Annotated in this window: 169 protein-coding genes, 6 tRNA genes, 2 rRNA genes and 1 pseudogene; 71 read left to right on the forward strand and 107 right to left on the reverse strand. The window is 56.9% G+C overall.

Going from position 1 to position 189883, the window contains the following annotated elements:
- Positions 1-110: 110 nt before the first annotated feature.
- Positions 111-2108, forward strand: coding sequence for a PhoX family protein (locus ACEE09_RS01250; RefSeq protein WP_449081349.1), 1998 nt, complete (start codon positions 111-113; stop codon positions 2106-2108).
- Between the two features lie 23 nt (positions 2109-2131).
- Here ACEE09_RS01250 and ACEE09_RS01255 read toward each other — a convergent pair whose 3' ends face one another.
- From ACEE09_RS01255 to ACEE09_RS01285, 7 genes are all read right to left on the reverse strand, one after another.
- The gene (locus tag ACEE09_RS01255) at positions 2132-3100 is read right to left on the reverse strand and encodes an Abi family protein (protein WP_449081350.1); all 969 of its coding nucleotides are present in this window, start codon (positions 3098-3100) and stop codon (positions 2132-2134) included.
- A gap of 242 nt (positions 3101-3342) precedes the next feature.
- A complete protein-coding gene (fbaA, locus tag ACEE09_RS01260) occupies positions 3343-4368 on the reverse strand; it encodes a class II fructose-bisphosphate aldolase (RefSeq protein WP_449081352.1) in 1026 nt (341 codons plus the stop codon).
- Positions 4369-4654: 286 nt separating this feature from the next.
- Positions 4655-6265 carry an SLC13 family permease gene (locus ACEE09_RS01265; protein ID WP_449081354.1) on the reverse strand — a complete coding sequence of 537 codons (1611 nt, stop codon included), beginning with the start codon at positions 6263-6265 and terminating at the stop codon, positions 4655-4657.
- 114 nt (positions 6266-6379) lie between these two features.
- Entirely contained in the window at positions 6380-7873 is a 1494-nt protein-coding gene (locus tag ACEE09_RS01270; protein ID WP_449081356.1) for an MFS transporter, read from the reverse strand.
- Positions 7874-8066: 193 nt separating this feature from the next.
- Entirely contained in the window at positions 8067-8708 is a 642-nt protein-coding gene (locus ACEE09_RS01275) for a TrmH family RNA methyltransferase (protein WP_449081358.1), read from the reverse strand.
- A complete protein-coding gene (pyrE, locus tag ACEE09_RS01280; RefSeq protein ID WP_449081360.1) occupies positions 8709-9290 on the reverse strand; it encodes an orotate phosphoribosyltransferase in 582 nt (193 codons plus the stop codon).
- A gap of 82 nt (positions 9291-9372) precedes the next feature.
- Positions 9373-10791, reverse strand: a complete 1419-nt coding sequence (locus ACEE09_RS01285; RefSeq protein ID WP_449081362.1) for an anthranilate synthase component I family protein — start codon at positions 10789-10791, stop codon at positions 9373-9375.
- 186 nt (positions 10792-10977) lie between these two features.
- Here ACEE09_RS01285 and ACEE09_RS01290 point away from each other — a divergent pair, with 186 nt between their 5' ends.
- Positions 10978-12360: an NAD-dependent succinate-semialdehyde dehydrogenase gene (locus ACEE09_RS01290; RefSeq protein WP_449081364.1), complete on the forward strand. Its 1383-nt coding sequence runs from the start codon at positions 10978-10980 to the stop codon at positions 12358-12360.
- A gap of 127 nt (positions 12361-12487) precedes the next feature.
- Here ACEE09_RS01290 and ACEE09_RS01295 read toward each other — a convergent pair whose 3' ends face one another.
- A complete protein-coding gene (locus ACEE09_RS01295) occupies positions 12488-12817 on the reverse strand; it encodes a rhodanese-like domain-containing protein (protein ID WP_449081366.1) in 330 nt (109 codons plus the stop codon).
- 280 nt (positions 12818-13097) lie between these two features.
- On the opposite strand from ACEE09_RS01295, the gene ACEE09_RS01300 reads away from it, so the two are divergent.
- Genes ACEE09_RS01300 through ACEE09_RS01310 form a run of 3 tightly spaced genes read left to right on the forward strand, consistent with a single transcriptional unit; the run spans position 13098 to position 15871 of the window.
- Entirely contained in the window at positions 13098-13385 is a 288-nt protein-coding gene (locus tag ACEE09_RS01300) for a FeoA family protein (RefSeq protein WP_449081367.1), read from the forward strand.
- Positions 13386-13389: 4 nt separating this feature from the next.
- On the forward strand, positions 13390-15312 hold the full coding sequence (feoB, locus tag ACEE09_RS01305; protein WP_449081369.1) for a ferrous iron transporter B: 1923 nt from the start codon (positions 13390-13392) through the stop codon (positions 15310-15312).
- 4 nt (positions 15313-15316) lie between these two features.
- The gene (locus ACEE09_RS01310) at positions 15317-15871 is read left to right on the forward strand and encodes a NifU family protein (protein WP_449081371.1); all 555 of its coding nucleotides are present in this window, start codon (positions 15317-15319) and stop codon (positions 15869-15871) included.
- Here the strand turns inward: ACEE09_RS01310 and mnhG are convergent.
- From mnhG to ACEE09_RS01355, 9 genes are all read right to left on the reverse strand, one after another.
- On the reverse strand, positions 15868-16224 hold the full coding sequence (gene mnhG, locus ACEE09_RS01315) for a monovalent cation/H(+) antiporter subunit G (protein WP_449081373.1): 357 nt from the start codon (positions 16222-16224) through the stop codon (positions 15868-15870). The genes ACEE09_RS01310 and mnhG overlap by 4 nt on opposite strands.
- A gap of 3 nt (positions 16225-16227) precedes the next feature.
- On the reverse strand, positions 16228-16644 hold the full coding sequence (locus tag ACEE09_RS01320; protein ID WP_449081375.1) for a monovalent cation/H+ antiporter complex subunit F: 417 nt from the start codon (positions 16642-16644) through the stop codon (positions 16228-16230).
- Positions 16641-17225 (reverse strand): Na+/H+ antiporter subunit E, encoded by a 585-nt coding sequence (locus ACEE09_RS01325; RefSeq protein WP_449081377.1) that lies wholly within the window; start codon positions 17223-17225, stop codon positions 16641-16643. The genes ACEE09_RS01320 and ACEE09_RS01325 overlap by 4 nt, the downstream gene beginning before the upstream one ends.
- Positions 17222-18844 (reverse strand): Na+/H+ antiporter subunit D, encoded by a 1623-nt coding sequence (locus ACEE09_RS01330; protein WP_449081379.1) that lies wholly within the window; start codon positions 18842-18844, stop codon positions 17222-17224. The genes ACEE09_RS01325 and ACEE09_RS01330 overlap by 4 nt, the downstream gene beginning before the upstream one ends.
- A 3-nt stretch (positions 18845-18847) precedes the next feature.
- The gene (locus ACEE09_RS01335; protein WP_449081381.1) at positions 18848-19360 is read right to left on the reverse strand and encodes a Na(+)/H(+) antiporter subunit C; all 513 of its coding nucleotides are present in this window, start codon (positions 19358-19360) and stop codon (positions 18848-18850) included.
- Between the two features lie 3 nt (positions 19361-19363).
- The gene (locus ACEE09_RS01340) at positions 19364-22498 is read right to left on the reverse strand and encodes a Na+/H+ antiporter subunit A (RefSeq protein ID WP_449081383.1); all 3135 of its coding nucleotides are present in this window, start codon (positions 22496-22498) and stop codon (positions 19364-19366) included.
- A 217-nt stretch (positions 22499-22715) separates the two neighbouring features.
- Entirely contained in the window at positions 22716-23540 is an 825-nt protein-coding gene (locus ACEE09_RS01345) for an HAD-IIB family hydrolase (RefSeq protein WP_449081385.1), read from the reverse strand.
- Between the two features lie 10 nt (positions 23541-23550).
- Positions 23551-24075: a YbhB/YbcL family Raf kinase inhibitor-like protein gene (locus ACEE09_RS01350; protein WP_449081387.1), complete on the reverse strand. Its 525-nt coding sequence runs from the start codon at positions 24073-24075 to the stop codon at positions 23551-23553.
- A gap of 86 nt (positions 24076-24161) precedes the next feature.
- Positions 24162-25106, reverse strand: a complete 945-nt coding sequence (locus ACEE09_RS01355; protein ID WP_449081389.1) for a carbohydrate kinase family protein — start codon at positions 25104-25106, stop codon at positions 24162-24164.
- 224 nt (positions 25107-25330) lie between these two features.
- Here ACEE09_RS01355 and ACEE09_RS01360 point away from each other — a divergent pair, with 224 nt between their 5' ends.
- Positions 25331-26776, forward strand: a complete 1446-nt coding sequence (locus ACEE09_RS01360) for a glyceraldehyde-3-phosphate dehydrogenase (protein ID WP_449081391.1) — start codon at positions 25331-25333, stop codon at positions 26774-26776.
- Between the two features lie 108 nt (positions 26777-26884).
- The gene (locus tag ACEE09_RS01365; protein WP_449081392.1) at positions 26885-27688 is read left to right on the forward strand and encodes an exodeoxyribonuclease III; all 804 of its coding nucleotides are present in this window, start codon (positions 26885-26887) and stop codon (positions 27686-27688) included.
- Positions 27689-27847: 159 nt separating this feature from the next.
- Here ACEE09_RS01365 and ACEE09_RS01370 read toward each other — a convergent pair.
- From ACEE09_RS01370 to ACEE09_RS01385, 4 genes are all read right to left on the reverse strand, one after another.
- Positions 27848-27920 (reverse strand) — tRNA-Phe (locus ACEE09_RS01370).
- Positions 27921-27983: 63 nt separating this feature from the next.
- Positions 27984-28057 (reverse strand) — tRNA-Asp (locus tag ACEE09_RS01375).
- Between the two features lie 50 nt (positions 28058-28107).
- Positions 28108-28180, reverse strand: a tRNA-Glu gene (locus ACEE09_RS01380).
- Positions 28181-28547: 367 nt separating this feature from the next.
- Positions 28548-29579 carry a universal stress protein gene (locus ACEE09_RS01385; protein WP_449081394.1) on the reverse strand — a complete coding sequence of 344 codons (1032 nt, stop codon included), beginning with the start codon at positions 29577-29579 and terminating at the stop codon, positions 28548-28550.
- Between the two features lie 186 nt (positions 29580-29765).
- Here ACEE09_RS01385 and ACEE09_RS01390 point away from each other — a divergent pair, with 186 nt between their 5' ends.
- Positions 29766-31130 (forward strand): D-arabinono-1,4-lactone oxidase, encoded by a 1365-nt coding sequence (locus ACEE09_RS01390; RefSeq protein ID WP_449081396.1) that lies wholly within the window; start codon positions 29766-29768, stop codon positions 31128-31130.
- A gap of 92 nt (positions 31131-31222) precedes the next feature.
- Here the strand turns inward: ACEE09_RS01390 and ACEE09_RS01395 are convergent, their stop codons facing one another.
- The 7 genes from ACEE09_RS01395 to ACEE09_RS01425 all read right to left on the reverse strand — a co-directional run bounded on the left by ACEE09_RS01395 (position 31223) and on the right by ACEE09_RS01425 (position 36775).
- Positions 31223-32629 carry an FAD-dependent oxidoreductase gene (locus tag ACEE09_RS01395; RefSeq protein WP_449081398.1) on the reverse strand — a complete coding sequence of 469 codons (1407 nt, stop codon included), beginning with the start codon at positions 32627-32629 and terminating at the stop codon, positions 31223-31225.
- Between the two features lie 136 nt (positions 32630-32765).
- Positions 32766-33059 carry a hypothetical protein gene (locus tag ACEE09_RS01400; protein WP_449081400.1) on the reverse strand — a complete coding sequence of 98 codons (294 nt, stop codon included), beginning with the start codon at positions 33057-33059 and terminating at the stop codon, positions 32766-32768.
- Positions 33028-33252, reverse strand: a complete 225-nt coding sequence (locus ACEE09_RS01405; RefSeq protein WP_449081401.1) for a DUF6457 domain-containing protein — start codon at positions 33250-33252, stop codon at positions 33028-33030. The genes ACEE09_RS01400 and ACEE09_RS01405 overlap by 32 nt, the downstream gene beginning before the upstream one ends.
- Positions 33253-33396: 144 nt before the next feature.
- Entirely contained in the window at positions 33397-35280 is a 1884-nt protein-coding gene (locus ACEE09_RS01410; RefSeq protein WP_449081403.1) for a heavy metal translocating P-type ATPase, read from the reverse strand.
- A gap of 12 nt (positions 35281-35292) precedes the next feature.
- Positions 35293-35520, reverse strand: coding sequence for a heavy-metal-associated domain-containing protein (locus ACEE09_RS01415; RefSeq protein ID WP_449081405.1), 228 nt, complete (start codon positions 35518-35520; stop codon positions 35293-35295).
- A gap of 97 nt (positions 35521-35617) precedes the next feature.
- Positions 35618-36373, reverse strand: a complete 756-nt coding sequence (locus ACEE09_RS01420) for a Crp/Fnr family transcriptional regulator (protein WP_449081407.1) — start codon at positions 36371-36373, stop codon at positions 35618-35620.
- A gap of 51 nt (positions 36374-36424) precedes the next feature.
- A complete protein-coding gene (locus tag ACEE09_RS01425; RefSeq protein ID WP_449081409.1) occupies positions 36425-36775 on the reverse strand; it encodes a DUF2218 domain-containing protein in 351 nt (116 codons plus the stop codon).
- 220 nt (positions 36776-36995) lie between these two features.
- Here ACEE09_RS01425 and ACEE09_RS01430 point away from each other — a divergent pair, with 220 nt between their 5' ends.
- Together ACEE09_RS01430 and ACEE09_RS01435 are read left to right on the forward strand one after the other, a co-directional pair.
- Complete coding sequence (locus ACEE09_RS01430; RefSeq protein ID WP_449081411.1) at positions 36996-38474, forward strand: NCS2 family permease; 1479 nt, start codon at positions 36996-36998, stop codon at positions 38472-38474.
- 153 nt (positions 38475-38627) lie between these two features.
- Positions 38628-39050 carry a YchJ family protein gene (locus ACEE09_RS01435; RefSeq protein ID WP_449081413.1) on the forward strand — a complete coding sequence of 141 codons (423 nt, stop codon included), beginning with the start codon at positions 38628-38630 and terminating at the stop codon, positions 39048-39050.
- 85 nt (positions 39051-39135) lie between these two features.
- On the opposite strand, the gene ACEE09_RS01440 is transcribed toward ACEE09_RS01435, so the two are convergent.
- From ACEE09_RS01440 to ACEE09_RS01450, 3 genes are all read right to left on the reverse strand, one after another.
- Positions 39136-40053, reverse strand: coding sequence for a spermidine synthase (locus ACEE09_RS01440; protein ID WP_449081415.1), 918 nt, complete (start codon positions 40051-40053; stop codon positions 39136-39138).
- A 364-nt stretch (positions 40054-40417) separates the two neighbouring features.
- Complete coding sequence (locus tag ACEE09_RS01445) at positions 40418-42247, reverse strand: hypothetical protein (protein WP_449081417.1); 1830 nt, start codon at positions 42245-42247, stop codon at positions 40418-40420.
- A gap of 2 nt (positions 42248-42249) precedes the next feature.
- Positions 42250-42795 carry a hypothetical protein gene (locus ACEE09_RS01450; protein ID WP_449081418.1) on the reverse strand — a complete coding sequence of 182 codons (546 nt, stop codon included), beginning with the start codon at positions 42793-42795 and terminating at the stop codon, positions 42250-42252.
- 265 nt (positions 42796-43060) lie between these two features.
- On the opposite strand from ACEE09_RS01450, the gene purB reads away from it, so the two are divergent.
- Both purB and ACEE09_RS01460 read left to right on the forward strand, forming a co-directional pair.
- Positions 43061-44494 carry an adenylosuccinate lyase gene (purB, locus tag ACEE09_RS01455; protein ID WP_449081420.1) on the forward strand — a complete coding sequence of 478 codons (1434 nt, stop codon included), beginning with the start codon at positions 43061-43063 and terminating at the stop codon, positions 44492-44494.
- 93 nt (positions 44495-44587) lie between these two features.
- The gene (locus ACEE09_RS01460; protein ID WP_449081422.1) at positions 44588-45664 is read left to right on the forward strand and encodes a hypothetical protein; all 1077 of its coding nucleotides are present in this window, start codon (positions 44588-44590) and stop codon (positions 45662-45664) included.
- Positions 45665-45758: 94 nt separating this feature from the next.
- On the opposite strand, the gene ypfJ is transcribed toward ACEE09_RS01460, so the two are convergent.
- Positions 45759-46706 carry a KPN_02809 family neutral zinc metallopeptidase gene (gene ypfJ, locus ACEE09_RS01465; protein WP_449081424.1) on the reverse strand — a complete coding sequence of 316 codons (948 nt, stop codon included), beginning with the start codon at positions 46704-46706 and terminating at the stop codon, positions 45759-45761.
- A gap of 25 nt (positions 46707-46731) precedes the next feature.
- Positions 46732-47529: a di- and tripeptidase gene (locus ACEE09_RS01470; RefSeq protein WP_449081426.1), complete on the reverse strand. Its 798-nt coding sequence runs from the start codon at positions 47527-47529 to the stop codon at positions 46732-46734.
- A 232-nt stretch (positions 47530-47761) separates the two neighbouring features.
- On the opposite strand from ACEE09_RS01470, the gene ACEE09_RS01475 reads away from it, so the two are divergent.
- Positions 47762-48253: a hypothetical protein gene (locus tag ACEE09_RS01475; protein ID WP_321104037.1), complete on the forward strand. Its 492-nt coding sequence runs from the start codon at positions 47762-47764 to the stop codon at positions 48251-48253.
- Positions 48254-48257: 4 nt separating this feature from the next.
- Positions 48258-48794, forward strand: a complete 537-nt coding sequence (locus ACEE09_RS01480; protein ID WP_321104038.1) for a hypothetical protein — start codon at positions 48258-48260, stop codon at positions 48792-48794.
- A 155-nt stretch (positions 48795-48949) separates the two neighbouring features.
- Here the strand turns inward: ACEE09_RS01480 and ACEE09_RS01485 are convergent, their stop codons facing one another.
- From ACEE09_RS01485 to ACEE09_RS01495, 3 genes are read right to left on the reverse strand one after another with little or no spacing between them, the layout of a single operon-like run.
- A complete protein-coding gene (locus tag ACEE09_RS01485; RefSeq protein ID WP_449081428.1) occupies positions 48950-49759 on the reverse strand; it encodes a spermidine synthase in 810 nt (269 codons plus the stop codon).
- A gap of 24 nt (positions 49760-49783) precedes the next feature.
- Positions 49784-50599: a carbon-nitrogen hydrolase family protein gene (locus ACEE09_RS01490; protein ID WP_449081430.1), complete on the reverse strand. Its 816-nt coding sequence runs from the start codon at positions 50597-50599 to the stop codon at positions 49784-49786.
- 60 nt (positions 50600-50659) lie between these two features.
- The gene (locus tag ACEE09_RS01495) at positions 50660-51346 is read right to left on the reverse strand and encodes a DsbA family protein (protein ID WP_449081432.1); all 687 of its coding nucleotides are present in this window, start codon (positions 51344-51346) and stop codon (positions 50660-50662) included.
- A 224-nt stretch (positions 51347-51570) separates the two neighbouring features.
- Between ACEE09_RS01495 and pta the strand changes: the two genes are divergently transcribed.
- The 4 genes from pta (at position 51571) to ACEE09_RS01515 (ending at position 57405) form a co-directional block, all read left to right on the forward strand.
- Positions 51571-53682, forward strand: a complete 2112-nt coding sequence (gene pta, locus ACEE09_RS01500; RefSeq protein WP_449081434.1) for a phosphate acetyltransferase — start codon at positions 51571-51573, stop codon at positions 53680-53682.
- A 21-nt stretch (positions 53683-53703) separates the two neighbouring features.
- Entirely contained in the window at positions 53704-54840 is a 1137-nt protein-coding gene (locus ACEE09_RS01505) for an acetate/propionate family kinase (RefSeq protein ID WP_449081436.1), read from the forward strand.
- 173 nt (positions 54841-55013) lie between these two features.
- A complete protein-coding gene (locus ACEE09_RS01510; protein ID WP_449081438.1) occupies positions 55014-56420 on the forward strand; it encodes a M48 family metallopeptidase in 1407 nt (468 codons plus the stop codon).
- 10 nt (positions 56421-56430) lie between these two features.
- The gene (locus tag ACEE09_RS01515; RefSeq protein WP_449081440.1) at positions 56431-57405 is read left to right on the forward strand and encodes a bile acid:sodium symporter family protein; all 975 of its coding nucleotides are present in this window, start codon (positions 56431-56433) and stop codon (positions 57403-57405) included.
- Here the strand turns inward: ACEE09_RS01515 and ACEE09_RS01520 are convergent.
- Positions 57402-59528: a glycoside hydrolase family 15 protein gene (locus tag ACEE09_RS01520; RefSeq protein ID WP_449081442.1), complete on the reverse strand. Its 2127-nt coding sequence runs from the start codon at positions 59526-59528 to the stop codon at positions 57402-57404. The two genes, ACEE09_RS01515 and ACEE09_RS01520, sit on opposite strands and share 4 nt — an antisense overlap.
- Positions 59529-59686: 158 nt before the next feature.
- On the opposite strand from ACEE09_RS01520, the gene ACEE09_RS01525 reads away from it, so the two are divergent.
- The 4 genes from ACEE09_RS01525 (at position 59687) to ACEE09_RS01540 (ending at position 63315) form a co-directional block, all read left to right on the forward strand.
- Positions 59687-60022, forward strand: coding sequence for a metal-sensitive transcriptional regulator (locus tag ACEE09_RS01525; RefSeq protein ID WP_449081444.1), 336 nt, complete (start codon positions 59687-59689; stop codon positions 60020-60022).
- A gap of 54 nt (positions 60023-60076) precedes the next feature.
- On the forward strand, positions 60077-60292 hold the full coding sequence (locus ACEE09_RS01530) for a heavy-metal-associated domain-containing protein (RefSeq protein WP_449081446.1): 216 nt from the start codon (positions 60077-60079) through the stop codon (positions 60290-60292).
- 75 nt (positions 60293-60367) lie between these two features.
- On the forward strand, positions 60368-62650 hold the full coding sequence (locus ACEE09_RS01535) for a heavy metal translocating P-type ATPase (RefSeq protein WP_449081448.1): 2283 nt from the start codon (positions 60368-60370) through the stop codon (positions 62648-62650).
- A gap of 92 nt (positions 62651-62742) precedes the next feature.
- Positions 62743-63315 carry a YdhK family protein gene (locus ACEE09_RS01540; protein WP_449081450.1) on the forward strand — a complete coding sequence of 191 codons (573 nt, stop codon included), beginning with the start codon at positions 62743-62745 and terminating at the stop codon, positions 63313-63315.
- 139 nt (positions 63316-63454) lie between these two features.
- On the opposite strand, the gene ACEE09_RS01545 is transcribed toward ACEE09_RS01540, so the two are convergent.
- A complete protein-coding gene (locus ACEE09_RS01545) occupies positions 63455-65197 on the reverse strand; it encodes a hypothetical protein (protein ID WP_449081451.1) in 1743 nt (580 codons plus the stop codon).
- Between the two features lie 222 nt (positions 65198-65419).
- On the opposite strand from ACEE09_RS01545, the gene ACEE09_RS01550 reads away from it, so the two are divergent.
- Positions 65420-66328, forward strand: a complete 909-nt coding sequence (locus ACEE09_RS01550) for a hypothetical protein (protein ID WP_449081453.1) — start codon at positions 65420-65422, stop codon at positions 66326-66328.
- Positions 66329-66413: 85 nt separating this feature from the next.
- On the opposite strand, the gene ACEE09_RS01555 is transcribed toward ACEE09_RS01550, so the two are convergent.
- The 11 genes from ACEE09_RS01555 to ACEE09_RS01605 form a co-directional block, all read right to left on the reverse strand.
- Positions 66414-67193, reverse strand: coding sequence for an enoyl-CoA hydratase (locus tag ACEE09_RS01555; RefSeq protein ID WP_449081455.1), 780 nt, complete (start codon positions 67191-67193; stop codon positions 66414-66416).
- 69 nt (positions 67194-67262) lie between these two features.
- Positions 67263-68348 (reverse strand): enoyl-CoA hydratase/isomerase family protein, encoded by a 1086-nt coding sequence (locus tag ACEE09_RS01560; protein ID WP_449081457.1) that lies wholly within the window; start codon positions 68346-68348, stop codon positions 67263-67265.
- 107 nt (positions 68349-68455) lie between these two features.
- On the reverse strand, positions 68456-69727 hold the full coding sequence (locus ACEE09_RS01565) for an amidohydrolase (protein ID WP_449081459.1): 1272 nt from the start codon (positions 69725-69727) through the stop codon (positions 68456-68458).
- A 12-nt stretch (positions 69728-69739) separates the two neighbouring features.
- The gene (locus tag ACEE09_RS01570) at positions 69740-70144 is read right to left on the reverse strand and encodes a hypothetical protein (protein WP_449081461.1); all 405 of its coding nucleotides are present in this window, start codon (positions 70142-70144) and stop codon (positions 69740-69742) included.
- Positions 70145-70203: 59 nt separating this feature from the next.
- Positions 70204-70779 carry an ATP-binding protein gene (locus ACEE09_RS01575; RefSeq protein ID WP_449081463.1) on the reverse strand — a complete coding sequence of 192 codons (576 nt, stop codon included), beginning with the start codon at positions 70777-70779 and terminating at the stop codon, positions 70204-70206.
- 247 nt (positions 70780-71026) lie between these two features.
- Positions 71027-71194: a DDE-type integrase/transposase/recombinase gene (locus ACEE09_RS01580; RefSeq protein WP_449081642.1), complete on the reverse strand. Its 168-nt coding sequence runs from the start codon at positions 71192-71194 to the stop codon at positions 71027-71029.
- Between the two features lie 27 nt (positions 71195-71221).
- Complete coding sequence (locus tag ACEE09_RS01585; protein ID WP_449081464.1) at positions 71222-71497, reverse strand: IS3 family transposase; 276 nt, start codon at positions 71495-71497, stop codon at positions 71222-71224.
- 47 nt (positions 71498-71544) lie between these two features.
- Entirely contained in the window at positions 71545-71853 is a 309-nt protein-coding gene (locus tag ACEE09_RS01590) for a transposase (RefSeq protein ID WP_449081466.1), read from the reverse strand.
- Between the two features lie 284 nt (positions 71854-72137).
- Complete coding sequence (locus tag ACEE09_RS01595; protein ID WP_449081468.1) at positions 72138-72758, reverse strand: hypothetical protein; 621 nt, start codon at positions 72756-72758, stop codon at positions 72138-72140.
- Positions 72759-72818: 60 nt separating this feature from the next.
- Positions 72819-74399, reverse strand: a complete 1581-nt coding sequence (pdxR, locus tag ACEE09_RS01600) for a MocR-like pyridoxine biosynthesis transcription factor PdxR (RefSeq protein WP_449081470.1) — start codon at positions 74397-74399, stop codon at positions 72819-72821.
- A 143-nt stretch (positions 74400-74542) separates the two neighbouring features.
- Positions 74543-75994 carry a glycoside hydrolase family 16 protein gene (locus ACEE09_RS01605; RefSeq protein ID WP_449081472.1) on the reverse strand — a complete coding sequence of 484 codons (1452 nt, stop codon included), beginning with the start codon at positions 75992-75994 and terminating at the stop codon, positions 74543-74545.
- A gap of 650 nt (positions 75995-76644) precedes the next feature.
- Between ACEE09_RS01605 and pdxS the strand changes: the two genes are divergently transcribed.
- Together pdxS and pdxT are read left to right on the forward strand one after the other, a co-directional pair.
- The gene (pdxS, locus tag ACEE09_RS01610; RefSeq protein ID WP_449081474.1) at positions 76645-77562 is read left to right on the forward strand and encodes a pyridoxal 5'-phosphate synthase lyase subunit PdxS; all 918 of its coding nucleotides are present in this window, start codon (positions 76645-76647) and stop codon (positions 77560-77562) included.
- A 2-nt stretch (positions 77563-77564) separates the two neighbouring features.
- A complete protein-coding gene (gene pdxT, locus ACEE09_RS01615; protein WP_449081476.1) occupies positions 77565-78200 on the forward strand; it encodes a pyridoxal 5'-phosphate synthase glutaminase subunit PdxT in 636 nt (211 codons plus the stop codon).
- Between the two features lie 61 nt (positions 78201-78261).
- Here the strand turns inward: pdxT and ACEE09_RS01620 are convergent, their stop codons facing one another.
- Positions 78262-79275, reverse strand: coding sequence for a TPM domain-containing protein (locus ACEE09_RS01620; RefSeq protein ID WP_449081477.1), 1014 nt, complete (start codon positions 79273-79275; stop codon positions 78262-78264).
- Positions 79276-79381: 106 nt separating this feature from the next.
- Positions 79382-80866, reverse strand: coding sequence for a phospholipase D-like domain-containing protein (locus tag ACEE09_RS01625; protein WP_449081479.1), 1485 nt, complete (start codon positions 80864-80866; stop codon positions 79382-79384).
- 162 nt (positions 80867-81028) lie between these two features.
- Between ACEE09_RS01625 and ACEE09_RS01630 the strand changes: the two genes are divergently transcribed.
- From ACEE09_RS01630 to ACEE09_RS01640, 3 genes are read left to right on the forward strand one after another with little or no spacing between them, the layout of a single operon-like run.
- Entirely contained in the window at positions 81029-81496 is a 468-nt protein-coding gene (locus tag ACEE09_RS01630) for a YbjN domain-containing protein (protein WP_449081481.1), read from the forward strand.
- Positions 81497-81498: 2 nt separating this feature from the next.
- Positions 81499-83316: an HSP90 family protein gene (locus ACEE09_RS01635; RefSeq protein WP_449081483.1), complete on the forward strand. Its 1818-nt coding sequence runs from the start codon at positions 81499-81501 to the stop codon at positions 83314-83316.
- Positions 83317-83344: 28 nt separating this feature from the next.
- On the forward strand, positions 83345-85237 hold the full coding sequence (locus tag ACEE09_RS01640) for a hypothetical protein (RefSeq protein ID WP_449081485.1): 1893 nt from the start codon (positions 83345-83347) through the stop codon (positions 85235-85237).
- A gap of 142 nt (positions 85238-85379) precedes the next feature.
- On the opposite strand, the gene ACEE09_RS01645 is transcribed toward ACEE09_RS01640, so the two are convergent.
- The 7 genes from ACEE09_RS01645 to ACEE09_RS01675 form a co-directional block, all read right to left on the reverse strand.
- Complete coding sequence (locus ACEE09_RS01645; protein ID WP_449081487.1) at positions 85380-85946, reverse strand: hypothetical protein; 567 nt, start codon at positions 85944-85946, stop codon at positions 85380-85382.
- Positions 85947-86041: 95 nt separating this feature from the next.
- Positions 86042-86260, reverse strand: coding sequence for a hypothetical protein (locus ACEE09_RS01650; protein ID WP_449081488.1), 219 nt, complete (start codon positions 86258-86260; stop codon positions 86042-86044).
- 51 nt (positions 86261-86311) lie between these two features.
- On the reverse strand, positions 86312-86566 hold the full coding sequence (locus ACEE09_RS01655) for a hypothetical protein (protein WP_449081490.1): 255 nt from the start codon (positions 86564-86566) through the stop codon (positions 86312-86314).
- A gap of 257 nt (positions 86567-86823) precedes the next feature.
- Positions 86824-88305 (reverse strand): MATE family efflux transporter, encoded by a 1482-nt coding sequence (locus ACEE09_RS01660; protein WP_449081492.1) that lies wholly within the window; start codon positions 88303-88305, stop codon positions 86824-86826.
- A gap of 37 nt (positions 88306-88342) precedes the next feature.
- On the reverse strand, positions 88343-88864 hold the full coding sequence (locus ACEE09_RS01665; RefSeq protein WP_449081494.1) for a GNAT family N-acetyltransferase: 522 nt from the start codon (positions 88862-88864) through the stop codon (positions 88343-88345).
- Positions 88865-88955: 91 nt separating this feature from the next.
- Positions 88956-89477, reverse strand: coding sequence for an N-acetyltransferase family protein (locus ACEE09_RS01670; protein WP_449081496.1), 522 nt, complete (start codon positions 89475-89477; stop codon positions 88956-88958).
- Positions 89478-89479: 2 nt separating this feature from the next.
- Complete coding sequence (locus ACEE09_RS01675) at positions 89480-89905, reverse strand: RNA-binding S4 domain-containing protein (RefSeq protein ID WP_449081498.1); 426 nt, start codon at positions 89903-89905, stop codon at positions 89480-89482.
- A 158-nt stretch (positions 89906-90063) separates the two neighbouring features.
- Between ACEE09_RS01675 and ACEE09_RS01680 the strand changes: the two genes are divergently transcribed.
- Positions 90064-91038, forward strand: a complete 975-nt coding sequence (locus ACEE09_RS01680) for a sucrase ferredoxin (protein ID WP_449081500.1) — start codon at positions 90064-90066, stop codon at positions 91036-91038.
- Between the two features lie 98 nt (positions 91039-91136).
- Here the strand turns inward: ACEE09_RS01680 and ACEE09_RS01685 are convergent, their stop codons facing one another.
- The gene (locus ACEE09_RS01685) at positions 91137-91898 is read right to left on the reverse strand and encodes a VIT1/CCC1 transporter family protein (protein ID WP_449081502.1); all 762 of its coding nucleotides are present in this window, start codon (positions 91896-91898) and stop codon (positions 91137-91139) included.
- Positions 91899-92188: 290 nt separating this feature from the next.
- On the opposite strand from ACEE09_RS01685, the gene ACEE09_RS01690 reads away from it, so the two are divergent.
- Positions 92189-93844, forward strand: coding sequence for an alpha-keto acid decarboxylase family protein (locus ACEE09_RS01690; RefSeq protein ID WP_449081504.1), 1656 nt, complete (start codon positions 92189-92191; stop codon positions 93842-93844).
- Between the two features lie 111 nt (positions 93845-93955).
- On the opposite strand, the gene ACEE09_RS01695 is transcribed toward ACEE09_RS01690, so the two are convergent.
- From ACEE09_RS01695 to ACEE09_RS01710, 4 genes are all read right to left on the reverse strand, one after another.
- Positions 93956-95332, reverse strand: coding sequence for an NAD-dependent succinate-semialdehyde dehydrogenase (locus ACEE09_RS01695; RefSeq protein ID WP_449081506.1), 1377 nt, complete (start codon positions 95330-95332; stop codon positions 93956-93958).
- Between the two features lie 66 nt (positions 95333-95398).
- On the reverse strand, positions 95399-96745 hold the full coding sequence (gene gabT, locus ACEE09_RS01700) for a 4-aminobutyrate--2-oxoglutarate transaminase (protein ID WP_449081507.1): 1347 nt from the start codon (positions 96743-96745) through the stop codon (positions 95399-95401).
- 51 nt (positions 96746-96796) lie between these two features.
- Positions 96797-98284: an NAD-dependent succinate-semialdehyde dehydrogenase gene (locus ACEE09_RS01705; protein WP_449081509.1), complete on the reverse strand. Its 1488-nt coding sequence runs from the start codon at positions 98282-98284 to the stop codon at positions 96797-96799.
- A 276-nt stretch (positions 98285-98560) separates the two neighbouring features.
- Complete coding sequence (locus ACEE09_RS01710) at positions 98561-99253, reverse strand: hypothetical protein (RefSeq protein WP_449081511.1); 693 nt, start codon at positions 99251-99253, stop codon at positions 98561-98563.
- A gap of 211 nt (positions 99254-99464) precedes the next feature.
- Between ACEE09_RS01710 and ACEE09_RS01715 the strand changes: the two genes are divergently transcribed.
- On the forward strand, positions 99465-100037 hold the full coding sequence (locus tag ACEE09_RS01715; RefSeq protein WP_449081513.1) for an arsenic metallochaperone ArsD family protein: 573 nt from the start codon (positions 99465-99467) through the stop codon (positions 100035-100037).
- Between the two features lie 36 nt (positions 100038-100073).
- The gene (locus tag ACEE09_RS01720; RefSeq protein WP_449081515.1) at positions 100074-100535 is read left to right on the forward strand and encodes a GyrI-like domain-containing protein; all 462 of its coding nucleotides are present in this window, start codon (positions 100074-100076) and stop codon (positions 100533-100535) included.
- Between the two features lie 114 nt (positions 100536-100649).
- On the opposite strand, the gene ACEE09_RS01725 is transcribed toward ACEE09_RS01720, so the two are convergent.
- Complete coding sequence (locus tag ACEE09_RS01725; protein WP_449081644.1) at positions 100650-101099, reverse strand: HipA N-terminal domain-containing protein; 450 nt, start codon at positions 101097-101099, stop codon at positions 100650-100652.
- A 108-nt stretch (positions 101100-101207) separates the two neighbouring features.
- Positions 101208-106106: an NAD-glutamate dehydrogenase gene (locus ACEE09_RS01730; RefSeq protein ID WP_449081517.1), complete on the reverse strand. Its 4899-nt coding sequence runs from the start codon at positions 106104-106106 to the stop codon at positions 101208-101210.
- A gap of 326 nt (positions 106107-106432) precedes the next feature.
- On the opposite strand from ACEE09_RS01730, the gene ACEE09_RS01735 reads away from it, so the two are divergent.
- The 3 genes from ACEE09_RS01735 to ACEE09_RS01745 all read left to right on the forward strand — a co-directional run bounded on the left by ACEE09_RS01735 (position 106433) and on the right by ACEE09_RS01745 (position 110777).
- A complete protein-coding gene (locus tag ACEE09_RS01735) occupies positions 106433-108709 on the forward strand; it encodes an NAD-glutamate dehydrogenase domain-containing protein (RefSeq protein WP_449081519.1) in 2277 nt (758 codons plus the stop codon).
- A gap of 194 nt (positions 108710-108903) precedes the next feature.
- A complete protein-coding gene (locus ACEE09_RS01740) occupies positions 108904-109938 on the forward strand; it encodes a helix-turn-helix domain-containing protein (RefSeq protein ID WP_449081521.1) in 1035 nt (344 codons plus the stop codon).
- Positions 109938-110777 (forward strand): hypothetical protein, encoded by an 840-nt coding sequence (locus ACEE09_RS01745; protein ID WP_449081522.1) that lies wholly within the window; start codon positions 109938-109940, stop codon positions 110775-110777. Before ACEE09_RS01740 ends, ACEE09_RS01745 begins: the two co-directional genes overlap by 1 nt.
- A gap of 84 nt (positions 110778-110861) precedes the next feature.
- Here ACEE09_RS01745 and ACEE09_RS01750 read toward each other — a convergent pair whose 3' ends face one another.
- On the reverse strand, positions 110862-113036 hold the full coding sequence (locus ACEE09_RS01750; protein WP_449081524.1) for an acyltransferase family protein: 2175 nt from the start codon (positions 113034-113036) through the stop codon (positions 110862-110864).
- Between the two features lie 1115 nt (positions 113037-114151).
- Here ACEE09_RS01750 and ACEE09_RS01755 point away from each other — a divergent pair.
- On the forward strand, positions 114152-115138 hold the full coding sequence (locus tag ACEE09_RS01755; RefSeq protein WP_449081526.1) for a glycosyltransferase family 2 protein: 987 nt from the start codon (positions 114152-114154) through the stop codon (positions 115136-115138).
- 66 nt (positions 115139-115204) lie between these two features.
- On the opposite strand, the gene ACEE09_RS01760 is transcribed toward ACEE09_RS01755, so the two are convergent.
- The 5 genes from ACEE09_RS01760 to ACEE09_RS01780 all read right to left on the reverse strand — a co-directional run bounded on the left by ACEE09_RS01760 (position 115205) and on the right by ACEE09_RS01780 (position 120680).
- The gene (locus ACEE09_RS01760; RefSeq protein WP_449081527.1) at positions 115205-116524 is read right to left on the reverse strand and encodes a hypothetical protein; all 1320 of its coding nucleotides are present in this window, start codon (positions 116522-116524) and stop codon (positions 115205-115207) included.
- Between the two features lie 30 nt (positions 116525-116554).
- Positions 116555-117430 (reverse strand): glycosyltransferase family 2 protein, encoded by an 876-nt coding sequence (locus ACEE09_RS01765; protein ID WP_449081528.1) that lies wholly within the window; start codon positions 117428-117430, stop codon positions 116555-116557.
- A 3-nt stretch (positions 117431-117433) separates the two neighbouring features.
- Complete coding sequence (locus ACEE09_RS01770) at positions 117434-117814, reverse strand: DUF2304 domain-containing protein (RefSeq protein WP_449081530.1); 381 nt, start codon at positions 117812-117814, stop codon at positions 117434-117436.
- Between the two features lie 2 nt (positions 117815-117816).
- Positions 117817-118554: a glycosyltransferase family 2 protein gene (locus ACEE09_RS01775; RefSeq protein ID WP_449081532.1), complete on the reverse strand. Its 738-nt coding sequence runs from the start codon at positions 118552-118554 to the stop codon at positions 117817-117819.
- A gap of 113 nt (positions 118555-118667) precedes the next feature.
- Complete coding sequence (locus ACEE09_RS01780) at positions 118668-120680, reverse strand: DUF6541 family protein (RefSeq protein ID WP_449081534.1); 2013 nt, start codon at positions 120678-120680, stop codon at positions 118668-118670.
- A gap of 364 nt (positions 120681-121044) precedes the next feature.
- On the opposite strand from ACEE09_RS01780, the gene ACEE09_RS01785 reads away from it, so the two are divergent.
- Positions 121045-121329, forward strand: coding sequence for a thiamine pyrophosphate-binding protein (locus ACEE09_RS01785; protein ID WP_449081645.1), 285 nt, complete (start codon positions 121045-121047; stop codon positions 121327-121329).
- 301 nt (positions 121330-121630) lie between these two features.
- Here the strand turns inward: ACEE09_RS01785 and ACEE09_RS01790 are convergent, their stop codons facing one another.
- The gene (locus ACEE09_RS01790; protein WP_449081535.1) at positions 121631-123037 is read right to left on the reverse strand and encodes a GntP family permease; all 1407 of its coding nucleotides are present in this window, start codon (positions 123035-123037) and stop codon (positions 121631-121633) included.
- 284 nt (positions 123038-123321) lie between these two features.
- Here ACEE09_RS01790 and ACEE09_RS01795 point away from each other — a divergent pair, with 284 nt between their 5' ends.
- Positions 123322-124551, forward strand: a complete 1230-nt coding sequence (locus ACEE09_RS01795) for an acetylornithine deacetylase (RefSeq protein WP_449081537.1) — start codon at positions 123322-123324, stop codon at positions 124549-124551.
- Here the strand turns inward: ACEE09_RS01795 and ACEE09_RS01800 are convergent.
- Positions 124538-125179, reverse strand: a complete 642-nt coding sequence (locus tag ACEE09_RS01800; RefSeq protein ID WP_449081539.1) for a VanZ family protein — start codon at positions 125177-125179, stop codon at positions 124538-124540. The two genes, ACEE09_RS01795 and ACEE09_RS01800, sit on opposite strands and share 14 nt — an antisense overlap.
- A gap of 502 nt (positions 125180-125681) precedes the next feature.
- A complete protein-coding gene (gene brnQ / locus ACEE09_RS01805; RefSeq protein WP_449081540.1) occupies positions 125682-126983 on the reverse strand; it encodes a branched-chain amino acid transport system II carrier protein in 1302 nt (433 codons plus the stop codon).
- Between the two features lie 201 nt (positions 126984-127184).
- On the opposite strand from brnQ, the gene ACEE09_RS01810 reads away from it, so the two are divergent.
- Positions 127185-128036 carry a PRD domain-containing protein gene (locus tag ACEE09_RS01810; RefSeq protein ID WP_449081542.1) on the forward strand — a complete coding sequence of 284 codons (852 nt, stop codon included), beginning with the start codon at positions 127185-127187 and terminating at the stop codon, positions 128034-128036.
- 69 nt (positions 128037-128105) lie between these two features.
- Here the strand turns inward: ACEE09_RS01810 and ACEE09_RS01815 are convergent, their stop codons facing one another.
- Positions 128106-129065, reverse strand: a complete 960-nt coding sequence (locus ACEE09_RS01815; RefSeq protein WP_449081544.1) for a hypothetical protein — start codon at positions 129063-129065, stop codon at positions 128106-128108.
- A gap of 445 nt (positions 129066-129510) precedes the next feature.
- Here ACEE09_RS01815 and ACEE09_RS01820 point away from each other — a divergent pair, with 445 nt between their 5' ends.
- Both ACEE09_RS01820 and ACEE09_RS01825 read left to right on the forward strand, forming a co-directional pair.
- Positions 129511-130596, forward strand: coding sequence for an LLM class flavin-dependent oxidoreductase (locus ACEE09_RS01820; protein ID WP_449081546.1), 1086 nt, complete (start codon positions 129511-129513; stop codon positions 130594-130596).
- A gap of 17 nt (positions 130597-130613) precedes the next feature.
- Positions 130614-131381 (forward strand): CE1759 family FMN reductase, encoded by a 768-nt coding sequence (locus ACEE09_RS01825; RefSeq protein WP_449081548.1) that lies wholly within the window; start codon positions 130614-130616, stop codon positions 131379-131381.
- A gap of 117 nt (positions 131382-131498) precedes the next feature.
- On the opposite strand, the gene ACEE09_RS01830 is transcribed toward ACEE09_RS01825, so the two are convergent.
- From ACEE09_RS01830 to ACEE09_RS01850, 5 genes are all read right to left on the reverse strand, one after another.
- Positions 131499-131735, reverse strand: coding sequence for a hypothetical protein (locus ACEE09_RS01830; protein ID WP_449081549.1), 237 nt, complete (start codon positions 131733-131735; stop codon positions 131499-131501).
- Between the two features lie 18 nt (positions 131736-131753).
- Positions 131754-132134, reverse strand: a complete 381-nt coding sequence (locus tag ACEE09_RS01835) for a hypothetical protein (RefSeq protein WP_449081551.1) — start codon at positions 132132-132134, stop codon at positions 131754-131756.
- Positions 132135-132311: 177 nt separating this feature from the next.
- Entirely contained in the window at positions 132312-134081 is a 1770-nt protein-coding gene (locus ACEE09_RS01840) for a cation:proton antiporter (protein ID WP_449081553.1), read from the reverse strand.
- Positions 134082-134186: 105 nt separating this feature from the next.
- Complete coding sequence (gene bioB, locus ACEE09_RS01845) at positions 134187-135422, reverse strand: biotin synthase BioB (protein WP_449081555.1); 1236 nt, start codon at positions 135420-135422, stop codon at positions 134187-134189.
- A gap of 93 nt (positions 135423-135515) precedes the next feature.
- Positions 135516-136217 carry a hypothetical protein gene (locus tag ACEE09_RS01850; RefSeq protein ID WP_449081556.1) on the reverse strand — a complete coding sequence of 234 codons (702 nt, stop codon included), beginning with the start codon at positions 136215-136217 and terminating at the stop codon, positions 135516-135518.
- 79 nt (positions 136218-136296) lie between these two features.
- Here ACEE09_RS01850 and ACEE09_RS01855 point away from each other — a divergent pair, with 79 nt between their 5' ends.
- The 4 genes from ACEE09_RS01855 to ACEE09_RS01870 all read left to right on the forward strand — a co-directional run bounded on the left by ACEE09_RS01855 (position 136297) and on the right by ACEE09_RS01870 (position 139045).
- Positions 136297-136839, forward strand: coding sequence for a TetR family transcriptional regulator (locus ACEE09_RS01855; RefSeq protein ID WP_449081558.1), 543 nt, complete (start codon positions 136297-136299; stop codon positions 136837-136839).
- A 1-nt stretch (position 136840) separates the two neighbouring features.
- Positions 136841-138256 (forward strand): galactokinase, encoded by a 1416-nt coding sequence (locus tag ACEE09_RS01860; RefSeq protein ID WP_449081560.1) that lies wholly within the window; start codon positions 136841-136843, stop codon positions 138254-138256.
- 119 nt (positions 138257-138375) lie between these two features.
- Positions 138376-138606 (forward strand): CsbD family protein, encoded by a 231-nt coding sequence (locus ACEE09_RS01865; protein ID WP_449081562.1) that lies wholly within the window; start codon positions 138376-138378, stop codon positions 138604-138606.
- Between the two features lie 136 nt (positions 138607-138742).
- A complete protein-coding gene (locus ACEE09_RS01870) occupies positions 138743-139045 on the forward strand; it encodes a glutaredoxin domain-containing protein (protein ID WP_449081564.1) in 303 nt (100 codons plus the stop codon).
- 262 nt (positions 139046-139307) lie between these two features.
- Here the strand turns inward: ACEE09_RS01870 and ACEE09_RS01875 are convergent, their stop codons facing one another.
- The 3 genes from ACEE09_RS01875 to ACEE09_RS01885 all read right to left on the reverse strand — a co-directional run bounded on the left by ACEE09_RS01875 (position 139308) and on the right by ACEE09_RS01885 (position 141596).
- Entirely contained in the window at positions 139308-140078 is a 771-nt protein-coding gene (locus tag ACEE09_RS01875) for a rhomboid family intramembrane serine protease (protein ID WP_449081566.1), read from the reverse strand.
- Between the two features lie 111 nt (positions 140079-140189).
- Positions 140190-140714 carry a peptidylprolyl isomerase gene (locus ACEE09_RS01880; RefSeq protein WP_449081568.1) on the reverse strand — a complete coding sequence of 175 codons (525 nt, stop codon included), beginning with the start codon at positions 140712-140714 and terminating at the stop codon, positions 140190-140192.
- A 90-nt stretch (positions 140715-140804) separates the two neighbouring features.
- Positions 140805-141596 (reverse strand): ATP-binding protein, encoded by a 792-nt coding sequence (locus ACEE09_RS01885; RefSeq protein ID WP_449081570.1) that lies wholly within the window; start codon positions 141594-141596, stop codon positions 140805-140807.
- Between the two features lie 573 nt (positions 141597-142169).
- Here ACEE09_RS01885 and ACEE09_RS01890 point away from each other — a divergent pair.
- Positions 142170-142799, forward strand: coding sequence for a hypothetical protein (locus ACEE09_RS01890; RefSeq protein ID WP_449081572.1), 630 nt, complete (start codon positions 142170-142172; stop codon positions 142797-142799).
- A 110-nt stretch (positions 142800-142909) separates the two neighbouring features.
- Here ACEE09_RS01890 and ACEE09_RS01895 read toward each other — a convergent pair whose 3' ends face one another.
- The 16 genes from ACEE09_RS01895 to dnaA form a co-directional block, all read right to left on the reverse strand.
- Positions 142910-144913: a fructose-specific PTS transporter subunit EIIC gene (locus ACEE09_RS01895; RefSeq protein WP_449081574.1), complete on the reverse strand. Its 2004-nt coding sequence runs from the start codon at positions 144911-144913 to the stop codon at positions 142910-142912.
- Positions 144914-145076: 163 nt separating this feature from the next.
- A 5S ribosomal RNA gene (gene rrf, locus ACEE09_RS01900) occupies positions 145077-145193 on the reverse strand.
- A gap of 3 nt (positions 145194-145196) precedes the next feature.
- Positions 145197-145269: transfer RNA gene (locus ACEE09_RS01905), tRNA-Ala, on the reverse strand.
- Between the two features lie 124 nt (positions 145270-145393).
- Entirely contained in the window at positions 145394-145681 is a 288-nt protein-coding gene (locus tag ACEE09_RS01910) for a hypothetical protein (protein WP_449081575.1), read from the reverse strand.
- Entirely contained in the window at positions 145682-146875 is a 1194-nt protein-coding gene (locus ACEE09_RS01915) for an anion permease (RefSeq protein ID WP_449081577.1), read from the reverse strand. It abuts the gene before it with no gap.
- Positions 146876-147468: 593 nt separating this feature from the next.
- Positions 147469-147585: ribosomal RNA gene (gene rrf, locus ACEE09_RS01920) — 5S ribosomal RNA — on the reverse strand.
- Positions 147586-147588: 3 nt separating this feature from the next.
- Positions 147589-147661, reverse strand: a tRNA-Ala gene (locus ACEE09_RS01925).
- A gap of 12 nt (positions 147662-147673) precedes the next feature.
- The gene (locus ACEE09_RS01930) at positions 147674-147793 is read right to left on the reverse strand and encodes a DLW-39 family protein (protein WP_449081578.1); all 120 of its coding nucleotides are present in this window, start codon (positions 147791-147793) and stop codon (positions 147674-147676) included.
- 23 nt (positions 147794-147816) lie between these two features.
- Positions 147817-147890 (reverse strand) — tRNA-Ile (locus tag ACEE09_RS01935).
- Positions 147891-148053: 163 nt separating this feature from the next.
- On the reverse strand, positions 148054-148560 hold the full coding sequence (locus ACEE09_RS01940; RefSeq protein WP_449081580.1) for a DUF3566 domain-containing protein: 507 nt from the start codon (positions 148558-148560) through the stop codon (positions 148054-148056).
- The gene (gene gyrA / locus ACEE09_RS01945; RefSeq protein ID WP_449081582.1) at positions 148550-151201 is read right to left on the reverse strand and encodes a DNA gyrase subunit A; all 2652 of its coding nucleotides are present in this window, start codon (positions 151199-151201) and stop codon (positions 148550-148552) included. The genes ACEE09_RS01940 and gyrA overlap by 11 nt, the downstream gene beginning before the upstream one ends.
- Positions 151202-151275: 74 nt before the next feature.
- Positions 151276-153258, reverse strand: a complete 1983-nt coding sequence (gene gyrB / locus ACEE09_RS01950) for a DNA topoisomerase (ATP-hydrolyzing) subunit B (RefSeq protein ID WP_449081647.1) — start codon at positions 153256-153258, stop codon at positions 151276-151278.
- Between the two features lie 345 nt (positions 153259-153603).
- Positions 153604-154197 carry a DUF721 domain-containing protein gene (locus ACEE09_RS01955; protein ID WP_449081584.1) on the reverse strand — a complete coding sequence of 198 codons (594 nt, stop codon included), beginning with the start codon at positions 154195-154197 and terminating at the stop codon, positions 153604-153606.
- Between the two features lie 18 nt (positions 154198-154215).
- The gene (gene recF / locus ACEE09_RS01960; RefSeq protein WP_449081649.1) at positions 154216-155409 is read right to left on the reverse strand and encodes a DNA replication/repair protein RecF; all 1194 of its coding nucleotides are present in this window, start codon (positions 155407-155409) and stop codon (positions 154216-154218) included.
- Between the two features lie 37 nt (positions 155410-155446).
- Positions 155447-156574 (reverse strand): DNA polymerase III subunit beta, encoded by a 1128-nt coding sequence (gene dnaN, locus ACEE09_RS01965; protein WP_449081586.1) that lies wholly within the window; start codon positions 156572-156574, stop codon positions 155447-155449.
- A 453-nt stretch (positions 156575-157027) separates the two neighbouring features.
- Positions 157028-158599 (reverse strand): chromosomal replication initiator protein DnaA, encoded by a 1572-nt coding sequence (gene dnaA, locus ACEE09_RS01970; RefSeq protein ID WP_449081651.1) that lies wholly within the window; start codon positions 158597-158599, stop codon positions 157028-157030.
- Between the two features lie 496 nt (positions 158600-159095).
- Here dnaA and rpmH point away from each other — a divergent pair, with 496 nt between their 5' ends.
- The 10 genes and pseudogenes from rpmH to ACEE09_RS02020 form a co-directional block, all read left to right on the forward strand.
- Complete coding sequence (gene rpmH / locus ACEE09_RS01975; RefSeq protein ID WP_449081587.1) at positions 159096-159233, forward strand: 50S ribosomal protein L34; 138 nt, start codon at positions 159096-159098, stop codon at positions 159231-159233.
- A gap of 96 nt (positions 159234-159329) precedes the next feature.
- Positions 159330-159692: a ribonuclease P protein component gene (gene rnpA / locus ACEE09_RS01980; protein ID WP_449081589.1), complete on the forward strand. Its 363-nt coding sequence runs from the start codon at positions 159330-159332 to the stop codon at positions 159690-159692.
- A gap of 3 nt (positions 159693-159695) precedes the next feature.
- Positions 159696-160100, forward strand: coding sequence for a membrane protein insertion efficiency factor YidD (gene yidD, locus ACEE09_RS01985; protein ID WP_449081590.1), 405 nt, complete (start codon positions 159696-159698; stop codon positions 160098-160100).
- Between the two features lie 58 nt (positions 160101-160158).
- On the forward strand, positions 160159-161136 hold the full coding sequence (gene yidC, locus ACEE09_RS01990) for a membrane protein insertase YidC (RefSeq protein ID WP_449081591.1): 978 nt from the start codon (positions 160159-160161) through the stop codon (positions 161134-161136).
- 24 nt (positions 161137-161160) lie between these two features.
- Positions 161161-161691, forward strand: a complete 531-nt coding sequence (locus ACEE09_RS01995) for a Jag family protein (protein WP_449081593.1) — start codon at positions 161161-161163, stop codon at positions 161689-161691.
- Between the two features lie 3 nt (positions 161692-161694).
- On the forward strand, positions 161695-162345 hold the full coding sequence (gene rsmG / locus ACEE09_RS02000; RefSeq protein WP_449081595.1) for a 16S rRNA (guanine(527)-N(7))-methyltransferase RsmG: 651 nt from the start codon (positions 161695-161697) through the stop codon (positions 162343-162345).
- Between the two features lie 520 nt (positions 162346-162865).
- Positions 162866-163669 (forward strand): ParA family protein, encoded by an 804-nt coding sequence (locus ACEE09_RS02005; protein WP_449081653.1) that lies wholly within the window; start codon positions 162866-162868, stop codon positions 163667-163669.
- Positions 163670-163808: 139 nt separating this feature from the next.
- The gene (locus ACEE09_RS02010) at positions 163809-164918 is read left to right on the forward strand and encodes a ParB/RepB/Spo0J family partition protein (RefSeq protein ID WP_449081597.1); all 1110 of its coding nucleotides are present in this window, start codon (positions 163809-163811) and stop codon (positions 164916-164918) included.
- Between the two features lie 466 nt (positions 164919-165384).
- Positions 165385-165708, forward strand: a complete 324-nt coding sequence (locus ACEE09_RS02015) for a hypothetical protein (RefSeq protein ID WP_449081599.1) — start codon at positions 165385-165387, stop codon at positions 165706-165708.
- Between the two features lie 397 nt (positions 165709-166105).
- A pseudogene (locus ACEE09_RS02020) lies at positions 166106-166219 on the forward strand (helix-turn-helix domain-containing protein); the annotation flags it as partial.
- Between the two features lie 290 nt (positions 166220-166509).
- Here the strand turns inward: ACEE09_RS02020 and trxA are convergent.
- The 5 genes from trxA to ACEE09_RS02045 form a co-directional block, all read right to left on the reverse strand.
- Entirely contained in the window at positions 166510-166830 is a 321-nt protein-coding gene (gene trxA, locus ACEE09_RS02025) for a thioredoxin (protein ID WP_449081601.1), read from the reverse strand.
- 35 nt (positions 166831-166865) lie between these two features.
- Positions 166866-167903, reverse strand: a complete 1038-nt coding sequence (gene trxB, locus ACEE09_RS02030; protein WP_449081602.1) for a thioredoxin-disulfide reductase — start codon at positions 167901-167903, stop codon at positions 166866-166868.
- Positions 167904-167999: 96 nt separating this feature from the next.
- Positions 168000-169247 carry a serine/threonine protein kinase gene (locus ACEE09_RS02035; protein WP_449081604.1) on the reverse strand — a complete coding sequence of 416 codons (1248 nt, stop codon included), beginning with the start codon at positions 169245-169247 and terminating at the stop codon, positions 168000-168002.
- 49 nt (positions 169248-169296) lie between these two features.
- The gene (murJ, locus tag ACEE09_RS02040) at positions 169297-170979 is read right to left on the reverse strand and encodes a murein biosynthesis integral membrane protein MurJ (protein WP_449081606.1); all 1683 of its coding nucleotides are present in this window, start codon (positions 170977-170979) and stop codon (positions 169297-169299) included.
- Between the two features lie 24 nt (positions 170980-171003).
- Positions 171004-171507, reverse strand: a complete 504-nt coding sequence (locus ACEE09_RS02045) for an NUDIX hydrolase (protein ID WP_449081607.1) — start codon at positions 171505-171507, stop codon at positions 171004-171006.
- A 92-nt stretch (positions 171508-171599) separates the two neighbouring features.
- Between ACEE09_RS02045 and ACEE09_RS02050 the strand changes: the two genes are divergently transcribed.
- The 9 genes from ACEE09_RS02050 (at position 171600) to ACEE09_RS02090 (ending at position 179058) form a co-directional block, all read left to right on the forward strand.
- Positions 171600-173015 (forward strand): CCA tRNA nucleotidyltransferase, encoded by a 1416-nt coding sequence (locus ACEE09_RS02050; protein ID WP_449081609.1) that lies wholly within the window; start codon positions 171600-171602, stop codon positions 173013-173015.
- 135 nt (positions 173016-173150) lie between these two features.
- Positions 173151-174167: an ABC transporter ATP-binding protein gene (locus tag ACEE09_RS02055; protein WP_449081611.1), complete on the forward strand. Its 1017-nt coding sequence runs from the start codon at positions 173151-173153 to the stop codon at positions 174165-174167.
- 3 nt (positions 174168-174170) lie between these two features.
- The gene (locus tag ACEE09_RS02060; RefSeq protein WP_449081613.1) at positions 174171-175067 is read left to right on the forward strand and encodes an ABC transporter permease subunit; all 897 of its coding nucleotides are present in this window, start codon (positions 174171-174173) and stop codon (positions 175065-175067) included.
- Between the two features lie 133 nt (positions 175068-175200).
- Positions 175201-176475, forward strand: coding sequence for a hypothetical protein (locus ACEE09_RS02065; protein ID WP_449081615.1), 1275 nt, complete (start codon positions 175201-175203; stop codon positions 176473-176475).
- A 221-nt stretch (positions 176476-176696) separates the two neighbouring features.
- The gene (gene rpsF / locus ACEE09_RS02070) at positions 176697-177002 is read left to right on the forward strand and encodes a 30S ribosomal protein S6 (RefSeq protein WP_135011322.1); all 306 of its coding nucleotides are present in this window, start codon (positions 176697-176699) and stop codon (positions 177000-177002) included.
- A gap of 88 nt (positions 177003-177090) precedes the next feature.
- Complete coding sequence (locus tag ACEE09_RS02075; RefSeq protein WP_449081618.1) at positions 177091-177762, forward strand: single-stranded DNA-binding protein; 672 nt, start codon at positions 177091-177093, stop codon at positions 177760-177762.
- A 129-nt stretch (positions 177763-177891) separates the two neighbouring features.
- Positions 177892-178128 (forward strand): 30S ribosomal protein S18, encoded by a 237-nt coding sequence (gene rpsR / locus ACEE09_RS02080; RefSeq protein WP_004005948.1) that lies wholly within the window; start codon positions 177892-177894, stop codon positions 178126-178128.
- A 22-nt stretch (positions 178129-178150) separates the two neighbouring features.
- The gene (rplI, locus tag ACEE09_RS02085; protein ID WP_449081620.1) at positions 178151-178600 is read left to right on the forward strand and encodes a 50S ribosomal protein L9; all 450 of its coding nucleotides are present in this window, start codon (positions 178151-178153) and stop codon (positions 178598-178600) included.
- Between the two features lie 131 nt (positions 178601-178731).
- Complete coding sequence (locus ACEE09_RS02090) at positions 178732-179058, forward strand: hypothetical protein (RefSeq protein WP_449081622.1); 327 nt, start codon at positions 178732-178734, stop codon at positions 179056-179058.
- Positions 179059-180045: 987 nt separating this feature from the next.
- Here the strand turns inward: ACEE09_RS02090 and ACEE09_RS02095 are convergent.
- The gene (locus tag ACEE09_RS02095; protein ID WP_449081624.1) at positions 180046-181023 is read right to left on the reverse strand and encodes a siderophore-interacting protein; all 978 of its coding nucleotides are present in this window, start codon (positions 181021-181023) and stop codon (positions 180046-180048) included.
- 148 nt (positions 181024-181171) lie between these two features.
- Here ACEE09_RS02095 and ACEE09_RS02100 point away from each other — a divergent pair, with 148 nt between their 5' ends.
- The 3 genes from ACEE09_RS02100 to ACEE09_RS02110 are packed head-to-tail and all read left to right on the forward strand — an operon-like array spanning position 181172 to position 184619.
- The gene (locus tag ACEE09_RS02100; protein WP_449081626.1) at positions 181172-181501 is read left to right on the forward strand and encodes a hypothetical protein; all 330 of its coding nucleotides are present in this window, start codon (positions 181172-181174) and stop codon (positions 181499-181501) included.
- A gap of 16 nt (positions 181502-181517) precedes the next feature.
- A complete protein-coding gene (locus tag ACEE09_RS02105; RefSeq protein WP_449081628.1) occupies positions 181518-181883 on the forward strand; it encodes a hypothetical protein in 366 nt (121 codons plus the stop codon).
- Between the two features lie 42 nt (positions 181884-181925).
- Positions 181926-184619 (forward strand): replicative DNA helicase, encoded by a 2694-nt coding sequence (locus tag ACEE09_RS02110; protein WP_449081630.1) that lies wholly within the window; start codon positions 181926-181928, stop codon positions 184617-184619.
- Positions 184620-184658: 39 nt separating this feature from the next.
- Here ACEE09_RS02110 and ACEE09_RS02115 read toward each other — a convergent pair whose 3' ends face one another.
- Positions 184659-185339: a TetR/AcrR family transcriptional regulator gene (locus ACEE09_RS02115; RefSeq protein WP_449081632.1), complete on the reverse strand. Its 681-nt coding sequence runs from the start codon at positions 185337-185339 to the stop codon at positions 184659-184661.
- Positions 185340-185480: 141 nt separating this feature from the next.
- Between ACEE09_RS02115 and ACEE09_RS02120 the strand changes: the two genes are divergently transcribed.
- The 3 genes from ACEE09_RS02120 to ACEE09_RS02130 all read left to right on the forward strand — a co-directional run bounded on the left by ACEE09_RS02120 (position 185481) and on the right by ACEE09_RS02130 (position 188322).
- Positions 185481-185966 (forward strand): DNA alkylation repair protein, encoded by a 486-nt coding sequence (locus ACEE09_RS02120; protein ID WP_449081634.1) that lies wholly within the window; start codon positions 185481-185483, stop codon positions 185964-185966.
- A gap of 116 nt (positions 185967-186082) precedes the next feature.
- Positions 186083-187489 carry a histidine kinase gene (locus ACEE09_RS02125; protein ID WP_449081636.1) on the forward strand — a complete coding sequence of 469 codons (1407 nt, stop codon included), beginning with the start codon at positions 186083-186085 and terminating at the stop codon, positions 187487-187489.
- Between the two features lie 35 nt (positions 187490-187524).
- A complete protein-coding gene (locus ACEE09_RS02130) occupies positions 187525-188322 on the forward strand; it encodes a LuxR C-terminal-related transcriptional regulator (protein WP_449081638.1) in 798 nt (265 codons plus the stop codon).
- Between the two features lie 21 nt (positions 188323-188343).
- On the opposite strand, the gene ACEE09_RS02135 is transcribed toward ACEE09_RS02130, so the two are convergent.
- Positions 188344-189327: an LLM class flavin-dependent oxidoreductase gene (locus ACEE09_RS02135; protein ID WP_449081640.1), complete on the reverse strand. Its 984-nt coding sequence runs from the start codon at positions 189325-189327 to the stop codon at positions 188344-188346.
- Between the last annotated feature and the right edge of the window lie 556 nt (positions 189328-189883).

Consider the following 189883-nt stretch of genomic DNA (forward strand, 5'->3'; position numbering starts at 1 on the left):
GCTCATATTTTTGCCGCGGGTGGGGCCGTTGTCTAGTTGGTGGGTGTGGGGTGCGTGTCTACTTTTGAATAAGCCTCCTTACCTGCACCTATAAGTGCGGTAACGCCTGCTTGGGCGCATGTAGCAACACCTCAAATAATGAGTATTTTGGTGATGTCACCCGCCGCTCAGCCTTGCGCGCAGGTGGCCTCTTCACCCTGGCTGTGGGCGTCACTGCCTGCTCCCCCAATACCACTGGGGCGACCGGGGCAAGCGGTTCAGCTACCACTTCTGCTGCTGCTTCTCCTTCGCTGACCGAGATTCTTAACAGTGCCGGCCTGCAGTTCACCCCCGTTGAGCCCAACACTGAGGACGCCGTGGTTGTGCCCGCAGGGTACACCTCCAATGTGCTGATCCGCTGGGGTGACCCTATCTTTGCAGATGCACCCGAGTTCGACGTCAATAAGCAGACTGCCGCCGCCCAGGAACGCCAGTTTGGTTTCAACAACGACTTCGCTGGTCTCTTTGAGCACCCCACCGACAGTAACCGCCTGGTTTATGTCTGCTCCCACGAGTACACCACCGAACCGCAGATGCACCCCCACTACGATGCCGAGAACCCCAGCGAGGAGCAGGTCAATATTGGTCTGGCAGCTCACGGTCAGACCATCCTAGAGGTAGAGAAGGTCGCTAACTCTGGTGATCTCAAAGCCCTGGTAGGGGCTCCCTTGAACCGTCGTATCACCGGCACCACTCCCTTCACTTTCACTGGCCCAGCGGCAGGGTCTGACCTGCTCAAAACCACGGAAGACCCCGAAGGTACCACCGTGCTAGGTACCCTCAACAACTGTTCTGGTGGCGTCACCCCCTGGGGTACTTACCTCTCTGGTGAAGAAAATGTGGACCAGTACTTCGCCCACCTTGAAGCTTTGGAAGGCCGCCAGTTAGAGGCGACTAAGCGCATGGGCATCAAGGAAGGAGCCACCGAGCGCCAGTGGGAGAAGTTCCACCCCCGTTTTGACTTGAGCGTGGAACCTAACGAGGTCAACCGCTTCGGCTACATTGTCGAAATTGACCCTTTCGACCCTAACTCCACCCCCGTTAAGCACACTGCCCTAGGCCGTTTCAAGCATGAGGCTGGCAACGTGCACATCACCGATGACGGCACCGTGGTCTGCTACTCCGGTGATGACGAACGCTTCGAGTACCTTTACAAGTTCGTCTCAAGCCGCAAGGTCAAAGAAGGCGACACTGCCCACAACATGACTATCCTGGACGCAGGTACTCTCTATGTGGCGTCCTTGCAGGGTAACTCCCCCGCCGCCGAAATTGATGGGGAAGGTACCCTCCCCAAGGATGGCGCCTTTGACGGCACCGGCACCTGGCACCCCCTGGTCACTGTGGAAGAGGACGGCAGCGCCACCTCCCATGTTGAGGGTTTCACCCCTGAGGAGGTCTGCGTCTACACCCGCCTAGCAGCAGATACTGTGGGGGCAACGAAGATGGACCGCCCTGAGGACTTCCAGACCAACCCGGTCACTGGCCTCACCTATGTGGCGCTGACTAACAATAAGTACCGCGGGGCCACCGGCGATAACGCCGCCAAGTCAAAGGAAGAGCCCACCGAGTACGCCCCCATCCGTGAGAACAAGAACGGTATGCTCATGGAGCTAGATGACGACCATGCCGGCACTAGCTTCACCTGGAACGTTCTGCTGGTTTGTGGCGACCCGGCTGAGGCTTACTCCTATTTTGGTGGCTTCGATAAGTCCAAGGTTTCCCCTATCTCCTGCCCCGATAACCTGGCGTTTGATTCCCACGGTAACTTGTGGATTTCTACTGATGGCAATGCCCTGGGCACTCACGATGGTCTCTACGGTGTGGAAACTCAGGGTGAGAACCGTGGCCAGGTTAAGTGCTTCCTGACTGTGCCGGTTGATGCTGAGACGTGTGGCCCTATCGTGACTGATGAGCGAGTTATGGTCAATGTTCAGCACCCTGGTGAGGGTGATGACGCCACTGTTGAGAACACCACTTCTTCGTGGCCTGATGGCCCTGGTACCGTGCCCCGCCCGGCTGCCGTGGTTGTTTGGCGTGAGGACGGCGGCAAGATCGGTATCGAGGCCTAGCATAGTCTAGCGAGGTATCTTTCTTACAGGCGGGGGTTCTTCATTCCTTCTTCATAGATTGGTTCTTCCTGCACTGTCGCCCACAGTCGTTTCGAGTAATCATTATTTCCTTGCACGAAATCCACCCAATCAACAAGTAGACGCAAAATGTGCAAGGGTGATTCAGTAGGAGCGCCTTCATAAGGAAATAGGGAGTTACCTTTCCACGGTGAGAGCGCAACCGTCCTAGTCAAACGTCTGCCCCAGAGCCGATTGTGATGAGCAGATAGGTTACGGAAGAAGTTCACGTTACCCACCGCACGGCGCAATTCAGGGGCGCTTCTAAACCCTAGGTCTTTCATCAACCGCTCAATCTGATTGGTATTTTTCCAGGTACTTACCATCTTTGAAAGATCGCCCAGGGAAAGAGCTTCTACCATTGCCCACAGTGGGACGTCTTGCTCTCTTTGCTGAAAATGCCTGAGGTATAGCTCCTCGCGACCTAAGGTTTCTTGGATACTGTGCAGGAGAGAATCTCGTGTGCGTACAAGACCTGTGTGCTTACGGGCCCACTCTTTACTGCCCATGCCCTGAGGTGGGTTGTTGCTCGGCCGTGAGGGCTCGTAAGCCTTTTTCTTAAGATAATAGGTAGGGCCTTCAACACCGCCATCAGCAAGACGGTAGGCTACCCGAGTCCTAATAATTGGTTCGAGAACTTGCACCCCTTGAAAGATGAGTAAACGAATCTGACTATCTATTCGGTAGACAGCCAGAAGTTGCTCCAAAGTCGTGCCTTGGCGAAATGTATCGGGTAATGCCGTATCAATGAGTTGTTTGAAGTAGCCGCTGAACCTGTAGTAGTTCTGTGTAGCTAAAAATCCCTCCAGTTGTTTACGCTCATCTGGTGTGAGGTCTAACCCGCGTTGTTCAAATTTAGAGACCTGGTCTTCAAGGCTGAGCCAGGGTTTGCCGTTCGTTAGCGTGCGGGGAGGAAGATCGGAGGGTAGAGCCATGCTCTCATTTTATATAAATACCCCGTAGCACACGCGATTGACGAATCAAATCCACCTTTATACAAGGCCATGCGCTACGGGGATGAATGTTGTTTCTATTGTATCTTGTTTTCTTATTTCCTGCATTGTAATACGCCTCAAGCACATGCCACTTCACAGAAAGTAAAGGCGCCGGACGCACCCCGCACAAGCGGGAGCGTCCGGCGCCTTTGGTCTAGGCTAGTGCGCCTAGCTACAGGGCCTTATTTGCCGGAGGTGCCAGCAGAGCCGAGCTGCTGGGCAGCTTCGACAATGCGAGCGGCCATGCCAGCTTCGGCGGCGGCGCCCCAGACGCGGGGGTCGTAGGTCTTCTTGTTGCCGACTTCGCCGTCTACCTTGAGCACTCCGTCGTAGTTGCGGAACATGTGGTCGGCGACGGGGCGGGTGAAGGCGTACTGGGTGTCAGTGTCGATGTTCATCTTGATGACGCCGTAAGAGACGGCATCGGCGATTTCTTGTTCGGTGGAGCCTGATCCGCCGTGGAAGACCAGGTAGAAGGGCTTGTCGCCCTTGCCGTACTTGGCGCCAACTTCGGTCTGGATTTCTTTGAGCAGTTCGGGGCGCAGGTGCACGTTGCCGGGCTTGTAGACACCGTGGACGTTGCCGAAGGTTAGGGCTGCCATGTAGGTGCCTTTTTCGCCGAGGCCGATGGCTTCAACGGTTTTGATGGCGTCTTCAACGGTGGTGTAGAGAGAGTCGTCGATAGCGCCTTCAACGCCGTCTTCTTCACCGCCGACAGCACCGATTTCAACTTCCAGTACCTGCTTGGCTTTAGAGGTGCGCTCAATGAGTTCTTGGGCGATTTTGAGGTTTTCTTCCAGGGAGATGGCGGAGCCGTCCCACATGTGGGAGTTGAAGATGGGGTCTTCGCCGCGGGCTACGGCTTTCTCTGATTCTTCCAGGAGGGGCAGGACGAAGCCTTCGAGCTTGTCTTTGGGGCAGTGGTCGGTGTGGAGGGCGATGTTGACGTCGTATTGTTTGGCGACTTCGCGGGCGTAGGCGGCGAAGGCGAGGGAGCCAACGACCATGTCTTTTTTGCTGGCGCCTGACCAGTAGGCGGCGCCGCCGGTGGAGGCCTGGATGATGCCGTCTGAGCCTGCTTCTGCGAAGCCGCGGATAGCTGCGTTGAGGGTCTGTGAGGAGGTGACGTTTACTGCGGGGTATGCGAAGCCCTTGGTGCGGGCGTTTTCGAGCATTTCTGCGTAGACGTCTGGGGTTGCGATAGGCATGCTGATTCCTTGGTTGTCGGTGGGCCCACCCGGTTGGTGGCCTGGTGGGGGTTGGCGCTGCGCCGGGTGCGTGTTAGGACGTGGTGGGGCGAGCGCCTGCCTGTTGTTTAGTCTATCAAGGGGCTGGGTGTGAGGGGGTAGGTATCCCACATTAATTTCTCACATAATCCCACATGAAACCATGGTGTTGGCGGGATTTTTAAAGACTCTCACCCCGGTTTCTCGTATTGACCGGGGTGAGATGTTTGGTTTTCTATGGGTTTAGGTGAGGGTTACTTTCTCGCACTTAGAGGGCGAAAATCCACATGGCCAGGGTCATGGTTGCCGCAACGATAGCTACGATGCAGAAGATGTTGAGCCAGAGGCCACCTTTGACCATTTGCCCGATGGTCACATACCCCGAGCCGTAGGCGATGGCGTTGGGCGGGGTTGCTACCGGCAGCATGAAGGCGCAGGTTGCGGCCAGGGCGACGGGGATAGCGAGCAGCATGGGATCATAGCCCATGCCCATGGCGATACCACCGGCGACAGGCAGGAAGGTTGCTGCGGTGGCGGTGTTACTGGTGAGTTCGGTGAGGAAGATGACGCCGGTGGTCACCAGAAGCACGATCGCCAGCAGGGGCAGGGTGCCCAGGGCGCCGATGGAGTCGCCGATCCATTGGGTCAAACCGGAGCTAGTGAACTGGCCGGAGAGGGCCAGGCCGCCACCGAAGAGGAGCAGGACGCCCCAGGGTAGCTTGGTTGCGGTGTCCCAGTCGATGAGGCGCACGCCTTTCTTGGCGGCACCACCGGCGGGCAGGGCGAAGAGAAGTAGGCCGACGGTGACGGCGATACCGGCGTCGGTCATAGGGGGTGATTCGGCCCAGATGACGGGCACGAAGATCCAGGCCAGGGCTGCGGCGATGAAGATGATGAGTACGCGCAGCTCACCTGAGCTCATGGCACCTAGTTTGGCGTATTCGTTGGCGATGAGCTTCTTACCGCCGGGGATTTCTTTAATTTCGGGCTTGAAGAGCACTTTGGTAAGCAGGAACCAGCAGAAGATGAGTACGACTACGGAGAGGGGCACACCGACGATCATCCACTGGCCGAAACCGATGTGTACGCCGTGGGTATCTGCCATGTAGCCAGCTAGTAGGGTGTTGGGCGGGGTGCCAATGAGGGTGCCCAGGGAGCCGATGGAGGCGGCGTAGGCGATACCGAGCATGAGGGCGGTTCCGAAGTTGGACTTAGTGACTACGTCTTTGACGGAGCTGTCGGTGGGGGCGGCGCCGTCCTTGATGTCTAGGTCGGGGTTGTCGCTGGCTTGGGCGATGAGCATGAGCACGGAGACGCCGATGGGGATCATCATGACGGCGGTGGCGGTGTTGGAGACCCACATGGAGAGGAAGCCGGTGGCGAGCATGAAGCCTGCGACCATCATGGAGGGTTTGGTGCCCATGACTTTGAGGGTCAGGAGGGCGATGCGGCGGTGGAGGTTCCAGCGTTGCATGGCTAGGGCTAATAGGAAGCCGCCCATGAAGAGGAAGATGATGTTGTTGCCGTAGCTGGCGCCGATGTCGTTGATTTTTACGTCGTCGTTGAAGACGGGAAAAATGACGAGCGGCAGTAGGGCGGTGGCGGGGATGGGGAGGGCTTCGGTCATCCACCAGGCGCCCATGAGGACGGCGGTGGCTGCGGTGAGGCGGGCAGCTTCGGGGGCCTCATTGGGCATGATGAAGTAGATGAGGAGGGCTGCTAGTAGGCCGCCGAAGAAACCTAGAAGGCGTTTTGTGCGTTCGCCTGGTTCTACTTCTGGTGCTTGGGAGCCGCTAGAGCGGTGAATTTGGTCTATCGACTGGGTGGGTGCTGCACTGTATTTTTGCAGGTGGTCACCGGTGATGTGGGGCTTGTTCATCTCAACCTCACTCCATTGTGTGCTGATGCCGCAGTTTTTTGTTCTCGGGGAGAAACAGTAGGCCTGGGCGGTGTATGTGTACAGGAATGTCTTTACTGTACCTGATAGGCACTTTTATGAAGCAAGCTGACCGGGTGTGTTACTTTCGCGGATTTCGCGGCGGCGGTCGGCGATGGTAAAGGCAAGACCGAGGGAGAGAGTCAGGACAATAGCGCTAAAGGAGGCGATGAGTCCAATGTTCCAGTGGGCGTCAGCTTCTACCAGGCCGTAGAGGATGGAGGGAATGATGGCGGTGCCAATAGCGGTGCCCATGCGCTGACCCAGGGAGAGCACACCGCCAGCCACGCCACTAATAGCTACGGGTACGGACGCCAGGGTTAGGGTCTGGTTGGGTGAGATGACCAGGCCACCGCCTGCACCGAGCAGGATCAGGGGCACAGCTAGGGCCCAGACTGGTAGTTGGCCTTGTTCTACGGGGGTGACGGTGAGCATGGTGGCCAGGGTTGAGGTGAGGGAGAGCCCAAAGCCCAGCATGACTATGCGGCGGCCCCTGGCCAGGACGCGGCGTCCTGCCCAGGGAGATGCGAAGGCAGAGAGCAGGGATGAGGGAATGGTAATCAGGGCGGCCATGAGCGCGCTTTGGCCCAGGTGGTTTTGTAGGTAGATGGGGATAACTAGCCAGACGCTGGTGTTGCCCAGGAAGTAGAGGGTCACAATCATGATGCCGTTGCGGAAGGCTGGTTGAGTGACCATGTCCATATCCAGCATGGGTGGGCGCCCGGCCCTCTTATAGCGGTTTTCCCAGGCGACGAAGAAGGCGATTAGGGCCAGACCCAGGGGCAGGCAGGCCCAGATGAGTAGGTTGCCGCTGCGTTCTACGAAGGGGAAGAGCAGGGCAAAAATTGCGAGGGCTAGGGCTGTCATGCCGATAGGGTCTAGATCCAAGTGGGCGCGCCGGTGGCCGGGTGCGAGCGCGGTGTCATTGGGCACCCAGAGCCGGGCTAGGAGCAGCCCGGTGATGCCGATAGGCACGTTGACGAGGAACATCATGCGCCAGCCGAGGGCGTCGCCGAAGATTTGGATGAGGAAGCCTCCGAGTACCGGGCCGACGATAACAGCTAGTGCTACTACTGTGCCGAACATGCCGTAGGCGCGGGCGCGGGCTTGGCCGGTGAAGTTGGCTTGGATGATGCCGGTGGTTTGGGGGTTGAAGAATCCTGCGCCGAGGCCTTGGAGGACGCGGGCGGCGATGAGGATTTCGATGGTGGGGGCCAGGGCGCTGATAAGGGAGCCTAGGGTGAAGAGGGATACGCCGATTATGAACATGCGGCGGCGGCCGGTGGCGTCCCCTATGCGTCCGGAGGCTACGAGGGGTACGCCAAAGGCTAGAGCGTAGCCGGAGACGACCCATTGGGCTTGGCTGGAGCTTGCGTCGAGGGAGTGTCTTATGGGGGTGAGGGCGACGTTAACTACGGAGATGGCCATGAGGGCCATGAAGAGTGGGGTTAGTAGTGCTATGAGGAGTTTGCGGGGGCTGCTACTGGCTGGGAGGTGGGGTTCTGGTGGGCCCGGGTTAGGTTTGTTGTGGGGGTGTGGCCTGGTGTTCATGCTGCTTGTTTCTGTGTTTTCTTGGGGGCTTATGTAGCTAGTCTAGACCTGGTGCTACATGAATAAAATACTTCTGGTAGAAAGTTTTTGCAGAAATGCAAAGGCCCACGAGAGTCGCGCAAAGCCCACACTTTTCGTAGACCCTGAGCGACTTTCATGGACACTTAGCAGCAGCGGACGCCAGCCGGCGCCACTAGCTGACCTGCTGGCCGAACTCGTGGCGGCGGATCCAGGCGTGCATGGCAATACCAGCGGCAGTTGCAGCGTTCATAGACCGGGTAGAGCCGTACTGCTCAATAGAGAGAGTCGCCTCAGCGGCGGCATGAATTTCCTCCGACAAGCCAGGGCCCTCCTGCCCAAAGACCAGCACGCAGTCCTTGGGCAGGTCATAGGTTTCTAGCTGTTTGGAGTCAGGGAAAATATCGATACCGATAATGGCTAGCCCCTCTGCCCGCGCCCAGGTGACAAAGTCCTCAACGGTGGGGTGGTGGCGCACATGCTGGTAGCGGTCGGTAACCATGGCCCCGCGCCGGTTCCAGCGTTTCTTACCGATAATGTGCACTTCTTGAGCCAAAAAGGCGTTAGCGGTGCGCACTACGGTGCCGATATTGAGGTCGTGCTGCCAGTTTTCGATAGCCACATGGAAGGAGTGGCGGCGGGTGTCCAGGTCGGCGATGATGGCGTCCATACTCCAGTAACGGTAGTGATCCAGGACGTTGCGGCGGTCGCCCTCACGCAAAAGCTCAGGGTCCCAGTGGTCACCTTCTGGCCATTCGCCCTCCCAGGGGCCAACACCAACTTCCCGCTCGGGTTCGGTTATTTCTTGGTCTGCCACTTAGTCCAGGCCCAGGTCACTCTTGGAGTAGGCGTAAAGGCAGGGCACACCGGCAACCTCTTCAATGTGCTCCTTAGCGCCAGTAGCACGGTCAACAATAACGGCAACAGCGACCACCTCAGCACCTGCCTTGCGCAGGGCCTCAACGGCGGTGAGGGCAGAACCACCGGTGGTGGAGGTGTCTTCAACGGCTACGACGCGGCGTCCTTCAACTGAGGGGCCTTCAACCTGACGGCCCATACCGTAAGACTTCTGGGCCTTGCGGACAACAAAGGTGTCAATGGCGCGGTCCTGGTCGCCTGCGGTGCGCATAATGGCGTGGCCAACCGGGTCAGCGCCCATGGTCAGGCCACCAGCGGCATCAAATTCGATACCAGCAGAGTCAATCAAATCAAGCATGACCTGACCCACCAGGCGGGAGGCCTCATGGTGCAGGGTAATACGGCGCAGATCAACGTAGTAATCGGCTTCTTTACCGGAGGCCAAGGTTACCTTGCCGCGCACAACGGCCAGTTCGGAGATGAGCTCACGCAGACGTTCGCGGGCTTCTTCAATGGGGAGTTTAGCAGAGAGGTTAGTCATGCTTTTAGTCTAGTAGACCAAGAGATATTTACCCTGCGAAAAGTGCAAGTGCCTGCCACTTTTCACAGGGTACCTTCACTTTTTAGGGGGTGGCGGCCCTGAGCTTAGTGACCATCTCCTCATACTCGGCTACCGGGTCGGAGTCAGCCACAATAGCCCCACCAGCGGCCAGGGTGAGCAGGCCATCATGGTGGGCTACCAGCGTCCTAATCACAATAGAGAGGGCAGCCGAACCGTCCGCACCCAAATAGCCCAGGGCCCCCGAATAGATTCCGCGTGCCCGGCCCTCCAGCCGGTCAATAATAGCCATCGTGGCAGCCTTGGGGGCGCCGGTCATGGACCCACCAGGGAAGCAAGCTCCCACCGCGTCCAAGGCGGTGACGCCTGGGCGTAGCTGGGCGGTGATAGTTGAGACGAGCTGGTGCACCGTCGAATAGGTTTCTACGCCCATGAGCACCGGCACGCGCACACTCTCAGGGTAAGAAACCATGGAGAGGTCATTGCGGAGTAAGTCCACAATCATCAGGTTCTCTGCCCGGGTTTTAGAGTCAGAGGCTAACCAGTTAGCTGCCTGCTGATCCTGCTCGGCACTAGCTGCCCGGGCCACCGTGCCCTTAATAGGTTTGGCCTCAGCCTGGCCACTAGCAGAGATAGTAAGGAACTTCTCTGGGGAAGAGGAAAGCACCGTAAAATCATCGCACCGCAAGAAAGCCGCGTAGGGGGCGGCATTTACTGCGCGCTGACGCCGGTAAAGGCCCAAGAGCTCTTCAGCACTGAGCGGGGTAGGTAAGCGCAGGGACGTTTCGGCGGTCAGGCAGATTTCGTAGCTGTTGCCCTCAAAAATTTCGCGCTGGCACTGGCGCACCTGGCTGAGGTAGTGCTCCCTATCTGGCAAGGGAAAATCAGGGAGGTCAGGTACTTTCACCTCTTTTTCCTGGGGCAGGTGCCCTGCTACAGCTGCCTCTTGCAGCTGGCGGGCGGTCGCTTCAACCCAGGGCTCAGGGCCTACCAGCCAGGAACGGCCTGTACCGTGCTCATACATCAGGTAGTGGCTAGCAGGCATCCAGAGGGCATCGGGGGTGCGTGCCAGCCGCTGCGGGTGCGTCTGATGAAAGGCTGTCACCTCTAAATCAGCATGGGCCTCATAGCCCATAAATCCCACATAGCCACCGAGCAGGACGTCGGCCGGTGGGGCGTCCTTACCCTCAGCTGCCGCAGGGTGCGGGGCGGCCTCTAAAAAGTTGGGCAGCGCCTGCCAGATAGATCCCGGCAGGGTGCGAGTGGGACGCCCTTGAGCATCCACAAGGTCCACCTGGCCGGGCCGCTCATAGCGCAACACTCCCCCACACAAGGGCGCACCTATATAGGAGAAACGAGACATGGGCGACTCAGCGCGGGCAGAATCAAGCCAAAAACCATAGGGGCAGCAACCAGCAATCACAGAGAAAGCTAGGGCTGGGTCGCAATCAAATTCTAAAGCTCTACAGACAGAGGAAGTCACTTACCTTATTCTATCGGCCACCGAGTTCAGTAAATATTTCACTATTACTGTACCCAGAACACTCCTTATGATGAGATGGGTTGACATTGGCCCACATATTCAGAGTAGAGTAGCCCTTTGACACACTTCTGTGAGCAAGGACGCTTACCTACCAATAAAGTGTGCAACGTTTTTAAAAGGAGAGATATGAGCAACTACGCTCTCACCAACACCAACACCGGCGAAGTAGAGCAGACCTTCGAGTCACTGCCTGCTAGCGAGATTCCTGCCGTTATCGAAACCGGCCACCAGGCCTTCCTCAAGTGGAAGGACAGCAGCATGGAAGAACGTATCTCCGTTCTCACCTCCGCTGCCAAGCTCTTTGAAGAGCGCAAGGAAGAACTGGCAGAAATCATCGGCCGCGAAATGGGTAAGCCCCGTGGTGAGGCTCTGGGCGAAATCCAGCTCGTCGTGGACATCTTCAACTGGTACGCCACCGAAGGCCCCAAGCACCTTGAAGACACCCCCCTGGATGCCAAGGGTGCAGAGGTCAACCTTGTTCGCCACGAACCCCTCGGTGTTCTGCTCGGTGTTATGCCCTGGAACTTCCCCTACTACCAGCTGGCCCGCTTTGCAGCACCCAACCTGCTGGTCGGTAACACCATGCTCATGAAGCAGGCCTCCATCTGCCCCGTCTCCTCAGCCGCCTTTGAAAAGCTGCTCATCGACGCTGGCCTGCCCGAAGGTGCCTACCAGAACCTCTACCTGGACACCAGCGACATCGAACTGGTCCTCAAGGACTTCCGCGTCAAGGGTGTCTCCCTGACCGGTTCAGAGCGCGCAGGTTCCTCCGTTGCTGAACTGGCCGGTAAGCACCTCAAGAAGTCCATGATGGAACTGGGCGGCAACGACCCCGCCATCGTCCTTGCAGATGTTGAAAGCGTCAGCAAAGTTGCTCAGACCCTGGCCAACATCCGCTTCCTCAACGCCGGTCAGGTCTGTGTCTCACCCAAGCGCGTCATCGTTGTAGAAGACATCTACGACGAATTCGTCGCAGCAGCTAAGACCGCCGTTGAAAACGTCAAGGTCGGCGACGCAGACGCCCCCGACACCCAGATGGGCCCCCTCTCCTCAGAAGCAGCACGCGATGAAGCAGTAGCACGCATCGAGAAGGCTGTAGCAGAAGGCGCAACCCTGCACGCTGGCGGTAAGAAGCTCGACCGCCCCGGCTGGTTCATGAGCCCCGCCCTGCTCACCGACGTCGACTTCGACGCCGACCTCTCCTGCAACGAACTCTTCGGCCCCGCCCTGGTTGTCTACAAGGTTAAGGACGAAGCAGCAGCCATCAAGTTCGCTAACGCCAGCGAATACGGCCTGCAGGCCTCCGTCTGGACCTCCGATCTGGAGCACGGCCTGGAGGTTGCTGACCAGATCGTTACCGGTATGACCCTGGTCAACGAGCACCTGGTTACCCAGGCTGACCTGCCCTTCGGTGGTATCAACAAGTCAGGCTACGGCCGTGAACTCACTCAGTGGGGTCTGCTTGAATTCACCAACGAGAAGCTCGTTCGCGGACGCAAGATGAAGTAACAGGTTCTGAGCCTTATCAGAACTCACAACGAGGCGCCGGGTTTACCTTCACAGGTAAACCCGGCGCCTCGCCTCATATGGGGCTTATACCGGTAGGAAGAACCTCAACCCAGCCGGTACAGGCAGGTTAGCGCACCTGCGGAATCTGGCCGGTCTCAGAAACCATGGGCTTCTCAGCGTCCTGCCAGGCTCCCATACCCCCGATGACGTTGATAGCGTCAAAACCGTACTGGGTGAGGTAGGCAGTGGCGCGCAAAGAGCGGCCACCGGCCCGGCAGATAATATAGACATCCTCATCAAGGGGGACTTCACCATAACGCTCAGGGACCTCATCGAGGGGAATATGCTGGGCACCCTCAATATGCCCCTCTACCCATTCATAGTCCTCACGCACATCAAGAATCTTGGCGCCTGCAGGGACCTCATCAACGGTCACCTGACGCAGCTCATCATTCATTACTTGTCACCTTCCGTAAGAATCTGTTGAAACTCACTCTACAAGAGGCCCGGCCCTAAAATCTAAGGGCTGAGACAATCTATGCGGTTTCCATACAGCTCAGCTATTACTGGGTCTTACGGTTGTTTTCCGTGTATGAGAGATAACCGCAACTCAGCAAAATAAGAAAAACTTTCATGCCCTAATGGACAAATGTCTTCTTGAGGAGAACAATGTTAGGTAGTTAAGACAACCTAACCTGCCCCACCCAGGGGCCAGAAGACCTTAGAAGTAGGTGCCCATGAGCTTTTGCCCTGCCCCTCAGCAGAAGGCAACCACCGGCCAGCCCGGTAAATCGGCAGACCCCACCCTCGCTACCGCCCGAACCTCCCAAACCTTTACCGTAGCCGGTTTCTGCCAGGGTGCCGACCAGACAGCAGCTCAACGTCTACACGACCTAGGTTTCCGCCAAGGAACCACCGTAGAATGCCTGCGCCGTGCCCCCTTAGGCTCACCACTCATGTTCCGTGTTTGCGACACAGACATCTGCCTACGCAAACAGCAAGCCGCCCTCATCACGGTCAGCTAAGCCCATGAGTTGTCACACTGAAGCCGCTGGGAAAGTCCTAGCCGGCAGACCAGAAGTTGCCCTCCTTGGCTCCCCCAACTGCGGAAAATCCACCCTCTTCAACCGCCTCACCGGGCTGAGCGCAAAAACCGGTAACTACCCTGGTGTTACCGTCACCCGCTCCCGCGGCACCGCACGCACCAGCACCGGCCCCGTCACCCTCACCGACCTCCCCGGAACCTACGCCCTCACACCGGCTAGCCCCGACGAAGAAGTAGTAGTACAACACCTCCGCGGAGAACTAGGGAGCGAAGCCATACCAGATGCTCTGCTCCTGGTAGCAGACGCAACCACCCTGCGCCGCTCCCTCACCTTCCTCTCCCAGGCCCTAGCCCTGGGTAAGCCCGCCGCCCTGGTACTCACCATGGTTGATGAGCTTCGAGCCGGTGGCGGTGAACTCGATGTGCAACGCTTCGCCCAAGCCCTGGGAGTGCCGGTCGTTGAGGTCGTTGCCCACCGCGGCCGAGGTGTGCAGGACGTCCGCGCCCTCCTAGCAGACATCCCGGCCTGGCCCACACTCCTGGTACCCCCACCCGTTGACGACCCGCAAGAACTCAACACCTGGATTGACTCCGTCCTCTCAGTCTCTGACTACCGACCACCTGCCCCCAACCGCATCACCCGCGGTATTGACCGTTACCTGCTGCACCCGGTAGGTGGTAGCATCATTTTCTTTGCGGTCATGTTCCTCTTCTTCCAGACCATTTTTGCGGTAGCCGCCCCCGCCCAGGACGCCATCGAGCAGTTCTTTGCTTTTCTGGGTGAGGCCGCCAGCTCCCATATCACTCACCCGGTACTGGCTGATTTTGTGAATACCGCCCTCATTGGGGGTATGGGTGGGGTCTTGGTTTTTATCCCGCAGATCCTCTTGCTCTATCTGCTGATTTCTATTCTGGAATCAGTAGGGTATATGTCGCGTGCGGCATTTTTGATGGACCGGGTCATGGCCTACTCCGGGCTAGACGGCCGCGCCTTTGTGGCGATGCTTTCGTCCATGGCCTGTGCAGTACCTGGCATCATGGCAACCCGCACTATGCCCTCCTCTCGTGACCGGCTGGCTACCATCGTCTCTGCACCTTTGATGACCTGCTCAGCCCGCCTACCCATCTACGTGCTTCTCATTGGGTTACTCATACCAGCTGATTCTCGTGTCGGGCCCTTTAGCACCCAGGGGGCGGCACTCTTTGCCATGTACCTGCTCGGCGGGTTAGCGGCCATGCTGGTAGCAGCTCTTTTTAAATCGACTATTCTGCGCCGCGGCACCCTCCCCTTCTACCTAGAGATGCCACCCTACCGTCTGCCTGCCCCGCGGGCGCTCCTTACCGCAGTGTGGGTGCCAGTATGGATGTTCATCCGCAAGGCCGGCACTATCATTCTCGTTGCCACAACCATACTGTGGGGATTGATGTCCTTCCCTGCCCAGACTGAAGCTACTGAGGGTATGAGCGATACCGAAGCTGCCGCCTACGTGCTCGATCATTCCTACGCTGCGGCTATCGGCAAGTCCGTGGAACCCATTTTTGAGCCGCTAGGTTTTGAGTGGCGTATCAACGTGGGTCTCATCGGTTCTTTCGCTGCTCGTGAGGTTTTTGTCTCAACCATGGGCCAGGTCGTTGCCGCTGAAGATATTGAGGACCCTAGCGACGCCCTAGCTGCCATGACCTACACCTCTGGCGAACATGCTGGTGAAAAGGTGATGACGGCCCCCACCCTGGTTGCTTTGCTGGTCTTCTATGCCTTTGCCATGCAGTGTGTCTCTACCTTGGTAGTGATGCGCCGTGAAACTAACTCCCTGAGATGGCCGGCATTCACCCTGGTTTATATGTTTGTCTTAGCCTGGGTGGGGGCCTGGCTGGCTCGCACCATCACCGTCTGGTGGCTCGGGTAATCTCATGCGGGTTCTTTTACACCCGGAGGCCACCGATAACCCGGCTGAGGTGCGCTGGGTTTTACCGGATTACCCCGGTGATTTGGCTATGGTGGCCGCCCACCCTGACTCCCCGCTGGCTGAGCTTGTAGCTGGCGGGGTTCTGGTGAGCGCCACCGGGTCTGCCGGTGCGATTTCCACCCTGGCGCATAGCCCTGAGGCTTGGAAAGATATTGCCGGTCAGGTGCGTAGAGCTGTTGAGGATACCGCTGCCCCGGTCATAGAGGCCAGGGCAGGGGCGCAGCAGCAAAGTTCTAACTCGGCGCTCAGTGCCCAGGATTCTGCGCTGCTGGCCGATGTAGCGCCGCAGGTTTTGGAGCGCTACGTGCGCCCCTTAGCTGGCGCCCACGGCGGAACAATTGAAATTACAAGAATTGCTGATGGTGCCGTCTGGGTTTACCTTGACGGCGCCTGCCGGGGCTGCCCGGCGGCGTCCTTTACCCTCCAGCAGCGGTTTGAGCGCGAACTCAACCGAACCCTACCGGGGGTCAAGGTGCGTGAAGAGAGATGCCGTCTTTAGTGGCCTTCGACCTCATCTACTAGGGCGCGCAGGTCATCGTGGCCCAGGTCGTCCTTGCGGAAGTGCTTATTACGGTAGCCTGAGCGGGCCATCATGTGCCCAGAGATAGGGATGGTGAGCATCTGCAAGAGCAGAATCACCAGCAAAACAGGCAGCAGCGCTAGGGAACGGAAATGAAAAGCCACCGCCAGCAGCATAAGAATCATGCCGAGAACCTGGGGCTTAGTACCTGAGTGTAGGCGGGTGAGCAGGTCAGGGAAACGCATCAGGCCGATAGCGGCCCCCAGAGACAGGGCTGCACCAAAGACCATGCACACCATGGTGAGAACATTAAAAACGGTATCAAGATTCATGGTTTATTCCCCTTGGTCTTTGCTGGCTCGTACCGGATGGGCCTGGTCGTCGCCTCGTTTATCGGTGTCTTCTGCCAAGGTATCTGAGGCGGTATGTTTGCCTTCTTTGCGGGAGCGGCGGGCAGGCCGCTCTGGCAGGCTAGAGACTGGAGCAGCTTCATTGGCCTTGGAGTTATCGGCAAATCGTGCCACCGTTACTGACCCGACGAAACCAATCATGGCAAGAGATACCAGCAGGATCAGGAAGAACTGGCTGTTGGTGTGAATCATCAGAATGCACAGGGCGGCGGTCAGAATTGAGATGAGGACGTCGCTAGCTAGTACCCGGTCTAAGAGGGCAGGGCCCTTCCAGATACGGTAGACCGCGCCCCAGGTTGCTAGGGTCAGGATTAGTCCGCTGGCCCAGATAGCCCAGGTCATGCGTGCTCCTTTCGGCTGGTGGCCCGGTCGGCCTTCTGATCTTCTTTAAGTGCCTCGTATTCTTCACGGCTACCGGCGGCCTTAATAATTAGCTCTTCAAAGTAGGCTACCTGGTCGGTGAAATGCTCAATTTCTTCTGGGGTCGAGGCGTTGAGCACATGGAAGTAGAGCACGGAAAGGGAGCGGTCTACTTCTACCACCACAGACCCAGGGATTAACGACATGGTGTGGGAAATAGCGGTCAGCAGTAGGTCTGATTGGGTGCGCAACTGCACGGCCACTATAGAGTTACGCAGGGGCGGACGGAAGGTGGCAGCTAGCCACATGACCTCTACGGAGGCTTTGGCGATGTTCCAGAAGAATTCCACGGTGAACCGGGCAGCGTAGAAAATGTTGAACCGGTTTGATAGGTAGAGGGTAGGCAGCCGGAAGACTGACATGGTCAGTGCTGCTAGCACCATACCGAAGGCGATGAAGCGTAGGGAGAAGTCCTGCCAGAGGGCGCACCAGACAAAGACCAGCCAGAGGAAGGGGGGTATGGCGTGAATCAGGCTCTGGGTGGAAAAGGGGGGCTTTTTCACTGGTTCACTTCCTGGGAGCGGTTCTCTACGATTTGCTGTTCAAGGTACTGGGCGCGGGTGGGTGCCTGGTCGCCAAAGACTGAGCTGATGTAGAGGTCGGGGTTGAAGAGATTGGTTGAGGCGTTCTCAGCTAGCTCAAAGAGTGGGCCGGAGAAGACTGTAATCATCACGCCCACCAGCACGAGGGAGACGGTAGCAGCCATCATGGAGGCTGGAATCGGTTTAGTCTCATAGCTAGCTGAGTCATCGGAATGTTCTGCCATGACCAAATCAGCGGTAGGTTCTTCGGCTTCCTTAGCTGGGCGCCAGAAGGCTTTGTTCCAGACGCGGGCCAAGGCTAGGAGGGTCAGCAAGGAGACCAACACACCAATAGCTGAGTTCACGTAGGCTAGGGTCCCACCGTTTGCGACGGCTGCTTCAATGAAGCCCACCTTACCGATAAAGCCGGAGAAGGGCGGGATGCCGCCGAGGTTGATGGCAGGGATGAAGTAGAGCAGGGCCAGGATGGGGGCGGTGGTCATCAGACCGCCCAGGCGGCGGACGTTGGTGGAGCCGCCGCGGCGTTCTACCAGGCCAACGACCATGAAGAGGCCGGTCTGAATCACGATGTGGTGGGCGATGTAGAAGACTACGGTGGTCAGGCCCAGCTTATTTCCTAGTGAGATGCCCCAGATCATGTAGCCGATGTGGCTGATGAGGATAAAGGAGAGCAGACGCTTAATATCACCCTGGGCAAGAGCGCCTAGGATACCTACCAGCAGGGTTAAGCCGGCAACAACACCCAGGAGGGTGTCGAGGCCTCCTTCGGGGAAGAGGAGGGTTTCGGTACGGATAATGGCGTAGACACCCACCTTGGTGAGCAGTCCCGCGAACACAGCGGTCACCGGGGCCGGGGCTGTGGGGTAGGAGTCAGGTAGCCAGAGGGAAAGGGGGAAGACCGCAGCCTTGATGCCAAAGGCAATCAGAAGCATCAGGTGCAGCTGCATCTGGGTGCCCTCAGGCAGGGTGCCGAGTTTGAGCGACAGGTCGGCCATGTTGATGGTGCCTACGGAGGCGTAAACGAAACCGATGGCGGTCAAGAAGAGCATGGAAGAGACAACCGAAACAACCACGTAGGTCACGCCAGCGCGAATACGCGGGGTGTTGGCGTTCATGGTAATCAACACGTAGGAGGCCATGAGCAGAATCTCAAAGCCCACGTAAAGGTTGAAGAGGTCCCCTGCCAGGAAGGCGTTTGAGACACCTGCCAGTAGCAGCAGGTAGGTGGGGTAGAAGACCGAGATGGGTACTTCGTCATCCTCATCAGAGAGGTTCTGCCCGGTTGCGAAGATGAGAACCGCCAGGGAGATGGTCGATGAGACAACTAGCAGCAGGGCTGAGAGCTGATCGACCACCATGGTGATACCGAAGGGGGCAGGCCAGCCGGCCAGGTGAACGGTTTGGGGTTCCGCGCCCCAGACGGTAGCGAGGAGTAGCGCCTCAAAGATGAGAGTCAGGGTCACTGCGGCGAAGGCGATGAAACGCTGAACTGAGTCCTTCTTAGAGATGAAGGTGATAGCTGCCGATAGAAAGAGGATGATAATGCACAGCGGCGCCAGTTGGGCGGTAGCGATATCCATGTTCTACTCTCCCTTCTGGTCCACGAGGGGGTGGCTGGTGGTCTGGCTAATTTTCTTTTTCTCTTCCGCTTGAGTGAATTCCTTTTTACGGGTGGCCTCATCGGCGTCGAACTCTGAGGCTTCAACTTCGGCGGCGGCGTCCTCTTCCTTGTCAAAAGAGTCCTGCTCGGCAACGCGAATATCTTCAGCGTCATCCGTAATTTCGTCGGCCTTAGAGAGCAGCCAGGAGCGGTAGATGATACCCAGAATCAGGGCGGTCACGGCGCAGGAAATGACGATAGCGGTCAGGATCAGGGCCTGTGGCAGGGGGTCGGAGTAGTCTTCAGCGGCGATGTCCTTGTTGAAGAAGGGGGCTAAGCCCGCTGGGCCGCCAGCGTGCAGAATCAGGATGTTGGTCGCGTTGGTCATGAGCATCAGGCCCAGGAGTACGCGGGTCATGGAGCGGTCAAGGATCAGGTAGACCCCCACGGCGTAGAGCACGCCCATGACCAGAATAAGACTGAGGTCAATAATCATGGTTTATGCCTTTCCTGCCTTGTCGCGAGCCTGCTTATCTCTTTTACGGCGCTCATACACTAGCTTGAGGTCAATACGTTCACCTAGGCTGCGCAGGATATCGAGTACCAGGCCGATAACGAGCAGGTAGACGCCAATATCGAAGATAGTGGCGGTGACGAAGTGCACGTCACCGAAGATGGGCAACCAGAAGTCCAGCACGTAGCTGGAGAAAATGGGGTCACCCCATAGGGCCGGGGCCAGGGCGTAGAGGGCGGCAATACCCAGGCCCATTCCTAGGAAGGTACCGGCTGAGAGGGGGGAGGCAGCCCGCAGTTCTGCACCGCCACCGGCCAGGTAGCGGACCACGAAGGCCAGGCCCACCATCAGACCACCGGCGAAACCACCACCAGGCAGGTTGTGGCCAGCAATCAGCATGTAGAGGGAGACCACAATCAGGGTGTGGAAGAGCAGACGCGTCATCACTTCTAGCAGAATTGAGCGGGACTCTGGCGGCAGGGTACGACCTGCCACAATGAAGGGGTCACGCTCTACCGAGGAGAACTGACCGGCCACCCGCTGGGCCACAGTAATCTGGGTGCGCTGGGCAAAAGAAATCTCAATTTTCTTCATGGCCGTGGTGTCAAGCCTGCGGGCGGAGCCTGAGTCGGCGCGCCCTTCAATAAAGAGCAGGGAGGCAACACCGGTAGCGGCCAGGGCCAGTACCGAGATTTCACCGAAGGTATCCCAGCCACGCATATCAACCAGGGTCACATTGACCACGTTGTAGCCGTGGCCAATCTCGTAAGCCAGCTGGGGGGCATCAAGGGAGATGGGTAGCAGGGAACGAGAGGAGAAGGTGAACATGGCTAGGGCCATCATGAGAGTGGCGAACCCCAGGCCGATAATGACGCGTAGGGTTCGGCGGGCACCGTCCTTACCGTCCTTGGAGCGGATGTGGGGGATGCGGCGCGGTAGCACTCGCATCGCCAGCACGAAGGCCACCAGCACAATGGTTTCAACCAGTAGCTGGGTGGCTGCCAGGTCGGGGGCAGAGCGGAGGGCAAAGAGGATAGCCATGCCATAACCGGTGACAGAGACCATCATGATCGCCAAGAAGCGCTTACGGACGAAGACCACCACGAGGGCTGCCACAATCATGACAATCACGATGGACCACTGGGCCGGGGACTCCGAGACACGCAGGTTAGCCAGCGGCGGGGTTTCGTTGATAAAGAGGGCGGCGAAGGGCACCACAACGGCGGTGACCAGAATGACGCTCAGATAGAAGCCCAGGGAGCCTCGCTGGGTCATACCGGTGACCCATACCGCTAGGCGGTCAAGTCCATCGAGGGTGTCACGGTAGACCACTGAGGCCGCCGGGGTGCTGGGCAGGGTGTTCTGCAGCTCTTCAATCTGCCGGCGGAAGATAAAGAGCAGGGCACCGACCAGCATAATAACTAGGGAGGTCAGCAGGGCCGGGGTGATGCCATGCCAGAGAGCCAGGTGCAGCTCAAGGTCAGGGGCGCTTGCGGGGAAGGCCGCCAGGAAGGGCTTGACGAAGAGGTGGACCGGTTCGGGGTAGAGGCCGTAGACGATGGTGAGGAGAGTCAGCACTACCGGGGCGAAGATGAAGGTGTAGGAGATGGGGTGGAAGGCTGTATCGGGGCTGAGCTTCTGGCCGCGGCGGTTGCGGTCAAAGTTGCGGGTGTTGATATCGACCTCACCGTTATCCACGGTTTCACATTCGTCGCTTTCACATTCGCCAGAGCCGGTTTCTACACGGCAGTACTTCACGCCTTCCTTGTGCATGTAGGCGTAGGGTTTGACGGCGAAGGCCCCCCAGACGAAGCGAGCTGAATATGCGAACGTAAGAATAGAACCCAGAACGATAGCAATGAGGGTGGTTGCCCCTTGCCAGCCGGTGGTGTGGGAAAGGTAGGTTTCGAGCACCGCTTCCTTGGCTACGAAACCGGCCAGGGGTGGGATACCGGCCATGGATGCCGCTGAGATAGTAGCGGCAATAGCCAGTATAGGCGCCCTGCGGTATATGCCTGAAAGCTTATGAATATCGCGGGTGCCGGATTGGTGGTCGATGATACCGACCGAGAGGAAGAGGGTGGCTTTGAAGAGGGAGTGAGCCACCATGAGCCCCATAGCCGCGTAGATGGCGTCCGGGGTGCTACCGGAGATGACCAGGGCCAAGAAACCTAGCTGAGAGACAGTACCGTAGGCCAGAATGAGCTTTAGGTCGGTCTGTTTGAGGGCGGCCCAGCCGCCGAAAACCATGGTAAAGGCACCGAAGATGACGAGGAGGTCCTGCCAGATCTGCACCTGGCCGTAGCCGGGGGCCAGGCGCAGCAGAAGATAAATACCGGCCTTAACCATGGCCGCTGCGTGCAGGTAGGCCGAGACGGGGGTGGGTGCTGCCATGGCCCCAGGGAGCCAGAAGTGCGCGGGGAAGAGTGCTGATTTAGAGAGAGCACCGCAGAGAATGAGTACCAGCGCGGCTGAGAGCATGCCCATGCTCAAAGACCCGCTTCCTTGCTGGGCAGAGGTGAGGACGCCTGGCCCTAGTTGCACCAGCTCAGCCAGTGAGTAGGTGCCGAGGCTGTAGCCCAGCATGACGATACCGATTAGCATGGCCAGACCACCGGCTGTGGTGACCGTTAGGGCCTGCAGGGCAGAGCGGCGGGCTGAGAGGCGGTGGCGGGAGTAGCCAATCAGCAGGTAGGAGAGGATGGTAGTGATTTCCCAGAAGATGAACATGAGAATCAGGTCATCAGCGGTAATCAGGCCAAACATGGCACCGGCAAACCCGAAAAGGTAGGCGGCGAATTGGCCGTCGTCACCGGTGGAGTGTTTGAAGTAGCTTGCGCAGTAGAAGAGCACCAAGGAGCCGACGCCCAGCACTAGCAGGCTCATGGCCCAAGAGAGGGTGTCCATGCGGAAGGTGATGTCTAGGTCTAGCTGAGGGATCCAGCGGTAGCCTTCTTCCCAGGGGGTGCCGCTAAGTATGTGACCGGTTTTGGTCAGCACCAGGGCCAGGACGGCGGCGGGAATAGCCGCCAGCAGGTAGAAGGTTGAGGTGCCCATTCGGCGGTACAGCCAGGGGGTCACTATGGATACAAGTAGGAAAAGCGCAAGAACTATGGTCACGTATCGGCCCTTAGGGTCGGCGGCGGTAAAAGCCGTCACACGCTAGGGCTAGGACGGCAGGACTCTCTCCTTTTAAAAAGAGCAGGCCTACTCAGTTTACCTGTCCATGCTCTCATCTCATAGGATCTGTGATATTTCATGTATTTTTATACAGTTCGCCTGGTGCAAACCCTAATACATATTTTTACCTGCCAGCTACCACACCGGCTAATCCCCACTAGCCCTCGCCTTCAGCCAAGATACGCTCGATCATTTGAGCGACGCCGTCCTCTTCAAATCCGGGGCAGATACGCCCTACCCGGTTTTTAAGCTCTGGTAGGCCCGATGCCATCACATAGCCCTGGCCTGCCCAGTCCAGCATCTCAAAATCATTGGGCATATCACCAAAAGCAGCCACCTCACCCGCTTTGACCCCTAGCGATGTGGCAAAGTCAGCTAGCACCCGGCCCTTGTTTAAGCCCCGTTGAGCAATTTCGACCAGGGGCTGGTAGGGGGCGGAGCGGGTGACAGAGGCCCGCTCCCCCACCAGCTCTTGCACCTGAGCCAGAAGGTCTGCTGGCACAGCGCCGTCCTGAAACAGCAGGTACTTCACGACCTCTATCTCAGGAGTTAAAACCTGCCCCAGGTGGCCTTGGAAGACTTTACTCATATCTTCTGGCACGTGCGGCTCGTAGGTGCCTTGAACATAGACATGCTCTAGGGTTTCAGCAATATAGAGAGCCTGGGGAAAGGCCTGCTCTAGCTCCGTGTGCAGGGTATGCGTGGTGGCTCCGCTGATGGGGCGGGTGGCAACGACCTGTGAGCGGGCTATATCGAAAGTTACTGCACCGTTAGAACAGAAAACAAAGGAGTTCTCGCCGTTCCATTCTTCCCCGAGTTGTTCGAGGACCGGGCCCATCCAGCGCAGGGGGCGGCCGGTGACAAAGACGATGCGGACGCCAGCCTCCGCCGCCGCGTGCAGAGCCTGCAGGGTGCGGGGGCGGAACCTGAAGTCGCTCCCAATGAGGGTGCCATCCAGGTCGCTGGCAATCAGTTTAATCATGCTCTACATTCTAGTTCTCTTCTTCATAGGTGGCGGTAAGGAAGGCCCGGGCGATGCCGTGGGAGAAGAGATTGAAGTTGACTACGGCGCAGCTAGCGTCTTCGTCGATGTCGAGTTTTTCAACGTCTACGGCGGTCACGCAGAAGATGTAGCGGTGGGGCCCGTGGCCTGCGGGCGGGGCGGCACCGAGGAATTCGCGGGTGCCCCCGTCATTCAGGTGGGCCAGGGCACCAGAGGGCAGGTTTGATGCTGCCCCTGTAGGTAGCTCGGTGACTGTTGCGGGGATGTTTGAGACGGCCCAGTGCCAGAAGCCTGAGGGGGTGGGTGCGTCCGGGTCAAAGCAGGTGACCACGAAGGACTTGGTTTCTGCCGGGAAGCCTTCCCAGGAGAGCTGGGGTGAGAGGTCTTGCCCGCCTGCGCCCATGATTCCAGAGACCTGGGCGCGGGGCAGGGTCTGGCCTTCGCTAATGTCGGTGGAGGTGAGGGTAAAGGTGGGTAGTTCCGGCAGGTCTGCGTAGGGTTGACGGTTGAGCATGGGGGCCTCCTTGGGAGGTGAGTGGTTTAAACTAGACAATACACAGTTTACTGACTATCTCCCCCGGTGAAAAGGAACCTGAACACCTAACCCTGAGGGTAGAGCACAGCGTTCAGCTCATCACGACTCGGCAAATCAGCACCCTCACGAGAAACCGTAATGCCCGCAGCAACCGTAGCAAAAGCCAAGATTTCTTTCAGGTCGTCCTTACTCAGCAACTCAATAGCGGCACGGGCACCCTCACCCTGAATATCGCGATCTAGCAGGGCCGCAATCAGGGCCGCCATCAGAGAGTCACCGGCACCTACAGTATCGGCCACCTCAACCCGGTAGGCAGGCAGGGCAACACCATCAGGTGAGGTCTTGTGGGTAATAGCCCAGGGGCCCATCTCACCGCGGGTAACAACCATCAAGGATGCCCCCAAATCCAGCCAGGCTTGGGCAGATTCTTCTAAACTACGGTGGGGGTAAAGCCAGAGCAAATCCTCATCAGAAGCCTTCACCACATCTGCATTCCGCACGATGCTCTCAGCCCAGGCGCGAGCGCCAGCAGCATCAGGAACAATGGCAGGGCGGCAGTTCGGGTCATAAGAAATCAGGGCGTGGGCGGCAGCCTGCTTGACCGTCTTGAGCACAGCGGAGGCCCCTGGCTCTAGCATGGCGCCAATAGAACCCACGTGTAGGGCAGTAGAACTCTTGCCCGCTTCTTCTAGGGCCACCTGGGCGGCATCGAGTGACCAGTCAATATCGAACTCGTAGTGAGCAGTACCGGCCTGGCCGATAGTGGCCTGGGCGGTTGAGGTTTTCTTGGTATCTGCTTCCACAGGCACAAGGACGCCCGAGTCGCGCAGGTGCGCCTCAATCATCTGGCCGTAGGCGTCCTGGCCGTAGCGGCCAATGAATTGGGCCTGGTGGACCAGGCGGGAGACACCCACAGCAACGTTCATAGGGGAACCGCCGGGGTGGGCGTAAGATTCTACGCCGGGGCGCTGGACAAGGTCTACGAGGGCTTCGCCAATGACAGTGAGCATAAACTCATTTTACCGGTTGTGGCCCTGACCTTAGCGAGGTTTCGTGTCACAAATTCCACTTGTGAGAGAACAAACTATAAACTTAGGTCTGGAGTGCCCACCAGCCTACCGCCCCAGACGGCGCAGCGTAAGGTGTGGGCCACCAGTTACTAGCTACCGGCGCATCGTTGCGCTGCCTAACTGATGAGTTCAATGACGCTACTCATCAAGGAAGAGGTCACACTATGACTATTTCTGCCGATAACGCTCACAAGCAGTGGCTTGCCTCTGAGGCTGAAGCCGAAGCTATGATTCCCCTGATTGGGCACCTGAATCGAGAGAACAAGGTGGTTATCTCAATTCATGGGCACAGCCTTATTAACAAATCTGTAGTTCAGATTTTGAAGGCTCACCGTTTTGCCCGTCAGATTGATGATATTGAGCTAGACCCGGCTGATTCTCTAAAAATTCTTAAAATTGCCAGCACCCTCGACCTGGGCGCCTGCTCCCTAGACCTCGCTAGCCTGCAACGCAAGTTTGAGGCAGCCGAGGCCAGTGACCTTGAGGCCTGGCTCAAGCAGGAGCTGGCTCCTGTCATCGGTAAGAAGGGTCAGATTGACGCTGACTCTCAGGACGTTGTGCTCTACGGTTTTGGTCGCATCGGCCGCCTGCTGGCCCGCATCCTCTTGGAACGTTCCACCGGCCCTGGCCCCCAGCTGCGCGCCGTTGTTGTCCGCAAGAACACCGACAATGACCTCCACAAGCGTGCGTCACTGCTGCGCCGCGATTCAGTGCACGGTGCTTTCAAGGGTATTATCCGCGTTGATGAAGAGAACTCCACCATCGTTGCCAACGGCACCCCCATCAAGTTCATTTACGCCTCTGACCCCTCTGAGATTGACTACACTGCCTACGGCATTGATAACGCTATCGTGGTGGATAACACCGGTCGCTGGCGCGATAAGGACAGCCTCTCCCGCCACTTGCAGGCCAAGGGCGCTGCCCGCGTCCTGCTCACTGCCCCCGGTAAGGGCGTGAAGAACATCGTCTGCGGTGTCAATGATGACATCATCGACGATAACGACACCGTACTCTCAGCAGCTTCTTGCACCACCAACGCTATTACCCCCGTGCTTGCTGTCATGGACGAGGTGTTCGGTGTTAAGCGCGGTCACGTTGAGACCGTCCACTCCTTCACTAACGACCAGAACCTGATTGATAACTTCCACAAGGGTGACCGCCGCGGGCGCTCTGCTGCCTTGAACATGGTTCTTACCGAGACCGGGGCAGCGAAGGCTGTTTCTAAGGCCCTGCCCCAGCTTGAAGGCCGACTAACTGGTAACGCTATCCGCGTCCCCACCCCTGATGTGTCCATGGCTATTTTGAGCCTGCAGCTTGATAAGCCCGTAGGTTCCAAGGAAGAACTTAACAACCTGCTGCGTGAGCGCTCACTGCGTTCACACCTGCGCCGTCAGATTGATCTCACTGACTCTCACGAGGTTGTTTCAACCGACTTCGTTGGTTCCCGTGCTGCTGGCGTGGTAGATGGTCTGGCAACTATCACTTCTGGCGACGATAACGCTATTCTCTACGTCTGGTACGATAACGAGTTCGGTTACTCCTGCCAGGTAATTCGCGTGCTAGAAACCATGGTGGGTGACCAGCTGCAGAGCTTCCCCGCAGAGGCCTAAGAACTCTGAGGGTGCGGACGCCCCGCCCCACGATTAGGTGCCCCCGGCTGAATAAGCCGGGGGCACTTTGTGGTGGAGGTCAGGCAGGGCGGTTGTTAGGCTAGGAACATGAAAATTGCTACCTGGAATGTGAACTCTATTCGCGCCCGCGCTGACCGCGTGGAAGATTGGCTAGAGCGCAACGATGTGGATGTGCTGGCCCTTCAAGAAACTAAGGCCACCGATGAGACTTTCCCTTACGAAATCTTTGAGTATTTGGGGTATGAGGTGGCCCATTTTGGGCTGTCGCAGTGGAACGGGGTGGCTCTCGCTTCTCGTGTGGGGTTAGAGGATATTCAGCGCACTTTCACCAACCAGCCGGCCTTCGGTAAACCCGGCGAGGAGGCTACCGTTGAGGCTCGCGCTATTGGGGCTACCTGTGGTGGGGTGCGGGTGTGGAGTCTTTATGTGCCCAATGGTCGTGCTATCGATGACCCCCACATGCCCTACAAGCTGGCCTGGCTCAAGGAGCTACGCAAGGAGGCTGCGACCTGGCTAGAGCAGGACCCTGACGCCCAATTTGCCCTCGTGGGGGACTTCAACATTGCCCCACGGAACGAAGATGTGTGGGATATCGACTTCTTTAGAGAGAACCAGATGACCCATGTGACGGAGCCTGAGCGGGCGGCCTTTAAGGCTTTTCTCGATGAGCCCTTGGGGCTAGTTGATGTGGCTCGTGAGCACACTACTGTGCCCTATACCTACTGGGACTACACTAAACTGCGTTTCCCCAAGAATGAGGGTATGCGCATTGATTTTCAGCTTTACTCCCCTGCCCTGGCTCAGCGGGTTGTGGGCGCTGAGATTGACCGTGAGGAACGCAAGGGTAAGGGCGCCTCAGATCATGCCCCGGTGATTGTTGATATTAGCTAGCCCAGCGGACGCCCGCCCCTACCCCCTAGAGTTGGGGCGGGCTTGTGAAGAGGTTGAGATAGAGAAAGAGCCTCAGCCAGGTAAAACCTAGAGGCTGGGACTCTTATTCTTTAAAGTAAAAAACCCACTCTCATGTAGAAGCCTAGAGAGTGGATTTCGTGGCTCCGACCGGCGTCGATCCGGTGACCTTACGATTTTCAGTCGCACGCTCTACCAACTGAGCTACAGAGCCAGACATACCCTTAGATATGCCACAACCGCGCCTTCCCACAAGTGAGAACTTACGCGGTCGGAGCGACCCCGACGGGACTTGAACCCGCGACCTCCGCCGTGACAGGGCGGCGCGCTAACCAACTGCGCTACGGGGCCAAAGCAAGAATAAAAATTCTCACATGGCCGTGAAACTAAAAGTTTCACAGTACCCCCAACGGGATTTGAACCCGTGTTACCGCCGTGAAAGGGCGGCGTCCTAGGCCGCTAGACGATAGGGGCTAGTTCGCTATTTCGTGACCGGCTTTGTTTCCTCAGCCCGTCGCTCGAACAAGTAATACATTACGCGACTTCAAACAGGGGCGCAAACCGAAAAGCACCAACAGGAGCCCTTTAAGGGCAAAAATTGGGTGCCTTGCGCCACAAAATTCACCGCATGGTAACCATGGCTACACACAGATTGCCTAGTCAAAGCCAAGAGAACCGCTACAGGCGTCCGCCCAAAAAATTTTTCAACTTTTTTAAAAAAGACGGCAGGATAGCGCCGTCGGAGCCCCTTTTAGCCTCAAAAGGAGCTTCGGCGGGAGCTATCCTGCCTTTCTCTTACACCCAGCCTACTCCCCTGCCAGGGAGCTGGCTAGCACAAGTCTTAGCCCCAGGTGAAGCCGGCCTCAGGAGCCTGCTCAACACGGGGGTCTTCAATCTCAGGAACAATCATGACCGGCACCTGAGTATTGTGCAAAATACCCTGAGAAGTAGAACCCAACAACATGCCCGCAAGACCACCGCGGCCACGAGTACCGACCACAATCAGATCGGCAGCCTTACCAGCTTCAAGCAGCACCTGCACCGGGGAGCCATCAATGAGCTTGAACTCGATTTCCAGCTGAGGGAAGTAACCACGAATCCACTCAGCAGCCTTACGCTGCAAATCAGCAATCTCACGGTACAAGGCCTCAAAATCAACAGCCGCAGGAACCCAGTTCAGGGCACCAGTGTAAGGGGCAAGAGCATTGACCAAGGTGAGCTTAACACCGCGGCGGCTCGCCTCGTCCGCTGCCTGCATCATAGCCAGACGAGCCTCAACAGAGCCGTCCGAACCAACCACCACAGACTGACCCCCACCCAAAATCTCAGGATTAGCCTCAATCTTCTCAGCATAAGAATGAGGCACAGCCACCGTAGGGCAGTGAGAATGGGCAGGCAAAGAAGTAGATACCGTACCCAACAGACGACCCAAGAAGCCCCCGTGAGAGCGCGAACCCACAACCATCAGCTCAGCACGCTTAGACAGTTCCAGAAGCACGGCGGTCGCATCACCAGTCTCTACCGTTGCCCGAAGCTCCACACTGGTTTCACCAACACGAGAATGGGCCTCATCAAGAATCTGGGCGACACCATCTGTCAAAGCCTGCTCATCGACCATAGAGTAACCAGCATCAAAACCGGTACCAGTAAAAACAGGCAGAGAGTAGGCGGTGACCATACGAACAGGCACCTTGCGAATTTCAGCCTCGTGCACAGCCCAGCGCAGGGCACCATAGCTCTGATCTGAGCCGTCAAGGCCAACGATGATTTCGCCAGAGGCCTGGGCCACTTCTGCAATGTCGTTGCGGGCAGCTACTGCTTTTTCCCCAAAGGTGAGGGCGCGTTCGGTCATGGTCATCTCCTTAAGATTCATGATGACCCCGCTTCTGCCAGCCGAATTGTCGGCGTTACTGCCGGGGCCTACCCCTAGCTTAGTCCGGGCCGAGTGAGCCACATGACTTATTTCGCTTCATTACCAAATTTATTCATTTTTGAACTACACAGTTCGAAAGGAAACCCAACTCCCAGCCAGCACCCACCTCTCCATGCGAAAATAAGCATGAAAGAGCAAGAATCGAGGAAGATCATGGCCACCACCCCGCAGACAAACCCCTCGTGGAGCACCTGGGCACACCAACACAACACACAGCCCACCGGCGTCCTCGCGCCCCGCTCAACGCCCGAACTACAACAACGCATTCAGGACGCCGCCACACACGGCACCAGAGTCAAAGTCATGGGACGAGGACGCAGCGCCTCCGCCATCGGGCAACCCGCAGGCGCCCTACTCACACTCGAACACCTCACCGGCCTAATACGAGTAGAGCCCCACAACCTCACCGCCACCTTCCTAGCAGGCACCACCGTGCGCGAAGCCAACCGCCTACTAGGCCACTACAAACTAGCCTTCACCAACCTAGGGCACCTAGACGACCAAACCCTCGCCGGGGCTATCTCCACCGGCTTTCACGGCACCGGCCTCACCTACGGCACCTTCGCCACCCAAGTAGCCGAACTCAAACTCGTAGACGCCACCGGCACCCTACTCACCTGCTCACCCCAGCAAAACCCAGAAATCTTCTCAGCAGCCCTCTGCGGGCTAGGAGCCCTCGGCATCATCGTAGAAATCACCTTCAACCTCGTGCCACAATTCCGCCTGCACGCAGCCGAACGCGGGCACTCCTACCAAGACATCATCCACTCCTTCGAAGACCGGGCACGCGGGGCCGACCACTACGAATTCAGCTGGTTCCCCGGCTCCAACGAAGTACGCACCCGCAGACTCACCCGCCTAGCCCTCCTGACCGACGGCTACATGCCCGCCAGCGCCGCCCTCAGCCAGGCCCGCCGCTACGGCGGTGACTACCTACTCAACAACGGAATCTTCTCAGCCCTCAGCTACACCGGCGCCAAAATACCGGCCATGCAACCAGTGCTCAACAAGGTATCAAACTGGGGCAAAGGCAACCGCCGCTACGCCGACTACTCAGCCCGCGTCTTCACCATTAACCGCACCGTGCGACAAAACAACATGGAATACGCCTTCAGCATGCCCCAGTTCGCTGACCTCATGCGCGATCTACGCACCCACCTAGCCTCACACCCCAGCCAGAGCGCCTACCCCCTGGTCATACGCACCGCAGCAGCCGATAACATCTGGCTCTCCCAGGCCTACGGCCGGGAAACCTTCTATATCTCAGCCCGCGCCTACTGGCGTCAGCCCCACACAGAACTCTTCGGCACCCTCGAAGAAATCTTCAAAAAACACGGCGGCCGCCCCCACTGGGGCCAGCACCACACCCAGGACGCAGAGGCCCTCTCCCAGCTCTACCCCCGCTTCGAGAACTTCGTAGAACTCCGTGAAGAACTAGACCCCTCAGGTCTCTTCCTCAACCCCTACCTAGACTGGGTGCTCATACGGTGACGCCCCGCAGGTAGGTACCATCTACATCAGAAAAACCCACCAACTAGGTGGGTTTTTCTGATGTAGATGGTCTTTTCTGAAAGAACCTGACGCTACTCGCCGCGTGAAATAGCGGTCATCTCATCACGGTCAACTACCTTAACGCGGGCACGCGGCTCACCAGCGGCGTCCTTGGCTTCAGCGCCCAGAGCCTTCTCATGCTCATCCAGGCGGTGCCAGCCTTCCCAGGTGGTGTAACGGACGCCAGCCTCATCAAGGAAAGCCTCAATCGCAGCCGGGTCAGCAGCCTCAGCAGTGTAGAGGTTCTCGCGGTCTTCGAGCAGGTGAGTGACGGTTTCGAGGGCATCTGACTTAGTAGAACCAATCAGACCAACAGGGCCGCGCTTAATCCAGCCAGTGGCATAAAGACCAGGAACAGGAACCTCACTATCATCAATGACCCGACCCTCAACATTGGTAATCACACCGCGGGCAGTGTCATAGCCAACCTCAGGCAGCTCAGAACCAAAATAGCCAATAGCACGGTAAACAGCCTGCACCGGGTAATCAATAAACTCACCCGTACCACTCACACCACCATTACCGTTAAGCTCAGTGCGTTCCATCTTGATGCCAGTGACCTTACCGTGTTCACCCAGAATCTCAGCCGGTGACTGCAAGAAGTGCAGGTGCAGGCGGCGGGAGGCAGTACCAGGGTTCTCCTTCTGAGCCTCAAGCCAGCCATTGAGGGTCTTCATCATGACCTTGGTCTGGGCATTAGTTTCCATAGCCTCACGAGAAGCATCATCAAACTGGAAGTCTTCTTCGTAGAGCACGATGTCAACATCACGAGAATGAGCCAACTCGCGCAGCTCAAGGGGGGTGAACTTAATCTGAGCCGGGCCACGGCGACCAAAAACGTGCACATCAGTGACGGGGGAAGACTTAAGACCCTCGTAGACGTTATCGGGAATTTCAGTGACCAGCAGGTCATCAGCGTGCTTGGAGAGCACACGGGCGACGTCCAAAGCCACGTTACCGTTACCCAGCACAGCAATTTCCTTAGCCTCCAGGGGCCAGGTGCGAGGAACGTCAGGGTGACCGTCATACCAGGAGACAAAATCAGAAGCACCGTAAGACCCAATCAGGTCAACACCGGGGATATCCAGGCTGGCATCCTTAATAGCACCGGTGGCGAAGATGATGGCGTCATAGTGCTTACGCAAATCAGCCAAGGTAACGTCGGTGCCGTAGTTAACATTGCCGAAGAAGCGGATATCGCCGCGGTCAAGCACCTTGTGCAAGGCGTTAATAATGCCCTTAATGCGGGGGTGGTCAGGGGCTACACCGTAGCGGATCAGGCCGAAGGGGGCAGGGTAGCGGTCGAAAATGTCGATAGATACAGGCACAGCTCCGGTGCGGACTTCTTCGCTTTTGGTGAGGATATCTGCGGCGTAGATACCTGCGGGGCCTGCACCGATCACGGCAACGCGCAGGGCGCGGGGGGCTTCGGTTGACACGGGTTTTCCTTTCGGCGCCGGGCATAGGTGGGCACGGCGGGTTGGGATTTTAGTTCTGCTCTAGTCTACCGAGTTTGGAGCGGACGCCGGCGCCCCGATGACAGAGTAAGTCCTGGGAATACCGTGAGCAGGGGCATTAGATAGCTCCAGCCTGGGACCAACCAGCATCCAAACATTCTTGAGGAGCAGTGAAAATACTGGTCTTGATTTCCTCACTCTGGGCAAGAGCCTCTGCCGGAATCTGGCCGTAGTGCTGCTGGTACTCTTCCTCGCTCATGTAATTACTGGCTAGTTCTTGCCCAGCGAACTCGGCGGGGTCAGCTAGTGTACCTTCGAAGCATATGACGCCGGAGTAGAGCACATAGATATTACCGCTGTTAATACCCTGCTGAATATCTTCATGAGAAATGGTGGGGCCCTGAGTAGCCAACTCTTCGGGGCTGGCGGTTCAAAGCTGCCAGGGGCTCTGCCGGGCGTACAACCCCGTGCGCCACATGCTTGGTCATACCCAGAAGATGGGGCATGGCCTGCCCGATGAGGGCGGGATCCAGATTCAGACGATCCGCCAGCTGCGCCAAGAATTGGCGGGCAAGCTCGAGGTCGTGAGGGCTTTTTTCAGTCAAACGCTCCAACAGTGCAGCGGTCTAGTTTCAGTAATAAACATACACCCCACGCCCAGCAAACTCACCCCAATCCCGCTCTCACCAGTATGAACCCTGCACCAGCGTGCAGGGCTCAGGGACTCAATACACAGGGAGTAGAAACCTTTACAGGCGGCGCGGCCGAAGCAGCAACATGGCTATAGCAATGACCAGCAAGACCGAAGCCTCGTGCACCAACATGCCAATTGCCATGGTCACCCCGCCGAAGAAGACACCGGCCACCAGCAAGGCCACGGTCAACAGGGCAAGGGCGATATTAACCTTCATGGTGCGCACCGTGCTCTTGGCCAGGCCCAGGGCATAGGGCAGGCGGTCTAAGCGGTCAGACATGAGCGCCAAATCCGCTGTTTCAAGGGCCGCGGGTGAGCCGGCAGCGCCCATAGCAACCCCCACATCAGCAACCGCCAGGGCGGGAGTATCATTCACCCCATCCCCCACCATAGCCACCGTGCGGCCAGCGGCCTGTAGCTCCCGAACCAGCTCCAACTTGCCCTCGGGCAGCATAGCCGCGCGGACGTCGTCCAGCCCCAACTGCTGCCCCACAGAGCGGGCAACGGGCTCAGCATCCCCGGTCGCCATAACCACCTTAATGCCGCGGCGGTGCAGCTCATCAATGGCGGCCTTAGCCTCGGGCCGTACCGTATCGGCAACAGCAACCAGACCAACCGCCTGCCCGTTCACACCCACAAACATGGCGGTCTTCCCCTGCACCTGAAAATCTCGTAGCAGGACCTCGTCAGCCCCGGTCTCAAGCAACTGGGCCGAGCCCACCGCCACCTGCACCGTGGGCACCTCAGCAGCCAGGGCAGCCCGGCTAGTACCGGCCGACCTCGTATCAGGCACCTGAGTAGGCACCCGGGCGAGCACGCCGCGTCCGACCACCGCCTCAGCCTGCTGAGGCAGCACAACCGGCACCCCGCGCTCCTGCGCCCCGCGCACCACCGCATCAGCCAGCGGGTGGTGGGCAGCGCTCTCAGCGGCAGCGGCTAAAGCCAGTACCTGCTCCTCGCTATACCCGGTATCAAGAGCCAGCACATCGGTGAGCTCCGGGGTGCCGTGGGTCAGCGTACCGGTCTTATCAACCACTAAAGTGTCAACCGCAGCGGTACGCTCCAGGTATTCACCACCCTTAATCAGCACCCCGTCTTTAGCTGATCGACCAATACCGGCTACCACCGAGACCGGAATAGAAATCACCAGGGCACCGGGGCAGGCAATCACAAGAATGGTCAGCGCCTGCTCAACATTGCGGGTCAGGACGCCAGCAAGCAAGGCCCCGATCATCACGGCAGGGGTGTAGTACTGGGAAAATTTCTCAAGGAAAGTCTGGGTTTTAGCGCGGTCGTCCTGGGCATCCTCAACCCGGCGGATGATAGTGGCCAGCATAGAATCACCACCGATCCCGCGGGCCTCAACCTGCAGGCTACCTGAGCGCAGCCAGGTGCCAGCAAAAACCTGAGCCCCCACCGACTTTTCAGCTGGCACAGACTCCCCGGTAATCGTGGCTTCAGCCACGGCACCGTGGCCCCCGGTGACTTCGCCGTCCACCGGAACCTGCTCGCCAGAGCGCACCAGCACGGTGTCCCCGGGGCTCAGCTGCCACAGTTCAACCGTCTCAGTTTCAACCTCGCCACCTTCTTGCAGGCGGATGCGGCGGGCGGTCTCAGGAGCTGCCTCCACCAAATCACTCAGAGCCTGCCGGGTCTTAGCCATGGTCGTGTGCTCTAAGGCCTTACCCACAGCAAAGAGGAAGGTAACAGCTGCAGCCTCCCAATAGTTATGAATGACAACAGCGCCCACCGCCGCAATCACTACCAGCAGGTCAATAGAAATCATCTTCACCCGCAGCGCGGCGATGGCCGAACCAGCAATCTGCCAGCTGGCCACCACGCTTGCTACGACCATGAAGAACTCATACCCGGTAACCCAGGCGGTCATAATAAGAGCAGCAGCCCCCAGGGCCGGGCCCCACGTCCTAAGGTGTTTCATGGCCGCCCTCCCCTAAATACTCGAAGGGCGGGCGGTGTAGCCCACCTCAGCCACAGCATCAACAAGCTGAGGGACGGTCACCAGCGCAGCGTCATAGTCAACCAGAATACGACCCGAGGAGAACTTGACTACGGCGTTCTCAACCCCGGGCAAACCTCCCAGCTTATTCTCAATCTTCTTGACACAGGAGGGGCAAGAGAATTCATCGGAACGGAGAGTAATGGAACGAGTGTCTGACATGGCTAAACTTCCTTTCTGTTTGCTACCTCTGTCGAGGTACTTTCAGATTAGAAGTTCGGGGAGGCAAGAACATTGACACCCGTCAATTAAGCAAAAATTAGTTCTCCGCTACCCGGGCCAGGGCCGCCACGTCCAGCAGGGCCACCCACCGGCGTCCTGAGTCAATGAGCCTCTGCTTCTTCCACGCTGCCATCACGCGAGAAGCCGACTCCACGGTAGTACCTGCCATACCGGCTATATCAGCGCGGCTCACGTCAGCGGTCAGGACGCGCACACCGTCAGCGCGGGTAGCCCCCAGCTTGGTATTCAGATGCAGCAAGACGTCAGCAACCCGCTGCGGCACCGGCAGGGTGGCCTGAGCGATTTCATTGTGCCGCACCCGGGCCAGGCGTTCGTGTTGGAGGTTGAGGATCTGCACGGCCAGGGCGGGATGTTCCTGCACCAGGTCTGCAAGCTCAGTGGCCGGCAGGTAGAGGGCACACAGGGGCTCAAGGGCCAGCACAGAGTCGGTGAGGACGCCCGGGCCCGAGTGCACAGGGCCCAGCACGTCGCCGGGGGCGGCAAGATCAAGGGTGAGACTGCGACCATCTGCGGTATCGTGCACAATCTTGGCCAAGCCAGCCATCACAATGTAGGAGCCCTCGGCGGCATCCCCGGCTCGCAGCACTGTTTCACCGGGACCCCAGGCGCGGGCCTTGAGTCGGTGGCTCAGCTCTAGCAGGTCAGCCTCGGGCAGGTGCCCGGTCAGCGGTGAGCGGGTAAGAGCCTGCAAGCGGGTTGCCTGCGAGCAGTGATGGGCCCCGGCCTGACCACGAGGATCATGGCGGTGATGGGTGCAGGGGCTATCTGTCATACCTCTACTCTACGCCTCAGTATTCACGGGCAGGCTAAGCCGCTACCGGGCCTAGTCACCGGGGGTAAAAGTGACAACCAGGCCGTCCTTCTCACCAAATCGCTCCAGGTGGCGGCCCAGCACGCCCTCAAGGCGCTCACGGCCTTCAGCGGTTGCGGCGTAGGTCAGCAGGACAAGACGCTCGACGCCGTCGACCTGCTGCACCAGCACATCGCCGTAGCCCCCGAAGTTACCGTCGCGGTTAAAGGTCAGGCGGTGACCGCCCTCAATCTCTTCAACCAGGATTTTGTGCCCAAAGTGGCTGGCCAACTGCTTGGCATAGCGGGCGGGGCGATCGGTTTCCACCACTGCACGAGAGCGCGCGGTCAGTGTTTCAATAGAGGGGTATTGAGAAGTAACCACGGATAGCCTTTCTTGAAAGTTAGGTTCACCTAAATACTATTGCAGGGTGCAGGTAAATCCCTCAAACAACCTTTGCATAGCGTCACACCCGCTCCCCTCGCCAGACACCAGCACAGGCGCGTACACTAGGGAGGTACATCAGCGCCGTCCGCACCCCAAAGGACGGCGCGCCTTCGTTCCTGGGCCACACAACCCACCCGAGTATCGACGGATTTCACGAATGTCTTCTGAGAACACCGCGGCTCACAAAACCGCACCACAGGCGCCCACCAGCGCCCTCGACCGCTACTTCAAAATCACCGAACGCGGCTCCACCCTCTCCACCGAAGTTCGCGGTGGCCTAGCAACCTTCTTCGCCATGGCCTACATCGTAGTGCTCAACCCCCTCATCCTGGGCCTCGGCCCAGACGGGGCAGGCAACACCCTCGGTGTAGAACGCGTCGCAGCAGCAACCGCCCTAGTAGCAGGCGTCCTGACCATCATCATGGGCCTGTGGGCCAAGCAGCCCTTCGCCATGGCAGCAGGTCTGGGCGTCAATGCCCTGCTGGCCTCCACCATCGCCACCACCCCCAACCTCACCTGGCCCCAAATCATGGGCCTCGTTATCTGGGCCGGTATCGTCATGGCTATCCTGGTACTCACCGGCTTCCGCCGCGCCGTCTTCGAAGCCGTCCCCGAATCACTCAAAACCGCTATCGTCGTAGGCATCGGCCTCTTCATCTCCCTCATCGGCCTAGTCAACGCCGGAATCGTCCGCCGCATGCCCGACGCAGCAGGCACCACCGTACCCGTCTCCTTCGGCGCAGGCGGCCACCTCCAAGGCTGGCCCATCTTCGTCTTCCTCTTCGGCCTCTTCCTCACCATCGCCCTCTTCATCCGCAACGTGCGCGGTGCGATTCTGATTGGTGTAGTCGCCTCAACCATCCTGGCAATCGTCCTAGAAACCCTCTGGCCCTCAGGTTCCTCCCTAGACTCAGCCACCGGCTGGTCACTCATGATTCCCGGCATCCCCTCCCAATGGATCGGCCACCCCGACCTCTCCCTCATCGGCTCGGTCGACATGATCGGGGCGTTCTCCGCCTCATCCATCGGCACCCTAGGGGCCACCATGCTCATGTTCGCCATCCTGCTAGCAGTTTTCTTCGACGTCATGGGCACCTCCGTAGGCCTAGCCACCGAAGCAGGAACTATCGACAAAAACGGCAAAATTGAGAACATCGACCGGGTACTCCTCATCGACGCCGCAGGCTCCGTCATCGGCGGTGGCTCATCAAGCTCCGCCCACCAAATCTTCGTAGAATCAGCCACTGGCATCGGTGAAGGCGCCCGCACCGGCTTCGCCAACATCGTCACCGGTGCCCTCTTCCTGCTGGCCGTCTTCATCTCCCCGCTCGTTTCCATCGTGCCCTTCGAAGCTGTCGCCCCCGCGCTGGTTGTCGTCGGCTTCCTCATGGTCCGTCAGGCCGTTCACATCGGCTGGACCGACTGGGGCCTAGGCATCCCCGCCTTCCTGACCATCATCATGATGCCCTTCACCTACTCCATCGCTGACGGTATCGGTGCCGGCTTCATCGCCTTCACCTTCATCCGCCTGGTACAGGGCCGCGGCAAAGAAGTACACCCCATCATGTACATCGTCTCCGCTGCCTTCCTTATCTTCTTCGGCATGGGTGTCATCGAAGGCTGGATGCACCCCTAACCCACACCCCTTCCAACTACCCCAGTTGTAGTGCGCCCCCTTAGGCGGGGCACCACCACAACTGGGGTATTTGCCTTTAACACGCACCACCAGAACAGATACCAGCCCCCTCCCCCACCGGCAAGCTGCCCTCCCACCTGTTTTAATAGAAACATGCTTGAACCCGACACCCGTTGCCCCTGCGGCACCGGCGAAACCTACAGCGCCTGCTGCGGACGCTACCACTGCCAGTTTGCCCAGACCGGCAACCTCATTGCGCCCACCCCCGAGGCGCTCATGCGCTCACGCTTCACAGCCTTTGCAATCGGCCTACCCGACTACCTACTAGCCACCTGGCACCCCAGCACCCGGCCAGCGTCCTTAGACCTTGACCCCATCCTGCGCTGGTACCGCCTAGATATTCTCAGCGCAGCAGGCGGCCCCTTCGACACCACCGGCGGGGTAGAATTCGCCGCTTACTACCGGTCACAACCTGGCACACCCGACACCGAAAAAGTACGCGGAGTGCAAACCGAAGTCTCCCGCTTCACCAAAGAAAACGGGGCCTGGTACTACGTTGACGGTGAGGTCAACTAACCCCAACAAACATTTTCGCCCTATTCCTTCTCTCTTCACCCCGAGATAATCTCTAGGGCTATGAGAAAAGGAATAGGGCGATATTTTATTGGCCGGCACGAAGCTGAGCGTCTAGCTGGGCCAAATCTACTTCCGGTTGGGCGTCGCGGCGTGGGGTAGCTGAACGGACAAAATCGCGCACCCAGCTATCGTCCTTATATTGGGCGGGGACGCCGCCACCTAGCAGGCGCTTAGTGATAGCAGCGGTGAGTAGCTCCCCAGCCACCGGCAGGGGCGCATGCGAACCGGCAATAATGACGTTACCCTTACGGCGGCCCTTGAGCATGGCCGGGTCAGCCACAATACACGTATGCTCAAAAACCTCTGCAATGGCAGCAGCTTCAGCCCGGGCACCGGCCAGGGAGCGGTCGTCCCCACAGTTAATGATGTAGAGCCCATTGGGGGCTAGCGAGCGCTCGGCCAGTTGGGTGAATTCGAGCGTGGTGAGCGGTTCGGGGGTGATGTAGCCTGCGAAGACGTCGCGGATAATGACATCGCGTGATGCAGCGGCGAAGCCTTCGGTGACGGTTCTGGCTTCTCCTACCCTGATTTTGATGGTGGGGGCCTTGGGCAGGTCGAACCATTGGCGCACGTAGCTGGCGAGTTTTCCGTCGAGTTCGACCACGGTGTTGTGGCTGGCCGGGTAGAGGTCTGCTAGGTAGCGGGCCATGGAGCAGGCTCCGCCGCCTAGGTGGGTGATGCGGAGTTTGGTGGGGTTCAGGTGGGTGTCGACGAAGGGTTCGATGACGGCTGCTAGCCAGCGCATGTATTCAAAGTCGAGTTCGCGGGGTTGGCCGAGCACGATGTGGGAGGATTCCATGCCGTTGATTTCGAGTACCCAGCCGCCGGGGGTGTAGTCGTCTTCAATGAGTTCGGCTAGGCCGGTGTCGATGGGGTAGGTTCCTTCGGCTAGGGCCGTGGGGGTTTCTACTTGTTTTTTGGGGGTTCGTCTGCGTTTTGCCACCTCTCTAGCCTAGTGGGTCGGCGGGCTCAGTGTGGCTTGTTAGGGTGAGAGGGCAGTGACAGTGAGTGAAAGGACGGGGCTGGGGGAAGCTCTTTTGATGCTGTGCTTTACCCGCAGGAGCCTGCTTATCTCTGGTATATCGTGGGCAATGATCGGGCGGTAGGTTTTTATCGGCCTCGGGGTTTTGAGGTTAAGGGGTTGACTGTGCAGTGCGGTGGTGCTTGGTCCCCGGCGAGGGCAGCCCGCATGTTTCGCGGGCTGCCTTTGCCGTCTTAGTAGGGAAGGTGGGGCGGGCGGACGCCGGTGGGTACCGGCAGTGGCTGATGGAAGTTGGGCACCAGCGATGGGCCCTGCCCCCCCTTTTTTACCCCGGCGAGTTCGCGCTCTCAGGCAGAAAGACACTTACCCCCTCGTCAATGGTTTCATCACTGATGAGGTCCCCTACCCCTGCCAGGTTGGTGAGGTTACGGGCATGGTGCTTGGCGGTAGGTTGGTAGACCTGGATGCTGCTATCTAGCAGGGGTGCCGGTGGTTTTTCCCCAAAGCTGGGAGGGGTAGGGTTATGCAGTTGTAGGTCACCGATTTTGACCTTGCGTAGCTGTGTATCGAGCCAGCGGTCACCTTTCTGGATGATTTCAGTATCGATGGTGCGCAGGACTGAGTCAGTATCTTGGTAGAGCTCTGAGGGGTTGATGCTTGCACTGTGGATAAAGCGATGACCGCCCCCTATTTTCTGGATCCCAGCGTGGGTGGCGTTGCTGACCCCTAGTAGGGCCATCTGTTCCTGTTCGGTGCGGGTAATACCGGGTCTTTGGGTTGTCCCGGCGATAATGGTGGTGTCTGCAAGGGTGTAGCCGCCCATGAGCTCTTCTAGTTCGGGTATTACTTCATCTGTGCCGGGGTTTGCGGCCGCTATCTTCGTATATTCTTCGGCGCCGTGGAATCCGACATCGTCAGGTCGATGGGGCAGCACTGTAGCCACATCGGGGGCATAATCGTCCCGGTCGCCTTGTAGGTAAGGCACAGGGTCTGCCTTATAGCGGACGTCAACGTGTATCACAGCGTCCGGGACCTTAATGTCATCTACCGGGCTGGCCTGGGTGAGGAGGCCCTTGACCTTGTAGCGGGACCCAAACGATGTGTTGGATGCCAGGGCAGCAGCGGTCAGCCCACCTTGGCTAAAGCCAGCTAGAATTATTTCGCTGCCCTCAGGTGCGCCAGCTTCTTCCAAGGTGCGTTCTACTTGGGTCATCAGGGCGGTGTACTGTTCTGGGGTGAGGTCGGGGTTGTAGCCAGAAGCGGCGCTTCCAGCTGCACCAGCCCAGGAGTTGGTGCCTCCGCGCCAGAGTTGAAAGAGGCCGTTTCTTTCGGGGTCGCCATCGGTACCGGGGATTGTGATGAGGTACTGGGTTTGGCCGGTTTCTGGGTTGTAAAGGGTTTGAACCATGACGTGGTCCCAGGCACCTTGGTAGTTGGCAGATTCAAAGAGCTCATCGCCCCGATTTTCGATGCCTTCCATGCGATGGAAGTGCTCGGCGATTCCGCGGGTAGTGAGCGGCAGTTCTTGCGACTGACCCTGGGTGGGGTTGATTTCGTTGGTCATGTCGCGGGTGGCACGTAGCCGCCCATTAGCCCCCGCAATCTGCGACAGTTTATTGATGCCATTGGTGAATTTTCGTATTTCTTGCCGCCCTTCAGGGGTTCTGCGAGCCAGCAAAAAAGCGTCCTTGGCGGGGGAAACCACGGTCACTGCTGCTTGTGAAACAACTAGTTTGAGCTGGTCGAACTGGTAGCCAAAGGCTGACTGGATACCTAGTACCGTCGCCTTGCCCCGTGCCTGGGCTTGTTCGGCCTGGATTATTACGTGGTTGGCGAAGGCTTCGGCCTGCTGGTAATTCTCAGCGGCGGTGCGCACCCCTCTGGCAAGGTTGTGCATGCCACTGACCAGGGTGGTGAGCGTCAGGGTACTGGTGCCTAAGGACGCCAGGGCCCGGGCCCCTGCCCCTGTAAAGTCGAGGGAGGCCAGAAGGGCCAGGCGGGCAGTGAGGCCACCGAGCGCGTGGCTACTTTCTTCGTAGCGTCCTGCTACAGCCGAGAGTTGCTGGGCTAAGGGCTCAAGTTCAGCGAATTCTACCGAGATGCGGCCGTTAGAGGGGGCGGCACCTACGGTAGCAGGAAGATATGCGCCTGCCATGTCTACCACCCCTCTGTAGCTAAAGCGGTACTCACGCGAGTAAGTAAGGGGTTGTTCATAGCGGAGGTTAGGGCCCCGTGTAGAGCAGGGAGGTTAGCTTGTTCAGCGTGCACAATAAAGTCATCAAGGTCGATGTCTTCCAGCACGGCCATACCGGCTAGGGCGGTGTCGACAGCTGCCCCGGCAAGACCAATAGCAGAAGCTACCACTTCAAGTTCAGCGGCGACAGCTTCACCGGCTAGGCGCACCTCCTGGGCGCTGGCCTCTAGTTCCCCGCGCATGCCCCTAGCTGTGGCCTCTTCTGCCGCTAGAGCACTGTGAAAGGCGCGGCCAGCGGTAGACTCCCACTCTATCTGCCCGGCGGCAAGGGCCTGCCCGGCAGCTTGCCCGATGGCGTCCGCCTGCCCCAGCACCTCTTGCGCCAGAGCAGCTGACCATTCTCGCACCCGCTGGGCCAGGCCCAGGGCACCTGCCGAGGCCCCTGCCGCACCCTGACTCCCCAGACCTGCCCTACCTGCGGCGGCAGTAAGTTCATAGACCGAAGGCACTGCGTTCTCTCCTTGCATCTCTAAACCGACGATTCCTTAGCACACACCCTAAAAGCAGCACCCTGCCACCTACCAGCCCACACCCGCCTGTGGATAAGCACCCGCCACAGCATCTGGTCTAAACCACCGCACAAACGGTGCAGCTATGACGCAAAGATGACGCAGGCAGTCCACAGCCCTTGACGGTGGCCACCTGCTGCCATAAAAGCCCATCTCATACCCCGCAAAACGTGCACCGTCCGCCTTGCCGTGAGAAACTAGTGTCATGTCTCATCGTGAAAACTCCACCACTTTGCCCTCTGGCCGTCACTCCCTCACCGGCGCAGGCCTGGCCCTTGGCGCCCTCGACGGACGTTACAAGGCCGCCACCGAACCCCTCGTCGACTACCTCTCAGAGGCCGCCCTCAACCGCGACCGCATCCACGTTGAAGTTGAATGGTTCATCTACCTCTGCGACCATCAGGTACTGCCTGGCCTCGAACCCCTCACTGACGATCAGCGTGCCGGTCTGCGCGCCATCGTCACCGATTTCACCGAAGAATCTGCCGCTGAACTGGCAGAAATCGAAGCCGTCACCGTCCACGATGTGAAGGCCGTAGAATACTTCATCGCCCGCCGTCTCGAGCCCCTGGGCCTAGAGAAGCTCAAGCCCCTGGTCCACTTTGGTTGCACCAGTGAAGACATCAACAACCTCTCCTACGCCCTAGGTATTAAGGACGCCGTCACCAACGTCTGGCTGCCTGCCGCCCGTGGCCTGGTCGAGCAGATCATGAAGCTAGCAGAAGAGGCCCGCGAGGTGCCCATGCTCTCTCGCACCCACGGCCAGCCCGCCACCCCCTCAACCCTGGGTAAAGAGCTAGCTGTCTTTGCTTACCGCCTGAACCGCCAGATTAAGCACGTTGAACAGGCTGAGTTCCTGGGCAAAATCAACGGTGCAACCGGCACCTACTCCGCCCACGTGGTCTCTGTTCCGACCGCCAACTGGCAGAAAATTTCAGAAGAGTTCGTCACCGGCCTGGGCCTGGACTGGAACCCCCTGACCACCCAGATCGAAAACCACGACTGGCAGGCTGAGCTTTACTCCTCCATCGTCCACTTCAACCAGGTGCTGCACAACCTCTGCACCGATGTGTGGAGCTACATTTCCATCCGGTTCTTCCGCCAGATTCCTGTTGCAGGTGCCACCGGCTCCTCCACCATGCCCCATAAGGTCAACCCCATCCGTTTTGAGAACGCTGAGGCCAACCTCGAAATCTCCAACGCCCTGCTCAACACCCTGGGCGCCACCCTCATCCAGTCCCGCTGGCAGCGCGATCTGACCGATTCATCTTCCCAGCGCAATATTGGTGTCGCCTTCGGCCACTCCATTCTGGCTATCTCCAACGTGGTCAAAGGCCTAGAGCGCCTGGACATCGCCAGCGACGTCATTGCCGCTGACCTTGATGAGAACTGGGAGGTTCTAGCTGAAGCCATCCAGATGGTCATGCGCGCCGAAGCTATCGCAGGCACCCCCGGCATGAAAGACCCCTATGAGCGTCTCAAGGAGCTGACCCGCGGCCACCGCGTCGACGCTGCCCGCCTCAAGGAATTCGTCGCCGAACTTGGCCTGAGCAAGGACGCCGAAGCTCGACTTTCAGAGCTCACCCCGGCAACCTACATCGGCCTGGCCCCCTCACTGCTAGAGCACGCCACCCGCTAAAAACTGGCTCAAACAGATTACGTAAGGAAACCCCGTCATATCTGGCGGGGTTTTCTGCTGCCCCGAGAGGTTTTCACTTTTAGGATAGATGGTATGACCGAGAACTCCCTCCCCGCAGACAGCTCGCCCGAACAAACCCCGCTGGCCCTGCGTCGCCTGCGCAAGCTCCGCGCCCGCCACCCCCACGCTACCCCAGCAGAACTGGCAGAACGCCTGGGCGGAATCTTCGTGCGCGACTTCACCCTGGTCGGCTCAGCCCAGGCCGGGGCTCAAGAGCTAACGCCCAACGTCCTCGGTAGCGTCACCCGCAACCGCCGCATTGCCGGGCTCACCCAGGCAGCCGCCCATCTAGGGGCGGTCCAGCAGGGCATGGCCAGCTACAGCCGGGCCGCCCATCACGGCATTACAACTACCGCCCATGTGGGTAGCGCTCAGGCCATCAAAACCTATCTGCACGGTATGGCCCTGCTCTACGGCCTACAGGTTGAGAGCAACGACGAGGCAGCAGCGGCCGTTTTGGGTCAGGACGTCAACGAGCTACTCACCCAGGTCGAAAATATTCCCAACACCGGAGTGCGCCAGGGGCAGCAGATGAACATTCTAGGAGCCGTAGCCGCCATCGGCCTGCGCAACCCGCAAACCCTGCTACTGGTCAAAGCCGGCGAACAGCTGGTCAAAGCAGGGGGCGCTGTTTTTGCTAGTCAGAAGATGCGCCGGGATTTTGCTCAACAGATTATCGCCCAGGTAGAGCAGAACCTGGGGGCCGCCCCAAGCCTTTTATCTCAGAGCACTCTCGCAGTCTTAGAGGAAAGTAAGGACGCCAGCACAGCAGACAGTGCCACCAGCCAGGAGGGCGCTGCCCCGGCAGAACCCTGGGATGATGATGCTGACCTGCTAGAACTCTCTGCTGAAGAGGTCAGCGCCCTTGAGGCATCGGAACCTGTTGAGCCCTCCCAGGTGGAAGAGCCTGCACCTGTTGAACCCTCTCAGATTGAGGCACCTGAGCCGGTGGCAGCGTCCGCCCTTGAAGAGCCTGCCCCGGTAGTGACCGAAACCCAGGTGCGGCCCAGTACCCAAGCAGAGCTGGCGGCAGCCGACGGGGCAAGCGCTAAGGGTGCCCGCCTAGCTGCCCGTGCCTTCGTCCGCGCCCGCTCTCGTTTTAAGGGTTAAAAGAAGGAGGGACCAGATTCCTCCCCTATGCCCTGTGGGCATGAAGTACATGGGGAGGAATCTGGTCCCTACTGCTCCTAGCTAAAAGCTCTGACTAGGAGTTAAAGGGCTGGTTGCAGGCAGCCATGGTGCCCTCGGTGTAGCCCCTGGTGAACCAGTAGACGCGCTGTTCTGAGGAGCCATGAGTCCACGAATCAGGGTTGACCTGCTGGCCAGATGAACGCTGAATTGCATCATCACCAATGGCGCGGGCAGTATCAATGGCCTGCTGAATCTGGTTCTGAGTCAGCGGATCAAGCAGGGCGTTCTCGCCCTTATCAGTCTGAGAAGCCCACACACCGGCGTAGCAGTCAGCCTGAACCTCAACCTGCACAGCACCAGAATCAGCGCCTGGGTCCTGGTAGTCAGAGTATTTTAGGGTGCCCATGGTCTGCTGGATATGGTGGGCGAACTCGTGAGCCGTCACGTACATGACCGCGAAATCACCATTGGAACCGCCCATCGCTTTGAGCTGGTCGAAGAAAGGAACCGACATGTACACTGTCTGGTCAGCCGGGCAGTAGAAGGGACCGGTCTGCGAGATATTGGCGGTACCGCACCCTGTGGAGATGTGCCCCTCCCCCAGCACCAGATCAGGTGCCGTATAGGAGATACCTGCCTCGGCAGGGAGTTTTTCTTCCCACACCATATCCAGGCTCACGCCGGTCGCTAGAATACGGCAGTCGTCGTAGCGGTTGGCGTCCTCATAGGTCTGGCAGTGCTCAAAGTTCCCGGCACCGGTGACCTGCTTCTGTTGGGCATCATTGCCGTACATGGAGTTAGAGTTTCCACCGCCGGTCAGGCCCCCTAAGCCACCTGAGGCAAAGAAGAAGATGGCGGCGACAACCAGCACACCGGGGATGCCGAACTTACGGCCTACGCTGCTCATCAGCATCATCATGAGCGGGTTCATGCCCCCGCCACCGCCACCGCCGCCTCGGCCGTTGCCGCCTGATGAGCCGCGCTGCGAATAGTTATTATTCAGGTTGTCGTTAAAGCCCATGTCAGTCCTGCTTTACTTCTCTGTCTTATTGTTCAAGCTGGGCGGGTTCGCCCTGCGCACTTTCGGAGCTATCCGCACCGCTACCGCCTTGGAACTTGGGGGCACGGTCCAGGTTGAGCTCATCAGGGAACATAGGGGGCAAGGCACCGAAGGTCTGCTCTACAGACTTGACCACGTTCTTGCCCAGGGCCAGGTTGGCGCCACCACCGACGACCGCACCCACACCGAAGGGTAGGGCGCGGCCCAGTAGGGCACCGGACTGGCGGGTGAGAAAGCGCTTAATGAACATGTTGCGGAGGGTGCGCTCAATACTGAAAATCTTGCCTGAGTCCTTAGAGCCCATCATCATGCCCCACTTGCGGGAGACACCACCGGTCTTACCGGTGTGGGCCAGAATCGAGTTCATGAGCACGGAGCCGTCTTCACCGAGCATGATGGCCATGACCATCAGGCGGGCCTTGTCGGGGTCTTCTATGTGCACGCCGTGCAGTTCGGCCATGGCCTGGGCGAAGATGGCGGTACGTTCGAGGTAGCCGCCGACTGCCAGAACAGAGAGGCCGACGGACGCCGCAGTACCCAGGCCGGGTACGAAAGCGGTTGCACCCACGGCCCCACCGCCGACTGTCACATCGCGTAGGTAGGCCTTTTCAAGGCGGCGAGCGATTTGGTCGGGGGTTTCGTGGGGGTGCTTCTCACGCATCTTTTTGAGCATGGAAACAATCAGGGGGCGCTGAATCTTCAGCACGGTGTCTACAGTGCGGGTGACCGCGGGCTTGGGCTGACCGTTAGCGTCAAAGGCGCTTGATGCGTTGAAGTTGAACATGCATCTAGTTTACCGACAAACCGTCTTAAACACAGTCTACTTTCTATCGTGTATGCCCTGGGCGTGGCAGGTTCTTTCAACCCTCACCCCACACCCAGGGCGGACGCCAGGCGCGGGCCCATTGCCACGAATATACTACCGAATCCATATTTCTAGATGTTAACTTTCAGATGGCATGATGTAGAATCTATGGTTCAGATGGTTTAGCTCAAGATAGGTATAAGGAGGCACCTTGGCTCGAGACCAATCAATCCGCAGACAATTCAACAGCGTATTTCGAGAATATGATGAAGTCACACTAAAACGTGCTGGTAAAGACGTCGAAATACACCTCTCAGGGACGACCTACCCGGCTAAGTGGACAGCCCGCTCATCACAGACAGACTCACCGCAGATACCTATCAGCTTCAAAGCAGTCTCCACACTCAAAGAAACACACCCCAACTCTGAAGAAGTTGCGCTTCTCTACACCTGGGTAGAAACATCTGGGGCTATCTTTGCAGTTGGCCTCACCGTAGCCCAGCACTGCGCCCTCACCAACAAAAAAATCCAAGCCCACGACAGCGAAAGCCGAGTATTCACCCAAGCACCAGGCGGTTACTACATTCGCCGTCATGCTTCACACCCCCAATGGGAACAATACTGTGATTTAGCCAAGCAAGGAGATTTGCTCTTTACTCTAGAGATGCCAGCTCCCATCATTAGCTCCCGTTCAAAGGCGTAACAGTATGCAGCCAACACATGCCTTCATCGACGAAAGTAAAAATAGGGATTATCTACTCATCACAACACTGATGATTCATAGCGATCTTCTGGCTACGCGCAAAAAACTTCGCTCGCTCTTATTGCCAGGGCAAGAGCGGTTCCACATGAAAAATGAGAGAGATTCACGTCGCAAAAAGCTTCTATCGCTCATTCGAGACCTCAACGCTACCGTCGTTATTTATCGTGCGCCCACATCATCGCATCGACGGTCTCAGATAGAAGCACGGGCTGATGTTTTACAGGCTTTCCTGGATGATGCGCTCAACACCTCTATACGCAATGTGTGTTTAGAAAGTGATGAGACTATGAACGCACGAGATCGGCAGGTAATTGCTCAATTTCTACAAAGACACCAGGCTGTAGACGGCATAAGATATCAGCATTTACCCGCAAAGTCAGAAATTCTTCTCTGCATCCCAGACGCTGTAGGTTGGGCATGGAATAGGGGTGGAGAGTGGAAGAAAATGGTCGCTCCCCTAGTGGATGAGCAGGTGGTATAACCTACCGTTTTAAACGCGAAACCCGAGCGCCACAACCGTCCGGATGGGTCTCGGGTTCACTTACCTCAGCTAGTGCTGAAATCTTATTCTTTATACTACTCGCTCATGAGAAGCTTCTCAACCGTTTATCGTGGAAGAGAACGGTCTACACACCCCTAAGCCAGTTGGTCAAGTAGCTCCACTAGCTCATCGGTGCCCAGGGCGGACGCCGGGTGCGGGCCCGCTGCAACCAGGCCGGTAGCAGCGTCCTGCGTCAGAGCCGTCTGCGAGCCCACCAGAATCAGGTTGCCCGCATGGCGCCCGCTGAGCATGGTGGTATCAGCCAGACACCAAACATGCTCAAAAACCTCAAGGAGGGTGCGGGCCTGGGCTACGAAGAAGCTCAGCCCGGCGTCATCACCCACATTGACGGCAAGCAACCCGCCCGCCCTACCGCCGGTGGCTGGGGCCAGGCAGTTACGCAGATCGGTGTAAAACTCAGCGGTAGTCAGATGGGCTGGGGCCTCCCAGCCCGAAAAAATATCCAGGACCACCAGGTCAAGGCCAGCAGGGGCCCCCAGCTCCTCTTTCAGTCGGGGGGCTGCCGCGGCGGCGTCCTCAATGAGCACCTTACAGTTAGTGCCAGCAGGTAGGGGCAGCTGCTCCATCACAAAACCGGGCAGTTCCCGCTCAATATCAACAGCCACCTGGGCTGAGCCGGGGCGAGTAGCTTGAATATAGCGCACCAGGGTCAGTGCGCCCGCACCCAGGTGAGCGGCGGTCAGAGGCTTACCTGCCTCGCCCTGAAGATCGACCAGGTTGCCGATACGGCGAAGGTACTCGTAGAAAATGAAGTCGGGGTGGGCTAAATCCACGTGGGACTGCTCGGCCCCACCAATTTCAAGAATACGGCCGGTCTTAGAGAACCCATCGGGGGCAACCGAAGCGCTGAGGCCAGAAAAAGAAAGCTGAATGGTGCGTGACATGCTCTCTAGCCTAGCCCCTTACCGCTAGTACCCCAGCCTGGCGTTGCTCAGCACCGGCAGCTTGGCGCGAGCATCATCGACCTGAGCCAGGTCAAGATCAACCACTAGAATCTCAGGCTTCTCACCGGCCTCAGCTAAGGTCACACCGAAGGGGGAAACGACCCGGGAGTAGCCCACACCGGTTGGCTGGGTGATATCTGCCCGCGGGTCAGCACTCGCAGGGGAGGCCTGATCAACGGCCAGCACAAACATGTTGGAGTCCAGGGCACGGGCACTGGTGAGGATCTGCCACTGGTTCACCTTGCCCTCTCCCCCAGCCCATGAAGCGGCCACAATCGTAGCCTTAGCCCCAGCCCGAGAATAGTCAGCAAAAAGCTTGGGGAAGCGCACATCGTAGCAGGTGGCCAGGCCGATGGTGGTGCCGTCCACGGTGATGGTCATCAGCTGCTGGCCAGCCTTCACCGCCTCAGATTCTTTAAAACCGAAGGCATCGTAGAGGTGCACCTTGGTGTAGACCGTCTCAACCCCATTCTGGTCTAGGCAGTAGAGATTATTATAGACCCGCAGGTTCCACTCATCAGATAGCTGCACTGGGGCGAACCCGCCCGCCACCACGGTCACATAGTTTTCGCGAGCGATATTAGCTAGGGCGGTGCGGAAGGTCAGCTCATGCTGGGCCGCATCGTCATAGAGCTGCCCGCCGAAGCTGAGCATGGCAGCTTCCGGGAAGACTACCAGGCGGGCACCGCGCTGGGCTGCCAGGGCAGTGTACTCACGGATGATCTCAATGTTGTGAGCAACGTCTTTGGTGCTGAGCATCTGGGCTAAAGCTATCTTCATATTTTTAACTCTAAAGGGGCGGGCCCGGCCGTGACCAGGTGCCCGCCCCTTCCAAGGGTTTTAGAGGCCAGCAGCCTTCTTGAAGGCTGCCACCATGTCAGAGACGCTAGTTGCCGAATCGACGTTATCAAGGGCGGTGCCGTTGATAACGAAGCTGGGGGTGCCCTTAACGCCGGCGTCAACGCCCTCCTGGTATTCCTGCTTAATCAGGGTCAGGGATTCTTCGTTGGGCAGATCCTGCTCAAAACGGGTGCGGTCTAGGCCCAGCTGCTCAGCGTAATCGCCCATGAGGGTGTTGAACTGGTCGGTGTCAGTGATGGCTTTCCAGTCTTCCTGGTGGGTGTAGAGGTGCTCTGCCATCTGCACGTAGGCGCCCTGGGCCTCAGCAGCCTGCACAGCCTGGGCTGCGGGCACAGCGTTGGCGTGCTTCGGCAAGGGGAAGTGACGCACTGTTACATTCATGATTCCATCGAGCTTGGAGGCAGCTTCACGGTAGGTAGGGTCAGCCTTGGCGCAGTAGGGGCACATCAAGTCGGTGTAGAGGGTGACGGTGGGGGCGCCCTCTGTGACAGAGTTGAGCTGGTAGCCCTCATCGGTGCGGACGCCGGTAGCAGCAGGGCTGGTGGTAGTGGAAGCGCTGGCAGTAGCTGAAGCGTCGCCAGCATTTTCCTTTGAGGTGCCACAAGCTACGAGACCCGCCACAGGCAGGAGGCTAACGAGGGTGCGGCGTGTCATTTTCATAGACATAAGAAAGACTTCTTTCAGGTCGATTATTTCTTCTTTTACCCTAGCAATTTGAGGTCGCTTGTTACGGTCACAGGCTGTCAACAAACGTCCTTCTCATGAGATAGCACACAAATACACGGCGCACCGCCCCTAAACCCAGGCGAACGAATAAACTCAGAAGTAAACCTACGGTAGCTCTAGGGCCGCCGTAACCCATAAACACAGCCAAAAGGATGTAGACCCAGATGATCAACGGCATGTACATTTCCGCGATGAACCAGGGCTCAGGCAAGTCCCTCATCGCCATCGGCCTCATTGATTCCCTCGTCAAGAAAACCGACCGTGTAGGCTTCTTCCGCCCCGTCTTCAATGGTGAAACTGAAGCTAACGATCCTCTGATCAGCCTTGTCCGCTCCAAGTACGAGCTCACCGAGAAGCAGGCCCGCGGTGGTGTCTCCCTGAGCCGTTGCCGTGAACTTCTCGCCTCAGGCAACCACGAAGAAATGTCTTCCATCGCCGTCTCCACCTACGCCCAGATGGCTGAAGAGTGCGATGTCATCGTTGTTGATGGCACCGACCTGGTCGCCCACAACGCAGCAACCGTTGAATTCGACCTCAACGCCCAGTTCGCTAAGGACCTTGGCACCCCCGTCATCGCTGTCATTGGCGCCCAGGACTCCTCCGTTGCAGATGCTGTCAACGCTGTTGATGTGGCCCGCACCGAGCTTCAGTCAGCCAAGGTTGACGTCCTTGCCGTCATGATTAACCGCGCCAACCCCGAAGAGCGCGAAGAGATTCTGCAGAGCGTCAAGCGCAGCCCCTCCAACCGCCCCGTCTACGTCCTGCCCGAGCTACCCGAAATCGCCCTGCCGACCGTTGCTGAAGTTGTCAACGACCTCAACCTCAACCGTGACGGCATGGACCAGGACTTCCTGGACCGCGATATTCACGACATCAAGATCGCGGCTATGACCGTCTCTAACTTCCTCACCCAGTTCGCTGACGGTGACTTCGTCATCGTCCCCGGTGACCGCTCAGACATCATGGTCGCCACCCTGGCCTCTGCCCTGGCACCGAACTTCCCCGCCCCCTCAGGTATGCTCCTGACCGGTGGCCTGGCCAGCGACCTTAAGGGCGACACCGCCATCGGCCAGCTCGTTGAGAAGGCACCCTTCCCTGTTTTCTCCACCCAGCTTGACACCTTCAAGTCAGGTCGCGCTGTCTCACGCGTCCGCGGCCAGCTAGCCCTGGGCCAGCCCCGCAAGATTGCAACCGCCCTGGGCGAATGGTCACGCAACGTCGACGAAAACGAGCTCTTCGAGCGTCTGGAACTCGAGCGTCCTGCCACCATGACTCCGCTGCGCTTCCTGCACAACCTGATTGAAAAGGCTCGCAGCAACCGCCGCTCCATCGTCCTGCCTGAAGGCTACGACCCCCGTATCCTGCGCGCAGCTTCCATCATCGTGCGCCGTGACTTCTGCGACCTGGTTCTGATCGGTAACCCCGAAAAGATTGCAGAAATCTGCCAGCGCGAGTCCATCGACCTGCCCGTTGCAGCAGACGGTAAGCGCGGCGTCACCATCATCGACCTCGAGAACAACGAATACGCCGAGGACTTCGCCGCAACCTACGCCGAACTGCGCGCTCACAAGGGCATCACCCTGGAAGCTGCCCAGAACCGCATGATGGACCCCTCCTACTTCGGCACCATGCTGGTCTACAAGGGCATCGTCGATGGTATGGTTTCCGGTGCTGTGAACACCACCGCTAACACCATCCGTCCTTCCCTGGAATTTATCAAGACCCGTGAAGGCGTCAAGGTTGTTTCTTCCGTCTTCCTCATGCTCATGGAAGACCGCGTACTGGTCTTCGGTGACTGCGCCGTGAACCCCAACCCCAACCCCGAGCAGCTTGCAGATATCGCTAAGGCATCTGCTGAAACTGCCCGCCAGTTTGGTGTTGAACCCAAGGTCGCTATGCTCTCCTACTCCACCGGTTCCTCCGGCTCCGGTGCGGACGTTGAGCAGGTCATCGAAGCTACCGAGAAGCTGCGCGAATCCAACCCCGACTTCGCTTTTGAAGGCCCCATCCAGTTCGACGCGGCCTCCAACATGTCCATCGCATCCTCCAAGCTGCCCGGCTCAGAGGTTGCAGGTCAGGCAACCGTCTTCATCTTCCCCGACCTGAACACCGGTAACAACACCTACAAGGCTGTTCAGCAGACCTCCGGTGCTGTAGCAGTTGGCCCCGTCCTTCAGGGCCTACGCAAGCCCGTCAACGACCTGTCCCGCGGCGCTACCGTTGATGACATCATCAACACCGTAGCGATCACCGCAATCCAGGCCCAGACCCTCTAAAAATCAAAGGAAAACATTTACATGCTCGTACTCGTTATTAACTGCGGTTCCTCATCTGTGAAGTACCAGGTGCGCGACACCTCCGCTACCGGCGAAGAGAACCAGGTCGTCGCTAAGGGCCTGGTCGAGAACATCGGCTCCGCTGAGATCCCCACCCACACCGAAGCCCTGGACATCATGGCCAAGGCCCTGGTAGAACCCCTGCACGGCAAGACCATCGACGCTATCGGTCACCGTATCGTTCAGGGTGGCGACGTCTTCTCAGAGCCCGTCCTCATCACCGATGACGTTATCGCTAAGATTGACGAACTCTCACCCCTGGCACCCCTGCACAACCCCGCCCACGTACTGGGTCTGAAGGCTGCACAGGAAACCTACCCCGGTGTACCCATGGTTGCTGTCTTCGACACCGCATTCCACGGCACCATGCCCGAGCACGTTTACCGCTACGCAGTTCCCGAAGAACTGGTTGAGAAGTACAGCGTCCGCCGCTACGGCTTCCACGGCACCAGCCACGACTACGTCACCGGTGTTGCCGCAGAATTCCTGGGCATGGACCGCTCAGAATTCAACGGTGTTATCGCCCACCTGGGTAACGGCGCCTCCGTCACCGCTGTTGAAGGCGGCAAGTGCCTGGACACCTCCATGGGCTACACCCCCCTCGCTGGCCTGGTCATGGGTACCCGCTCCGGCGACATCGACCCCTCCGTCCTGACCAACGTCATGCAGCGTGGCAACATTTCCCCCGAAGAGATGGACCGCATCCTCAACAAGGAGTCAGGTCTGCTCGCTATTGCTGGCAGCAGCGACATGCGCGAAGTTGAAAGCGGCGCAGAAAACGGCGACAAGCGCGCCCAGCTGGCACTGGACATGGCCTCCTACCGCCTGGCTAAGTACATCGGTGGCTACCACGTAGCAGTCGGCGGCGCTAAGGCCCTGATCTTCACCGCAGGTATCGGCGAGAACTCACCCGTATTCCGTCAGCTGACCATCGACCGTCTGAGCGCCCTGGGCCTGACCATCGATGCAGAAGCTAACAAGGTACGCGGCGACGAGCCCCGCCTGATCTCCACCGAAGAGTCAGCCTTCCCCGTTCTGGTTGTTCCCACCAACGAAGAAAAGGCTATCGCTGAGGCTACCGCAGAACTGGTTGCCTAAGTTCTAGCTACTCTCCGCTCAATGCGGGGTTTCCTTCGAAGTGCAGTTCTCTCACTGCTCCTTCGGCGGAAACCCCGCATTTCGTTTATGCCATGGCCATAAGACCCACCAGCCCCAGACCATTTCTTGCTACTGTGGAACAAGAACACACCGCCTAACCAGCAGGAACATATATGAGTGATAACCGCCCCGGTGCCACCCCGCCCTACCCCCAGCAGCCTGGCCAGCAAGCGTCCACCCACGGCCAAGAACAGGGACTGACCAGCCCCCTACCCAACGACCTCAGCGGCGGCTGGCTACCCGAAGACACCCGCCAGCGGCCCACCTCACCCCTGCCCGCACCAAAGCTCTTCGGCTTCCAATCCCTGCTGCCCTTCAAGTTCGCCAACGCCATCCGCCACCCGGCTGAGCTACCACTGGTCATCGCAGCCTACGCGCTAACCATCGTGATGTATGTCGGTGGTGGCATCTACCTGCTCTACTCACTCTTCAGCGCCCTACTCAATGATGACTTCGCCAACTACCAGCTCAGCAACCTGCTAGGGCAGCTAGTAGCTATCGCTATTTACCTCCCCTTGGGCATCTTCTTCCTCCGAGGCCTCATGTACGGTGGGCTACGCCTGAGTGGGGTACGCATCACCCCCACCCAGTTCCCCGAGGCCTACCAGATGGTCGTAGAAGCCGCCCGAGCCGCCGGCCTACGCCGTGTACCCGACGCCTACGTCGTACTGGGCAACGGCCAAATCAACGCCTTCGCCTCAGGTCACGGGCACCGCCGCTTCATCGCCGTCTACTCCGACCTCTTCGAAATCGGTGGAGCAGCCCGCAACCCCGAAGCCCTACGCTTCATCATCGGCCACGAAGTCGGGCACATCGCCGCCGGTCATGTCAGCTACTTCCGCCTGGTCTTCACCAGCTTCTTCATGCAGATTCCGATTCTCGGCAAGCTGCTCTCCCGAACCCAGGAATACACCGCCGACAACTTCGGCTACCGCTACGCCCCCGACGGCGCCGAAACCACCACCACCGTACTCGCTGCCGGTAAGTACCTGATGAATGACGTGAACTTCCACGAACTAGCCAACCGCGCCGTCTACGAGCGAGGCTTCTTCACCTGGTTCGCCAACCTCACCACCACCCACCCGCCAGTTACCTGGCGCGCCCACGCCCTGCGTGACCGCACCGAACCAGGCCACCTGGTCTGGCGCCCCAAGACCAACCCGCCCTACCCGCTCTCCATGATCCCGGCAGCAGAACCCGCCGAAGCCTGGGCAGACCCCCTACAGGCCACCGACCACCTGGCCACCTACCCCGAACGTGCCGAAAACCAGCACTGGGGCTCAGTCAACACCACCTACCGGCCCCCAGCCCAGTACCGCGACCGCACTGTAGATGACATGCTCTACACCGGCTGGATGCCCCCGCAGTACCGCCAGCGCACCTCCTGGAACAACTTCGGTGCACCGACCCCGCAGGCACCCCCTGCCGCCCCCGCACCCTCCCAGCACGGTACGGACGCCAGCAACACCCCAGATACCCAATCTCAGGCAGGCGAGCGCCCGGCATCCGCCCAGGAGTAAAGTGGGCTAAATGGCCCTATCCCAAAGATTGCGCCTCTGGCGCCCAGACCCACTCATTGCCCTGATTCTGCTCGCCGTCGCCCTGGCAATTATTGCCCCGGCGCGGGGGGACTTCGCAGGAGGGTTGAATGTAGCTACCAAAATCGCTATCGGTCTGCTCTTCTTCCTCTACGGGGCCAGGCTCTCAACCCACGATGCTGTGCAGGGCGTGAAGAACTGGCGGCTGCACAGCACTATTTTGGGGTTTACCTACCTGGTTTTCCCCCTGCTAGGGTTGGCTCTCTACCCTCTGCAGGGGCTTATCGGTCAGGAGCTTTACCTGGGGCTGCTCTTTATGACGCTGGTGCCCTCTACGGTGCAGTCTTCGGTAGCTTTTACGTCTATCGCTCGGGGTAATGTGGCGGGGGCGATTGTCTCAGCCAGCGCCTCAAATATTGTGGGTGTGATTGCTACTCCCCTGCTGGTTATGCTGCTGATGCGTAGTGATCATTTGACTGTCTCAGGGGCAGTTTTTGGTGATATTGCGGTGCAGCTGCTTCTGCCTTTTGTGTTGGGGCAGTTTGTGCGCCGCTGGGTGGGTGAGCTGGCGAGGAAGAGCCTGACCAGGTATGTTGATCGGCTTTCTATTGCCCTGGTTGTTTATGCGGCTTTCTCAGAGGGTATTGTGCAGGGTATCTGGACTCGTATCAGCCCCTGGCAGGTTCTGTTTCTGGTTCTTCTCTCGGTTGCTCTGGTGGAGTTTTTGCTCTGGTTCAGCGGGGCTATGGCCAAGAAGCTGGGTTTTGATGATGGGGATCGGGTTGCTCTTCAGTTCTGCGGCTCGAAGAAGTCGCTGGCGACGGGCCTGCCGATGGCTGCGGTGATTTTTGGGGGTGGGGCGGTTGGTGCCCTGATTCTGCCGCTGATGGTCTTTCATCAGGTTCAGCTCATGGTGTGCGCGGCTAAGGCTGCCCGCTGGGGCAGGCAGGCTGAGGCGTGGCACTAAATCCCCAGGGCTTCCACGGCCCGAATCAGGCAGATGTGGGCTAGGGCCTGGGGGAAGTTGCCGGTCAGGCGCTGCTGGTCGAAGTCGTATTCTGAGCTCATGAGTCCCAGGTCGTTGGCGCAGGTGAGGACGGTGTCGAGTAGGGTCCGGCCGTCCGTCTCCCTACCTGAGCGGATGTACTGCTCAGCTAGCCAGAGGGAAGAGATGAAGTGGGGGTTATCTTGCCCCTCAAAGCCGTCTTGGGAGTCGGAGTTGTCGTAGCGGTAAATCATGCCCGATGGGTGGCTGATGGTGGCCTCAATACGTTCAACGGTGGCCAGCATGCGGGGGTCATCCCAGTCTACAAGCCCAATCTGGGGTAGCTGCAGCAAGGAGGCGTCCACGGCGGTGCCGCCGTAGGTTGAGACGAAGCAGCCCAGGTCAGTGTTGAAGCCTTGGCTCAAAATGTCGTCGGCAACGGCGTCGCGGCAGTGCTCCCAGGTGGTGGCGTCCCCCTCTAGCCCGAAGTCGCGTACAGCTGAAACCCCGGCGTCAAAGGCCGCCCAGAGCATGGCCTGGGAGTGTGTGTAGACTGCCGGGTCGCCGAAGGTTTCCCACATGGAGCGGTCCGTATCGCCGATACGCTCGGTGGCAGCATTGAGCAGGGCCTTCTGGATCGGCCAGGAAAGGTGGTCTTCTGCCACGCCTGCCTCACGCAGGTTGGCGAAGGTGACCAGTACTTGCCCCAGGGCGTCTCCTTGGAACTGGTCACCTGATCCGTTGCCGCTTCTGACTGGCTGGGAGCCTTCGTAGCCCGGTAGGGCTAGGCGGCGCTCGATGTCGTCTTTTTCACCGGCTAGCCCGTAGACGGCGTGGATGCGGCGCGGGTTATTAGCTAGGGCCCGCAGGATCCAGTTGCGCAGCTGGGCGGTTTCTCGTTCGTGCCCGTGGGTGAGGGTCACATCCATGGCCATGGCGACGTCGCGTAGCCAGGTGAAGCGGAAGTCGTAGTTACGTTTGCCCCCGATGACCTCGGGCAGGGAGGTGGTGGCGGAGGCAACTAGGGCACCGGTTTCACGGGAAATGAGGGCGCGTAGTACCAGTAGGGACCGTAGGCGGGCTTCGCGGTAGCGGGCGTTGGCTTCTTCCCGTTGGTTTTGGGCGGTGGGGGTAACCACCTGGCTGGCAGCGGTCTGGGCTAGCTCATGGTAGGTGGCTTCATCGACCTCGGGGGTGGCGGTGTTAGACCCGGTTTCTAGCAGGATGGAGGAGGTTTTCGTCTCTTCTGCCTCACTCACCTCGCGCATGGCAAAGAGAGGTTCCTCTGCTGTCTGTTCAGCCGCTGCCTGTTCAGCTGCGCGGACGCCGGTGGGCACCTGCCCTTCAGGGGGCAGGTGGGCGGGGATGGCGTCCTCGTTGTCGTTCTCGTGGTCAGTGGTGTTGAGAGGGTCTTGGGGGTCGTAAAGGTCTGACCATTCTTGCCACTGTTCCTGGGTGTAGGTCAGGGTGGTGGGGTAGTCCACTGGGGCAGGGGGGTTATGGTTAGAGGCGAAATAGGAGAGGGTGAACGTGTAGCTTTGACCTGCTGAGACGGTGAAGGTTTCGGCTTTAGATTCGGGGTCTCCTTCGGGCAGGGAGTCGCCCCGGAAGACTAGGGCGTGGGGCCCGGCCATGCCTACTAGCATCTCTGCGGTGGGGTCGGGGGCGCCGGTGGCGTCTACCCCTTCGTAGTGGGTGACCCAGGGGATGGTTTTACCGTAGTCAAAGCGCAGGGCAAGTTCGTGGTACATGGTGACCTCGCCGGTTAGGCCCTCCACGTTACGGACGATGGTGGTGCCGCCAGAAAGGGGCATAAACTCGGTGACGCGAACAGAGGCCTCCCCCACGAACCAGACGGTTTGCAGGATGAAAGTGTTTTCGCGGTAGGAGCGCTCGGTGCGGATTTCTTCTAGCGGGGCCGGGTTGACCGATTCGAGGGGGGCTAGGAGCCAGCGTCCGTGCTCTCGTTCGCCAAGGAGGGCGGTGAATACTGCGCGGGAGTCGAAGCGTGGGGCGCAGAACCAGTCAATGGAACCGGCGCGGGAGACTAGGGCGCCGGTGTTCATGTCTGAGAGGAGGGCGTAGTCCTCGATGAAAGAAGCCATAGCCCCCAGTCTAACAGGGCACTTACTATCAGCCGGGGACGCCGAAAGTAAGGGAATTTTTCATAGCTGCCTTCTTTTTCGCTACCTAATGAAAGTTTCCGTTACCTTCAATGAAGCACCCCTTGTAGATATACCCCCAGGGGGTATATGTTAAAAATATGAGCACACCAGGATGCACCCTCCACGAGCACGGGCACCTCCACGGCTACACCGCCAACAAAGAGGCCTACCTCAAACGTCTGCGCCGCATCGAAGGGCAGGTACGCGGTATCGCCCGCATGGTCGATGAGGACGTCTACTGCATCGACATCCTCACCCAAGTCGCCGCCATCAACAAGGCCCTCCACAGCCTCTCCGTTCAGCTTCTGGAAGACCACGTGCGCCACTGCGTCGTTGACGCCGCAGCCCAGTCTGAAGCCACCGGCGACACCGCCCCACTCGATGACAAAATCAGCGAAGCCATGGCAGCTATCACCAGACTCCTCAAAAGCTAGCCCCCATACCCCAACCACGGGCGTCCGCGCCCCTTACTCCCAAGGAGAAAACCCATGTCCGCAACCATCGTCAAAGCAACCGGCCTAACCTGCAACCACTGCGCCATGAGCGTACGCGAAGAAATCGAAGAAATTGAGAACGTCACCGGCGTAGAAATCGACGTGGTCAAAGGCGGCGAATCCACCGTCACCATCAACCACACCGGCGACCTAGACAGCGCCGCCGTCTCAGCTGCCATCGAAGAAGCCGGGTTCACCCCCGTCAGCTAATCACCGATACAGGGGGCGGACACGCGTCCGCCCCGCCAGGCACCAAACACTACAAACTAAGTGAAAGAAGGAGTCATGCCTAGCCAACCCACAGCTGAGATGTTCACCGGTGACACCCGCATCGTTAACCTCAAGGTAGGGGGCATGACCTGCGCGTCCTGCGTGGGGCGTGTGGAACGCAAGCTCAAAAAAATCGGGGTAGAGTCCTCGGTCAACCTACCGCTAGAAACCGCCCGCGTGGTGGCACCTGCCTCTATCACCGACCAGCAGCTCATCGAAACTATCGAGAAAGCCGGGTACACGGCCAGCCTCAAACAGGACGCCACCACCCAGGACGATGAGACCGAGCAGGAATCGCTCACCCCCCGCCTGTGGGTGGCACTCATTTTTACCCTGCCGGTCTTTCTCATGTCTATGTTTGCCACCTTCCAGTTCCCTCACTGGGGCTGGGTGGTAGCCGCCCTGACCCTGCCGGTAGCGACCTGGGCGGCCATGCCCTTCCACCGCCCGGCCTGGATTAACCTCAGGCACGGCTCTTTCACCATGGACACCCTCATCTCCTTGGGCGTGATTGCCTCCTACGCTTTTTCGCTCTGGCAGTTGGCTATAGACCCGGCTATGACCGCCCATGCCGGGCACGGGGCGTCCGCCGGTGGGCACGGCATGGACCACATGCTCTACTTCGATGCGGCCGCGATGATTACCCTCTTCTTGCTGGCAGGCCGGCAGATTGAGCACCGCACCGCCCGACGCTCCTCCCAGGCCCTACGGGCCCTGCTGAATCTGGGGGCTAAATCTGCCACGGTTCTTCACGGTGGGCGTGAGGTGCAGATTCCTGTCAAAGACCTGCTACCTGGCGACCTTTTCCTGGTGCGACCCGGCGAGAAAATTGCGGTAGACGGCCAGGTTGTTCAGGGACGCTCGGCCGTGGACGCCTCCCTGCTCACCGGTGAGTCCGTGCCGGTTGAGGTGGGGGTTGGGGACGCCGTAGTGGGGGCGACCGTCAACACCTCCGGCTCCTTGACGGTGAAGGCAACCCGGGTGGGTTCTGATACGGTGCTGGCTCAGATGAGCCGTACCGTTGCTGAGGCCCAGTCCACCAAGGCCCCTATCGCCCGCCTAGCTGACCGGGTATCGTCCGTCTTTGTTCCTATTGTTATCTGCCTGGCCTTAGCCACCCTGGCAGGCTGGCTACTGGTTAGCGGGGACCTCAATGCCGCCTTCACCGCCGCTGTTTCAGTGCTGGTCATCGCCTGCCCCTGCGCCCTGGGGTTAGCTACCCCCACCGCTCTGCTGGCGGGCACCTCACGCGGCTCCCAGCTAGGTATTCTGATTCGCTCAGCCCAGGTGCTTGAATCCACCAAGCACCTGACCACCGTGGTGCTCGATAAGACCGGCACCGTCACCACCGGGGCCCTCGCCCTGGCTGAGGTCGCCCCCTTTACCGACGTCGAACACCAGGACGCTAGCCGACTCTTGGCCTTAGCCGGGGCGGCAGAGTCCCGCTCTGAGCACCCTATTGCACGTGCCATTAGCCAGGCGGCACAAGAGCAAGCAACCCAGCAGGCAAAGACCCTGCCGGAGGTCACCGATTTCGAGTCCGCCCCCGGCGGTGGGGTGCGAGCAACCCTCCGAGAAGAGGGCGCTACAGGTGAGAGCCAGGAGGTTACGGTGCTGGTAGGCCAGCCCAGCTTCCTTGCCGCCGAAGGTATCCCACTCGATGACGCCCAGGCTCGCGCCCTACGCGCCGGTCAAGAAGCGGGGCGCACTACCGTCGTCCTTGCCCTTGATGGGCAGCCTGCGGGCTTACTGGCCCTACAAGATATACCTAAGCCTGGCGCGTCTGAGGCCCTGGCCCAGTTACGGGCCCTAGGCCTAACCCCCGTGCTATTGACCGGGGACGCTGAGCCGGTTGCCCGAGCTGTAGCAGCCCAGGTGGGCATCGACCCGGAGAAGGTCTATGCAGGCGTGAGCCCCGATGAGAAGCTAGCGACCATCACCGACCTGCAAGAGGGCGGGGCCGGAGTGGCCATGGTGGGTGACGGAGTGAATGACGCCGCCGCCCTAGCTAAGGCCGATGTGGGGGTTGCTATGGGCTCAGGCACCGATGTGGCTATGGAAGCTGCCGATATGACCATTGTGCGCAGTGACCTGGGCTCCTTGCCCACAGCAATTCGGCTCTCCCGGGCTACCCTGCGTCTTATTAAGAGCAACCTCTTCTGGGCTTTTGCGTACAACACTGTTGCTATCCCGGTGGCAGCGGCAGGCCTGCTCAACCCTATGATTGCAGCAGCTGCCATGGCTCTTAGCTCAGTTTTCGTGGTGCTCAATTCCACCCGACTCCTGCGCTTCACCTAAGCCCCTACAACTTCACCCTAGGGGGCCGCTTATATGGTGGGCCCCTTTGAAGAAAATAAAACCCACCCCCTACCCCTCTCAAGGAGGCAATAATGAACACCTTTCCCACCCGCGCCCTGGCGCTTGCTACCCTGGCCCTACTAGGCCTATCAGCGTGCGGTGCAGACCAGTCAAACCTGAAGGAGGAGACAGAAACTGCGGTTTCTTCTGCTTCGGCGCACGCAGATCACGCCCACCACCCGGCTGATGGTGGGGCTGCCCCCGCTGGCATAATCGAGGCAGCTAACCCCACCTACCCGGTCGGTACCGAGGTCATTCTTGACGCTGACCACATGAGCGGCATGGAAGGAGCCACCGCTACCGTGGTGGGTGCCTACCAGACCTACACTTACTCGGTGAACTACACCCCCACCGATGGCTCTGAGGCTGTCACTGACCACAAGTGGGTAGTGCAGGAAGAACTGGCGGACGCCGGTAGCGAGCGCCTTGCTGACGGTGCGCCGGTGACGATTGAGGCTGAGCACATGGACGGTATGAAGGGTGCGGAGGGCACGGTAGAGTCCTCCACCGATGAGACTGTGTACATGGTTGATTTCACCGCTGGGGGTATGACCATGAAGAACCACAAGTGGGTTACTGAGTCAGAGATTAAAGGGGTTAAGTAAGGCCCTGGTGGAGTAGTTTGCCTCTTAGGTAGATTGCTGTGAAGCCTGGCAGGCCGTAAGCGGCAGCAGGGGTTAGCCCCTTGTGTCGCTTGCGGCCTGCGTTTTTTGGTGGGGTGGGCGGACGTGTGAGGCAGCGGGCTTACGGGTCTGCTCTGAAGATGGCATCTGCTTGGGAGCGCAGGGCCGTGAGGGCCTTTTCTCTGGCCTGGGGGTCGGTGCTGAACCAGTCTGTGATGTCTGTGGTGCAGAGCTGGGAGAGGATGTTGTTGAGTTGTCGTTGTTCTTCTTTGCGTTGGTCTTGTGTGAGGTTGGTGCTGGGGTCGGTGACCTCAGTGATGATTTGTTCAGCTAACCAGAGGGCGAAGATTCTGGTGTTTTGTTCTTCTGCGGGCATGGTTTTGGTGGCTCGGATAAAGGGGTTACAGAGAGCACCGTAGTTATTGCCTTCGAGGATTCTGGTAATTTCAAATACTGTTTTAAAAACGCGTTCCCAGCGGGCGGTAACATTTGCTACTGCTTCTCCGTGTTTATTTTTGTGATATCTGGGCAGTATTTCTACTGGCATGGGGTGGGTGTTTTTATTGAGGAGGGTGGTGTCGGCTTTATAGCGGTTTCTGCTGGCGATGAGTTTTTCTTTAAGGCGCTGCCCTTTGGTTGTAATCTGTTCTTTGTGGGCTTCTTGGGGGTCGTGTGAATCATCGCGTTTTTTGAGGGCGATATGGTGCATGATGTTGTCGTCTTCGTCCATCCATATCACCATATCGAATTGTTCTCTGACGTGCTCTTCCATCTCTGGGTCGAGGTCGCCGTAGTAGCTAACAATTTTGCCTTTTTGTGGGGCGTTTGAGGTGTTTTTATCGCGATTTTTACGGGCTTTATCTTGCAGGTAGCGGCGCATATAGTCCATGCGGTTTCCTGATGTTTGTTCTTTTTCTTGAAGATAGGTTTGATAGCGGGTGGAGGTAAAAGGTAGGCCTAGGAGTCGGCCTAAAAAGTCACCAATTTCATCGACCCAGCCTTGAGAGGTCAGGCTGTAAATGAGTATGCGCTGGAAGGGTGGTTCTTTGAGTTTATGGGGAGGAATAATGCGAGTGAGGCCGGTGTAGGGCAGGTCGAAATAGTTAACGTGGTTTTTGATGGTCAGGTACCAGCGGGGGCGGCGTTCTGATGCTATGGCTCGGGAGTTTTCTAGGGCTGGCCCCATGAGTTCGTGTTCGCGTAGCTCTCGGGGGGCGAAGTCTTGGCGGTCAAGGCGTTTGAAATCTAGCCGGTGGGCGACCGTCATGCGGTAGTTCTCTTCCATGGGGCCTTCGTGGGCTGGCCAGATGGTCATGGCGTAGGTGCGGCTGCGTAGTACGGCGTCGGTGAGGGTTTGTAGTTCCAGGGCTGCTGCGATGGCGTATTTGCGCACCTGGAGGTTTCGCAGGTCTCTTTGTTCTTTACGTTTGCGTTCGCTCAGGCGGGCGTTTTCTTCCATGAGTTCGATGATGGTTTGGTGGCTGTTTTCATCGAGTAGTCCTAGCCGCTGGTAGAGCTGGAAGATAGCTTCGACTTTGTTTTGGTTCTCGTGGCGTAGGGCTTCTGCCAGGATGGGGAGCAGCTGGAGGCGGGGTTTTCTTTTCCCGTTGAACCAGTCGTAGATGTGTTCGGGTTTGATGTAGGTGGGGCGGTCTGTGGGTGGCTGGTTGCCGTTGTAGGTTTCGGGGTCGTAGGTGTTCAGGACGTTCTCAATGGCTTGGGCGATTGCCTTGTTGTTGTGTGTTTTGAGGGAGTTGGTGGCGGCTCCTTTGAGTTTGAATTTTTCGGTGTCTGTTACTTCGTTGAGCCATTGGGTGAATTCTTCCCAGAAGTGGAGGTCGCTGGATCCTTTGGGTCTGCCCATGGGTTTTGTCTTTCTGTGCGCTGGGGGGTGTTGGTGGTGGGTTCTTGGCAGGCCCACCACAATTTAGGATATTTACCCTAAATATATTTCTTTTTGCACCGGATTGCCATCATGTATAAACGGTAGATAGCCTATTTATCGGTGGCAGCAGACACAGTCTTACACGGACGTAAGACCCCACCATCAATCATCAATAACCCACAACTCCAGAAGGAGAAAGAAATGTCATTCTTTGCCCCCCTCAAAAAATACGCCCAGCTACGACACCACACGCTCAAAGCGGCAAGCCAGCTCATCTTCAAAACCTGGTTCCCTGAAAAAGACCCCCCCCCACAAACCAGCAACGACAAGGCCTCCGATAACCTGTCTGCTGAACTTCACGGCCCAGGGCGTACCCCACAAAACCTCCACCCCCAGCCTGCTGCAGTAGAAGATTCTCAGGAGCTACTACAAACAGACACCACAGAAGACGTAGAAACCCCCAGCAAAGAAGCAGGGGCTAGCACCGAAAAACCTGCCGTTCCTTCACCGGCTGATCTCAAAAATCTCAAGCGTCCTCCGCTGACCTACACCAAGCCAAAATACCTGCAAGAGACTGCAGAAGACCAGCTCAGCTGGTACAGCCTCACTTTCACCGGGCAGGCCATTAATAACCTTGACCACCTGGGGTTGGCCAAGGATTACATTCTTGAAGCACTGAGCACCCACAAGTTCAAAGAAGACATGGTGCTAGGCCGCATCACACACTTCTATTCAGCAGATGATCAGCTCTTCTGCCGCATCGACTTCAACAATAACCAGATTATGGATATCTTCACTAAGGCCGAGCAGCTAGATATCCTCCATGAAGCCCCCGTTCCCCCGGAACCGGCAACACCTAAAATCAAGGTGTCTGGCCAGAAAGCAAAGAAGCCTATCAGCCTGCCCAAGGATAAGAAATCTATGGAAAAGCGCCTCAAGAGCCTCGGCTTCCACATCCACGCAGGAAAGACCCACGACTATATCACTCACCCTGATTACCCCGGCATCAAGTGCACCATGGCCAACACCCCTAGCGATACCCGCCGTGTATGGCACAACATCCGCACCGAGATTAAGCACACCTTCGGTATTGATATTTGCGACCAGTAGCCTTAAACCATACAAGATACAAGAATCGCCCGTACAGAGACCTCTGCACGGGCGATTCACTCTTTAAAGGAGAGCAGGTGAGATTTTAACGGTGCTTAAAATCAGCCTCTCGTTTCTCAATGAAAGCAGCCATGCCCTCTTTTTGATCCTCCGTAGCAAAAAGTGCGTGGAAGGTGCGTCGCTCAAAGGCGATGCCCTGGGCTAGGGTGGTTTCAAAGGCAGTATTAACAGCCTCTTTGCAGATCTGGGCAACGAACTTTGATGTGGAGGCAATAGTTTCTGCCATGGCTAGGGCGGTGGGGAGGACGTCCGCATCCTGCTCTACCAGGCGAGAGACCAGACCGGCCCGCTCAGCCTCTTCAGCCCCCATGAACCGCCCAGTTAGGCACATGTCCATGGCTTTAGCCTTACCCACGGCTCGGGTCAGGCGCTGGGAGCCACCCATACCGGGGATAACACCCAGGTTAATTTCGGGCTGGCCAAACTTTGTCGAAGGCCCTGCTACCAGCATGTCAGCCATCATGGCCAGCTCGCACCCGCCGCCTAGAGCATACCCATTGACGGCCGCCACGATGGGGGTGCGCAGGCCGGTGAGGTTATCCCAGTGGGCAAACCAGTTGGCGGCGTGCATGCTGGCATAGGTCTGGGACGACATTTCCTTAATATCGGCACCAGCAGCAAAGGCCTTTTCACTACCGGTTAGGACGATAGCCCCCACCTGGGGCGAACGGTCAAAGTCGGTTGCGGCGGCAACAACCTCACCCATGGTGGCGTTATTGAGGGCGTTGAGCGCCTGAGGGCGGTTAAGGGTGATCAGCCCTACTCTGCCGCGGGTTTCAACCAGAATATTGTCGTAGGTAGTCATAGTGTTTCTCCTTAACAGGAACGAGGCGGGGCAGAAACTGGGCTAGACAGAAACTGAGCTAGGCAGGAACTAGGCCAGTCCTAGTTCCCCTGCCTGTGTTGGTTCAAAGAAAGCCAGAACGCTCTGGCGGGAGACCTCCGCCAGGGTGGCAGGGGACCATTGTGGGTTGCGGTCCTTATCGACCACCTGGGCGCGGATACCCTCACGCATATCGTGCTGAATCAGGGCATTACAGGAGGTCACAAAATCCTGGTTCAGAGTCTGAGCTAAGGTCTGCTGAGCAGCACGGCGCACAGCCTCTAGGGCCACCTTCATACCGGTTGGGCTGTTCTTCTGCAAAGCCGCCAGCACGATCCCAGCATAGTCAGAGCCTTCACCACCGGACTCAGCGACCGCCTGCACTCTCTCAAGAATTTCTTCTACAGAATCAGCGGCGAAAGCGCACTCAATCCAGGAGGCGTTCTCTAGGAGTTGGGAGGGCCCAGCATCAGCTGCGAAGCTCTCGATGATGCCGGTGGCGGCGTCCGCCCCCTCAACATTTTCTAGGGCGGTAGCTAGCTCATCGAGTTTCTCAGAGGGGACGAAGTAGTCAGCTAGGCCAACTGCCAGCGCATCCGCCCCGGTAACATGCAAGCCAGTCACTGCCATGAGGGTGCCCAGCTGGTGCGGGGCGCGGGCCAGAATGTTGAGGCCACCCACATCGGGGGAAAAACCAATGACGGTTTCGGGCATGCCGGTGCGGGTACGCTCGGTGACAATACGGTGAGAGCCATGCGCTGAGACGCCCACCCCGCCGCCTAACACCAGGCCATCCATAAGTGAAATATAGGGTTTAGGGAAGCGGGAAATCCGCAGATTCATGGTGTATTCCACGCCGAAGAATTCTTCACCCGCGGCCGGCTCATCAGCGGTGGCCTTATAGATAGCTACCACATCGCCCCCAGCGCATAGGCCCCGCTCCCCTGCCCCGCGCAAGAGCACCGCAGTAATCTCAGGGTCCTGTTCGAAGTTATCCAAGGCTGTGTTGAGCAGCTGGGTCATCTCGTAGTTGAGAGCGTTGACTGCCCGGGGTCGGTTCAGGGTCATAACCCCCAGGGTGCCCCGTTTTTCGGTCAGGACGCTCTGGTCAGGCTGGGTGCCGGGTGTATGGGTCATAGTGGGTCTCCTTAAATTACCGGGGGCAGGCTAACTACCGGGCAGGGGCGGGTTAGTTAGGCAGGGGCGGGCTAGTTAGGCAGGGTCTGGTGAAGCTGACAGCCTCTCTAACCCTGACGAGGGGCCTTATAGTGCTCTAGGGCATCGAGCAGGACGGCTACCGCCGCGTGGGTGCCTGATGCCAGGGTGATTTCTGGGTCGGGCGCAAAGAAGGGGGAATGGTTACCCGGCAGGGAAGCTGGATCATCAATCCGGGTGTAGTCATAGCCACCAAAACCCCAGAAAACGTAGGGTATACCCAGGGCCGTTGCTAACTTACTGAAATCTTCGCTGCCCATACGCCGCTGAGTATCATCAGCAAATATTTTCTCAGCCCCAAAGGTGCTTGCCAGCACTCGCTGCACCCGGGCGGTGGCGTCCGCATCGTTAATAGTGGCGGGGAAGCCCGCCTGCGTCTCAATGATAGGTTCAGGGGCGCCTGCGGTCATAGCCTCACCGCGGATAATGCGCTCTACGGCGGTGAGCACCCGCTCCCGAGTCTCAGGGCTAAAGGTGCGGATATTGAGAGTAAAGCGTGCTGAATCAGGGATGATGTTATTCTTCAAACCGCCCTGGAAGACGCCCACCGACACCACGGCCGAATCAAGCGGAGAAACTTCACGAGAAACCACCGTCTGTAGGCGGGTAATCATGGCCGCGCCGAGCACGATAGGGTCTACTGTAACCTCAGGCTGGGAGCCGTGCCCGCCCACCCCGCGCACAGTGACATCCCAGGAATCAGCAGCCGACAAAAACTCCCCGGCCGACACCTCAAAATGCCCGGCAGGTAAAGGGAAAACATGCTGACCAAAGAGCACCACCGGGTGAGGAACCTTCTCCCAGAGCCCAGCCTCAAGCAGGGCGTCCGCGCCGGTTGCTACCTCTTCAGCAGGCTGCATGATAAAGACCAGCTGCCCTTCCCAGGCCTCAGATGCGGCAAAGAGACGGGCAGCGCCCAGAGCGGCAGCAATATGGGTATCGTGACCGCACCCGTGCATCACCCCACTGGTAGCACCCTCATACTCGGCGGTAGCTTGTGAAGCGTAGTCCCGGCCAGACTTCTCAGTGATGGGCAAACCGTCAATATCTGCACGGAAGGCCACAGTTGCGCCCTCCCCGCGGCTCAGCACACCCACCACACCAGTTTCTCCGATACGGTGCACCTGACGGTCAACACCAGGGGCTAAAGGCATCTCAGCTAGCTGCTGCTCAATATAGTCTGCAGTCTTGTACTCCCGGTGGGAAAGCTCAGGGTTCTGGTGCAGGTACTTGTACTCTTGAATCTGATCCGCAATGGCGGTCTCGCTCAGAATCAGGCTGGCAGGCAGGTTATTAGTCATGACGCTTACCCCTTAGGCTCCGGGTTCTTTCTTGGTCTGTTGTGCCTCAGTTGCATGGGCAGACTGGGCCTGGTGCTTCTTCTCTTCAGCTTCACGGCGTTTGGTCTCGGCTTCACGGCGGGCGCGAGCCTCAGCGTAGAGCTGGGCGGACGACCGGTTAATACCGGTGCCCTCACCCAGGTCAGGGTCGTTGGGGCGCTCCACCAGAATCAGGGTTGCACACATGACCAAGGTGGCCACAAAAACGGTCCCTGCAACGGTCAGGGCCAGCACTATATTGGGGGCGTTCTTCGTACCGCCGGTTGCAAAAAGCATGACGCCTACGAAAGCCACCAGAGCCAAGACAGCCGCAATCAGCAGCGGGCCGCGCACCTGCGCCTTAAACCCGCCACGGGGTGATTCACTCTTCTGTGCCAAGACCATTCCTCCTGAAAACCAATTCCCCCACCAGTCTACGGGTTCAGTAGCAAATTTGCTCAGGTGGCATATCTTTCTCTAATTTTCTCCCATATGACTAAGAATGATGATTTTTTAGGAGCACCCATCGTGTGTTCGGTCCTCTCTGAGGCCCAGGCAGCAGACATCACCACTTCGACGAAATCTTCCTCTGCGATAACCTCTGGAGCAGGACGTCCCGTCGAAATCATGGATACCCACATGCGATCAAACCCTCGCGAAGACTCCTCGGCAAGACCTAAGACTCTCATCGCGGTCATCAACCGGGCATTGCGCGGTATCGATTGAGTCACCAGAATTTTGTCTGCACTGACACCAGCAGGAAGAGAACCTGGTGACCAGATTTTCAGCACTCCCGGTGATTGGTCGATAACGATAGGTCGAGCGATTCTCCAATCACGATGAATCACCGCGTTCGTCAAGGCTTCGTCAATAGCCAGGTCAGGGAATCGAGGCACTCGATATTCCTGCCCATCAGGAAATTGAATACGGTCAACCTCGCGAGAAGCCTGCTCACCAATCAGCCGCCGCTCCGAGGGAAGCGCCAGAATAAGAGGCATTGAAAACTCGTTGACCTGCAGGTCAGCACCGACCATGGGTCTCCATAGGTGCCGAATAGTGACGCTTGCTCCTTCTGCAGATAATAAGAGAATCTCACCAGCTCGTTTTAGATAGCCAGTACGCTGATCCAAAAGACCTAGTTCTCTCAGAATTTCGTGGCGAGTTGAAGAAGATACGCTTCTACCTTCTGCTTCTCTACGAGAGTTCCATAAGAAATCAGCACTACCTATCACCAAGCTACCCTAAAAAAAGTGGGGTTGCCCGCAAATCGTGGACACGTAATTAAGCGGCTTTGGTGTTGGCCGCATCCATCGCCCAGCCCAACACCCAGCGAGAATGCCCATCACGGATAACGCACAGACACAACCAGCCTTCACAGGTGCGCAGATAGGTAATATCCGATAGCCATACCCGGTTAAGCTCACCAGCATCAAACAGGCGCTTAACCAGGTCAGGAAGGTCCGACCCGTGCTCAGACTAGATAGTGGTCACAGGCGCGAACGTCCGGGGCGAGATTCCTTCAATACCCATCAGCCGCATCCTTTTGGCAACAGTCTTACGGTCAACGATAAACCCGTCATCGGCTAGCGCCACGGTGATCGGTGGTGAGCCGTAGACTTCATCTGATTCATCCCAAATCTTCTTGATCTGCCTATCCAGGGCATCCACGTAGTTCTGGCCCCTATCCTCGCCGCAATCGCGTTTGTGCTGTGCCTGGGCCCACTTGTAGTAGCCGGAACGAGATACCTTCAAAAGCCTGGCTATGCGCTTGATGCTGTAATTTGCCTTCTCCTGCCGTATTAATTCGAATCGTTCCGCTGTCGTTGCTTCGCAGCGAAGAAGGCTGTTGCTTTTGACAAGAACTCGTTATCTATCCGAGCCTCAGCCAACTCACGGCGCAGCCTGGCGTTCTCAGCACGCAGATCAGACTCGCTCATTCCATCGGCATTTCCCTGGCGTTCGCGCTCGTTTTTGACCCACCTGCCCAGTAAACCGGCGCCAACTCCGATTTCTTTAGCAACGTGAGCAATCGGCCGACCAGTCTCAATGACCAACCTGGCCGCCTCAGCCCGATATTCCGGGGTATACTTACGGCGTGTTTGACTCATAATGAACATCCTCTCTGGCGGACACAAGATCCGCACTGATCGGGTGTCCACTATTCGAGGGTAACCTCATTATGGGCTGTGTCTATGACGGTCATACTTACCAGTATAGGAGAGTTGTTTCCACCTTATGAGTAAGCCAAAGAAAAACAACTCTTAAACAACTCTGCCTCTGAATAGAGATAAACAATCACCTAAACCACTTATTTCACCAAGCCATAGCACATATGGGTAAGTAAAAAAACTTTCAACAACTCATAAACAACTATGTAAAATCTCGCATCAGCCTAGCTGTGACGGGCGTCCGCGCGTAAGGACAAGGCACCAATTACTAAGAAGATACCGGCGGCCAGGGCACCGCCACCGGCAGTACCCATAATTGCCTTGTCCCCAATGTCAGATACCCACGGCAGGGCAGCAGCCGAAAGGGTCACAATAATGCCCTCTAGCTTCCAGTCGCGGGCTACCGGGTTATCAGCCTGGGTGCGCATACCGGCAAGAAGCTTCAGAACCCCGGTCAAACCCAGCACGCCGGCGGCAATGAGAGTAAGCCACACTTCCCCGCGCGGGGCCACAAAAACTAGCACGCCACCGGCAGCCTGAACCAGGGCCATAGAAGTAAAGGCCTGGGCTGTGCTGCTACTGCCCACCTGATGCAGCCTGCGGGCGATGAAGTAGGAGGCTGCCGCATACCCCAGCAGGTAAAGCCCCAGCATGACGGTAATGACCCCCAGGGTCGGTTCCTGCCAGAAAACCGTGGTGAGACCAAAAGCCAGAAAAACTAGGGCTTGCACTAGGGTGGGGGCGGTCAGGTCAGGAGCAAGAAGAGGGTCATGAGGACGCAGGGGCGTAGCCTGCTGCCCGCTGCTGGCCTGATCAGATTCGGGGTGTTGGGAATCAAAAGTCACCTCACCAGTCTAACCAGCCAGGCTGAAAGCCGCCGTGTAGCAGCGCCCTTCTCTAGAGGCCTATGCCGGTAGATGCCCCTTAAGTACCTGGCTCAAGGTGTCTAGGCCCTGGGCTAGCTTCCGGTTGCTGACCGCACCAAACCCTAGAACCAGCCCGTAGAGGCCCTCGCCGGTCTCTGCTCGGGATGACCAGTAGTTTCCCAGGGGTGCTATCAGCACCCCGGCGGCTTGGGCTGCGCTCACCAGTTCTTCTTCCAAAGCTGCCCCGCAGGCGGCATCGACACCGGGCAGAGATATGACCGTGTGCAGGCCCCCGTCCATGGGTAGCACGCTTACGCCGGGTACCTCTTGTAAGGCGGTGAGAACCTGCTGACGGCGGCCTCGGTAGATCCGGCGCATGCGCGCCGTATGGCGGCGCACCCCACCTGCTGCTAAGAAAGCGGTCATAGCATCTTGCACCACTGATGACACCGGATTGCCCAAATCAGCACGGAGCTCTAGAAGGTCAGCTTGAACGTGTCTTGGGGCCACCACATACCCCAGACTTAAACCGGGTATCAGCATCTTGGCGAAAGACCCCAGGGTGACCACCCGGTCAGATGCCCAGCGGGCCGGGTGGGCTTCTGCTCCTCCCAGTAGAGGGGGGCGGTCAAGGGAGGCCAGGGCTGGTAGGGGGTCGCCCACATAGCGCAGTTCGGAGTCGTAATCGTCTTCAACGAGGAGGGCATCGTGGGTGCGTGCCCAGGCTAAAAGTTCTAGGCGTCGTGCCAGCGGCATAGAGGCCCCGAGCGGGTACTGGTGGCTGGGGGCTATAAGGACGATGTCCGGCCGCTGCGCTCCCGTTGGCAGGTAGGCGGGGTTAAGGCCCTGTTCATCAACCTGGATAGGTAGGATTTCATGACCGAAGGTCAGGGGTATGCGGTGCAAGGAGGGGTAGCCGGGGTTCTCCACTGCGATACGGAGCGGACGGTTACGCACCCTACGCCGCAGAGCAGTAAGAAGCAGGCGGAACCCATCGCGAGTGCCAGCAGTTACCAACAGGTCATCAGGAGTGCGTAGCACCGACCGCATCAGCCGCAGATGCTCAGCTAACTGCACCCTCAGCTCATAGGAACCGGCAGGAGGGTAAGCGGCCCCGGGGGTAGCTGCCGCCTGCCGCCAGGCCGCCCGCCAGGCAGAACTTGCCACTAAAGAGGTGTCAGGGCTACCCGGGCGTAAATCAATACCTTCATCAGGGCCCGCGTGAGGGTGAACAGTATGCACTGCTGAGGTGTGTGCGGACGCCCGCCCACCTTCTCCGCTCACAATGGGCAGTTGTGCGGGGCTAGTCTCCCCCGCAAAGAGAGCTGGCGCAGAGAGCCCTGAGGCTCCCAAGGCGAGGTGGGCTGCGACGCGGGTGCCCCCGCGTCCGCTGGTTAAATAGCCTTCCCCCACCAACTGTTCATAGGCAAAAACAACTGTTCCACGTGAAACATTCAGGCGCTCAGCCAGCGCACGGGTAGAGGGCAGGGGGTCACCGGCCAGCAAAAAACCACCCAAGACCAAAGACCGGATCTGCTCAGCTACCTGCGAGGGCAAAGACCCCGGCGCCGACCGTGAGACACTCACCGGCAACTGATCAAAGCGCGAATACTCCGCCACACTACACTCCCCTCACAAGGCTGCATTCTCTCCCGATACTAGCCCACCGGCGTCCACGCACCACTTTTAAGGCAACAAGAAGGGGTACCGGGCTGCTGGCGCCGGTACCCCTTTTCGCATCAGATTCTTCCCAAGGAATCTGACTAACCTACGTACTCCCAAACGCGTACGTAGTCAACTTCGATTGCACAATCTGCGGTGCTCTCAGCGAGACCACCCCAGTAGGCATTACCTGCCTGCATGCACAAACGAATGTTGAACTCCTCACCAGCAGGCAGTGCGGCCTGGTAGCGAGAATCTTCTGACGAGACGAACAAGTATTCAACCCCGTCAAAGAAGAAGGTGATACCGGCCGGAGTCTTCTCAACTGCCCAGGTGTGGTATTCATCAGCAAGGTTCTGCCCCAGCACAGGAATCAGGGCGTTCTTCTTAGCCCTATTACCCTGCTGCTGACCGTAGTGAACAGTACCCTCAGAACGGTTAGAGATATCAATGCTCTGCTTGCCAGAGGTATAACCGTAGGACTCGGAGATGTCGATTTCACCAAGAAGAGAGGTGTTGTTGGGGCGCATCCAGATACCACCCCAGGCGCCAATGTGGGCGGGAGTAGAGGCCGGCTGTTTAGCGCGGTATTCTAGGCGGAAGCTCTCAGCAGAGAACTTACCCATGGTGCCAATGTAGCCGGTGGCCCACTGGCGTACCTTGCCGTCCTTATAGGTGACAGGGGCAGCCAGTTTCTTCAACCAAATCTTGGTGGAAGAATCGCCCATGGTGACAGCTTCTTTGAGATTAACGCCGGAGTCATACCCCACGTAGGAATTATCGCGCACACGCCACTTAGCGCCGTCAATTACACCATGGTTGAAGTCATCTTCGAAGATGAGCTCACCCCAGCCCTCAGCGGTCAAAGCGCCACGGTGCTCACCCCAGTTATCTGCCTTAGCCTGCGCCACAGTCACCAGATGGGTGGAGGGGACGCTACGACCTGCATACACACTGATACCGGTGCCGGTACCGCGAGGAGTTGCCTGTAGAGGAATCTGGTTATCATCAAAAACCAGGCTTTCAAGGGCCTGACCGTTGACAATGACCTGGGCAACTAGGCGGGTAGCGCGCACCGACAGGGCTAGCTCGTAATAAAAAGCCTGGTCAGTAGCGACGCTGGCAAGAACCTTCTGGCCCAGAACAACGGTGCGGTTATTAATCACGCGCTCGATGTATAGGGTCATTGTGCCACTGTGAGCGATGGAGAGCATCGCGGTGTAGTAGTCACGACCGGTTGCTTTGCGGCGGGCAATAACGCGAGTGTATACGCTACCAGCGGCAGGACGCGAGGTGGTAAAGGTTGCTTCAACGAGGGCGTCAGAGGTTGTGGCGCCTAGGGGGGTGAAGAATTGAGCGTCAGTGAAAGCCTGGGCGAAGGGGGAGGTGTAGGTGACGTCTGCTAGGGGGGTAAAACGCAGGACGCCTGAGTCCAGGCCATTGCCGTTGAGTACAGTTCCGGTGTTTGCATGGGCTGCTTGGGTAGCAAGGGCCGTGGCTACAGCGGTTGCGGCGGTCAGGGAGAGAAAGTTGCGGCGGGATACAGAAAGCATGGTTTGGGTTCTCTTTCGTGTGTATTTGTTTGGGGCGGGAGACTCTTGGGGAGAGTCAGGGGTAGATTCGTGGGGAATCTGGGGTGAACCCTGGGCGGGGTCGCACAGCTCCTGGGGTGGAGCCTGTGAGCTTGGGGTGAGCTCTTCGTGGTTCGGTTGAAAACTTTATAGGACTTTTGGGGGACAAAACAAGGCAGTCTGGGGACAAAGCTGCTACTTTCCTCGTGAAGGAATTATATTCTCCCTTATCAAGGGTATCTTGTTTACCAAAAAAATTTTTTTACGGAAAATTTCAGGCTTGTCCCCATGCTTGAGTTTTTTGAGCAAATTAGCTCATTTTTTCAAATATTTACAAGGAGATTGTCCCCTAAACCTCTTCACAATCTGGTCACGCAGAAGCATATTCTTAGCGTTTGGGGGACAGAGCCTCAGGCAAAGGTTCCCGCCACCCCTCGCAAAAGAGTTCACACTAGACACGAGGGTAAATGTCAACGATTCGCACGATACCCACAGCAAAAAACAGGGGTAAGAAAGAAGTGTGTTGTCCCCCAAAGCGCCTCACCTGCGTCCGTCTCTTTCTCTGTGGTCTAAAAACTTTGTTCGAAACTGGCACTATTCTTAGACCACCCCGAGAGTGCACAGTGGAAACCATGACTGAAAACAAGACCACAGAAACCACCGTCACCGGCTCCCCCCTCGTCAAGCGAGGCCTAGCCGACATGCTCAAGGGCGGCGTCATCATGGACGTCGTTACCCCCGAACAAGCCAAAATCGCAGAAGACGCCGGCGCAGTAGCCGTCATGGCCCTCGAACGCGTGCCCGCCGACATCCGCGCCCAGGGCGGCGTGGCCCGTATGAGCGACCCCGACATGATCGAAGGAATCATCGACGCCGTCTCCATCCCCGTCATGGCCAAGGCCCGTATCGGCCACTTTGTGGAAGCCCAGATTCTTGAGCACCTCAAGGTGGATTACATTGACGAGTCCGAGGTGCTCTCCCCCGCCGACTACGTCAACCACATCGACAAGCAGGCCTTCAAGGTACCCTTCGTCTGCGGTGCAACCAACCTGGGTGAGGCCCTGCGCCGTATCACCGAAGGCGCAGCCATGATTCGTTCCAAGGGTGAAGCTGGCACCGGCGACGTCTCTGAGGCCACCAAGCATATTCGCACTATCAAGACCCAGATTGCTGAGCTGCAGGCCCTGCACGCCACTGCCCCCGACCTGCTGTACGTCAAGGCTAAGGAACTTGCCGCCCCCTATGAGCTGGTACGCGAGGTTGCGGAGACTGGCAAGCTGCCGGTCGTCCTTTTTACCGCCGGTGGTGTAGCAACCCCGGCGGATGCGGCCATGATGATGCAGCTGGGTGCAGACGGCGTCTTCGTTGGATCCGGCATCTTCAAGTCGGGCAACCCCGAGGCCCGCGCTAAGGCCATCGTTAAGGCCACCGCCTTCTACAACGACCCGGCTGCTGTTGCGGAGGCTTCCCGCGGGTTGGGCGAGGCCATGGTCGGTATCAACGTGGCAGACCTGCCCGCACCGCACCGCCTGGCAGAGCGCGGCTGGTAAGAATGGTTTTCCGCCCCGTTGTTGGTGTACTGGCCCTGCAAGGTGGGGTAGCTGAGCACGCCTCCTTGCTAGTGAGCCTGGGAGCCCAGGTGGTTTTGGTCAAGCGCCCCGAGCAGCTGGAGGGTCTAGATGCCCTAGTGCTTCCTGGTGGAGAGTCCACGACTATTGACCGGCTGACGAGGATTTTTGGCCTGCGCCAGCCTCTCATCGAGGCAATCTCAGGTGGCCTGCCCACCCTGGGCACCTGCGCCGGGCTGATTCTTCTGGCCCAGGAGATTGAGGACCCAGCCGCCGGTCAACAAACCCTGGGCCTGCTCGATGTGACGGTGCGCCGCAACGCCTTTGGCTCCCAGGTTGACTCAGCAGAAACTGAGTTGACCTGGGGTGCCACCGGGGCGGGCGACACCGGTGAGCTTGCTGGTAGAGGCAAGCAGGTGCCGGTTAAGGCCGCCTTTATTCGCGCCCCTATTGTCACCCGACTCGGGGTGGACGTCACCGCCCTAGCCCACCACGCTGGGCAGGTGGTGGGAGTGCAGCAGGGTCACCTGCTGGGCATCTCCTTCCACCCGGAGCTCACCGGCGATACCACCGTGCACCGGGCCTTACTAGACCTGGCTAGCCGGGCGGGAGCGTCCTAGTTTCTACTCGCTTCTTGTAGGTAATCGAAAACTTCAGCATGAGTGGGCTGAGCTGCCGTGGCTAGAAGCGTCCGCCTCCACCGCCGCCGCTAAAGCCCCCGCCGCCACCGAAGGACGAGCCGCCCGAGAAGCTACCCCCTGATGCCCCCGAATTTTCCGGCACGTGATTGCTGCCCGAGTAGAGGTGGGGCATGGTTGCGTAGAGGGGTAGCCAGGTGCTAAAGGTGGGGGCGTAGCGGGTGTAGGTCTCCTTGTTCTCCGCTTCCTGCTCAGCGAGCTCGGCCTCGCGCTGGTCGGGGTCTACCGGGGCGGTGCGGTTGGCGTAGCGGTATTTGATGTAGTCACGGCGCATATCGTCGGGAATGCTCAGGCCGGGGTTCTCCTCCTTGGCCCGGCGCATCTCGTCCTCGGCTGACCGTTTGACCTTGCGGTAGTCGCGGAAAACCCACCCAACAATAATCGCAGCAACGGTACCCAGGGTGCCCAGGACGCCCCAGAGAATCAGGTTGCTATCGGCGCTTTCGGTTTCTGCTGCCGTGTAGACCTCGTCGATGGTAGCTTCAAGTCCGGCGGCGTAGTTGCCGTCGGTGAGGTAGGGGCCCAGTACGTCGTTGGCGATGGTTTCTGCCTCGGAGTCACTGATGTAGTCCCCGGCACCGTCTGCGACCGCGATGAAGGTTTCGCGGCCCTCCATATCAATGACCAGCACAGCGCCGTTATCTTTGCCTTGATCGCCGACGCCCCAGGCGTTTCCTAGGTCGGTGGCGTAATCGGGCAGGTCAGTTGGGCTCTGGTCGGTGGTGTAGATAGCGAAGCGGGCGCGGTCGGTGCCCCGGTTTTTCTGGTGGATGAGGCTGTTGAGGTGGTTCTCTTCGGCGTCGGTGAGCAGGTCGGCATCGTCGCGAATGTTGCCGGACGCCGGCGCAGCGGGCAGGTCTGCCGCTTCGGCTGCCGTCATGGTCAGGGGAGCAAGGACGAGGACGCCCGCCGCCGCTAGCGCGGGCAGGGCAGCGAGCCTGTGGGGCGGCTTCTTGTTCTGGATCCGGGGGTTTGTGATGTCGGTCCGAGGGTTCACTGCTGCGTCCTTTCGCGTGTCGACAACCAGGCGTCCGTGCCTACTCTTACCGCCAGTATAGCAAGCCTGCTGATAAAAGAACTCCCCCGGCAGGATGAGTTACGTCCTAGAAGGTACTCAGCCCCGTTGCCTCCTGGGCGCGATAGGCCAGGGTTTGCAGGGCAGATTTTAGGACGCCCCCACCTGCCTTGGCCGCGTAGGGCAGGGTGAAGGTGGTTTCAGCACCATCTACCGGTTCGTTATTCCAAATCAGGGACCAGTAGGCAGAGGACTCTTGAGCCAGGGAAGATTCTCCCCCGGCACGCACCCGCAGGCTGGTTTCTAGATTGTAATTACAGATATTTCGGCGGGTGAAATTACCCGACCCGGTCAGAAGCTCAAAGCCAGCTACCCCCGCCGGGGTGGTGGCGTCCTGCACCCGGCTTACCGCCAAATACTTGGGGTGGAACTGCTCCCCCTCGGTGGCATACCAGCGCACCTGCACCCCGGCGTCCACTAGTTCGCGGGCAACAGGTAAAGCAGGCAGGCCAGTTTTCTTGCGGCCAAAGGCGTCAATATTCAGGTCAAGTATCACCTGCACTAAGGCACCGCGGGCCGCAGCAGCCTTAATCTCGGTGATAATAGCGCGCTCTGACAGGTAAAACATGCCTAGGCAGACCCTATAGCCGGCCCTGGAACCAGCCAGCATATCCAGGGCAGCAGTGCGGATACCGGCCTCAGTTACCAGCTGTATTTCAGCCGGGCAGCCCGGGCGGCTAGGCCCCGCAGAAGCCCTTAGTTTTCGCAGGCTAGGGGCAATATCTGGGGCTGAGAATTCTAGTACAGCCAGTTCACTAGCTAAGAGGTCACGCAGCACAGGGCCGGTCACCCGCAGGCCCAGGTTGGAGTTCGGTGCTGAAGCATCGTGGGGGTTGGCGGAGCTTACCAGGGCTTCGCTCTCAGAGAGGGCTACCTTGCGGTGGTTGGCTTTGAAGTTAAAGAGCCGGGCGTAGGCGTTGGCAGAGACGCGCGGCCCACCGGGCACCAGGGCGTTGGGCAGCACAGCAGGTAGCTCCGGCAGGTGTGCCAGGGCCGCCCTGTAGAGGCCGGAGTAGAGGGGGTTGGAGTCCCCGAGGGGTTCTAGCGCAGTTTCGACCACTTGCACCCCTGCAGCTCGTAGTTGCTCTAGGTGGGGTAGCGGGTAGCTGCCGTAGAAGGTGTTGATGGGGTCGGTGATCAGCACCATGGGCATGGTGGGGGCGGCAGCCCGTTTAGCTAGAAGAGCGTCGGTAAGGCGCTGGCTGAGGGCCGGGTAGGTGCGGCCCTTGGCACGGTCATAGTCGCTGTTGAAGAGGAACATGTCGAGTATCAAAAAGCTCTCAGCCCGCTCGATCACGCCCTCAACCGCCCTAAAAATCTGCTGGTCAGTCTGGCTTTTACCCCCGGCACGGTAGGTCAGATCAGCTAGGAGTTCCACCTGCCCGCTTCGCCAGGGCCCGGTCACACCTAGGCCAGCAGGTAGGGGTTGATGGCGGTGGTAGAGGGCGGACGCGGCCGCGGCAGCACCGCAGGCCAGGGCGGCGAAGGCAAGGGGGCGGGTTGGCGTGCTCATAGTTCTAATCTACCTAGTTTCACGCCTCTGAGGTGTTTGCCTGGCTCGCCTGGGGTTCTTTAGAGCAGTTTTGCTGGGGTGAGGGTAGCGGCCCTGGTCAGCACTGGAACCTATAGGATAGAGAGAGTTGCACCGTTGTATTCCACCGTTGAAAGAGGAACCATGGGGTATTTTGACTCCGTCCAGTCTGCCGCGCAGCTTCTTAAGCCGCTCACCAATGAGCGCATGTTGCAGGCTCTTGACCGTCTTGAGGTGGATTATGAGCTGGGTGATGATGGGGCTGCGGTCTTTCATTTTGAGCAGGGCTATTTTTATTACACTCTTTCTAGCAGTGCCAGCCGCGATGTGCTCAGTGTGCGCGGTAGCTACCGGGGCACCTTCCCTGTGGAGATGTTCCCTACCCTCAATGAGTTCACTAGTGCCTGGAATCAGCAGAATCTCTTCCCTAAGGTTTTCTCTTACCATGTTGCAGAGGAGGGGCAGGGGTTTGTGGTGTTGCCTGTTGAGGTGAGCATGGTCTATGCCGGGGGTGTGACCGATGCCCAGCTTGATGAGCATCTGCGGGCTGCTGTGCAGACCTCACTAGAGTATTTTCAGACGGTGGCCGCTACTTTTGGTGGAAAGGAGTAGCCTTGTCACAGCGTTTTAAGGTTGATTTGGGTGGCCTGGTTGAGCTGTTGTCGAAGAACCTGTATTCAGGCCCGCAGGTTTATTTGCGTGAGGCGATTCAGAACGGGGTTGATGCTATTACTGCCCGCCGGGAGCAGGACGCCACCGCCCCGGCCCGTGTGATCTTGGAGCCGTGGGAGGATGGCACCGGCATCACTATTACCGATACCGGTGTGGGTCTGACAGCTGAGCAGGCTGAAGAATTTTTGGCAACTATTGGGCGTACATCTAAGCGTGATGAGGTCTTCAATGAGGGCCGGGCTGAGTTTTTGGGTCAGTTCGGTATCGGCTTGTTGGCCTGCTTTTTGATTGCCGATACGGTTGAGGTGACTTCGCAGAGTGTACTAGCTGGGGCTGCCCCGGTGCGCTGGTTAGGTCACGCTGATGGCACCTTTGAGGTGATTCAGTTAGCTGACGGGCAGGCTCCCCAGGTTGGTACGACGATTCGTCTCAAGGCGCGGCCGGACGCAGCCCATTGGGTTGCTGAAGAAACAGTAGTAACACTGGCTAGTGATTACGCCGATATGCTGCCGGTTGAGGTGTCGGTTCGGGTCACTGCTGCCGGTCAGCGCATCTGGCGGCGTATCTCTTTACCTGCCCTGCCCTGGGCCAAGGGTGAGGGTAAGGGCCAGCCTAATGAGCATGAGCGGGCTATGGCGCTGACTAACTATGCGGAGAAGACCCTGGGCTTCACCCCCTTGGCGGCTCTTGAGCTGGAGGTCCCTGCCACCGGTACAAGCGGTGTGGCTTATGTACTGCCGCAGGCGGTCTCCCCTGGTTCAGGCCGTCACCGGGTCTATGTGAAGAACATGCTGGTGAACACCCGTGAAGATAGTCTGCTGCCCGATTGGGCGTTCTTTGTGCGAGCGGTGGTGAATTCGGAGTCCTTGACTCCCACGGCCTCCCGCGAGCAGCTACGGGAGGATGAGATTCTTCTGCTGACCCGTGAGGCTATCGGTGAGCAGCTCAAGGCCTGGATTACCGCCACTCTCTCTGAGCCCAGTACCCTGCGTGATCGCTTTGTGGAGACCCATTCTTTGGCCCTGCGCGCGGTGGCCCTGGCTAGTGACGACATGCTCGATGTAGTAGCGCGTTCCCTGCCCTTTGAGACCACCGGCGGTATCGCTACCCTCTCCCAGGTTGTGGAAGAGACCGGGCAGGTGCTCTACACCCCCACCACCGAGGCCTACCGCCGGGTTGCCCCAGTGGCGCGGGCCCAGGGGCTGTGGGTGGTCAATGGCGGGTACGTCTATGATTCTGATTTGCTGGCTAAACTAGCTGACCGGCCCCGCTGGAAGGTCACTGAGCTGACCAGTAAGGACGTCACCCAGACTCTTACAGCCGTTGAGATGGAACGCGAGTTCGAGGTGCTGCGCGGCTTAGAGCGCGCCCGGGCCGTAATGGCGGCCCATGACTGCGGCGTCCTCTTGCGCACCTTTGACCCTGCTGAGGTACCCGCGGTGCTGCTGCGCGATGCGCAGGCCGAGCGTGCCCGCGACCTGGCCCAGGAGGCTGAGGACGCCGGTGGCCCCTGGGGTGGAATCCTCGGCTCCTTCACCGAGGCTGCAGCCGAGCCGACCCGCACCTTGGTGCTCAATGACGCTAACGAGAATACCCGCCGCCTGCTGCACCAGCCGGAGCACGCGTCCTTTGAACCGGGCCTGGTCACTCTTTACCTGTCAGCTCTTATGTTGGCGGGAGAGGGCCTGCGCGGGTCTGAAACCAATCTGCTCAGCGACAGCCTGGCCCAGCTGCTTGAGGCCGCCCTGCGCCAGCCCTAACTTTTAGCCACCCACGAGGGAGAAGACTGTGTGGTCAACCCACCAAGCCGCCCAGAAAATTGCTGCTACCCGCGACCTGCCCTACGGTAGCGCCCGCACCGCAGCCATGGAGTACATTACCCGCACCCTGGAGCGGGAGGGCCCTGAATCCATGCTGCCTGAGGCCTATCTTAACCTGGTGGAGGCCTACGTCTTTGGGCAGCCCACCCCGGCTTCCTTTGCGGTCTTCTCTAAGCTTTTGCGTCTTTACGATGCTCACCCTGAGCATTTTGATGAGTTCACCGCCCGCACTCTTTTCTGGCAGTTTAAGTGGATTATTGGCGATATGACCGCCTACCCGCAGATTTCTAAGGGGCAGGCGCGCGAGCTGCTCGATGAGATGCGCCGCCGCTACCGCCTGGCGGGCATGGGCGAGATGGCCCCTGACCGTGCCGAGTACATGTGGGCAGCTCACATCGGTGAGGACGAGGCCGCTGAGAGGTGGCGGGCCCGCTGGCTGTCGCACGGTGAGGACGAGATGGACTGCGGCTCCTGTAGGCACGGTGGGATCCTGCGTGATTATGTGACGGATGGGGATTATGAGGCGGCTGTTCGCCTAGGTGCCCCCACCGATGATTTGTGTAATAGGGAGCCTGCGGCCTCCCACCGGCAGTTGGCTTTGGCTTACCTGCATACGGGGGATGGCCAAGCGGCTGGGCGTCACCTCTTGCGGGCGGCGGCTCACCGGGGCCAGTATGACCCAGATGATGTGGGGGTTGAGTTTGAGGTGCTAGCCCGCGGGCAGAACCTTCAGGCGGCCTTTGATTTGCTGGCTGACCACGGCAAACGTGCTCTTGACCTGGCGGGCGACCCTGGCGATAACCGTAATTTTCTGCGCTATATTGTTGCCGGTTTGGCCTGGGCTGTGGAGAGCCAGGGGGATATGCCCACTGGTGTGCAACCTGCCGGTCAGGTGCCCCGGGCGACCTTGCGACAGCTCTATGAGTGGGCGCTGAGTGAGTCTCAGCCGCTCTCCCAGGCCTTTGACCGGCGGGCGGGTAACACTCGTTTCTCAGAATCCATTGAGGCCGCCACCAGGTTGCCGGCTCTGGTGCCCATTGTGCTACCCACCGGAGCGGACGGTGCCGACTCAGCGAGTGCAGATACCCAGGCCGCTACTGAGCTGGGGTCTACTGAGGCGGGGCCTACTGAGCTGGAGCCCACTCCCCTATCTTTCACTCCGGTTGAGCCTTACCTGGCGATAGCCCGCCAGTTAGAGGCTACCGGGCCTGCCCACCAGGCGGGGCTGGCCTATGCTGAGGCTGCTTTCTTGACACTCACGGGTGGCTCTAGTGCAGGTGCGCAGGCACTGGAGGCCCACAGCTACTTTGAGAAGGCCTGGCCCCTGCTAGTGGAGGGCAACGCCACCCCTGCCCTACTGGTGGAGGTTGTGCGCCTGTGGGCACCAGCAGCGGAGCAGATGGGCGCTTTAGAGGCCCTGCGCGGCCCGGTTGATGAGCTACAAGAGCTGACCCAGCAGGCTATCACTGCCACCCAGCACCAAGACCCCGAAGCCGATAGTCAGGTGCTCCGCCCCCATCTACTGACCTGCTTGCAGGCTCAGGAGCTGAGCGCTCGCCTGTGCCTGGCCCTTAAGGTTCCTGGTAGCCAGCAGCTCCTTGATGAGCTGGTGGAGGCCTACTGTGAGAGTGAGCAGTGGGAGCGGGCTGCCCGCCTGTTGGTGGTCGCCGCTGAAGCTGCGGCTAACGCCGGGCAGGGTGAGCTGGCAATTGACCGCTATGAGCTGGCGGCTAAGCTTTTTGACCTGATGAAGCTCAAGAAATCCCGTGCCGCTGCCCTGGACGCCTGCATTGAGCTGCTGCGCGCCACCGGCCAGGAGCACCGAGTCGAAGCCCTACTGGCTGAACTTGTGGAGCCCTAACACTGATTTACCACCGACATAACCTGACTGAAGAACTACTAGCAGGGTTCTGCCATATCTCTCAACCATCAGGCTATTTGCACTATCTGATATGTATGGGCACCCCTTATGAGTAAGCCTCTTTCTGAGCCTAAATTTTATTTTAGCGATAAATTCTTACGTCTTGACTTTCCCAAATACTTCCATCTATTTTATTGGTGAAAACTTGTCCCTCATAATCATATTCCACTAAAGGAAAATAGATAGTATCTATAGTGTAATCCCAAAATTCAATAACCTGTTTAGGATGGACAGCAAGGTATTCATCCGCATAAAGGTCAGCTTCCCCTCCCAATTTGTGATGAGGGAAAACGCCCAAGATGTGAGGGGCATTGGGGCTACCTTCCACCAAGAGAATGTAACCATCATGGCCAATTTCTCCGGGAGAGACATCAGAATCTATCCCTTCCTGAGAGTAAGGGTTTGCCGATATTTTTTCCCGTATTGCCCCCATCTGCCCCATGGTCTGGGGGTAAAGATTATAGAGCCTGGTTCTTTTAGGTGCGCAGATAATCCAGGGGGCTACAGATTTTTCTGTCTCACAATAGGCCTGACAGTATTTCTCTGCCTTCTGGTAGCTGGAATATACAGCGGCAACTGATACATCCCCAAAAGGGATGTGCAAAACTATGTAGATAAAATCTGAAATATCAGTAGCCGCAGTTTTCATCTTTTTTCGCCGTCTGCACAACAGTTCTTATGGTCGTTCCACTAATAGTTACTTCACCATAGGTTATTTGTTGAAATTTTGACTTATTAGAGTTTTTACACGGCCATGCCAAACTCTTTAGTTTCATAACCACCTGACTTTCTCAAGTTAACTGCACTCGGATAAAGAGTGCACCCTGAATCAACATAGCTATTTAGCTGCATATTGCCGGAATTTGAAACCTCAAAATAACCCTGAGGAATCCCTGCTATATCTTGAAGGCGCTCAATCCGCTGCACTTCAACAACATTATCTACAGCAGAGGCATCTGGCATTCGAACACCAAAAACCAGAAAAATAGCTATAAAAAAGATTGAAAAAATTTTTCATTTGAACTCACCAACTTTCCCACTGGCAAAAATTTTATTCGCAAGATGCATAACTTCTTCCACCCGCTTAGCCTGTTCAAGACTCAATGTTTTTTGAGCAACGGGCCAACCAACACCCAAAATTTCAAGCTGGCTACGCACATCGTTGCACCATGATTCAGTTGAAAGTTTGGAATCACTTGAACAAGCAAGCAAAAATATACTGAGAAGGAAAGTTAAGAAAATCCTAGAAAATTTAGAATAAATTTTCACCTCTACCTCCATGAAATTTTATCCACGCTAGATAGGTACACTCAGGAGTTTTTCCTGGAGGAACACTTAAAAATCCGATAAATTCATTCCTAAAAATATCATCCATAATAAATTATTCTCCTTGAGTTCTTGGTCAACCACCTTTGGCTGAACTTGGGGATCAAAGGGAAACCTCTTAGAGCTATTTTAACCACCCAACTCAGTAATTATCAATACTCTGATATAAAATTTTATTTACTGTTGAACATCAAGCCTCCCTAAGCTACCCAAACCCCACTGCGGGCCCGCCATCGGAGAGTTAAGGCGCGAGCGCCCATGTACCACAGGGCGTAGGAGCACCAGAGCAGCAGGTAGGCCAGAGTGGAGGTATCGACGTGCCCAGCCCAGCCCAGCTGCCCGCCCCCGGTAAGAGGGGTGGGGGCGTCCGCACCGGCACCGGCACCGGCACCGAACCAGAAATACAGCCCAGCCAGCACCGGCAGATAGGACACCAGGGTAAAGAGCCCCGCCAGCCCCAGGTAGCGCACGTCCTGGGCGCCAATGAGCACGCCGTCCAGAATGAAAACATAGGCGGCCAGGGGCTGGCCCACCGCCAGCACCAGCAGGGAAAGGGCAAAGAGGCGCTGCACCTCAGTGTCGGAGGTAAAGACCCAGGCCAGACCAAAGCCAACCACCGGGCAGACCAAGGCCGTGACCAGACCAAAGACCAGGCTCCACCGCACCAGGCGGTTTTTGAGCTGAACCACCGCGTCCTGCCCCTGCCGGGTTGAAAGATCCTGCGCCCCCATCTCCTTGCTGAGGAGGGCCTGGGCGGCAATAGCTAAAGCGTCCAGGGCGAAGGCTAGCAGGTTAAAGAAGGCCATGGTCAGCTGGTAGGCGGCCAAGTTTTTCTCGCCCTGGGAGGTCACCACAAAAACTGTAGCCAGCAGGGCGATTCGTAGGCAGGCGGCCCGCACCATCAGCCAGGCCCCCACTTTAAAGACGGCAGCTAGCCCAGCCCGATCCGGTAGCCAGCCAGGCCTGTGACCCTGCGCCGGTAAGGCAGAGTGCTGCACCCGCCCCCTAGAGCTGTGGGTGCGCGTCCTGGCTACTACCGCGTAGGTCAGGGCCAGGGCCATGCCCCACTGAATCGCAGCCGTTGCCACCGCTGAGCCAGCTACACCCCACCCTGCCGGGTAAACCAGGGCCCAGCTCAGCGGCACGTTGAGAGCAGCGCCAGTACTAGCAACGTAGAGCGGGGTTTTGGCGTCCTGAAAACCACGCAGGGCACCAGTAGCCGCCAGCACCAGCAAAATACCGGGCAGGCCTACCAGTGAAGGTAGCAGGTAGGCGGTGGCATAGGTCAGCACCTCCCCGCTAGCCCCCAAGGCCCGCAAGAGAGGAGTTGCGGTCAGGGCCAGCAGCAGGGCAAAGAAAACACCCAGGCCAGCAGCCACCCACAAGCCATTACGGGCAGCAGCCAAAGCCCGGGGAATATCCCCTGCCCCTACCGCCCGGGCCACAGCAGGGGTGGTGGAATAGGCCAAAAAGACCATGAAACCTACCAGGGTCTGCACCACCGTTGAGCCAAACGTCAGACCTGCCAAAGGGGCACTGCCCAGGTGGCCTACGATGGCAGAATCAGCCAACACCAGCAGGGGCTCAGCAATCAGGGCACCAAAAGCGGGCACCGCCAGGGCAAGGATCTGGCGGTTCAAGGAAGGCTGAGACAGGGCAGGGCGCGGTGGTGTGTAAGGCATGAAAACCACCCTACCTGCCACCTCAGCAGAATAGGTGTTAAGGGCGGGTCATGATGTAGGTTTTACGGCCAGCGAATTCGTCCTTACGGGTGATGGCGAACCCTTCTTTTTCGTAGAAGCGAATGGCACGGGCATTGGTGGAAAGCACCTCAAGTTCAGCCGGGCCTGAGTCCAGCACCTGGCCCATCAGGGCCTGGGCAACCCCCGTGCCGAAGGCCTCAGGGAGCAGGTAGAGCATTTCAAGTTTTTGTACCTCGTAGGGCATTTGGGAGGCAAAAGCCAACCCCAGCAGCTTGCCGGGGGCGTCCTTTTCTCCTGCTTCTACCGCAACCAGGGCGCGGCGGCGCTGACCGAGCTGCTGCTGGACGTCCTCACCGGTGCCGCCGGTAGATTCTAGCCAATCTGCAAACCCGGTAGCGCGGGTCTCAAGCTGTTGCTCCTGGGCGGCAAACATCTGCGGGGTGAAAGTTCCTGCATAGGCGTGACGCCAGGAAACCATGCGCAGTTCTTCCCAGGCTCTAGCCTCTGCGGGCGCAGGGGGCCGGATCTCAAAGTTCATTCTTCTCCTTGCGCCGTGCAGCTGCGAGTCAGCGAAAGGGGGCAAGGCGTAGAGTCATGATACCGCAACCGGCCTGCGCCGAATCCAGGTCTTAGAGCGGTAGGTGGTAGATGTAGTCCTGTACCGTTACCGTCTCAGTCAGGTGGAAGGGGCACTCACCGACCTGGCTAAAACCCACCTTCTCGTAGAAGGCCTGGGCGCGGTGGTTAAGCTGAGGGGTGCGTAAATGCAGCCCGTCCTTACCATCGGCGCGGGCCTCAGAAATCACAGACTGCATAAGCTCCCTAGCCAGACCGGTGCCGCGAGTCTCAGCAGAGAGGTAGAACTTGCTCAGGTAGGCGGCATCCCCAGGGACCTCATCGGGCTGGGAGGCAGTGTGGTCAATACCGGCGTAGGCGATGATGTCATCATTTTTATCCACTGCCAGGGTGAAGCTGTGGGAGCCAGTTTCTAGAAAATGGGTGAAAGAGGCCTCATCTAGGTTTTCGCTCACAAAGACTTCTATGTGCTCGCTGGAAACTATCGGCGGGGTGGAGTCCGGGAAGTGGGCGCTGGCGAAAGCTGAGAGGGCCGGGGCGTCAGCGAGGGTAGCAGGGCGTAGGGTGTAGCTCATCCTTATTCTTTCTCGTAACCGCGGAGCTTGTTCAAGGCCCGGCGTTCAGTTTTTGTTGGTCGCCCTGCGCCCCTCTCACGGCGGGGTAGGGCGCCGCTGGTGAGGTAGGCAGGTTTAGGGGCAGAGATATCTTTATAGCAGGTGGCAGCCACCGGCGCACCAACCCGCTTAGAAATGGTCTTATGCACTACCAGTACGCGCTCCCAGCCAGGGTAGCGCACAGTAATAGTATCGCCGGGTTTGATTTTCTGCGAGGGCTTGGCGTGTTCGCTGTTGATGCGCACGTGCCCAGCTTTGACTTCGGCGGACGCCAGTGAGCGGGTTTTAAAAACGCGCACGGACCAGAGCCAGGCGTCGATACGCACTGGCGGCTGTGGCCCTGTGGGGCCGGGGGCCTCTACTAGCGGGTGGGCGCTGGGTGAATTCATGTTTCTAGGCTACCTAATGAGCGAATGAGATGCTTCCCCGCCTCTTCCCCACCCGAGCGTGCACCATATCGCCGAGAGTGCGGCAGCCGTGCGCACTCTCGGCGATATGACGCACTTTCGCGACCCAACGGGTTCTGCCCTGCCGTACACTTGTGCCCATGACTAGCCCTACCACCCCTACCCTTCCCCTTGGTTCATGTTCCCTGCCGATTGATGAGAACCTGCCGGGCACCGCTGCCGGTGAGTCCCGCTGGGTGCTCCTAGAGCACCCCGGCGGGTGGGGGCGAGATATTCTGGACGGAACAGCCTTTGGCCCCGAACTCTCAGCCGCCTTGAAGGAGAAAATGGCTCAGGTAGGTGCCCGCTTGCTCCTGATGAGGCAACCTGGCCGGGCAGGGCAGAAGAATAAGGACGCTGCCAGCCGCCGTGCTTTTCTTGCGGTCACCGGGGGTAGGGGTTTTGCTGAGGCCACCCTTTACTCTTTTGAGATACCTGGTGCGGAGAGTTTATTAACCTTGCCCCTGGATGAACCGGATAATATCCCCGGTGCGGTTGTTTCAGGTGAAACCCTCACCCTTATCTGCACCCACGCCAAGCGCGACCGCTGCTGTGCAGTACGCGGCCGCCCCCTTGCGTCCTTTCTAGCAGAACACCTAGCGGATGGCAGTATCTGGGAGTGCTCACACACCGGCGGGCACCGTTTTGCCCCGGTAGCCCTCAGCCTACCTACCGGCTACACCTACGGACGCCTCACTGTCGAGCAGGCCCTCACTCTCACCCGTAGCGCCCAGGAAGGCCGTGTAGAAGTGGCCGGTCTGCGCGGTCGCTCATGCTACTGCCCTATCGAGCAGGTAGCGGAGGTGGCCGTCCGCACCCTCTTGCAGGAGGCCGGTGAGCAGGCAGGGCCCAGCGACTTGAGCCCCACCGGTGTGAACCTCAACGAGCTGAGCCTGGGCGAATTGGCTGCCACTGACACCAACCAGCAGACTGCCCGCATCACCCACCGCGACGGACGCTCCTGGCTAGTAACAGCCCGTCGCACCGAATTGGCGCCCCGCCCAGCCTCCTGCGGTAAGGACGCCGGCCCCGCCTTTAGCTGGGAAGTCACCAGCCTGCACCAGGTCACCCACTAAAGAAAGAGCGTTTTAAAGAAGAGTGGGGTTCCTGGCGGTCTGCGGCACACGCCGCACCCCGAAAGGAACCCCACATTGGTAGGAAGTGTTGTGAGAGATTAAACCACGCCGGTGGCACCCAGCAGGGAGCCGACACCGAAGGTCACAGCCAGGGCCAGGGCACCACCGATGACCACACGCAAAGCGGCCTTGCCATAGCGCGGGGAGCCGCCCCACTTGGCACCCAGGCTACCGGTGATAGCCAGAGCAATCAGAACACCAGCGAAAGTCACCGGGATACGGATAGATTCGGGGAAGAGCAGAATCAGTAAAGTGGGCAGTAAGGCACCGACCAGGAAGGCACCGGCTGATGCGAAAGCAGCAGACCAGGGTGAGGGGATGTCCTCAGCGTCAATGCCCAGCTCAAAGTGCAGGTGGGTTTTGAGGGCGTCCTTCTCGGTCATCTCGATAGCGGCCTTGCGGGCAGTATCGGGGGCGATACCGCGATCTTCAAGGATTTCAGTTAGCTCATCGAGCTCGCGCTCAGGTATGTCACGCAGCTCGGCCTTTTCCTTGGCAATCAAGGCTTCCTGGCTATCCACCTGGGAGGAGACAGAGACATATTCGCCTAGGGCCATTGAGATGGCGCCACCGACGACAGCGGCGGCGGCAGCCACACCGATAGCGGAAGTGTTAGAGGTTGCACCGGCAACACCGACCACGGTGGCCGCTACAGAGACGATACCGTCGTTAGCGCCGAGCACGGCCGCACGCAGACGGTTCAGTTTCTCCTGGTAGGCACCACCCATGTTGTGACCTTCACCAGTGTGAGATTGAGGAGCAGCAGTGGCAGGGGCTGCTTCATGTGGTTGGTTTGTCATAGGTCTAAGCGTAAAGATTTTCCAAGCTTTCTTCCAGCTAGCCCAAAGTAACTCTGTATGCTTCCTCACATAACTGGAAGGTGAGGTAGGGCTGAGTTGCTTACCGATAAGGGGCTTCTACAGGCAGTCAAGGAACTCGCCCAGGGCAACACAGGCACCCTACTGCTCCTTCTGCGTCCTGGCCCAGGCCTTGGCCTAGCGTATTTGCCCTGCCCGCCCCTATCATAGAAAAGATGACCACTTATGACCGCACCACCCTGCGGGCATCTTCACCATTAAGGACACCACCCATGACCTATACCGTCAGCGACTACCTGCTTGACCGCCTTGCTTCTCTAGGCGTAGCCGAAGTATTCGGCGTACCCGGTGACTTCAACCTGCAGTTCCTTGACCACGTTATCTCCAATGAAAAGCTGGACTGGGTAGGTACCGCCAACGAATTGAACGGCGGTTACGCAGCTGATGGCTACGCCCGCATCAAGGGTATTGGCGCACTGGTCACTACCTACGGTGTCGGTGAGCTTTCTGCCATCAACGCCACCGCAGGCTCCTACGCCGAGCACGTGCCGGTAGTGCACATTGTTGGTGCTCCTTCTAAGGACGCCCAGGCTGCACACCTGGCCATGCACCATACCCTGGGCGACGGGGACTTCACCCACTTCCTCCGTATGGCCGAAGAGGTTTCTTGTGCCGTAGCAGATTTGAACCACGCTACCGCAACCACCGAGATCGACCGTGTTCTGCGCGAAGTAATGATTCAGAAGCGCCCCGGTTACATTCTGCTGGCAACCGACGTGGCCCGTGTTGAGGTAGAGCGCCCCACCGAGCCCCTAGAAATCCCTGCCGCTCTCTCATCTGCTGGGGCAACTGAGGCTTTCCGCACCGACCTGGCTGAGGTTCTGCGTGGCAAGAAGACCACCGTCCTGGCTGACCTGCTGGTACACCGCCTAGGTGCCCAGGGCAACCTGACCCAGATGCTTGAAGCTACCGGCCTGCCCTATGCAACCCTCATGTGGGGTAAGACCCTGGTTGATGAGTCCAAGCCCGCCTTCGCAGGTATCTACGCCGGTGTGGTCTCTAGCGACCGCACTAAGGACGCCGTGGAGCAGGCAGAGGCCCTCATCTGCGCCGGTGTGACCTTCACCGACACCACCACCGCCGGTTTCTCACAGAACCTGCCCGAAAACACTGTCTTCTTGGACGCTCAGACCGCCAAGATTGGCCGCAAGACCTACGCACCCCTGACCCTGGATGTTGCCCTGGATATTGTGCGCGAGGTAGCCCTAGAGGTTAAGGCTGAGCCCAAGCCCCTGCTGGACTGGTCAGCTGAGGGTCACGAGAATGTAGATCAGGACGCCCCCCTCACCCAGGACGCCCTCTGGTCACTGCTCTCTCACGAGCTGTCACCGGGCAACATTGTGGTCGCTGAGCAGGGCACTTCCTTCTTCGGTATGGCTTCACGCCGTTTCCCCGAGAACTCCAAGTTCATTGGTCAGCCCCTGTGGGGTTCTATCGGTTACAGCCTCCCGGCCCTGCTGGGTGCGGCTATGGCCGACCGTGAGGCCCGCGGCGTCCTGCTCATTGGTGATGGCTCAGCTCAGCTGACCATCCAGGAGCTGGGTACTGTTCTGGAGCACAAGCTCAACCCTGTAGTGTTCCTCATCAACAACGATGGTTACACTGTTGAGCGCGCTATCCACGGCCCCACCCAGGCTTACAACGACATCCGCGGCTACAACTGGCAGATGGTTCCTGCGGCCCTGGGCGCAACCGAGGACGATGTTCTCACCCTGCGCGTCTCCACCGCCGCTGAGCTGCTTGAAGCTACCGAACTGACCAAGAAGACCCGCGACAAGATGGTCTTTATCGAGGTGCTCATGGGTAAGGACGACGTCCCCGCCCTGCTGGCTGACGTTGCCGCCGCCCTCACCAAGGCTAACTCCTAAGGTTTATTAGCCTCCCCTGTTTATCACGAAACCCGCAGCTTTAGCTGCGGGTTTCGTGGCGTTTGGGGGGCTGGCCAATGACTATAGGGAATTTTGGGAGTGTAGAAGCTTTTACTTCTGCACGAAGTAGAGGCGCTTGTTGACGAATTCGTCCATGCCGTAGGGGCCAAGTTCGCGCCCATAGCCGGAGTTCTTCACACCACCGAAGGGAATTTCGACGCCCTCACCGGCGGGAGTGTTGACGTTGACCATGCCAGCCTCAAGCTGCTGGGCCAGGCGGCGGGCGCGAGCCTCGTCCTGGGAGAAGACGGCACCACCTAGACCGTACTGGGTGTTATTCGCCAGCTCGATAGCTTCTTGGTCGCTCTCAACCCGGTAGACGGTGGCAACGGGACCAAAAAGCTCCTGATAGTAGGCCTCAGAGCCGACGGGCACATCGGTGAGGACGGCTGGGGAAAGGTAGGCGCTTTTCTCATCCAGGAGCTGCCCACCGGTATGCAGGGTGGCACCGGCTGCCACGGCGGCATCCAGCTGCTTTTTAAGGTTTTCAGCTGCTGATCGGGATGAGAGGGGCATGTAGGTTTTTTCCGTGGCTTCAGTGGGTTTGCCCGGCTTCATAGCCTCAGCTTGTTTGACGAGTTCAGCCACGAACTCTTCGTAGATGTCGCTCATAATGATTATGCGTTTGTTGGAGTTGCAGGCCTGGCCGGTGTTGTACATGCGCACGGCCCAGGCGGTGGCGGCAGCTTCAGCGACATTGTCAGTATCCAGCACAATGTAGGGGTCTGAGCCGCCTAGTTCCAGCACAGCTTTTTTGAGGTTGCGCCCGGCGATAGCGGCCACAGTGGCCCCGGCGCGTTCGGAGCCGGTGAGGGAAACGCCCTGAATGTGGTGGTGGCCGATCATGGTTTCGATCTGGTGGTGGCTTGCGAAAACTGCCTCGTAGGCGCCGTGGGGTAGCCCGGCGTCCTTCATGATGTCAGCGATGGCGAGCGCTGAGGTGGGGCAGATTTCGGCGTGTTTGAGCACGATGGTGTTGCCCAGCATGAGGTTGGGGGCGGCGAATCGGGCGACCTGGTAGTAGGGGAAGTTCCAGGGCATGATGCCTAGTAGGGCGCCTAGGGGTTTGCGTTGGATGTAGGCCTCAGAATTTTTAGTTTTTGAGGGGATGGGTTCGTCTTTGAGATGGTCGGCGGCGATTGTGGCGTAGTAGGTGAAGATAGCGGCGGAAAATTCTGCTTCTTCGATGCCTTCTGCAATGGGTTTACCCATCTCTTGGGCAATAATTTCGGCTAGTTTCTGTTTGCGCTCTTTGAAGAGCTCGGCGATACGGCCCAGGGTAGCGGCGCGTTCTTGGACGCTGGTAGTGCACCATTCTAGGTAGGCGCTGTGGGCGCGTTCTAGGGCTGCGGTGGCTTGCTCGTCGGTGAGGGTGTCGTAGGTTTCGAGTACCTCGCCGGTGGTGGGGTCTTCAAGTCGGTAGCTCATGGGTTTAGCTCCTTTGTGTTTGTAGGTTGGGGTTGGGCACCTGCCCTGCCCACGCAAAACTGGTGGTTAGTTCCCCGCGGCCTTGCGGATTTCTTCGATGAGGATGTCTAGGGCTTGGTTGAAGAGTTCTTCTGGCATGGTCAGTGGGGGTAGCAGGCGGATGACGTTGCCGTAGGTGCCACAGGTGAGGATAAGGACGCCGCGTTGGGCGCAGGCTGTTGCGATGTTTTTGGCGGCGGTGGGGTGGGGTTCCTTGGAGTCGGATTCTGTTACGAATTCGATGGCGAGCATGGCGCCGCGGCCGCGGATTTCACCGATGATATTGAGTTCATCGGCCAGGGGGCCGAGTTTTTCGCGGGTGATGTTTTCGATGCGGGTGGCGCGGGAGTTGAGGTTCCAGTCTTCCATGGTTTCGATGGTGGCTAGGGCGGCGGCGCAGGCGACGGGGTTGCCGCCGTAGGTTCCGCCTAGACCGCCGGGCTGGACCTTGTCGAAGAGTTCGGTGCGGCCGGTGACGGCGGAGAGGGGCATGCCCCCGGCGATGCCTTTGGCGGTGGTGATGAGGTCGGGTTCGATGCCTTCGTGGTCGGAGGCGAACCAGCTGCCGGTGCGGCAGAAGCCTGCTTGGACTTCGTCCGCTATGAAGATGATGCCTTTGTCGCGGGCCCAGGTGACCAGTTCGGGCAGGAACCCTTCGGCGGGGACGATGAAGCCGCCTTCACCTTGGATGGGTTCGATGAGGATTGCGGCGACGTCGTGGGAGCCGATTTGTTTTTCGATCATGTCGATGACGCGGGCGGCGGCTTTTTTGCCGTCTGTGGTGCCGTCGCGGTAGGGGTAGCTCATGGGGGCCCGGTAGATTTCGGGGGCGAAGGGGCCGAAGCCTTTCTTGTAGGGGGCGGCTTTGGCGGTGAGGGCCATGGTGAGGTTGGTGCGGCCGTGGTAGGCGTGGTCGAAGACGACGATGGCGTTGCGGCCGGTGGCGGCGCGGGCGATTTTGACGGCGTTTTCGACGGCTTCGGCACCGGAGTTGAAGAGTACGGTGCGTTTGTCGAAGTTGCCGGGGGTGAGCTGGTTGAGCTTTTCGGCAACGGCTATATAGGCCTCGTAGGGGGTGACCATGAAGCAGGTGTGGGTGAAGTGGGTGACGGCTTGGCGTACGGCTTCTACGACTTTGGGGGCGGAGGCACCGACGGAGGTAACGGCGATGCCTGAGCCTAGGTCGGCGAAGGAGTTGCCGTCGACGTCGATGATGATGCCGCCATCGGCGTCTGCTGCGTAGATGGGCAGGGTGGAGGCTACGGAGCCTGGGACGCTCTTGGTGCGGCGGGTGGTAAGTTCAGCGGATGCGGGGCCGGGGATGGCGGTGGTGAGTTTGATCTGTTGGGGTAGGCGGTAGGTGATGTCGGCCATGGCTGGGTTTCCTTTGCTGAGGTTTTTGTGTAACTACAAAAAGTTGGGGCCTTACTTGGTGTAGGGGTTGCGGATGCCGATGTACTGGGTGGATGAGTATTCGTCGATGCCTTCGGCAGCGCCTTCCCGGCCTATGCCCGATTGTTTGACGCCGCCGAAGGGGGCTGCCGCGTTGGAGATAACCCCGGCGTTGAGGCCCATGATGCCGAATTCTAGGTGGTCACTGGCGCGGTAGAGGCGGTCGATGGATTCGGTGTAGACGTAGCAGGCTAGGCCGTATTCGGTGTCGTTGGCTAGCTTGTAGGCTTCGTATTCGTCTGTGAAGGTGAGGATGGGGGCGAGGGGGCCGAAGATTTCTTCACGGATGACGCGGGCGTTGAGGGGAACATCTATGAGTACGGTGGGCTGGTAGAAGTAGCCTGTCCCCTCGCCCTTTTCGCCGCCGGTGAGTACCCGGGCGCCTTTGGTGAGGGCGTCCTCAACGAGGTCAACCATGGTGTCTTGGGCTTTTTTGTTGATGAGGGGGCCGCAGGTGACGCCCTCGTCCAGGCCATTGCCGACCTTGAGCTCACCCATTTTTTCGGCGAACTTCTGGGAGAATTCTTCGGCCAGGGATTCGTGCACGATGAAGCGGTTGGCGGCGGTGTAGGCTTCGCCGATGTTGCGCATCTTGGCGGCCATGGCACCGGCGACGGCCTGGTCGATGTCGGCATCTTCAAAGACCAGGAAGGGGGCGTTGCCGCCGAGTTCCATGGAGGTGCGCAGTACCTTGTCGGCGGCTTGTTTTAGCAGGTCTTTGCCTACGGCGGTGGAGCCGGTGAAGGAGACTTTGCGGAGGCGCGGATCGCTCATGAGGGGCTTAGAGATAGCGGCAGCTGACTTGGAGGAAACGACATTGAGGACGCCGGCGGGCAGGCCAGCATCTAGCATGGTCTTAGCGAAGTATTGGCTGGTGAGTGGGGTGAGGCGGGCAGGTTTGAGCACCATGGTGCAGCCTGCTGCGATGGCGGGGGCGACTTTGCGGGTGCCCATGGCTAGGGGGAAGTTCCAGGGGGTAATGAGTAGGCAGGGGCCCACTGGTTTGCGGCGGGTGATCATGCGCAGGTTGCCTTCGGGTGCGTCGAGGGAGCGGCCGTAGTGGCGGGGTGTTTCTTCGGCGAACCAGCGTAGGAACTCGGCTCCGCACTTGACCTCACCGAGGGCTTCGGCGTAGGGCTTGCCCATCTCTAGGGTCATGAGGGTGGCGAATTCTTCGGCGCGTTCGGTGACAAGTTCGAAGGCGCGGCTGAGGATTGTGGCGCGTTCGCGTGCGGTGGTGGCAGCCCAGCCGTGCTCGCCTGCTTCTTTTTCTGCTGTGCAGGCGGCATCGAGTGCGGCTAGGGCGTCTTTTTCACCGGCGGAGGCTAGGGTGGCGAGGGTTTCGCCGGTGGCGGGGTTTTCTACGGTGAAGGTTTCGCCTTGTTGTGCTTCTGTCCATTGGCCGCCGATGAGTAGGTCGGTGGGGACTTTTGCTAGGAGTTCTTTGATGTTTACGGTCATGGCTGGGGCACCTTTCACACACCACTTATGTGGTGAGGGTCTCAGATAGCTTTTCTTCTGACCATCTTACGCCCCCTTCACCCCCTAAGGTAGCCCACCTCACACACCCTGGTGGGGTGGGCGTCCACCCACCGCTTATAGTTGAGCGTACATAAGGAGGGCTGGTGCCCCATGAAACCCATGGGGCACCAGCCCTCCTTATTCCCTGCAAGGCAATCTCTTACCTGAGCTGGCGTGACTCCCTATCTCACGCCGCCGGTCAGCGAAGTCGCAGCTTTACATTCTGCTGGGGCCAACAACCCAGTTAACAGTATGAGAACCTGTTGCGTCAGTGTAGATTGCCTGTCGAGTAGTAGTAAGCGTATTCCGGCTAAGAGAACACACTTCTTCACGGAAATTCAGGAAGTAGCCGGTGCAGAAACCACTACCAGCGACATCATCAGACATATCAACGGGAGTTCCGTCGCCCTTGTAGATCAAGGTGATGGAGGTAGAGGTGGTGGAAACGATAGACCAGCCTGGCTGTAGCTGGGTAGGATTCGTCCATTTTGTGGTACCTGCAGTAGATGCGCCACCGCCCTCAAGAGGTGCATCAGTAAATGTGACGGGACGAGAAAAAGTATGAGTGACGGTGAAAGTATCGATGACGACGCTTCCGGGAGTCGTTGGATCAGATTCAACCCACCACCCAACAGAAGTATCAGGATCTCGGAGACAGTTTGAGTCGGTGGGAGTCACTGCGGCATCACAGCAGAGAGTGTCGATAAAACCTTCTCGAGGGTTGGTGGTGGGGTTGCAGTTATTAGGCTGGCGCATAAAAATTTGCTGGTAGGAACGCACCGTGCCAACCCCCAGCTGACCTGTGGGTGAGGAGGCGGCCATAGCCGGAATGTTTGAGGCCGCGACGACAACAGGTGCCGCCCAGGCAGCACCGCGCACCAGGGCACGACGATTTAATGTGGTAGACATATTTTATTTTCCCCTAAAAGTGTTTGAGTAGAAATTAGCATAGCACCCACACCGATGTACTCAGAGAAATTCCAAGAAAGGTGAGAAGGATTTCTCATCCCATCAGCCCCACACCTAACACATTCCCTTCCTGAGCCTATTAGCTGACCTTTTCTGTGGGCAGCCGCAGGCGTAGGCTTATAAGGCATACGATTCAACGAATGGAGTAGCAGTGGCACGCTCACCAAAAGACACCCTGGGCAGCACCCCCCTTGAAGTTTTCATCCCTGCAGCCGGTGAAAACCCGGACGACCCCGGCGACACCCAGCGCGAGATTTTCCTGGCAGCAGCCCAGGAACTCCTCAATGAGGGCCTAGATATTGCCGTCTACTCCACCGACTCCTACCCCTCTGCCTTTACCGACTGTGAACCGGTAGCCGACCAGCTTGCCATAGCCGGTTCTGAGGTCTTACCTATCTTGCTCGTTGAGGGGCTGGTGAAGGTCTCCTACATGTACCCCACCGCTGAGCAGCTACGCCGTTTTTCACGGTTTGGTGAGGTCAAGCAGCCCAAGGTTAAGGCTGCGGCGGCTGCCTGCGGCACCGGGGGCGCGAACGCCCCTACAACGGTTCCTCTTGCGGAGCCGGCCGGGTTTGCGGCCGTTTTGGCAGGTGTGACCCCTCAGCCTGCCGGTGGCCCTGAGATTGGCGACCGTATCAACCTGCTAGGCGGGCACGATTCGGCACCAGCTTCACAGGGTGCCTCTGGTGGCGGGTGCGGCGGCTCTTGCGGGTGCGGCCACTAGAATAAGGCCAACACACATTTTTCTAAGGAGTAGCTGATGATTGGTGCACGCGTAGAGCACAAGGATGAGTTCTTTATTGCGGGCTTCCGTGAGACCGTCAAGCAGGGTTCGGGCATTAGTGAGCTTTGGAAGAAGCTCACCGACCACGCCGAGAAGCGGGGTGTCACCATGCCTGAGGTGCGCTCTGTGGGTGTAATTATGGGCATGAATGCAGTCGGCGATTTTGACTACATGGCCGGAATTCTGGTGAAGAATCTAGAAACCGCGCAGGGTCTGGGCCTTAATGCCCTGAAGGTGGAGGGCGGCGAATTCGCTGTTACTCAGGTTGAGGGCCCTGTACCTATGAGCACTATGGCCGGGATCGATCACCTGATGGGCACTTTCCTGCCCGCTTCAGGTTTCAAGCCTAACGGCCCAATCTTTGAGGCTTACGGCCCCGGTGACCCGTCCGCCGATGATTTTCAGTTGCAGGTCTGGGTGCCCGTCACTCTTAGCTAGCTTGCAGGAATTCGTTGTGGGCATGCTTTGCTTATCCTTCTGAGCATGCCTCACTATACGAAGCAAAAAGCATAAAGAGGATTCACAGGAGCTAATCGATATTTGCCTGAAGATTCAGTGATAGAAATTGTGATGATGGCGAAGCGGAATGGTCAGCATCTTCCCCGACACTTTCTCTTGAACCCCTGGAAGAGTAGCATAATCTACTAGCCCTTGGGCCGAGAAAAAATCAGCAAACGAAATTGATGACAGCTGGGTTGGATTGAACTCTGTTATGGGTTGAAGATACTCATTATTAGGCACGCTACCGGGAGGAAGAACTCGTACATCCCCCACAGTGTCAGCCCCTACCGCTAAGAGGAGAGAGAGCTCGTCATCTTTAGATACTTTCAGTGTATTTCGTAAGCTCGTCAGACGACGACCTTCGGGTAAAAGACCTGTAAAAAACGGAGGCAGAGCACCAGCTTGATAGATAAATGGTTCATCCGTAAGAGGTTCTTCCGGTAAGAACGTATCGTTTCCCCCAACTCCACAGCAGCTCCTAACCGGCAGAATATTGCCGATTAATGAGAAGTGTAGCTCAACAGATTCTCACTTAACACAAAGAACCCCTCTCTTGTGCACCCGCAGACAACTGTGGGCTATAAGAGAGGGGCCTATGTAGTTCGAAGCCTAGCTGACCATGCCTCGCAGGGCGCGTAGGGCTACCTGCAGGACGGCCAGGCGGGGGCGGCCCTCCTCATCGGGGGCTGCTTGTTGAATGTCTGCCAGCATGGAGTCTACGCGACTGGTCTGGACGGGGTGGTTTTGGGTCCAGCGGGCCACCGCCTGGTCGCCGGTTTCGTCCCCTGAGATGAAGCGATCCCCGGCTTCTTGTACGATCTTCAACGCCAAGGTGGCGGTGATTTCGTAGAGTCCCTCACGCAGGGCTGAGCGGGCTAGGGTCTCCCAGCGGTCAGCGCGCGGCAGCTCGGAGATCGTGGTGAGGAGCATGTCAATCTGGAAGCGGTCGTAGACCGAGTAGTAGACGCGGGCTACCTGCTCAATTGACAGCCCGTGGCTTTCAGCGATGCGTACTACATCCATCAGGGCGAAGGCTTCAAAGCCGCGGATCCAGTTGACGATGAGTTCCTCGGGGAACTCCCAGGCTTCACCTTGGTTGCGCAGGGCGCGGACGCGGGCGCGGGTCTGATCAGCGAAATAGTCGTTGAGTGAGGGGATGAGTTGGGCTACTGGTTTGAACCGCTCGATCATCTGGTCGATGGGGGTGCCTGCTAGCACTGATTGTTCGGCGGCGAACCAGCGGGCCAGGCGGTCCAGGATGCGCTGCCAGTCCCTGATGGGTGCCTGCCAGCCTTCTACCGGGGTAGAGGCAGGAAGTTGGCGATGCAACCGTGCAGAGTTGCCAACCCCGAATGTTTCACGTGAAACGTAGAAGGCGCGTGCTAGAGCGTCCACGGGCATGCCTGTCTCTTCCATAGCGCGGAAGGCGTAGGTGAGACCACCAATATTGACGATTTCGTTAGCGACCTGGGTGCAGATAATCTGCTTGCGCAAGGGGTGAGAGTCAAGGTGCTCACCAAAACGCTCCACCAGCGCAGGGGGGAAGTAGCCCCTCAGCACCCGCTGTAAGTAGGGGTCATCAGCAATATCAGTCTTCTCTAGCTGCTCTGTCAGATAAATCTTCACATAGGCCACCAACACCGCCAGCTCAGGGCCACTCAGGGTCTCCCCTGTCGCATCGTAGCGCTCACGAATTTGAGCGTCCGTAGGCAGGAACTCCACTGCACGGTTGAGCCCGGCCTTTTCTTCCAAGTCCTGAATGAGGCGAATGTAGCCTTCCATGCCAGGGGCGGCGTAGTGGCGTTCTGCCTGCAAGAGCACATTTTGCTCTACGTTCGTGAGCAGAACCTGGGCGCCGACGTCCTCCCGCTGAGCCTCAATGAACTCTGCGCGCTCATCTGCAGAGAGCTCACCGGCAGTCACCAGACGATCCACCAGAATCTTGATGTTCACCTCGCGGTCAGAGGTCTCTACACCGGCAGAGTTATCAATAGCATCAGTGTTGATGAGAATACCCTTGCGGGCAGCTTCGATACGGCCAAGCTGGGTAAAGCCCAAGTTGCCGCCTTCGCCCACGATGCGCGCCCGCAGGTCAGCACCATTGACGCGGATAGCGTCGTTGGCCTTATCCCCTGCAGCCGTGTGGCTTTCCTCCTGGCTCTTCACATAGGTGCCGATACCACCGTTGTAGAGCAAATCCACAGGGGCAGTAAGAATGGCAGACAGGAGCTCGGTGGGGGGCAGTTCGGTGATGTCCTCTTCCAGGCCCAACACAGCGCGAACCTGCTCAGATACGGGGATGGACTTAGCGCCACGGGAGTAGACGCCGCCACCGGCTGAAATCAGTTCAGGGTTGTAATCCTGCCAGGACGAACGGGGCAGGTTGTAGAGGCGCACACGCTCTTCGAAAGAAGCCGCAGCATCGGGGTTGGGGTCAAGGAAAATATCGCGGTGGTCAAAGGCAGCGACCAGGCGGGTGGCACGTGAGCGCATCAGCCCGTTACCGAAAACGTCACCGCTCATATCGCCAATACCAACGGCAGTGAACTCTTCGGTTTGGCAGTCGATACCCAGTTCTGCGAAGTGGCGTTTGACCGATTCCCAGGCGCCGCGGGCAGTGATGCCCATGGCCTTGTGGTCGTAACCCACTGACCCGCCGGAGGCAAAGGCGTCACCCAGCCAGAAGTTGTAGTCGGCGCTGATAGCGTTGGCGGTATCTGAGAAGGAGGCGGTTCCCTTATCTGCAGCAACGACCAGGTAGTAGTCGTCACCATCGCGGGCGATGACGCGGGGGTTGTGCACTACGGTTTCGGTGCCATCTGCTGCGATGCTGAGGTTATCGGTGACATCGAGCAGGGAGGCGATGAAGACCTTGTAGGATTCGCGGCCCTCGGCAACCCATGCGTCGCGGTCGGCAGCCGGGTTGGGCAGTTGCTTGGGGTAGAAGCCGCCCTTGGCGCCGGTGGGAATAATGACGGCATTTTTAACCATTTGGGCTTTAACCAAACCGAGCACTTCGGTGCGGAAGTCTTCGCGGCGGTCAGACCAGCGCAGGCCACCGCGGGCTACAGCACCAAAGCGTAGGTGCACGCCTTCAACGCGGGGTGAGTAGACAAAGATTTCATAGGTGGGCCGCGGTAGCGGTGCGAAGTCAATCTGGCCCGGTGCCACCTTGAGGGAGAGGGCGGGGCGGCCCAGGTAGGCGTTGGTGCGCAGGGTGGCTTTCATGACGGTCGCTAGGGAGCGCATGAAGCGGTCAACGTCGAGGGTGGGGATGTGGTCTAGTACCTTGCCAAGTTCCGCCCAGACTTCTTCGCGGGCTTCTTCGCGGTGGTCATCATTTTCAAAGGGGGTGTCGGGGTTGAAACTGGTGGAGAAGTATTGGGTGAGCAGGCGGGTGGCCTGGGGGTGGGCTAGCAGGGTGTCAGACATGAATTCGGCGGTGTAGACCTGCCCGAGCTGCACCAGGTAGTGGGTGTAGGCGCGCAGGACGCGCACCTGCTCCCAGGTGAGGGATTCTGTCAGGATGAGGCGGTCGAGGGTGTCTGATTCGCGCTGGCCGAGCAGATAGGCGTTGAGGGCGTCCTCGTAGAGGCCTGCAATTTTTTGGGAGTCAACTCCTGCTGGTAGTTGTACGCCGAAGTCGTAGAGGGAGAAGGAGCGTCCGTCTGCGGGGGTGATGTCGTAGGGTTTTTGGTCGATAACTACGAGGCCCATGTTCTGCATGATGGGTAGTAGCTCGGTGAGAGTGTGAGCTGAGGCCAGGTAGGTTTTGATGCGGGTGCCTTCAGCGTCATCAATGATGCCGATGGCGGCGGGTTTGCTAGGGCTGAGGGATTCGAAGATGACGATGTCTTCTACTGCATCAGCCACTTCGTAGTCAGCCTGGTAGGTGGCAGGTACAGCATCAGCCCAGTCGTAGGAGGCTTGGCGGGCTTCTTGGGCGGTGCAACCGGCCTTGAGGGCGGCTTTTTCTACAGCGGTTGAGGTCGCTTCGGCCCAGGAGCGGGTGGCTTGTTGCAGGCTGCGCTCTATGGTGGCGGTATCGAGTACCGGGACGATGTTGGGCGTGCTGAGGCGGATGCGGAAGAAGATACGCACCAGAGATGAGGTGGAGAGGTGCACCTCGTAGTCGATGCTTTCAATCTCAATATATTGGTGGAAGACCGACTCTAGGCGGCGGCGCACGTGGGTGTTGTAGCGGTCGCGGGGTAGGAAGACGGTGGCTGAGACGAAGCGTCCGAAGGCGTCGGGGCGGAGGAAGAGGCGGGTGGCGCGGCGCTCTTCTAGGCCCATGATGCCGCGGAAGGTGTCGGTGAGTTCGTTGAGGTTAGCGTGGAGCAGTTCCAGGCGGGGGTAGTCTTCGAGGATTCCGGTGAGGGCTTCATCGGAGTAGGAGCCGGGCTGGTAGCCCAGGTCGCGGCGCATGCTGGCGATACGTTCACGAATGAGGGGGGTTTCTGCTGCGGGCAGGGAGTAGGCCTGGCTGGTGAAGAGCCCTAAGATGGCGTATTCGCCGATGATGGTACCTGATACGTCGATGTCGCGCACCCCGATGTAGTCCAGGTATTCGTGGCGTTGGATGGTGGAGCGGGAGTTGGCTTTGGTGATGTAGAGGGGTTTGGGGTCGCGGGCGTTTTTTAGGCCTAGACCGGTGAGGACGATGGGCTCACCTTTTCCGGTGTCGGAGAGAATACCTAGGCCAGAGCCCTCACGGTCGGTCAGAAGCACCTCCCCTGAGTGGTTTGAGATGTCTCGTTCTTTAATGCCCACGAAGAGGAAGTTGCCGTGGGTGAGCCAGCGGAGGAATTCTTGTACTGTTTGTGGGTTGGTGGCGGGGTCGGCGTCCGCACTAATGGATCCGGTCTTGCTGAGGGTCGCACTCAGGGGGTTGGCCGTGTGTTCCCCAATTTTTTGGGCGATTTCTAGGGTTCGGGCAGCCATGGCCTGGTTGTCGTGGGCAGCGCGGCGCACATCGAGTAGGACGGCGCGGATTTCGTTTTCGAGGCGGCTGGCTTGGTCGGCGGTCAGGTGGCGGGTCAGGCGCACGGCAATCCAGGATTCAATGGCGGGTTTGGTGCTGCCGTTGGTTGTCTGGGGCAGGGTGGGAAGGGAGATGGTGTCGCCGCTGGCTACGGGCTGGGGGGCACCGGTGCCTTGGAGGCTGGTGAGATGGCCGGTTGCGTCTCGTTCTGTGATGAAGGTGGGGTGGATCAGCCCTGCGATGCCGCCCCAGTTGCTGGCGATTTGGGCGGTGACCGATGAGACCAGGTAGCTGGTGTCGTCGGTGATGATAAAGAGGGTGCTGCCGGTGTGGTCATCCTGGTGGACGGTGACTAGTTCTTGCCCGCTGTGGCGGGTGGCGGCTAGCTGGTGGTGGGTTTGGGCGAGCTCGGTGAGTTGTTCCCCGGTGAGTCCTTGCAGTTCTTCGGCTGAGCTGTGCCGGTAGTATTCGTTAATCCAGTCTTTGTCTGCTGACCAGGTAACTGAGTGGGTGTTGGTGAGCAAGGATTTGCCTTTCTCTGGGGTGTGGGCCGGGGCGGGGTCATACCGCAATGCCTGTGGTGTTCCTCATACGAGCTTCCTTTAATAGTAGTCTCGAACACTCTAAGAGTGAATCCTGGGCCATTACTGCCGTGTTAATCTTCTGAACCACTTGTGTTACAGCTCTTTTGGAAAATTCCCAGAATGGCACTCCCAGATATCTCTGGCTCCTCTCTTCATATACGAGACATAAAATCTCATATTGCGAAGAAACTGTCGTTCAAGGGCCCCAAGCAATCGTATGCTGGAATTTCACCCCATCCACCCGTTGCACCCACGAAGGGCTAAGAATGTCATCGACCAGCAGCTCACAGCTTTTACCCAAGGTTCTCCACACCTATTCCCGCTACCTCCTCCAGCTAGGAGCGAGCTTCACAGAAGACTTCATGGCTCAGGCCCTCTCTGATAACCCCAGCATCACCGCAGGTATCACCGACATTTTCACCACAGGCTTTGACCCCGATCTCACCGAGGATAAGGACGCCCGCCGCGCCAACCAGCGCAACCTGGCTCAAGGCGTCCGCGCCGACATTGAGCAACTCAAGGACGCCGACACCCAAGACTTCTTCACCCAGTTGCTTGAGGTCGTCCTGGCAACCGTGCGCACCAACGCCTACCAGGATAAAGACACCATCGCCCTAAAAATCTCCACCCGCGACATCTCCTTTGCGCCCCTACCCAAGCCCCTCTTCGAAATCTTTGTTGAAGGCCCAGCCCTAGAAGGCGTACACCTACGCTTTGGCAAGGTAGCCCGCGGCGGTCTGCGCTGGAGCGACCGCCCTGAGGACTTCCGCACCGAAGTGCTCGGTTTGGTCAAAGCCCAGGTCACCAAAAACGCCGTCATTATCCCCACCGGCTCCAAGGGCGGTTTCGTACCCAAGAACCTGCCCGACCGCGATACAGAGCAAGAAAAATACCAGCAGATGGGCGCGGACGCCTACAAGCTCTTCATCGCCTCCCTGCTCGATGTCACCGACAACCTAGTCACTGAGAACGGCAAGAACACCATCGTGCACCCCGAGGCAGTTATAGCCCTCGACGAGGACGACCATTACCTAGTCGTTGCCGCAGATAAGGGCACCGCCACCTTCTCAGACATGGCCAACAGCATCTCCCTAGAACGCGGCTTCTGGCTAGGCGATGCCTTCGCCTCCGGCGGCTCTGTCGGCTTCGACCACAAAGAAATGGGCATCACCGCCCGCGGCGCCTGGGAATCCACCAAGCGCCACTTCGCCGCCCTAGGCCACAACTCCCAGGCCCAAGACTTCACCATGGTTGGCATCGGCGGCATGGCCGGCGACGTCTTCGGCAACGGTGCCCTGCTCTCAGAGCACATTCGCCTCATTGGTGCCTTCGATTCCCGCCACATCTTCATCGACCCCAACCCCGATGCGGCCACCTCTTTCGCAGAGCGCAAGCGCCTGTTCGGCCTCCCCCGTGCCTACTGGACCGACTATGACCATGACCTCATCTCAGCTGGCGGTGGTATCTTCTCCCGCAAGGACAAGGAAATCCCCGTCACCGACCAGATGCGTGAAGCCCTCGGCCTGGAAACCTCAGCCGAAGCCCTGAGCGCCGACGAACTCATCGTCGCCCTCCTCAAAGCCCCCGTAGATTTGCTCTACACCGGCGGAACCGGCACCTATGTGCGCTCCACCGAAGAAAGCAACAGCCAGGTCGGGGACCCCGCCAACGACAAACTCCGCATCACCGCCCCCGAGCTGCGAGTTCGCGTCATTGCCGAAGGCGGTAACCTGGGCCTCACCCAGCGCGCCCGCATCGAAGCAGCAGCAGGCGGAATCCTCATCAACACCGACGCCATCGATAACTCAGCCGGTGTGGAAACCTCCGACCGCGAAGTCAACCTCAAAATCCTCATGGACCGCGCCATCGAAGCAGGTGACTTCGCTGACTCTCACCGCGCAGACTTCATCGCCACCCAGGTCGAAGAAGTAGGCCGCCGCGTCCTGCGCTCTAACCTAGAGCAGAACACGCTCTTGCAAGCAGAACGCACCGAAGTTTTCAACACCAACAGCATTGCCGGCGAATTCATGGACTACCTGACCGAAACCGTGCACCTCAACCGGGAGGTCGAACTGCTCCCCTCCGAGGCAGACCTGGCAGACCGGGCAGAAGCAAACGTCCCCCTAACCGGCCCAGAGCTCTCAGTGCTGACCGCCTACGCCAAAATTGATCTGACCGCCGCACTTCTTGAGGGCAACTACGCCGACGAGCCAGACCTAGACCTCAACGATCTGTTAGCCGACTACTTCCCAGCCGCCGCTACCGAAAAGTTTGCCCCCTACTTTAACCAGCACCCCCTGCGCAGCGAAATCATTGCAACCCGAGCAGCCAACCGCATCATCAACCACACGGGAATCACCTTCGTGTACGAGATGAAGAAAAAGTACGGGGCCTCAGCCAACGATATCGCCCGCGCCTTCCGTGCAGCCCGCCTAGAAGCAGGTGCCCTACCCGATATCAACGACAAGGGCGACTTTGAGGCCTGGGTTGAAGAAGCCCTGGCCCTGCGCGAGGCTATCGAAGCTAAGCTCGCCGCCGCCTAATACGGCCCACTCCCCCACCCCAAAAGACGCCCGCCCTAGCTTATATAAGCTAGGGCGGGCGTGCGCTTATTGCTGATTAAAAGCTAGTATCGCAACCAAATTCATATATCATATTTTATAAATATTGTCATATACGCTATATTAAAATTATTTGATGTAACGTATACACACTTGTGTGAAAGCGGAAAAGAGCAATGTCAGAGCATACTATCCATGGCTTTTTGCAAGAGATCGGTAGCGTCCTTCTTCAAGCCTCAGCTTATCCTCAGCAACCTCGTAACCACTCTCACCAACTGTGGAAGTTAGAACTTCCCAGCAACCGAACCGTCACATTCTCTACCCATCTTTTTGAAACAGTAGGGGCCTCACAGATGCTACAGCTTACCTCCCTTGAGGGCCCCAACCACTACAACAAATCTGATAACGATACTTCGCCTTGCCTCGTCATAGCCTCAACCATCACAGCGAAAGCGCGCGAACAGCTCATACGCACAGGTAGCAGCTACATCGCCCTCCATCAAGGTTCTGCCTACTTAGATGGCACCTTCTATCAGCAGAAACATGCAGTCAGCAGCTCGGGTAAGACACCCCGCCCCCTGCCCTGGAATCTCTATGCCTTGGCTCGTTTCATCATTTTCTCCCCAACCATTCCCCATCAGCAAGAGATAGCCGACATACTCAATACCACCCAGCCCACCATCTCACGCACTTTCAGCCTCTTACGCCATAACCTCAAACAATTCGATAGTTCCACCTCCCTTACCCAAAAATCAAACCTCTTGAGCTGGCTTGAACACGTTTACCCTACCAAGCATGATTTCACGATATATTGGTCCTCTTCAGCGCCCCTTGCTCAGCAAATTAAAACCGTTCAGAAAGTCCTATCAGCAACAGGTACCCCTTCAGCAGTAGCAGGAGTAGCAGCCAGTGACATGTATTCACCATGGAAGCACCCTCAAACAGGCCTAATACTCACTTCAAAAATTACTGATTTCGAAGAGGAGGGCTTTTTCGAGAGCTCACCAGAAAAAGCAACTATGCAGATATCAATACCGGCTGACCCTACACGTTTTACTACTGCACAATGGTGGAGCGATGAGTCTGGCCTCCCAGGAATCTACACCGACCCCGTTGATACCTATCTAACCTTACTACGCAGTAAAGAAGCAGATATCCGTGAAGCTGCTCAGATACTCAAAACCAAAATACTAGAAGGGGTTATGAAGTAATGTCAGAATCCGAAATTCCAATTACGCTCACTTCCACAAGTAAGGCTGAGAGCCTCGCACATGAAACACTACTCCTTGTTGCACAAGCATACGCCGGAAGAACTGACTATCGAATCATTGGAGGTCAGATGGTCATGCTTCTCCAGAAGATTTACCCTCTACCAGAACAAACTGAGCCCCGCTTCACCCTCGACACAGATGCTGCCCTAGGTAATACTGAAACGCCTCTCAAAGAGAACACCTCAGTTCTGGAACTCTTGGAAAAGGCAGACCAGCAATTAATCCGCGTAGGCTTCACTAAGGCAGGTGGTTCTGCATACACACGGGGTCAACACGGCACAGACAGTTATCAAGAGGTAAATTTTCTACAGCCCTTCAATGCCAACCCTAAAGCGGGGAAGATTCAAGCCGCGCGGATTCCTCTTGCCGATGAAGATAGCCTACGCCAGCTTGACTCCCTCTTCGAATTAGAGCATGTTCTCACCGTTCCACCAGTTCGACTCAAAGTATATTTTTCAGATTTTGAAACCACAGCAACTCTATGTATTCCTCCAGTTGAACAGGCTGTCATTCTAAAAACCTTCGCCACCGCAGGTAGAGGTTATCTCGATAGAGATCTCAAAGATCTCAGGTCACTCCTACTGATACGAGAACATTTTATGAGCATTCCCTGGGGCCTTCATCGTAAAAATCTCATTGGGTTACGTAAAGATACCGCGCACCAGTTGCATACAATAAGTGCGCGATTAAGACGAAAAAACGTTGATGGTTTCAACCGCAACGACCGTAATGAATTACGACAGCTTATCGGCCAGAATGTAACTAACCCCGCGGCATGAGAAAGCCCTAAGTTTCCTTTCTACAGAAAGACGCCCGCCCTAGCTTATATAAGCTAGGGCGGGCGTCTTACCTTTAGAGGTTAGCTATTCGTCTCCGGGGTTTTCCTTACTGGGGTTGGGGGCAGAAGGGTCCCAACCTTGGGCTTCAAGTTGTTGTGCCACCGCACTCGAAAGTGTCTTGGCATACTGTACTGTGAGGTGGTTATTGTCCATATACAGCGCTACATTTCCTATTACAGGGCCGCAGTATTCCTCAGGGCAAAAATAGTTTGATAAATCCACTTCGTAGACATTAGAGAAGCGCTCGAGCATGGGCTGGGCAGGGTTCGTAGATGCTAATACCTGCGACTGTGGAACTGTGCAACTCGAGGTATTTTCGCGCTGGGAGCACTCAAACATGTTCTGCGCAAATCGTGGGTTATCACGGACAGATATGAGTTTACCCCCGTAGGATTCCGCAAAACTCGCAACAGCATCGATTCCGCTGACTGGCCGCTCATCAGGGATACCATCTTGAGGTCGGGTAGAGATTACCGCAAGGTAGGTGGGCTTCAAGTGTTGGATTTCGTCAAGAGCACGCGCATTGTAGCTTTGACATGCAGCATCAGCTGTAGGACCAGCAGTTGAGTAGCTTTCTTCTGGAACAGTCAAACGACACCAGGGTTTAATCATTAGAATAACTGTGGCGTCGTCGGGGATTACTTCTTCAAATAAGGGCAGGGACTGCTGGCTATGCGAATCACCTGCAAATACAAAAGTAGGTGCATCAGGGCTTATCTTTGTTTGCATCACATAGCAGTATTCCTCAGCCTCTGGATTGTTGAGACTTGAGTTTTCCATACCGGGGTAGGAATTGCACTGCTCACCGCTAGAGGTATCAACCCACCCTTGATCACGAATAAGGGGGATGGGAGGATTCTGGTAGCTCTTAGTCTCACCTATAGCTAGAGCACCGGGGAACTGTAAAGTTCCTGCAAGGGAGGCACTGTGTGCCCATATAGTGGTTTGAACATCTAGCCATCGCGTACCGCCGGCAATGAGGCCACCAACTAGGGTAAAGCACACCGCAATCACAGCCACCGGACGCGCCCAGTAGCTTCGGGCGTCCTGTTTTTTAAGGCTCCAGGGAGCCTCGCTGTGCGTTACCTGTTGCAAGGACCGGCGGCTGGGTTTTTTCTCCCATGCCCGGAGGGGCTTCTCAACCACATTATGCAAGACCCAGGCAACCCCGATAGACGAGAGAATCACCAAAGATCCGTCCAACCATCCGGCCTTAGGCTCCCCGATAGCGGTGGTGTACAGAATGAGGATGGGCCAGTGCACCAGGTAAAGGCAGTAAGAAATTGCCCCCATCTTCTGTAAAGGCTTAACGGAGAGAAGGCGATCTACACCGAAAGGCGAACCGGTCTGACCAGCAGCAATCACAAAAGCGCCCGAGAGCAAGGGCCACAGAGCCAGATAGCCAGGGAAAGCTTTCTCAACGGGTAGGAGCCAGCCACAGGTAATAAGACCAATTATGCCTACCCAGCCCATGGGCACCTTGAGCCAAGAGGGAACACGCCAAGCCAGCATGAGCATAGCCAGCAGGGTACCGGCTGCAAATTCCCACAGACGGGTGCGGGTGTCGAAATAGGCGAAAGACTGGTTCGTGGAAGTCTCAAGTACCGAAAAAGTCAAAGAGGTAACAAAAACTGTGCCAAAGATAAAGAGGGCGGTAGGGAGCACCTTAAGGCGTAGGTAGCCCACTAAGAAAGCAACAAAGGCAAAGAGCAAGGGCCAGATGATAAAGATTTGCCCCTGCATAGAGAGGGACCAGAAATGCTGGAAAGGGGTTTTTAGGGTGGCATCTTGGGCGTAGTAGTCCACCGAGGTGAAGGCCAGGCGCCAGTTGAGGAAGTAAAAGAGGGCTGCTTTAGCATCGGCCAGCAGGGACGCCCAGCGAGAGGGGGCGATGATGAAGTAGGCGGCTACTAGAGTTGTGAAGATAACGGTTGCGGACGCTGGTAGGAGACGCTGGAAAACGTGGAGCCAGTAGCTGAGAACCTTGAGGGGTTTACCGCCCTGAATCTTGCGTAAGGAGGAGAGCGAGAGCAAGAAGGCAGAGATGAAGAGGAATACATCCACACCGCCGGAGACCTTACCGAACCAGACGTGGTACATCACGACAAGGAGAACCGCCAGTGAGCGGAGCCCTTGAACTTCTGGCCTGAATTTGGGTTGCTCAATGAAGCTACCCAGGGGCTTATGTCTGTGGCTCATTTTCGTCATCTCTTCCCACTACCTACAAGGACCTGAGCAAATAAAGTATGCCAAACCAGCAACTGAGGGATTCTATCACAGTGTCATGTTCAATCGAGATCGAAGAGATGTCGCAAAATTTCAAATTATCCAAGGTTTCGCTCATCACTCTCTTATGAGGCTTATTCAAAAGTCTCCCCAGCCGCAAAAAACACCAACCCCCGCACCAGAAGAAAACACCCGCCAGTAAGACCCCAACAGCCGCCTAAACCCAGTGTGCACAACACGCCAGGCCATAAAACACTTGGCAATGACTTACTCCAATGACCGAACGCAGCCTATTGATCTGACGATTCACTGCCTTACGATTCCTGCCTAGTTTCTCACCAGCAGGCCTCTTGTTCAGTCTCACCAGCCCTAGCCCGATATAGCCCTTATCAGCCAACGTCGAAGAATTTAGGAACCGATTCAACCCGTGCTCCTTGAAGCAATATGCACCGTGCCTAGCCCCAGGTGACGGGTCTGTCATCGCTCAGAGTTTACCGTCAAGTGTGCAGATAATCTGATGATTAAAACCAGCCTTTGTGTGCTTGCCTGAGAAATGTGTTGTACCTCATGAACGCCAGTTCCAGATGGGTATGAGTGTCCCATCAACCACCCATGAGCCAGGGATTCTTAGGCTTTCTTTCAAAGGTCGATTCAGTGGGGAGAGGATGTTCTCTATGGTGTGTTCGATGGTGTTGATGCCCCTGCGATATCGTTGGCTGGGAGGTGCCGAAGAGGTCTGCTAAGAGCTTTTCGGTGAGGTTGTGGCGGTGGTAGAGCAAGGTGGCTTTGAGTCCTTTGGATGGGGTGAGCGCTGATGGTCTGCCGCCTGGTGTGCCTCAGGTGAGTTGGTGGGTGAGGTGTGTGAGTAGTGTGGCGAGTTGCGTAGCTGTTAGTCCTGTTGTGCGTTGGTTGGGCAATGGTCTTTTCCGGTGTGGTGTGAGGTTATGTGTAGTGATTTATCCTCAATTTTTTGCCGTTGGTGGGGTCGTTGTCTAGTTGGTGGGTGTGGGGTGGTTCCTTACTTTTGAATAAGCCTCGTAGAATATAGTTCAAGATACATTCAGTTGAATCCAAGGAGAAAATCGCCAGTGCGTCCCCCTAGAACCTCAGTTATTATGCCGATTCATAATGCTGAAAACACTGTAACAACGGCTATTAAAAGTGTTTTGGAACAGACAGATCAAGACTTTGAGTTAATCCTCGTCGATGATCTTTCTACCGATTCATCTCGTAAAAAAGTAAAAAAATTTCTAGCAGAAGCTCAAGATACACGTGTGAAGTATCTTGAGAATACTGAAAATATAGGTACTGCAGCCACACGCAATAAAGCTCTCGATACAGCTCAGGGCGAGTGGGTTAGTTTTCTAGATTCTGATGACCAATACCACCATCAATTTCTCGAAAAACTACATGCAGCGGCTGATCAGGATATTGATATAGTAGGCAGTGCACATGATTCAGTCTCAAACGGCGAGCACCGGCTTCGCCTAGTATCCCCGGCTAGTACAATGACTGGGCATGAGGCAATTATCCAGTTCTTTACTGGTGGCTCCACCCCGTTCGCATGCGACAAAATCTTTAGGGTTTCAGCACTAGACGGCCTACGTTTTCCTAATCTAAGGTACACGGAGGATCAAGGCTTTACAGTAAACGCATATACGCGAGCGCGTAAAGTCAGGTACATTGAAGATTCGCTCTATTGGTACTCCGTAAACCTACAATCAGTAACGTGGAAGAAGCCCCCTCCGCTTATACATATGTATAACCAATTAGAATATCTCAAAGCAATTACACGGTTTCACCAGGGGAATCAGTTTGAGCAGAGTGCTTTCGCTGCCATCTGGTGTACCATGATGCTCAGTGCAGCCCAACGAGCGCTACGCACTGCTCGCTCTAATGATAAAGAGATTAAAGCCTACGTGAAAGAATGCCAGCTGATGCTACGTCCCAGAATCATCATAAAGGCCATCTTCTCTGCACCACAGCTTGCAGCAGGTTCTATCCTGCTTCGAGTATCACCCAGGGGCTATAAAGCCCTCTACAGCTATTACACTCGAAGGATATACGGGCTCTAAAGTCGCATAAGGGAAGGTGTGCGTCTCATAGCTGCCTACGAGATACACACCTCTCTCTATGTATTTTTACCTCTTTGCTAATGCAACCATGCCAGTCAGGTTCACACTGAAACCTAACAGTGGACCAACGTAGAGTGCAAAGATCGTTCGAGGAATAATATCAAGCGGTATAAAGAAGATGACGAGTATGCTCACCACAGCAGCTGACCCCCATCCCAAAATGTAGAGACGATGCTCATTGGCTGCGAGAACAGCTGTGCCTGATAGAACCAGCAGAGCCATTACAGCGGAAGCAAAGGTTAAGAGAGCTAATACCGGCCCTGCCGATACCGCGTCATAAACTACCTCCTGACCGGGTTTTGCAGGATAGATAATTCTGAAGAGGAACGGTCCTATTATCCAAGCAAGTACCGCACCCAACGCGCCTATACCCAGCAGTCCCAACAACGGTTTACGTAAGGCTATGAGCGGACTCTCACGATTCTGCAAAAAGAGTGAGACAGCCACACTTTGGAATCCTTGCAAAGGAATCATAATAGGTGAGCGAGTTAGCGAAATAGCCAAAGTGAGTACGCCTACCGTCACTATAGCATCCGCATTGTCCTGAGAACTTTCGCTGGCTTTCATGAAAATTGGAAAGCCAGTCATAAGTACAGCAGAAGCTGCTGCTGATAGAACAGCAATAGTCACGTTACGTAGGAATGGTTTAGCTGAGACGTCAGCACGTGCAACAGCGTTTTTACGGCCTTGTCGACTCAGCACAACAAATAAAAACCATATCAGCACAGTGGATACAACTGCAGACTTAATCGCGATTGAGGTACCGATGGCAATTCCAGCGAATGCCATTGCAACCAGACGCCATATACACTCAGCACTACCAATAGCTGAATATAGGTACCACCGTTCCCGTCCAGCAGAAGCACCATTGTAGGCGGAATGAATTGCGTATAGAGCGGCACCAACACAGAGTAGGACAACAGTTGAAGTGGTGTCACGTAAAAAAATAGTAGAGGACCACCCAAAAGAAGTTATCGCTAGTATAACTGCAATGATAATACCGATTACTCCCGCCGCAGGCACCACGTATACACCGGCCTCATATGAAGCATCCGAAGCGGTTTTTACACGATGGGAACTAACTGCGCGAGTAACTTCCTGTTGCACGCCGGAGACCACACCATAAACAGCGAAGATGGCAGACCAGAAAATCATGAAATCTGTGACCTCTTCCCCCGGCAATAAACGTTGAGCGATGACAGTGGCAAGCAGACTAGTTAACGCAGCTACAAGTGAGGTAGCCAGGATAGCAAGTGACTGCCATCGTGTAAGCTTCCCGCGGATAGGCTTAACCCTGCTATTTTCTTGAGGTACATTACTACTCATTCGGGTCTTACCTTTATCTATTGAATCTTGCTACTGAATGATATGGCGGCTCAATGCTTTAGAGCCAGACCAGTTTCGTGCCGCAACTGTTTTAGGTAATAGAGTTACAGCATGCAAACGTGAGGACAGATGCAGATTGGCTATTCGTGCAGCCTTCTGCCAACCCAACGCACGAGAACGAGTAGCTATCTCACTGAAAAACCTTCTCTCCTCATCAAAACGCATACCATCAAGAGCGCTAGATGATGAGTAAGAATTACTATGGCGACGGTACATGAAAGCTACAGTTTGATCATAAAGCAACGAATGGCGATCCATTGCCATATCAAGCAACAGAGCCATATCTAGGACAATCTCATAACCTTGGGGAAAATTATATTTTTTCAAGTCATCTGTGCGCCAAGCTAAAGAAGGGAAATATAACCAGTTACCACGAAGAATGGTCGTGGCAAACTCTTCTCCTTGTATCAAAGAGGATTTTTTAGGTCGATAATAGGCCTTCATCTTTTCCACTAGGGTGTTCGATAATGCATCATTTTCATCGATGACAACTACCCCCGGCTGAAATACTGTTACCTCGGGATGAAATTCAGCTGTTTGCTCAACCCAAGAAACATAATTGGGTAATAGCACATCATCACAGCCCATAATAACAGTCAGCTCGTTTTCAGCTAATTCAACGCAACGACGGAAATTGCCATTCGAACCCAAATTTTGATCATTACGAAGATAGATGACCCGTGGGTCCTCCATCGCTTGCAACCACTCACCAATGGAAGGGTCCGGATACTGATCATCAATCACAACTAGACGCCAATTCTCGCTGGTTTGACGCAAAACTGAGTTTACGGCATCACGCATCTGACGTACGTCACCGTAAAAAGGCATCATGATATCTACAGTCATCAGTTATTTCTCTCCGGAATCTTCCACAGGTGGGGTGGGGCCGTGAAGGTCACGTTGCTCTAGCTGAGCCCTGAGCATGGCTACTTCTTCCGCCAGAGTTCTGGTATCTTCACCCAGCCGCGAAAGGTCTAGAGTCAGGTGCAGGCAAATACCAATCAGCATGATAATTGCCAGCATGAAAAGCAGATTGACGGGCACAATAACGCCTGTCAGGTCAGCCAGTGCACTCAACAGGTGGGGGAAGAGCGCCAGCACGATAATTGCCGCTGATACCAGCAGCCACAGAGCTGCATACTTCTCCTTCATCTTCTGGTTACGCACCTGGGCAAAAACCATGACGAAAATGAGAACCGACAGAATCAGAAAGAAGACATTTGACGGCATATTTAGCCCTCCCCGACTGTTTTCTTACGCGTCATAGAGATACCGAAGGCGAAAAATGATCGCACCAGGTAGATAGCTGACTTGAGAGGCCCCGATGAGGGAGTGCCGCCCTGTCGCTCCCGCATTTCTACCGGCACCTGAATAACCCTGCAACCAGAGCGAATCGCCATCACAGTTGAGTCGATGGTATCGCCCAGGTACTCGGCAGGAAAAAATTCGCAGTACTGTTGAATACCGCGCCGGTTGACCGCGCGGAACCCACTAGTGACGTCGGTAAATTCCTCACCCGAAATGCGGGTAAAGAGGAAAGAGAGCAGGCCCATTGCCCATTTGCGGGGGCCTCGCACCTTATAGGCATCAGAGGCAGCGAAGCGGGAACCAATGACGATATCGGCCCGCCCCAGGCCTTCAATGAGGGTCTCGATAAACTCAGGGGGGTGCTGGCCGTCCGAGTCCATCTGCATAGCGATATCGTAGTCCATACGGCGGGCATACCGGTACCCTGTGCGCATGGCAGCACCAACGCCCATGTTGTAGGGCAGGTCAATGACGAAGGCCCCGGCTTGGCGGGCCGCCTGAGCCGTGTTATCGGTAGAGCCGTCGTTGATAACGACTAGGTCAACCCAGGGAGCCTTAGCCCGAAGATCAGCAATCGTCGCTCCGATTGCCTCTTCCTCATTCCAGGCAGGCATAATCACTAGCACACTAGGGTCTGGCACCGCCGACATGTTTTCATTCATTGAAGGGCTAAGCTCCTGTACCTACTTACTTAACTATTACCGCCATACTGAAGAATCACCTCAGTCTAGCAGTCTAGCGCTCAAAAAGGTCTGCTGCGCAGTGTCGTAAGAGCCTAGTCACATATATCAATTCGATACAAGGCTGCATCACCGACCCTATAGACCTCTGTGTATCCGGGCTGGTTTGATAAATTGTCGATACCAGTAATTTGGCTGTCACGCGCAACCTCTCCAAAGTCAAGGGCGTAGTAGGCATTCTCTTCACGCACAGCCTCGCAGACCTCGGGATGGTCTGCTACATCGTCAAAGTATAGGTTTAACAAACGCTGATTCTCACTTTCTACCCGGAATATATGAGCAGCCGTTACCTTCCGGCCTGCAATCGCATAAGCATAAGCTCCACCGGTACCGGGATCTACCACAATAGTGTTGTCACTGGGAACATTTTCTTCGACATAGTCCAGCACCTGAAGTTCATCCGGACTGATACGCCAGGCATTTAGGGATGGATCGTAGTATTTAGCTACAGTTTCTACATAATCGGTGTAGGGCTTTGCAGTCTGGGTGCCATACCCTAGTTGGAATACAACTAGAACAGTAAGAAATAGACCGCCCACCTGTTTTATAAATCTACTCGGAGTAGACGTTTTCACACTAAGTCCATTGATTTTTTTCACCAAATAATCAGAGACATAATGAATACCAAGAGCAGCCAGTAGACTTGCCATAATAGGCGTCAGCGCAGCAATTCTATATACATCGTTGTACCAGACACCTGTAATGGCGTTCCTGCCTTCTTCGTATGGCAGGTATCTTCCCACCACATAGAAGTAGGCCACCACCAACCATGATCCAACAATCCACAGAGCACGGTTACGACTTCTCGCCACGAAGAAAACACCAAGGAGCATGAAAACGCTGGTCAGCCAATAAGCGTTCATTCCCATAACGCCATTCGTTAGAAATTCTCCCACTGCTTGGGCACTACTTGCTGTAGGTGGCCAATCAAGATAAGGAGCAGGCCTGATAACGCCCCATAAAATCCAGGTAACTAAAAGTAGGCCAACAAGACCAGTAACTTGAAGCCCACCCATCATCGGGGAGAGGGATCCCTCGATAGTAGTTTTTACTTGTAAAGCCATACGAGCTACAACAATAGGTACGGCCATAACTAGCATCGACATCATAGCGCTAGGATGGGCTACCGCCATTCCTAGAACAACCACTATACCCAGTGCAATCCCCTCAGAGGCGCTCATGTGGAGCCGGTGTGAAACACGAAAAACCTGGGCAGTTAGGGCAAGTCCAACTGGAATTAAAGCAATCCCTAGACTGTTAGGGTACAGAATCCCCCAATGAACTAGAAGCAGGGGAAAAGCTGAGAGTGAAGCAGAGAAAACGCCGACCGTCAGAATGGCTATACGGTTAAGGTGAACTGTTGTGTAGGCGAAATACATCATAGAAAGTGGCCATACAATAGATCCCACAACAACTGCCGTAACGTTTACGGCTATAGGTATAGTCGTGTTATCTGTCGCTTGATATACCAGTGCTGCAAGAGCATGCCATACAGCAGGGTAAAAAGATCCAGGTTCATCTCCAGCGGCAACCTTCGAAGCCCCTAATGATGAGGCATTTTCTGTATCTACAAAATAACGAACCAGATTCAAATGGAAAATCTCGTCAAAAGATTGACCAACCCACTCTGGGTTCCTAATAACGCTAGTCATGGTCGCCATGACGAGCCATATACCAATCGCAGCTGAGATATACCACCACTGATCGCCAGGTGACCACCATCGTAGGCGAGTAGCTACCGCGACGCTGCCGCTCTGTCGATCAGCCCTAGTGCGGCTCCGCACCCCTATTGCAGAAAAATATGTAGTCCACAACCAGAAAAAGAGGGCAAAGAATAACGCAAAGCCAAAAACCACCCCGTAAGACCATGAAAGGCCCATGAAGGGAGCGACCATCGAAGCTATAGAAAGAACGCCTATAGATAATGGTGCCGCAAGTCCTAGAGCGTGTACACCTCTTTGACGAGCCCCCACTGCCACGATAAAGCCTGGTGCTAAAACCAGGAAAATACACGCGGCTAAGGGAGTAGTAACATCTTCCCAGCTCATAGAACCCTTTTTCTTTCTAACCAGCAGGTCATACCATACAACGTGCTAGCCCTATACATTTTGCACTGCATTTCAGTCTACAGGGTTCCGTCTCTCTGTAAGCTCAGCCCTAGATATATAGCCAATCGCTTTTCCCTAGTTAGTGCCCAATGGAGCTACACATGCTACATATTAGGTTTCACCCCTGCACCTCTGCGCACCAGACTAAGACTCAGGCGCTTGGAGCCCAATATCTAACTTTCCTTAACCCACTACACTAGATATGTATGAATGTCGCAGGTCACACGACTTGCTGTGTTTGATACCAAGGAGTCAATGATGACCCATACCGTGGGGTAACTATATTCTCGATCGCCTGGCTGAGCTGGGCGTTGATAAGGTCTTCGGCGTACCCGGGGACTTTAACATCTTCTTCCTCGATGACGTATTGGCGCATGAGAAGCTTGATTGGGTGGGCAACGCTAACGAACTCAACGCCGGCTATGCGGCGGACGGCTATGCCCGCGTTAAGGGGCTAGGCGCCCTGGTTACCGAGACCAAGTTCCCCTTTGCGTCACTGATGTGGGGTAAGGCCGTGTTGAACGAGATCAAGCCCAATTTTGCGGGTATTTATGTGGGGAGCCTGTCGCAGCGCTTTGAACATCGTTAAAGAGGTGTCCCTAGAGCTGGGTCTCAGGGGCACTCCCTTTGAGGCTCCCACCAGCGAGGAACCTCTGCCCGATATCACCGATGAGGCTCTCACGCAGGATGTTCTGTGGAAGGTACTCTCATCAAACCTGGATGAGAAGAACACGGTTGTGGTTGATATGGGCACTTCTTTCTTCGGCATGGCTACCCGTAAGTTCCCACGCGATTCTCACTTCATCGGCATGCCCCTGTGGGGTTCCATCGGCTACTCCATCCCGGCCCTGTTGGCGGGGCGGGCGCGTCCGGCTTTAACTCACACGCAGTTACAGCAGGCTAGCTACCCCGAAGACGGTCAGGGCGCCGGTAAAACCGACGAGGCCGATGAGGGTTTCCATGACGGTCCAGGTTTTGAGGGTGGTTTTTTCGTCCATTTCGAAGAAGCGGCTGATGAGCCAGAAGCCGGAGTCGTTGAAGTGAGAGAGCACAATGGATCCTGCCGCAACGGAGACGACCAGGGCAGCAAGTTGGATGGGGTTGTAGTCAGCTGCCAGGACACCGGGGGAAATGAGCCCTGCTGAGGTGGTGAGAGCGACGGTGGCTGACCCTTGTGCTACACGCAGCATGGCTGAGATGAGGAAGCCTGCCACGATGAGGGGAACACCTAGGTCGCCTAGGGTGTCGGCGATAGCGTCTCCGATGCCGGAGGTGCGGAGCACCCCGCCGAACATGCCGCCTGCCCCGGTAATGAGCAGGATGGAGCAGACAGAGGGCAGGGCACTGTCCATGATGTTTTGAATGCTTAGGGCTGATTCTTTGCGTTTATAACCCAGCAGGTACATGGCTAGAAGGCAGGTTAAAAGAAGAGCGACGGGGGTTTCGCCCAGGAGTTTGATGCCTTGGAACCAGGGTTCTTGTGTGGTTTCTGGGGGGAGAACTTCGCCGGCGACCAGCATTTCTAGGCCGTTGTTGAGGAAGATCAGCAGCATGGGGAGCAGCAAGATAAAAAGGACGGTGCCGAAGCTTGGGGGGTTGTGGGGGTCTTTTTGGGCGGTTTCGTGGCCAAGGAGGGCAGGTACGGGCACATTGATGCGGCGGCCAACGAAGCGGCTATAGAGGTAGACGGCGATGTACCAGGTGGGCACAGCGATAAGGAGGGAGATGAGCAGGAGCGTGCCGATGTTTGCTTTGAAGAAGGAGGTCGCCAGAACCACTCCGGGGTGGGGTGGCACAAAGACGTGCATCACGGCTAGGGCGCCGACCACGGGAAGGCCGTAGTAGAGGAGCGATCCACCCACCCAGCGGGCTACGGAGAAGACGATAGGGAGCATAACGACGAGCCCGGCGTTGAAGGAGATAGGGAAGCCAAAGAGGAGGGCTGCGATGCCTAGAGCTAGGGGGGCGCGAGTTTCACCACAGACTGAGATGAGTTTGTGGGCTAGCACTTGTGCGCCGCCGGAGTGCTCTAGCAGGGCCCCGAGCATGGACCCTAGACCCACGAGAAGGACGACGGTGGCGAGGGTTGAGCCGAAACCCTCGAGCATGACGGTAACGATACTCATCAGGGGGATGCCTGCTGCTATGGCAGTGACCAGACTGACGATAATCAGGGCCAGGAAGGCGTGGAGCTTGAATTTGATAATGAGCAGCAGGAGCAACAGGACGGCACCAGTTGCAAGGGCGAGGAGGGGACCGGCGGTGAGGGCCGGGGTCCAGTCATCGGGAAGAGGCATACTGACCTGTTCTTTCTAGGTGTGGGTGGCAACTTTTGTAGTGCTGGGTCTATTATGATTTACCTTCTTGCCTGCGGGCTGCCCTTCTGGCATGTCATGCTTGTTACTGTTGTCACCGCCGGTAGCTATGTGAGCTGCTCATCGGCGTCCGCCCCTTAGATATTCTGGCTGCCAGAGCGTCTGCCTCTCAGGCTCATTGTTTCCATGGTCTGGGCGATCATTCGCTTCTGTAATCTCACGACCTAAAGGGTGTACGGCAGGTTTCTGGTTTTAGACTGGTTTTTATGACTTTTCCTGCATCTCTTCCTTGGACTGAAAAGCTGATTGCCGCCCAGTCCATCAGCCAGACCAGTAATCTGCCCGTGCTTGCCCTCTTGGCGGCTGAGTTTGAGGCTCATGGCCTTACGTCCTATTACACCTATAGCGAGGACGGCGAGCGCGCTAACCTCTTTGTGACCGTACCTGCAGCAGATGGCGGTACGGACGGTGGTGTGGTCTTGTCGGGGCATACGGATGTGGTGCCGGTTGAGGGGCAGGCTTGGACGGTCACTGACCCTTTCACACCTCTTGTTAAGGACGGGAAGCTGTATGGCCGTGGGGCTTCGGATATGAAGTCTTTTATTGGGTCGGCTATGTGGTTGTTGCCGCAGCTGATGCAGGTGGATTTGGTGAGGCCGGTGCATTTCGCTTTTTCTTATGATGAGGAGGTTGGTTGTGCGGGTGCTCCTGCCATGATTGAGGATTTCCGGGAGCGCGGTATTGCCCCTGATTTCGCGGTGATTGGTGAGCCGTCGATGATGCAGGTAATTTCGGCTCATAAGGGTTCTCATCGTGGCCGGGTGACCTTTAAGGGTATTGCTAAGCATGCGTCTTTGGGCCCGCATGGTGTGAATGCTTTGGCGCAGGCGGCGGAGTTTATTACTTTCTTTGAGAAGTTGGCTGCTACTTGGCGGGCTGAGGGCCCTTTTGATGAGGGTTTTGTGGTGCCTTATTCTACGGGCGGGGTGAATTTTGCTCGTGGTGGTATTCAGTACAACATTGTGGGTGAGCATGTGGTTTTGGAGTATGATTTCCGCACTGTTCCGCAGATGACTACCGCTGAGGTGGTGGCTCAGGTTGAGGCGAAGATCGCCGATGATTTGTTGCCTGCCTTGAAGGCGCGGGCGGCGGACGCTGAGGTTTTGGCTGGCGCTGCTTCTGGTGAGTTTGTGGGCGCGGTGGGTATTACTCATGAGTTGCTTGCTGCGGTGCCGCCTTTGGGTACTGCTGATGGGGCTGAGGTGATTGGCTTGGCTAATGGGTGGGCTGGTCGTGCGGGTTCTATGGAGTCGCAGAAGGTGACTTATGGTACTGAGGCTGGCCAGTTTGCCCTTTATGGTGGGGTGCAGGCGGTGGTTTGTGGCCCTGGTGATATTGCCCAGGCTCATACCCCTAATGAGTGGATTGATTTGAGTCAGATTGAGGCGTGTGACCGTTTTATGGTGAAGGTCTTGGAGTGGGCTAGGGGCCAGTAGTCCCTTGGCGTCCGAAGAGGTGGCGGAGGTGCCTGGGCAGGGTGTGGCGGTGTTGCCAGGCTGCTAGGGCACTCCACCCTATGAGGGCTCCTAGGGTGTTGTTGAAGATGTCTTCTGCGTCGAAGGTGCGGATGGCGCAGTCGTAGTAGCCCCAGATGCCGGTTACTTGGGTTAGTTCGATGGTGAGGGAGGCGCTGAAGGCGCTGAACATGACGGTGCGGAAGCTTGCTCCCCAGCGCCAGCGGGCTAGGAAGCCAAAGGGTAGGAAGAGTAAGACGTTGAGTAGCATCTGCAGCATGTAGGTGGAGAAGAGGGCGCCGAGTAGGCCATCGTTTGCTGCTATGGCGAATTGGAGGCTCCAGCCGAGGTAGAAGCGGGGGTAGGTGTTGCCCCAGCCGTCGGGGCAGATGAAGGTGTCTTGATCGGGTAGGGGTAGGAAGGTGTAGGCGATGACCCCGGTGGCGTAGAGGACGAGGACGCTGGTGGCAGCTATGCGGCGTAGGAGCCTGCGGGTAGGTAGTTTACGGCCGCACCAACAGAGGGTGGGCACGATAAATATCATGAGCAGGGCCCAGAGGGAGAGTGCTTGGTGGAGCACTGGGATGGAGAAGTGGAAGTAGTACCGCATGGCCTCGTAGGTGGTGGGGTGCTGTGTGCTTGAGTGTATCGATTTTAGCTGGGTCTTTACAGGGAGTGTTAGGTTCTGTGCGAGGGGTTTGGGTGAGGGCTCCTAGGGCAAGACCGGCACTTGCGGCTAGCGCTGTATGTGGGGCAGGGGTGGTGCGCTGAATAACAGGGGAGCAGTCTGGGTGTAATTGAAGTGACATATAGATGTAATTTTTCACAAAGACCTGTCTTTATGAGCCTTACGGGTTTCTTTCCTCAGCTTCATCGGGTAGAGTTTTACTGAGGCTGTCAATTGTTTATTTTTTAAGAAACTTTATGACGGGTTGCCCAAAGGCTTTCTAAGTTTGAGTTGAATGAACCACCTTGCAACTCGTTAGACGGGCTCGCGTTGATGGTTGTGGTTCCCCTCAGCGCGAGCCTCTCTATAGCAAAGGGTCTTGCCCCGCAGAAGCGGGAGCAAGACCCTTTCTTTTTACCCTCAACGGGGTGAAGGCGTTACCTCTTTAGTGGGCGACAGCCGCACGGCTACGGTGCTGCACGATATCGATAACTGCACCTACAACAGCGGCGATAAAGGTAGGTAGGACCCAGCCCAAATCGTAGGAGTGAGCAGGAGCCCAGCCAATCAGAGGCTCAATGACGCTTGAACCCAGACTATGAGAGTTCAGGGTCATCAGAAGAGCCCAAATCACTGAAATAACCAGAGCAAAGCGGTGAGTCAGGTTCATCCAGGGGGCGCGCAAGGCAGCCTCAACCAGGGTCAGGACGACCAGGGTCAGCGCCGGCGGGTAGAGGGTGGTAATAATCGGGACAGCGAAGCTCATCAGGTTTTCCAGGCCGAAGGAAGCCAGCACAAAGGCAATGAAGGTGAAAACGATAGCCCAGGCACGGTAGGAAATCCCAGGGAGCAGCTTATTGAAGAAGGAGCTGGTGGCACCAATCAAACCTACGGCGGTAGTCAAGCAGGCTAGCAGTACGATTAGACCAAAGATGATAGCGCCGGGGCCGCCCATAGTCTGAGCAGCGGCATCGGTTAGCAGGGCTGCACCGTCCTTATAGCCTTGGCCATCAGCAATGTGCTTACCGATGTAGCCTAGGCCCAGGTAGAAGGCACCCAGCAGGACACCTGCGATGCTACCGGCAAGAATCACACCGCGCAGCAGCTCGTTACGACCGGTGATGCCCTTTTCACGCAGGGAGGCGATGACGATAATACCGAAGGCCAGACCTGCCAGGGAGTCCATGGTGAGGTAGCCCTTAACAAAGCCGGTAGCAAAAGCACCGTTGACGTAATCTTCGGTGGGGGCAGAGGCCGGAGAGTGCAAGGTAATGAAGCTCATGACCACCAGCACAGCCAGCAGAATAACCAGGGCAGGGGTCAGATACTTACCGAGCTTATCGACAATGCCGGTGGGATTCATTGCCAGGGCGTAGGAGATACCGAAGAAGATAGCGGCAAAGATGATGGTAGGAAGCATGCCCCCCTCGTTGAAGCGGGGTTCAACGGCCATGGCGTAGCTGACGGTAGCGGTACGTGGCAGGGCGTAGAGGGCACCGATAGACAGGTAGACCAGGGGCGGGAAGAGCAGGGCAAAAATCTTGCCACCGCGTGATGCCAGATCTTGCATGTCGCGGCCGGTCACAGCCAGCGCGATGACCGCAAGAATAGGCATAAGGACGCCGGTAACAAGGAAGCCGATAATGGCGGGGGTGAATTTCTCTCCTGATTCTGCGCCGAGCATGGCCGGGAAGATGAGGTTTCCTGCGCCGAAGAACATGGAGAAGAGCATCAGTGCGATAAACACGATGCTCATCATGGGTGATGATGACTTAACGGATGTTGATTTCATAGGTAAAAGAAAGGGGTAGTTCTGTGTATGGACGAATGGAGTCAGTCTACTCCTCTTAAAAGCTAGAAAGGGGCGTTAGAGCCTTCTTCTAAGTTTCAGGTCTGTAAACTGATAAGGATGTTCGCATTGTGAAACTGAGGCGAAAGGGGGGCCGTAATGCGTATTTCACGTATTTATAACAATAATGTGGCGCTGGCCCAGTCCTACACAGGTGACCACATGGTGGTCATTGGTCGGGGTTTAGCCTTTGGTAAGCGCAAGGGCGACATGCTAGATCCCACCTTAATTGAGCAGACTTTTGTCCCTGAACATGGCACCCCCGATGAGCATTTAGCCGGGTCCCTGGCCAAGATTCCCTCTGAGATTTTGGGGCTAGCTACTGAGCTTGAGTTTCTGGTCAAGGCTGAGGGCATTACGATTTCTCATTCCTTTATTGTGCCGGTGGCCGACCATATAAGTTATGCGGTGGTGCGCGCCCGTGAGGGCTTGTCCGTGGATTACCCTTTGGCTCTTGAAGTTTCTCAGCTCTACCCGCAAGAGGTTCGCTTTGGTCGGCGCGCCTTGGAGCTAGTGAAGGAGCGTCTGGGGGTTGAACTGCCTGAGGTGGAGGCTATCCCCTTGGCTATGCACCTGGTAAATTCGCAGTTTGCTTCTGAGAGCATGGGTGGCACCTACCGTATGACCGAGGTTTTTGCCCAGATTTTTGAGGTGATTGGGGCCGGTTTTGGCGGCCCTATGGATCGGTCACTGATGAGCGCAGCTCGTTTCGTGACGCATCTGCGCTATCTCTTTGCCCGCGCGAGCGCCGCCCAGGCTACGGACGTGGGCACTAGCGTCCCCCTGCTCTTGGAGAGTTTGAAGGAGGCTCACCCCCGCGCTTTTGCTGTAGCTACTAAGGTGAAGCTGGTACTTGAGGTGCATCTGGGGCAGAACCTGACGGACGATGAGCTGACCTATTTGACGATTCATATTGCCCGTTTGGCCCGGGACCAGTACGGTATCTCCTAGCGTTGTTGGCCCTATTCTTTCTCTCTTCACCCCGAGATAACCTCTAGGGTGAAGAGAGAAAGAGTAGGGTCATTGGCTTGTTTTCCGGACGCCAAGGTGACGCAATCTCGATATCAACAGTTCCGGACGCTGCGCCAGGTCACCCCAGGTAGCACGCAGGACCGTCCACCCTGCCAGTTCTAATTCCCGTTGCCGCAGCGTATCGTTACGCAACTGCGCATCGGTGGACCGATAGGCTCCGTAATACTTATGTAGACCGTCTACCTCAAGAAGTAGTTTGAGGTCAGGCCACGCAAAGTCAGCTCGGTACAGGCGACCGGAGGGGGTCATGATCTCAAACTGTTGAATAGGCTGTTCGATTCCTCCCTGATAGAGGCGAAGTCTGGCAAAGGACTCTAAAGGAGATTCGCTCAGCGGGCTCATCAGATGAGCCACAACACGTATTTTCTGGGAGCCTCGTCCCACAATTTGCTCTAGTTCTTCTCGCACCATGTCGAGTTTAAGATTCCCATGTTTTAAAAAGAAATCTACGATAGCTAGCGACTCTTGCAGAGGCATAGTTTTTCCGCAGTCTACAACGGTAGTTAGCGGGTTCGTGACTTTGACTCCGCCTAAATCAGTAGCCAGAGAGCATTCCGTTACCTTATGGCTATGTAGGACTGCCTGTGGGTGCCCCGACTTATTGGTACCTAAGAGGGAAAGATGCACCTTAGGGGGTAGGGTCAGCAGCGGTGCGCCCCATAGCAGGGTGGCCGACTGGTGACTTACTACGGCTGTGGGACGGTTTTTCTGAAGGGCTACTGCCATAGCTTTGGCTCGGTCGCTGTCTGTGCAGTGTCGTGCGATGTCGCCTTTGAGGTAGATCCCGCGGGTCAAGCGTATAAGTTCGCCTCTGCGGCGCTTTGCACTGATGAGGTTATTGCTCATACCTGAGTCTTTTAGTTCGCGGTGGGTGTGCATGGCTGAACAGATATGTGAGAGGTTGAGTTCCATGCCGTTACTGTGGCAAAAAAGGTTTGGGCGTTTCAAGCAACCCTATTCATTTCTGTGGATAACCCTCATTTCTGCTCGTCAAATGCCTGTGGATAAGATCGCTAGAAGTTTCCCCTTTCCCGTCACAAATAACACCCTATTCTTTCTCTCTTCACCCCGAGATAACCTCTAGGGTCATGAGAGAAAGAGTAGGGCGATGCGACTGGAGATATCAAGGACGCTGGTGCCGGCTGACAGAGCATTAGTGAGTTGCTGGGCGGTTGAGATGGTTGGCATGTCAGAAAATCTTTCAAATAATTCATCAATGTACTTTTATACCGCCTACACTACCCTTTTTGACTAAAACGCAAACCTCACCAACCTACACAAAAAAATCACCTTACCCTCACCTCTTCACCTCACCTAAATACTTTACAAGGAAAGTATTTGGGAGTAGATTAAAACCATAAAAACAACACCACAATCTCGAAAGGTCACCATTATGCAATTCGGCATCTTCTCCGTCGGCGACATCACCATGGATCCCACCACAGGCAAGACCCCCAGCGAATACGAGCGCCAAAAGGCCATCATTGAAATTGCAAAGAAGGCTGACGAGGTTGGCCTGGATGTCTTTGCCGTCGGCCAGCACCACAACCCACCCTTCATTGCCTCCTCACCGACCACCACCCTGGCCTACATTGCAGCTCAGACCAAGAACATCCTGCTGTCAACCGCCACCACCTTGATTACCACTACCGACCCCGTACGCATCGCCGAAGACTATGGCACCCTACAGCACCTAACCGACGGCCGTATGGACCTCATGCTGGGACGCGGTAATACCGGCCCCGTTTACCCCTGGTTCGGTAAGGACATCCGCCAGGGTGTCAACCTGGCCATTGAAAACTATGCCCTGCTGCGTAAGCTCTGGAGCGAACAGGTGGTCAACTGGTCCGGCAACTTCCGCACCCCGCTCAACGCCTTCTCCGTAACCCCGCAACCCCTGGACGGCACCGCCCCCTTCGTCTGGCACGGCTCGATTCGCACCCCCGAGATCGCTGAGCAGGCCGCCTACTACGGGGACGGTTTCTTCCACAACAACATCTTCTGGAACAAGGAACACACCCAGCAGATGATCAACCTCTACCGCGAGCGCTATGAGCATTACGGCCACGGCACCGCCGAGCAGGCCATCGTGGGCCTGGGTGGTCAGGTCTTCATGAGCAAGAACTCCCAGGACGCCGTTGCTAAGTTCCGCCCCTACTTCGACAATGCCCCGGTCTACGGCGGCGGCCCTTCTCTGGAAGATTTTGCTGACCAGACCCCGCTGACCGTGGGTTCACCCCAGCAGGTCATTGAAAAGACTCTATCCTTCCGCGACTATGCTGGCGACTACCAGCGTCAGCTCTTCTTGGTAGATCACGCGGGCCTGCCCCTCAAGGAGGTCCTACATCAGATTGAGATGCTGGGCGAGCAGGTTGTGCCCGTCCTGCGCGAGGAGTTCGCTAAGCTACGTCCTTCCGGTGTACCTGAGGCCCCCGTCCACCCTCGCTATGCTGCCTACTTGGCCGAGCAGGGTAAGTAGAGAGCAGGAACCCCATCATGATCACTCCTTCTATCCTTGTTGTCACGGCAGGTTTGGGTGAGCCGTCCACAACCGCTCTGCTGGGTGAGAACCTCAGTGAGGCTACCGCCCACGCCCTAGCTGTTGCTGGAGTTGAGGCGAGCTTCACCCAGATTTCGCTCCGCTCTCTAGCTACCGATATCACCAACCACTACCTCACCGGTTTCCCTATGGGCAAGCTGGCTACCGCCTTGGATCAGGTGAGGGAGGCTGACGCTCTGATTGTGGTAACCCCGGTCTTCAAGGCCAGCTATTCGGGGCTCTTCAAAAGCTTCTGGGACCTTGTCGAGGACGGTTCTCTGGCAGGTAAGCCCGTGCTGATTGCTGCTACCGGCGGCACCGCCCGCCACTCTCTGGTATTGGAGACGGCCATGCGTCCGCTCTTTAGCTATCTCAAAGCAATCGTAGCCCCCTCGGGCGTCTTTGCTGCGACCGAGGACTTCGGTTCCGACAGGAGCTTGGTTTCGCGCATCTCCAAGGCAGCTACCGAGTTTGCCCAGTTGGTGCTTTGGGCGCTCGGGGCGGCAACCTCCGCAGAACAGGCAGCCCAGCAGGCGAGTAAGGGCGGGGCTAGGACGGCCAAGCAGCAGACAGTTCAGGACGCCAACGCCGGTTCCTTCTTTGGAATTCTTGAAAAAGAGCGGGGTGGCCAGGCACCTGCGGCAGCCTACAAGGCCCCGGGGCTAGAAGCCCTGACGGTCACCCCTTTTGAGGAATTACTTAAAGGGAACACACCGAGTATCTAGGGGGCGATCTACCGATACAGCAATGGCGGGGAGGGCAGAAACTCTCCCCGCCATTCTTTAAAAGTCTCTAAATTGTAACTGATCGCACCCGGCGGCAGGTGGGTGCGTCCAAGGTTTTTACTTTTGCTCAGTTGTGCCCGGTTTGGGGGCTTTAGGGATAATCCCAACGCGCTGGGCCTTGTAGAGTTGCTCCCGGTTAGCCAGCACTACCAGGGCTAGGGAGTTCAGGGCCAGGCCGATGATGAAGATAATCCAGCCGACGACCATTAGGGCGGTGCCGCTGAGGACTGCACCAATAATGAGGGCAGCAACTGAGACCAGGTAGGCGGGAGAGAGAAGAAAGCGGGTGTCCATGGGGTCCTCTCGGTGTTTCTAGCGGACGCGCGGACGCGGGGCACGGGAGCGGAAGATACGCTCGTCGCTTGCTGCGCTAGATGGTGCGGGTGAGACGAGGGGCTGTGACTCGGTGGTAGCTTCAGGCTCGTAGAGGTCAACACTGGCCTCAGCACCCTCTTCTTCCTCATACTCTACCTGGGGGTGGGAGCTCTCGCCGGTAATCAGGGCAGGCAGGGGCCCGCCCTTGATACGCTGCACCATAACCAGGGTGGCAAAGGCGTTCAAACCCAGACTTACCAGTAGCAAGACCCAGCCCAGCACCGAAACCCAGGTAGAGTTTGCACTTACCATCAGGGCTGCTGCGAAGATGGCCGCAAGGGAGGTGAGGTATGCCGGGGAGAGGTCTTTAATGTCCATTGATCCTGATTCTATAAGAAAACTTAATATTCCATTGAGAGAATATAGTGGCGGTGTGCCCGCCAGCCCCCAGAAAACAACTCTGAGCAGATGCAGACCCACAGCGGAATAAGTACTTACCCATAGTAGGTGATGATTCTGCAAATTTCTTGAGTGCCACCGAGCCAACACATCGAATTATTCCCGACTGCCAGCGTCCTTACCGCCTACGACCGGCAGCTGCCGGGTAGCTACCCTCAGAGCCTCATCATCCAGCTCTTTCTGGGCTGAAATAATACGCATCTCGGTGGTCTTGAACAGCTCCTCTGCTTTCTCATAATCAAGCTTGTAGTCACTGTTAATAAGAGACTTAGACAATGACATGGTAAGCGCCTCAGGGCCTTGCTCCATAACATTCTGAGCCCTTACCTGCACATCAATCTGATAGAGTACGCTACTTACTACCTCATAGTCATATTCATTACGCACATCCAGAACAGCCGCTTGAGCAGCTAGCACAGATTTCTGCCGCATCAGGTTCATCAGTTCACGCTGACGCTGCCGCTCAGCCGAGCGCTCTTGGAAGTCCCCTGTCTTTTGCCCCTCCTCAGCACGATTCATCATACTAGTTACCGCATTCTTGAGTTGCTCAAAGGATTTCAAATCCCCGCTCTCTGCAACCGTCTTATACATGGACTTCCACATGGCTTGCTGGGCAATCTGCAGGAGTTCTTCTTCCTCATGGTCATCCTTTTCGGCTGTGGCACTTACACCCAGCACCCGCACCAACCAGGGCAGTGTCAAGCCGGGGAATACCATAGTGAAGAAGAGAACGGTTAACACAATGAAGACTGCTTCGGCACGCAACCTATCGGTCATCTCAGGCAGGATTAAGGCTAAGGCCAGGGTTACTAGACCACGCATACCAGCCCAGGTCATCACCAGCACTTCAGCGAAAGAACGCGGAGTGGTGCGACGAGAGTTTTGCCAGCGACCCCAGAGCCATAGACCAGTCATCCAGGCTAGACGGGTCCCAATTGCCACAGCCGAAATTAGCACCCCATGCCACACCATAGTCAGCACATTGTTATCTGCACTGTAGAGTAATTCGCCAGCTTGTAGCCCAATGAGCCCAAAGGCCAGACCAGTCACCAGCATTTCAAGCACGCTCCAGAAGGATGCATTAGCCAGGCGCTCTTCGGCTGTTAGATCCGCACTGTAGCTAGCCATCTGAATTGCTGCAATGACCACTGCCACCACACCTGAGGCGTGGAGTTCTTCAGCGATAATATATACACCGAAAGGAATAACTAGGGTCAGTGCGCTACGAGCTACAGTATCGGAGAGGTTACGGCGTAGCATGCTGCCGCCCCACCCCATAGTCAGCCCTAAGGCCACAGCCACAAGGGCGCTATAGACGAAACTACCCAGGGCAGAGAGCGGGTGGGGGTCAGTACCAGCTGCTAGGGCAGCTAGGGCAATCTGGAAAAGGACCAGAGAAACCGCGTCATTGAAGATACCTTCAGTTTGCAGGTTAGAAATAACACGGCGGGGAATGCCTACTGGCTCGGCAACAGCTTCTACCGCCACAGGGTCAGGCGGGGCAACAGCAGCACCAATGGCCAGGGCCAGGGCGATACTAATACCGGGTACAATCATCCAGGTCGTCCAGCCTACTGCCAGGGCAGAGACGGTGGTAAGGGCAATGGAGTAGATGAGGACGCTCCGCCAGCTTCTGCGTAGCATTCCCCAAGAGACGCGCTGGCCAATAGCCCACAGTAAAGGTGGCAGAAAAATCGGCAGAATAATCTCAGGCTCAATGTGTAGACTAGGCATCTGCGGAATCACGATAACCACGGTGGTTACCAGCGTCAGTAGCACCGGCCAGGGAAGGTTTAACCGCTCTCCCACGCTCACCAGCACCACTGTCGCTAGCAAAAGCACCACGATAACAATGAGGACTTCCACGCCCACCCCTTCACAACTGGTTTAATCTACCAATTTATAATTCTAGTCCTTCAGGTTGGGGTGAGCCTGCCTCTGAGGTGGGCTTATGCACCACATCCCCTGGTACTAGAAGTTGGGGGTGGCGTCCGTTCCTACGCCCCGGCGGCGAATCTCAGGCACTACCACCTGGCCATCTTGCGCATCAGCAGGGCCTGCGTGCTCGCTCTGTTCTTCTGCGGAGGGGTGGCTGCCGCAGGCTTCGGTGCTACAGCCACCGCAGCCAGCAGATGAGCCGCAGGGGGTGATTTCAGGGGTAGCTTCTTCGGCCAGGTCTACCCCGTGAGCTCGTAGATAGTCTTCGTGTTCAGCGACCAGGTCACGGTCTTCTGCACCGAGTACCACAAACCCGCTGTCTCGAATCATTTTCAGGTCATCAAGTGCTGACTGGCCGGTAGAAGTCAGATAGTCACCCAAGAAGAGGGAGTTGACCACGTGCAGGGCCAGGGGTTGGAGGGTGCGTAGGTGCATCTCGCGGCCACCTGCCATGCGCAGTTCCTTTTCGGGGGCTACTAGGCGCACGGTGGCTAGGATGCGCAGGCAGCGCATGGGGGTCAGTTCCCAGGTGCCTGCAAGCGGGGTGCCATCAAAGGGCATGAGGAAGTTGACGGGGATGGAGTCACCACCCAGATCACGCAGGGCGAAGATGGCATCGACTAGTTGCTCGTCGGTTTCTTTCATGCCCACAATCAGGCCGGAGCAGGCTGAGAGCCCGGCGTCCTGGGCTTTATCGACGGTGGCTAGGCGGTCGGCGTAGGTGTGGGTGGTGCAGATATCTGCGTAGTGGTCTTCGCTGGTGTTGAGGTTGTGGTTGTAGGCGTCTACACCGGCTTCTTTGAGGCGGTTGGCTTGGCCGTCTTTGAGGATGCCTAGGCAGGCGCAGACTTCTACCTGGGGGTGCTCTTCTTTGAGGTCTTCGACCATGGTGGCTACTCGTTCCACGTCGCGGTCGGTGGGGCCTTTACCTGAGGCGACCATGCAGACGCGGGAGGCGCCGCCGGCGATTCCGTAGCCGGCTTGTTTGACGGCTTCGTCTGTTTTGATCCAGGAGTATTTGAGCACTTCAGCTTCTGAGCCTAGGCGCTGGGAGCAGTAGGTGCAGTCTTCGGGGCAGAGGCCGGATTTGAGGTTGACCAGGTAGTTAACCTTGACAGTGTTTCCGAAGTAGTGGCGGCGGAGGCGGGATGCGGCGTCAACGAGGGCGAAGGTTTCGGCGTCACTGGCGGTGAGGGCGGCGAGGGCTTCTTCGCGGGTTGCGGGCTGGCCCTTGAGTGCGCGTTCGGCGATGGAAGAGAAATCAGTCATGGAACTAGTCAACACTGATTTTGAACGGTGTTCAAATTGTTACTTCATCACCCACCGCTCATACACCCCCTTAGGGAAGGAAGAGAAGGGCGATTATGCGCCGCACCCTCCTGCCCCGCAGGCGCAATTCCCGCCGCAGCCGCCACCAGCGTCCGCACCCTCCAGTGCACTGTGGGCGTAGGCGTCCGCGCCCTCAACTCCGGCATTACGCAAATAGGCCACATAGTCAGCCACCAGGTCACGGTCACCTGCATGAGCAACGGTCAAACCAGCACCCACTATCAACTTGAGATCCTCAAAGACCAAGGACGGCTGGGCAGGGTCCACCGTGAGCACCAGAGAATCCAGGGCTCTCACCGCCAGGGGCTGCAAGGAGCGCAGGGTAGTCTCACGCCCCTCCCCCAGGTGCAGGCTCTTTGCCGGTGCAGCTAGGCGGGTAGCAGCAAGCACGCACAGGGCCTCCATGGGGGTGAGAGAAGGCTGGCCCACATAGTCCAGGTCAATGCGCTGCACCGAGGTGTTAGCTGCTAGTTCTACTAGAGTCGCCGCCAAAGCATGAGCATCAAGCGGGGCACTGACTTCCACCGGGGCGGACGCCACCTGATCACCAGGTGCACCCAGCAGGTTGGTGACGGTAAGAGTTGTACCGAAATGTTCAATACGCAGTTCTGCGGCTAATTCGATGAGGGCGAAGGTGGCAGCAGGGCTGGCGATAAGTACCTTATGCAGGTCGCCCAGGGAGGCATTCTCACCGGCACGTAGGCGGGTAACGAGATCTGAGAAGTTGAGGGTCATGGCTTCAAATTTACTACTCTTTACTCGATAGACCTGCTGTCAGCTGTTGTACGGGCCGAAAGTAGGTCACAATGAGGGGGTGGCTTTATCCCGTGAGAAGATTCTTAACACTGCTTTTGATGTACTGTGCCAATTCGGTCTGGCTGACCTTTCCATGCGCCGCCTAGCTACCGAGCTTGGCGTAGCGCCCGGTGCGCTCTACTACCATGTGAAAAATAAGCAGGAACTGCTGGCTTCTTTAGCTTCACGCATGCTAGCTAGGGTAGAGCACCCCAGCGGCCCTGCAAGTAGTAACAGTCTCTTACTGGTAGCTCACAATACCTACCAGCAACTTATTCCTGTTAAGGAATGTTCCGAAGTCATACGCCTAGCTTTAGCCCTTCGCCCCTCACCCCTAGCCCCCGACCGACTCACTTTACTCGATACCTTAGAAGATGACTTTGCTGCCGCAACCGGCACCCCACAACCAGCTCTAGCGGCTGAGATTTTCATGCACACCTGCCTGAGTCTGATTGAGCAGGAGCAGACCCGAGCTCTTCTCACTGCCATCACCCCGTCTGCTGAACCACCGGCGTCCTATATCGCTGCGCTCACGGCCATCATTAAGGGCTTCACCGCCTAATATGCCTCAACGTTCACAAACCCCGCAGAAGGAAAATAAGACCGTGACCCTCCGTGTTGAGCCCACCTGGGCTACCTTGCCAGATCATCGTGCTGAAGTTGAGGCGGCCCGTCGTGCCTTTACCCAGAAGTACGGGGTAGAGCCGGATGGAGTCTGGTCAGCCCCCGGGCGTCTCAACCTCTTGGGGGAATACATCGATTTTCTGGGAGGCTCGTGCATGCCCATGCCCCTGCCCTACCGTACCTATGTGGCAGGTAAGGTACGCACAGATGGGGTTTTGCGGGCAGCATCCTTACAGATGCCGGGGGATGACCGCACGGTCGTAATCCGTGAAATTGCTCCGGGCACTTTTAAGGGCTGGTTTACCTATGTGGCGGGGGTTGCCTGGGCCATGAACCGGGAGGGTGGTAAAGATATTGCTCTCCCCCACCAGTTCGGGGCTGACCTCTTGATTACCTCCCAGGTGCCGGTGGGCGGGGGGCTATCGTCGTCAGCTGCTTTGGAGTGCTCCACAGCCCTGGCTCTGCTGGATCTTTCTTGCCCCCTGCACCAGGGGTGTGTTTGCGCTGAGGCTCTTCCCTCTGATCTCTCCCCCGCTAATGATGGCCTGCGGGCTCGCCTGGCCCAGGTTTGTATTCGGGCTGAGAATGAGGTGGCTGGGGCTCGTACTGGTGGCCTTGACCAGACGGCTTCCTTGCGTTCAGCACCGGGTAAGGCCCTGGTGGTGGACTTCCGTGATTTTTCGATTACTCCGCTGACTGTTGATGTGACCAGCGCTGGTTTGGGTTGGCTGGTGATTGATACTCATACTCCTCATGAGCTGGCGGGGGGTGAGTTTGCGGCTCGTCGTGCGGCTAATGAGGCGGTGACTGAGGCGATGGGGCTTGATTATCTGCGTAATGCCTTGCCTGAGGATTTGACCTGTTCTGGTTTGAGCGAGCGTGAGGCTAAGCGGTGCCGCCTGGATTTGGTGGATCAGACGGTTAATCGTGCTTTGACTGCCCTGGAGGAGAGTGGGCAACCCCGTACTTTCCCGCGCGGCTGGGTTCGCCATACTTTGCATGATATGACGCTGGTGGAGCGGGCTGCTTATCTTTTGGGCCGTCAGGACGCCGGTGAGCGGGTTGATTGGGATGAGCTGGGCAGGCTTTTTACGGAGAGTTTTGTGTCTATGCGCGATGAGTTGCGGGTCTCGCGCCCGGAGATTGATTGTGCGGTGGATGTTTGTTTGGCCGCTGGTGCTTTGGGTGCTCGTATTGTGGGTGGCGGTTTTGGTGGGGCTGTGATGGCCCTGCTTCCTGTTGATTTGCTGGAGTCGGCTGCGGAGCAGGTGGCGTTAGCGTATGCTCAGCGAGGCTATGCTGACCCTGAGTTTTTGCCTATGGTGGCGGGTTTCCCGGCGGATCGGGATTTTTAGCTGATATGGGGCAGGACTTTCTTTTTATGGCGTTAATGCGTAAACTTATCAATAAGGGAAGCTTGCGAACTATCCCGCAGCCCAAGCTCGCAGAAGCGAGAGATGAAAGGAAGCCCATCATGGCTACAGAAGACAAGTTTGAAAACGGCCTCGACAACCTGGCAGGTAAGGCCAAGGAGGCTGGCGGCAAGCTCACCGGCAACGACCGCCTAGAATCTGAAGGCAAGACCGATCAGGCCAAGGCTGAAGCCAAGGACAAGGTCGATGAGGTCAAGCAGGTACTCTCAGATGGTATTGATAAGGCTAAAGGCGCTATCAATGGCATTAAGGATTCCTTCAAGAAGGACTAATCCTTGCTAACTTTAGAAGGGGAGGTTGCCGTTTACGGCAGCCTCCCCTACTGCTATCTCCACCCCATCTATTAACTCTGGCAATCTGATGCTGACTGCCACTTCCCTACCACCCTATTTTCTAAGGAGTTTTCCAATGCCACGCACATCTTCTACCCACGCTGAGGCTGAGAAGTTTGTTACCGAAGGCGGTGTTGTCATTTATTGGCGGCCGGGCTGCCCTTTCTGCCAACGACTTGAAACTGGCTTAGGTGAGCTAGGCCAGCGGGCCCTATGGGTCAATATCTGGGAGGATGCGGACGCCGAGGCCTACGTCAAGAGCGTTAATGACGGTAATGCTGTGGTGCCCACCGTTCGCACTGCTGAGCGATCTTTTGTTGCTTCTGCAGCCAGCGCACCGCAGACTGTTGCCGAGCTGATCGAGGCCTCAGGCAAGTAGCGAGTAAGCGGTAAGAGTAGATTTTTGAAATTACAGGTTGTCTACACCCTGCGGATAGAAGTTATCCACAGGTGGGGATAAAACTGGGGAAATCGCTTACATCAGTGTAATTACAGCCCATTCTTAAGGCCTTTGGGCCATATACACAGGTTTTTAACAACTGTGGAATTACACTCTTGTAGTTATTAACAGCTGTGGATAAGCACTGTGGACAAAAAGTGTGGGCTCACCATGATGGTGGGCCCACACTCTCTTTATTGCCCTAGAACCTGCCAGGCTTACTCGGTAAACGATCAAGAATCGTTGCTACCAGCGCACCTGTCACCAGCCCACCCAGGTGAGCCTCCCACGAGATACCCGGCATGATAAAACCAAAAACAAAGTTGATAGCTACCAGAACGACGATGCCATTGGTACTCTGCCGGCGGGCACGAGCCAGAGAAAAATACGCCCCAAAAAGACCAAAGACGCCCCCAGAAGCCCCCAGGGTGCTCACACTCATACCACCGACAACAGAAGCCAGCAGGTGCACAGCCACAGACCCACCAACAATCGAGAATAGGTAGGTTGCAAGGAACTTCCATCTGCCCATCAGCGGCTCTAACATCTGACCAAAGAGGTAGAGAGTAAACATATTAAGCAGCAGGTGGGTGATATTAGATGGCGCGTGCAAGAAGCCCGCGCTCAGCATACGGTACCACTGCCCCGAATATTCCACGTAGAGAGGGTTATAGATACCCCACATAGTCACCTGGGGGAAGAGAAGCTGCAGAACCCACACCACGCTGTTAATAGCGATGAGAGCATAGGTAAGAGTGGGGCGGGCCTTGGCGTAAGAAGGACGCGGGGCTGAACGCTGTGCTGCTGCCATACAGTCCACGCACATCATGCCCACTTCTAGCGGTATTTGGCACTGCCCGCAGGCTAGCCGGTTGCAGCGTCCGCACCGCACATAGGTCACCTGGTTGGGGTGACGGGGGCACACCGGCACCTCATCACTGGAATAGCCGTATCGGCCTACCTGCTCACTCACGCGCTCGTCCTTTCACCTGCGGCCTTAGCCGCTCACATAAAAAATTTTTCTAGGGGTAGAAGAAAGGCCCACCCAAGATGGGCGGGCCTTTGGTACTAACCTCTGTGAGGTTTAGAGTTCTTCGATGTCGATGGAAGAGATGACGACGTCTTCAACGGGGCGGTCCATAGCACCGGTTGCTACACCTTCAATAGCGTCAACGACCTCCTTGGAGTCTTCATCTGCGACCTCACCGAAGATGGTGTGGCGGCCGTTGAGCCAGGGGGTCTCAACAGTGGTGATGAAGAACTGTGAGCCGTTGGTGCCGGGGCCTGCGTTGGCCATAGCCAGCAGGTAGGGCTTGTTGAAGCTCAGTTCGGGGTGAATTTCGTCCTTGAACTGGTAGCCGGGGCCGCCGATACCCTGACCGAGGGGGTCACCACCCTGGATCATGAAGTCGCGGATGATGCGGTGGAAGATGACGTCCTTGTAGAGGGGGCCTTCCTGCACCTCACCGGTGCGGGGGTGGCGCCATTCCTGGGTGCCATCGGAGAGGCCGATGAAGTTCTTGACGGTTGCCGGTGCGTGGTTACCGAAGAGGTTAACGACGATGTCACCGTGGTTGGTGTGAATTGTTGCTTTTGCAGTTGCAGTCATGCCCCTATTCTCGCACGGGTAGGTGGGCAGCCGCTAGGTATGCACTGGGCTTTTGCGGTCAGTGAAAGGGCATGGTCGGCACTAGGTGCCCTAGCCTACTTCTGCTTGCCTAAGTACGAAGTCCTGCATTCCTGGTACTGTAAAGGCCAGCTGACCCACACCGGGCGAATACACCAACCCTTTTTCAATCAAGGATTTACGCACTACGCTGGTTCCGTTAGTGGTCTTATCCAGAGCCTTTGCGATTTCTCCGGTGCGGGCGGCATTACCTTTCATCAGGTGGGCCATAGCAACCAGGTAGTCCTGTTCTGCATCGGTAGTCCGCTGCCAGCGGGTGAGATAGAAACCGCTATCTAACTCGCTTCGCCCTACTGCAAGGCCAGCAAGCACGTCATCATCAGTAATTGTCTGTTGAGCAGCAGAGTTCCAGATGGCCTGCCCATATTGCTGGATGAAGTAGGGGTAGCCTTGCGAAGCGGCAGTGGCTTTTTCGAGGGCGCTTTCTATGATGTTCCCGCCTGGCCTGCAGATGGGTTCTATGAAAGCCCGGCGGGTTGCATCAGGAGTGAGAGCACCTATTTCACGGTAGCTAAAGAGACGTTCAGCGTAGGTTTTTATTTCTCCTAGCCGCGTGGGAACTGAGGGCAGACCAGCCCCGATAATGTAGAAGGGGAGTTCCCGTTGCCCTGCTTCGTGTTGGGTTGTCAGGAGCATATCGAGTAGTTCACTATCAAAGTCTTGGATTTCATCAATGAAAAAACCGATAGCTTTAGGCTGGGGAAGTTCTTTGAGGGCTTCTGCTAGGTTCAAGATTGCTTCGGGGAAGTCTATATCGAGGACGCCGGTGGTGAAGGCAGGCTCGTCATTCTTAGGTTTGAGCACTAGGCGGGCTTGGGCAAAGCCCAGCGTGAGCGATAGTTCGGCGATAGAGGCGATTGCTCGCTGTATTGCGCTTCCAGTGTGCCCCTGGGTAGCTACTCTATAGTCTGCTGGGCAAGGTCTCGTGCGAGTTTGATTCGAAGTTGTTTCTGGGCAGAGGGAGTAAGGCTCCCTTCGAGCCTGAGAGTGAGCCAGCCGGAGCGTTCTACGTGGTTTTCTAATCTGCGAAGCAGAACGGTCTTACCGACTCCGCGCAGGCCGTAGAGCATAAGACTCTATCGGTCAGTCGCATTTTGCTACGGGCTACGAGCCTATCGAAGTCGATGATTTCTTGGTCTCGCCCTGTGAGTTCAGGCGGGGTAAGCCCTGCACCGGGGGTAAAGGGGTTAAGATCTTGATTCACTGTCTACTACTTTAGCGGGCAGAGAAACATACGAGTTTTTGCCCTAGTACAGAGAACTTTAGAGTTTTAGAAAGTAAGCTGATACTAAATGTAAGTCGCTCGCATTCGGCCGTGAGCTGGTCTGTGAAGATCGGCAACCTGCCGGGGCGGGCCCAGACATGGAGGAAATAACCATGGCACTGTGCAAGAAGAGCAAGGCTAAGAAAGCTCAGAAGCAGGCAGAGAAGTTCTTCTCAAAGGCAGCTAAGACCACTGGCAAGAAGGCTGACAAGCTGACCAGCCTGGCTCAGAAGAAGGCTTCTCGTGCTGAGAAGCTGACCGGTAAGAAGTTCTCCCAGTTGCAGAAGGCTGCTGAGAAGTACGGTAAGAACGTCTCCAAGGCCACCCAGTCTGCTGCTAAGGATGGCGCTAAGAAGTTTGAGAACGTCCAGTCCACCCTGGCCGATAAGATTCAGCACACCATCGACGACGTCACCCCCGCCGTTGAAAACGCTGTAGCAACCGCCCGTGTGAAGGCTGCTGACGTTGCAAACACCGTTGCAGATAAGCTCTCTGATGCTGAGGTTCCCACCCAGGTTGAGCACCTTGCCGCTAAGGTCACTGGCGACAAGAAGGCCCTGAAGAAGGCTCAGAAGGCTGCCGTTAAGGCCGCTAAGAGCTACGCCAAGGAGCAGAAGAAGGCTTCTAAGAGCAACAAGGGTCTGCTGGTCTTTGGCCTGGTTGTTGCTGGTGTTGCTGCTGGCGCAGCTGCTTTCAAGGCTTCTCGCCCCGTTGAGGACCCCTGGAAGACTCCTGCCGCCTAGTCCTCACTAGTTACTCACGCGCGTCCGCCCCTCGTTGATTGCGAGCGCGGACGCCCGGCCCCGGCTCCCCTAGCGGGAGGCCGGGGCCTTTTGCTATGTACTGGCAGTGACTAGCTAGCAGGGGTCTTAGTCTGAACAATTACCTGCTGAATGGCCTGTTCTACTGATTCTTGGTCTGGTGCGGTGAGGAGTTGCTGGCGGAAAGAATCACGCATCAAGGCACGAGCTAAGGTCGATAAGATGCGTAGGTGTTCGTTGCCAGAGCTCTCAGGTACCGCGATGAGGAAGACCAGACGTACCGGAGACTGATCGGGGGCTTTCCAGTCAATTCCTTCGGGTAAACGGGCGAAGGCCAACGTGGGTGTTACGACTGCCGCGGTGCGGGCGTGGGGAATTGCTACTCCGTGGCCTACCGCGGTTGAGGTTTTCTCTTCACGCGCTAAGGCAGCTTCAATGACAGCTTGGGGATTTGAGAATCGTGCTGAGGCGGCATCGACTAGGCCTCGAATAACGGTATCCGGTGAACCGGTAGGTGCCTGGTCATCGAGCAGGATAAGGTCACTCTCGATGAGCTCAGCGGCGCTCTGGTGCTCATGATGAGCCTTTGGTGTGAGGGTAGTTTCAGAGCGCATAGAGCCTGCGGTGTTCTGAGTACTATCTTCTTCCGTCTTGGAGATGGCAGGAGAAGAGCTGCGGTTACTGATGTGGATAAGGGCCAGCATCAGTACCACGGTGGTAGCCACACCTGCTAGAAGTGCTAGGAAGAAGAAAAGAGTATTGTCTACAGCGCCAAGAACTGCCACGATGGGTCCACCGTGCATGACGTTATCTTTTACCTGCCAGAGACCAGCTAATGCCCCAGCGGTAGCTCCACCGAGTACGTTAGCGGGGATTACCTGAAGGGGGCGCGCAGCGGCCAGGGGAATAGCGCCTTCGGTGATACCGAAGAAGCCCATCAGTAGCGCTGCAATACCAGATTCTTGTTCGGCCTTACTAAAGACCTGTCGGCGGATAAGAGTGGCAATACCTACTGCAATAGGCGGGACGGCGATAGCAGTTGCTGCCATACCCATGGGTGCAGCATTACCGGCGGTAATCATGCCGCCGGCAAAAAGAAAGGCGGTCTTGTTAAAGGGCCCACCCATGTCAAAGGCAATCATAGCTCCCAACACAGCACCAAGCACCAGTACAGAAGCGCCATCCAAATGTGCTAGCCACTGGGTGAGTGCTTCAAAGAGAAGAGAGATGGGGTGCCCGAGCAGGTAGACGAAGAGGAAGCCTACGACTGCGGTGGTGACGATGGGAATAATGAGGATCGGCCAGATGGTGGCCAGGTAGCGGTTCACCGGTATTTTTTTGATGGCAAGAGCAAGGTAACCGGAGAGAAAACCGGTGAGAATACCTCCGATGAACCCTGCTCCGGCTTCGGAACCGTAGAGGGACCCAGTCACAGCGATGAGACCGGTGATGAAGCCTGGGGCTAGACCAGGCCGACCAGCAATAGCCGAGGCGATAAAGGCTGAGAGAACAGGCACCATGAGACTAAAGGCCAGTACACCCATTTGCAAGAGGGTGTTCCAGAAAGAATCTTCTGGGACTACTAGGCCTTCAGTGCTGGGGGTTCCTCCCAGTGATAGGGCCACAGCAATCATCAGACCGCCAGTTACCACGAAGGGAATCATGTGCGATACGCCGTTCATGAGTGCCTGGTAGAGTTGCTGGCCGATAGATTGTTTGGTGGGTTTTTGAGTGTTTTCTTGGTCAGTTTGTGCTCTGCCCTCTTGGTAGATAGGGGCGGTTTGAGCCTGAGTGAGTAGAGCTTGGGGGTTCTTAATAGCCTGGGCTACGGGGGTGGCCAGTAGTTTTTTCCCGGCAAAACGGCTTTTATCAACGTCGATGTCAGCACAGATAAGAATAGCGTCCGCTTCTTTAATATCATCAGCGGTAAAGGCTCCTTCGACGCCGATGGAGCCGTGAGTCTCAACTTTGAGATTGATTCCTTTTTCTTCTGCCGCAGCAGCTAGGTTTTCAGCGGCCATATAGGTGTGGGCGATACCCGTGGGGCAGGCTGTGATAGCAAGGATGCGTGGAGGAGATGATGTTGGTGATGTCATAGTCCTTAGCTTACCGGCCGAGAACGGCGGGGGCAGGGACTTTGATGTTCTTGTAACGTGAGGACGTATGCCGACGGTCTTGTGAGGCTTTGCAGATAATCGTAGCGGGAAGGAAATACAAAAGAAGTCCTGGTCTTTCGACCAGGGCTTCTTACCAAATATAATTCGGCGATGACCTACTCTCCCACACCGTCGCCAGTGCAGTACCATCGGCGCTAAGAGCCTTAACTTCCGGGTTCGGGATGGGACCGGGTGTTTCCCTCTTGCTATAATCACCGAAGAGTGGAGGCGAGGGGACTCGAACCCCTAACCCCCTGCTTGCAAAGCAGGTGCGCTACCAATTGCGCCACGCCCCCGTGGTGTTATGCTTCTACCTTACTACAGGTTTTTTGCACGCGCAAACTAATTCTACCAAATAAACGGTTAGCTCCACCACAGGTTTAAGATAAAAACCTGAAGAACAGGCCATAACTGCCCTATTTAGCCTGCAGTCCCTAGGAAGTTGAAGCCGGTGTAGGCGTAGATGAAGTCCTTGGCGATCCAGAGAATACCGCTCACAACAGCCAGAGTCAGCACCGCAAACAGTACATAGGCGGCAGCACGCGCTGCCGGGGCAGGCTCGGTGTAGACGGTACCCTCAGGGGTTTCTACAGCTATGCCACTCATCAGGCGCACACCCAGGGCATAGAGAATCGGCAGGCCAGCACCAAAACCCAGACCGGCCAGGAAGACGGGGTAAATCTTGTGGAAGATATCAACAATCAGCATTTAGGAACCAGCCTTCACGATGGGAATCGACTCGGTGTGTACCTCACGGGTAGTGACAGCCTCACCCGAGTGCATATCAATATGGCTGACGGCGCTCTTGCGGGAGTGAGCCCACATCCAAACACAGAAGCCCACCAGAAGGAGGAAAACAGCAGCTTCACCTATCCAGGCGCTACCGGTCAAAGAGTTGATGCCGTTACCCACGAACCAGGTCAGCGCACCGACGGAGCCAGCAGCCGGCAGGGTAATAACCCAGGCGATGACCATACGGCGGGCGGTTGACCAGCTTACCTTGGCGCGACGGCCAATGCCGGATCCAATAATAGAACCGGTGGCCACGTGGGTAGTAGACAGGGCCATACCGAAATGGGAGGAGGTCAGAATAATAGCTGCCGAGGAGCCGTCCGCAGCAAAGCCCTGGGGGCCTTCAATATCAACAATGCCCTTACCCAAGGTTTTAATGATGCGCCAGCCACCCAGGTAGGTTCCCAGGGCGATAGCCAGCGCACAGACCAGGCGCACCCAGAAAGGAATATCTGCTTCGGGGTTGATTTCCTGGGCTGCAACCAGGGCTAGGAAGATAACACCCATGGTTTTCTGCGCATCATTGGTGCCGTGAGCTAGAGACATGAGAGAAGCGGCGGAAATCTGGCCGAAGCGGAAGTTCTTTTTCTTCTGTTGCTCAGGCACGGTCTTGGTGAGAGCATAAATCAGAGCAGCACCCACACCAGCAACTACACCGGCAATGAGCGGGGCCAGCAGGGCCGGAATAATAATCTTCATCAGCACGCCATTCCACAGCACACCGTTAGCACCCAGTGAAGCCAGGGTCGCGCCGATGAGGCCACCAAAGAGGGCATGAGAGGAGCTGGAGGGCAATCCTAACAGCCAGGTGAAGACGTTCCAGAGGATTGCACCCACCAGCCCGGTAAAGACAATCAGCATGAGACTGGGTCCGCCCCCGGCTGTCTCCAGGTCGATGAGGCCAGAGCCGACGGTTTTAGCTACCTCAATGGAGAGGAAGGCGCCCGCTAGGTTAAGGACGGCCGCGAGCGCCACAGCCGCTTTAGGTTTGAGGGCTCCTGTGGCGATGGATGAGGCCATGGCGTTGGCGGTGTCATGAAAGCCGTTGGTGAAGTCGAAGGCTAGTGCGGTGAGCACTACGATCACCAGAATGATGAGTTCTGTAGTCACAGTTCTATTCTTGTAGGCAAGGCAGGTTTTGGGAAACATCAGGCGTCTGAGGGATTAGGCAAGGGTGAAATGTTGATTAAGTTTCTTAAAACCCACAAGATACATATTTTGGGCAGAGATACCTGCAACGATAGAGGTGAAGATATGTTCGTTTCACCTGGTTAGGGGATATTTTTTGCGATACTGCTCCTTAAAGAAATGTGGTTTTACATGGTTTTACCTGAGCAGGCAGCCCCTTCTACAGCGGCAAACCCACATGCAGAGCGATGTTGTTTACCATTTGTTCATTTTATACTCCCGTGGGGTTGCTCATAAACTGCCATAAAAGCTCAAGGCTTACTTGAAACCTATTCTTGAGACACATACCTCGACAGCATCAACCAAAGTAACGAGCGTGCACCATATCGCTGAGCGTGCGCAGGGTAAACGCACGCTCAGTGATATGGTGCACGCTCGCAGGGGTGGGACACACTTTTCTGCCTATAACCCATAATCCCACTAAAGGGCACAAGTAGCGCGAGCCCCCCCAAAAAAAGAACCGCACATACAAAAAGGAACCCCAGTCTTTCGACTGGGGTTCCTTACCAAATATAATTCGGCGATGACCTACTCTCCCACACCGTCGCCAGTGCAGTACCATCGGCGCTAAGAGCCTTAACTTCCGGGTTCGGGATGGGACCGGGTGTTTCCCTCTTGCTATAATCACCGAAGAGTGGAGGCGAGGGGACTCGAACCCCTAACCCCCTGCTTGCAAAGCAGGTGCGCTACCAATTGCGCCACGCCCCCATCGGGTGCTACCTATGAGATTTTATCTGTAGCTTCTTCCCAAGTTTTTTTATTCTCCTGAGAATCCTTAGCTTTCTTCACCGCCATCACTGTTGCCAGTGCAGCAAGTGCGATTGTCATAAATTTCTTCATGTCAACCTTTCAACCAAGGTGAGTGGGCGTACCAGGAATTGAACCTGGGACCTCTACATTATCAGTGTAGCGCTCTAACCGTCTGAGCTATACGCCCTTGATGTTCATCAGAACGAGATATAACTTTACACAGGTTTTGACACCTTGCCAAATTAAAAATGGGTGTTCTGAGACACATCATCTAAATTGGTAGTTAAAAGCCTCGTGGCGCCCTAAAAATACAGGGCACCACGAGGCTACATCAGGGCTCTAACTCAGATTTATTCGTCGGTGAGGGTCACGCCCACACCACCAACCAATCTGGCTGCCAGGTTATACAACATGGCAGCTAGAGTGCCTAGCAGAGTGTAAAGAATTACATTCACGACGGAAATAATGGTGCTATAAAGAGCCACCTGCCCCAAGGAGAGGTACTGGGATATATCCACAGCATCACCAGTGGTACCTAGCAAGGTCAGCAGATCATTGAGGCTCTGGAAGGTGCCAGTGGCCTGCATAACCAGCCAGAGAATCACCGCTGCAACAACGGTAGCGATACCAATAGCAACCGAGAGCAGGAAGACAAGCTTAGCTACAGAGAAGGTATCGACCTTAGCAATGACCAGGCGCGCACGGCGAATCTTGGAGCGAGGGGCCGGGCGCACCAGAGGCTTACGCTGGGCATTTGCGGACGCTCCACCCTGGGGGCGTGCCTTACCTTGGGCAGCGCGCGGGGTGCCGGCTCGCGGCGCTGGCCGCGGTGCGGTTCCGGTGCTTCTAGTGCTCACTCTTACCTCCAAGTGCGTCTGCGGTGTCGGCTACTGCCGGGGTGGTCTTGTTTTCTAAAGGTACTTCATCTGCCGGCTTTTCGGGGCTTTCAGCGCCGTTTTCCTCGGTGTCGTCTACCTCATCGATGTTGCGTTCGTAGTTGCGGGCAACCTCAAGGATCTCATCGTTCTTGCCAGGCTTAGCAAAAATAACGCCCATGGTGTCGCGGCCCTTAGCCGGCACCTCTGCAACTGAGGTGCGCACGACCTTACCGGATTGCATCACGACCATGACCTCGTCCTCTTCACTGACAATCAGACCGCCCACGAGCTCGCCGCGGTCCTCTGCCAGCTTGGCAACCTTGATGCCCAGGCCGCCACGACCCTGAACACGGTACTGATCAACCTGGGTGCGCTTAGCATAACCACCTGCGGTCACCACAAAGACGAAGGAATCATCGGTGACCACGTTGGCTGAGAGCAACTCATCCCCGTCACGGAACTTCATACCGGTCACACCAGAGGTTGCACGGCCCATAGGTCGCAGGGCCTCGTCAGAAGCAGTGAAACGCAAGGACTGGCCCTGGCGGGAGATCAGCAGCAAATCATCGTCAGCGCTGGCTAGCTGGGCTGAGACCAGCTCATCGCCCTCACGCAGATTAATGGCAATGACGCCAGCGGCACGGTTGGTGTCGTAATCCGACAGGGCAGTTTTCTTCACCAAACCGTTCTTAGTAGCCAAAATCAGGTAGGGGGCATCCTCATAGGACTTAAGCTCCATGACCTTAGCGATGGTCTCCTCAGGCTGGAAGGCCAGCAGGTTAGCCACATGCTGGCCCTTGGCGTCGCGGCCTGCTTCCATGAGCTCGTAGGCCTTAGTGCGGTAGACCCGACCCAGGTTGGTGAAGAAGAGAATCCAGGAGTGGGTGGAGGTAACAAAGAAGTGCTGAACGACGTCGTCCCCGCGCAAGGAGGCACCCTTAATGCCCTTGCCGCCGCGGTGCTGGGAGCGGTACTGGTCGCTGCGGGTGCGCTTGACATAGCCACCGCGGGTAATGGTGACGACCATTTCTTCCTCAGGGATGAGATCTTCCATAGACATATCACCGTCATAGCCCATAAGGATCTTGGAGCGGCGGTCATCACCAAAGCGGGCTACAATTTCGGCCAGTTCTTCAGAGATGATGGCGCGCTGACGATCCTCAGAGGCGATAATCGCGTTGTACTCATCGATCATGCGCATGAGTTCGTCGTGGCGGTCCTGAATCTTCTGACGTTCCAGGGCGGCTAAGCGGCGCAGCTGCATGTTCAAAATCGCCTGAGCCTGGGCCTCATCAATGTCGAGGAAGTCCATCAGGGCTGCGCGGGCGTCATCGGCGGTGGGAGAGCGGCGAATCAGGGCGATGACCTCATCGAGGGCATCGAGGGCCTTGAGCAGGCCGCGCAGAATATGCGCTTCTTCTTGGGCCTGACGCAGGCGGTAGCGGGTGCGGCGCACAATCACTTCGAGCTGGTGGTTGACCCAGTGGCGGATGAAGGCATCCAGGGAGAGGGTGCGGGGCACGCCGTCCACAATCGCCAGCATGTTAGCTGAGAAGTTTTCCTGGAGCTGGGTGTGCTTGTAGAGGTTATTCAGCACCACCTTGGGCACAGCATCACGTTTGAGAACGATGACCAGGCGCTGGCCAGTGCGGCCAGACGTTTCATCGCGCAAATCAGCGATGCCGCTGATTTTGCCGTCCTTGACCAATTCAGCGATTTTGATGGCCAGGTTGTCGGGGTTGGCCTGGTAGGGCAGCTCGGTGACGACCAGGCAGGTGCGCCCCTGAATTTCTTCAACGTTGACCACTGCGCGCATGGTGATTGAACCACGGCCAGTACGGTAGGCCTGCTCAATTCCCTTATGGCCCAGGATGGTGGCGCCGGTGGGAAAGTCAGGGCCCTTAATGCGGGCAATCAGGGCCTCAAGCAGCTCTTCGTTGCTAGCTTGGGGGTTCTGCAGGAACCATTGCACGCCGTCCGCTACCTCACGCAGGTTATGCGGCGGGATGTTGGTTGCCATACCAACGGCGATACCGGATGAGCCGTTAACCAGCAGATTGGGGATACGCGAGGGCAGGACGACCGGCTCCTGGTTCTTGCCGTCGTAGTTGGGCTGGAAGTCTACGGCTTCCTCGGTGATATCTCGTACCATCTCCAGGGCCAGGGGAGCCATCTTGGTTTCGGTATAACGGGGGGCTGCGGCACCGTCATTACCGGGGGAGCCGAAGTTACCCTGACCGAGGGCTAGGGGGTAGCGCATGACCCAGTCCTGGATGAGGCGCACCAGGGTGTCATAGATAGCCCCGTCACCGTGAGGGTGGTATTGACCCATCACTTCGCCAACGACGCGGGCGCACTTGTTGAAGGAGCGTTCGGGGCGGTAGCCGCCGTCGTACATGGCGTAGATGACGCGGCGGTGGACGGGCTTGAGGCCATCGCGCACATCAGGTAGGGCGCGACCGATGATGACGGCCATGGCGTAGTCCAGGTATGAGCGTTCCATTTCAGAACGCAGGTCTACAACTTCGACCTTGCCGCCGGCAGGTGCCGGGGTTGCGTCAGTTGCAACGGTTTCGCCGTCGATGGGCTGGGGTGAGCTGGTGGTGTTCTCGTCGCTCATAAGTTCCTCGTATTTCGTCCTTGATGTTTATATTCCATAGTGGCTATATAGCGTTTGTTTCACACTTATAAGCCTTAGATATCAAGGAAGCGGATATCCTTTGCGTTCTGCTGGATGAATTCTCGGCGGGCTTCGACATCCTCACCCATCAGCACGGAGAAGATCTGGTCGGCCGCGGCTGCGTCCTCCATCTTGACCTGCAATAGAGTGCGGCGGTCGGGGTCCATGGTGGTGTCCCACAGTTCGGTGTAGTCCATTTCGCCCAGACCCTTATAGCGCTGAATGCCGTTGTCCTTGGGGATGCGCTGGTTCTTGGCATAACCTGCCGCTAAGGCAGCGTCACGTTCGGCATCTGAGAAGACGTAGTCATGGGGGGCATTGGACCACTTGATGCGGTAGAGCGGGGGCTGGGCCAGGTAGACGTAGCCAGCTTCAATGAGCGGACGCATGTAGCGGAAGAGCAAGGTCAGCAGCAAGGTGGTGATGTGCTGGCCATCTACGTCCGCATCAGCCATGAGCACGACCTTGTGGTAGCGGGCTTTCTCAATGTTGAATTCTTCACCGATGCCGGTACCAAAGGCGGTAATCAGTGACTGAATTTCTGCGTTAGAGAGGGCACGATCTATGCGAGCGCGCTCCACGTTCAGCACCTTGCCTCGCAGGGGCAAAATGGCTTGGGTTTCGGGGTTGCGGCCGCGCACTGCTGAGCCGCCTGCTGAGTCACCCTCTACCAGGTAAATCTCTGAGATGGAGGGGTCTTTTGATGAGCAGTCTTTGAGTTTGCCGGGCATGGAGCCGGTTTCTAGCAGGCCTTTACGGCGGGTGGTTTCGCGGGCTTTGCGGGCTGCCAGGCGGGCCTGGGATGCGGTGATGGCACGGCGGACGATTTCTTTACCGGTGCTGGGGTTGCGCCCCAGCCAGTCGCCCAGCTGGTCCATGGTTTCACGCTGGACAAAAGCCTTGGCTTCGGAGTTACCCAGTTTGGTCTTGGTCTGACCCTCGAACTGGGGTTCAGAGATTTTTACGGAGATGACGGCGGTAAGGCCCTCACGGACGTCTTCACCGGTGAGGTTATCGTCCTTTTCGCGCAGCATCTTGTTATCGCGGGCAAATCGGTTAATGAGGGTGGTCAGGGCGGTGCGGAAGCCTTCTTCGTGGGTACCGCCCTCGTGGGTGTTGATGGTGTTGGCGTAGGTGTGCACCGATTCTTTATAGGCGGTGGTCCATTGCATGGCCACTTCCAGGCTCATCATGCGGTCGGTGTCTTCGGTGTCGAAGGCGATGATGTCATCGTGAACTACGGTGAGTTTCTTGGAGGTGTTGAGGAAGTTGACGTAGTCGAAGAGGCCGTCTTTGTACATGTAGGTGACGGTCTTGTGGCCCTGGGCGTTGGCCCCTACCTGGTTGAGGGGTAGCTTTTCGGGCTTTTCTTCGCCGGTGACTTCATCGCCTTCGTGGAGCTCGCGTTCATCGGTGAGCTGGATGGTTAGACCCTTATTGAGGAAGGCCATCTGCTGGAAGCGGGCGCGCAGGGTCTCGAAGTCGAATTCAACGGTTTCGAAGATTTCGGGGTCGGGGTAGAAGGTCTGGGTGGTGCCGGTTTCTTCGGTTGCTTCACCGCGGGTAAGGGGCTGGGTGGTGTGACCACCGTTGGCGTAGCTGATGTGCCACTTGTAGCCTTGGCGGCGTACTTCGGTTTCGACCTTGGTGGACAGTGCGTTGACCACGGAGATACCTACACCGTGCAGACCGCCGGAGACCGCATAGCCGCCGCCGCCGAATTTACCGCCGGCGTGCAGAATGGTCATGACGACTTCGACGGTAGGTTTCTTTTCGGTGGGGTGTTCGTCGACGGGGATGCCTCGACCGTTATCGGCAACTCGTACTGCGCCGTCTTGCTGGATGACGACCTCAATCAGGTCGGCGTGCCCTGCTAGGGCTTCATCGACGGAGTTATCGACAACTTCATAGACCAGGTGGTGTAGGCCGCGTTCGCCGGTTGAACCGATGTACATACCGGGGCGCTTGCGCACAGCTTCAAGGCCTTCGAGGACCATGATGTCGGCGGCGCCGTATTCGTGGGAGGTTTCTTCAGTTGCCACAGGTAATTAGGCTCCTTGCATGGTCGGTCTCGCACCGGCGGCCCTTCAGCGCGGACGCCCGGCGGTTAGGTTGCGGGGTGTGGCTACTGTGCGGGCGGGCAGGCGCGCGTATATATGCTCTCAATTCTACCGCACAGGGCTATTTTTGAGCCTGTTTTGTGACCTTTTAGCAGGGCACTTAGGGCCACAAGAGCCTGAGTGAGCCATGAGAGCGAATGGAACCCCTACACTGTGGGTTCTCACAGGGTGAGGGGGGCAGGGGCGCAGAAGCGATTTTTATCATTTTCTGCTCTTCGTTTTTTACCCGTAGGTATCGCGCGGCCCACGACCGCCGGGGGCAACCCGTCGCCCTTTTTTCCAGGAGGGGGCAGCAGGGCCAAAGGCGCGGACGTCCTTCACCACATCATCACCTAGCTCTCCGTTGAAGCGGCGCATGATGTCGTATTTCATTTGGCGAATTTGCACGGCCCAGGCGGTTGATTCACAGCGTACGGTCATCACCCCATCTTCAAAGCTCTCAGGGGTGGCTTTTGAGGCAATTTGGGGGCCGACCAGTTTATCCCAGCGGGCCATAACGGATGAGACAGCTAGGGGAGTGCTCCAGCCTCGTTCCATGATGACGCGATCTAGTAGCCCACTGAGATTTTGGGGGTCGCGGGCGCTAGGGCCTGACCCGGTGTAGCCGCCAAGCTGCCCGGTGGATTCGGCGGGTTTGAAGCGGCGTTTTTTTGTGCCGGGTTCGGTGTTCATGACGCGGCCAAAGTCTTTGATAATTTTTCGCCCTGCGGCCCCTTGGACTCGATGTTCACCGCGGGCCTCTTTTGCAGCTCGTATGCGGCTAAGTAGGGCGTGGGGGGCGTCAACCGATTCTGCCCCGTATTCTGAATGAGTCATATCATTAGGCATCAGAAGCTATTCCTTATCTGGAATATCACCTAGTGGTAGGCTATCTACCCAGGCTTTGCCAGGTTCAACCCGCACCAGGGTGATATCGCCCAGTTCCTCAGGAATATCGCTTGCAACCGCGCAGGTCACCAACACTTGTTCAGCACCCGCTACGATGGCCCCCAGTTTATGACGGCGGGCCGTATCAAGCTCTGCAAAGACATCATCAAGAATCAGAATGGGAGAGGCACCAGGAGCATCATGATCAGCCAGGTGCACATACCAGGACGCCAATTTCAAAGCCAAAGCATAGGACCAGCTTTCCCCATGAGAGGCAAAACCCTTAACTGGAATTCCTCCCAGCTCTAAGACCACATCATCACGGTGAGGGCCCACTAGGGTCACACCGCGCTCTATTTCTTCTTGCTGTTTCTCAGCAAAAGCACGCATCAATGCTGCCCGCATATCATCCACACCCATCAGCGCAGCAGAGGGTAAAACGGCAGCTGAGATCGCAGGGAAGACGGTGGAGTCATAGACCAGGCTTGCCATCTTAGAGCCCTCTGTTAGCTCCCCATAAGCTCTCTGAAGTTGCGGCAGCAGCAGGGCCAGAGTGCGCAAACGGGCCTGCAAGAGGTGGGCACCGACGTCCGCTAGCTGCTTGTTCCACACCTCTAGAGTGTAGCTATCGTCCGCTTTTGCCCGCCTGTGCGAGCGCAAAGATTTGAGCAGGGAATTGCGCTGGCGCACAATACGCTCATAATCAGCCCGGTAAGCAGCCACAGACGGACGTAAGGAGACCGCCAAATCATCGAGAAAACGGCGACGCCCGGCGGGATCCCCCTTGACCAGTTGCAGATCTTCGGGGGAAAAAAGCACGGTGCGAGTAACACCCAGGGCTTCACGGGCACGCACGGGCGCTGCCCGATTGATGCGCACCCGGTTACTTTTACCCGGTGCCAGTTCAAACTCAAGGATAGTTTGCTGGTTACCCCGTACCGTGCGGGTACGGATATAGGCGCGGTCAGCACCCACACGTACCAGCGGGGCGTCCTGACTGACTCGGTGCGAGGCTAATTGCGCGGTGTAGTCAATGGCCTCGACGATATTGGTTTTGCCCACCCCATTTGACCCGAGAAAGACGGTGACGCCGGGGCTCAGGGGCAGGGTCAGCAACTGGTAGGTGCGGTAGTCCATCAACGAAAGGTGGTCGATGTACAGCGCGCTCTCCTTGAGATAAAGGGGGTGTTCTAGGGTTTTACTGGTTTTGTAGGCGGATAGGCATGAGCAGGTAGCGGTAGTTCTTCTCATTGTCTGCCTGCCAGTCCTCTTGCTCTGAGAGTACAACGGGCTTGCGGGGGTCGGTGAAGGAGAACCGTACGAACTTGTTAGCGGCAAAGGTGTGCAGACCTTCAGAGAGGTAGCTGGGGTTGAAGGCTACGGTGATATCTCCTCCATGCAGGTGAGCCTGTAGGACCTCAGTTGCCTGGGCATCTTCGCCGGTGCCAGCGTCCAGGGTGACCTGACCTTGGCTGAAGGACAGGCGCACGGGGGTGTTGCGCTCAGCGACGAGGGAAACACGGCGCACAGCCTCCATGAGGTCTGAGGTGCGGACGATAGCGTGTACCGGGGTTACATCGGGGAAGAGGGAGCGAATCTTGGGGTATTCACCGTCAACCAGAAGGCTGGTGGTGCGGCGTGAGTCAGATTCAAAGCCGATGAGTTCGTGGGCATCGGAGAGGGCGATAGCTAGTTCCCCAGCACCACCTAGGGTCTTTGCGACCTCAGAGAGGGTTTTGGCCTTGACCAGAGCTGCGGTGGAGATGGAGGGGTCTGCGGGGTTCCAGGTCAGTTCGCGCATGGCCAGACGGTAGCGGTCAGTTGCCAGTAAGGTGATCTGGTTTCCTTCAATTTCCATTCGCACGCCGGTGAGAATCGGAAGGGTGTCATCCTTAGATGCTGCTACCGATACCTGGGTTACGGCTTTAGCGAATTCGGAGCCTTCGACGGTGCCTGATACTGCTGGTAGGGCAGGCAGCTCGGGGTAATCGGCTACTGGCATGGAGGAAAGGTTGAAGTTAGAGGAACCGCAGGAGAGGTGAACTTTACCTTCACGGAGTTCAAAGAGTGCATCTGCTTTAGGAAGAGAGCGGCAGATATCGGCTAGTAGTCGGCCAGAGACGAGAGCTTCGCCTTCTTCAGCGATGTCAGCTGCGATGTTGAGCTTGGCTGAGGTTTCGTAGTCGAAGCTTGCGATGGAGACTTCACCGGCTGCTGCTTTGATGAGCAGGCCAGAGAGTACGGGTACTGGCGGACGGGGGGAGAGGGAGCGAGCAGTCCAGCTGACAGCCTCGGCTAGGGTATCGCGTTCGACAGTAAATTTCACCGGAGCACCTTCCAAAGGTTAAACGTAAGAAGCCCTGACAGTGGGCGAAGTTCAAGTGTTCAGTCTACCGGACTGCCTGAGTGCTAACGCTGTTTTTCTGTAATTACAAGCAGTGACCCTGCACCGACCTTACCGCACTGAAATCTGTAATTACAAGAGCCTGAACCTCACGGCAGCACGAGCACAAGGTTTTTTGTTATTTGACGTTTTTTCTTTAAGAATCGTAGTGTTAATAACCCTTGTGAAAACTGTGGAAAACTCTCTTTCAGCCCGGAATCTAGCCTCAGAGCTTGTGGGGTATCTGTGTAGAAAATCTAGCTTCACTGTGAATGAATAGTGGATGGATATTTATGCAATCTAAGAACTACACAGGCTATGCATATTCATGCACTTAACATCCACAGCAAAACCCCTTAAGCCCCAGACTTATCCACAACCCTCTGACAAGGGCCTTTAAGACTTGGACGAATCGCGAGAACCCTGCTTAATACGGTTAGTTAGCTCTGTGACCTGGTTAAAGATAGGCCGCCGCTCTGCCATGAGATTACGAATCTTACGGTCTGCATACATGACAGTGGTATGGTCACGATCGCCCAACTCCTGGCCAATACGCGGCAAAGACATATCAGTCAGCTCTCGCAAGAGATACATAGCAATCTGACGAGCATTCACCAAGGTACGGCTACGAGACTTCGAACGAAGATCTTCAATCGTCACATCGAAATACTCAGCTGTTGCCTGCAAAACCTGCGAAGCGGTAATTTCCTGGGCACCATCGTCCAACAAAAGATCTTTGAGCACCTGCTCCGCTAACTGCATATCTGCCGGCTGGCCCTGCAAAGAAGCAAAAGCCGTCACACGAATCAGCGCACCTTCTAACTCACGAATGTTCGTGGAGATATGCGAGGCAATATATTCCATTACATCATCAGGCACATCAAGGCCCTCATTCTGAGCCTTCTTACTAAGAATCGCGATACGGGTCTCAAGCTCCGGGGGCTGCACATCTGTAATCAGACCCCACTCAAAGCGCGAGCGCATACGCTCAGCGAAACCGGTCAGCTGCTTAGGGGGCAAATCAGAGGTAATCACTACCTGCTTCTGGTGATTATGTAAGGCGTTGAAGGTATGGAAGAACTCTTCTTGGGTGCTGTCTTTCCCAGCCAGGAACTGAATATCGTCAATCAGCAGCATATCGACGTTGCGGTAAATCTGCTTAAAAGTAATGCCGTTATTATCGCGGATGGAATTAATAAAGTCGTTGGTAAACTCCTCAGAGTTCACATAGCGCACCCGCAAACCGGGGTAGAGGCTCTTAGCATAGTGGCCAATGGCGTGCAGCAGGTGGGTCTTGCCCAGGCCTGATCCGCCATAGATAAAGAGGGGATTATAGGCTGAGGCTGGAGTCTCCGAGACGGCGAAGGCCGCAGCGTGGGCAAAACGGTTGGACTGGCCGATCACAAAGCTATCGAAGGTGTACTTGGGGTTCAGGCGTGCGGTGGAATCCCAGGTTTTTACCTCACCAGGCTCGGCAGATGCTTCTACCATCTGCCCAGCTTCTGCCGGCTCTTGGACCGGGGCTGGTTCCTGGGAAGTCTGAATGCTCTCAGCACTTGCAGCCGGAGTCTCGGTGGGGGAGTGGGCCGGACGCTGGGGTGCTACTTCCTCGAACCCTGCCCCAGGAGCAGGTTCCCGCTCAACAGGGGCGGGAAAAGGTGCAGTAGGACGCTCGGTGGCAGGTAGGGCTACCTTCTCGGGGGAGTTCTCTAGGCTGGTATCAATAATGAAAGCCTCAGTCACGCCCTGACCGAAAGTGGCGGTAATCGCTTCTTGTAGAGTCTCTTTCAGCTCGTGCTGAAAAATGTCGCGGGTGAACTCACTAGGTACCGCAATCAGGAGCACATTTCCCATGAAGGCGTGAGGCTGAGCTAAACCAATATGTGCACGGTGACGCTGAGCCACCGAAGTATCTGCACGCAACAGAGCTACCAAGTGCATCCACTTCTTTTGAAGCTCCGGGTCCATGTAATCGCCCACTGGCTCTCCTATAATCTCAGGTCACGCAAAAAAACTTACCCACAGCTTAGCCACAGGCTCCACCAATTTATCACCATGTTATCCACAGGGTGGAAAACTTGTGATTTAACGAGTGGGTTACCTGTTTACAGTATGTGATTAAACCGTGCACCGCTAGCTCAAAGTCGCAGATTTTGTAACTTACAACTTTTCTCGGCCACCTTGTGGATAACTCTCGCTAGGGTGGGTGCAGTTGCAGACTATCCACAGGTGTGGGCAAACTCTCCTGCCCTCCTGTGATTAAAGACCTACCCCTAGCGGGCTTGACCTTATATCGCAACCTCTTCTAGAGTTGTTTAGTCAAAGTGTGCTAGGACTATGCCTATATCTAAGGCCTGATATCCGCCCCCTCAGTGTCGGAGCTAGCACACAGCAAGAAGCGTCAACCTGTTCGAAGAACTGTTGAAAGGTTGGCCCCCGTACCAACCATTTTTGGAGTAACCAAATGAGCAAGCGGACTTTCCAGCCGAATAACCGCCGTCGCGCCAAGAAGCACGGCTTCCGTCTTCGTATGCGCACCCGTGCAGGCCGCGCTATCCTCGCGCACCGTCGTTCAAAGGGCCGCGCAAGCCTCTCAGCATAAGGCTTCCCATCTCCTCGCCTCGGCCTAGCCCCTTGTGCAGGCCAGCGTGAACACGCAGCCCGCCGAGAGACGACCGAAGAAAACAAAGGAGAACACGTGCTGGCACAACAGCACCGGATGCGAGCCTCGGCTCAATTCTCAGCAACTACACGTTCCGGCGCCCGCTCAGGGCGTCGGAACTTAGTTCTATATACAGCCAAAACAGGCCAAGAACCAACCATCATCGGTTTCATCGTCTCAAAAGCCGTCGGCAACGCGGTCACCCGCAACAAAACCAAACGACGCCTACGCGAAATCATCGCCCCCTTCATTGCCACCCATCCCACCGGCTACCAGATAGTTGTGCGCGCCCTGCCCCCCGCAGCGTCCGCACCCTACAGCGACCTAGAAACAGACCTAAAAAGCGCCCTGACCACCACCCTCAAAAAACTCGGTGCCACCGCCCCCGAGGAGCTCTAACCCATGAGCAGCTCCCACACCCCACCTACCCGGGGCCAAGAGGACGAAGACGTCCTACTCACCCAAGCCCCCCACGAATTTGTGGTCCCCACCAGCATCGTCCAAGCAGCCATCACCCTGCCCCAGAACGTCCTCATCGCTTTTATCAAGATCTACCGTGCAATCGTCTCGCCACTCTACGGCAACGTCTGCCGGTACTACCCGAGCTGCTCCGCCTACGGGCTTGAAGCGCTCACCACCCACGGCGCAATACGCGGCCTCTCACTGACCGTCCGCCGCATACTGCGCTGCCACCCCTGGGCCACCGGCGGCCTGGACCCCGTACCTAAGGGCCCACGCACCTTTGCACCGGGCAAAGAACCCAAAATAATTCTTCTAAACCACCCGCACCAGCACCTGAACCACTAACAGGTCCTGGCTGCAATCCACCACAACCGGCTCACCTCATCGAGCCAGGGAGAGAACTATGTTCGACATCATTCTCTGGCCCTTTAAATGGATCGTCTCTGCGATTCTCTGGGCATTCCACGAACTCCTCACCACCATCGGCATGGACCCCGCCTCCGGCATCACCTGGGTACTTGCCATCATCGGCCTGACCCTGGTCATGCGAACCCTCACCATCCCGCTCTTTATGAAGCAAATCAAGGCCATGCGCGGTATGCAGGAACTGCAACCTGAACTGGCCAAACTACAGGCTAAATACAAGGGCAAAACCGATCAACTCTCCCGCCAGGCCATGGCCCAGGAACAGATGGCCCTCTACCGCGAAACGGGCTCCAACCCCCTCGCCTCCTGTATGCCTATCCTGGTGCAGATGCCCATCTTCTTCGGCCTCTTCCAGGTGCTCAACGGTGTGCCCACCGCAGCAGCTAACAACACTGGCATCCTGGTACTCGAAAATGCCAAAATTGAGCAGTTCAACGACGCCTACATCTTTGGTGCCCCCCTCTTCTCCTCCATGATGCGCCCTGGCGATGGTAACCACACCGCCACCATCCTTATCGCCGCCATCATGGTTGTGCTTATGAGCGCCGCCCAGTTCTACACCACCAAGCAGCTCTCTGCAAAGAACATGTCGGACGCCGCTAAACAGTCCCCCATGTACCGTCAGCAGCAAATCATGCTCTACGTACTGCCCCTAGTTTTCGCTATCTCAGGTATTAACTTCCCCCTCGGCGTGCTCGTCTACTGGACCGTCTCAAACTTCTGGTCAGTAGGCCAGCAGTACTGGGTCATCAAGAACAACCCCACCCCCGGCTCCCAGGCCGAACGCGAACTGAACGAACGCCGCGCCGCTAAGGGCCTGCCCCCTGTCGGCAAGACCAAGGAAGAGCACGAAGCTGAAATCGAAGCCCAGCGTGAGCGTGCCAACCGCGGCCAGCGTCAGCAGCCCATGAGCAAGAAACGCCAAAAGCAGCAGCAGAAAAAGAAGAAGAAATAGCGGCAGCTACAGGAGAAACCCCCCATGACTGAAGCATACGAAGAAAACGCCGCAGAAATCGCCCTAGACGACGCCCCAGAGCAGGGCTTTGAGGACGAAGGCGACATCGCCGCAGACTACCTCGAAGAACTCCTCGACATCGCAGATATCGACGGCGACATCGACATCGAGGTGCGCAATGGCCGCACCCACCTGTCGGTCGTTACCGAAGATGGCAACAACACCGATCTACAAGCTCTTGTCGGTCAGGACGGTGAAGTGCTGGACGCCCTGCAAGAGCTCGTCCGCCTCTCCGTCCTAGCTGCCACTGGCCAGCGCACCCGCCTAATTCTCGACATCGCCGAGCACCGCGCTAGCCACCAAAAAGCCCTGGTAGAGATGGCTGAGACTGCCATCGCCCAGGTCCAAGACACCGGCGATGAAGTGCACCTAGACCCCCTGGGACCCTACGAGCGTAAACTCGTGCACGACATCGTGGCAGCCCACGGGCTCTACTCAGAATCAGAAGGCTCTGGGCCTGACCGCCATATCGTCATCATGCTAGAGGAGGGCTAAACCATGAGCGAAGGAAGCACCCACCTGCCGGAGCTAGCTGGCCCTACCCTGGTAGCTGCTGACCAGGTTTTCGGTGACCGCCTGCCCCTGGCAGAGCGCTATGTTGAACATCTGGCAACCAGCGGCATCGAACGCGGTCTCATCGGCCCTCGTGAGGTTCCCCGCCTCTGGGAGCGTCACGTGCTCAACTGTGCCGTGGTTGAGGAATTCATTGAGGACGGTGCTCGCGTGGCTGACGTAGGCTCAGGAGCGGGCCTCCCAGGGCTCTGCCTGGCTATCGCCCGCCCTGATCTGCACCTGACCCTCATCGAGCCCCTAGAACGCCGCGTCATCTGGCTGACAGAGGTCGTAGATGACCTAGGGTTAGAGAACGTCGATATTCTACGTTCGCGTGCTGAACAGGCCATAGGGCAGGTAGAAGCAGACTATGCGACCGCCCGTGCAGTTTCTGCCCTGGTTGGACTGCTGGACATCACCCTGCCGATTCTGCGCGGCACTGGCCAGCTCCTAGCTCTGAAGGGGCGCAGTGCGGCTGATGAAATCACCAAGGCCCAGAAGAAGCTCAATAAGTACGGTGCTCGCCAGACCGAGATTCTTATCGCTGGTGAGTCCCTGCTCGAAGAGCCCACCACTGTGGTGCGTGTGAGCCTCTAAGAGCCTTAGCTCTAGTAAAGCCCGGCTTACCTCCTGTGTGAGGTAGCCGGGCTTTTATATACCTGCTACCTAGCCCTGAGTGTAAGTGGTGGCAGATGAAGCTGCCAGAGTCTGCGTGTCTTGGGTGAAGGTGTGGCGAGCGGTGATGATGGGCAATGGTCATAAGATTGAGTGGGAATGTTTCACATGAAACATAGATTTTTTATTCGTAAAACAACGTATTTACGGTGCTTAATTTTCCCTGTTTCGAGAGGTCGGTGAGAGAAGGTAATCTTAGATAAGCGAGACCACCATACCTACCAAGGGAGTATAGCCGGTGTCTACCATCTCCAATATCCCAGACTTTGGGCTACCGCCTGAACCCCAGAACGTCCCCGCCAAGCCCGACCGCGGCTCACATGTTTCACGTGAAACACGTGAAAAACTGGAGCGCACTGACCTTATCTCCGCCCAGACCAGCCCCATCACCCAACAGGCTCAATCGGCAAAACAACAGTTCGAAAAGCTCACCGGTGAGACACTGAACCGCCCCCAAGAAACTCGCATCTTCACAATCTCCAACCAGAAAGGCGGGGTTGGCAAAACCTCAACCGCCGTGAACATCGCAGCAGCGCTCGCCCTCAAAGGTATGAATGTACTGGTCGTCGATAACGACCCCCAGGGTAATGCCTCAACCGCGCTGGGCATAGAACACGGGGTAGAAGTACCCTCCACCTACGATGTGCTAATAGACGACAAACCCCTGGCAGATATTGTGCAACCCTGCCCCGATATTGAAAACCTCTGGTGCGCCCCGGCCAACATCGACCTGGCAGGAGCCGAAATCGAGCTGGTCTCCATGGTCGCCCGCGAAACCCGCTTAAAAACCGCCTTATCTGATTACGCCGCCGCCCGAGAAGCAGCCGGGCTGCCCCGCCTAGACTATATCTTTATCGACTGCCCGCCCTCCTTGGGCCTGCTCACTATCAACGCCTTCTGCGCAGCCCGCGAGGTGCTCATCCCTATTCAATGCGAATACTACGCACTAGAAGGGCTCAGCCAACTACTCAAAAACATTGGCATGATTCAAAAGCACCTCAACTCTGAACTACACATCAGCACCATCCTGCTCACCATGTATGACGGCCGCACCAACCTCTCATCCCAGGTCGCCGACGAAGTGCGAGAACACTTCCCTGAACAGGTACTTGAAACCGCTATTCCCCGCTCCGTGCGTATCTCTGAAGCTCCCAGCTACCAGCAAACCGTCATGAGCTACGACCCAGCCTCACCTGGTGCTGTAGCCTATCTGAAAGCTGCCGTAGAAATGGCAAAGAAAGCATAAACACCCTATACGGTATGTTTCACCCATAAAATTAAGGATCAACGGCGCCCTCTGTCATCCCAGGTCGCCGTTGGTCTTTGCTGGGGGGGCTCACTCCACTAGACTTGGGTGAGGAAAACTTTTGAGCACGGAGGTCAATATGGCAGAGAAGAAACGCGGTCTAGGGCGTGGCCTGGGCGCCCTCATCCCAGAGAGCGCCAAGCCCCCAGTAGAAGAGAAAAAAGCTGAGCCGGTGGCTACCGAACAGCTAGACCTAGGCTTGGGCGCAGACATTCCCACTCCTTCTCAGAAGAGTGTTTCACGTGAAACATCAAAGAAGAAGCGGGCAGATATGGGAGCTGCCCTACGCACCACCACTCCTTCCCGGCGTCCTGTCGATTTCTTCTTTGGTGACGAAACCGCTGGGGCAGGCGAGAACCTTGTGCCGGTGCCCGGCGCAGACTTTGCCACCCTGAACGTCACCGATATTCACCCTAACCGCAAGCAGCCCCGCACAGATTTTGATGAACAGGATATGCAGGAGCTGGTGCACTCCATCAAAGAAATCGGTGTGCTACAGCCGATTGTCGTGCGCCCCAGCCGGGAGAGCGGTGCCGAAAAATACGAGCTCATTATGGGCGAGCGCCGCTGGCGTGCCACCCAACGAGCTGGGCTGACCACCATCCCGGCAATTATCCGTGAAACCCAGGACGAAGACCTACTCCGGGACGCTCTCTTGGAGAATCTGCACCGGTCGCAGCTCAACCCTATTGAAGAAGCGGCCGCCTACCAGCAGCTTCTCGAAGAGTTTGGAACTACCCAGGAACAGCTAGCCCAGCGCATTGGACGTTCTCGCCCCCAAATTTCCAACACTATTCGTCTGCTGAAGCTGCCGGCCCTGGTGCAGCGCCGCGTTGCCGCCGGTACTATTTCTTCCGGGCATGCCCGCGCCCTGCTGGGCTTGAAGAAGGCCGCTGATATTGAGACTCTGGCTCAGAAAGTTGTCAACGAGGGGCTCTCTGTTCGAGCGGTGGAAGAACTCGTAGCAGCAGGCTCTACTTCTGATGCTGAGCGAGCTAAGAAAACCACAAAGGTTCAGGGTCATACTGAGCGGCTGGATTATCTGGCCGATGCTTTGGCTGACAAACTGGATACTAATGTCACCATTAATCTGGGGGCACGTAAGGGTAAGATGACTATTGAGTTCGCCTCGGTGGAAGACCTCAACCGCATCCTGGATCTGATTGACCCTCAGCTCAAGAGAAAATAGGGGAGCCTAATAGGGGTAGGGGTGCTATTTCTACCCCTGAAATGTAGAAGCGGTATCTGCCAGAAGTGCAGGTGCCGCTTCTCTATGTTTCACGTGAAACATGCCATGAGGTACTACTCCGGGGCCTGTTTTTTGGTTTTATGAGGCCTTGGAGATGGTGAAAACCTCTATATGGCCCCCTGTAGGCCTTACAGGGGCTCCCCCTGTATGGAACTAGGAATGTGTTGAGTTAGGCGCTGAGGGCGGCTTCTGGAGCTCCACTTTTTGCGGCATGGGCCAAAATCCTCCTGAATTCCTTGATGTGTATGCGTGCAATCGGAACTCATCTGGTCCTTATCTCATGGGATGCTCTGATTTCTCTAACCTATTGTGAGTGCTGTGCAAGAGGGGCGGGAAGTGGAGCTGAAGGGGTGTGGGGTGAATGTCATATGTTGTAGGATGAGGGTATCCCAAGGAGGTGATAATAATGAATTTTTTCTATGAACTTATTTCCTGGTTTGGCGGTTTCATTATTTACGGGTTGATGTTCCTTGCCTTTGTCGTCATTGTGCGTCGTGTGATTATTAAAGAAAAATCTAAAGCTGGAAAATCTAAAAATAAACCTGTCGCTAGTAAAGGTGATACATGTTCCGTTGATAAATCGACGTTGGGTGATAGTTTAGCCCAGCCTATAGAATTAAATGGTTCTTCTTTTACCCCCGGGCGGTCAGTCAGATCTGAAGCACCTCAGAAAAGTAATCGGGAGAGCTCGTCGATTTATGGCCCCGACAAAGACCCTCTAGAATCTTAAAAGCGCCTCTTCAAGGTTGAATTGGTATAAATTTCGAGTTTTTTACCGTTTCATGCGAAACATCACCCGTTTATAAGTCACCCTTTGATGAATATATATCATGTGTGGAGGTTGAAGATATGTATAAAAAATTATTTTTTTTATGGCTCTCTCTTTGTGGGTATTTGTTGCCTTTATTGAAGTATTTGTTTTTTCTCGTATGTTTACTTCGTGCCCAACAAATCTAGAATTAATCTATGGCGATGCCGGAGTTTCTCTTATTCCGTTGGGATATGCCTGCACTTGGGATTCTTTCCCTAGGGGGCGTTAAAATTTACCCACCTTTATCGACCCTGTTGACACCGCTGGTGCTTTTATTAGGGGGATCTAGTCTTTTGGGCAGCCTACCCAAACAGCTCGAAAAGCTGGTATAGCTCGCTCAACTTTGCTCCGTATCACCCAAGGAAAAACAGAGCCTACTCCCGCGACCTTACGCGAAATAGCCCTAACCCAGGGATCCGACCTCAACTAGAGTTCAATCAAGCACTTGATACTCTCTTTACTCGTGATGACGCAACACGGCTTATGCGTTTTCTCCTATCATGCGCATCTCGCCCCCTAGCTGCTTTCCCTAGAATAAATCTGCTGGGTTTCACGTGAAACATTCTGATTTTATCTTTTGTTCTTCTAGCAACCTTCTGAGGGCGTTAACAAGCCCCTCAGAAGAAGCTGAGGGGCTTGTGAGTGCCTAATGAATAGTGCCGTGTATGGGTGTCGAGAGAAAATATCGGCAGGCTAGAGGCTCCCGGTGGAAGGTAAGGCCTATTTAAGAAATTCTGCAAACTCCTGCTCCAAGGCAGCCTTGGGCTTAGCGCCGACGGTCTGCTTGGCAACCTCACCGTCCTTGAAGACGTAGATGGCGGGGATAGAAGTGATGCCGTACTTCATTGCGGTGGCGGGGTTGTTCTCAACATCGAGCTTGAGTACCTTGACCTTATCGCCGTACTCTTCACTGAGCTGGTCGATGACGGGGCCAACCATGCGGCAAGGGCCGCACCATTCAGCCCAGAAATCGACAATGACGGGCTTATCTGACTTAAGAACCTCGTCGCTAAAAGTAGCGTCAGTAACCTGCTGTGCCATGGTAAATAACCTTTCGTAGATAGGGGTGAGAGAACCTAGAGGGCCTCAAGGTAGTGCTGGGCATCCAGAGCCGCAACGCAGCCTGAACCGGCCGCTGTGATGGCCTGACGATAGGTGGGGTCGATGACGTCGCCTGCGGCAAAAACGCCGGGAATAGAGGTGCGTGAGGACCGGCCCTCTACAGCGATAGTGCCAGCCTCAGTAAGGTCTAGCTGCCCCTGCACCAAGGACGTGCGGGGGTCAGAGCCGATAGCGATAAAGACACCTTCAACGCTCAGTGAAGTTTCCTCCCCGCTCTTAATATTCGATAGGGTCAGGCCAGAGACTTTCTCTTCCCCGTCGATAGTCTTGACGACTGAATCCCAGATAACCTCAATTTTCTCGTGGGCTAAGGCACGCTGGGCCATGATCTCTGAGGCACGGAAGGAATCACGGCGGTGCACCAGGTAGACCTTAGAGGCAAAGGCGGTCAAGAAGAGGGCTTCTTCGAGGGCTGAGTCGCCGCCACCAATAACGGCCAGTTCCTTCTCCTTGAAGAAGAAGCCGTCGCAGGTGGCGCACCAGGAGACGCCGTGGCCAGAGAGGCGAGATTCGCCGTCCACACCCAGCTTGCGGTACTCCGATCCGGTGGAAATAATGACGGTCTGCGCCAGGTGAACTGAGCCGTCAGTCAGAATAACCTTCTTAATGTCGCCCTCAAGCTCAAGGCTGGCGACGTCCTCATAGCGAATATCTGCACCGAAACGCTCAGCCTGGGCGCCGATGTTGGTCATGAGTTCAGGGCCTTGAATGCCGTTGATAAAGCCTGGGAAGTTCTCAACTTCGGTGGTGGTCATCAGATCGCCGCCGGGGGAGATAGATGAGGCAAAGAGTAGGGGGTTGAGGTTGGCGCGGGCAGTGTAGATGGCGGCGGTGTAGCCTGCGGGGCCTGAGCCAACGATGATGACCTTGTGAACGGTCTGCTCGCCGTCTTGGGTAGAAGCGGCGGATGCGGTTTCACTGGTAGCTGCGCCTGCCAGGTTGAGGCTGGTAGCGGCGTTGCCGAAGAGGCCGCCAAGTGCGTTGGTAGTCATTGTTCTCCTTGATGACGGTGGGGTAGTGCGCTATGGAAAGAAACGGCGGGCAGGTGGGCTTTATTCCCAACCCACCCGCCGGCGGTAGATGTGCTGTTATTTGACGGAAATTTCTGCCAGGCGCAGGCCGTAGGTGTAGCCGGGTACGATGGGCTGGCTGAGCTGAGGTGCGCTGGTGAACTGCACAATGATGTACTCGGTCTTGCCGTCCTGGGCGTCCCTATTGAGCTCTACGGTGGTCTCACCAGGGGCAGCAAAAGTGCCAGAACCAACTTCGGTGGCACTTTCAAGAGAGGCCGAGTCATTAGCGTAGATAGTAAAAGCGCCCCCTACACCGGAGATTTGGTTAATGGTGATGCTGTTGACTGTGGTGGCCTCATCGAGCTTGGCTGAGAGGTAGAAGGAGTCGGTGAGCCCACCAAAGTTAGCCGAACCGAAAGCTAGGGACATCCAGGTTGTGGCAGGGTTGCCATCTGTTAGGTGCCCCAGTGTGGCATCACTTTCTGCCATAAGGTTGGCAGATGAGGGCACGGTGCGGGTGAAAGTGCCATCAATCTTGGGGGCAGGCAGGGTGGTCTCGCTGGGCGTGGGGGAGGCGGACGCCTTAGCTGAGGTGCGTGCAGGTGCATTAGCTGTTGTGGTGGCTATGGCTGTGCCGTTAGCGTCCAGAACTTCTTGAGAAGCATCGGAGTCCACCATGCCGCCGAGGGTGGCAAAGACCGCCCCGGCACCGATGACCAGTAGGAGGGCTGCTGCGATACCAACCACCCACATGCCGCCGTTACGTTCGGTAGGCTCACCGCCTTCGTAGTAGCCTTCTTCTTCGGCATCGTATTCTTCGAACTCGTTGGCGGCTTCTTCTGTGGGGGAGGGGGTGCGGGTTGCAGAGATAGCTGCTGCGCCTGCTGTTGCACCTGCCATGGCGCGGGTGCTCTCACTGGCAGGGGTGCCCTTGGCTACTACGTACCTGTTGGGGGCTGTCATAGAGCCGGTGTCACCAAAGATTTCTTCGCCAAACTCTTCGGTAGAGTTGGCCCCGCTTTCGGTCAGTAGAACATTGAGCAGGTGCTCGGGGCGGGAGTGGGAGGTCACCAGGTAGGTGCGCTCGCTGTGGTTGCCTAGGTCGAGTACCTGTACCGCGGAGCGTGAGAGTGCGCTGGAGTTGCGGGCGTTGGTGACTAGTAGGCGGCTTTGGTCGGGTGCGGCGACGATGATGGAGACCTTGCGGCCAAGCACTGTATCGAGGCCGTCGAGCACGGTATTGCCGCTGGCTGTGTCGAGCAGGTGTGCGGTGACTTTATAGCGATCTCCCAGCAGGGTGTTGAGGGGAATCTGCTGTGTCAAGTGGGGCCTCCCGTGGCGAATGGGTGAGTGATTAGTTAGGTTACTGAGTTTACCCTCTGTGGCGGGCGATGTGGCGGCGTATTCCGATTTTGGCCAGTATTGGGTTCATGAGGGTGTCAAGCTCACGCACATTTAACATCATGAGCATGGCGTAGTAGGCGATTGCCATGACCACACCGCCGACGGCTACGGTGATGAAGGCGCTGCTACGTGAGGCCCAGGCGAAGCCGTCGAAGGTGTAGCCACCTAGTAGGTAGAGAGCGGCGGCACCGGCTAGCCCTGCACTCATGGAGGCAAAAGATACACGGGCGTGGGTAGAAACAAGTTCGCGTACCCCGTAGTCGCCTAGGCGGCGGGTGAGGACGCGGTGGCTCAGGTAGACCGCTAGCACGTTCTGGAGGGCATAGGTGAGGGCTAGACCGTAGATGATGTACTGGGGTGCTAAACGTGAGGCGATGAAGCCCATGATGAGGATGAGCACCGCTGAGATGAGCTGAATGTAGAAGGGGGTTTTGGCGTCCTCTTGGGAGTAGAAGACGCGGCCCATCATGAAGGCGATGGTGAGGAAGGGGCCGCCGAGGGCGATGAGGGTGATAGTTTGGCCGATGACGGCACCTGCTTGTTGGGAGCCACCACCGAAAATCATGCCGATGGGCCCGGCGAAGACAATCAGGGCTACAGTGCAGAAGATGGTGGCGATGGAGGCGGTGCGCAGGCCAGATGAGAGCGTGGCGGCTACTGAGGCCTGGTCATTCCCCTGGGAGGCAGCTGACATACGGTTGAAAAGTACCGTTGCAATGGATAAGCCAATGACGCCGTGGGGTAGGGAGTAGAGCATGGAGGAATAGTTCAGGGCCTGCACACCGGGAATCTGTTGCCCTAGAGCTAGGAAATCTTCGCGGGAGCCCACCACGTCGGCAGCTATTTTAGTCAGGTAGAGGAAGGCCAAATTGGAGATGATGCCGGTAGCTAGGGTCCACCCTGCCAGGTTAGCTGCGGTGCTCAGGCCGATGCCGCGCCAGCCGAAGAGGGGCTTGAGCTTGAGGCCCACTTTTCGCAAGGGGATAAAGAGAATGAGGGCTTGCAGGGCCACACCCAGGGTTGCTGAACCGGCGAGCACCAGGGTCTGGGTGGAGGTCCAGCTCTCTAGATTGTGGAAGGGCGGGTTGGTGGTGACGTCCTGCGGGCCAAAGTAAAAGATGAAGCCTATGAGGGCGGCAATGGCTACGATGTTGTTGAGCACAGGTGCCCACATGTACCAGCCGAAGGCACCCCTGGCGTTGAGCACCTGCCCCAGTATCGTGTAGAGGCCGTAGAAGAAAATCTGGGGTAGGCACCAGAGGGCAAAAATCCAGCCGAAGTGCTGCTGCTCTGGCGTCCATTTGCTACCCATGATGGCAATAATGGGCCAAGAGAAGAGCAAAACCAGGGCGGTAATTGCGGCGATGCCGCTGACTGCTAGTGTCACTAGGCGCGAGACGTAGTCGGAGCCGCCGTCATCGTGCTTGGCTGCCTTAATGATTTGCGGTACCAGCACGGCATTAAAAATACCGCCAGCTACTAGCACGTAAATCAGGTTGGGGAGGGTGTTGGCGGTTTCAAAAATGTCGCCCACGGTGGCAGTAGCACCGAGAGCAACAGTAATGAGGAAGGTTTTAACGAAGCCGAGAACCCTCGAAACGAGCGTACCAGCGGCCATAATTGCGCTGGATAAAGCACCGGAACGTGCCACGGGAATCCTTATCTACTCAGTCAGCTAGGAGAGCTGGTGAATGATGTACTCACGGGCAATCTCAGCGATGCGCCGCTCGTTGGGGAATGAGAGTTTGCGCCCCAAATCATCAATGTTGACCCAGGCGACATCTACCGCCTCATGGTCGGGGTCGTTCTCTGTGGTCAGCTCACCACCGGTTGCAGAGAACAAGAAATGGTGAACCGTCTTATGGACGCGGTGCCCTGGCACATTGAACCAGTAGTCGATGGACCCCAGCGAAGTAATCACATCACCAGAGATACCGGTTTCTTCTTCAATTTCGCGGGCCGCCGCTACCGCCCTGGTTTCCTCCCCTTCGGGGTGACCCTTGGGCAGGCACCACTCTAGACGTCCGCCGCGGTTGACGCGGGCGATGATGGCAACAGGCAGGTTGCGGTCGTCAAAGTTGACGATGACGCCGCCTGCAGAGACCTCCTCAACCGTGGGCATGGCAGCAACGGGCATGAAAGCCCGCCTCTTGGGTGCCCGGGGAATAGGAAAAGTCATGTCTCTACCTTAACCGATAGAAAGGGGTGATGTTTTAAAAGTTGAGGGTGTAAGTGGTAACTTGTGCGGTTTGCTGGCACGATTGAAGGGTTATGGCGCATGTTTTTGATACTTCCCTTATTCACCCGGTAGCACTTGAGGCCGGCGAGCTCTTTGCCCGCGCGGGCTTTGAACTGGCCCTAGTCGGCGGGCCTGTCCGCGACCTATTTTTGGGGCAGACCTCGGTAGATTTAGACTTCACCACCAACGCCAGCCCCGATGAAACCTTGACCGTAGTGGAAGGCTGGGCTGACGCTACCTGGGAAATCGGTAAGGAATACGGCACCATCGGTATCCGTAAGGGTAATGAGATGGTTGAGATTACCACCTACCGCGCTGAAAAATATGACCCTGATTCTCGTAAACCGGTCGTTGCCTTCGGCACAGATTTGAAGGAAGACCTCTTCCGCCGCGACTTCACCATTAACTCTATGGCCCTGCGCCTGCCCTCCCTGGAACTGGTTGACCCCTTCGGTGGGCAAGAAGACCTCCGACGGGGCCTTATCTGCACACCTGGCACCCCGCAGGCCTCCTTTTCTGACGACCCGCTGCGCATGATGCGCGCTGCCCGTTTCGCCTCACGTCTAGATATTGACCTGGCCCCCGAGGTTTTTGAGGCCATGGTCGATATGGCCGACCGTATCCAGATTATTTCGGCTGAGCGTGTACGCGATGAACTGGTCAAACTGATCTGCGGCAAGGCACCGCGCCGCGGTGTTGACTTGCTGGTGGAGTCGGGGCTAGCGTCCTTTGTTCTCCCTGAGATTCCGGCCCTGAAACTGGAAGTCGATGAGCACCACCACCATAAGGACGTCTACCAGCACTCCCTGACCGTTATGGAGCAGGCGGCCGCCTTAGAAACCGGCGCGGACGGCCCTGTGCCCGGCCCCGACTTCATCCTGCGCTTTGCTGCGCTTATGCACGATATTGGCAAGCCTGCCACCCGCAAATTTGAGAGCAACGGGTCAGTGAGCTTCCTGCACCACGATGTGGTGGGGGCTAAGCTGACCAAGAAACGTATGCGCGAACTGCGCTTCGATAATGACACCATCAAGGCTGTTGCCCGCCTGGTAGAACTGCACATGCGCTTCTACGGCTACGGGGACGCCGGCTGGTCAGATTCGGCTGTGCGCCGCTACGTTCGCGATGCTGGGGCCCTGCTAGAGCGCCTGCACCGGCTCACCCGGGCGGACGTCACCACCCGCAACAGGCGCAAAGCCAACCGCATCGCCTCCGCCTACGATGATCTAGAACGCCGTATCGACGAACTTGCTGAGCAAGAAGAACTCAACTCTATCCGCCCCGATTTGGACGGCGAAGAAATCATGCAGATTCTCGGCATTAAGCCTGGCCCCCAGGTAGGCCAAGCCTACAAGTTCCTGCTCAACCTGCGCCTAGACGAAAGTGCCCTAGGTAAGGACGAAGCCACTGCCCGCCTACTGGAATGGGGCAAAGACAACCTGGCCTAGCCAGGCCAGTAACCGCCCCTCTCGCTGAGTTCTCATACCGGGGAATGGCGAAAACTCATTCCGCAGGCTGATGATTTTATTAGCCTAACCCCCTAGTGTTAAATAACGATAGCGTCACACAACAAGGGGAGACTCATGCTCGAGGTCAGAAACCTCACCAAAAACTACGGCCCCAAAATAGCCGTCAACGACATCAGCTTCACCGTACCCAACGGCAAGGTAACCGGCTTCCTTGGGCCCAACGGTGCCGGCAAATCCACCACCATGCGCATGCTAGTAGGCCTAGAAAACCCCTCCAAGGGCAGCGCCCTGGTCGATGGGCAGCCCTACCGCTGCCTCAAGAGCCCGCTAACTTCCGTTGGTACCCTCCTTGATGCTAAAGCCATGCACCCCGGGCGTAATGGGGTAGCCCACCTGCGCTCGCTGGCGCTGACCCACGGTATCCCTAAATCTCGTGTTGATGAGGTCATTGAGATGACCGGTCTGGCTGCGGTGTCGAAGAAGAAGGTTAAGGGCTTCTCCTTGGGCATGGGCCAGCGTATGGGTATTGCTGCGGCCTTGCTGGGTGACCCTCAGAACGTCATTCTTGATGAGCCTGTGAACGGTCTTGACCCTGAGGGTGTTATCTGGGTGCGTAATCTAGCTCGTTACCTGGCTTCAGAGGGGCGTGCTGTGCTGATTTCCTCCCACCTGATGAGCGAGATGTCTCAGACCGCAGATGACCTTATCGTGATTGGTCGTGGGCGTTTACTGGCTAATTGCTCCATGGAAGAGTTCTTGAAAATTGGTGATGAGAATAAGGTGCTGGTGCGTACCGACGCCCGTGATGTTTTGGCTCCGATTCTGAAGGAAGCCGGTCACACTGTCACTGCTCTTGAAACAGATGGGCTGATGGTCGAACATGCGGACGCCCGCGGCCTAGCCCGCCTGGCGCAGGCGGCCGGTGTGCTTGTGCATGAGCTGACCCCGCAAAAATCTACCCTGGAGCAGGTCTATATGAATATGACCCGCGACGATGTGGAATACACTTCGGCTAGCTTTGCTACCCCTCAGCAGAACCTTGGTGCAAGCACCTCAGATAGCACCCCGGCTCAGGCAGATGCCTCAGACTCAGAAACCCCTTGGTCCTCAACTTCAGCACAGGAGAACTAACTTATGACTACCGCACCTGTTTCTGTCGCGTCCGCGCAGGCCAACCATTCTCGTTTTGCTGAACGTAAGCTGACCTTCTGGGGCGTGCTACGTTCTGAATTTCTGAAGTTCCGCACCTTGACCACCAACTGGGTGATGACCCTGGTGCTGGCTCTGGTCATGCTGGGCATGGCCCCGCTCTATGCCCTGATGCTGAACTCTATGGCTGATAGCCCTGAGGTGATGGCTCAAGCCTCTGAGGGTATGGCTCAGACTAATGCTGGGGTTGAGTCTCTTACTAGCCTGGCCTACGCGATGGGAGGCTCTGGTGTTGATTTGGCTAATATGCTGATTGCTGCTGTAGCGGCGGTCTTCATTGGTTCTGAATATGCCACCCGGTCTATACAGACGAGCCTGACCGCTGTTCCCCGCCGTGCATCCCTCTACCTGGCCAAGCTTGTGGTCTTGAGTATCTACGGTTTTGTCATCGGCTTCATTCTTGCTGCCCTAGCCTATGCGGTCGGTTACCCTGTGCTGAACTCTACTCTGCAGGATTCCTTACCCTTTACCGATGGGCTACTGCTGAACTGGGTGGCGGTAGGTCTCTACTTCATGTTCATGGTCTGGATGGGCTACGGCTTCGGTGCCCTCTTCCGCAATAATGCTGGCGGTATTGTCATGGTGGTCTTCCTCCTCTTCATCTTGCCTATTATTGCCGCGATTTTCATGGGCCAGTTCGAGTGGGTAGCAGATGCCTACAACTACCTGCCCTCAGCCCTGGGGCGCATCATTCTCACCTATGATCTGACCCCTGATGCTGAGATTAGCTATCTTGAGGCTGGCTCCTGGTTCGCCCTGTGGGGTGCAGTCCCTGCCCTGCTGGGTTACCTGCGCTTCGCTTTTACTGATACCCGCGGCTAAAACTAACTAGCCTTTACATAAGCTATGGGCCGGTCACTCGAAGGGGTGCCCGGCCCTTTATCTATCTGTCTCATAGATTGGCTAACCCCACCTCCTGCGCCTCATTGCACCCCTTAGCTCGTAAACTAGAACCATGGTTGAGCGTAAACATGATGGTGAAAGACGACTAATCCGTGCTAGCAATACGTGGCTGGCCCGTGCTGTTGCACAGACTAAACCCGATGCTGTGCGTCAAACCGTCACCACCTCCATTGAGCGCATTAACCGGATTCCTGGCCGGGCCGCTGGCATCCTCACCCGTAAGGACGTGCAGATTGTGCGCGTCCGCCTGATTCTGACTACCCTCTTCGTTACCTTTTTAGCAATGCTGGTAGCTGCTGTAGGTAACTATTTTTCCTTGACGCGCACCCCGGAAGGCAGTGTGGAGCACTATATGAGTGCTTTAGAAAGAGGGGACTATGTTGCAGGTATCGACAGTGACGCCTACAGCAACTTTGATTACACCTATCTGACTAACTCCATTTACCGCTCAGCCCCAGGGCGGGTAGAAAAATATACGGTTACGGGCGCAACTGAAGGGCCAGACGGTCAAGCTCACGCCAGCGTCCTTGCTACTATCGACGGTCAAGACCACGAGATGATCCTGCCCTTGAGCAAGGTGCATCGAACCGGGCCCTTTAATGACACCTGGGATCTAGCTACCCCCGCCCAGTCTTATCTGACTCTTACCGCACCTGTTGCCCTTGCCGGGGTGCAGGTTAACGACCAGTCTCTGAGCTTGCCGGTGACTCGCCGTACTGAAACTGAAGCTGGTTATCAGTGGATTATTCCTACCTTGCCTGGCACCTATAATTTCACTCTGCCAGCTAGCTCCTACTACACCCTGAGCCATACTGACCACACAGTCACTGCACCCTTGCCTGGCTCAGCAGATAACCACCAAGAACTTACCCTTCAGGTGCGCCCTTCACCGCGCATGTGGAACGAAACTAATAACTTCATTACCTCCTGGTTAGAGCGTTGCGAAAGTGCCCGCAGGTTGGATGTTGCAGGCTGCCCCACCTCTACCTTGCATGGTTCAGAGTCTACTGCCACGGTCAGCAACGTCGTCTGGAAGCTTACCGACCGCCCTGCCTTCTACCTGGTGCCAGACCGCACTGACCCGCGAGTTTGGCGGGCCTCCCGCTACCGCCAAGCGACCTTTGAAGTTACCTATCTTGCCGATGGTAAAGCCCAACGAGAAGTCATCCCCTTCTATATCAATGCTGAAGTAGTCTCAGATGGGAACCAGGCCACTATTAACGTAGGTTTGGGAGGGAGCGAAGAAAGCGAAGCCCAGGTACAGCAAGCCATCAGAGAAGAAGAATCTTCCACCTCCACTCTCCAAAAATTTGTACCCTCACCCTAGCCCTAGTGTCTCAAGGCGGGAAACCATGGGCTTTTTCTTCTTGTTTGGTGCTGTGAAGAACACCGCTTTAAACCTCTAAACCCTGCCCAAACCGGCCGTCCTGCGGTAAAGTTGGTCAGGTCTGTGCTGGCGCTTGGCCAACACCTGAGACCGGCCAGACCGTACGTAATCTCCTGCTATGGAAATCCCATAGCCGCTTAGCCCAAAGGAGGGGTTTAATCATGCGTGCATACGAACTGATGGTTATCCTCAACCCCGAGGTTGAGGACAAGGCTGTAGAGCCCACCCTCACCAAGTTCCTCGAAGTTGTCACCAAAGACAACGGCACCGTTGACAACATGGACATCTGGGGCCGCCGTAAGCTCGCTTACGAAATCCAGAAGAAGTCCGAAGGCATCTACGCCGTCGTTAACTTCACCTCAACCCCCGAGACTGCTGCTGAACTGGACCGCGTTCTGAACCTGAACGAATCCGTTATGCGCACCAAGATCATCCGCCCGGAAGATCAGCAGATCTCCTCCAAGTAAATGTTTGATACGGGGCCCTGTTCACTAAAATGTCAGACCCCCGTGCAAGACTTCAAATACTTACTCTTATTACGACTGGAGGCATCACATGGCTGGCGATACCGTCATTACCGTCATCGGTAACCTGACCGGCGATCCTGAGCTTCGCTTCACCCCTAACGGTGCAGCGGTAGCTAACTTCACGATCGCTTCAACTCCCCGCAACTTCGACCGTGCATCAGGCGAATGGAAAGAAGGCGAAACCCTCTTCCTGCGCGCCAGTGTCTGGCGTGAAGCTGCCGAGAACGTCGCCGAGACCCTCAAGAAGGGCATGCGCGTTATCGCGCAGGGCCGTCTGAAGTCTCGCTCGTATGAAACCAAAGAAGGCGAACGCCGTACCAGCATGGAGCTAGAGATCGAAGAAATCGGTCCCTCACTCCGCTTCGCCTCCGCTAACGTAACCCGCAACCAGCGCTCAGGTGGCAACTTCGGTGGCGACCAGAACTTCGGTGGCGGCTACGGTAACCAACAAGGTGGCGGCTTCAACGCCGGCAACCAAGGTGGTTACAACGGCGGGGCAGGCTACGGCAACCAGGGTGGCAACTTCGGTGGTAACACCGGCGGTGCCCAGCAGGGCGGCTACAAGGCAGCCCCTGCCGCACCGGCCGCAGCCCCCCAAGCAGCTCCTGCCCAGCAGGCACCTGCTGCTGACCCTTGGGGCCAGCAGTCCGGTGGCAACTACGACTGGGGATCAGGCTCAGACGACGAACCTCCCTTCTAAACCTCGCGCAGGTATCACCTGCACAATAGACGGGAAGGGGCGCCCCGGCGTCCTTCTTTGAAACAAGACAAATATTCATCCATCCCGCGGTTTATCCCGCGGGCTCCCACCAGAAAAAGGAGCACCACGATGGCTAAGGCTGAAATCCGTAAGCCCAAACCCAAGCAGAACCCCCTGAAGGCTGCTGACGTCACCGTAATCGACTACAAGGATGTCGCACTTCTGCGTAAGTTCATCTCCGACCGCGGCAAGATCCGTGCACGTCGCGTCACCGGCGTGACTGTTCAGGAACAGCGCAAGATCGCTCAGGCAATCAAGAACGCCCGCGAAGTTGCACTGCTGCCCTACTCAGGCGCTGGCCGCTAAATCGATAGGAGAGTAGAAGAACATGGCTAAGATCATTCTTACTCAGGAAGTCACCGGCCTCGGCGCCGCTGGCGACGTCGTCACCGTTAAGGACGGCTACGCACGTAACTACCTGCTGCCCCGCGGCTTCGCAGTCACCTGGACTGTAGGCGGCGAAAAGCAGGTTGAGTCCATCCGCGCAGCACGCACTGCTCGCGCCAAGGCTAACCTTGAAGAAGCAAAGGCAACCGCAGCTGCTCTGGCAGCAAAGCCCGTTGTTGTTGCTCACAAGGCTGGCGCTGACGGCCGTCTCTTCGGCGCCGTCAAGGCTGAGCACGTTGCTGATGCTATTGAGGCATCAGGTGCAGGTTCCATTGATAAGCGCGCAATCAACCTTGGTTCCGCTATCAAGCGCACCGGCGTTTACACCGTTACCGTGCGTCTGCACGAAGACGTTGTAGCCAACGTTGAGCTGGACGTTGTAGCCGAGTAATTCCCTTGAGGATTATTCGCTAGGGTTCTAGCAGCATTAGGACGCTCCGCGCCCCCTCTGTGGGGGAGCGGGGCGTTTTTGCGTGTGCAGCTAGTGCGGTTTTCACAGGGGAGTCTGGCATGCTAGAGGGTATGGCTTTACAATCATCTACGTCTTCTGCCCGTACCCGCCACCCACAGAGCACCCAGACTCTGATTGCGGCTGCTGTGACTGAGGCTGTGGCGGTTCTGATGCTGGTATTAGCTTTTGTGGTGAACGTGGGGTCACCCTCAACGGTTCTAGCGACTTTCTTGGGGTTTATTGTTGTCTCTGTTGTAGCAGCTACCTTGGCCTTCATTTTGGCGCTGGTGGGCCTGCTGCGCTTTGCCCGGCATACAGGGTGGTTTGTCGCTATCTTGGTCTTATCTGTTCTGGCTAATCCGGTTCTTTGGGTCTTCCTGATTGGCTATTTCTCGTAGGCTGCTATGAGGGGTGGGCATATCTGACTGTTTGTTCGGGTAGCGTTCACCAGCGTCCTTCAAAATACCCAGCTTGCTCCCAGGGAACTTGGAACCCAGGCTAAGGCTTGTGCGGTTATATAGATGTAACAGCTCGAAAGGCTGGAAGAAGCGAATGTGTGTGCTTCGAAAATCGGGTAATGCTGAACCTGATTTTCTTTTACAGGTGGCGAGACCAGTATGGGGGTCTCGCCATCGGTGTTTAAAGCGTTTTTCACCCGCCCGGCGGATGCGCCACCTACTCGTTTTCTCTAGGGTAGAAGTAGGTACCCACACACGAAAGGTAGCAATGGAGCACCCCACCCAGCCCTCTCATCTACAACCACCACAGGCTCAGCCCTCGCAGTCTTCCGTCTTGCAAGCCCCGGTGGCGTCTGCCCGCTCGCGCATGCTGGTGCCCGACGTTGCCCGCGGGCTTATGCTCTGGAGCTCTTTGCGGACGCCGGGGCCTTCGTGCTCCTGCTGGTTGGCACCGCCGGGTGGCTGGTAATGGTTCTTGAAGCGGCGGGCAAGCCCGGCCCGCTAGAGGCCCTGCACCGGCGGATGTCCTATGGCAAGGGTGGGCTTCCGCAAGTGTTGGCGCCACCGGTGGGCGTCCTGCCTACTCATTCGGAACCTCATGATTCCCAGGCTGTGCACAGGGACGGTATATACGAGCTTAAGACCAAGCGTAGGCCTGGCCAGCGGTTGGATCGGGAGCAGAAGATGAATAATCGGGTGCTCAATCGTGTGCGGTCGGTGGTTGAGCTGGTGATTGCTCAGGTAAAGACCTGGTGGATTCTTCATACTGGGTTCAGGCGGCTGTTGGGGTTGTATGGGCGGGTGTTTTCTTCTGGTGTGTGGGTTGGTGTTTTTGGCTGCGGGGCACCCCTTATGAATAAGCCTCCTAAATCTTTGTTTGAGTTACCCTAAAAATTTGTTTTGTTTGATGACACCCCTGTACCCAAACTACTTCTTCTTCCAATACCCCTTAGCGTAGCCGTGCCCCTTGGGCACGCCCAGCTGTCGCCGCGCCCAGATACGTAAGGGATGGATAGACCCGGACTCGCCCGCCAACCAGGTACACACCGACCCCTCCGGCAGGGGGTAAGCCATCACGGCCTCAGCCAGCGCCCCGCGCCGGGCAGAATCCACCCAGACCACCTCAAAATGCTCAGGAGTAGCAATCACCTGCTGCGACGCCTCCCCGGGCACCTCAATAAAGGCCGCGCCCCGGGCGCTCGCGGGCAGACTCTCAATCCAGCGGGCCATACCGGGCAGGCCACTCTCGTCACCGGCCAGCAGGTAGAAGTCGTAGTCGTCGCTGATGGAATAGCCCGACTTCGCACCCAGAAAATGCGCGCTATCGCCCACGGCAACGGTACGGGCCCACGTGGTTCCAGCCCCGTGCTCGTGCAGCATGATGTTAATTTCCAGGGCCCCGGTGCGCTCATCAAAGCGCCTGACCGTGTACTTGGCGGTGGTGGTCGGCTGGCTCCATCGCGCCTTGCCTTTCTCGAAGGTCGGCGCGGGCAGCACCTCACCCTTCTTGCCGGTCACCAGGTAGACGTACTCACCCGCTAGCCCCTGGGCCTCAACCCACTTGCCGTCAGCGGGTTCGGCAACCACCCGCATGACGGTGGGTGTCAGCTGCCCCACCTCGGTCACCCGGTAGTGGGTGTAGCCGCCCCGGTACTTGCCCGACTTCATGGGCTGGGGGTAGGACGCTCCCGCCCCGCCCCGGCTGCCCCCGGCAGCTTGGGGCCGGGGTGGGCTCTGCACGGGGGAGGCCGCGAGCGCCGAACCCTGCCCGGCGGCGAGCGCTTTCTCCAGCTTCTCCACCCGCTTGAGCAGCTGCTTCTGCCCCTTCTTCAGGTACTTCACCTCAGCTTTGAGGCTCTTGAGCTGCTCCTTGGCGTCCTTGCCCTTGCTCTTTGTGCTGCCCACAGGCGTCCTTTCTCTGGCTACGACCAGCCCCTCTTGGCACTGGCCGGCTCAATCTCTAGTACTTAAGTACTCTAGCTAGAACCCATGCTACCGAGATAAAGTTAAGCCCATCACATCACCGTCGCTGTGGACACCAAAGGAGGTAGTTATGACTCTTTCCCCTGCCCCCGGCACTCCCGCCCTCAATCGAGCAGCAGGACTACTGATCTGGGGTGGAATTGGGCTTGCCCTTGCTGCCTTTATCGCTGGACTGACCTACTCCGAACCCTCCTGGGTTTTATTCAACCTTCTCCCTGCTACTTTCGGCGGAGGCATCATTGTTTTCAACCTAGGGCTTATCCTCGGTTTGGTCGCAGTCTACAGAGGCCAAGCCGGGCAGGTGCTGCGCACCGCCCTATGGCTGCCCATCTCACTGGTAGTTAGCGCTCTTCTTATTTTCTGGGTAGGGGCACTTATCGCCCAGAGCGCCACCTTCTAACCCCCCGGAGAACACAATGTCAGACAGCACCCAACCCCACGTCACCGGTTTTCACACCACCGACCCCCAACCCACAGGAGCGGCTACTACCCTCACTATCATCGGTGTCGTCCTCCTCCTGACCCCCGTAGCGCACCTGCTCGCTGTTCCCCTCGGCCTCCTAGGAGTGCCTGTCGCCAAAGACTGGGTAGAACTCAGCTACGACCCTTTCGGCGCCAATATCCTTCTTGCCATTGTGGCCTTGGCCCCCGGCTACTTCTGCCTCCTCGCAGCCCTACGCCGCGCCCCCTCCGTACCCCGCCTTTTCGCAGCAGCCACCGCTCCCACCCTGGTACTGCTCTATGCCCTCTTTGCCGCCTACTACTGCCTCACCAACGTCTAGTCTCACAGCGAAGCGATATCGCCGGGAGCGCTCGCAGGTGAGATGATAGAAGCTCACCGTTTTACTACCGAGGGGGCCGCCTTGTCTGAGAGCCAGTCTGAGTTCGTCCGCACACCGCCGCACGACGACACCGCCGAACAATCAGTGTTGGGCGGCATGATGCTCTCCAAGGACGCCATCGCCGACGTTGTCGAGGTTATCGGCGGCGGGGCAGACTTCTACAAGCCTGCCCACGAGATGATCTATGAGGCTATCATCCACCTCTACGGGCACGGCGAACCGGCCGATGCTATCACCGTGGCTGATGAGCTGACCAAGCGCGGCGAACTGAATCGCGTGGGCGGGGCCGCCTACCTGCATTCCCTGATTGCGGGCGTGCCCACCGCAGCTAACGCAGGTTTCTACGCTGAGATTGTGGCCGAGCGTGCCATGCTGCGCCGCCTGGTTGAGGCTGGCACCAAGATTGTGCAGCTGGGGTATTCAGGTGACGGCGAGGCTGAGGCCCTGGTCAATGCCGCCCAGGCCGAGATTTATGGTGTCTCTTCGAATAACACCAAGGAAGACTATGTTCCCCTCTCTGAGGCCATGAATAGCACGGTCGAAGAGATTGAGGCTAATGGTTCTCGCGATGGTGGTATCCATGGTGTGCCTACTGGATTTATTGAGTTTGATGAGCTCACCGCTGGTCTGCAGGCTGGGCAGATGATCGTGATTGCGGCGCGTCCGGCCATGGGGAAATCGACGTTTGCCCTAGACATCGCCAGGTCTGCTGCCATTAAGCACGGTATGACCACGGTGTTCTTCTCCCTGGAAATGGGCCGCAACGAAATCGCCATGAAGATTCTTTCGGCTGAGGCCGGCATCAATCTGTCAGACCTACGCAAGGGCAAGCTGGACGATGACCAGTGGGCCAAGATTGCTACCGCCATGGGCAAAATGGATTCGGCTCCGCTCTTTATTGACGATTCACCCAACATGACCCTGATGGAGATTCGCGCTAAGGCCCGCCGCCTGAAGCAGAAGAATAACCTCAAGCTGATTGTTCTGGACTACCTACAGCTGATGAGCTCGGGTAAGAAGGTTGAGTCGCGTCAGCAGGAAGTTTCGGAGTTTTCGCGTGCTCTCAAGCTGATGGCTAAGGAGCTTGAGGTTCCGGTTATTGCTTTGTCGCAGTTGAATCGTGGTTCTGAGCAACGCACTGATAAGAAGCCGCAAGTCTCGGATCTTCGTGAGTCGGGCTGTCTGACTGCTGATACTCGTGTGCTTCGCTCTGATACTGGAGCTGAAACAACGATGGGTGAGCTTTTTGAGCAGGGCGCTCAGGACGTCCCGGTATGGTCCCTGGGGGACGATATGCGTTTCGTGGAGCGGCACCTGACCCATGTCTTTTCTACGGGCGTGAAACCTGTTTATCGTCTAACGCTAGCTTCGGGTAAGACCCTGCGCGCTACCGCCAATCACCCCTTCTTTACCTACACAGGCTGGAAGGGGCTGGGTGAGCTTGCAGTGGGCGATCGTTTGGGCGTACCCCGCCATGTTAACGGGCCGTCTGCCCGGACGCACTGGAGCGACGAGCAGGTCATTTTGCTGGCTCACATGATTGGTGACGGATCTGCTTTAGCTCGACAGCCAATTCGTTATGCATCTATTGACGAAGAGAACCTCTCTATAGTTGCTGAATCTGCATACAAGCAGTTCGGAATTGAAAGCGTCAGGGATACTCACGAAGTAGCGCGTTGCACTTCTTTGCGACTGCGCTCGCCGGAGAAGCTAACCCACGGTAAGCGGAATCCGCTCGCTGCATGGCTCGATGATTTAGGTCTTTTCGATAAGCGGTCGTGGGAAAAATTTATTCCAGATCAGGTTTTTGCCCTGCCTAAACAGCAGATTGCCCTCTTTATCAGACATCTATGGGCAACTGACGGCTCTGTTACCGTAAATAAGAACGGGCGTTCAGGACGTATCTACTACGCCTCAACTTCTCGTGTCATACTGGACCAGCTGTCTCTTCTGCTTCTGCGTTTTGGTATTAACACTCGTGTCCGCGGTACCACCATTAAGGGCGAGTATCGTCAGGGGTACAGTCTCGATATCTCCGGACGCGATGAACAGCTCCGCTTCTTGCATGAAATCTCTGTTTACGGGGAACGCGCTAAGAGTTGCGAGAAACTGCTTGCGGCAATTACTGCTGAAGGCGTTCGCTCTAACACCAACGTTGATACTGCTCCGGTGCAGGTGTGGAACGATGTTAAGAAAATCCTGTCTGAGAAGGGAATGACGCATCGTGAATTCCAAGCTGCCATGGGTTCAAAGTATTGTGGTTCGGCCTACTATAAAAGCGCACCGTCCCGCTCTCGTTTAGCAAAGGTAGCTAGCGTCCTTGATGCCGCTGAGCTCGACATGCTTGCAGTCAATGACCTTTTCTGGGACACCGTCACTTCTATCGAGTACGAGGGGGAAGAAGAGGTTTTCGACGCCACTGTGCTAGGGAACCACAACTTCATCGCCAACGGCATCACCGTTCATAACTCTATTGAACAGGATGCTGACATGGTCATTCTCTTGCACCGTGAGGATTACTACGAGAAGGAATCAACCCGCGCAGGCGAGGCGGACGTCATTGTCGCTAAGCACCGTAATGGCCCTACTAAGACTATTGCGGTTGCCTTCCAGGGGCATTATTCACGGTTTGCCAACATGGTGCACGATTCGTACACTGGCACCGAAACTTTCTAGCCCCACCTGGTGTAAGCGCCCAGGAGCTTTGCTGTCGTGTTAGAACAGCCCGTCAAATAGCGGTAGTTGCTCCTGGGTGCTTTGTTTTTTCGGGGCGGGCTGGGTTTTGCGCGGCTGTTGGGTTCTCTCAAGGTAGCTTTGAATAGCAGGTGCGGTGCGTTCAACCAGTTCGTCGGGGCTGAGGGCAGCAAGGTGGGGCAGGGGTAGCAGGTAGCGCCCTACCGCTACCCCTAAGAGGTGGGTGCTGAGAAGTTCAGCGGACGCCTGATCGAGATTGGTTAGTAGGGGGCTGGTGCAGCTTTGGGTGAGGTGCCGTGCCAGTGTTTCTTTGATGGCGGGGTTTCCTTCAGATGTGGCGAGGGCTGATCGTACTAGCCCTGCAAGTAGGGGGCCGGTATCTTCTGATTCCCACATCTGCAGGTAGGCTCTTACTACTGCTGCACCCTGACTTTCTGTTTTTTGCCCTGATGGTGGGGAGAGTGGGCAGTTACTTATGTTATCGAGTAGGGCTGTGAAGAGGGCTTCTTTGGAGCCGAAGAAATGTCGGATGAGAGCGGGGTCGACCTGTGCTTGTGCGGCGATAGCTCGCACGGAGGTGCCCTCGAATCCGTGCTCAGCGAAGAGTGCGGTAGCTGCCTGCAGAATGTCCTTGCGTGAGCGGGTGCCGCCGCTGCGTCGTCCGCGGGGTGTTGTGGGGGTGTGAGTGTTCTGAGCTGCCATGCTTTTAGTCTAACCCCTTAATTCCTCACCTGTAGATTTAATTCTTCAACTGTAGAGTAATATCCTCACCTGTTGAATTATGTAGGGTGGAACAAGAAAGGTACCCAGCACCCGTCAGCTTCATCACCGGAAAGAGCCCCCATGAACTTTCCAGCCCTTTATGAAACCTTCATCGCAGTGTCTAACCCCGCCCAGGCTGTGCCGATGGCCGCCTATATGCGCAACCAATTTCTCTTTCTGGGCATCAAAACCCCACAACGCCGAGAACTGCTTAAATCCTTCCTTGCCCAGGCCCGCACCGAAGCTAAAACTCAAGGAATCGACCGTGGCTTTGTTGAGGCCTGCTGGCAGGCCCCTGAGCGCGAGTTCCAGTACGCCAACTTTTGGGTTCGCCGGGTCGCTATCGGCCACCAGCGCCCCCGCAAGGCCGCAACTGACACCGCCCTACTCGAAAAAATCATTACCCTCAACTTTGGTTCGCAAGAGTTCTTTATTAATAAGGCCATTGGGTGGGCCTTGCGTGAATACTCTAAAACTGACCCTGACTGGGTGGCTGACTTTATGGCCCGTCATGGCGCTCGCATGGCCCCTTTGAGTGTGCGTGAGGGGTCGAAGCGCCTGGGGTAGAGCTAGCTCTACCTATCCGCTGGGGTGTGGGTGGGGTAAGAGTAGAGTCGGCCCCACTGCATACGGGTATGGGGCGCGGAAGAATAGAAGTATGACAAGCACTGATTACACCCTGCATGATGCCGCACCTGCCGCCCCTGCGGCAGGGAGTAACTCACCGGCGTCCTTTGATACTGATTCTGACCATCAGCCCACCCAGAATTTGTGGCGCCGCATGGCTAACCCTCTATATTTTTACTGCTGGCCCCTGGATTGCGCTTGCTGTTCTGCTTGCCCAGGGTGTTATTGCCTCTTTGGTGATGGGTCTGACCGCTTCCCTCATTGGTATTGTGGCCCTGCCTTTTGTTGCTATTGCCTTTGGTCTTTATGAGCGTTGGCGTCTGGCTAAGACCGGTCATGGTGCTGTAGCTAATGGCCACGTCGATTACCCTAACGCCAGTTTTTGGGAGGGTGCCCTCTTCCGTCTTAAAGAGATTGCTACCTGGCGTGAGGTTGGGTCCTTGGCTCTGACGATCTTGTGGGGTTCTCTTGCTGGCATGATTCTTGTGGCTGAGGTGAGCCTGCTGGGCGTGCTTACTGGCCTTAGCTATTACACCGGCGTGGGTAACAGGCTCTACCTTGACTGGCAGCACCTTTCCCTTTACTCCCAGTGGGAGCTGGACTACTACATGAGCCGGGAGATTCTTCCTTCGACTGGTCAGATCTTTGAGATTATGCCCCAGTACTGGTGGGTATTCCTGGTAGCTATTCCCGTGCTGCTCATTATCTTTGCCTACCTCAATGGTCTGTTGGCTGCTGCTGGTGCTAGCCTTTCCAAGCTGATTCTTTCCTCTCGCCCTGAGGAGCAGGAGCGCGAGTTGGCTCGTCTGACTGCTTCACGCGCCAAGATTGTTGATGCCTTTGAGGGGGAGCGTCGCCGTATCGAACGTAACCTGCATGATGGTGTCCAGCAGGAGCTGGTCAATCTTAACCTGCGTCTTGGCCTGGCTGAGATGGAAGGTAAGAATCTGGTTGCTGATAGTCAGGACGCTCGTGCGGCAGCTTTGCTCAATCATGTGACTGAGGCTCGTGCCCAGCTTTCTCACGCCCAGCAGACCTTGCGCGATACTGTCCGGGGTATCTACCCGGCTGTTCTTGAAGATCACGGCCTGAAGGCTGCCCTGGAGGAGCTAGTGCGTCATAGCGTCCTTCCTATTCACTTGACCTATGATGCTCCGGATCGTCTGCCGCGTGATCTTGAACGGACTACCTATTACACGGTCAATGAGGCGCTGACCAATACTCTCAAACATGCCCAGGCCCAGTTCCTTTCTCTGTCGATTTTTGTTGCTGGGGATTCTCTGGTGGCTACTATCGAAGATAACGGTGTCGGTGGTGCTGATGCTGCTGGTGGCACCGGTCTGGCTGGCCTGATGGAGCGCGCTGCTGCCCTGGGTGGCACCGTTCAGGTGGATTCCCCAGTAGGTGGCCCTACCCGCTTGACTCTGGTTCTGCCTCTACCCAAGGGTTCTGCAACCCTGTAGCGTTTCACGTGAAACATTGTCTTGAAAGGTGCCCCATGCGCATTATCCTCGCCGAAGATTCCGCCCTGCTCCGTCAGGGGTTGACCATGGTGTTAGGAGCGCTGGGGCAATCTGTGCTTGCAGAGGTTGAGGACGCCCCCGCCCTGCTCACCGCCGTCGATGCGGCTATGGCGGGGGAGGGGGTTGATGCTGTTATCACCGATGTGCGCATGCCACCGACCCATACCTCTGACGGGCTCAAGGCCGCTTTAGAGTTGCGCGAGACCTACCCCGGCCTACCTATTGTGGTGCTTTCTCAGTACATCACCACAGCCTACGCCCGTGAACTTTTTGCCCGCTCGGCGGCAGGGCTGGGCTACCTGCTAAAAGATAGGGTGGGAGATATCGAAGAGTTCGCTCGCGCCCTCGATACCGTGGTGGCAGGTGGCACCATTATTGACCCGGACGTCGTGCAGCACCTCTTAGGGGGAACCTCGTCTCGGGAGCAGACCGCCGAGCCCGCCCAGGAAAGGGCGGTAGCTACTTCCGGTACGGACGCCGCCACCCCCTCTTGCTTACCTGAAGCAGACAGTACCAGCAGTTCCTTAGTCTCTCGCCCAGGTATGAGAGCTGGCCATCTTGCTGAGGGCAAGCTGGCCCGGCTCTCCCCGCGTGAACTAGAAATCCTGCGGCTTATGGCCCAGGGCCGATCAAATGCAGAGATTGAGGCCGAGCTCTTTATCTCTTCGGCCACTGTGGCTAAACATGTGGGCAATATTTTCGACAAGCTGGATTTACCAGCTGATACCGGCAACCGCCGCGTCCGCGCTGTTCTAGCTTTCCTAGAAGGCTAGCTGCACTTCTCTTTCATCGTCTTACTCCTGAATCATGGCCTGTGCTAGTACCTCTAGGCCGCGGTGGGCCTGTTCTGTGCTGGGTGAGAGATTAGAAATCATCAGCTCATCTGCCTGTACTGAGTTAGCGAAACGGGTGAGGTAGTCACCCACTTGCTCCGAGGTGCCCACTGCGGTGTAGCGCAGCATATCTAGAATCTGCTGGCCCTGGGGAGAGGCGACCAGCATATCTAGCTCATCATCGGTTAGGTGGTGGTCATCCATGCGCATCATGGATTTGACCCGTTGCCGATGGGCAATGACCTCTTGGGCGCGGGCGTCCTCTTCTGTATCGGAGGCAATGACGTTGGCAGCGGCGATTACATAGGGCTGTTCTAGCTGCTCTGAGGGGGTGAAGCGTTGGCGGTAAACAGCGATGGCCTCTTCTAGGTGTGTGGGTGCGAAGTGGGAGGCAAAGGCGTAGGGCAAGCCCAGGGCACCTGCTAGAGAGGCACCAAAGAGGGAGGACCCCAGAATATAGAGGGGCACATTGGTACCTGCCCCTGGGTTTGCTTGCACTCCGGGCACCCGGGTATTTCCGCTCAGATAACCTGCTAGCTCCTGGACGTCTTGGGGGAAGTTCTCTGCATCCTGTGGGTCTCGGCGCAGAGCAGCTAGGGTGCGCATGTCGGTGCCTGGTGCTCGGCCCAGGCCTAAGTCGATGCGGTCCGGGTATAGCTCGGCTAGGGTGCCGAACTGTTCTGCGACGGTAAGAGGGGAATGGTTGGGGAGCATGACGCCGCCTGCCCCTAGGCGGATGGTTGAAGTGTGGGCACCTATATGGGCGATGAGGACTGCTGGAGCTGCTGATGCAATGCGCTGCATATTGTGGTGCTCTGCGTACCAGATACGTTTGTAGCCTAGTTTTTCTGCGTGCTGGGCTAGGGCTACGGAGCGTTTGAAGCTGTCTGCGGGGCGCTCGCCGGGAAAGATGAGGGCAAAGTCGAGCAGGGAGAGGGCTGGCATAGGGGTGCCTTTCTATATATAGGGGTCTCTATATCTGGTGCAACGGGTAGCAGGACCCCAATATTCCTTGAATAAGGGGTGTTTTGGGGTGCTTATGAAGGTTTTTAAAAGATTTTTAGGTGTAGTGGGTCATAGATGTGAGCCATAGATGTGCCTCACTTGGAGCTTGTGACTAGGAGAAACGATAGCTTTAGGTGTGGTTTATGGGGGTAAAAAGGGGTGTTTGGACGCGTGTGAGTGGATTTTGGGGTCTTTTTCGACTTGCCAAGCGTTTTGAACCTGCGTAAAGTATTACCAGTCGCCACGGCACAGGGGAAACCCACCCAGCGACAAAACAACTAGTCACATAGCGAATTCAGGCCACAGCCGGAACCAAGAAAACCCACTCACACGAGTGAGATTTTGAGGTAACACACCAGCCAAAAGCCACTGTGAGACACAACACGGAACACCGAGTTGACACACAGAAAAGAAACGCGATAGACTAAATGAGTTGCCCAAACGGGTAACACACAAACATGAGAATGACCGATACGAAACACCGGCCAGTGAAACA

Source organism: Rothia sp. 88186D007BW (genome assembly GCF_053544215.1).

Coding starts and splice junctions, on each gene's coding strand:
- ACEE09_RS01255 (WP_449081350.1), bottom strand. CDS start 3,100: ATGGCTCTACCCTCCGATCTTCCTCCCCGCACGCTAACGAACGGCAAA.
- fbaA (WP_449081352.1), bottom strand. CDS start 4,368: ATGCCTATCGCAACCCCAGACGTCTACGCAGAAATGCTCGAAAACGCC.
- ACEE09_RS01265 (WP_449081354.1), bottom strand. CDS start 6,265: ATGAACAAGCCCCACATCACCGGTGACCACCTGCAAAAATACAGTGCA.
- ACEE09_RS01270 (WP_449081356.1), bottom strand. CDS start 7,873: ATGAACACCAGGCCACACCCCCACAACAAACCTAACCCGGGCCCACCA.
- pyrE (WP_449081360.1), bottom strand. CDS start 9,290: ATGACTAACCTCTCTGCTAAACTCCCCATTGAAGAAGCCCGCGAACGT.
- ACEE09_RS01290 (WP_449081364.1), top strand. CDS start 10,978: ATGAGCAACTACGCTCTCACCAACACCAACACCGGCGAAGTAGAGCAG.
- ACEE09_RS01295 (WP_449081366.1), bottom strand. CDS start 12,817: ATGAATGATGAGCTGCGTCAGGTGACCGTTGATGAGGTCCCTGCAGGC.
- ACEE09_RS01300 (WP_449081367.1), top strand. CDS start 13,098: ATGAGCTTTTGCCCTGCCCCTCAGCAGAAGGCAACCACCGGCCAGCCC.
- feoB (WP_449081369.1), top strand. CDS start 13,390: ATGAGTTGTCACACTGAAGCCGCTGGGAAAGTCCTAGCCGGCAGACCA.
- ACEE09_RS01310 (WP_449081371.1), top strand. CDS start 15,317: ATGCGGGTTCTTTTACACCCGGAGGCCACCGATAACCCGGCTGAGGTG.
- mnhG (WP_449081373.1), bottom strand. CDS start 16,224: ATGAATCTTGATACCGTTTTTAATGTTCTCACCATGGTGTGCATGGTC.
- ACEE09_RS01320 (WP_449081375.1), bottom strand. CDS start 16,644: ATGACCTGGGCTATCTGGGCCAGCGGACTAATCCTGACCCTAGCAACC.
- ACEE09_RS01330 (WP_449081379.1), bottom strand. CDS start 18,844: ATGGATATCGCTACCGCCCAACTGGCGCCGCTGTGCATTATCATCCTC.
- ACEE09_RS01335 (WP_449081381.1), bottom strand. CDS start 19,360: ATGATTATTGACCTCAGTCTTATTCTGGTCATGGGCGTGCTCTACGCC.
- ACEE09_RS01345 (WP_449081385.1), bottom strand. CDS start 23,540: ATGATTAAACTGATTGCCAGCGACCTGGATGGCACCCTCATTGGGAGC.
- ACEE09_RS01350 (WP_449081387.1), bottom strand. CDS start 24,075: ATGCTCAACCGTCAACCCTACGCAGACCTGCCGGAACTACCCACCTTT.
- ACEE09_RS01355 (WP_449081389.1), bottom strand. CDS start 25,106: ATGCTCACTGTCATTGGCGAAGCCCTCGTAGACCTTGTCCAGCGCCCC.
- ACEE09_RS01360 (WP_449081391.1), top strand. CDS start 25,331: ATGACTATTTCTGCCGATAACGCTCACAAGCAGTGGCTTGCCTCTGAG.
- ACEE09_RS01365 (WP_449081392.1), top strand. CDS start 26,885: ATGAAAATTGCTACCTGGAATGTGAACTCTATTCGCGCCCGCGCTGAC.
- ACEE09_RS01385 (WP_449081394.1), bottom strand. CDS start 29,579: ATGAATCTTAAGGAGATGACCATGACCGAACGCGCCCTCACCTTTGGG.
- ACEE09_RS01390 (WP_449081396.1), top strand. CDS start 29,766: ATGAAAGAGCAAGAATCGAGGAAGATCATGGCCACCACCCCGCAGACA.
- ACEE09_RS01410 (WP_449081403.1), bottom strand. CDS start 35,280: ATGAAACACCTTAGGACGTGGGGCCCGGCCCTGGGGGCTGCTGCTCTT.
- ACEE09_RS01415 (WP_449081405.1), bottom strand. CDS start 35,520: ATGTCAGACACTCGTTCCATTACTCTCCGTTCCGATGAATTCTCTTGC.
- ACEE09_RS01420 (WP_449081407.1), bottom strand. CDS start 36,373: ATGACAGATAGCCCCTGCACCCATCACCGCCATGATCCTCGTGGTCAG.
- ACEE09_RS01430 (WP_449081411.1), top strand. CDS start 36,996: ATGTCTTCTGAGAACACCGCGGCTCACAAAACCGCACCACAGGCGCCC.
- ACEE09_RS01435 (WP_449081413.1), top strand. CDS start 38,628: ATGCTTGAACCCGACACCCGTTGCCCCTGCGGCACCGGCGAAACCTAC.
- ACEE09_RS01445 (WP_449081417.1), bottom strand. CDS start 42,247: ATGGCAGGCGCATATCTTCCTGCTACCGTAGGTGCCGCCCCCTCTAAC.
- purB (WP_449081420.1), top strand. CDS start 43,061: ATGTCTCATCGTGAAAACTCCACCACTTTGCCCTCTGGCCGTCACTCC.
- ACEE09_RS01460 (WP_449081422.1), top strand. CDS start 44,588: ATGACCGAGAACTCCCTCCCCGCAGACAGCTCGCCCGAACAAACCCCG.
- ypfJ (WP_449081424.1), bottom strand. CDS start 46,706: ATGGGCTTTAACGACAACCTGAATAATAACTATTCGCAGCGCGGCTCA.
- ACEE09_RS01470 (WP_449081426.1), bottom strand. CDS start 47,529: ATGTTCAACTTCAACGCATCAAGCGCCTTTGACGCTAACGGTCAGCCC.
- ACEE09_RS01480 (WP_321104038.1), top strand. CDS start 48,258: ATGCAGCCAACACATGCCTTCATCGACGAAAGTAAAAATAGGGATTAT.
- ACEE09_RS01485 (WP_449081428.1), bottom strand. CDS start 49,759: ATGTCACGCACCATTCAGCTTTCTTTTTCTGGCCTCAGCGCTTCGGTT.
- ACEE09_RS01490 (WP_449081430.1), bottom strand. CDS start 50,599: ATGAAGATAGCTTTAGCCCAGATGCTCAGCACCAAAGACGTTGCTCAC.
- ACEE09_RS01495 (WP_449081432.1), bottom strand. CDS start 51,346: ATGTCTATGAAAATGACACGCCGCACCCTCGTTAGCCTCCTGCCTGTG.
- pta (WP_449081434.1), top strand. CDS start 51,571: ATGATCAACGGCATGTACATTTCCGCGATGAACCAGGGCTCAGGCAAG.
- ACEE09_RS01505 (WP_449081436.1), top strand. CDS start 53,704: ATGCTCGTACTCGTTATTAACTGCGGTTCCTCATCTGTGAAGTACCAG.
- ACEE09_RS01510 (WP_449081438.1), top strand. CDS start 55,014: ATGAGTGATAACCGCCCCGGTGCCACCCCGCCCTACCCCCAGCAGCCT.
- ACEE09_RS01515 (WP_449081440.1), top strand. CDS start 56,431: ATGGCCCTATCCCAAAGATTGCGCCTCTGGCGCCCAGACCCACTCATT.
- ACEE09_RS01520 (WP_449081442.1), bottom strand. CDS start 59,528: ATGGCTTCTTTCATCGAGGACTACGCCCTCCTCTCAGACATGAACACC.
- ACEE09_RS01525 (WP_449081444.1), top strand. CDS start 59,687: ATGAGCACACCAGGATGCACCCTCCACGAGCACGGGCACCTCCACGGC.
- ACEE09_RS01530 (WP_449081446.1), top strand. CDS start 60,077: ATGTCCGCAACCATCGTCAAAGCAACCGGCCTAACCTGCAACCACTGC.
- ACEE09_RS01535 (WP_449081448.1), top strand. CDS start 60,368: ATGCCTAGCCAACCCACAGCTGAGATGTTCACCGGTGACACCCGCATC.
- ACEE09_RS01540 (WP_449081450.1), top strand. CDS start 62,743: ATGAACACCTTTCCCACCCGCGCCCTGGCGCTTGCTACCCTGGCCCTA.
- ACEE09_RS01545 (WP_449081451.1), bottom strand. CDS start 65,197: ATGGGCAGACCCAAAGGATCCAGCGACCTCCACTTCTGGGAAGAATTC.
- ACEE09_RS01550 (WP_449081453.1), top strand. CDS start 65,420: ATGTCATTCTTTGCCCCCCTCAAAAAATACGCCCAGCTACGACACCAC.
- ACEE09_RS01555 (WP_449081455.1), bottom strand. CDS start 67,193: ATGACTACCTACGACAATATTCTGGTTGAAACCCGCGGCAGAGTAGGG.
- ACEE09_RS01560 (WP_449081457.1), bottom strand. CDS start 68,348: ATGACCCATACACCCGGCACCCAGCCTGACCAGAGCGTCCTGACCGAA.
- ACEE09_RS01565 (WP_449081459.1), bottom strand. CDS start 69,727: ATGACTAATAACCTGCCTGCCAGCCTGATTCTGAGCGAGACCGCCATT.
- ACEE09_RS01575 (WP_449081463.1), bottom strand. CDS start 70,779: ATGGTCGGTGCTGACCTGCAGGTCAACGAGTTTTCAATGCCTCTTATT.
- ACEE09_RS01590 (WP_449081466.1), bottom strand. CDS start 71,853: ATGAGTCAAACACGCCGTAAGTATACCCCGGAATATCGGGCTGAGGCG.
- ACEE09_RS01605 (WP_449081472.1), bottom strand. CDS start 75,994: ATGCTTTCTGTATCCCGCCGCAACTTTCTCTCCCTGACCGCCGCAACC.
- pdxS (WP_449081474.1), top strand. CDS start 76,645: ATGACTGAAAACAAGACCACAGAAACCACCGTCACCGGCTCCCCCCTC.
- pdxT (WP_449081476.1), top strand. CDS start 77,565: ATGGTTTTCCGCCCCGTTGTTGGTGTACTGGCCCTGCAAGGTGGGGTA.
- ACEE09_RS01625 (WP_449081479.1), bottom strand. CDS start 80,866: ATGAGCACGCCAACCCGCCCCCTTGCCTTCGCCGCCCTGGCCTGCGGT.
- ACEE09_RS01630 (WP_449081481.1), top strand. CDS start 81,029: ATGGGGTATTTTGACTCCGTCCAGTCTGCCGCGCAGCTTCTTAAGCCG.
- ACEE09_RS01645 (WP_449081487.1), bottom strand. CDS start 85,946: ATGAAAACTGCGGCTACTGATATTTCAGATTTTATCTACATAGTTTTG.
- ACEE09_RS01650 (WP_449081488.1), bottom strand. CDS start 86,260: ATGCCAGATGCCTCTGCTGTAGATAATGTTGTTGAAGTGCAGCGGATT.
- ACEE09_RS01660 (WP_449081492.1), bottom strand. CDS start 88,305: ATGCCTTACACACCACCGCGCCCTGCCCTGTCTCAGCCTTCCTTGAAC.
- ACEE09_RS01665 (WP_449081494.1), bottom strand. CDS start 88,864: ATGAACTTTGAGATCCGGCCCCCTGCGCCCGCAGAGGCTAGAGCCTGG.
- ACEE09_RS01670 (WP_449081496.1), bottom strand. CDS start 89,477: ATGAGCTACACCCTACGCCCTGCTACCCTCGCTGACGCCCCGGCCCTC.
- ACEE09_RS01675 (WP_449081498.1), bottom strand. CDS start 89,905: ATGAATTCACCCAGCGCCCACCCGCTAGTAGAGGCCCCCGGCCCCACA.
- ACEE09_RS01680 (WP_449081500.1), top strand. CDS start 90,064: ATGACTAGCCCTACCACCCCTACCCTTCCCCTTGGTTCATGTTCCCTG.
- ACEE09_RS01685 (WP_449081502.1), bottom strand. CDS start 91,898: ATGACAAACCAACCACATGAAGCAGCCCCTGCCACTGCTGCTCCTCAA.
- ACEE09_RS01690 (WP_449081504.1), top strand. CDS start 92,189: ATGACCTATACCGTCAGCGACTACCTGCTTGACCGCCTTGCTTCTCTA.
- ACEE09_RS01695 (WP_449081506.1), bottom strand. CDS start 95,332: ATGAGCTACCGACTTGAAGACCCCACCACCGGCGAGGTACTCGAAACC.
- gabT (WP_449081507.1), bottom strand. CDS start 96,745: ATGGCCGACATCACCTACCGCCTACCCCAACAGATCAAACTCACCACC.
- ACEE09_RS01705 (WP_449081509.1), bottom strand. CDS start 98,284: ATGACCGTAAACATCAAAGAACTCCTAGCAAAAGTCCCCACCGACCTA.
- ACEE09_RS01710 (WP_449081511.1), bottom strand. CDS start 99,253: ATGTCTACCACATTAAATCGTCGTGCCCTGGTGCGCGGTGCTGCCTGG.
- ACEE09_RS01720 (WP_449081515.1), top strand. CDS start 100,074: ATGATTGGTGCACGCGTAGAGCACAAGGATGAGTTCTTTATTGCGGGC.
- ACEE09_RS01735 (WP_449081519.1), top strand. CDS start 106,433: ATGTCATCGACCAGCAGCTCACAGCTTTTACCCAAGGTTCTCCACACC.
- ACEE09_RS01740 (WP_449081521.1), top strand. CDS start 108,904: ATGTCAGAGCATACTATCCATGGCTTTTTGCAAGAGATCGGTAGCGTC.
- ACEE09_RS01745 (WP_449081522.1), top strand. CDS start 109,938: ATGTCAGAATCCGAAATTCCAATTACGCTCACTTCCACAAGTAAGGCT.
- ACEE09_RS01750 (WP_449081524.1), bottom strand. CDS start 113,036: ATGAGCCACAGACATAAGCCCCTGGGTAGCTTCATTGAGCAACCCAAA.
- ACEE09_RS01760 (WP_449081527.1), bottom strand. CDS start 116,524: ATGAGTAGTAATGTACCTCAAGAAAATAGCAGGGTTAAGCCTATCCGC.
- ACEE09_RS01765 (WP_449081528.1), bottom strand. CDS start 117,430: ATGACTGTAGATATCATGATGCCTTTTTACGGTGACGTACGTCAGATG.
- ACEE09_RS01770 (WP_449081530.1), bottom strand. CDS start 117,814: ATGCCGTCAAATGTCTTCTTTCTGATTCTGTCGGTTCTCATTTTCGTC.
- ACEE09_RS01775 (WP_449081532.1), bottom strand. CDS start 118,554: ATGAATGAAAACATGTCGGCGGTGCCAGACCCTAGTGTGCTAGTGATT.
- ACEE09_RS01780 (WP_449081534.1), bottom strand. CDS start 120,680: ATGAGCTGGGAAGATGTTACTACTCCCTTAGCCGCGTGTATTTTCCTG.
- ACEE09_RS01790 (WP_449081535.1), bottom strand. CDS start 123,037: ATGCCTCTTCCCGATGACTGGACCCCGGCCCTCACCGCCGGTCCCCTC.
- ACEE09_RS01795 (WP_449081537.1), top strand. CDS start 123,322: ATGACTTTTCCTGCATCTCTTCCTTGGACTGAAAAGCTGATTGCCGCC.
- ACEE09_RS01800 (WP_449081539.1), bottom strand. CDS start 125,179: ATGCGGTACTACTTCCACTTCTCCATCCCAGTGCTCCACCAAGCACTC.
- ACEE09_RS01810 (WP_449081542.1), top strand. CDS start 127,185: ATGCGTATTTCACGTATTTATAACAATAATGTGGCGCTGGCCCAGTCC.
- ACEE09_RS01820 (WP_449081546.1), top strand. CDS start 129,511: ATGCAATTCGGCATCTTCTCCGTCGGCGACATCACCATGGATCCCACC.
- ACEE09_RS01825 (WP_449081548.1), top strand. CDS start 130,614: ATGATCACTCCTTCTATCCTTGTTGTCACGGCAGGTTTGGGTGAGCCG.
- ACEE09_RS01830 (WP_449081549.1), bottom strand. CDS start 131,735: ATGGACACCCGCTTTCTTCTCTCTCCCGCCTACCTGGTCTCAGTTGCT.
- ACEE09_RS01835 (WP_449081551.1), bottom strand. CDS start 132,134: ATGGACATTAAAGACCTCTCCCCGGCATACCTCACCTCCCTTGCGGCC.
- bioB (WP_449081555.1), bottom strand. CDS start 135,422: ATGACTGATTTCTCTTCCATCGCCGAACGCGCACTCAAGGGCCAGCCC.
- ACEE09_RS01850 (WP_449081556.1), bottom strand. CDS start 136,217: ATGACCCTCAACTTCTCAGATCTCGTTACCCGCCTACGTGCCGGTGAG.
- ACEE09_RS01860 (WP_449081560.1), top strand. CDS start 136,841: ATGCCTCAACGTTCACAAACCCCGCAGAAGGAAAATAAGACCGTGACC.
- ACEE09_RS01865 (WP_449081562.1), top strand. CDS start 138,376: ATGGCTACAGAAGACAAGTTTGAAAACGGCCTCGACAACCTGGCAGGT.
- ACEE09_RS01870 (WP_449081564.1), top strand. CDS start 138,743: ATGCCACGCACATCTTCTACCCACGCTGAGGCTGAGAAGTTTGTTACC.
- ACEE09_RS01880 (WP_449081568.1), bottom strand. CDS start 140,714: ATGACTGCAACTGCAAAAGCAACAATTCACACCAACCACGGTGACATC.
- ACEE09_RS01890 (WP_449081572.1), top strand. CDS start 142,170: ATGGCACTGTGCAAGAAGAGCAAGGCTAAGAAAGCTCAGAAGCAGGCA.
- ACEE09_RS01895 (WP_449081574.1), bottom strand. CDS start 144,913: ATGACATCACCAACATCATCTCCTCCACGCATCCTTGCTATCACAGCC.
- ACEE09_RS01910 (WP_449081575.1), bottom strand. CDS start 145,681: ATGCTGATTGTTGATATCTTCCACAAGATTTACCCCGTCTTCCTGGCC.
- ACEE09_RS01930 (WP_449081578.1), bottom strand. CDS start 147,793: ATGAAGAAATTTATGACAATCGCACTTGCTGCACTGGCAACAGTGATG.
- gyrA (WP_449081582.1), bottom strand. CDS start 151,201: ATGAGCGACGAGAACACCACCAGCTCACCCCAGCCCATCGACGGCGAA.
- gyrB (WP_449081647.1), bottom strand. CDS start 153,258: ATGGTCCTCGAAGGCCTTGAAGCTGTGCGCAAGCGCCCCGGTATGTAC.
- ACEE09_RS01955 (WP_449081584.1), bottom strand. CDS start 154,197: ATGACTCATTCAGAATACGGGGCAGAATCGGTTGACGCCCCCCACGCC.
- dnaA (WP_449081651.1), bottom strand. CDS start 158,599: ATGGACCCGGAGCTTCAAAAGAAGTGGATGCACTTGGTAGCTCTGTTG.
- rpmH (WP_449081587.1), top strand. CDS start 159,096: ATGAGCAAGCGGACTTTCCAGCCGAATAACCGCCGTCGCGCCAAGAAG.
- yidD (WP_449081590.1), top strand. CDS start 159,696: ATGAGCAGCTCCCACACCCCACCTACCCGGGGCCAAGAGGACGAAGAC.
- yidC (WP_449081591.1), top strand. CDS start 160,159: ATGTTCGACATCATTCTCTGGCCCTTTAAATGGATCGTCTCTGCGATT.
- ACEE09_RS01995 (WP_449081593.1), top strand. CDS start 161,161: ATGACTGAAGCATACGAAGAAAACGCCGCAGAAATCGCCCTAGACGAC.
- rsmG (WP_449081595.1), top strand. CDS start 161,695: ATGAGCGAAGGAAGCACCCACCTGCCGGAGCTAGCTGGCCCTACCCTG.
- ACEE09_RS02010 (WP_449081597.1), top strand. CDS start 163,809: ATGGCAGAGAAGAAACGCGGTCTAGGGCGTGGCCTGGGCGCCCTCATC.
- ACEE09_RS02015 (WP_449081599.1), top strand. CDS start 165,385: ATGAATTTTTTCTATGAACTTATTTCCTGGTTTGGCGGTTTCATTATT.
- trxA (WP_449081601.1), bottom strand. CDS start 166,830: ATGGCACAGCAGGTTACTGACGCTACTTTTAGCGACGAGGTTCTTAAG.
- trxB (WP_449081602.1), bottom strand. CDS start 167,903: ATGACTACCAACGCACTTGGCGGCCTCTTCGGCAACGCCGCTACCAGC.
- ACEE09_RS02045 (WP_449081607.1), bottom strand. CDS start 171,507: ATGACTTTTCCTATTCCCCGGGCACCCAAGAGGCGGGCTTTCATGCCC.
- ACEE09_RS02050 (WP_449081609.1), top strand. CDS start 171,600: ATGGCGCATGTTTTTGATACTTCCCTTATTCACCCGGTAGCACTTGAG.
- ACEE09_RS02055 (WP_449081611.1), top strand. CDS start 173,151: ATGCTCGAGGTCAGAAACCTCACCAAAAACTACGGCCCCAAAATAGCC.
- ACEE09_RS02060 (WP_449081613.1), top strand. CDS start 174,171: ATGACTACCGCACCTGTTTCTGTCGCGTCCGCGCAGGCCAACCATTCT.
- ACEE09_RS02065 (WP_449081615.1), top strand. CDS start 175,201: ATGGTTGAGCGTAAACATGATGGTGAAAGACGACTAATCCGTGCTAGC.
- rpsF (WP_135011322.1), top strand. CDS start 176,697: ATGCGTGCATACGAACTGATGGTTATCCTCAACCCCGAGGTTGAGGAC.
- ACEE09_RS02075 (WP_449081618.1), top strand. CDS start 177,091: ATGGCTGGCGATACCGTCATTACCGTCATCGGTAACCTGACCGGCGAT.
- rpsR (WP_004005948.1), top strand. CDS start 177,892: ATGGCTAAGGCTGAAATCCGTAAGCCCAAACCCAAGCAGAACCCCCTG.
- rplI (WP_449081620.1), top strand. CDS start 178,151: ATGGCTAAGATCATTCTTACTCAGGAAGTCACCGGCCTCGGCGCCGCT.
- ACEE09_RS02090 (WP_449081622.1), top strand. CDS start 178,732: ATGGCTTTACAATCATCTACGTCTTCTGCCCGTACCCGCCACCCACAG.
- ACEE09_RS02100 (WP_449081626.1), top strand. CDS start 181,172: ATGACTCTTTCCCCTGCCCCCGGCACTCCCGCCCTCAATCGAGCAGCA.
- ACEE09_RS02105 (WP_449081628.1), top strand. CDS start 181,518: ATGTCAGACAGCACCCAACCCCACGTCACCGGTTTTCACACCACCGAC.
- ACEE09_RS02110 (WP_449081630.1), top strand. CDS start 181,926: ATGATAGAAGCTCACCGTTTTACTACCGAGGGGGCCGCCTTGTCTGAG.
- ACEE09_RS02115 (WP_449081632.1), bottom strand. CDS start 185,339: ATGGCAGCTCAGAACACTCACACCCCCACAACACCCCGCGGACGACGC.
- ACEE09_RS02120 (WP_449081634.1), top strand. CDS start 185,481: ATGAACTTTCCAGCCCTTTATGAAACCTTCATCGCAGTGTCTAACCCC.
- ACEE09_RS02125 (WP_449081636.1), top strand. CDS start 186,083: ATGATGCCGCACCTGCCGCCCCTGCGGCAGGGAGTAACTCACCGGCGT.
- ACEE09_RS02130 (WP_449081638.1), top strand. CDS start 187,525: ATGCGCATTATCCTCGCCGAAGATTCCGCCCTGCTCCGTCAGGGGTTG.
- ACEE09_RS02135 (WP_449081640.1), bottom strand. CDS start 189,327: ATGCCAGCCCTCTCCCTGCTCGACTTTGCCCTCATCTTTCCCGGCGAG.